209 protein-coding genes, 2 tRNA genes and 2 pseudogenes are annotated in these 220655 nt (G+C 64.1%); 115 read left to right on the forward strand and 98 right to left on the reverse strand.

What is annotated here, in order from left to right; translation table 11 throughout:
• Window positions 1-241 precede the first annotated feature (241 nt).
• Genes EN853_RS13195 through EN853_RS13205 form a run of 3 tightly spaced genes read left to right on the forward strand, consistent with a single transcriptional unit; the run spans window position 242 to window position 4038 of the window.
• Window positions 242-1162 (forward strand): sugar ABC transporter permease, encoded by a 921-nt coding sequence (locus EN853_RS13195; RefSeq protein WP_127860395.1) that lies wholly within the window; start codon window positions 242-244, stop codon window positions 1160-1162.
• Window positions 1162-2019, forward strand: coding sequence for a carbohydrate ABC transporter permease (locus EN853_RS13200; protein ID WP_127860208.1), 858 nt, complete (start codon window positions 1162-1164; stop codon window positions 2017-2019). Before EN853_RS13195 ends, EN853_RS13200 begins: the two co-directional genes overlap by 1 nt.
• A gap of 27 nt (window positions 2020-2046) precedes the next feature.
• Window positions 2047-4038, forward strand: coding sequence for a glycoside hydrolase family 127 protein (locus EN853_RS13205; RefSeq protein ID WP_127860209.1), 1992 nt, complete (start codon window positions 2047-2049; stop codon window positions 4036-4038).
• Between the two features lie 74 nt (window positions 4039-4112).
• Here the strand turns inward: EN853_RS13205 and EN853_RS13210 are convergent, their stop codons facing one another.
• The gene (locus EN853_RS13210) at window positions 4113-4811 is read right to left on the reverse strand and encodes a DUF1194 domain-containing protein (protein ID WP_245516967.1); all 699 of its coding nucleotides are present in this window, start codon (window positions 4809-4811) and stop codon (window positions 4113-4115) included.
• 440 nt (window positions 4812-5251) lie between these two features.
• Between EN853_RS13210 and EN853_RS34540 the strand changes: the two genes are divergently transcribed.
• The gene (locus tag EN853_RS34540) at window positions 5252-6364 is read left to right on the forward strand and encodes a BTAD domain-containing putative transcriptional regulator (protein WP_245516955.1); all 1113 of its coding nucleotides are present in this window, start codon (window positions 5252-5254) and stop codon (window positions 6362-6364) included.
• Window positions 6365-6494: 130 nt separating this feature from the next.
• On the forward strand, window positions 6495-7232 hold the full coding sequence (locus EN853_RS34545) for a tetratricopeptide repeat protein (RefSeq protein ID WP_245516957.1): 738 nt from the start codon (window positions 6495-6497) through the stop codon (window positions 7230-7232).
• Here EN853_RS34545 and EN853_RS13220 read toward each other — a convergent pair.
• On the reverse strand, window positions 7229-7864 hold the full coding sequence (locus EN853_RS13220; protein WP_127860211.1) for a TetR/AcrR family transcriptional regulator: 636 nt from the start codon (window positions 7862-7864) through the stop codon (window positions 7229-7231). The genes EN853_RS34545 and EN853_RS13220 overlap by 4 nt on opposite strands.
• 75 nt (window positions 7865-7939) lie before the next feature.
• On the opposite strand from EN853_RS13220, the gene EN853_RS13225 reads away from it, so the two are divergent.
• The gene (locus EN853_RS13225; RefSeq protein ID WP_127860212.1) at window positions 7940-8476 is read left to right on the forward strand and encodes a quercetin 2,3-dioxygenase; all 537 of its coding nucleotides are present in this window, start codon (window positions 7940-7942) and stop codon (window positions 8474-8476) included.
• 6 nt (window positions 8477-8482) lie between these two features.
• Here EN853_RS13225 and EN853_RS13230 read toward each other — a convergent pair whose 3' ends face one another.
• From EN853_RS13230 to EN853_RS13265, 8 genes and pseudogenes are all read right to left on the reverse strand, one after another.
• A complete protein-coding gene (locus EN853_RS13230) occupies window positions 8483-9283 on the reverse strand; it encodes an endonuclease/exonuclease/phosphatase family protein (protein WP_127860213.1) in 801 nt (266 codons plus the stop codon).
• A 24-nt stretch (window positions 9284-9307) separates the two neighbouring features.
• Window positions 9308-10762: a phospholipase D-like domain-containing protein gene (locus EN853_RS13235; RefSeq protein ID WP_127860214.1), complete on the reverse strand. Its 1455-nt coding sequence runs from the start codon at window positions 10760-10762 to the stop codon at window positions 9308-9310.
• A gap of 171 nt (window positions 10763-10933) precedes the next feature.
• Window positions 10934-11182: a hypothetical protein gene (locus tag EN853_RS13240; protein WP_127860215.1), complete on the reverse strand. Its 249-nt coding sequence runs from the start codon at window positions 11180-11182 to the stop codon at window positions 10934-10936.
• 50 nt (window positions 11183-11232) lie between these two features.
• Window positions 11233-13704 (reverse strand): adenylate/guanylate cyclase domain-containing protein, encoded by a 2472-nt coding sequence (locus EN853_RS13245; protein ID WP_127860216.1) that lies wholly within the window; start codon window positions 13702-13704, stop codon window positions 11233-11235.
• Between the two features lie 81 nt (window positions 13705-13785).
• A complete protein-coding gene (locus EN853_RS13250; protein WP_127860217.1) occupies window positions 13786-14880 on the reverse strand; it encodes a branched-chain amino acid ABC transporter substrate-binding protein in 1095 nt (364 codons plus the stop codon).
• Between the two features lie 507 nt (window positions 14881-15387).
• Window positions 15388-17250 carry a S9 family peptidase gene (locus EN853_RS13255; protein ID WP_167524462.1) on the reverse strand — a complete coding sequence of 621 codons (1863 nt, stop codon included), beginning with the start codon at window positions 17248-17250 and terminating at the stop codon, window positions 15388-15390.
• Between the two features lie 688 nt (window positions 17251-17938).
• Window positions 17939-18133 (reverse strand): annotated as a pseudogene (locus EN853_RS13260) (hypothetical protein); the annotation flags it as partial.
• A gap of 137 nt (window positions 18134-18270) precedes the next feature.
• Window positions 18271-19020: a DUF899 family protein gene (locus EN853_RS13265; RefSeq protein WP_127860219.1), complete on the reverse strand. Its 750-nt coding sequence runs from the start codon at window positions 19018-19020 to the stop codon at window positions 18271-18273.
• 124 nt (window positions 19021-19144) lie between these two features.
• On the opposite strand from EN853_RS13265, the gene EN853_RS13270 reads away from it, so the two are divergent.
• The 5 genes from EN853_RS13270 to EN853_RS13295 all read left to right on the forward strand — a co-directional run bounded on the left by EN853_RS13270 (window position 19145) and on the right by EN853_RS13295 (window position 23395).
• The gene (locus tag EN853_RS13270; protein ID WP_127860220.1) at window positions 19145-20365 is read left to right on the forward strand and encodes a helix-turn-helix domain-containing protein; all 1221 of its coding nucleotides are present in this window, start codon (window positions 19145-19147) and stop codon (window positions 20363-20365) included.
• A 32-nt stretch (window positions 20366-20397) separates the two neighbouring features.
• The gene (locus EN853_RS13275; RefSeq protein WP_127860221.1) at window positions 20398-21039 is read left to right on the forward strand and encodes a DUF5074 domain-containing protein; all 642 of its coding nucleotides are present in this window, start codon (window positions 20398-20400) and stop codon (window positions 21037-21039) included.
• Window positions 21040-21460: 421 nt separating this feature from the next.
• Window positions 21461-22243, forward strand: coding sequence for a winged helix-turn-helix domain-containing protein (locus EN853_RS13285; RefSeq protein ID WP_127860222.1), 783 nt, complete (start codon window positions 21461-21463; stop codon window positions 22241-22243).
• A 343-nt stretch (window positions 22244-22586) separates the two neighbouring features.
• Window positions 22587-22991, forward strand: a complete 405-nt coding sequence (locus EN853_RS13290) for a hypothetical protein (protein ID WP_127860223.1) — start codon at window positions 22587-22589, stop codon at window positions 22989-22991.
• A 215-nt stretch (window positions 22992-23206) separates the two neighbouring features.
• Complete coding sequence (locus EN853_RS13295) at window positions 23207-23395, forward strand: DUF1059 domain-containing protein (RefSeq protein ID WP_127860224.1); 189 nt, start codon at window positions 23207-23209, stop codon at window positions 23393-23395.
• A gap of 13 nt (window positions 23396-23408) precedes the next feature.
• On the opposite strand, the gene EN853_RS13300 is transcribed toward EN853_RS13295, so the two are convergent.
• The 3 genes from EN853_RS13300 to EN853_RS13310 form a co-directional block, all read right to left on the reverse strand.
• A complete protein-coding gene (locus EN853_RS13300; RefSeq protein ID WP_127860225.1) occupies window positions 23409-24497 on the reverse strand; it encodes an acyltransferase family protein in 1089 nt (362 codons plus the stop codon).
• Window positions 24498-24588: 91 nt separating this feature from the next.
• On the reverse strand, window positions 24589-25845 hold the full coding sequence (locus tag EN853_RS13305) for an MFS transporter (protein WP_127860226.1): 1257 nt from the start codon (window positions 25843-25845) through the stop codon (window positions 24589-24591).
• Window positions 25842-26573: an MBL fold metallo-hydrolase gene (locus EN853_RS13310; RefSeq protein ID WP_127860227.1), complete on the reverse strand. Its 732-nt coding sequence runs from the start codon at window positions 26571-26573 to the stop codon at window positions 25842-25844. The genes EN853_RS13305 and EN853_RS13310 overlap by 4 nt, the downstream gene beginning before the upstream one ends.
• A 110-nt stretch (window positions 26574-26683) precedes the next feature.
• Here EN853_RS13310 and EN853_RS13315 point away from each other — a divergent pair, with 110 nt between their 5' ends.
• The gene (locus EN853_RS13315) at window positions 26684-27349 is read left to right on the forward strand and encodes a metalloregulator ArsR/SmtB family transcription factor (protein WP_127860228.1); all 666 of its coding nucleotides are present in this window, start codon (window positions 26684-26686) and stop codon (window positions 27347-27349) included.
• Window positions 27350-27369: 20 nt separating this feature from the next.
• Here the strand turns inward: EN853_RS13315 and EN853_RS13320 are convergent, their stop codons facing one another.
• Window positions 27370-29355 carry a BTAD domain-containing putative transcriptional regulator gene (locus EN853_RS13320; protein ID WP_127860229.1) on the reverse strand — a complete coding sequence of 662 codons (1986 nt, stop codon included), beginning with the start codon at window positions 29353-29355 and terminating at the stop codon, window positions 27370-27372.
• A 171-nt stretch (window positions 29356-29526) separates the two neighbouring features.
• On the opposite strand from EN853_RS13320, the gene EN853_RS13325 reads away from it, so the two are divergent.
• Window positions 29527-29775, forward strand: coding sequence for a DUF1127 domain-containing protein (locus EN853_RS13325; RefSeq protein WP_127860230.1), 249 nt, complete (start codon window positions 29527-29529; stop codon window positions 29773-29775).
• 162 nt (window positions 29776-29937) lie between these two features.
• Here EN853_RS13325 and efp read toward each other — a convergent pair whose 3' ends face one another.
• Complete coding sequence (gene efp / locus EN853_RS13330; protein WP_210234792.1) at window positions 29938-30507, reverse strand: elongation factor P; 570 nt, start codon at window positions 30505-30507, stop codon at window positions 29938-29940.
• A gap of 129 nt (window positions 30508-30636) precedes the next feature.
• On the opposite strand from efp, the gene epmA reads away from it, so the two are divergent.
• A complete protein-coding gene (epmA, locus tag EN853_RS13335; RefSeq protein ID WP_127860232.1) occupies window positions 30637-31683 on the forward strand; it encodes an EF-P lysine aminoacylase EpmA in 1047 nt (348 codons plus the stop codon).
• 215 nt (window positions 31684-31898) lie between these two features.
• Window positions 31899-32975 (forward strand): medium chain dehydrogenase/reductase family protein, encoded by a 1077-nt coding sequence (locus EN853_RS13340; protein WP_127860233.1) that lies wholly within the window; start codon window positions 31899-31901, stop codon window positions 32973-32975.
• A 111-nt stretch (window positions 32976-33086) separates the two neighbouring features.
• Here the strand turns inward: EN853_RS13340 and EN853_RS13345 are convergent, their stop codons facing one another.
• Window positions 33087-33503, reverse strand: coding sequence for a VOC family protein (locus EN853_RS13345; RefSeq protein WP_127860234.1), 417 nt, complete (start codon window positions 33501-33503; stop codon window positions 33087-33089).
• A gap of 213 nt (window positions 33504-33716) precedes the next feature.
• On the opposite strand from EN853_RS13345, the gene EN853_RS13350 reads away from it, so the two are divergent.
• The 6 genes from EN853_RS13350 to lpxK all read left to right on the forward strand — a co-directional run bounded on the left by EN853_RS13350 (window position 33717) and on the right by lpxK (window position 39375).
• Window positions 33717-35060, forward strand: a complete 1344-nt coding sequence (locus tag EN853_RS13350) for a TldD/PmbA family protein (protein WP_127860235.1) — start codon at window positions 33717-33719, stop codon at window positions 35058-35060.
• Window positions 35047-35856 carry a 3'(2'),5'-bisphosphate nucleotidase CysQ gene (locus EN853_RS13355; protein WP_127860236.1) on the forward strand — a complete coding sequence of 270 codons (810 nt, stop codon included), beginning with the start codon at window positions 35047-35049 and terminating at the stop codon, window positions 35854-35856. Before EN853_RS13350 ends, EN853_RS13355 begins: the two co-directional genes overlap by 14 nt.
• A 75-nt stretch (window positions 35857-35931) precedes the next feature.
• The gene (locus tag EN853_RS13360) at window positions 35932-36177 is read left to right on the forward strand and encodes a DUF4170 domain-containing protein (RefSeq protein WP_127860237.1); all 246 of its coding nucleotides are present in this window, start codon (window positions 35932-35934) and stop codon (window positions 36175-36177) included.
• Between the two features lie 5 nt (window positions 36178-36182).
• A complete protein-coding gene (locus tag EN853_RS13365; protein ID WP_127860238.1) occupies window positions 36183-36959 on the forward strand; it encodes a lysophospholipid acyltransferase family protein in 777 nt (258 codons plus the stop codon).
• The gene (gene waaA / locus EN853_RS13370; protein WP_127860239.1) at window positions 36956-38272 is read left to right on the forward strand and encodes a lipid IV(A) 3-deoxy-D-manno-octulosonic acid transferase; all 1317 of its coding nucleotides are present in this window, start codon (window positions 36956-36958) and stop codon (window positions 38270-38272) included. Before EN853_RS13365 ends, waaA begins: the two co-directional genes overlap by 4 nt.
• Window positions 38273-38346: 74 nt before the next feature.
• Complete coding sequence (gene lpxK / locus EN853_RS13375) at window positions 38347-39375, forward strand: tetraacyldisaccharide 4'-kinase (RefSeq protein ID WP_127860396.1); 1029 nt, start codon at window positions 38347-38349, stop codon at window positions 39373-39375.
• Between the two features lie 7 nt (window positions 39376-39382).
• Here lpxK and EN853_RS13380 read toward each other — a convergent pair whose 3' ends face one another.
• The gene (locus EN853_RS13380) at window positions 39383-39616 is read right to left on the reverse strand and encodes a DUF2093 domain-containing protein (RefSeq protein WP_127860240.1); all 234 of its coding nucleotides are present in this window, start codon (window positions 39614-39616) and stop codon (window positions 39383-39385) included.
• A gap of 113 nt (window positions 39617-39729) precedes the next feature.
• On the opposite strand from EN853_RS13380, the gene EN853_RS13385 reads away from it, so the two are divergent.
• Window positions 39730-40323, forward strand: a complete 594-nt coding sequence (locus tag EN853_RS13385) for a hypothetical protein (protein ID WP_127860241.1) — start codon at window positions 39730-39732, stop codon at window positions 40321-40323.
• A gap of 15 nt (window positions 40324-40338) precedes the next feature.
• On the opposite strand, the gene EN853_RS13390 is transcribed toward EN853_RS13385, so the two are convergent.
• A complete protein-coding gene (locus tag EN853_RS13390) occupies window positions 40339-41265 on the reverse strand; it encodes a LysR substrate-binding domain-containing protein (protein ID WP_127860242.1) in 927 nt (308 codons plus the stop codon).
• A 90-nt stretch (window positions 41266-41355) separates the two neighbouring features.
• On the opposite strand from EN853_RS13390, the gene EN853_RS13395 reads away from it, so the two are divergent.
• Both EN853_RS13395 and EN853_RS13400 read left to right on the forward strand, forming a co-directional pair.
• Complete coding sequence (locus EN853_RS13395; RefSeq protein ID WP_127860243.1) at window positions 41356-42249, forward strand: EamA family transporter; 894 nt, start codon at window positions 41356-41358, stop codon at window positions 42247-42249.
• A 120-nt stretch (window positions 42250-42369) separates the two neighbouring features.
• Complete coding sequence (locus tag EN853_RS13400) at window positions 42370-43128, forward strand: hypothetical protein (RefSeq protein ID WP_127860244.1); 759 nt, start codon at window positions 42370-42372, stop codon at window positions 43126-43128.
• A gap of 39 nt (window positions 43129-43167) precedes the next feature.
• Here EN853_RS13400 and mutL read toward each other — a convergent pair whose 3' ends face one another.
• Window positions 43168-45048, reverse strand: a complete 1881-nt coding sequence (mutL, locus tag EN853_RS13405; protein WP_127860245.1) for a DNA mismatch repair endonuclease MutL — start codon at window positions 45046-45048, stop codon at window positions 43168-43170.
• Window positions 45049-45093: 45 nt separating this feature from the next.
• Complete coding sequence (locus EN853_RS13410; RefSeq protein ID WP_127860246.1) at window positions 45094-45996, reverse strand: LysR substrate-binding domain-containing protein; 903 nt, start codon at window positions 45994-45996, stop codon at window positions 45094-45096.
• A 90-nt stretch (window positions 45997-46086) separates the two neighbouring features.
• Between EN853_RS13410 and EN853_RS13415 the strand changes: the two genes are divergently transcribed.
• The 4 genes from EN853_RS13415 to EN853_RS13430 all read left to right on the forward strand — a co-directional run bounded on the left by EN853_RS13415 (window position 46087) and on the right by EN853_RS13430 (window position 50488).
• Window positions 46087-47637, forward strand: a complete 1551-nt coding sequence (locus EN853_RS13415) for a trimethylamine methyltransferase family protein (protein ID WP_127860247.1) — start codon at window positions 46087-46089, stop codon at window positions 47635-47637.
• A gap of 43 nt (window positions 47638-47680) precedes the next feature.
• Window positions 47681-49330, forward strand: a complete 1650-nt coding sequence (locus EN853_RS13420) for an ABC transporter substrate-binding protein (RefSeq protein WP_127860248.1) — start codon at window positions 47681-47683, stop codon at window positions 49328-49330.
• 98 nt (window positions 49331-49428) lie between these two features.
• On the forward strand, window positions 49429-49902 hold the full coding sequence (locus EN853_RS13425; protein ID WP_127860249.1) for a DUF3828 domain-containing protein: 474 nt from the start codon (window positions 49429-49431) through the stop codon (window positions 49900-49902).
• A 4-nt stretch (window positions 49903-49906) separates the two neighbouring features.
• On the forward strand, window positions 49907-50488 hold the full coding sequence (locus EN853_RS13430) for a hypothetical protein (RefSeq protein ID WP_127860250.1): 582 nt from the start codon (window positions 49907-49909) through the stop codon (window positions 50486-50488).
• A gap of 11 nt (window positions 50489-50499) precedes the next feature.
• On the opposite strand, the gene queF is transcribed toward EN853_RS13430, so the two are convergent.
• Entirely contained in the window at window positions 50500-50961 is a 462-nt protein-coding gene (queF, locus tag EN853_RS13435; RefSeq protein ID WP_127860251.1) for a preQ(1) synthase, read from the reverse strand.
• 212 nt (window positions 50962-51173) lie between these two features.
• Here queF and EN853_RS13440 point away from each other — a divergent pair, with 212 nt between their 5' ends.
• Window positions 51174-53219 (forward strand): NADH:flavin oxidoreductase, encoded by a 2046-nt coding sequence (locus EN853_RS13440; protein ID WP_127860252.1) that lies wholly within the window; start codon window positions 51174-51176, stop codon window positions 53217-53219.
• A 371-nt stretch (window positions 53220-53590) separates the two neighbouring features.
• On the opposite strand, the gene EN853_RS13445 is transcribed toward EN853_RS13440, so the two are convergent.
• Window positions 53591-53998 (reverse strand): hypothetical protein, encoded by a 408-nt coding sequence (locus EN853_RS13445; RefSeq protein ID WP_127860253.1) that lies wholly within the window; start codon window positions 53996-53998, stop codon window positions 53591-53593.
• Between the two features lie 249 nt (window positions 53999-54247).
• On the opposite strand from EN853_RS13445, the gene EN853_RS13450 reads away from it, so the two are divergent.
• Window positions 54248-54676, forward strand: a complete 429-nt coding sequence (locus EN853_RS13450) for a MarR family transcriptional regulator (RefSeq protein WP_127860254.1) — start codon at window positions 54248-54250, stop codon at window positions 54674-54676.
• Between the two features lie 151 nt (window positions 54677-54827).
• Here EN853_RS13450 and EN853_RS13460 read toward each other — a convergent pair whose 3' ends face one another.
• Complete coding sequence (locus EN853_RS13460) at window positions 54828-56897, reverse strand: EAL domain-containing protein (protein ID WP_127860255.1); 2070 nt, start codon at window positions 56895-56897, stop codon at window positions 54828-54830.
• 288 nt (window positions 56898-57185) lie between these two features.
• On the opposite strand from EN853_RS13460, the gene EN853_RS13465 reads away from it, so the two are divergent.
• The 3 genes from EN853_RS13465 to EN853_RS13480 all read left to right on the forward strand — a co-directional run bounded on the left by EN853_RS13465 (window position 57186) and on the right by EN853_RS13480 (window position 60113).
• A complete protein-coding gene (locus EN853_RS13465; protein WP_127860256.1) occupies window positions 57186-58373 on the forward strand; it encodes a glycine C-acetyltransferase in 1188 nt (395 codons plus the stop codon).
• 52 nt (window positions 58374-58425) lie between these two features.
• Complete coding sequence (gene tdh, locus EN853_RS13470) at window positions 58426-59460, forward strand: L-threonine 3-dehydrogenase (protein WP_127860257.1); 1035 nt, start codon at window positions 58426-58428, stop codon at window positions 59458-59460.
• Window positions 59461-59780: 320 nt separating this feature from the next.
• Window positions 59781-60113 (forward strand): hypothetical protein, encoded by a 333-nt coding sequence (locus tag EN853_RS13480; RefSeq protein WP_167524461.1) that lies wholly within the window; start codon window positions 59781-59783, stop codon window positions 60111-60113.
• A gap of 31 nt (window positions 60114-60144) precedes the next feature.
• On the opposite strand, the gene EN853_RS13485 is transcribed toward EN853_RS13480, so the two are convergent.
• Window positions 60145-60588 carry a MarR family transcriptional regulator gene (locus EN853_RS13485; RefSeq protein ID WP_127860260.1) on the reverse strand — a complete coding sequence of 148 codons (444 nt, stop codon included), beginning with the start codon at window positions 60586-60588 and terminating at the stop codon, window positions 60145-60147.
• Between the two features lie 132 nt (window positions 60589-60720).
• On the opposite strand from EN853_RS13485, the gene hmgA reads away from it, so the two are divergent.
• The 3 genes from hmgA (at window position 60721) to EN853_RS13500 (ending at window position 63743) form a co-directional block, all read left to right on the forward strand.
• Window positions 60721-62034 (forward strand): homogentisate 1,2-dioxygenase, encoded by a 1314-nt coding sequence (gene hmgA / locus EN853_RS13490; protein WP_127860261.1) that lies wholly within the window; start codon window positions 60721-60723, stop codon window positions 62032-62034.
• Window positions 62035-62140: 106 nt separating this feature from the next.
• Window positions 62141-63154, forward strand: a complete 1014-nt coding sequence (locus EN853_RS13495; RefSeq protein WP_127860262.1) for a fumarylacetoacetate hydrolase family protein — start codon at window positions 62141-62143, stop codon at window positions 63152-63154.
• A 28-nt stretch (window positions 63155-63182) separates the two neighbouring features.
• Window positions 63183-63743 carry a DinB family protein gene (locus EN853_RS13500; protein WP_127860263.1) on the forward strand — a complete coding sequence of 187 codons (561 nt, stop codon included), beginning with the start codon at window positions 63183-63185 and terminating at the stop codon, window positions 63741-63743.
• Here EN853_RS13500 and EN853_RS13505 read toward each other — a convergent pair.
• From EN853_RS13505 to hppD, 3 genes are all read right to left on the reverse strand, one after another.
• The gene (locus EN853_RS13505; RefSeq protein WP_127860264.1) at window positions 63722-64096 is read right to left on the reverse strand and encodes a type II toxin-antitoxin system VapC family toxin; all 375 of its coding nucleotides are present in this window, start codon (window positions 64094-64096) and stop codon (window positions 63722-63724) included. The two genes, EN853_RS13500 and EN853_RS13505, sit on opposite strands and share 22 nt — an antisense overlap.
• Window positions 64093-64320 carry a type II toxin-antitoxin system prevent-host-death family antitoxin gene (locus EN853_RS13510; protein ID WP_127860265.1) on the reverse strand — a complete coding sequence of 76 codons (228 nt, stop codon included), beginning with the start codon at window positions 64318-64320 and terminating at the stop codon, window positions 64093-64095. The genes EN853_RS13505 and EN853_RS13510 overlap by 4 nt, the downstream gene beginning before the upstream one ends.
• 63 nt (window positions 64321-64383) lie before the next feature.
• Window positions 64384-65499 (reverse strand): 4-hydroxyphenylpyruvate dioxygenase, encoded by a 1116-nt coding sequence (gene hppD, locus EN853_RS13515; protein ID WP_127860266.1) that lies wholly within the window; start codon window positions 65497-65499, stop codon window positions 64384-64386.
• Between the two features lie 138 nt (window positions 65500-65637).
• On the opposite strand from hppD, the gene EN853_RS13520 reads away from it, so the two are divergent.
• Complete coding sequence (locus tag EN853_RS13520) at window positions 65638-66105, forward strand: Lrp/AsnC family transcriptional regulator (protein WP_127860267.1); 468 nt, start codon at window positions 65638-65640, stop codon at window positions 66103-66105.
• Window positions 66106-66168: 63 nt separating this feature from the next.
• Here the strand turns inward: EN853_RS13520 and EN853_RS13525 are convergent, their stop codons facing one another.
• The 4 genes from EN853_RS13525 to aztA form a co-directional block, all read right to left on the reverse strand.
• Window positions 66169-66507, reverse strand: a complete 339-nt coding sequence (locus EN853_RS13525; RefSeq protein ID WP_127860397.1) for a TIGR01244 family sulfur transferase — start codon at window positions 66505-66507, stop codon at window positions 66169-66171.
• 198 nt (window positions 66508-66705) lie between these two features.
• Window positions 66706-67647: a zinc ABC transporter substrate-binding protein AztC gene (gene aztC / locus EN853_RS13530; protein WP_127860268.1), complete on the reverse strand. Its 942-nt coding sequence runs from the start codon at window positions 67645-67647 to the stop codon at window positions 66706-66708.
• Between the two features lie 30 nt (window positions 67648-67677).
• Entirely contained in the window at window positions 67678-68553 is an 876-nt protein-coding gene (gene aztB / locus EN853_RS13535; RefSeq protein WP_127860269.1) for a zinc ABC transporter permease AztB, read from the reverse strand.
• Complete coding sequence (gene aztA, locus EN853_RS13540; RefSeq protein WP_127860270.1) at window positions 68553-69383, reverse strand: zinc ABC transporter ATP-binding protein AztA; 831 nt, start codon at window positions 69381-69383, stop codon at window positions 68553-68555. Before aztA ends, aztB begins: the two co-directional genes overlap by 1 nt.
• A 226-nt stretch (window positions 69384-69609) precedes the next feature.
• On the opposite strand from aztA, the gene EN853_RS13545 reads away from it, so the two are divergent.
• A complete protein-coding gene (locus tag EN853_RS13545) occupies window positions 69610-69954 on the forward strand; it encodes a RidA family protein (RefSeq protein ID WP_127860271.1) in 345 nt (114 codons plus the stop codon).
• Between the two features lie 43 nt (window positions 69955-69997).
• Here the strand turns inward: EN853_RS13545 and hutC are convergent, their stop codons facing one another.
• Together hutC and EN853_RS13555 are read right to left on the reverse strand one after the other, a co-directional pair.
• Window positions 69998-70744 carry a histidine utilization repressor gene (hutC, locus tag EN853_RS13550; protein WP_127860272.1) on the reverse strand — a complete coding sequence of 249 codons (747 nt, stop codon included), beginning with the start codon at window positions 70742-70744 and terminating at the stop codon, window positions 69998-70000.
• A gap of 13 nt (window positions 70745-70757) precedes the next feature.
• Window positions 70758-72113: a formimidoylglutamate deiminase gene (locus tag EN853_RS13555; RefSeq protein WP_127860273.1), complete on the reverse strand. Its 1356-nt coding sequence runs from the start codon at window positions 72111-72113 to the stop codon at window positions 70758-70760.
• 97 nt (window positions 72114-72210) lie between these two features.
• Here EN853_RS13555 and hutI point away from each other — a divergent pair, with 97 nt between their 5' ends.
• The 8 genes from hutI (at window position 72211) to EN853_RS13595 (ending at window position 90138) form a co-directional block, all read left to right on the forward strand.
• The gene (gene hutI / locus EN853_RS13560) at window positions 72211-73440 is read left to right on the forward strand and encodes an imidazolonepropionase (RefSeq protein WP_167524463.1); all 1230 of its coding nucleotides are present in this window, start codon (window positions 72211-72213) and stop codon (window positions 73438-73440) included.
• The gene (gene hutH / locus EN853_RS13565) at window positions 73437-74972 is read left to right on the forward strand and encodes a histidine ammonia-lyase (protein ID WP_127860275.1); all 1536 of its coding nucleotides are present in this window, start codon (window positions 73437-73439) and stop codon (window positions 74970-74972) included. Before hutI ends, hutH begins: the two co-directional genes overlap by 4 nt.
• Window positions 74973-75024: 52 nt before the next feature.
• Complete coding sequence (hutG, locus tag EN853_RS13570) at window positions 75025-75837, forward strand: N-formylglutamate deformylase (protein ID WP_127860276.1); 813 nt, start codon at window positions 75025-75027, stop codon at window positions 75835-75837.
• A 31-nt stretch (window positions 75838-75868) separates the two neighbouring features.
• Window positions 75869-77542: a urocanate hydratase gene (gene hutU / locus EN853_RS13575; protein WP_189343882.1), complete on the forward strand. Its 1674-nt coding sequence runs from the start codon at window positions 75869-75871 to the stop codon at window positions 77540-77542.
• A 5-nt stretch (window positions 77543-77547) separates the two neighbouring features.
• The gene (locus EN853_RS13580) at window positions 77548-78102 is read left to right on the forward strand and encodes a HutD family protein (protein ID WP_127860277.1); all 555 of its coding nucleotides are present in this window, start codon (window positions 77548-77550) and stop codon (window positions 78100-78102) included.
• A 302-nt stretch (window positions 78103-78404) separates the two neighbouring features.
• On the forward strand, window positions 78405-86984 hold the full coding sequence (locus EN853_RS13585; RefSeq protein ID WP_127860278.1) for a glucoamylase family protein: 8580 nt from the start codon (window positions 78405-78407) through the stop codon (window positions 86982-86984).
• Between the two features lie 373 nt (window positions 86985-87357).
• A complete protein-coding gene (locus EN853_RS13590) occupies window positions 87358-89127 on the forward strand; it encodes a glucan ABC transporter ATP-binding protein/ permease (protein ID WP_127860279.1) in 1770 nt (589 codons plus the stop codon).
• 252 nt (window positions 89128-89379) lie between these two features.
• Complete coding sequence (locus EN853_RS13595; protein WP_127860280.1) at window positions 89380-90138, forward strand: heme ABC transporter permease; 759 nt, start codon at window positions 89380-89382, stop codon at window positions 90136-90138.
• 3 nt (window positions 90139-90141) lie between these two features.
• Here EN853_RS13595 and EN853_RS13600 read toward each other — a convergent pair whose 3' ends face one another.
• Window positions 90142-91200, reverse strand: a complete 1059-nt coding sequence (locus EN853_RS13600; protein WP_127860281.1) for a D-TA family PLP-dependent enzyme — start codon at window positions 91198-91200, stop codon at window positions 90142-90144.
• Window positions 91201-91412: 212 nt separating this feature from the next.
• Here EN853_RS13600 and EN853_RS13605 point away from each other — a divergent pair, with 212 nt between their 5' ends.
• Window positions 91413-92099, forward strand: coding sequence for a D-lyxose/D-mannose family sugar isomerase (locus EN853_RS13605; RefSeq protein WP_127860282.1), 687 nt, complete (start codon window positions 91413-91415; stop codon window positions 92097-92099).
• 17 nt (window positions 92100-92116) lie between these two features.
• Here the strand turns inward: EN853_RS13605 and EN853_RS13610 are convergent, their stop codons facing one another.
• From EN853_RS13610 to EN853_RS13640, 7 genes are read right to left on the reverse strand one after another with little or no spacing between them, the layout of a single operon-like run.
• Entirely contained in the window at window positions 92117-92395 is a 279-nt protein-coding gene (locus tag EN853_RS13610; RefSeq protein ID WP_167524464.1) for a hypothetical protein, read from the reverse strand.
• A gap of 20 nt (window positions 92396-92415) precedes the next feature.
• A complete protein-coding gene (locus tag EN853_RS13615; protein ID WP_127860283.1) occupies window positions 92416-93279 on the reverse strand; it encodes an RDD family protein in 864 nt (287 codons plus the stop codon).
• Window positions 93266-94282 carry a stage II sporulation protein M gene (locus EN853_RS13620; RefSeq protein ID WP_127860284.1) on the reverse strand — a complete coding sequence of 339 codons (1017 nt, stop codon included), beginning with the start codon at window positions 94280-94282 and terminating at the stop codon, window positions 93266-93268. Before EN853_RS13620 ends, EN853_RS13615 begins: the two co-directional genes overlap by 14 nt.
• Window positions 94279-95583 (reverse strand): DUF58 domain-containing protein, encoded by a 1305-nt coding sequence (locus tag EN853_RS13625; protein WP_127860285.1) that lies wholly within the window; start codon window positions 95581-95583, stop codon window positions 94279-94281. Before EN853_RS13625 ends, EN853_RS13620 begins: the two co-directional genes overlap by 4 nt.
• Complete coding sequence (locus EN853_RS13630; protein WP_127860286.1) at window positions 95580-96536, reverse strand: MoxR family ATPase; 957 nt, start codon at window positions 96534-96536, stop codon at window positions 95580-95582. Before EN853_RS13630 ends, EN853_RS13625 begins: the two co-directional genes overlap by 4 nt.
• Window positions 96523-97737, reverse strand: coding sequence for a DUF4350 domain-containing protein (locus EN853_RS13635; protein ID WP_127860287.1), 1215 nt, complete (start codon window positions 97735-97737; stop codon window positions 96523-96525). Before EN853_RS13635 ends, EN853_RS13630 begins: the two co-directional genes overlap by 14 nt.
• Window positions 97734-98366, reverse strand: a complete 633-nt coding sequence (locus EN853_RS13640) for a DUF4129 domain-containing protein (protein WP_127860288.1) — start codon at window positions 98364-98366, stop codon at window positions 97734-97736. Before EN853_RS13640 ends, EN853_RS13635 begins: the two co-directional genes overlap by 4 nt.
• A gap of 47 nt (window positions 98367-98413) precedes the next feature.
• On the opposite strand from EN853_RS13640, the gene EN853_RS13645 reads away from it, so the two are divergent.
• Window positions 98414-99298: a hypothetical protein gene (locus tag EN853_RS13645; protein WP_245516960.1), complete on the forward strand. Its 885-nt coding sequence runs from the start codon at window positions 98414-98416 to the stop codon at window positions 99296-99298.
• 43 nt (window positions 99299-99341) lie between these two features.
• Here EN853_RS13645 and EN853_RS13650 read toward each other — a convergent pair.
• From EN853_RS13650 to EN853_RS13665, 4 genes and pseudogenes are all read right to left on the reverse strand, one after another.
• Window positions 99342-101027, reverse strand: a pseudogene (locus EN853_RS13650) (tetratricopeptide repeat protein).
• A gap of 103 nt (window positions 101028-101130) precedes the next feature.
• A complete protein-coding gene (locus tag EN853_RS13655; protein ID WP_127860289.1) occupies window positions 101131-102255 on the reverse strand; it encodes an FAD-binding oxidoreductase in 1125 nt (374 codons plus the stop codon).
• Between the two features lie 74 nt (window positions 102256-102329).
• Window positions 102330-103853, reverse strand: coding sequence for an amino acid ABC transporter permease/ATP-binding protein (locus tag EN853_RS35110; protein ID WP_127860290.1), 1524 nt, complete (start codon window positions 103851-103853; stop codon window positions 102330-102332).
• A 214-nt stretch (window positions 103854-104067) separates the two neighbouring features.
• Window positions 104068-104904 carry an ABC transporter substrate-binding protein gene (locus EN853_RS13665; RefSeq protein ID WP_127860291.1) on the reverse strand — a complete coding sequence of 279 codons (837 nt, stop codon included), beginning with the start codon at window positions 104902-104904 and terminating at the stop codon, window positions 104068-104070.
• A 194-nt stretch (window positions 104905-105098) separates the two neighbouring features.
• Between EN853_RS13665 and EN853_RS13670 the strand changes: the two genes are divergently transcribed.
• Entirely contained in the window at window positions 105099-106166 is a 1068-nt protein-coding gene (locus EN853_RS13670) for a LacI family DNA-binding transcriptional regulator (RefSeq protein ID WP_127860292.1), read from the forward strand.
• A 64-nt stretch (window positions 106167-106230) separates the two neighbouring features.
• Here EN853_RS13670 and EN853_RS13675 read toward each other — a convergent pair whose 3' ends face one another.
• The 6 genes from EN853_RS13675 to EN853_RS13705 form a co-directional block, all read right to left on the reverse strand.
• Window positions 106231-107871, reverse strand: a complete 1641-nt coding sequence (locus EN853_RS13675; protein ID WP_127860293.1) for an ABC transporter substrate-binding protein — start codon at window positions 107869-107871, stop codon at window positions 106231-106233.
• Between the two features lie 315 nt (window positions 107872-108186).
• Window positions 108187-109230, reverse strand: coding sequence for an alpha/beta hydrolase (locus tag EN853_RS13680; protein WP_127860294.1), 1044 nt, complete (start codon window positions 109228-109230; stop codon window positions 108187-108189).
• Between the two features lie 5 nt (window positions 109231-109235).
• Window positions 109236-109913, reverse strand: a complete 678-nt coding sequence (locus tag EN853_RS13685) for an isochorismatase family protein (protein WP_127860295.1) — start codon at window positions 109911-109913, stop codon at window positions 109236-109238.
• Window positions 109914-110157: 244 nt separating this feature from the next.
• Window positions 110158-111462 (reverse strand): Xaa-Pro peptidase family protein, encoded by a 1305-nt coding sequence (locus EN853_RS13695; RefSeq protein WP_127860296.1) that lies wholly within the window; start codon window positions 111460-111462, stop codon window positions 110158-110160.
• Window positions 111463-112023: 561 nt separating this feature from the next.
• Complete coding sequence (locus tag EN853_RS13700; protein WP_127860297.1) at window positions 112024-113001, reverse strand: GlxA family transcriptional regulator; 978 nt, start codon at window positions 112999-113001, stop codon at window positions 112024-112026.
• Window positions 112998-113543: an NUDIX domain-containing protein gene (locus EN853_RS13705; protein ID WP_348631575.1), complete on the reverse strand. Its 546-nt coding sequence runs from the start codon at window positions 113541-113543 to the stop codon at window positions 112998-113000. Before EN853_RS13705 ends, EN853_RS13700 begins: the two co-directional genes overlap by 4 nt.
• Here EN853_RS13705 and EN853_RS13710 point away from each other — a divergent pair.
• The gene (locus EN853_RS13710) at window positions 113518-114015 is read left to right on the forward strand and encodes a GAF domain-containing protein (protein ID WP_127860298.1); all 498 of its coding nucleotides are present in this window, start codon (window positions 113518-113520) and stop codon (window positions 114013-114015) included. The two genes, EN853_RS13705 and EN853_RS13710, sit on opposite strands and share 26 nt — an antisense overlap.
• On the opposite strand, the gene EN853_RS13715 is transcribed toward EN853_RS13710, so the two are convergent.
• Window positions 114012-115031, reverse strand: coding sequence for a YeiH family protein (locus EN853_RS13715; protein WP_245516974.1), 1020 nt, complete (start codon window positions 115029-115031; stop codon window positions 114012-114014). The two genes, EN853_RS13710 and EN853_RS13715, sit on opposite strands and share 4 nt — an antisense overlap.
• Window positions 115032-115421: 390 nt before the next feature.
• On the opposite strand from EN853_RS13715, the gene EN853_RS13720 reads away from it, so the two are divergent.
• Both EN853_RS13720 and EN853_RS13725 read left to right on the forward strand, forming a co-directional pair.
• Entirely contained in the window at window positions 115422-115889 is a 468-nt protein-coding gene (locus EN853_RS13720; protein ID WP_127860299.1) for a GNAT family N-acetyltransferase, read from the forward strand.
• 228 nt (window positions 115890-116117) lie between these two features.
• A complete protein-coding gene (locus tag EN853_RS13725; RefSeq protein ID WP_127860300.1) occupies window positions 116118-117551 on the forward strand; it encodes an aldehyde dehydrogenase family protein in 1434 nt (477 codons plus the stop codon).
• 164 nt (window positions 117552-117715) lie between these two features.
• On the opposite strand, the gene EN853_RS13730 is transcribed toward EN853_RS13725, so the two are convergent.
• The 5 genes from EN853_RS13730 to EN853_RS34560 all read right to left on the reverse strand — a co-directional run bounded on the left by EN853_RS13730 (window position 117716) and on the right by EN853_RS34560 (window position 123325).
• Window positions 117716-118123 (reverse strand): hypothetical protein, encoded by a 408-nt coding sequence (locus EN853_RS13730; RefSeq protein WP_245516962.1) that lies wholly within the window; start codon window positions 118121-118123, stop codon window positions 117716-117718.
• A gap of 308 nt (window positions 118124-118431) precedes the next feature.
• On the reverse strand, window positions 118432-118665 hold the full coding sequence (locus EN853_RS13735; RefSeq protein ID WP_127860302.1) for a hypothetical protein: 234 nt from the start codon (window positions 118663-118665) through the stop codon (window positions 118432-118434).
• 793 nt (window positions 118666-119458) lie between these two features.
• Window positions 119459-121291 (reverse strand): patatin-like phospholipase family protein, encoded by a 1833-nt coding sequence (locus tag EN853_RS13740; RefSeq protein WP_167524465.1) that lies wholly within the window; start codon window positions 121289-121291, stop codon window positions 119459-119461.
• Window positions 121292-121570: 279 nt separating this feature from the next.
• Entirely contained in the window at window positions 121571-122233 is a 663-nt protein-coding gene (locus tag EN853_RS13745) for a nitroreductase family deazaflavin-dependent oxidoreductase (RefSeq protein ID WP_127860304.1), read from the reverse strand.
• Window positions 122234-123118: 885 nt separating this feature from the next.
• Complete coding sequence (locus EN853_RS34560) at window positions 123119-123325, reverse strand: ribbon-helix-helix domain-containing protein (RefSeq protein WP_127860305.1); 207 nt, start codon at window positions 123323-123325, stop codon at window positions 123119-123121.
• Between the two features lie 76 nt (window positions 123326-123401).
• Between EN853_RS34560 and EN853_RS13755 the strand changes: the two genes are divergently transcribed.
• Together EN853_RS13755 and EN853_RS13760 are read left to right on the forward strand one after the other, a co-directional pair.
• On the forward strand, window positions 123402-123725 hold the full coding sequence (locus EN853_RS13755; RefSeq protein WP_127860306.1) for a hypothetical protein: 324 nt from the start codon (window positions 123402-123404) through the stop codon (window positions 123723-123725).
• Window positions 123722-123976: a hypothetical protein gene (locus tag EN853_RS13760; RefSeq protein ID WP_127860307.1), complete on the forward strand. Its 255-nt coding sequence runs from the start codon at window positions 123722-123724 to the stop codon at window positions 123974-123976. Before EN853_RS13755 ends, EN853_RS13760 begins: the two co-directional genes overlap by 4 nt.
• A gap of 48 nt (window positions 123977-124024) precedes the next feature.
• Here the strand turns inward: EN853_RS13760 and EN853_RS13765 are convergent, their stop codons facing one another.
• From EN853_RS13765 to EN853_RS13775, 3 genes are all read right to left on the reverse strand, one after another.
• On the reverse strand, window positions 124025-124237 hold the full coding sequence (locus EN853_RS13765) for a hypothetical protein (protein WP_127860308.1): 213 nt from the start codon (window positions 124235-124237) through the stop codon (window positions 124025-124027).
• Window positions 124238-124860: 623 nt separating this feature from the next.
• Window positions 124861-124934 (reverse strand) — tRNA-Gln (locus EN853_RS13770).
• A gap of 147 nt (window positions 124935-125081) precedes the next feature.
• Entirely contained in the window at window positions 125082-126014 is a 933-nt protein-coding gene (locus tag EN853_RS13775) for a YbhN family protein (protein WP_127860309.1), read from the reverse strand.
• Between the two features lie 250 nt (window positions 126015-126264).
• Between EN853_RS13775 and EN853_RS13780 the strand changes: the two genes are divergently transcribed.
• Together EN853_RS13780 and EN853_RS13785 are read left to right on the forward strand one after the other, a co-directional pair.
• Window positions 126265-127584, forward strand: a complete 1320-nt coding sequence (locus EN853_RS13780; RefSeq protein ID WP_127860310.1) for a Ppx/GppA phosphatase family protein — start codon at window positions 126265-126267, stop codon at window positions 127582-127584.
• The gene (locus EN853_RS13785) at window positions 127584-128297 is read left to right on the forward strand and encodes an RlmE family RNA methyltransferase (RefSeq protein WP_127860311.1); all 714 of its coding nucleotides are present in this window, start codon (window positions 127584-127586) and stop codon (window positions 128295-128297) included. Before EN853_RS13780 ends, EN853_RS13785 begins: the two co-directional genes overlap by 1 nt.
• A gap of 213 nt (window positions 128298-128510) precedes the next feature.
• On the opposite strand, the gene EN853_RS13790 is transcribed toward EN853_RS13785, so the two are convergent.
• Window positions 128511-129932, reverse strand: a complete 1422-nt coding sequence (locus tag EN853_RS13790) for an MFS transporter (RefSeq protein ID WP_127860312.1) — start codon at window positions 129930-129932, stop codon at window positions 128511-128513.
• A 214-nt stretch (window positions 129933-130146) separates the two neighbouring features.
• On the opposite strand from EN853_RS13790, the gene EN853_RS13795 reads away from it, so the two are divergent.
• The 5 genes from EN853_RS13795 (at window position 130147) to EN853_RS13815 (ending at window position 133509) form a co-directional block, all read left to right on the forward strand.
• Window positions 130147-130395, forward strand: a complete 249-nt coding sequence (locus EN853_RS13795) for a type II toxin-antitoxin system prevent-host-death family antitoxin (RefSeq protein ID WP_127860313.1) — start codon at window positions 130147-130149, stop codon at window positions 130393-130395.
• Window positions 130392-130841, forward strand: coding sequence for a PIN domain-containing protein (locus tag EN853_RS13800; protein WP_127860314.1), 450 nt, complete (start codon window positions 130392-130394; stop codon window positions 130839-130841). The genes EN853_RS13795 and EN853_RS13800 overlap by 4 nt, the downstream gene beginning before the upstream one ends.
• A 142-nt stretch (window positions 130842-130983) precedes the next feature.
• Window positions 130984-132486, forward strand: a complete 1503-nt coding sequence (guaB, locus tag EN853_RS13805; RefSeq protein WP_127860315.1) for an IMP dehydrogenase — start codon at window positions 130984-130986, stop codon at window positions 132484-132486.
• A 43-nt stretch (window positions 132487-132529) separates the two neighbouring features.
• Window positions 132530-133075: a hypothetical protein gene (locus EN853_RS13810; protein ID WP_245516964.1), complete on the forward strand. Its 546-nt coding sequence runs from the start codon at window positions 132530-132532 to the stop codon at window positions 133073-133075.
• 14 nt (window positions 133076-133089) lie between these two features.
• Window positions 133090-133509: an MAPEG family protein gene (locus tag EN853_RS13815; RefSeq protein WP_127860317.1), complete on the forward strand. Its 420-nt coding sequence runs from the start codon at window positions 133090-133092 to the stop codon at window positions 133507-133509.
• Between the two features lie 33 nt (window positions 133510-133542).
• On the opposite strand, the gene rnd is transcribed toward EN853_RS13815, so the two are convergent.
• The 3 genes from rnd to EN853_RS13830 form a co-directional block, all read right to left on the reverse strand.
• Window positions 133543-134694, reverse strand: coding sequence for a ribonuclease D (gene rnd, locus EN853_RS13820; protein ID WP_127860318.1), 1152 nt, complete (start codon window positions 134692-134694; stop codon window positions 133543-133545).
• 170 nt (window positions 134695-134864) lie between these two features.
• Window positions 134865-136103 (reverse strand): MFS transporter, encoded by a 1239-nt coding sequence (locus tag EN853_RS13825; protein WP_127860319.1) that lies wholly within the window; start codon window positions 136101-136103, stop codon window positions 134865-134867.
• A 135-nt stretch (window positions 136104-136238) separates the two neighbouring features.
• On the reverse strand, window positions 136239-137471 hold the full coding sequence (locus tag EN853_RS13830) for an MFS transporter (protein ID WP_127860320.1): 1233 nt from the start codon (window positions 137469-137471) through the stop codon (window positions 136239-136241).
• A 109-nt stretch (window positions 137472-137580) separates the two neighbouring features.
• Here EN853_RS13830 and EN853_RS13835 point away from each other — a divergent pair, with 109 nt between their 5' ends.
• Window positions 137581-138339, forward strand: coding sequence for a DeoR/GlpR family DNA-binding transcription regulator (locus EN853_RS13835; protein WP_127860321.1), 759 nt, complete (start codon window positions 137581-137583; stop codon window positions 138337-138339).
• A 136-nt stretch (window positions 138340-138475) separates the two neighbouring features.
• The gene (gene aspS / locus EN853_RS13840; protein ID WP_167524475.1) at window positions 138476-140266 is read left to right on the forward strand and encodes an aspartate--tRNA ligase; all 1791 of its coding nucleotides are present in this window, start codon (window positions 138476-138478) and stop codon (window positions 140264-140266) included.
• Between the two features lie 96 nt (window positions 140267-140362).
• Here aspS and EN853_RS13845 read toward each other — a convergent pair whose 3' ends face one another.
• Together EN853_RS13845 and EN853_RS34365 are read right to left on the reverse strand one after the other, a co-directional pair.
• Window positions 140363-141553 (reverse strand): hypothetical protein, encoded by a 1191-nt coding sequence (locus EN853_RS13845; protein WP_127860323.1) that lies wholly within the window; start codon window positions 141551-141553, stop codon window positions 140363-140365.
• Window positions 141554-141596: 43 nt separating this feature from the next.
• Window positions 141597-141959 (reverse strand): hypothetical protein, encoded by a 363-nt coding sequence (locus EN853_RS34365; protein WP_127860324.1) that lies wholly within the window; start codon window positions 141957-141959, stop codon window positions 141597-141599.
• Here EN853_RS34365 and parC point away from each other — a divergent pair.
• The gene (parC, locus tag EN853_RS13850; RefSeq protein WP_127860325.1) at window positions 141945-144200 is read left to right on the forward strand and encodes a DNA topoisomerase IV subunit A; all 2256 of its coding nucleotides are present in this window, start codon (window positions 141945-141947) and stop codon (window positions 144198-144200) included. The genes EN853_RS34365 and parC overlap by 15 nt on opposite strands.
• Window positions 144201-144535: 335 nt before the next feature.
• Entirely contained in the window at window positions 144536-145735 is a 1200-nt protein-coding gene (locus EN853_RS13855; protein WP_127860326.1) for an AI-2E family transporter, read from the forward strand.
• Here EN853_RS13855 and EN853_RS13860 read toward each other — a convergent pair.
• The 3 genes from EN853_RS13860 to EN853_RS13870 form a co-directional block, all read right to left on the reverse strand.
• Window positions 145723-146619, reverse strand: a complete 897-nt coding sequence (locus EN853_RS13860) for a DMT family transporter (RefSeq protein WP_127860327.1) — start codon at window positions 146617-146619, stop codon at window positions 145723-145725. The two genes, EN853_RS13855 and EN853_RS13860, sit on opposite strands and share 13 nt — an antisense overlap.
• A gap of 120 nt (window positions 146620-146739) precedes the next feature.
• The gene (locus EN853_RS13865) at window positions 146740-147504 is read right to left on the reverse strand and encodes an arginyltransferase (protein ID WP_127860328.1); all 765 of its coding nucleotides are present in this window, start codon (window positions 147502-147504) and stop codon (window positions 146740-146742) included.
• 140 nt (window positions 147505-147644) lie between these two features.
• The gene (locus EN853_RS13870) at window positions 147645-148115 is read right to left on the reverse strand and encodes an RDD family protein (protein WP_127860329.1); all 471 of its coding nucleotides are present in this window, start codon (window positions 148113-148115) and stop codon (window positions 147645-147647) included.
• Window positions 148116-148301: 186 nt separating this feature from the next.
• On the opposite strand from EN853_RS13870, the gene sthA reads away from it, so the two are divergent.
• Window positions 148302-149690: a Si-specific NAD(P)(+) transhydrogenase gene (gene sthA, locus EN853_RS13875; RefSeq protein WP_127860330.1), complete on the forward strand. Its 1389-nt coding sequence runs from the start codon at window positions 148302-148304 to the stop codon at window positions 149688-149690.
• Window positions 149691-149744: 54 nt separating this feature from the next.
• Here the strand turns inward: sthA and EN853_RS13880 are convergent, their stop codons facing one another.
• On the reverse strand, window positions 149745-150404 hold the full coding sequence (locus EN853_RS13880; protein WP_127860331.1) for an alpha/beta hydrolase: 660 nt from the start codon (window positions 150402-150404) through the stop codon (window positions 149745-149747).
• A gap of 202 nt (window positions 150405-150606) precedes the next feature.
• Between EN853_RS13880 and opgC the strand changes: the two genes are divergently transcribed.
• A complete protein-coding gene (opgC, locus tag EN853_RS13885) occupies window positions 150607-151842 on the forward strand; it encodes an OpgC domain-containing protein (RefSeq protein WP_127860332.1) in 1236 nt (411 codons plus the stop codon).
• 6 nt (window positions 151843-151848) lie between these two features.
• Here opgC and EN853_RS13890 read toward each other — a convergent pair whose 3' ends face one another.
• Complete coding sequence (locus EN853_RS13890) at window positions 151849-152928, reverse strand: substrate-binding domain-containing protein (RefSeq protein WP_127860333.1); 1080 nt, start codon at window positions 152926-152928, stop codon at window positions 151849-151851.
• 180 nt (window positions 152929-153108) lie between these two features.
• Between EN853_RS13890 and EN853_RS33930 the strand changes: the two genes are divergently transcribed.
• Window positions 153109-153252 (forward strand): hypothetical protein, encoded by a 144-nt coding sequence (locus tag EN853_RS33930; RefSeq protein ID WP_167524466.1) that lies wholly within the window; start codon window positions 153109-153111, stop codon window positions 153250-153252.
• Window positions 153253-153309: 57 nt separating this feature from the next.
• Window positions 153310-153447, forward strand: coding sequence for a hypothetical protein (locus EN853_RS33935; protein ID WP_167524467.1), 138 nt, complete (start codon window positions 153310-153312; stop codon window positions 153445-153447).
• A 31-nt stretch (window positions 153448-153478) separates the two neighbouring features.
• Here EN853_RS33935 and EN853_RS13895 read toward each other — a convergent pair whose 3' ends face one another.
• Together EN853_RS13895 and EN853_RS13900 are read right to left on the reverse strand one after the other, a co-directional pair.
• A complete protein-coding gene (locus EN853_RS13895) occupies window positions 153479-153865 on the reverse strand; it encodes a DUF423 domain-containing protein (RefSeq protein ID WP_127860334.1) in 387 nt (128 codons plus the stop codon).
• Between the two features lie 30 nt (window positions 153866-153895).
• Window positions 153896-155143 carry an MFS transporter gene (locus EN853_RS13900; RefSeq protein WP_127860335.1) on the reverse strand — a complete coding sequence of 416 codons (1248 nt, stop codon included), beginning with the start codon at window positions 155141-155143 and terminating at the stop codon, window positions 153896-153898.
• A gap of 118 nt (window positions 155144-155261) precedes the next feature.
• Between EN853_RS13900 and EN853_RS13905 the strand changes: the two genes are divergently transcribed.
• On the forward strand, window positions 155262-155927 hold the full coding sequence (locus EN853_RS13905; RefSeq protein ID WP_127860403.1) for a GntR family transcriptional regulator: 666 nt from the start codon (window positions 155262-155264) through the stop codon (window positions 155925-155927).
• 118 nt (window positions 155928-156045) lie between these two features.
• Complete coding sequence (locus tag EN853_RS13910; protein WP_127860336.1) at window positions 156046-157017, forward strand: glycosyl transferase family 90; 972 nt, start codon at window positions 156046-156048, stop codon at window positions 157015-157017.
• 36 nt (window positions 157018-157053) lie between these two features.
• Here the strand turns inward: EN853_RS13910 and EN853_RS13915 are convergent, their stop codons facing one another.
• The gene (locus tag EN853_RS13915; RefSeq protein WP_127860337.1) at window positions 157054-158097 is read right to left on the reverse strand and encodes an aldo/keto reductase; all 1044 of its coding nucleotides are present in this window, start codon (window positions 158095-158097) and stop codon (window positions 157054-157056) included.
• A 269-nt stretch (window positions 158098-158366) separates the two neighbouring features.
• Between EN853_RS13915 and ppk2 the strand changes: the two genes are divergently transcribed.
• Window positions 158367-159299: a polyphosphate kinase 2 gene (gene ppk2, locus EN853_RS13920; protein WP_127860338.1), complete on the forward strand. Its 933-nt coding sequence runs from the start codon at window positions 158367-158369 to the stop codon at window positions 159297-159299.
• A gap of 204 nt (window positions 159300-159503) precedes the next feature.
• Here the strand turns inward: ppk2 and EN853_RS13925 are convergent, their stop codons facing one another.
• From EN853_RS13925 to EN853_RS13940, 4 genes are all read right to left on the reverse strand, one after another.
• On the reverse strand, window positions 159504-160151 hold the full coding sequence (locus EN853_RS13925; protein ID WP_127860339.1) for a dihydrofolate reductase family protein: 648 nt from the start codon (window positions 160149-160151) through the stop codon (window positions 159504-159506).
• A gap of 169 nt (window positions 160152-160320) precedes the next feature.
• On the reverse strand, window positions 160321-161268 hold the full coding sequence (locus EN853_RS13930) for a cobalamin biosynthesis protein CobT (RefSeq protein WP_167524468.1): 948 nt from the start codon (window positions 161266-161268) through the stop codon (window positions 160321-160323).
• 6 nt (window positions 161269-161274) lie between these two features.
• Window positions 161275-162306 carry a porphobilinogen synthase gene (gene hemB, locus EN853_RS13935; RefSeq protein ID WP_127860341.1) on the reverse strand — a complete coding sequence of 344 codons (1032 nt, stop codon included), beginning with the start codon at window positions 162304-162306 and terminating at the stop codon, window positions 161275-161277.
• A 90-nt stretch (window positions 162307-162396) separates the two neighbouring features.
• The gene (locus tag EN853_RS13940) at window positions 162397-163188 is read right to left on the reverse strand and encodes a DUF2066 domain-containing protein (protein ID WP_245516965.1); all 792 of its coding nucleotides are present in this window, start codon (window positions 163186-163188) and stop codon (window positions 162397-162399) included.
• Between the two features lie 118 nt (window positions 163189-163306).
• Between EN853_RS13940 and EN853_RS13945 the strand changes: the two genes are divergently transcribed.
• The 19 genes from EN853_RS13945 to EN853_RS14040 all read left to right on the forward strand — a co-directional run bounded on the left by EN853_RS13945 (window position 163307) and on the right by EN853_RS14040 (window position 181064).
• On the forward strand, window positions 163307-163855 hold the full coding sequence (locus EN853_RS13945) for an isoprenylcysteine carboxylmethyltransferase family protein (RefSeq protein WP_127860343.1): 549 nt from the start codon (window positions 163307-163309) through the stop codon (window positions 163853-163855).
• Window positions 163856-163965: 110 nt separating this feature from the next.
• A complete protein-coding gene (locus EN853_RS13950) occupies window positions 163966-165009 on the forward strand; it encodes an enoyl-CoA hydratase/isomerase family protein (protein ID WP_127860344.1) in 1044 nt (347 codons plus the stop codon).
• Entirely contained in the window at window positions 165006-165428 is a 423-nt protein-coding gene (locus EN853_RS13955) for a DUF6163 family protein (RefSeq protein ID WP_127860345.1), read from the forward strand. Before EN853_RS13950 ends, EN853_RS13955 begins: the two co-directional genes overlap by 4 nt.
• A gap of 340 nt (window positions 165429-165768) precedes the next feature.
• Entirely contained in the window at window positions 165769-166284 is a 516-nt protein-coding gene (locus EN853_RS13960; RefSeq protein WP_040983294.1) for a MarR family winged helix-turn-helix transcriptional regulator, read from the forward strand.
• A 560-nt stretch (window positions 166285-166844) separates the two neighbouring features.
• On the forward strand, window positions 166845-168098 hold the full coding sequence (locus EN853_RS13965; RefSeq protein ID WP_127860346.1) for a L,D-transpeptidase family protein: 1254 nt from the start codon (window positions 166845-166847) through the stop codon (window positions 168096-168098).
• A gap of 135 nt (window positions 168099-168233) precedes the next feature.
• Window positions 168234-169874, forward strand: coding sequence for a Na+/H+ antiporter (locus EN853_RS13970; protein WP_127860347.1), 1641 nt, complete (start codon window positions 168234-168236; stop codon window positions 169872-169874).
• A 126-nt stretch (window positions 169875-170000) separates the two neighbouring features.
• A complete protein-coding gene (glyA, locus tag EN853_RS13975) occupies window positions 170001-171314 on the forward strand; it encodes a serine hydroxymethyltransferase (protein WP_127860348.1) in 1314 nt (437 codons plus the stop codon).
• 115 nt (window positions 171315-171429) lie between these two features.
• On the forward strand, window positions 171430-172020 hold the full coding sequence (locus EN853_RS13980) for a hypothetical protein (RefSeq protein WP_127860404.1): 591 nt from the start codon (window positions 171430-171432) through the stop codon (window positions 172018-172020).
• 145 nt (window positions 172021-172165) lie between these two features.
• Complete coding sequence (locus EN853_RS13985; RefSeq protein WP_245516966.1) at window positions 172166-172381, forward strand: GlpM family protein; 216 nt, start codon at window positions 172166-172168, stop codon at window positions 172379-172381.
• Between the two features lie 55 nt (window positions 172382-172436).
• A complete protein-coding gene (nrdR, locus tag EN853_RS13990; RefSeq protein ID WP_059184872.1) occupies window positions 172437-172916 on the forward strand; it encodes a transcriptional regulator NrdR in 480 nt (159 codons plus the stop codon).
• A 2-nt stretch (window positions 172917-172918) separates the two neighbouring features.
• The gene (ribD, locus tag EN853_RS13995; RefSeq protein ID WP_127860349.1) at window positions 172919-174046 is read left to right on the forward strand and encodes a bifunctional diaminohydroxyphosphoribosylaminopyrimidine deaminase/5-amino-6-(5-phosphoribosylamino)uracil reductase RibD; all 1128 of its coding nucleotides are present in this window, start codon (window positions 172919-172921) and stop codon (window positions 174044-174046) included.
• A 51-nt stretch (window positions 174047-174097) separates the two neighbouring features.
• Window positions 174098-174715, forward strand: a complete 618-nt coding sequence (locus EN853_RS14000; protein WP_127860350.1) for a riboflavin synthase — start codon at window positions 174098-174100, stop codon at window positions 174713-174715.
• Between the two features lie 107 nt (window positions 174716-174822).
• On the forward strand, window positions 174823-175317 hold the full coding sequence (gene ribH, locus EN853_RS14005; protein ID WP_127860351.1) for a 6,7-dimethyl-8-ribityllumazine synthase: 495 nt from the start codon (window positions 174823-174825) through the stop codon (window positions 175315-175317).
• Window positions 175314-175814 carry a transcription antitermination factor NusB gene (gene nusB, locus EN853_RS14010; protein ID WP_127860352.1) on the forward strand — a complete coding sequence of 167 codons (501 nt, stop codon included), beginning with the start codon at window positions 175314-175316 and terminating at the stop codon, window positions 175812-175814. The genes ribH and nusB overlap by 4 nt, the downstream gene beginning before the upstream one ends.
• Window positions 175811-177031, forward strand: a complete 1221-nt coding sequence (locus EN853_RS14015) for an MFS transporter (protein ID WP_127860353.1) — start codon at window positions 175811-175813, stop codon at window positions 177029-177031. Before nusB ends, EN853_RS14015 begins: the two co-directional genes overlap by 4 nt.
• A gap of 159 nt (window positions 177032-177190) precedes the next feature.
• The gene (locus EN853_RS14020; RefSeq protein ID WP_127860354.1) at window positions 177191-177970 is read left to right on the forward strand and encodes a glycine betaine ABC transporter substrate-binding protein; all 780 of its coding nucleotides are present in this window, start codon (window positions 177191-177193) and stop codon (window positions 177968-177970) included.
• A 252-nt stretch (window positions 177971-178222) separates the two neighbouring features.
• Window positions 178223-179386 (forward strand): ABC transporter permease, encoded by a 1164-nt coding sequence (locus EN853_RS14030; RefSeq protein ID WP_127860356.1) that lies wholly within the window; start codon window positions 178223-178225, stop codon window positions 179384-179386.
• On the forward strand, window positions 179383-180318 hold the full coding sequence (locus tag EN853_RS14035; protein WP_127860357.1) for an ABC transporter ATP-binding protein: 936 nt from the start codon (window positions 179383-179385) through the stop codon (window positions 180316-180318). Before EN853_RS14030 ends, EN853_RS14035 begins: the two co-directional genes overlap by 4 nt.
• Entirely contained in the window at window positions 180315-181064 is a 750-nt protein-coding gene (locus EN853_RS14040; RefSeq protein WP_127860358.1) for an ABC transporter permease, read from the forward strand. Before EN853_RS14035 ends, EN853_RS14040 begins: the two co-directional genes overlap by 4 nt.
• Before the next feature lie 46 nt (window positions 181065-181110).
• Here EN853_RS14040 and EN853_RS33940 read toward each other — a convergent pair whose 3' ends face one another.
• Window positions 181111-181269 carry a hypothetical protein gene (locus tag EN853_RS33940; RefSeq protein WP_167524469.1) on the reverse strand — a complete coding sequence of 53 codons (159 nt, stop codon included), beginning with the start codon at window positions 181267-181269 and terminating at the stop codon, window positions 181111-181113.
• A gap of 60 nt (window positions 181270-181329) precedes the next feature.
• On the opposite strand from EN853_RS33940, the gene EN853_RS14045 reads away from it, so the two are divergent.
• Window positions 181330-183471 (forward strand): sodium-translocating pyrophosphatase, encoded by a 2142-nt coding sequence (locus EN853_RS14045; protein ID WP_127860359.1) that lies wholly within the window; start codon window positions 181330-181332, stop codon window positions 183469-183471.
• 143 nt (window positions 183472-183614) lie between these two features.
• On the opposite strand, the gene EN853_RS14050 is transcribed toward EN853_RS14045, so the two are convergent.
• Window positions 183615-184136 carry an outer membrane protein assembly factor BamE gene (locus EN853_RS14050; RefSeq protein ID WP_127860360.1) on the reverse strand — a complete coding sequence of 174 codons (522 nt, stop codon included), beginning with the start codon at window positions 184134-184136 and terminating at the stop codon, window positions 183615-183617.
• Between the two features lie 117 nt (window positions 184137-184253).
• On the opposite strand from EN853_RS14050, the gene EN853_RS14055 reads away from it, so the two are divergent.
• From EN853_RS14055 to EN853_RS14085, 7 genes are all read left to right on the forward strand, one after another.
• Window positions 184254-184796 carry a ubiquinol-cytochrome C chaperone family protein gene (locus EN853_RS14055; RefSeq protein ID WP_127860361.1) on the forward strand — a complete coding sequence of 181 codons (543 nt, stop codon included), beginning with the start codon at window positions 184254-184256 and terminating at the stop codon, window positions 184794-184796.
• Window positions 184797-184807: 11 nt separating this feature from the next.
• The gene (locus EN853_RS14060; RefSeq protein ID WP_127860362.1) at window positions 184808-185356 is read left to right on the forward strand and encodes a YceD family protein; all 549 of its coding nucleotides are present in this window, start codon (window positions 184808-184810) and stop codon (window positions 185354-185356) included.
• A 130-nt stretch (window positions 185357-185486) separates the two neighbouring features.
• The gene (plsX, locus tag EN853_RS14065) at window positions 185487-186557 is read left to right on the forward strand and encodes a phosphate acyltransferase PlsX (protein ID WP_127860363.1); all 1071 of its coding nucleotides are present in this window, start codon (window positions 185487-185489) and stop codon (window positions 186555-186557) included.
• Window positions 186558-186566: 9 nt separating this feature from the next.
• Window positions 186567-187538, forward strand: coding sequence for a beta-ketoacyl-ACP synthase III (locus tag EN853_RS14070; RefSeq protein ID WP_127860364.1), 972 nt, complete (start codon window positions 186567-186569; stop codon window positions 187536-187538).
• Window positions 187539-187643: 105 nt separating this feature from the next.
• Window positions 187644-187967 carry an integration host factor subunit alpha gene (locus EN853_RS14075; protein WP_010915609.1) on the forward strand — a complete coding sequence of 108 codons (324 nt, stop codon included), beginning with the start codon at window positions 187644-187646 and terminating at the stop codon, window positions 187965-187967.
• 129 nt (window positions 187968-188096) lie between these two features.
• Complete coding sequence (locus EN853_RS14080; protein ID WP_059184856.1) at window positions 188097-188636, forward strand: MerR family transcriptional regulator; 540 nt, start codon at window positions 188097-188099, stop codon at window positions 188634-188636.
• Window positions 188637-188733: 97 nt separating this feature from the next.
• On the forward strand, window positions 188734-189030 hold the full coding sequence (locus EN853_RS14085; RefSeq protein WP_127860365.1) for a DUF883 family protein: 297 nt from the start codon (window positions 188734-188736) through the stop codon (window positions 189028-189030).
• 119 nt (window positions 189031-189149) lie between these two features.
• On the opposite strand, the gene EN853_RS14090 is transcribed toward EN853_RS14085, so the two are convergent.
• From EN853_RS14090 to EN853_RS14100, 3 genes are all read right to left on the reverse strand, one after another.
• Window positions 189150-189410 (reverse strand): hypothetical protein, encoded by a 261-nt coding sequence (locus tag EN853_RS14090; RefSeq protein WP_127860366.1) that lies wholly within the window; start codon window positions 189408-189410, stop codon window positions 189150-189152.
• Window positions 189411-189769: 359 nt separating this feature from the next.
• Entirely contained in the window at window positions 189770-189967 is a 198-nt protein-coding gene (locus EN853_RS33945; RefSeq protein ID WP_167524470.1) for a hypothetical protein, read from the reverse strand.
• Between the two features lie 239 nt (window positions 189968-190206).
• Window positions 190207-190803, reverse strand: coding sequence for a hypothetical protein (locus tag EN853_RS14100; RefSeq protein ID WP_127860368.1), 597 nt, complete (start codon window positions 190801-190803; stop codon window positions 190207-190209).
• A 336-nt stretch (window positions 190804-191139) separates the two neighbouring features.
• Between EN853_RS14100 and EN853_RS14105 the strand changes: the two genes are divergently transcribed.
• The 3 genes from EN853_RS14105 to EN853_RS14115 all read left to right on the forward strand — a co-directional run bounded on the left by EN853_RS14105 (window position 191140) and on the right by EN853_RS14115 (window position 192672).
• Complete coding sequence (locus tag EN853_RS14105) at window positions 191140-191370, forward strand: helix-turn-helix transcriptional regulator (RefSeq protein WP_245516975.1); 231 nt, start codon at window positions 191140-191142, stop codon at window positions 191368-191370.
• A gap of 174 nt (window positions 191371-191544) precedes the next feature.
• Entirely contained in the window at window positions 191545-192003 is a 459-nt protein-coding gene (locus EN853_RS14110; protein WP_127860370.1) for a YbaK/EbsC family protein, read from the forward strand.
• 465 nt (window positions 192004-192468) lie between these two features.
• Window positions 192469-192672, forward strand: coding sequence for a hypothetical protein (locus tag EN853_RS14115; RefSeq protein WP_127860371.1), 204 nt, complete (start codon window positions 192469-192471; stop codon window positions 192670-192672).
• A 148-nt stretch (window positions 192673-192820) separates the two neighbouring features.
• Here EN853_RS14115 and EN853_RS14120 read toward each other — a convergent pair.
• The 4 genes from EN853_RS14120 to EN853_RS14135 form a co-directional block, all read right to left on the reverse strand.
• A tRNA-Pro gene (locus EN853_RS14120) sits at window positions 192821-192897 on the reverse strand.
• 53 nt (window positions 192898-192950) lie between these two features.
• The gene (locus tag EN853_RS14125; protein WP_127860405.1) at window positions 192951-194201 is read right to left on the reverse strand and encodes an O-antigen ligase family protein; all 1251 of its coding nucleotides are present in this window, start codon (window positions 194199-194201) and stop codon (window positions 192951-192953) included.
• Between the two features lie 89 nt (window positions 194202-194290).
• Window positions 194291-195826 carry an undecaprenyl-phosphate glucose phosphotransferase gene (locus EN853_RS14130; protein ID WP_127860372.1) on the reverse strand — a complete coding sequence of 512 codons (1536 nt, stop codon included), beginning with the start codon at window positions 195824-195826 and terminating at the stop codon, window positions 194291-194293.
• 43 nt (window positions 195827-195869) lie between these two features.
• On the reverse strand, window positions 195870-196223 hold the full coding sequence (locus tag EN853_RS14135; RefSeq protein ID WP_127860373.1) for a DUF1127 domain-containing protein: 354 nt from the start codon (window positions 196221-196223) through the stop codon (window positions 195870-195872).
• Window positions 196224-196334: 111 nt separating this feature from the next.
• Here EN853_RS14135 and EN853_RS14140 point away from each other — a divergent pair, with 111 nt between their 5' ends.
• The gene (locus tag EN853_RS14140) at window positions 196335-198797 is read left to right on the forward strand and encodes a winged helix-turn-helix domain-containing protein (protein WP_167524471.1); all 2463 of its coding nucleotides are present in this window, start codon (window positions 196335-196337) and stop codon (window positions 198795-198797) included.
• A 21-nt stretch (window positions 198798-198818) separates the two neighbouring features.
• On the opposite strand, the gene EN853_RS14145 is transcribed toward EN853_RS14140, so the two are convergent.
• Complete coding sequence (locus EN853_RS14145; protein WP_127860375.1) at window positions 198819-199949, reverse strand: glycosyltransferase; 1131 nt, start codon at window positions 199947-199949, stop codon at window positions 198819-198821.
• An 8-nt stretch (window positions 199950-199957) separates the two neighbouring features.
• Window positions 199958-200521, reverse strand: a complete 564-nt coding sequence (locus EN853_RS14150) for a polysaccharide biosynthesis/export family protein (protein ID WP_127860376.1) — start codon at window positions 200519-200521, stop codon at window positions 199958-199960.
• 265 nt (window positions 200522-200786) lie between these two features.
• On the opposite strand from EN853_RS14150, the gene EN853_RS14155 reads away from it, so the two are divergent.
• Together EN853_RS14155 and EN853_RS14160 are read left to right on the forward strand one after the other, a co-directional pair.
• The gene (locus tag EN853_RS14155; protein WP_127860377.1) at window positions 200787-202973 is read left to right on the forward strand and encodes an exopolysaccharide transport family protein; all 2187 of its coding nucleotides are present in this window, start codon (window positions 200787-200789) and stop codon (window positions 202971-202973) included.
• Window positions 202974-203252: 279 nt separating this feature from the next.
• A complete protein-coding gene (locus tag EN853_RS14160) occupies window positions 203253-203687 on the forward strand; it encodes a peptidylprolyl isomerase (protein ID WP_127860378.1) in 435 nt (144 codons plus the stop codon).
• Between the two features lie 96 nt (window positions 203688-203783).
• Here the strand turns inward: EN853_RS14160 and EN853_RS14165 are convergent, their stop codons facing one another.
• Together EN853_RS14165 and EN853_RS14170 are read right to left on the reverse strand one after the other, a co-directional pair.
• Window positions 203784-204020 (reverse strand): hypothetical protein, encoded by a 237-nt coding sequence (locus EN853_RS14165; RefSeq protein WP_127860379.1) that lies wholly within the window; start codon window positions 204018-204020, stop codon window positions 203784-203786.
• A 148-nt stretch (window positions 204021-204168) separates the two neighbouring features.
• The gene (locus EN853_RS14170) at window positions 204169-205401 is read right to left on the reverse strand and encodes a GNAT family N-acetyltransferase (protein WP_127860380.1); all 1233 of its coding nucleotides are present in this window, start codon (window positions 205399-205401) and stop codon (window positions 204169-204171) included.
• Window positions 205402-205490: 89 nt separating this feature from the next.
• On the opposite strand from EN853_RS14170, the gene EN853_RS14175 reads away from it, so the two are divergent.
• Entirely contained in the window at window positions 205491-206549 is a 1059-nt protein-coding gene (locus EN853_RS14175) for a polysaccharide deacetylase family protein (protein ID WP_127860381.1), read from the forward strand.
• Window positions 206550-206558: 9 nt separating this feature from the next.
• Here the strand turns inward: EN853_RS14175 and EN853_RS14180 are convergent, their stop codons facing one another.
• Window positions 206559-206774, reverse strand: coding sequence for a DUF2842 domain-containing protein (locus EN853_RS14180; protein ID WP_127860382.1), 216 nt, complete (start codon window positions 206772-206774; stop codon window positions 206559-206561).
• A 153-nt stretch (window positions 206775-206927) separates the two neighbouring features.
• Between EN853_RS14180 and EN853_RS14185 the strand changes: the two genes are divergently transcribed.
• A complete protein-coding gene (locus EN853_RS14185; RefSeq protein WP_127860383.1) occupies window positions 206928-208019 on the forward strand; it encodes a COX15/CtaA family protein in 1092 nt (363 codons plus the stop codon).
• A gap of 123 nt (window positions 208020-208142) precedes the next feature.
• On the opposite strand, the gene argC is transcribed toward EN853_RS14185, so the two are convergent.
• Together argC and speB are read right to left on the reverse strand one after the other, a co-directional pair.
• A complete protein-coding gene (argC, locus tag EN853_RS14195) occupies window positions 208143-209075 on the reverse strand; it encodes an N-acetyl-gamma-glutamyl-phosphate reductase (protein WP_127860384.1) in 933 nt (310 codons plus the stop codon).
• A gap of 28 nt (window positions 209076-209103) precedes the next feature.
• A complete protein-coding gene (speB, locus tag EN853_RS14200; RefSeq protein ID WP_127860385.1) occupies window positions 209104-210105 on the reverse strand; it encodes an agmatinase in 1002 nt (333 codons plus the stop codon).
• A 125-nt stretch (window positions 210106-210230) separates the two neighbouring features.
• Here speB and EN853_RS14205 point away from each other — a divergent pair, with 125 nt between their 5' ends.
• Window positions 210231-211445 (forward strand): acyltransferase, encoded by a 1215-nt coding sequence (locus EN853_RS14205; RefSeq protein WP_127860386.1) that lies wholly within the window; start codon window positions 210231-210233, stop codon window positions 211443-211445.
• A gap of 84 nt (window positions 211446-211529) precedes the next feature.
• Window positions 211530-212588: a glycerophosphodiester phosphodiesterase family protein gene (locus tag EN853_RS14210; RefSeq protein WP_127860387.1), complete on the forward strand. Its 1059-nt coding sequence runs from the start codon at window positions 211530-211532 to the stop codon at window positions 212586-212588.
• 51 nt (window positions 212589-212639) lie between these two features.
• Here EN853_RS14210 and EN853_RS14215 read toward each other — a convergent pair whose 3' ends face one another.
• Window positions 212640-213509 carry an aldo/keto reductase family oxidoreductase gene (locus EN853_RS14215; protein WP_127860388.1) on the reverse strand — a complete coding sequence of 290 codons (870 nt, stop codon included), beginning with the start codon at window positions 213507-213509 and terminating at the stop codon, window positions 212640-212642.
• 95 nt (window positions 213510-213604) lie between these two features.
• Here EN853_RS14215 and EN853_RS14220 point away from each other — a divergent pair, with 95 nt between their 5' ends.
• Window positions 213605-214513 carry a LysR family transcriptional regulator gene (locus EN853_RS14220; RefSeq protein WP_127860389.1) on the forward strand — a complete coding sequence of 303 codons (909 nt, stop codon included), beginning with the start codon at window positions 213605-213607 and terminating at the stop codon, window positions 214511-214513.
• A 58-nt stretch (window positions 214514-214571) separates the two neighbouring features.
• Here EN853_RS14220 and rpsI read toward each other — a convergent pair whose 3' ends face one another.
• The 3 genes from rpsI to EN853_RS14235 form a co-directional block, all read right to left on the reverse strand.
• On the reverse strand, window positions 214572-215048 hold the full coding sequence (gene rpsI, locus EN853_RS14225; RefSeq protein ID WP_040969232.1) for a 30S ribosomal protein S9: 477 nt from the start codon (window positions 215046-215048) through the stop codon (window positions 214572-214574).
• Entirely contained in the window at window positions 215048-215512 is a 465-nt protein-coding gene (rplM, locus tag EN853_RS14230) for a 50S ribosomal protein L13 (protein WP_059184834.1), read from the reverse strand. The genes rpsI and rplM overlap by 1 nt, the downstream gene beginning before the upstream one ends.
• Before the next feature lie 227 nt (window positions 215513-215739).
• Entirely contained in the window at window positions 215740-216204 is a 465-nt protein-coding gene (locus EN853_RS14235) for a PaaI family thioesterase (protein WP_127860390.1), read from the reverse strand.
• Window positions 216205-216357: 153 nt separating this feature from the next.
• Between EN853_RS14235 and EN853_RS14240 the strand changes: the two genes are divergently transcribed.
• From EN853_RS14240 to EN853_RS14260, 5 genes are all read left to right on the forward strand, one after another.
• Window positions 216358-217179: an enoyl-CoA hydratase gene (locus EN853_RS14240; RefSeq protein WP_127860406.1), complete on the forward strand. Its 822-nt coding sequence runs from the start codon at window positions 216358-216360 to the stop codon at window positions 217177-217179.
• 45 nt (window positions 217180-217224) lie between these two features.
• Entirely contained in the window at window positions 217225-218001 is a 777-nt protein-coding gene (locus tag EN853_RS14245) for an AAA family ATPase (protein ID WP_127860391.1), read from the forward strand.
• A complete protein-coding gene (locus EN853_RS14250; RefSeq protein WP_127860392.1) occupies window positions 217998-218519 on the forward strand; it encodes a CoA-binding protein in 522 nt (173 codons plus the stop codon). The genes EN853_RS14245 and EN853_RS14250 overlap by 4 nt, the downstream gene beginning before the upstream one ends.
• 160 nt (window positions 218520-218679) lie before the next feature.
• Window positions 218680-219960: an O-acetylhomoserine aminocarboxypropyltransferase gene (locus EN853_RS14255; protein ID WP_127860393.1), complete on the forward strand. Its 1281-nt coding sequence runs from the start codon at window positions 218680-218682 to the stop codon at window positions 219958-219960.
• A 4-nt stretch (window positions 219961-219964) separates the two neighbouring features.
• On the forward strand, window positions 219965-220309 hold the full coding sequence (locus tag EN853_RS14260) for a cupin domain-containing protein (protein WP_127860394.1): 345 nt from the start codon (window positions 219965-219967) through the stop codon (window positions 220307-220309).
• The last annotated feature ends 346 nt before the right edge of the window (window positions 220310-220655 follow it).

A 220655-nucleotide genomic window follows, 5' to 3' on the forward strand; every position in this document is an offset into this window, starting at 1 on the left:
AGATCCCAGGCTCATCCACGGTTGTAACCGAAGGGGTTTCGGGCGACTTCGCCAAGCCTCGAATCGGATGGCCGTCCGGTTCGAGGCTCAGTCGCTCTTCTCGCACAAATCTCTGTTCGTGCAGATACAAGGGGTGTTCCAGCGGAGTGAGACGCTGGTGTTCCCTAGAACACCCCTCATCCGTCTCGGCGCTGCGCGCCGATCCACCTTCTCCCACAAGGGGAGAAGGGGGAGCAAAGCCATGACCGCCATCACCGCCGCCCCCGCCCGCGCCCGGACACGCCTCGGCGTCAGCCGCCGGCAATGGGTGGGTCTGCTCTATGTCCTGCCGGCGGTGGCCCTCGTCACCGTCTTCTTCGTCATTCCGCTCGGCATGACGGCGCGGATGTCGCTGCACAACTGGCCGCTGATGGGCGAGCACACCTTCATCGGGCTCGACAACTACTTTGCCATCCTGCGCGACACCCGCTTCTGGAACGCGCTCAAATTCACCGCCTATTACACGGTGATCGTCACCATCGCGATCTTCGCCGTCGCCTTTCCGCTGGCGATCTTCATTGAGCGGCCGCGCCCGCTGACCAATCTCTACCGCACCGCCTTCTTCATGCCGGCGGTGGTCGGCTTTGCTTCCGCGAGCCTGCTCTGGTCATGGCTCTTGAATGTCGATTCCGGCCTGTTCAGCCCGGCCGCCTTCGACCTCGGCCTGACCGAGAAGAAGGTCAATCTGCTCGCCACCTTCCAGCCGGCCTTCTGGTCGATCATCGCCATGGTGGTGTGGAAGGTCGCCGGCTTCACCATGATCATCCTGATGACCGGCCTGCAGTCGATCCCGCAGGACCTGCAGGAGGCCGCCGTCATCGATGGCGCCGGCCCGTTCGCAAGGTTCAGGGCAATCACCCTGCCGCTGATGCGCCGCACGCTGGCGCTAGCGCTGATCCTGTCGGTCGCGGGCTCGATCCTCGCCTTCGACCAGTTCTACATCATCCTGCGCGGCGGCCCGCGCAACCAAACGCTGACGGCCGTCTACTGGATCTTCAACCAGTCCTTCGTGTCCTTCAAGCTGGGCTACGGCGCGGCACTTTCCATGGTGCTCCTGGTCATCCTGGTGGCGCTCAGCCTCATCCAGCTCTGGCTGCTGCGCAAGCCGGAAGGGCTCGACTGATGGCCGAGGCGATGTCGCAGAACCGCAAGGCCGCCTTCAATCTGGCCAGGCATTCCACCGGCATGATCGCCTCGGTGCTGTTCCTGGCGCCGATCGTCTGGACGGTGCTTTCGACCTTCAAGCCGGCGCAGGAGGCGCGCCAGCCGCCGCTGCCGCCCTGGCCGACCACCGGCTTCTCGATCGAGAACTACCAGACGCTGAACACATTCGGCGACGGGCTCTGGGCCTCGGCGCAGAACAGCATCTATGTCTCGGCGATGACCGTGATCCTGTCGGTGCTGGTCAGCGTGCTTGCCGGCTACGGCTTCTCGCGCTTCCGCTTTCCGTTCCGGGATTTCTTCTTCGTCCTCATCCTGTCGACGATCATGATCCCCTTCCAGTCGATCCTGACGCCGATCTTCCTGGTGCTGACAAGGCTCGGCCTCCACAACACGCTGACGGGGCTCGTCTGCGTCTACGTCACGCTGCAGCTGCCTTTCTCGATCTTCATGATGCGCAACGCCTTCGACGCCGTGCCGCGCGAGATCGAGGAGGCCGCGCGCATGGACGGTGCCAACAACGTCACCATGCTGGTCAAGGTGATGCTGCCGCTGGTCTGGCCGGGCGTCGTCACCATCGCGCTGTTCGCCTTCCTCGGCGCCTGGAACGAGTTCCTGGCCGCGCTCGTGCTGATGACTGACCAGTCGAAATTCACCCTGCCGGTGATGATGACCGCGCTCCAGTCCGGCCGCTTCGGCGCCATCGACTGGGGCGCCGTGCAGGCGGGCGTGACGGTGATGATGGTGCCCTGCCTGATCCTCTTCCTGGCACTGCAGCGCTTCTACATCCGCGGCCTCATGGCCGGAGCCGTCAAATGATTTCCCGCATTCGAATGGAGTGACCTCATGACCGCATCGCAGCCCGCCGCCTCGGCCAAGGCGAAGACATCCGCGAAGCTCGCCTTCCGGCCCTTGCCAGTGCCGCAGGTCGATGTCCGCGGCTTCTGGGGCGACCGTGTCGACGCCGTTGCCGCCAGGACCGCCGGCATCCTCTACGACCGCTGCGTCGAGGCGCGCATGCTGGAGCAGATCGATCCGGACCGGCCGTCGCCCGGCGTCGTCATCCCGTTCCACTCGCCGTCGCCCGACGAGGCGGACGCCCAGGGCGCCGAGTTCACCGGCTCGACGGTGACGACGCAGATGTTCTGGGATTCCGACTGGGGCAAGACCATCGAGACCGCCGCCTATTCGCTCTACCGCCGCCGCAATCCGGAGCTGGAAAGGAAGATCGACGCGGTCATCGACATGTACGGCAAGCTGCAGCAGCCTGACGGCTACCTTTCGAGCTGGTACCAGCGCATCCAGCCCGGCCTGCGCTGGACGAACCTGCGCGACTGCCACGAGCTCTATTGCGCCGGGCATCTCATCGAGGGCGCCGTCGCCTACTTTCAGGCGACGGGAAAACGCAAGCTGCTCGACATCATGTGCCGCTACGCCGACCACATCGCCTCGATGTTCGGTCCCGAGCCCGGCAAAAGGAAAGGCTATTGCGGCCATGAGGAGATCGAGCTGGCGCTGGTCAAGCTCGCTCGGGCGACAGGCGAGAAGAAGTACATGGATCTGGCGAAGTATTTCATCGACCAGCGCGGCCAGCAGCCGCATTATTTCGATGAGGAGGCGCGCGCCCGCGGCGCCGACCCGAAGGCCTATCACTTCAAGACCTACGAGTATAACCAGTCGCACAAGCCGGTGCGCGAGCAGGACAAGGTTGTCGGCCACGCGGTGAGGGCGATGTATCTCTTCTCCGGCATGGCCGATATCGCCACCGAATATGGCGACGACAGCCTGCGCTCAGCGCTCGACCGGCTGTGGGACGATCTGACGACCAAAAGCCTCTACGTCACCGGCGGCATCGGCCCGTCGGCGCACAACGAAGGCTTCACCAGCGACTACGACCTGCCCAACGAGACCGCTTATGCCGAAACCTGCGCTTCCGTCGGCCTGGTGTTCTGGGCAAGCCGCATGCTCGGCATGGGGCCGAACGCGCGCTACGCCGACATGATGGAGCGATCCCTCTACAACGGCTCAATCTCGGGCCTGTCGCTCGACGGCTCGCTGTTCTTCTACGAGAATCCGCTGGAGAGCCGGGGCGGGCATCATCGCTGGAAGTGGCACCGCTGCCCGTGCTGCCCGCCCAATATCGGCCGCATGGTGGCGTCGATCGGCAGCTATTTCTATGGCCTCGCCGACGATGCGCTGGCCGTGCATCTTTATGGCGACTCGACCGCTCGCTTCGAGATCGCCGGCCGTCAGGTGACCCTCGTCCAGACCAGCAACTACCCTTGGGACGGCGCCGTCGCGATCGGTATCGAGGCCGAGGTGCCTGTTGAATTCACGCTTTACCTGCGCGTGCCGGCCTGGTGCCGCAGGGCGGCACTCAAGGTGAACGGCAAGATGGTCGATCTCGACACGGTGACGAGCGACGGCTACGCCGCGATCCGGCGCGAATGGCGCCAGGGCGACCGGGTCGAGCTCGATCTCGAAATGTCGATGGCCCGCGTCTTCGCCAATCCGCAGGTTCGCCAGGACATCGGCCGCGTGGCGCTGGCGCGCGGCCCGCTGATCTACTGCGTCGAGGAAACCGACAATGGCGCTGGGCTGCACCGCATCGCCTTGCCGCGCACGGCCAGGCTCGAGGCGCATCCCGAGCCGAACCTGCTCGGCGGCATCGTCACCCTCTCGGCCATCGGCGAGCGGGCAGAAGCGGAAAATTGGGGCAGCGATCTCTACCGTTCCGAGCCGCCGGCCACGCAGGAGACGAACCTCAAGGCGGTCCCGTATTTCGCATGGGACAATCGTGACCCCGGCGAGATGCTGGTGTGGTTGCGGGAAGGCTGAACGCCGAGGCTGCATCGCGTCGTGCGCGATGCAGCCAGCAGCGGCAAGTCCTGATCAAATGCGGCCGCGCAGGCCTAACGAATATCGGCAACCATCGGTGAGAGGAGCGCTGCTGCGGCTGTTGCTCCGATATGTGCATCGAAGTTCATGCTGACTTCTGTCACCAGCTTGCGGCGAAGGGCAGTGACGTAATCGCGCGGGCCCTTCGGCGACATCACGAACGCCCGGGAACCGCCGATCACGGACCGGGCAAAGTAGGATGCCAGCGGTTGCTTGGGGTCCTCGTCCGCCGGAATTGCGATCGCGTTGATCGTGTATCCTTTGGCGATGGCGTTCAGCCTGCTCGGCTGAACGGGGAGCCCGTCGTTGTTCTCGCCATTCGAAGAGATGTCGATCACCTTCTTCATCGCATTTCCCGGGAACCGGTCGAGCAGAAGACTTCCGACATCGATGGCCGCCGAAACCGATGTTCCGCCGCGGCCTCGACGGAAATAGCCGGTGTCGCCGTTCTTCCTGATCACCGACGCTGCTGCTTCGGCGTCTTCCAGGCCGCAGACACGCGTCCACGGCAGCACCGTGCGTGAGTAGCCGGGACTGGACCATTCGAAGTAGGTCACGCCGATGCAACCGAGGTAATTCTGGGAGATGGCCCTGATTATCTCGGGCGAGGTGAGCGCAGCCGCATGGCCCTCGCGCTGGAGGTCGGCGATCTTGGGGTCGATCGAGGAGGAGAAGTCCACGGCGAAGACGACCGCGACGTCGACATTCAGCATCGCGACATCGACGTCGGCGGTATGCGCGGCCGGCGCCCAAAACGCTGCTGCGGCGAGCGCCGCCAGTCTCAGCAAGTCATCAAGCCGGGAGCCCAATCGACCATGAAGACATTCGACCATGCCAACCTCCGTCTCGATGAAATGCCGGCTTCGGCTGGCAGGCGAGCGCTAGGGCGATACCGGCAAGGGTCATGGAACGCCTCCCCGTGAACTGGGTTGGCGCGTGTCCGCCAGCCGCCGGTGCGCCGCAAAGGCACGGCCTACCGTGTCGGAAGCGTTCGCCGCACCCCCCGGCCGCAAACTTGCTACAGGTTCAGCGGTCACTAATTCAGAGAAGTCTAATCGATATATCGTTACGGCAGCGCTTGGGTGCGCGGCTTCAGAGTTTCCGCACCGTTAGTTTTGAGTTAGAATTTCGTCACGAGGGAAGCTCCAAGCAAATGCGAAACGCGGATAGCGTCGCTGCCTGTAGAATCTCACTCTTCGGCGGTTTCCGGATAGAAGAGGAAGCTGGCGGTTCTGTCTGGCTGACCGGAAAGCGCGGTCCTGCAATCCTAGCCTACCTGGCCCGCTGCCCGGGTATGACGTCGCCGCGCGAAAGGCTGGCTGACCTTCTATGGGGCGACAGCGATGGCGAACACTCGCGCAACAGTCTGAGGCAAACGCTCAGCGTCCTACGCCGGGATCTGTCGCGAGCGGGAGCGGATATCATCCACTCACGCAAGGACCTGATCGGCCTCAGGGCGGACGCGGTGCGGGTCGACGTAGAGGACTTCGAAGCGGGCCTGTCGGCCCGTTCCGCTTCGGAACTTGAAACCGCTCTGGCGCTTTATACCGGGCCTTTTCTCGATGGCTTTTACGTGGGGAGCAATGCTTTCGATGATTGGGCGGCATCGGAACGCGAAAGGCTGCTCAGCCGCGCGCTCGGGTCGATGGAGAAACTCGCACGTCTCGTGGATGCCGAAGGCGGACTGGCCGTGGCCGATCGAATTCTGGCCATGGAGCCGACGCGAGAGGAGTCTTATCGGTTGAAGATGGAACTTCTCGTTGCCTGCGGCCAGCGGGACAAAGCGTTACGAACGTTCGAGAGTTGCAGGAGCGTCTTGAAGAAGGAGTTCGGTGTCGACGTCAGTTCCGAGACGCGGGCGCTTTGGCAATCCCTGCTTTCTGCTGCCGAATTCCCATCAACTCTGCAGTCCGCAAATGGTGTTCCTGCCGGTCAGCGCCAGGGGCGTCCATCCATCAGCGTCGCCGACATCGTCAATCTGACGGGAGAGCGCGGCGACGACTTTTTCGCCAAGGGGCTCGTCCATGACATTACGACGGCTCTTTCCGAGGTGGCCGACTACGTCGTCCTCTCGGCGCTCGCGCCCGTCGAGAAAAATGGCGAGGACCCCCGGAGCATGGGAGGCCTGCGGGCGCGTTATACGCTCAACGGCAGCATCCAGAGATCCGGGGACCAACTCAGGGTGAATATCCAGCTCGTCGACGCCCGCTGGCGGTCACAATGTCTGGGCCCAGAAATTCGACGGCTATCCGGAGAACGCGCTTGAGTTCCAGGACAGGATTGCGCGGTCGGTTGTGCTGGCAGTGAGCCTTGAGCTTCAACTGACCAACTGGAAAGTTCGCGACAAGAGCCCGCCGGGCGCTCCCGAGGTGCGCAGATTGGTGAATGAAGCTCTGATGAAGTACTTCGAGATGACCAGGGACTCGCTGTTGGTATCGAAGGAGCTTGCCGAGAAGGCTCTTTCGATTGCACCCGAAAATGCTCGGGCAAAACGGACGCTCTCCATCGCGGTGAGCATGGGGATTGCATTCGGTTCGTTGCCTGGAACGCGGGAGCATGTCGAGGGCGCGATTCAGCTTGCCGAAGACGCGGTGAGGGCAGTGCCGGACGATGAGATTGCCCGCTGCATCCTGTCATTTGCCTATTTGTGTGATGGCCGGCCTGACGAGGCGATTGTCGAATGCCGTCACGCAGTCAGCCTCAACCCGAGCTATCCGAGCGGCCACGGCGATCTTGGCGAGCTCTACGGCCTTTGCGGCCAGGTGAGCGAGGCGGTGCGCGAGGCCAATGAAGCGATCCGGCTCGGCGCGCACGACGTCATCGACTTCTGGCGCCACCACGGCTTGGCTGTCGCGCTGTTTGCCGGCGCCGACGATCGCAGGGCGCTCGAAGTCGCTCGCAGGGTGGTGAGGACAAAGCCGGGCTTCGTCCGCGGCGCGCTCTATTGGGCGGCGACCGCTTCAGCAACCGGAAACCGCGAAGAAGCCTCTCGCGCCATCCATCATTGCCTGTCGCAGCTTCCCCATCTCAATATGGGCAATGTCTGCCCCGGCCTTCTGCCGCGCTACGTGAAGGACGACCATCACGCGCGCTTCCTTGAGATGCTGTCGAGAGCCGGCCTACCGAATTCCTAGCCCCGTGATGCCGCGGGGCCAGCACGCCGCTCATCCTCAAGCGCAGCCCGCACAAGCGCGTTTGCCGCCCACACCGACAGGTCCTCGCCCTCCGCCCCGCTGAGGCCGCAGACGTCGCGCTGGACGATCAGCGCCTCCCAGCCGATCACCATGGCCAGCGCCCGCACGAGCTGGCTCCAGCGCTCCGGGTCCAGCCGGTCCCGGAAGGGCGACAACGCCTGCTCGATCCATTCGATCCGGCGATAGCCGCGACGCGGCACGCCTTCCTCGGTCGGCGCGCCATTCGTGTCGACGGTCAGCCGGATCAGCGAACGCCCGAGCCGCTCGACCTCGGGGCTGACATGATGCAGCGCGCGGACCAGATGCTCCACGCGCGCCTCGCCGTCGTCGCTCGCCTGCTCGATGGCGCGATCGACCGACGCCTGGCTGAGCGCACCGACGGTTGCATCGAGCAGCAGCTGATCGAAGCTCGGAAAGTAGAGATAGACGGTTCGTCGCGAGACGTCGGCCGCCGCGGCCACGTCGTTGACGGTCGGTGTCTTGCCGCTGGCGAGCAGCGCGATCGCCGCATCGACGATTGCCTTTCGCGTGCGACGCTTCTGTGCAGTGCGGAGGCGTGGATTGACATTCATGCAAGCTATGTATACCGAAGTGCACTAATTGCACAAGAGTGCAATTTAACGCCATTCGGGTTTAGGAGGATTTCCATGACAGTTTCGAGCCATGCCGCCGATGCGGCCTGTTTCTTGGGGCCGGGCGAGGGAGACGCAATCTGGTTTTTGAGGAACCGTATGACGGTCAAGGCTACCGCCGAAAACACGGGTGGCGGTTTCGGCCTGCTGGAATCTCTCATCGCGCCGGGCTTTTCGCCGCCCCTGCACGTCCATCATCGCGAGGACGAGTCCTTCTATGTGCTGGAGGGAGAATTGACGATGAAATGCGGCGATCGCACCTTTCGGGCTACCGCGGGCTCGTTCGTATTCCTGCCGAGAAACGTTCCCCACACTTTCGTGGTCGAGGGGGACAAGCCTGCGCGCATGCTGACGTTGCTGACGCCGGGCGGCGGCGAGGGCGTTTTCATCGACGGCGGACGACCGGCGGAGGCGGAAGGGCTGCCGCCCGCGAGCCCGCCGGACATCGAAGGGTTGACGCGTGTGAGCGTGCGCTATGAGGCCGAAATCGTCGGGCCGCCGATGGCGCCGACGGGCCAGCTTCCCGCAACCGCTGCTATCGCCAGGGCTTAGCCCTCGCTACAAATGCACGTAAGCCGTGAGCGGCAGATGATCGGAGGCGACCCGCGACAGCGGCGTGTCATGCGCCTCCACGGCTGAGACCATGCCGTGCCGGTTGCCCATGATCCGGTCGAGCGCGAGCACCGGCAGACCTGACGGAAAGGTGGGCACCGCGGGCGGCGTGTGGCCGAAGGTCGAGTGCAGCGTATTGAGCGCCGAGCGGTTGCCGAGGCGCCATTCGTTGAGGTCGCCGAGCAAGAGCGTCGGCCTTTCATCGGCGCTGCTCATGATATCGAGCACCACACGGGCCTGTTCCGAGCGCGAGCGGCGCAACAGCCCGAGATGCGCCGCGATCACGCGCAGCGCCCGGTGCTCGTCGAGATCGATCTCGGCGACCAGCGCCCCGCGCGGCTCCAGGCCCGGCAGCTTGATCTGGTGGACGTCGCGCACGGTGCCGCGCTTGAACAGAAGCACGTTGCCGCGCCAGCCATGGGCCTTGCCGTTTCCGGCGACCGGCACCGGCACCAGCCCGGTTTCCATTTCGAGGCGGTTGAGGTCGAGCAGGCCGGCGCGGTCGCCGAAGCGGTTGTCCGCCTCCTGCAGTGCGATCACGTCAGGGCTGATTTCACGGATGACGCGCGCGGTCCGCTCGGGGTCGAACTTCCTATCGACGCCTATGCATTTGTGGACATTGTAAGAGGCGACCACCATCTCGGCGCCTTCAATCCGCTTGCGCGGCGTCGAGATCGCCTTGCGTGCTTTTCTGCCGCGGATCGACAGGAGCACGGTCTCCGGAAGGCTGCGTCCGTTTCTGTCCATATGCCTGCTGCTCGTGTTCGTCGTCTATAGATAGGGCGATCCCAGCCACAGCAATCGGTCGAAGACACGAATGACAAACGGCCGGGCCTTCAGCGTCTGCAGCGTTACCGGTTGGGCGGAAGCGATCGCGGCGCCGATGCGGGCGTCGATGTCGGCGGCGAAGGTTGCATCCAGGATCTCCATGTCGATCTCGAAGTTCAGCCGCAGCGACCGGGCGTCGAGGTTTGATGAGCCGACATAGGCCCATACGCCGTCGACGGCCATCAGCTTGGAATGGTCGAACGGGCCTTCGTGGCGCCAGACGCGGCAATAATTCTTCAGCACCTGGTCGAACTGCGCCGTCATCGCGTGGTCGACAAGGAAAAGGTTGTTCACCGCCGGCACCACGATGTCGATTTCGACACCGCGCCGGCCGGCCGTTGTCAGCGCGCTGATAAACTCGCGGTCCGGCAAAAAATAGGGCGACATGATGCGGATCGATTTGCGGGCGACCGAAAAGGCTCCCATCAGCAGCTTCAAGTTGGTCTCGTTCGAGGCATCCGGCCCTGTCGCCACGGCCCTGACCAGCATCGGCTGTCCAGGCGGCGGCACGGCGCGCTCGACTTGCCAGATGTCATCCTTCAGCGCCTCGTTGCCGGCGAAGCGCCAGTCCTCGGCGGCGACCGAGAACAGGTCGGCCACCACCGGCCCGGTCACCTCGAAATGCGTGTCCCTGGAGCTGTCGGCGCCGGCGAATTCGGCGGAAAATCCCTTGCGGATGTTCATGCCGCCCGTGAACGCCACCGCGCCGTCGACGACCAGTATCTTCCTGTGGGTCCTGAGATTGGCATAGGGAAGTCTCAAGCCCATGACGATTTTGCCGTTGAAGAGGTCGACGGCGACGTTGGCTTCCTTGAGCTGATGCAGGATGCTGGGCACGGAATAGCGCACGCCGACGGCGTCGATCAGCACGCGGACGGTGGCGCCGCGTTTGACCGCGCCGGAGAGCGAGTGGACGAACATCTGTCCGACGACGTCATTGTCGAAAATATAGGTCTCGAGAAGCACGCTTTTCTGCGCGCCGTCGATCGCCCGGCACATCGCCGCATAGGCCTCGTCGCCGGTCTTGAGCACGGCGATCGTGTTTCCCGATGTCAGCGGTCGCCGCGCCACCCTGTCGCCGAGCGTCTTCAGCCCGATGAAGCGCTGGCCGTATTGGGTGTCGATCAACGCCTCCATGGCGACGTCGCGCCTTGCCTCGGCGGCCTCGCTGGCCGCGGGCCGCATGGCGCTGATCGTCGCGCGGCGGATGCGGTTGATGCCGGCGATGGCGTAGATGATCGCGCCGAGGAAGGGCGACAAGATCATCACGCCGACCCAGCCGGTGGCGGCGCGCACGTCCTCCTTCGTCATGATGGCATGGACGATGCCGACGGCAGCCATCGCCAGGGAGAGGGCGAGGATAAGCGTAGACCAGTGACTCGCAATTGCCTGCAACATCGGCCCGACTATTGTGCGAGCCGCCGCGGAAGGCAATGCGCCAGGTCAGCGCGATCCGGGAGAGAGTCGTGGCGGTTTTCGTCCGGAACAAGGGTTGGAACAACTCACAGGCATTGCTGGTATCATGATGCACCCTCCCTCAATCGCAAACGCCGACGCCACGCAATTATGTCATTCTCCAACGACCCAGAGCGACCGTCCCGCATGAGCGATTCCGGACACGAGTCGAAGGCGAGGGTCATCTTTGAGCCGGTCAGCCTCAGCCACTTCAAGAAGCAGGATCCGCTGCTCGGTCTCGTTTGCGTTCGGCGTGATCCAGCAGCGACGATCCTCGCAGCAAAGCCCGGCTTCCGGATGTTCCTGGAGGTACTCAATCGCATATTCGGCGTCGACATTTCTCGGTTCCGCGTCCACGGACATTTGCTCTTCTCCTCCTTCGTCTGCGATCGGCCAGGAAGCGAACCCAAGCCCTACTGCCCGGGCTTGTGGGAAAGCCGATCCAGCGCATCTCGAAGCGCAGTGGCGGCACCGCCACGCTCGTCGGCGGACATCAGCTCCGGTTCAAGTTCCAGCCTGAAGTGCGGCAGCTCGGTTCGAACGGCGCGACAGGCACCCGCTAGATTGGCCTTCAGATCGATGACGCGGTAAGTGGCGACGGGATAGGCGATCCCCTTGACCTGGACGTGCCCCATCTCCTCACAATGGATCGTGTCCTTCACTTGCGCAAACGTCTCGTAGGAAATGAGGATGGCTCCCGGTGCCGCCTCCTGCTCCAGGCGCGAGGCGAGATTCACGGCGCCGCCGATTATCGTGTAGTCCATCCGGTCCTCGCTGCCGAAGTTGCCGACGGTGCAGTAGTCGGTATGGATGCCGATGCGACAGCGCAGCGGCGTTTCGATCCCCATGTCCCGCCAGACTTCGGTGAGCTCGCCGATCCGCTTTTGCATGGCAAGCGCCATCTGTACGCAAGCCAGCGCGTCCTCCTTGATGCCGCGCGTCTCAGGGTCGCCGAAAAACATCAGGATCGCGTCGCCGACGTACTTGTCGATCGTGGCGCCATGATCCGACGCGATTTTCGACATTTCCGTCAGGTAGTGATTGAGGAGCTGGGTGAGATCCTCGGACTCCATCTTGTCGGTGGTCTCGGTAAAGCCGGCGATGTCGGAGAAGCATATGGTCAGCTTCTTGCGCTCGCTGGCGATTCTAACGTCTTGGCGGCCGGTGAATATCGAGCTGTACACTTGCGGCGCCAGATATTTGGCCAGCTTGCTGGAAAGCGCCTCTAGGGCTGAGGACTTCTCGGCGAGGTTCTCCTCCCTTCGCTTCAGCTCGGTGATGTCCGAATAGACGGCGACCGTGCCGCCGGCGCTGATCCGCCGCTCGCTTATCATGATCCATCGTCCATCGCCCCGCCGCTGCAACCATGGTTCGCCAGGGTTGCTGTGCCGCCACAGGCGCTCGGCAACCCACTGATCGACCCGCCCCTCGGCATCCCTGATGTAGCCGCGCTCGGCGGATCGGCGAATGATCTCCTCGAATGATGTGCCAGGGGTTAGCTCGGCCTCCAGACCGGCGTATAGCAGTTCGCGATAGCGGCTGTTGCTAAGGACAAGCCGGTCCTCTCCGTCATAGAGAGCGAAACCTTCGGAAATGCTTTCGATGGCATCGACCAGCCGCTGACGCGCTTCTGCAACGTCGCGCAAGTTCTTTTCCTCGACCTCGACAGCGGTATCCCGGAAGAGGCTTAGCGCCTCGGCCATGCGCCCGATTTCGTCGCTGCCCGCGGCCGGCAGCGGCGCACGAAGATTGCCGCCTGCGATCGCGAGCATCCCCTGGCTCACCGCTCCCAGACGCGCGAGAAGGCTGCGGTCGACATAGAGCCAGACGACCAGAACCGAGCTCAACAGGCTGAGAAATGCGGAGCCAAGGACAACCCCGGTGCCGTAGCGCTGGACGAGCGCGGCTTCGCGACCGGAGGCGGCGATCTCGCGGTCCGCTGCTGCGACGAGACGGTCGACGGCCGCGGTGAGACTGCGCGACAGCCGATTGTTTTCGGCCAGAAGCTTTTCGCCCTGCGCAAGGACCGCAAGCTCCTCCTCCCGTGCCTTCGGGATGCTGTTCTCACCGTCGGCCAGTGCTTTGAACTCGTCCACCCGCTGCCGGAAACGGGTCTGCAGCTTTTGGTCGATCTCCGAGGAAGCCGTTTCCAGAGCGGTAAGCGAGCGGCGCAGCGGAAACAGGATCAACGCCAGGTCGCCCGTTGTTGGCGCGGTCGCGGCCTTCACCAGCGCGTCGTTGACCGCCGAGATCTCCAGCAGCGCCTTCTGCTGGGGGATGTAAGCGGCAATCGCCTGGACCATGTCGGCCATCGCCGCTGCGCGTCGATCGGGCGACAGCGACGTGTCGGTCGCGACCGCCCGCCATTGCGGGAGCCTGGAATCCATCACCAGGATGGCGGTGGCCAGAAGACGGTGGCTTCCGGTCGTCGTCGCGGTGAGATGGTTCAGGAGCTCCTCCTTGCGGGCGACCACATCGAGCCGGGCGATAACCAGAGAGTCGAGCTCCTTCAGGTTGCGCCTCAGAACAATCGCGGCTTCCTCGATCTCAGCCAAAGGCACTGTGCCCAGTGTGGCATCCCTGAGGTCCGTGCGCAGGTCCTCGAGGCGGGACATCTCGAGCGCGACGGCAGCCGAGACCTCGCCGTGCTGAGCCCTGCTTGTCGCCACCAGCACCGATGGCGCGGCAGCAGCGACCCGTTCGGCCTGGCGCGACAGTTGGAGGGAGGCCAGCGCCGATGGCACCCGATCCGTGGTAATTCGGTCGACGACGTCGCCGACTTGGAGGAAGGCATAAAGCGCCGCAGCAGTTGCCAGCACCGCAAGGGCGCTGATCCCGAAAAAGGCGAACAGCAGCCGGCCGCGTATGCCGAGGCGTTCAAGCATCGCGGTGAGTCGGAACGATCCATCCACACTGGTCTGCATCAGTCTAGACGTCTCAGGCGGCACGCCGGCGTTCGGCGAACCCTATTCGACCGGCACGTACTCCCCGCCGCGCCAGACGTACCAAACCCAGCTCTGCCTCGTGAGGTCGCCCTTGTCGTCGAAATCGACGCGGCCAATGACGGTGTTGAACTCTTGTTCATGCAGTGCCGCGATGACCGCCTTCGGTTCCAGCGAACCTGCCTTCGCGACCGCCTGGGCCCAGACCTGGACCGCGCAGTAGCTCAACAGCGTGTAGCCCGCCGGCTCGAAGTTCTCCGCACGGAACTGCTCCACGATCGCGGCCGCGCCGGCATTTCGCCGCGGGTCCGCCGGAAAGGTGAACAAGGTTCCCTCCGCCCCTGAGCCTGCGATCAGGGCGAATTCCTCGGTAGCCAAGGCATCTCCGGATATGAGCTGAACCGTGTAGCCACGGTCGTGTGCAGCGCGAGCAATCAGCGCAACGTCGGCATGATACCCACCCACATACAAGGCTGAGACGCCGGCGGTTTGCAACGCAGCGACCTCGGCTGAATAGTCGTCCTTCCCGGGCGCGTATGCGTCGTAGACGGCTTCGGTCACGCCCCGTTTGTTCAGCTGCTTCCTGGTCTCGTCGGCGAGACCCTTCCCATAGGTCGAATTGTCGTGAAGGATTGCAATCTTCTTGTCGCCCCAGCGATCGGCAAGGTAGTTGCCGGCGATGAAGCCTTGCGCGTCGTCGCGGCCAATGGTGCGGAAGACATTTGCACGGCCCTGTTCGGTCAGCTGCGGATTGGTCGAGCCTGGGGATATTTCGACTATGCCCGCCTCCTCGTACACTTTTGATGCGGGGATCGAGGCCCCAGAGCAAAAATGCCCGACGACGAGCACCACCCCGTCAGCCACCAGCTTCCGGGCGGCCGCGACCGCTTGCTCGGGATCGCAGAAATCGTCGACCGAGATGAGCCTCACCTTCTGGCCGAGCACGCCGCCTGCCGTGTTGACGTCGGCCACCGCCATCTCGGCGCCGCGCTGTCCCTGCTCGCCGATCCAGGCAAGCCGTCCTGTCATCGCAGACGAGACCCCGATCAGCACCTCGGCCCTCGCGGAACCGAACACGGCCGCGAGAACTGCGATCGCTATGGCGATGACACGGTGCATGCGTGCACCCCTTGTTGACATTAGCTTACGCTAATCCAGTCAGAGCCGACAGCCCCTACGGCACACGCGAGTGTCTCGGATGTTATTGCAGTGCAATTCGCTGAGGTAATCGCGCGCCAAGTCCAGACATTTTCTGGAAGTGACAACGGTACATCCGAAACCGATCGTCTCCAAGGTCGAGTGGCCGAGTGGGCGCTCCGCGTACGGTAGATTTCGGCAAAGACCACGAATTCGGACGCCGGCTTTAAGAAACTCGCTCTCCAGAAGCTGCCGACCAGCGTCACTGCAGAAGATCTTTAAGGGATCCTACTCTTCCAGGCGCCAGTAGCGTAGGGGGGTACCTCAAGCTGTCAACATGGTTGCAGCATCTGTGGCGGCGAGCGGTAGATCGGTCCCCTTGGCCTTGAAGCGCGTGCTCTGACGATTGAGTGTGCATGCCGAACTTGTCGAACAGGATCGTCCAAGAGCGCAGTCACCTCTGGGAAACTAGACGCCTGGTATGCAGGGTCAGTTCAAATATTCTGCCGCAATCTCTGTGTAGTCGAAGCCGCCCGACCGACCGCCAAGATGTTTGGCGAGGAAGTCTTCGATGAGGCGCGCGCGTCGAAGCTTGGTCTGCCAGCGGTCGTATCCGTGTCCCTCCTTATCGAAATAGACCGCGGTCACGTCTTTTCCTGTGGCTTTCAGGGCCTCCTCGAACTCCTCGGATTGCTCGAAGCCTACTATTCGGTCTTGCTTGCCGGCTGTGATGAGGATGGCCCCTTGGACATTCGCGGCGTGGGTCGAAGGGGACCGTTCCCGCATTTCGGCAAGACCTGCTTCATTGCCGGGATCGCCGAAATAGCGCTTCATTTCGTCGAGGTGAAGGCCCCATGAAAACGGGTTGTTCTGCATCTGGTAGGCGATGTTCATCACGCCGTAGTCAACGATCGCCGCTTTGAACAAGCCCGGGTCGCGGGTCATTGCCAGAGCGGCGGAGTAGCCGCCGTAGCTGCCGCCCATCACGGCCATGTTGGACTTGTCGGCGATGCCTTGCCGGACCAGCCAGTTCGCCGCGTCAACGATGTCGTTCTGCATGGCCTTGCCGATCTCGCCGTAGCCTGCCGCGCGGAACGCCTTGCCATAGCCGGTCGAGCCGCGAAAGTTCACGGCCAGAACAGCGTAGCCGCGGTTAGCGAGGAACTGGTAGTCATTGTTGTAGGCCCAGATTTCCTGCTGCGCGGGCCCACCATGGATGACGACGACCGCCGGTAGGTTTTTCGGTTCGACGCCGCGCGGAAGTATGAGGAAGGCCGGAATATCAAGGCCATCTCGCGCTTTGAACGATACCGGCTTGGTCTCCACCAAGGCATCCTTGTGCTTTCGTAAATCGTACTCGGCAATTTTTGTGGCTTTGCCGTTTTCAAGGTCATAGAGGAAATACTCGAACGACTGTTCGCGCCACGAACGAGCGACCGTTGCAAACCGCCCGTCCGGAGACGTCCCGAGAATATCGAAGTCCACCGGATTGTCTCCATCTAGGAGAAGCTTGGTGAATGCCTCGCCAAGCTTTGAAAACGTGCGATATTGGGGATAACCGTCCTCGAATGTCAGAAAGTCAGGGCCCGCGGCATTCTCAGCCAGCGCGAATGCTTTTTTGGCGTCCACCTTCGGATGCTCTGCGACGATGGTCTCCTCTCCTGTTAGAGGAGCCACGGTCACCAGCGCGATTCGGTCGCGCCCGCGGTCGGAGAGCGCGTAAATGGGCTTTCCGCCTTCAGGATGATAAAGAATGGTGAAATCATCGCGCGCGCTGATTTCGGTCAGCATCCGCCAAGGTTCGGTGGCGCTGTCACGGATCAGGAAACGCGTGCCCTCATCGCCAAGCCTATCGGCTCGAATCAATGGCACGTTGTGGCGATCGAGCCACCAGTCGATTGTCTCGCCTTCGTTCTTCTCAAGTAACTGCTTGCCGCCACCGTCCTGCCGGACGCTGTACAGGTCGAGGAAGGCCGGGTTACGATCATCGGAAGCCACGACCAGGCGATCATCCGGTCCCGACGGTGACGAGACGATGCGCCAGTTCACAAAGCCGCGCGGCGTGACGTCCGCCCAATTGTCGCGCTTGGGCTTCAGGGGATCGATCTGCCACAGGCGGCCCTCGCTCAGCACGACCAACTCGTTCTTGTAGGAATGCCACCGGAAGTCGTCGACCTGCGCGTCCGAAAGAGTAAGAAACGGTCCGGCTTGCTCGGTCCGCTTCACGCGAAGGACGGTTTTCGTCCATTCGACGCCATACCAGGCGATCATGCTGCCGTCATGGGACGGCTGATAGCCCCACTCTGCGCCTGTGTTGGCATAGAAGTCGCGCACAGGAACGAGCGGAGCCATAGTGGCTCTTGCGAGGGACGGATGTATGGGGGCCGTTTCTTGCTCGAAATAGTAGGTGACGCCAAGCGCCGCAATCGCGACAACGATCAGGATTAATCCTATAATTCGCAGAAAGCGCATAAATATACCAGGCATTGAATATAGTATCTTACAGATTCCATACTAAAAAAACAAAGCAAAGCATATGAAATATCGGCACTCCGGCTGCGGCGTCGACACGGGGGATCGACGCGGCTGCCAATTGTGTTACCGACAACACTGCCTACAGCTGCAGCGATGCAGCCCAGAGATGAATTTTCACTGAGCCGTTGCGTCCACTTCCGCCGCCCCTCTCGCCACCGAACGCGACGTGAATTCTCAACTTTTCTTCGAGGGGGGCGAACTGTCATGTCTTGGTATCGTTGACGCCGTGAAAAGATGATTGCGAACGCACGACGGCATCTTTAACACTCCGCATAGGTTGTCAACAAAACTATCGTTTCAATTTTAGGTAGTGCTAAATTGAGCGATCTCAAATCGCAGCCTGCTTCGCTTGCATGGTTCACGCAGTCGACATTCAGATATGCGCAATCGGTGGATTAGCGGGCATTCTAGCAATCGCATTCATTAACCTCGATCTGCTTCCCGCGCAGTATGTGAACTGAGTGACGCAGCCGTCGGCGGCATTCGATTGGCCGCAATATCAATCTCACGCTCGCGTGCCGACCAGCCTTAGCCACGGCGCCAGATGGAATGCCGCCATCAAAAGATACATCGGCACCATGCCGCTGAGCACGGAGGCTCCGGACCCGGACATGCACATCATGTCCTGACTGCCATAGGCAGCGGTCAGCAGCGCCATGATCATAAAAGTCGGCGCTGCGGCGAGGCAGAGCCAGTCGGCGAGGCCGAAGCCGTGCAGACCGGCCGGGCGAGGGGCGGGATTCTCGATGCTCATGATCTCCACCTTCCAAACTGGTCAGGCTCTCGGGAAAGGTCGGCTCTGGCGGCGCGGCTGGCGCCGCCGGAGCCGCTTCACGCTCAGGAGTTCTTGTTGCGGAACGCCGCTTCGCCGACGTCCGACACCTCGACCCATCTCTGGTCGGGGGTGGCGCCTTCCTCGTAATTGTCGTGCCAGTTCCACCACTTGTAGGTCTGGGTTTGCGGATAGCCCTTGGGCGAATCCTCCCACACCTCCTGGCGGCCGAGCGGTGTGACGTCGAGATAGCTCCACACGGTGCCAAACGCCTCGTCGCCGCGGTTGTTGACGAAATAGGTGCGGAAGATGCGGTCGCCGTCGTGGATGAAGACGTTGTGGCCATGCCATTCGTCGACGCCGAAATCCTTATCCCAGCCATCGGTGATGGTGTACCAGGGCATCTTCCAGTCCATCCGCTGCTTCACCCGCTGGATGTCGGCCTGCGGCGCGCGCGAGACATAGGCAAGCGTGGTGTCGCGGGCGTTGAGATGGGCGAGGTTGCCGACCATGTCGGCGCCGAGCGAGCAGCCGCGGCAGGCGTGTTCCGGCCAGCCATAGACGCCCGGTTCGAAGAAGGCGCGGTAGACGACGAGCTGCCGGCGGCCTTCGAACAGGTCGAGCAAGCTCGCCTTGCCGTTCGGGCCGTCGAACACATAGTCCTTCTTCACGAGCATCCATGGCATGCGACGGCGTTCCGCGGCGAGCGCGTCGCGGGCGCGGGTCAATGCCTTTTCCTTCACGAGCATCTCCTCGTACGCGCCTTCCCAGGCTTCTGACGAAACGACCGGTGGTGTCTGCATTTGCTGGGTCATTGCTCTTGTCCCATTCCTTCGGTTGGTTGAGGGTGACGCGGACAGACATAGGACCGGACGGCGCGATGGTGAGAGTTACAAGTGTGACGCGATTTGATCCGGCGGCCCCAGAGACGGGCATTGCATGGACTCGCTGATCAATGCCGCCGGCCGCGCGCTTGCCGCGGGCAATCCGCTCGGCGCCCTGAAGCGTGTCGCGCTGCGCGACGACGCGCCGGCGCTGGCGCTACGCGGCATCGCGATGGCCCAGCTCGGCGAATTCGACAAGGCCAAGGCGCTGCTGAAGAGCGCCGCCCGCGCCTTCAGTTCGAGGGAGACTGTCGCCCGTGCGCGCTGCGTCGTCGCCGAGGCCGAGATTGCGCTTGTCTCGCGCGATCTCGGCTGGCCGGAGAAGGCGTTGCGAACGGCGCGCAGGACGCTTGAAGCGCATGGCGACCGGGTCAATGCAGCCTATGCCGGCAGCCTGGAGGCGCGCCGCCTGATCCTGATCGGCCGGCTCGACGAGGCCGAGCGCCTGCTTGCCGGGTTCGATCCGGCGCCGCTGCCGCCGGTCGCGCGCGTCGCGCATGAGCTCGCTGCCGCCGGCATCGCGGTCAGGCGTCTGAGGACGAAGGTCGCGCGCGCCGCGCTCGGCCGGGCGGCGCTCGCGGCCTATGAAGCCAACATTCCGGCGCTGAGGGCCGAGGTCGAAAGCGCATCGCGAGTGCTCAACATCCCGGTCGCGCGGCTCATATCGAAGGGTTTGGAGCAGCCGCTGCAGCTCGACGAGGTGGAGGCGCTGCTCGCCTCCGGCGCGCTCGTCATCGATGCCTGCCGCAACGTCGTGCGCCAGGCCGATACGGTGGTCTCGCTGGCGACCCGGCCGGTGCTGTTCGCGCTGGCGCGCACGCTGGCCGAGGCCTGGCCGGCCGATGCGTCGCGGGAGGCGCTCTTGAGGCGCGCCTTCAGGGCCAGGCACGTCGACGAATCGCACCGCGCGCGGCTCAGGGTCGAGATGGGACGGCTGCGCGCCGAACTGAGCGCGCTCGCTGAAATCAACGCAACGGCGGCGGGCTTTGCGCTTAACTCCCTGAGTACCGCCGAGGTCGTGGTGCTGGCGCCGCCCGTCGAGGAGGAGCATGGCGCGGTGCTCGCCTTCCTGGCCGACGGCGAGTCGTGGTCGAGCTCGGCGCTGGCGATCGCGCTCGGTGCCAGCGCCCGCACCGTGCAGCGGGCGTTGGAGGAGCTTTCGACAGCAAACAAGGTGCAGGCGGTCGGCCGCGGCAGGGCGCGCCGCTGGATGACACCGCCGGTGACCGGATTCCCGACCGTCTTGTTACTCCCGGGGCCGCTGCCGAGCGACTAGTCTGTGGCCACTGTTCGAATGGAGATCGAAAAATGAAACGAATCGCCGCCGAGATCCTGCGCGAATATGGACCCTTTCCTGACGCCGAGCGCGTCAACGGCGTCACCTATGACGGCAAGAATGTCTGGTTCGCCACCGGCGACAAGCTGAAAGCGCTTGACCCGGAGAGCGGTGCGATCGTGCAATCGATCGACGTCGCCTCGCATGCCGGGACCGCTTTCGACGGCGAGCACCTCTACCAGATCGCCGAGGACCGCATCCACAAGGTCGACCCCAGGACTGGCAAGATCGTCGCCACCATTCCCGCCCCGGGCAATGGCGGCGATTCAGGCATGGCCTGGGCCGAAGGTTGGCTCTGGGTCGGCGAATACAGGGCGCACAAGATCCATCAGATCGATCCCGAAACGGGCAAGGTGATCCGCACCATCGAGTCCAAACGCGTCGTCACCGGCGTCACCTGGGTCGATGGCGAGCTCTGGCATGCCACCTGGGAAGGCGAGGAGGGCGATCTGCTGCGCATCGATCCTGATACGGGCGACGTGCTGCAGGAAGTGGCAATGCCCTCCGGCGTGTCGGGACTGGAATCCGATGGCGGCGGCTGCTTCTTCTGCGGCGGCGGCAGCAGCGGCAAGATCAAGGCCGTGCGCCGCCCCGGGCAGGCCACGAAGGAGTAGGTGTCCCCGGCAAATGGCGGGCTGGCCAGTCATCAGTTCGGCACTGACTGGAGTTTGCAGGCCACCAGGTGGGATCTCGGCCCTCGAGATCATCGCCCGGGACAGCCTGCGGCTGGCGACGAATACTGGCGTAGGGGTCCACATAGGCCATTTTGAGCGCATCGCCCATCAAACCGGACATAGTGTTGAGCCATGCGCCGATTGCAAGCTTTGGAAAGCTTAGCCGCGGCGGATCGAGGCGTCGCACGGCGGTCAGAGCGGTGGTGGGAATGTCAGCCATGGTGTCCTCCCGTAATGGTGAGAATGACACCGCTTCCCGCTCAGGTCCTTGGCTCGGACCTGAAGAATCCTGAATAGCCCCGAAGTTCGCCTTCTGGGCCAACTTGGATTATCCTTCCCTTCAGGGATGGGTCCTTGGCCAATGGACGTGGAGTTTGGCGACTATCGTTTGAAGCAAGGCGAACGGCTGCTGCTGGGCCCGAATGGGCAGGTGGAGCTTTCGACTCGTTCCTTCGACATTCTTGCCATGTTGCTCGACCGGCCAGATGAGGTGATCAGCAAGACCGACCTTTTCGATGCGGTGTGGCCCGGCCTGGCCGTAGAGGAGAATACGCTGCAGGTCCACATTTCGGCGCTCCGAAAGGTGCTTTCCGCCGAGATGATCACAACAGTCCATGGTCGCGGTTACAAATATGCCGGTCCCAGGCCCTTCGTGGCGACGGCAGCGGCCATTGCGCCGTCCAAGCCGTCAATCGCTGTCCTTCCCTTCGCCAATTTGAGCGGCGATGCGGCGCAGGACATTTTCTGCGAAGGATTGGCGCTCAACATCGTCGCCAACCTTGGGCGCTTTCACGAGTTGTTCGTCATCGACAGGTTTTCGACCCTGGCCTATCGGAACCGGACGGTGACCTCGGCTGAAGCCGCGCGTGAACTTTCAGTTCGCTACATCATAGAGGGAGGTGTTCAGAAAGCTGGTGATCGCATTCGCGTCTCTGTCCAACTTGTCGACGGAACGGACAACCGGCAGCTTTGGACCGAGACCTATGACCGGCAATTGACCGATATCTTCGACGTCCAGGACGAGATCACCGGGACCATCGTCGGCACGCTTGCGTCCGGTTATGGCGGCAGGCTCGGCAAGGCGTGGCGTGCCCGAACCAAGTCTGCCGGACTCGAGAGTTTTGTCGCCCTGGACCATCTCTAGCGTGCCATTGATGCCTGTCGTTTCAACAAGGAGGGAGAGAGCCTTGCCAGGGAGTATCTGGCCAAGGCAATTGAATGTGATCCCACACTTGCCAAGGCCTATAGCAAAATGGCGCTGAGTCATCTGGTCGACGCCTGTTTCGGCTGGGCCGATGATTACGACGTCTCGATGGAATTGGCCCGACAATGGGCTGTCAAAGCAATTGCCTGCGACGATGGCGATTCCTGGTCCCATTGGGCCTTCGCCAGCTATCATTTGTACACGGCAAATCATGGCGTGGCGCTTGAGGCTTTCCGGAAGGCTCTCGAATGCAATCCCAACGATGCCGAGGTGACGACGGACTATGGACTTTGTCTGTCATATGTGGGCAGCGGGGGAACAGGGCATCGAGCACGCACAGAAGGCAATGCGTCTCAACCCGTACCACTATGAATGGTACACCTCGCAACTGGGCCAGATCTATTTCGATACCCGCCACTACGACAAGGCTATCGCCACCTTTGCCAGCCTTCGTTCGCTGGATAGCGCCATCATGCGTGTCTATCAGGCGGCCAGCTTCGCTGCTGCCGGCTACCACCAGCAAGCTCGGAAATCCGTGAAACGCGTTCTCGAACTCGATGCCGGCGCAACGGTGGAAAAATGGACCGGTCCGAAGCTGGCGCCATATGGTGATGCTGCTTACCTCGAGCACTTCCGGAGCAATCTACACAAAGCCGGCCTACCCGAGCGGCCCGCCGCCGATCTTTGACTCAGAGAAACGAACGACCACATGTCCCGGTGAGTTGTGCGTACTCGCCGATCCCACGGGTGACAAGGTCCGTGCATGGATGAGGCGACGCCCGTTCATGGTCATCGGGTCTTGGGTTGCAGAATTTGGTCGGCGCACAGCGGGCTCCAACACCATTCCATTGACAAAGGTCGCGCCTGGTCGCTCCATTAGTTGTTACTAAAATGGAGGCAGCGATGGCGTATACGTATCGGTGCAAGGACTATCCGGGAATGGAAGCCTGTCCTGGAAGCTTCACGGCAGAGAACGCGGAAGAGGTGATGAAGCATGTCGAGCTTCACGCCAGGTCCGCGCATGGTGAAGACCCTGGCCAATGGTCCCAAGAGGACCGGAAGCAGCTACAGGCGATGATGATCGCGAGCTAGGCGCGCTTCTGGATCAGGCCGCCTCGCGCGCCGGTCGTGCAACGCCCTTGCTGGATACCTGGACGGAATTCGGCGTATCGATATGCGCCCAGGCCGGCCGCTCGAACAGGAAGTTTCCGAAGCCGGTACGCTTGACGATGAAATAGACGATGACCGGGCTGATGACCGAGACAAGCAGCACGGCCAGGCTCAGCGTGCCGGTGTCGGTCAGAAGGCCGCTGGCAAGTGCTGCACCGCGGAAGATCGACATCGGGATGGTGAAGGCGACATAAACGACCAGCGAATGCTCGCCCAGCCACCGCAGCCATTCCATCGCGGCGAATTTCGACAGGAAGCCGCCGGCGACGCAGAGCGCCACCGCGCCGGCGACGGCGAGCGTAAGATGCAGCGGCGGCCACGCCGCCAGGCCCATCTGCATGCCGACCGGCTCCACAGCATAGCCCGGCGAATAGACGAGCAGGCCGTTGAGGACCGCCCAGACGGCCAGACCGGCAACGGCGATCGCCGGACGGTCTTGTGTCCACGCGACGAGGCGGAACACCAGCGGCGCCATGACGAAGCCGAGATAGAAGAACACGAAATATGCGGCGAATTGGGTGAGCGCGTAGCTCTCCGAATGCGGTGCCCACATCTGCAGCGCCGCGGCAGCCGGGATGATGATCCAGTGCGGCACGCTGAGCTCGCGCAAGACACGTGCGACGAGGCCGAACACCGCCAGCATGTAGATGAACCACAGCACGCCATAGGGCTGGACGACGGCCATGGCGAGGTCGTGCAGCATGCCGGCCGGATCGCGGCTGAAGATGCCGATCTTCAGCCCGATCGAGATGACCGCCCACAGCACGTAGAAATAGAGATAGTGGATGACGCGCCGGTCGATATAGCGCTGCCACGGCCGGTCGATCACCTGCGACAGGAACAGCCCGGAGATGAGAAAGAATTCCGGCATGCGGAACGGCGTCGCGAAGCCGATGACATAGTGCAGGAAGCCGACGCCGCCGGTGTATTCACCGGTGTTGTAGGCCGAGTACATCATCACCACCAGGATGATCGAAAGACCCTTTGCCGTGTCCACCCACGGCATGCGTGTCGAGTTGTTCATGAACGCCCCCGAGAACGGCACCCGGCGCCATAGTATCGGACAGGCGCATCTCTAGCAGCACGAAGCTTCGGATATCGTAAACGCGACCCTCCTAGCTCCCGTGCCGTACCGGGACCGGCGGACCGGTCTCCCGCATCGCCACCGCCACGATCACGCCCGACAGGAAGGTGAGCGCCGCGATTGCCGTGATCGCGGCGGAGAAGCCGAAGAAGTCAGCGATCAGCCCCGCCGACAGTGCCCCGATCGCGTAACCGAGGTCGCGCCAGAAGCGGTAGACGCTGAGCGAGCGGGCCCGCCAGGAGGGGTGCGATGCGTCCGAAACCGCCGCGATCAGGCTCGGATAGACCATCGCCGTGCCGAGGCCGAGAAGCAGGCTCGCCAGCAGCCACCAGCCGAAATCGCGCGTAATGGCGGTGGTGAGAAGCCCCGCCGCCTGCACCCACATGCCGGCGACGATCAGGCCCTTGCGGCCCCACCGATCGCTCAACGGGCCGGTCGCGACCTGCAATATGCCCCAGACCGCCGGGTAGACCGCCTTGAGGATGCCGATGCGCTCGACGCCGAGCCCGTTGGCGGCGAAGAAGAGCGGAAAAAGCCCCCAGCTCATGCCGTCGTTCAGATTGTTCACCAGGCCGGCTTGCGAGGCAGCGAACAGGTTGCGGTCGCTGAGCGAGGTCAGCATGAAGATTTCGCGAAAACCGAGCGGCGACGCTGTTTTCGGATGGTTGGCCAGCTCCAGCCGCACGTGCTCGCGCGTGTCGCGCACGAGCAGGATCGACAGGGCAGCGCCGAGGACCGCATAGCCGACGCCGAGATAGATAGGCACCGGGCGCAGCCCGTAACGGCTCGCCAGATAGCCGGTGAGGAAGGCGGTGACGCCTACCGCGAGATAGCCGGCGAACTCGTTGAGGCCGACCGCGAGGCCGCGCGATTTCGGCCCGACGAGGTCGACCTTCATGATCACGGTCATCGACCAGGCGAGCCCCTGGTTGATGCCGAGCAGCGCGTTGGCGGCGACGATCCAGCCCCAGCTCGGTGCCCAGATGATGATGAAGGGCACCGGCAGGCCAAACAGCCAGCCGAGGATGAGCACGCGCTTGCGGCCCCAAATGTCTGCGAGCTGGCCGGAGACGAGGTTGGCGCAGGCCTTGACCACGCCGAAGCTGACGATGAAAGAGACGACGAGCGTCGTGGAAGCGACACCGAACTCCTCGGCGCCGATCAGCGGCACGACGGTCCGCTCGATGCCGACCATGCCGCCGACGAAGGCGTTGATCAGCACCAGCAGCGAAAACTGCTTCCAGTTGGCCTTGAGGCCGAGCGCAACGGCCGACGCGGCTGCGCTCAAGACCGAGCCCCGGCGTTCGCGGCCCGTGTGCGGGCCGCATCGGGCGGCGGGGGAGGGATGTCGGCGGTCATGACGGCGACGAACTGACGCTCGTCCTCGATGCGGAACGCCTTGTTGAAGCGCCGCTCGAAGCCGATCGTCGATGTCGGCTTGCCGCTGAGCGAGCGGCCGCAGACCGAGCCAGAATAGGCCCCCGGCAGCACCTCGATATGGTCGGGCAACTCCTTGAGGCGGCGCACGCTGCCATAGAGCGCGCGGGCGCCGTCCTCGGCGCTCGAGGCGAGTTCGGTGCGGCCGAGATCGCCGACCATCAGCGTGTGTCCGGTCAGCACGAACCAGGGTTCGCTCGACCGCGTGCGGTCGGTGACCAAAAGGCTCAGATGCTCCGGAGTGTGGCCGGGCGTATGCATGACGGTTGCCGTCACGTTGCCGAGCTCCAGCACCTCGCCGTCCTTCACCCGTCGGAATGGGAAGTCGGTCTCGGCGCCCTCGAACAGCACGTATTCGGCGCCGGTCGCCTCGGCGAGCGCCCGCCCTGCCGAGATATGGTCGGCATGGATATGGGTGTCGACGACATAGAGGATGCGCATGCCGGTTGCGCGCGCCGCCTCGACATAGGGCGCAATGTCGCCGACCGGATCGACGACGGCCGCGCAAGCCTTGCCGCCGCAGCCGAATAGATAGGAGGCGGCGACCGGGTCGGTATGCAGGAACTGCCTGAGAATCATCGCTTTTCCTCCGCACCGGCGGCTGCACCGGGTGAGCCGCCCGGCTTGACAGCGCGTCGAAACTATCATTCAATCATTTCATTGAATGACGATGCGTCGCTGAAGGGACGATGTCAATCCGCAATCCGAAGCAGGCGCTTTACAAGCAGTTCGCGATCGTCGCCAAGGCGCTCGGCCATCCGTTGCGCCTGGAGATGATCGAGCATCTGGCGCAAGGCGCGCGCAGCGTCGAAGCGCTTGCCGCAAAGCTCGGCCAGCCAATAGCCAACGTCTCCCAGCATCTGCAGGCGCTTCGCCGCGCCGGCATCGTCTCAGCCGAACGCGACGGCAAGTTCATCCGCTACGCGCTTGCGGACGAGAGCGTGCTTTCCGCCTTCGCTGCGGTGCGCGCAGTCGCTGAGCGGCGGCTCGCCGAAGTCGATCGCATCGTGCGTGGCTATTTCGACGCGCGCGACGACATGCGGCCGGTTGGCCGCGACGAGCTCCAGGCGCTGATGCGCGACGGGCTGGTGACGCTGATCGACGTCCGCCCGCCGGACGAGTTCGCGCTCGGCCATCTGCCCGGCGCGATCAATGTCCCGCTCGGCAAGATCGAGGTCTGGTCTCGCGGTGCCGATGCCGGCCGGGAAGTCGTCGCATACTGCCGCGGTCCGTGGTGCGTGATGTCCTTCGAAGCGGTGGCCGCGCTGCGCTCCCTTGGCCATTCCGCGCGCCGCCTCGAGGACGGCATGCCGGAATGGAAGGCCGCCGGCTTGCCGGTGGAGATGGCCGCCTGATAGTGCCGCCAAACGGATAGTCACCGTTCGGGCAATCCCGCCAGCTTCAAGCCTTCGACCACCTGGTCTGCCCATTCCGGGGTGTTGCGGAAGAGAGGCAGCGACCGGAATCGCTCGATCGTGAAACTCGGCTGGGCGGACATGAGCTTTTGCGCGGCCCAGCGGGCGGTCTCCAGATCGCCGCTCATTGCCGACCAGGCGGCGAGGTATCGATAGGACGTGACGATGTCGGGGTGGGCGGCGATGACCTCACGGGCGATCGCGACGGCCTGGGAAAGGGAGCCCGTCTTGGCCAAGGCGTAGCCCATTCCCAGTCTCACGGCGAACGCGAACGGATCCATTGGGCTCAGCGCCATCGCTCGCTGGAACCATTCCGAGGCGCGGGCGGCTTCGCCCCTGTAGATCGCGATCCAGCCGCGGCGTGCCCATGCCCACGCATTGTTCGGATCAAGCGCGAGCGCCTTTTCGATGAAGGCAGCGGCGCGCTCCTGGTCACCGCCCATGCTCAATGCCGCGCCGGCGGCGGTCAACGCGGTTGGATCATCCCCGATCGAGCCGGCTGCCTCGACCGCCGCGATCGCCTTTTCCAGCTCGCTTTCCGGCTGCTCTGCCCACAGAAATACGGCGTTCGAGGCGTGGCACCAAGCCAGGAGCGCATGCGCGCGGCCATATGCCGGATCGACGGCAATCGCTTTCTTGAGCAGCTCGATCGCCTGATCGTTGGTGTCCTTGCGGCGGCCCCAGATGTTCGGATAGGCACGCATGACAAAATCATAGGCCCGCAGGCTGGTCGGCGGCTTGCGCCTGGCCAGCTCGATCTCGGCGCCGCGGATGGCCGGATGGATGGCGCCGGCCACCTGCGCCGCGATCCTATCCTGGAAGTCGAATACGTCCTCGGTCGCGCCCTCGTAACGTTCGGACCACAATTGTGTCCGCGTGTCGGCATCGACCAGCTGCACGGAAATGCGCAGGCGGTCGCCGCCCCGCCGAACGGTGCCCTCGACCACGTAGTTGACGCCGAGCTCCCGGCCGACCTCACGCACGTCGGCGAAGCGCCCCTTATAGGTGAAAGCGGACTGGCGCGCGATGACGAAGAAGTTGCGGATGCGCGAAAGCGCGGCGGTGATCTCCTCGACGACGCCGTCGGCAAAATACTCATCATCAGCCCCGCCGAGATTGTCGAAAGGCATCACTGCCACCGACGGCTGGTCATTCGGTCTCGCCGGCGTGGCGACAGGCTGGATGGTGCCGTGCGCCGACGCGACTTGGCGCTCTCCGCCCCGCGTTTGCAGCGACGCCGCCAATGACTGCGTCTGTGCCTCGGGTTCCACGCCCAGATGCTTCTTCACCAGCGCGCGGCAGGTCTCGAACTGACGCAAGGCCGCGTTTTCGTGGCCCCTCGCAGCGTGGATACGCATGAGTGCCCGATGCGCCGGCTCCGCGGTCGAATCCGAGGCAAGCAGCCTTTCCGCCAGTCCTTCGCAAGCTGCTTCAGCCGCGGATCCGGATTCGGGCGATGCGAGGCTCAGGCGTTCCACCAGCTGCTGTGCCTTCTGCCGGTATCTCACCTGATACGGGCTGAACCATTCATCGAGACCGTCGGGAATGGCTTCGCCGGCAAGCACATCGCCGCGGTAGAGGTCGGCGGCTAAGCCAAGGTCCGCCGTCCCGCCTTCGGCCAGCTTGCGCTCGAAGAGCCAGACATCGGCTTCATCCGGGTCGGCCGTCAGCGCGACCGTTTCCTGATCCCCGTCGATGGAGATGGCCGCGTTGCCGGCGGCAGGGAACCATCGCCTGATGTCGGCCAGTGCCTGGCGCAGGCTGTTGCGCGACTGGGCATCGCCTCGTCCCGGCCAAAACCCTTCGCAAAGCCGTTCGCGAGAGTGGCCGCGGCGACCCGCCAGGACCAGGGCGGCAAAAAGGAGCGCCGACTTGCGCGTTGTGAAGCGGACGGGCTGGCCGTCTGCGGAAGTCACTTCGAGGCCGCCAAGCAACCGGATACGCACCGGGCCCCTCCGAATTTCGCTCGCACCGGCACAATAGCATCTTCGCCGGTCGATTTAACGCGGATTTAACGGCGGTCCAGCGGCCTTTCCTCGACAGTTCACGCCAGTCCGAACAACCGCAAATCACCCTAGTGGCAAACTTCGGCGGTAACCTGGATCGGGAGAGCAAAAATGGCTCACACGGAAACTCACGCGAAGACCCACGCATCGAATCCTTGGCCGCTTGGGGCAGCGTCGAAAAGCGTGACGACAGCGGTATCTGCCTTCACGGCCTGGCGGCGGAGCATTGCAGGACGCAGGGCGATAAGGGACATGACGCCCGATCAGCTGAAGGACATAGGCTGTCAGGAGGTCCCCAGACCTACGGTCGTAATCAGGGTCGGGGTCGGCCTTATGACGGACCTGATGTCGATGAGATAAGGCGGATTCAGATGACCGCTTGCGCAACGCGGAGGCCGGAACCGGCCTCCATCTGGCGCACATAAGACCCAATCGGATCAGACCCCGACAGCCGGTCAGCGGACAAATCGCGCTAACAGTGGATTCGCCTGATAGGGCTACTGCGAACCTCGGAACGGGTTCTCAATCCTTGGCGCGCTCGACGTAGGAGCCGTCTGCGGTCATCACCACCACGCGCGTGCCGGCGCTGATATGCGGCGGCACGGCGGTGCGCACGCCGTTGGAAAGCACGGCCGGCTTGTAGGACGAGGACGCGGTCTGGCCCTTGGTGACCGGCTCGGTCTCCACGACCTCGAAAGTGGCGCGTTGCGGCAGCACCAGCGAGATCGGCACGCCGTTGAACTGCGCCAGTTGCACCGCCATGCCTTCCTGCAGGTAGGGAGCCATGTCGCCGACCACGCTTTCCGTAGCCACGACCTGGTCGTAGCTTTCCGGGTTCATGAAATGAAAGCCTTCGCCATCGGAATAGAGGAAGGTGTGCTCGCGCTCCTCGACATAGGCGCGCTCGACCATCTCGGTCGTGCGGTAGCGCTCCGAAACCTTCACCCCGTCGCCGATGCGGCGCATGTCGAGCTGTGTCACCGGCGTGCCCTTGCCAGGGTGGATGTTTTCGGCAAAGAGGATGACATAGAGCTTGCCGTCCTTATCGACGACGTTGCCTTTGCGTAAGGAACTGGCGATGACCTTGACCACGGTATTCGATCCCATTCGAGTTTTTCGGCCTGCAAGCATCAATTGCCGCGAAGCGGCGACGGCGGCCTTCGCGTGCGCCCTAGCGCATCTTGCGCCGAACCGCCAGCCTTCTCGGCGAATTTCCCGCGCATGACCGGCGCCTCGCCCTGGTGGACGCCGCATATTCATGCCGACCGCCGGCCACGGTTGATGGCGCGCAATGCCATCGCCGCAGCCTTGCGCGGCTGGTTCTCGACACGTGACTTCGTCGAGGTGACGACGGCCGCGCTGCAGGTTTCGCCTGGCAACGAAGCGCATCTTGCCGCTTTCGCGACCGAGGCGATCGGTCCCGACGCCTCGCGCCGGCCGCTCTATCTCCACACCTCGCCGGAATTCGCCTGCAAGAAGCTGCTTGCCGCCGGCGAGAAGCGCATCTTCAGTCTGGGCGCGGTCTACCGGAACCGCGAGCGCGGGCCGCTGCACCATCCCGAATTCACCATGCTCGAATGGTACCGCGTCGCCGAAACCTACCGGAGCCTGATGGCCGACTGCGCGGAATTCCTGGCGCTCGCCGCGGAAAAGGCCGGCACGAAGAGCTTCCGCTTTCGTGGCCGCGAGGCCGACCCGTTCGCCGAGCCGGAGCGGCTGAGCGTCGCCGAAGCCTTCCTGGCGTATGCCGGCATCGATCTTCTGGCGACCGTCGCCGCCGACGGCAGCACCGATCGTGACGCCCTTTACGAGGCGCTGGTCCGTGCCGGCCTGCGCACCGCGCCCGACGACAACTGGGCCGACCTGTTCAGCCGGGTGATGGTGGAAAAGGTTGAGCCGGCGCTGGGGCAGGGGCGCGCGACCATCCTCTACGGCTACCCGGTGTCGGAGGCCGCCCTGGCCAGGCCCAGTGCGGAGGACCCGCGCGTTGCCGAGCGTTTCGAGCTCTATTGCTGCGGCGTCGAGCTCGCCAACGCCTTCGGCGAGCTTACCGATCCGGCCGAACAGCGCCGCCGCTTCATCGCCGAGATGGACGAGAAGGAGCGCATCTATGGCGAGCGCTATCCGCTGGACGAGGATTTCCTCGCCGCCCTTGCCATTATGCCGCCGGCCAGCGGCTCGGCGCTCGGCTTCGACCGGCTGGTGATGCTGGCGACGGGAGCGCAGAAGATCGAGGATGTGATCTGGGCGCCGGTGGCAACGCCATGACGCGTTGCAGACTGGGTTGATCGGCCAGACGTTTGGCGCCCATGGGCGCCCGCTGTCGAGGCTGCGTTCCGCTGTCATTCTGGGCAGACAAGCAGCTATGGGTCGCAACTGATTTCGGCGGGTTTGATCTGGAGCAAGTCGCTTCGTGCCGGCCCGCGCTACCCTTCCGTTTGAGTTTGTCTCAGCGGGGGAGTCCGATCCGGACCGAGCCTGCCATGAAGTCTCTGCGCGTCGTCGTTCGCCACCATGGCGGACCTGAAGTTCTGGAAATCGTGGAGGAAGATGCGCCCCATCCGGCCTCGGGTGAGCTGCGGGTGCAAACAATCGTCGCCGGCGTCTCTTTCGCAGAACTATTGATGCGGGAGGGGATTCATCCGGAAAAGACGACCCTGCCATTCACGCCGGGATGGGACATCGTAGGCATCGTGGACGAGGCCGGAGAGGGAGCGTCCCATGCGATGGTTGGCAAAATGGTTGCGGCGCTCCCCATTCACGGTGGCTACGCCCAGTTCATCTGCCTGCCGGAAGATGAACTCACTCCGGTTCCCACTGGTGTGGATCCCGCCGAGGCGGTCAGCCTCGTGCTGAACTACGTTACGGCCTATCAGATGATGCATCGCCTTGGGCACGCCTCACCGGGTCAACGGGTCCTCATTCATGGCGCGGCCGGCGGAGTCGGCACGGCCCTGCTGCAACTTGGCCGCCTGACAGGTCTGGAGATGTATGGGACTGCGTCTCTTGCTGCTCATCAGATCGTGTCCGATCTCGGGGCCACGCCGATCGACTACGAGCGGGCCGACTTCGTCAAGGAGATCCATCGCCTGACAAACGATGGCGTGGATGTCGTCTTCGACGGGGTCGGCGAAGCCAATGTCTGGCGTTCGTTTCGGGCTCTGAGGCCTGGTGGTCGCGTCATAGCCTATGGCTTCACTTCATTTCTGCAGAAGGGCCAACTGACTGGGGGCTTGCGATATCGTCTTCGCGGGATATTGCGACCCGCATGGTATGCGGTCCGCGCTTTCGTCTCACCCGGCCGACGACGCATACTCCCCTACAGCATACAATATTTGAAACGATGGAGGCCCGCTTGGTTCCGCGAAGATCTCGGCGCCTTGCTCGGGCTGCTTCGCGACGGGAAGATCAAGCCGATGGTGGCCATGCGGATGCCGTTGACCGAGGCCCGTCGCGCCCAGGAATTGCTCGGTCGGGGAGGCGTTAAGGGCAAGATCGTGCTGGTCTGCAATTCGCTGCCCTCCCGACAAGATATTGGCGAGCAAGAGCAGAGCCTTTGAACCGTAAAGAGCCGCCTGCGGCCTCGATCGTTCCGGCGACCGCTTGTGGCGATGATGCATGGGCTTTGCGGCTCGTTTCATCCCGTATCCGAGGGCTCGGGCCTTCTCTGTTCAATGCGCGAACACCTGCTCCAGCGAGCGGAAACCCTTGAACTCGAGCGCATTGCCCGAAGGGTCGCGGATGAACAGCGTCGCCTGTTCGCCGGGCTCGCCCTTGAAGCGCACCATCGGCCGCTCCAGCCAGTCTATATCGGAGCGGGCTTCCAGCCGCGCGGCGAGCCGCTCCCACTCGTCCATCAAAAGCACCGCGCCGAAATGCGGGATCGGCACGGCGACGCCATCGACCTTGCCGTCACACGCTGCCTCGACCGCCTGCGGCCGCAAATGCGCCGACATCTGGTGGCCAAAGAGGTCGAAATCGACCCAGGTGGCGGATGAGCGGCCGATGGCGCAGCCCAGCACCTCGCCATAGAAAACGCGGGTTTCATCGAGATCACGGACCGGGAAGGCGAGGTGGAAGGGCGTCATGGGCAAGCTCCGGACAGGCAAGGTGCCGCAGGCAGCCGTTCCGGCCGCTTTTGGGCGATTTGGTCGCGGCATCCTGATTGCCCTTCGCCCATTGCACAAGCGGCAGTGGAACAATAGATGGTGCGTCAGCATCCATAAATGGTGCGTCAGCATCCAGCGAGGGTGCGGCAGCGTCTGCCTTCCCGGACAGCTCGAACAAACAGGACTGAGTGCATGACCGACACGCTCGACGCAGCGAAACTGACCGACCGTGTCGCGGCACTTGTCGAGGCGGCCAAGCGCGCCGGTGCGGACGCCGCCGACGCGGTCGCGGTGCGCGGCCGTTCGGCCGGCGTGTCGGTGCGGCTGGGCAAGGTCGAGGGCACCGAATCGTCGGAGAGCGAGGATGTCTCGCTGCGCGTCTTCGTCGGTCAGCGCGTGGCGAGCGTCTCGGCCACCGCCGCTTCCGATCCGAAGGCGCTCGCCGAGCGCGCCGTCGCGATGGCGAGAGTTTCGCCAGAAGATCCCTTCCAGGGGCTCGCCGATCCGGCGCTGCTCGCCCGCAATCCGCGCGATCTCGATCTCTTCGACCCGACCGAGGTTTCGGCCGATCAGCTCAAGGAAGCTGCGCTCGCGGCGGAAGCGGCCGCCCTTGCCGTCAAGGGCGTCTCCAATTCTTCCGGCAGCAGCGCCAGCGCCGGGCTCGGCGGCCTGGTGCTCGCCACCTCACATGGCTTCCTCGGCCAGTATGTCGCCTCGCGCTTCTCGCGCTCGACCAGCGTCATTGCCGGCGAGGGCACGGCGATGGAGCGCGACTATGAATTCTCGTCCCGCCAGCATTTCGCCGACCTCGACGCGCCGGAGGACATCGGCCGCAAGGCGGGCGAGCGCGCCGTGCGCCGGCTTGGCGCCCGCAAGGCGGCGACCGGCCCGGTCGATGTCGTGTTCGACCCGCGCGTCGCGCGCGGCATTGCCGGCCACCTAGCCGGCGCCATCAACGGCGCCGCCGTGGCGCGCAAGACCAGCTTCCTGCGCGACATGATGGGCAAGCGGGTGGCTTCAAGCGCGATCACCGTCACCGACGAGCCGTTGCGGCGTCGCGGCCAGGCCTCCCGTCCCTTCGATGGCGAAGGCGTCGAGGGCGGGAAGCTTTTGATGGTCGACAAGGGGGTGCTCAACCACTGGTTCCTGTCGACCTCGGCCGCGCGCGAGCTTGGCCTCGTCACCAACGGCCGCGGCTCGCGCAGCGGCTCTTCGGTTTCGCCGTCATCGACCAATCTCGCCATCGAGCCCGGCGAGCGCGCGCCGGAGGAGCTGATTGCCTCGCTGAAGCGGGGCTTCTACGTCACCGAGGTCTTCGGCCAGGGGGTCGACATGGTGACCGGCGAATACAGCCGTGGCGCTTCCGGTTTCTGGATCGAGAACGGCGCGCTCGCCTATCCCGTGGCCGAGGTGACGATCGCCTCCAACCTGAAGACCATGTTCCTCAACATGGTGCCGGCAAGCGACCTCGACCGCAATTTCGGCACCGCGGCGCCCACGCTGCTGATCGAGGGGATGACCCTTGCCGGCGCCTGACATGGTGATCTCGGCCGGGGCGCGCGAGGACCTCGCTCTGCTGCGTGACGCCGCCCGCGAGGCCGGCACTATCGCCATGCGCTATTTCGGCAACAACCCGCAGGTGTGGATGAAGGGCGGCACCTCGCCAGTCAGCGAGGCCGACCATGCGGCGGACGCCTATCTGCGCGAGACCTTGCTTACGGCGCGGCCGGATTACGGCTGGCTGTCGGAGGAGACCGCCGACGATCATGCCAGGCTTTCGGCCCGCCGCACCTTCGTCGTCGATCCAATCGACGGAACGAGGGGTTTTCTGGACGGACTGCATTCCTGGTGCGTCAGCGTCGCCGTGGTCGAGGACGGCCAGTCGCTGGCCGGCGTCCTCGAATGCCCGGCAAGGCATGAGACCTATTGGGCGCTGCCGGGCGAGGGCGCTTTTCTCAACGGCACGCGCATCCGTGTGCGCCCGCTCGGTGACATCGTCGAGATCGGCGGGCCGAAGCCGCTCGTCGACCATATGCCGGAGGCCTGGCAAGGGAGGCTGCGGCGCATGCCCTATATCCCTTCGCTCGCTTATCGGCTGGCGATGATCGCCAATGGCAAGATCGACGCGACTTTCGTCAAGCCGAGCGCGCATGACTGGGACATCGCGGCCGCCGATCTGATCCTCACCGAGGCCGGCGGCGCCTTGCTCGACCGCACAGGACAGCCGCCGCGCTATGCCGGCGAGGTGATCAACCACGGCGCGCTCGCCGCCGGCAGCGGCGAGCTGCTGGACGTCCTTGCCGGCGTCATCGCCGGAGCTGACGAAGCGTGAGGCCGTCCGCAGTTCCAAAAACGGCCGGTTTGGTCTAGACCTGTCACAAAACTCATGAATCTGCGAAGGATCGGCATGGCCGCGGAAGACGGAAAGAAACAGCTTTTGCACCTGGTGTTCGGCGGCGAGCTGAAAAAGCTGGGTGGAACCGAGTTCCGCGACCTGGACGCGCTCGACATCGTCGGCATCTACCCCGACTATCAAACGGCGCACGCCGCCTGGAAGGCAAAGGCGCAGGCCAGTGTCGATAATGCGCATATGCGCTATTTCGTCGTTCACCTGCACCGGTTGCTCGACCCGGAAACAAAGGCAGCCGGTTGACATCGATGGAGCATGAAGCGGTGAAAGGGGCGACGGGGCGCGCCGCCGGGCGAGGCGGGACGCGCACACTGTGGCGCCGCATCCGCGAGCCGCTCGCCCAGTCGCGATTCGTCAAGAATTTCATCGCCGGCCTGTTCGCCTGGTTCGTTCGCCTCATCCGAATCACCAGCCCGCTGGTCAAAGGCTCGACCCAGGTCGCCGGCGGCGCCCACGCGCATCTGGAACCCGGCATCATCGCGCTCTGGCACGGCCAGCACCTCCTGACGCCGGCCTATTATCCCAAGGGCCGTCCGCTGGTCGCCATGGTCTCGCGCAGCGCCGATGCCGAGCTCAACGCGCTGATGATCGAGAAGTTCGGCATCGAGGCGGTGCGCGGCTCGGGCGGACGAGACAGTTCGAGGCATCTCGACAAAGGCGGCGCCAAGGCCTTGATCGCGCTCAAGAAAGCGCTCGTCGCCGGCAAGAATGTCGCCATGATCGCCGACATTCCGCACGGCACGCCGCGCGACGCCGGCCTAGGCATCGTGCTCCTGGCCAGGCTTTCCGGCCGGCCGATTCTGCCTTCGGCAATCGCCACCAGCCGTCGCAAGGTGCTGGAAAAGAGCTGGGACAAGACGACCGTCAACCTGCCGTTCGGCCGCTCCGCGGTCGTCGTCGGAACGCCGGTCTTCGTGCCGGCCGACGCCGACGACGCCGAGATGGAGCGCAAGCGCCAGGAGGTCACCGCCTCGCTCAATGCGGCTACAGCCGAGGCCTATCGCCTCGTGGACGGCGGCAAATGAGCGAGCGCTGGGCGCGCGCGGCCCTGCGGGCCTACCGCTATGCGGGGGCCGCCGCCTATCCCCTGATCGGACCCTATGTCGCCTGGCGCGCCTCGCGCGGCAAGGAAGACCGCGTTCGCCGCCGCGAGCGTTACGGCGTCGCCGGCCGGCCGCGCCCGGAAGGTCCGGTGATCTGGATCCACGCCGCGAGCGTCGGCGAGACGATCGCCGTCGTGCCGCTGGTCGAATGCATCCTCGACTACGGCGTCAATGTCGTGCTGACGACCGGCACCGTGACTTCGGCGAAGGTTGCCGACGAGCGGCTTGGCAACCGCATCATCCACCAATATGTGCCGCTCGACCTCAAGCCCGCGGTCAGTCGCTTCCTCGACCACTGGCGGCCGGAACTGGCCATCATCGCCGAATCGGAGATCTGGCCGATGACCATTCTGGAGCTCGGCGCCCGCAACGTGCCGCAGGTCCTGGTCAACGGGCGGTTGTCGGACCGTTCCTTCCGCTCGTGGAAGAAGCGCGCCAGCGTCGCCGAGGCGCTGTTCGAGAATCTTGCCCATGTCGTTGCCCAGTCGGATGTCGACGGCGAGCGTTTCCGCGCGCTCGGTGCCAGGCCGGTCACCGTCTCCGGCAACCTCAAGGTGGACACCAACCCGCCTCCCGTCGACGAGCGGGTGCTGGCGACGCTGCAGCGCCAGATCGGCGAGCGCCCGACCTGGGCGGCGATCTCGACCCATGACGGCGAGGAAGTGGTTGCCGCGGAAGTTCATGCGACCTTGCACAGGCGCCACCACGGCCTATTGACCATCGTCGTGCCGCGCCATCCCGATCGCGCCGACGCGCTTGCCGCGCAGATTTCCGGCATGGGGCTGACGGTCGCGCGCCGCAGCAGGGGCGATCGCATTACGCCCGACACCGATATCCTGCTCGGCGACACGATCGGCGAGATGGGCCTGTATCTCAGGCTGACCGAGATCGCCTTCGTCGGCCGCTCGCTGACCTCCGAAGGCGGCCAGAACCCGCTGGAGCCGGCGATGCTCGACACGGCGGTGCTTGCCGGCCGCAACGTGCAGAATTTCCGCGAAGCCTATCAGCGCCTGCTCGACCGCGGCGGCGCCAAGCTGGTGCGCGATCGCGACATGCTGGCCGGCGCCGTCAATTTCCTGCTGACCAACGAGGCGGCGCGCCACGAGATGATGGCGGCGGGGGCCGCGACCGTCGACGAGATGCGCGGCGCGCTTCAGCGCACGCTGAAATCGCTCGAGCCCTACATCCAGCCGCTGGTCGTCAAGGCGCGCCTGAAAGGCGCCAACGGGCGCTAGCGCATGAGCCCAGAAATCGGAACCGGTTTTTGGAGAGGATCATGCGCAAGATCGAATTGCGCGGAACCGGCGCCATGACCAGTGAAGCGCCGCCCTTCTGGTGGGAAAAGCCGGACTGGCGGGTGCTGGCGCTGTCGCCGGCGTCGGCGGCCTACGGGATGGTGGCGGGCCGCCGCATGCGCCGCGCGCCGCGCGAGAAGGTGGCGGCGCCCGTGCTTTGCGTCGGCAATCTCACCGTCGGCGGCAGCGGCAAGACGCCCGTCGCCATCGCGCTGGCGAAACAGGCAAGGCGCATGCAGCTCACGCCCGGCTTCCTGTCGCGCGGCCATGGCGGCTCCTTCGCCAAGCCGCATGTCGTCGATGCGCATCACGACGCCGCCAAGCATGTCGGCGACGAGCCGCTGCTGCTCGCCAAGCACGCGCCGGTGGCGGTGACGGCGAACCGTGCCGCGGGCGCGAGGCTGCTGATGGAAGAGCATGGCTGCGACTTTCTGATCATGGACGACGGCTTCCAGTCGGCGCGCGTCCATATCGATTACGCGCTGATCGTGGTCGACGCGCGCTTCGGCATCGGCAATGGCCGCGTCATTCCCGGCGGGCCGCTCAGGGCCAAGGTCGTCGACCAGCTGGTCTTCACCAGCGCCTTGCTGAAGATGGGCGAGGGGAGCGCCGCCGATACGGTGGTTCGCCAGGCGGCGCGTGCCGGGCGGCCGATCTTCCTGGCGCATGTCGAGCCGGCGAACCCGGCGCGCTTTGCCGGCGGACGCTTCCTTGCCTTTGCCGGTATCGGCCATCCGGAAAAATTCTTCGACACGGTGCGCGGCGCCGGCGGCGAGGTCGCGCTGTCGCGCGCCTTCCCGGACCATCATTTCTATGCCGCGGACGAGCTTGCCGATCTTGCCGCGCTTGCCAGGCGCGAGGGGCTGCGTCTCGTCACAACCGCCAAAGACGCCGCGCGGCTGCGCCATGGCGATGCGCCCGGCGGCTTCCTCGAACAGCTCGACGTGCTCGAGATCGACGCGGTCTTCGAGCTCGACCACGTGCCTGAACGCATCATCAATGAGACGCTGGATGCCTGGCGGCAGCGCAAGATGCGCATGTGAGGCGCGACTACCGCCGGCTGCGCAGCTCCGGATGCATCTCAATCTCGCGGCGCAATGATGCCGTTGCGTTCACATAAGGCTCCTGCCTGGCGACGCTCCAATATTTGAGCTCGTCCAGCGGGATGCTTTCGCCGGTCACCGCGCAGCGCACGAACGCGCCGGGGCTCGTCACCTGGAAGTCGCCGTCGAGATAGCGGATGCGCGCTTCCTTGCCGCCGGGGCCTTCAAAACGGTTCATCATGAAATGGCGCTTACGTTCATCGGGTTCAATCGCCACAAATCGCGGACAAGGTCAAGCTTGGCGCAATGCTCATGTAATATGCCCGATTGGCACAATGGTTGTCAGGAAGCGCCATGGACATCACCAATGCCAGCATGACGTCGCTGTTGAAGGAGGCGCTGACGCCGCAGCCGGTGCCCTCGGCCAAGGCCGGTCCGGCGACCGCGGCGCTGGTCAAGGCGCTGGTCCAGCCGCCGGCGCCGTCCTTCGTGCCCTCCGCGCAGGTCGCCGCGCAGGCGCTGAACGGCTCGCTGCCGCGGCCGGCCGCTGAACCGTCCCAGCGCTTGTCCTCCGCCGAGGTCGAGAACGCCTATCGGGCCGTCATGGAGCCGGGTCCCGGCGCCGATGGCGCCTTGACGAGGTCTCCGGCAGGCAGGCAGGCGGCTGAAGCCGACCAGCCTTCGCGGACGGCCACCCAGGCGCAGCCGGCCGCCGGCAATACGGCCGGAGTCTCGCCAACGCCGTCGTCTTCCTTCTCGCCCGCCAATGCTTCAGCGATGCTGGTTGCTGCCAACGCCAATGCGCCGCAAGCACGTGGCGCGGCTGTCCGCCCGGCGGGCCATGCTCCGCGATCCCAACCCGGCCAGACGTCGCTGTGGACGATATCCATCGTGACGGCCATCGTCTCGGCCGCGACCACCACGGTCGTGCTGTTGCTGCTTCGCTGATCGGAACTGGCCGGGCTAGCTATCGTCCTGCAGAAACGCTTCCAGCTTTTCCGGCACCAGCCCTGCCTGTTCGGCGATGCGCCGGGCGAGATCGGCGGCGGCCGCGCGGGGCCGTCCGACCGGCCGGTCGAGCCAGTAGGACACGGGATTGAGCGCGACGCGCTCGTCGACACCGACGATGCGGCCCGACTTGAGCTGGTCCTCGACCAGCGGCGGCCGCGCCAGCGCGACGCCCAGGCCGTGCGCCGCCGCGTCGAGCACCAGATTGTAGTCTTCGAAACGCCGGTCCTGCGGGCGCGGGCGATAGTCGATGTCCTGCGCCGCGAACCAGGCGCGCCAGGCGGAGGCGTCGGAATCGTTGATCAGCGGGAACTTGAGCAGCCGGGCAGGGTCGCCTTGCCCGATCTCCTTAGCCAGTTCCGGCGACGCGATCGGGAAGATCTGCTCTTCGAAAAGCTGCACCGAGACGCGGCCTGGAATGCGCCCGCGCCCGCAGCGCACCGAAAGGTCGATGCCTTCGTCGGCGAGGTCGGCCTGGCGGTTGTCGACGTCGAGGACGATGCGCAGCCTGGTCGGACTGTTCTCCAGCGCCGCCATGCGCGGCATCAGCCACAGCCCGCTCACCGAAGGGATCGAGGCCAATCGCACCACGGCGGTGCCGCGCGGCTCGACCCAGCGGTCGGAGTTGACCGAGATCAGCGCGAAGGCCTCTGTGGTCCTCAGATGCAGCCGGTTGCCTTCGTTGGTCAGCGTCACGCCGCGCGCGTTGCGCTCGAACACTTTTAGCCCCAGCCAGCCCTCCAGCTTGGCGATCTGCCGGCTGACCGCGCCATGGGTGAGGTTGAGCCTCTCGGCCGCGGCGGAAAAACTGCCGGTGCGCGCGGCCGCGTCGAAGGCGCGCAAGGTTTCCAGCGGCAGCATCTGGTTCGAGCTGTGATCCATGTTCACAGCTGACCCTCGAATTGGTCGTTTGTCAATCGGCCGGCAATGGCGTTTTCTGTCTTCATGGCATTGAAGGACGAGGAAACGGCAATGAGCGCTTACACCGGCACGTTGAATGAGACACAGCGCATGGACACCGCCGCCGCCATCGCGGTGGCGCTGACGGTGGTCGGATGGGCTTCCGCCTTCCCGGCGATACGCGCCGGCCTCGCCGCCTTCCAGCCGCTGGAACTGGGCGCGCTGCGCTTTGCCATCGCCGCCGTGCCGGCAGCGATTTTCCTCGCGGTCAAGCGCCCGGCGCTGCCCAGGGTCGACGAGTTGTGGCGCTTCGGCTTCGGCGGCGCGATCTTCGTCGCCCTCTACACCGCCATGCTCAATTTCGGCGAACTGACCGTCTCTGCGGGCGCTGCCGGCTTCATCATCAATGTCAGCCCGATCTTTACCGCCATCATGGCGATGGCGCTGCTCGGCGAACGCTTCTCGCGCCTGGCCTGGCTCGGCACGGTGATCTCCTTCGCCGGCATCGGCATCATCGCCGTCGCCGACGGACATGGCCTGCATTTCAACGCCGGCGCGCTGCTGGTGCTGGGCTCCGCGCTCTGCTCGGCCGTCAACACCATCGTCCAGAAGCCGCTCTTTGCCCGCCACCATCCCCTGACGATCGCTGCTTCCAACATGGTGCTCGGCGCGCTCTGCCTGTCGCCCTTTCTGCCCGAGGCCTTCCGGCAGGCGGCGATCGCCGACACCGCCGGCCTCGGCGCCGTCATCTATCTCGGCGTCGTGCCCTCGCTGATCGCCTACGCCGCCTGGGCGACCGCGCTGTCGCGCCTGCCGGCCGCCCGCGCCTCGAACTTCCTCTACCTCGTCTCGCCGACCTCCGCCCTGATCGGCTTCTTCTGGCTGGGCGAAGTGCCGACGCTGCTCGGCATCCTCGGCGGCGCGCTGGCTCTGGGCGGTGTCATCGTGGTGAATTTGAAGCGGTAAATCAAAAGGTTGCGGCCGTTTCCCGACTCGGATTGAGAAGTAGCGTTCCGTCAGATGACGACCCCTGTAATGCGGACATCAGGCAAGCTATCCTGATCCACCTTGACGGAGGGGATCTGGATGGAAAGAAGGTTCGTAGCCGCGGTTTTCTGCCTGCTGCTGCTCAGCGAAAGAGCCATCGCGGGCTGGTACCAGGTGGAGAACTACGAAGGTTCGATCGGACCGAACCCAGTCCATCTCTCGCTGCAGAGATATGCTCACTTCGGCAGCGGCATCACTGTCGAGGGAAGCTATTTCTACGACGCCAAGCAAAGCCCGATCGCGATCTACGGCAAGGCTGACGGCTCAAGGGTCTCGCTGTGCGAGATCGCGGACGACAAGGAATTTCAACGCGTTCTGGTAATGGGGTCGAAGACTCCCGTCGATACCACCGGATGTCCGTTGTCTCTCGATCTCAGCGAGAGCGGCGCGACAGGGACCTGGAGCAAGGGCGCGGATAAATTTCCCGTCACGCTGAAGAAAGTAGCGAGCCTCGACGAGACGGGCGAGGGGAAGATCGTCGGAACACTCGAGATTCCGTTCTGGGCCGAGACCGCCGCCGACCGGTTTGCCGGGATCTACACAACATCCGATGCCGGCATCTGCATGACCAAACTGCAAATCATCAACAAGAAGAAAAAGAAAGTCGTTCAGGAGATCGGGTTCGACGATGAGGACTGCAACGCCGGTATGTCGACGACGCCCATTTATATGAACGTGGAAAAATGGGTGGAGGGAGGCAAGGACATCATTTCAGTAAATTTTGGAGGTGGCAAATTCGCAGGCGCGAACGACTATGTCTTCAACCCGAAGACAAAAAAATACCATCTAAAGAAATGATCAGCCAACCCTGCTGATGCGCAACGAGCCAGGGGACGCTCACCTCCGCCCGAACAGCCTTTCGATATCGGCGAGCTTGAGCTCGATATAAGTCGGGCGGCCATGGTTGCAGGTGCCGGATCCGGGCGTTGCCTCCATCTGGCGCAGCAGCGCGTTCATCTCCTCGGCCTTGAGCAGCCGGCCTGAGCGCACAGAGCCGTGGCAGGCCATGGTCGCGGCTATTCTGTCCAGCCGCTCCTTCAGCGTCTCGACCGTGTCGTTGTCGGCGATCTCGTCGGCAAGGTCGCGCACCAGCTGCTGCACATTGGTTTCGCCAAGCATCGACGGCGTCTCGCGCACAGCGACCGCGCCCGGCCCGAAGCGCTCCAGCCCGAGGCCGAATCTGGCCAGGGTCTCAGAATGCATCGCCAGCCGCTCGGCATCTTCTTCCGGCAGGTCGACGATCTCGGGCAAGAGCAGCATCTGTGAGGGGACGGCGCGCGAATGCAGCGCGTTCTTCAGCGCCTCGTAGACCAGCCGCTCATGCGCGGCATGCTGGTCGACGATAACGAGCGAATCCCTGGTCTGGGCGACGATGTAGTTCTCGTGCACCTGCGCCCGCGCCGCGCCTAGCGCCGTGCCGAGCAGCGCCTCGGCCGGCTCGGCGGTGCCTGCCCGCGCATCGGCGCTGGCAAGCGGACTGGTGTCGAAGGCCGCTTGCTCGTTCTCGGCGAAGCCGTTTCGCGCCGGCCGCGCTTCACCCATATCGAGCGGCCGTTGCGGTGAGCGCGCCAAATCTGAACCACGGTCGAAGCCGCTGAGGCCGGAGGCACGGTAAGCCGCTTCATAGCTGCGGTGGCCGCTGGCCGGCCCGGGGTGCGCAAAGGGTGCCCCGCCCGGCCGGAACGCCGCCATCAAGCCCGCCGCGCCCGAGGTCGCGGCGCGGATGCCGGCGCCGGCCAGCGCCTCGCGGATGGCGCCGACGATCAGCCCGCGCACCAGGCCCGGATCGCGGAAGCGTACATCGGCCTTGGCCGGATGCACGTTGACGTCGACAGTTGCCGGATCGAGCGATAGGAACAGCACCGTCACCGCATGCCGGTCGCGCGGCAAAACGTCGGCGAAGGCGCCGCGGATCGCGCCGGCAATCAGCTTGTCGCGCACCGGCCGGCCGTTGACATAGGCATATTGCTGCAAGGCATTGGCGCGCGTGTAGGAGGGGATCGAGACATGCCCGGCAAGATGCACGCCGTCGCGCTGGGCATCGATGGCAATGGCATTGTCGGGGAAATCCTTGCCCATCACTTGCGCGACGCGCGCCAGCCGGCCTTCCGGCGTGCCGCCGGTCGCCGGCAGCTCCAGCGTCGAGCGGTCGGAGCCGGCAAGCGTGAAGCGCACGGCGGGAAAGGCGATGGCGATCCGCTTCACCATGTCGCCGGTAGCAGAGCTTTCGGCGCGCTCGCCCTTCATGAATTTGAGCCTGGCGGGCGTCGCGAAGAAAAGGTCGCGCACCTCGACTGTGGTGCCGCGATTGGCCGCCGCCGGCTTGACGGGTAAGACGCGTCCGCCCTCGATGCCGATCTCGGCCGCGCCGTCGCCGCTTGCCGTGCGCGAGCGGATCGACAGACGCGCCACCGAGCCGATAGAGGGCAGCGCCTCGCCGCGGAACCCCAGCGAGCGGATGTCGTGAATGTCGTCGGAGAGCTTCGAGGTGCAGTGGCGGGCGATCGCCAGCGCCAGCTCTCGCTCAGGAATGCCCGAGCCGTCGTCGGTGACGCGGATGAGCGAGAGCCCGCCGCCGGCGGTGACGATCTCGACCTTGCTCGCGCCGGCGTCGAGAGCGTTCTCCACCAGTTCCTTCACCACGCTCGCCGGTCGCTCGATGACCTCGCCGGCGGCGATCTGGTTGATCATCGTTTCGGAAAGCTGGCGAATGGGCATGCGGTGATTATAGGCGGATTCGAACGGCGTGGGGGAGGGGCTAGTTCAGGCCTGCGCCACCAGCCAGTCTCTGACCTTGCGCGCGTTGTCACTGAGCTCGCGGTTCTTAGGCCAGATGACGTAGAAAGCCATGCCGGTCCTCATCACATGGCCTGTCACCGGCACCAGCAGGCCCGATGTCACCAGCCGCTCGACCAGATGCCGCCAGCCGAGCGCGATGCCTTGGCCCTCCATGACCGCCTGGATGACCAGGGCATAGTCGTTGATGCGCAGTCCGCGCTCGGCGTTGCGCAGGCTGGTTCCGGCGGATGCGAACCATTCGTCCCAGTTCGCGGCCTCGCGGAAAGGTTCCTCGAGATGGATGAGCCGGTGCGTGGCGAGTTCCGCGACGGTCTCCGGCCGGCCGAATTTGGCGAGATAGCTGGGCCCCGCGACCGGAAAGATCTCCTCGTCGGAGAGCGGCAGCGAATGATAGTCCGGCCAGTGCCCTGGCACGCCTCCGCGCACGCCGAGCGGGATGCCCTCGGCGATGATGTCGAGGTCGCGGTCGGCGGTCTGGATGCGCAGGTCGATGCCCGGGAGCGCGTCGCGGAACTGCTGCAGGCGCGGCATCATCCAGAAGGAACCGAAGGCGGTCGAGGCGGCAAGCGTCACATGGCCGCCGGTCGCCTGCAGGCGAAGATCCTCGGCCGACTTGCGGATATGCGACAAGCCCAGCGAAACGTCGGCATGGAAGCGCTCGCCGGCCTCCGTTAGCAGCACTTGGCGGTGGCGGCGCTGGAAGAGCTTGGCGCCGAGCTGTTCCTCCAGCCCGCGCACCGCATAGGAGACGGCGGCCTGCGTCATGCCGAGCTCGCGCCCGGCGGCGGTGAAGCTCGACAGCCGGCCCGCTGCTTCGAAGACGATCAGGCTGCCGGCGGAGGGCAGGAGGTGGCGCAAGCTTCGCATAAGCAGAGCTTATACAAGAGATCAGGATTTTCCAGCGTCACAGTCATATTTCGTGTCGCTAACTTGGTCGGGCGGGAAGAAGGAGACCCCATGAACGCACCGGCCGCTGAACTGACTGAACCGACCCATCGCCGCGGCGGCGGCCGTCTTGGCCGCAAGGCGCTGAGAAGCGCGCCGGTTGCGTCGTTTCCGACGCTCGTCCGCCAGATTCCTGCCTATGAGATCGTTCCCGACGAGGGGGTGGAACTGATCCACGAGGAGTCGCTCAAAATCCTCGAGGAAGTGGGCTGCGAATTCCGCGACGACGAGGCGATCACGCTCTGGAAGGCGGCAGGCGCCGATGTCAGGGAAACGCGCGTCCGCATCGACCGCGCGCTCCTGATGGAGCTCGTCTCGAAGGTGCCGCCTGAATTCACGCTTCATGCGCGCAACCCCGAGCGCACCGTCCGCGTCGGCGGCAAGAACTCGATCTTCGTGCCGATGTATGGCGCGCCCTATGTGCGCGACCTCGACAACAAACGGCGCTACGGCACGCTCAACGACCTCAACAATTTCCACAAGCTCGCCTACATGGCGCCGGCGCTGCATTCGTCGAGTTCGATCATCTGCGAGCCGATGGAGATCCCGGTGCCGAAACGGCACCTCCACATCATCCATTCGGCGCTCAAGCACTCCGACAAGCCGTTCATGGGCATCGTGACGTCGAAGGAACGCGCCGAGGACACGATGGCGATGGCGGGTATCGTCTTCGGCGAGGAGTTCGTGCGCGACAATTCGGTGCTGGTGGCGATCACCAATTGCAATTCGCCGCTGGTGTGGGATGCAACCATGCTCGACGCGATGCGGGTCTACGCGCGGCACAACCAGCCGCTGATCCTGGCGCCCTTCGCGCTGTGCGGCGCCTCGACCTCCGCCTCCGCCGTCGGCGCGGTCGCGCAGGTCAACGCCGAGGCGCTTGCGGGCGTCGCCTTCACCCAGCTCATCCGTCCCGGCTCGCCGCAGATCTACGGCCAGTTCATGGTGACGGTCGACATGAAGACCGGCGCCCCGATGGGCGGCACGCCGGAGGCCGCTCAGATGATGTATCTGATGGGCGCGCTGGCGCGAAAATACAAGCTGCCCTGGCGCACTTCCGGCTTCCATGTCGGCTCCAAGCTCAACGATGCGCAGGCCGGCTACGAGGCGAACATGCTGATGCATGCTGCGATCCTCGCCGGCGCCAACTACATCTGGCACTCCGCCGGCTGGCTCGAGGCAGGCCTCACCTGCGGCTACTCGAAATTCGCCACCGACTGCGAGCAGCTCGTCGGCTGGTACAAATACGCCGGCGGCGTTCCCTTCGACGATTTCAAGGAAGCGATGGCGGCTATCCGCGAGGTCGGTCCGCAAGGGCATTTCCTCGGCACGCAGCACACGCTCGAGCATTTCGAGCGCGCCTTCTTCATGCCCACCATCATGGACTTCAACTCCTTCGAGCAATGGAGCGCCGAAGGCGCCAAGGATCACGACACGCGAGGTCGGGAGAAGGCGCGCAACATGCTTGCCGATTACCAGGAGCCGAAGCTCGACGAGGGTGTTGCCGAGGGTCTCAAGGATTTGATCGCGCGGCGTGAGGAAAAATTGCCGGACAGCGTTAGTTGATAGAGCAGGTGAATAACCTGACGGAACCCAATGGGAGGAAAAGATGGCAATCTTCAAAAGCAACGGTGATCGTGTCCCCGCCGCCATCGAAGCGATGGCGCAAGAGACACGCGCAGGCCGCATGGACCGGCGCGAATTCCTGGCGCTGGCAAGCGCCTTCGGCGCATCGACAGCTTTCGCCTACGGCATGATCGGCCTCGCCGCGCCGACGAAAGCCCTGGCCGAGGAGCCGAAGAAGGGCGGAACGCTGCATGTCTCGATGTCGGTCAAGGCACAGAAGGATCCGCGCACCTATGACTGGACCGAGATGGCGAACGTCACCCGCACCTGGCTGGAACCGCTCGTGCGCTACACGCACCAGTTCACTTTCGAGCCGGTCCTGCTCGAGAGCTGGGACGTCAATGACGACGCCACCGAATACACGCTGCATCTGCGCAAGGGCGTCACCTGGAACAATGGCGATGCCTTCAACGCCGATGACGTGGTCGCCAATCTGAACCGCTGGTGCGAGAAGGGTGCTTCCGGCAATTCCATGGCGGCACGCGTCGGCGCGCTGGTCGACCCAAAGACCGGCAAGGCAAGGGATGGCGCTATCACCAAGGTCGATGACCATACGGTCAAGCTGAAGCTCAACGAAGCCGATATCGCGATCATACCGGGCTTCACGGACTATCCGGCGCTGGTCGTGCATCGCGACTTCGACAAGGACGGCGCCGACCCGATCAAGAAGCCGATCGGTACCGGAGCGTTCGAGCTGGTCTCCTACGATGTCGGCCAGAAAGCGGTCGTCAAGCGCCGCGAGAACGGCAAGTGGTGGGGTGGCGAAGCGCTGCTCGACAGCGTCGAGTTCATCGACTATGGCACCGACTTCAACGCCACGCTGAATGCCTTCGATTCCGGCGAGGTCGACCTCGATTTCGAAACGCCGGCCGACTTCATCGACCCCCTCGACAAGATGGATCTCGTGAAATCGGAGGTCGCGACGGCGACCACGCTGGTTGCGCGCACCAACATCACGCACAAGCCCTACGATGACAAACGGGTGCGCAACGCGCTGCAGATGGCCGTCGACAACAATGCCGTCATGCAGCTCGGCTACGCCGGCCGCGGCACGGTGGGCGAGAACCACCACGTCAGCCCGATTCACCCGGAATACTATCCGCTGCCCAAGAAGACGCGGGACGCGGCCGGCGCCAAGAAGCTGATGGCCGAGGCGGGACAGGCCGACTTCGAGCACGAGCTCATCACCGTCGAGGATGAGTGGCAGAAGAACACCGGCGACGCCATCGCCGGCCAGTTGCGTGACGCAGGCATCAAGGTCAAGCGCACGGTTCTGCCCGGCTCGACCTTCTGGAACGATTGGACGAAATACCCCTATTCCTTGACCATCTGGTACATGCGCCCGCTTGGCGTCCAGGTGCTGGCGCTGGGCTACCGCAGCGGCGAGGCCTGGAATGAAACGGCTTTTTCCAACCCGGATTTCGACGCCAAGCTCAAGGAGGCGCTTTCGCTGGCCGATCCCGCCAAGCGCAAGGAGGTGATGAAGGACGTCGAGCAGATCTTGCAGGACTCCGGCGTCATCATCCAGCCGTTCTGGCAGAAGCTCTACTGCCACATGAACAAGAAAGTGAAGAACTACACGATGCACCAGACCTACGAAATGGACTTCCAGAACGTCTGGCTGGAAGCCTGAGGCGGCCTGCAAGGACTTCATGAGCCGCGCAAAAGCCGATATGCAGGAAGCGTGGTGGTGATCTTGCCGCCACGCCGCCGAACATCCGGAGATCCTGCATGAGACCGATAGTGCTGGCTGCGGCCCTGTCGATTGCCTTGCCCGGCGCGGCATTCGCCGGGCCGGCTTCCAAGGCCGTGAAGTTCTTCTACGTGCCGTCAGTGAAGTTCGAGGCGGACGCGAAATATCGCGACCGCTTCACCGAGCCGGTCACCAAGCTCTTCGAGCTCAACGACAAGGCGCAGAAGGACAAGCCCGACGAGGTATCCTGCATCGACTTCGACCCTGGCCTCGACGCGCAGGATTTCGATCAGAAGACCGTGTCGAAGACGCTGAAGCTGGCCGAGACCGTCAACGGCGACACCGCCGAGGTGACGGCAAGCTTCAATCTTTTCCCGGAAGGCGACGACTCCAAACGCGAAATGGTGTGGTCGCTGAAGAAAGTGGACGGCAAGTGGAAGATCGCCGACATCACCTCCAAGACCAGCGACTGGACGCTCAGCGCGCTGGGGTGCGGCTCCTCGACGGAGTGACCCCATGCTTCACCGTCTCGTCCTCGCGCTGGCAAGTGCATCGATGCTGGCCGCGGGGCTGAGCGGCGCCGCCTCGGCGCAGGGGTTGTTCGGCTCGCCGCCGCCGAAAGCATCTTCCAGCGACAATGCGCCCGCGGACGCGTCGCCGCCTGCCTCGAAGCCGGAAAGCCCACCGGCTGAAGCCGCGCCGACGCCCGTCCAGCCTGGCTCGCCGACGGCAGTGGTGAAGCCCTTCTACGAGCATCTCGGGCTGGAATTGGATCCAGCCCAGCGCAAGAATTTCATCGATCCGGCGAAAAGCGTGCTCGACAAGAGCGACGCGCTGCGCGCCTCGGGGCAGGGCGAGTGCCTCGACCCCAACATGGCGCTCGACAATGCTGACTATGACAAGCTTGCTGTCGACAGGAGCCTGAGGACCGTCGAAGCCGTTAATGGCGACCAGGCCAAGGTGGTCGTCGCCTTCGTCGTCGAAGGCCATCAGCACCGGCTGGAATGGAAGCTGAAGAAGGTCGGCGGCGACTGGAAGATCGCCGACCTGTTGTCGGTCACCGGCGAATGGGCGCTCAGCCAATACCAGTGCGAGTGATGGCGGTTAACTCAGCCTCTTCCGCGGTAGGGCGCCACGCCGGTGTCGGGCAGCCAGGCGCCCTCTGGCGGGGCGCCGGTCTGCCAGAAGACGTCGATCGGGATGCCGCCGCGCGGGAACCAATAGCCGCCGACGCGCAGCCAGAGCGGCTTGGTCGCCTCTACGATGCGGCGGCCGATCATGACGGTGCATTCCTCATGGAATGCGCCATGGTTGCGGAACGAGGTCATGAACAGCTTCAGCGACTTCGATTCCACCAGCGTCTTGTCGGGCGCGTAGTCGATGACGATGTGGGCGAAATCCGGCTGGCCTGTGACCGGGCAGAGCGAGGTGAATTCCGGGCAGGTGAAGCGCACGATCGCCGGCGGTCCGTCGCCGCGCTGGAACGGCACGGTCTCCAGCACCGCCTGTTCGGGGCTTTGTGGCGTCTCGACGTGCTTGCCGAGCTGGGTGAGGTTTTTGGCGTCAGTCATGGGTGGCTCCTTGGTGCCTGCCGCCGGAAGCTCACTGGCAGCGGACACAAAAACGAAGGTCGGTCGGGCCCCGCAGTCCATTTGCCTGCGGCGCGTTGGGCCGCTCATTAGCATCGGACCGAAAAGGGCGCAGCGGTTTTCGGATGAATCCGATGCGTGAAATGGAAGCGGGAGCGCGCTGCTCCCGCACAATCTGAAACGGCAGGAAGACGATGACCAGCAACGACCCGCTTCTCCAACCCTACCAGCTCAAGCACCTGACGCTGAAGAACCGGGTGATGTCGACCAGCCATGAGCCGGCCTACTCCGAAGACGGCATGCCGAAGGAGCGCTACCGGCTCTACCATGTCGAGAAAGCCAAGGGCGGCATGGCGCTGAGCATGACGGCTGGCTCCGCGATCGTCTCGCGCGACAGCCCGGCCGCCTTCGGCAACCTGCACGTCTACGACGATCGCATCGTGCCGTGGCTCGCCGAACTCGCGGACGCCTGCCATGAGCATGACTGCAAGGTGATGATCCAGATCACCCATCTCGGCCGCCGCACCGGCTGGAACAAGGCCGACTGGCTGCCGGTGCTCTCGGCCTCGCCGGTGCGCGAGCCGGCGCATCGCGCCTTCCCGAAGACCATCGAGGACTGGGACATCGAGCGCATCGTCGCCGACTACGCTTCCGCCGCCCAGCGCTGCCAGGCAGCCGGCCTCGACGGCATCGAGTTCGAATCCTACGGCCATCTGATGGACGGCTTCTGGTCGCCGGCCACCAACCATCGCGACGACGAATTCGGCGGTTCGCTCGACAACCGGCTGCGTTTCACCAACCTGGTGCTGGACGCCGTGCGAGCCGCCGTCGGGGAAAAGTTCGTCGTCGGCATCCGCATGGTCGCCGATGAGGATTTTTCGCAGGGCCTGTCGAAGGAGGAGGGCGTTGAGATCGCCAAGCGCCTGGCCTCATCCGGCAAGGTCGACTTCCTCAACATCATCCGCGGCTCGATCGAGAGCGACGCGGCGCTGACCAAGGTCATTCCGGTGACCGGCATGCGTTCCTCGCCGCATCTCGATTTCGCCGGCGAGGTGAGGGCGGCAACGAAATTCCCGACCTTCCATGCCGCACGGATTTCCGATGTCGCCACGGCGCGCCACGCGATCGCCACGGGAAAACTCGACATGGTCGGCATGACGCGCGCCCACATCGCCGATCCGCATATCGTCAAGAAAGTGATGGAAGGTCGCGAGCACGAGATCCGGCCCTGCGTCGGCGCAACCTACTGCCTAGACCGCATCTATGAAGGCGGCGAGGCGCTCTGCATCCACAATGCGGCGACCGGCCGCGAAGCGACCATCCCGCATGTCATCGCCAAAAGCGATGGGCCGAGGAAGCGCGTGGTTGTCGTCGGGGCAGGGGCGGGCGGCCTGGAGGCGGCGCGTGTCGCTGCCGAACGCGGCCACGAGGTGACGGTGCTCGAAGCGTCCAGCCAGGCAGGCGGCCAGGTGCGGCTCGCGACGCAGAACCCGCGCCGCAAGGAACTGATCGGCATCATCGACTGGCGGCTCGCCGAGCTCGACCGCCTCGGCGTCGAAGTGCGCTACGACATATGGGCCGAGAAGGACGATGTTCTGGCGCTGTCGCCGGAGGTGGTGATCGTCGCGACAGGCGGCCTGCCGCAGAACCCGCCGCTGACGGCCGGCGACAACCTCGTCACCTCGAGCTGGGACATCATGGCGGGCAGCGTCAAGCCGGCCGAGAACGTGCTGCTCTATGACGACAATGGGGGCCATCAGGGGATGGGCGCGGCGGAGCTGATCGCCAACAGCGGCGCGAAGCTGGAACTGGTCTCGCCGGAGCGCTTCTTCGCGCCGGAAATGGGCGGCCTGAACCATGTGCCTTACATGCGCGCCTTCCACGAGAAAGGCGTCATCGTCACCATCAACACCCGGCTGCGCTCGGTGCGCCGCGAGGGTAACCAGCTCATCGCCGAACTGGCGTCCGACTTCGCCGACGGCTGGCGCGCAGAGCGACGCGTCGACCAGGTGGTGGTCGAACATGGCACGGCGCCTCTCGACGACCTATACCTTGCGCTGAAGCCGCTGTCGAAGAATGGCGGCGCGGTCGATTACGAGCGGCTGGTGAGCGGCGGCGACATATTTCCGCAGCGCAATCCCGAAGGCGGCTTCGTGTTGTTCCGCATCGGCGACGCGGTCGCTTCGCGCAACATCCATGCCGCCATCTATGACGGCATCAGGTTCGGGATCAGGATCTGAGCCGCGGCCGCCCTTTGACCGGACTGGACTTGAGCGGCCTCATCTGCAATTTTCGGGCGCCGATCCGGGGTTGGCACAACCCGCTCTGAAGGTCTCGCGGTAGGGGACTTGCGCCATGAGGGGCTTGGCCGGGCGGCAGCGCTTCAGGACATCAGGCTGGAAGGTTTTCGCATCGCGCCGAACATGCCCGCCTATATCAAGCTGCGCCGGGGAAATCTGCGCGGCGGCTCGGTCGAGGTGATCTGGCGCGCCGAAGCCGGCGGATTAGAGAAACGCACCGGACCTCTGCAAGGAGAGCCACCTGCCGCGTCGGTCCGGTGCGCCGCGCACGGTCGCCGGCCTGCGCCGGCGCCGCACGATCCGTTTGACGGTCAGAACATCCTGGCGGTCGCCATGCACAGCACGGTAATGACCAGCAGCCCGCCGGCAATGCGCTCGCCTCTGATCATCTTCGCGCGCAACTGGCTTTCCTTTGCCGCGTCGGCGCCGGCAAGCTGCCCGCTCGCGGAGCCGACCAGCGCGCCCTGTACCCCGGCGGCGATCAGCGCCGTGACGATACCCAGCGCCAGCACCTTCTCCATCGAGCTGAAAACACCCTGGTGGAAGAAATACCAGAGCAGTATGCCGGTCAGGAAAACCAGAACAGCCGCGCCCATTTGCGGCCGGAAGAACCGTTCGGCGCGGATGTCCGGGTCACGACCGACCGCGATGGTCGTGCCGGCCCAGAAGACGCCGGCCATGACGTGCAGCCCGATGACGACGATGTAGACATATTGCATGATGCATTCCTCTCTATCGCCCCGCCGCCGTGTGCCGCTCAAGCCGTCAAGTGGCGCCATCATTAGGACAAAAGTTAGAGATCTAATGGTTAGATGTCAATGCATTGTGTGTGGTTTCGTCCCTCACCTGCTTGTTCCCACGCGGTTCACCGTCTCCACGAATGCCGGACCGCTCTATCTCTTTGTTTTCACGCAATTCCGGACGGAAACCGTTCCACACTTTTCCTGGAATTGCTCTAATGTCCGGCCATGACGCCGTTTGATCGCCCGCCCGTCGGCATGAATCTCGCCCGCACCGCCAAAGTGGTGGCGCAGGCCTTCGACGCTGCCCTGGTGGAAGCCGGTGGTACGCTGCCGGTCTGGCTGACCTTGCTCTCGGTCAAGTCCAAGGAACTCGCCAACCAGCGCGAGCTTGCCGGCATGATCGGCATCCAGGGCGCGACGCTGACGCATCATCTCAACGCCATGGAGGCGCAAGGGTTGCTGACGCGCCGCCGCGACCCGGAAAATCGCAGGGTCCATCAGGTGGCGCTGACCGATGCCGGCGAGGCGCTGTTCGAGAAGTTGCGGACGGCCGCCCTTGCCTTCGACAAGCGGCTTCGGACCGGAATTGCCGATGAGAGGCTGGCCGAGTTCGCCGTCGTGCTTGCGGCGCTTCGGGCGAACGCCGGGGGTTAAGCTGCCTCAATCATAGGTCGGGATGGCACCGAAGGCGTAGTGGCGCAGCTTAAGCGCCGCAATCAGCGCGGTGAGCTTCGCAAGCCCAGATTGTGATCTTGGGCAGGCCGCCATGCCGGCGCGGATCTGTCAAGTTTGTCGACGGATCTCGCTAAGCCAGGCTGCCCTGCAGCACCTTCAGCTTCGCCTTCTTCGGGCTGCGCGCCAGCAGCCATTCGCGCGCCTTATCTTGCGGCATCGGGAAGGCGATCGAGTAGCCCTGCACCTGGTCACAGCCGATCGCCATCAGCGAGTCGAGCTCGGCCTCGGTCTCCGCGCCCTCGGCAACGATCGAGATGCCCAGCCCGCGGGCAAGCTCGGTGATGGCGCGCACGATCTTTGTGTTGTCGCCGTTCTCGTTGATGTTCTGGACGAAGCGGCGGTCGATCTTCAGCCGGTCGATCTCGTTCGGGTTGACGTGGCTGAGCGACGCATAGCCGGTGCCGAAGTCATCGAGCTCGAGATGCACGCCGGCGGCGCGGATATGTCTCAGCTTGGCGGCGATGCCCGTCTTCTCGTCGTCGAGGATGACGGATTCGACGATTTCCAGTGACAGCTTCTGCGGCGCGAGCCCGGCCCGCTCCAGCGTCGAGAACAGGAACTTGTCGAAATCCGGCTCGCGCAGCTCGGTGCCCGACACGTTGACGGCGATACGTCCGAAATCGATGCCGGCGCGGTCCCATTCGGCGGCTTCGTTGATCGCCTTGGTGATGACGATGCGGCCGATATCCGGCATGAAGCCGCACTTCTCCGCCACCGGGATGAATTCGCCGGGCGAGATCATGCCGCGACCGGCATGCTTCCAGCGCACCAGCGCCTCGATGCCGCTGATCTTGCCGCTGGTGAGTGATACCTGCGGCTGGAAATAGACCTCGAAGGCCTTTTCCGCGATCGCTGCGCGGATGTCCTGTTCGAGCTGCTTGCGGTAGTCGAGCTCGCGCCGAAGCTCTTCGGAGAAGAAGGAGAAGCTGCCGCCGCCCATCTTCTTGGCGGAGTAGAGCGCAAGATCGGCATGGACGAGCAGGTCCTGCGCATTGTCGGCATCGACGGGGTAGACGGCGATGCCGGCGCTGGCGCCGGGCATGATGGTCGTGCCCTGGAAGGTGATCGGCTCGTTGATCTCGTCCAGGATGCGCTTGGCCAGCGCATGGATGTCTTCCGTCGTGCCGGCGCCGTTCAGGATCATGACGAACTCGTCGCCGCCAAGCCGGGCGCAGAGATCCGACGCCCGGCAGGAGTCGCGCATGCGCTGGGCGGTGACGACAAGCACATAGTCGCCGGCTGCGTGCCCCAAAGTGTCGTTGATCTGCTTGAAGCGGTCGAGGTCGAACTGGATCACGGCCAGCCGCTCGCGGCGGCGATGCGCCCCCTTGATCAGCGTGTCGAAATGATCGGTGAGGAAGGTGCGGTTGTGCAGCCCGGTCAGGCCGTCATGCACGGCGATGAAGGCCATCGAATTGCGGGCGTCGACCAGCTCATGCGTCTTGCGCAGGATCGCCTTCGACATCGGCCGGAAGATGAACAGCGCCACCAGCACAATGACGCCGATGGTGGAGAAGAACAGCGTGCGATGCAGGTCGAGCATCTCGCCCGACCGCTCGTTGGCAAAGGCGCTGATGCGCTGGCCGAGCGCCGCATAGCCGGACAGCGTCGCATTGGCGACCGAGGCGTCGAGATCGACCCGCTCGGCGCCTCCCTTGTAGCCTTCTCCGCCCGTCGCAAACCGGGTTTCGAATGAGGAGATCAGGCGTTTGCCGTTGGCGATCAGGCCGACCGAGAAATAGTCGAGGTGGAACGGCTTGCCGAACAGGACGTTCTCGATCGATTTCGGATCGAGGCGTGCAGGCGACGTCGGATCGGCGCCTGTCTTGTCCAGCAACAGATCGTAATTCGTCTCGAATTCCCGAGTCGCCTGCTTCAACGCGGCCACCAGGGCTGGCTGCTTGTCGCGTGAAGCGGCGCCCGTCGCGCCGGCCAGGAAGACGATGCGTTGCGACAGCGCCTTCTGTGTCGACACGACGTCGAGCAGCGCGTCATTGTGCTGCTGCTGCGCCATCAGCTGCTGCAGAAGAAGGAAGGAGGCCATCACCATGGCAGCAATGATCGTAAGCGCCAGCCAGTAGCCGGTCTTGATGAGCAGAATCAGCTTGCGCGAAACGCTCTGCAGTGGCTGCTGCGACATAATTGAGTGACCCCTCCGGTCGACGAATTCCTGCCCTGTGCTCGTGGCGGAAAATCCTTGACGTGAAAGGGTTAACAGCTCGGCAAGCAGGTGCAGCGCCCGTCTCCGCAGCGTGACAAAGCTGACAAGATGGTTATCGCGTCCTTTCGGACGTTGTCGGCATTTGAGTGCATCGTCATTCCCGCCGCGACGCCAGGCTTTCACAACGCCACCGAAGCGGTCGTTTTTGCGGTGGATTTTTCTTGATCGCGGCGCGACAGTCCGACTTGAACCGAACAGGGCCAGACCATGAGCGCAGCGTTTCTCTCCCACATCGACAATGAGCTTGAGGGCCTGAAATCGGCCGGACTCTATAAGTCCGAGCGGGTGATCTCCTCGATGCAGTCGGCCGAGATCGAGGTTGGTGGCCAGAAGGTGCTGAATTTCTGCGCCAACAACTATCTCGGCCTCGCCGACAACGCCGAATTGCGCGAGGCGGCCAAAAAAGCGCTCGACCGCTACGGCTACGGCATGGCCTCGGTGCGCTTCATCTGCGGCACGCAGGAGGAGCACAAGCAACTGGAGGCGACGATCTCGTCGTTTCTCGGGATGGAGGACACCATCCTCTACGGCTCCTGCTTCGACGCCAATGGCGGCTTGTTCGAGACGCTGCTCGGCGAGGAGGACGCTGTCATCTCGGATGCGCTGAACCACGCCTCGATCATCGACGGCGTCAGGCTCTCCAAGGCAAAGCGCTTCCGTTACGCCAACAACGACATGGCCGATCTTGAAGCGCGGCTGAAGGAAGCGAAGGACTGTCGCTTCCGGCTGATCGCCACCGACGGCGTGTTTTCGATGGACGGCATCATCGCCAACCTGCAAGGGGTCTGCGACCTCGCCGGGAAATACGATGCGATGGTCATGGTCGATGACAGCCATGCGGTCGGCTTCGTCGGCAAGAACGGCCGCGGCTCGGCCGAGCATTGCGGCGTCGAGGGCAGGGTGGACATCATCACCGGCACGCTCGGCAAGGCCTTGGGCGGCGCTTCCGGCGGCTACACGTCCGGCAAGAACCAGGTGGTCGACTGGCTGCGCCAGCGCTCGCGCCCTTATCTTTTCTCCAACACGCTGATGCCGGCGATCGCCGGCGCCTCGCTGAAAGTGTTCGAACTGATCCGCAATGGCGGCGCGCTGCGCGAGCGCTTATATGCCAATGCGGAACGTTTCCGGTCTCAAATGGGTAAGCTGGGCTTTACGCTTGCCGGCGCTGATCACCCGATCATCCCGGTGATGCTGGGCGACGCAGCCCTTGCGCAGGAGATGGCGCAACGCATGCTGAAGCGGGGCATCTATGTCATCGGCTTCTCCTTCCCGGTGGTGCCGAAGGGCCAGGCGCGCATTCGCACGCAGATGTCGGCCGCCCATTCCAGCGCCGATATCGACCGCGCGGTCGAGGCGTTCGGCGCCATCGGCAAGGAACTGGGCGTGATTTCCTGAACGGCCGGCGCCGAAAAGCTGCTCCGGATCAAGAGATTCGAGGAACAAGACAATGTCGAACATGATGAAGGCGCTGGTGAAGGCCAAGGCCGAGCCGGGCATCTGGATGGAAGAGGTGCCGGTGCCGGAGATCGGCCCCAACGACGTGCTGATCAAGGTCAAGAAGTCAGCGATCTGCGGCACCGACGTCCACATCTACAATTGGGACCAATGGGCGCAGAAGACCGTGCCGGTGCCGATGGTGACGGGCCACGAATTCGTCGGCACGGTTGCGGATTTCGGTGCAGCAGTCACCGAATACAAGGTCGGCCAGCGGGTCTCGGGCGAGGGTCACATCGTCTGCGGCCACTGCCGCAACTGCCGCGCCGGGCGAGGGCATCTCTGCCGCAACACGCTCGGCGTCGGCGTCAACCGGCCCGGCGCCTTCGGCGAATACATGGCGATCCCGCAGCACAATGTCGTGCCGATCCCCGACGACGTGCCGGACGAGATTGCCGCGATCTTCGATCCGCTGGGCAATGCCGTTCACACGGCATTGTCCTTCGATCTGGTGGGCGAGGACGTGCTGGTGACCGGCGCCGGCCCGATCGGCATCATGGGCGCGCTGGTCGCGCAATGCGTCGGCGCGCGCAAAGTCGTCATCACCGACATCAACCCGGTCCGCCTCGACCTTGCCCGCAAGCTCGGCGTCCAGCATGTCGTCGACGCCTCGAAGGAGAAGCTGCGCGACGTGATGCCGAAGCTCGGCATGACCGAGGGTTTTGACGTCGGGCTAGAGATGTCGGGCGCGGCGCCCGCCTTCCGCGACATGATCGACACCATGAACAATGGCGGCAAGATTGCCATCCTCGGCATCGCGCCGACCGGCTTCGAGATCGACTGGAACAAGGTCATCTTCAAGATGCTGCATCTGAAAGGCATCTACGGTCGCGAGATGTTCGAGACCTGGTACAAGATGATCGCTTTGGTGCAGGGGCCGCTCGACGTTTCGGGGCTGATCACGCATCGTATCGGCATCGATGATTATCAGATCGGGTTTGATGCGATGCGTAGCGGCAGTTCGGGCAAGGTGGTGATGGATTGGTAGGGGCAGCGCGGCCCGCAATGTGGAAACAAAATGGCCGATAGTGAGCACGGACGTATCATTGCCTCACAGGCAAAGATCGCATTGCAACCAGCCGGATTTCGGCGCAATGGCCGGTCGCGTGTCTGGATCGCCGATCGCGGCTTTTGGCTAAGTGTAGTCGAGTTTCAGCCTAGCTCTTGGTCCAAAGGCACTTACCTGAACGTAGCAGTCCACTGGCTTGGGGCTCGCTACCGGAAACAGTTACCTTCGATCGCGCTGAGCGCATTGGAGAGTTCGTTTCGTTCCAGAGCCCGGCACAGTTTCTGCTCGCAATTGATCAAATGGCCAAGAAGGCAATCGAAATCGATCAAGTTCACCGATCGATGTTCGCTTCTGTGCGGGCGACAGCGACAATCCTTGTGAATGAATTGCGGCCGGGCGCGTACGGCGAGTGGACAGCCTTCCATGCCGGGGTGGCGGCGGGCCTGGCTGGTGACTTTGAAACGGCAAGGCGGCTGTTTGAAAGCGTGCAAAGACACGCGGCCGCACAGGCGCAGGCGCTGCTGGCTTTCATCGATGATCCGGGAGCATTTCGAAGCCGTGTCAGAGGCTTCATTGAAGCCGAGCGCGCCTACTATGGTTTAGGAGCGTTGCCTGTCGCAATGGCGATCTGATTTCCGCGACGATGAAACCCATGGGAGGACTTCAACCCTGGTTGAGTTTTGCCTCCAGCGCCGCCACCCCATCAACAATCGCCCCGCGCTCCTTCGCACTCAGCCTCGCCAGCAGTTCCCTTTCAAACGCCTTCGCCAGCGGCACCATCTCGCGATAGGCGGCAAGCCCCGCTCTGGTCAGCGTCAGGTGCTCGACGCGGCGGTCGTTTTCATCTGGCGTGCGCGTCAGCCAGCGCCGCCGCTCCAACTCGGCGACCGCGCGCGAGACCTTGGTCTTGTGCATGGCCGACTGCTCGCCGAGTTCTGTCGCCGTCATCGTGCCGTGCTGGCCTAGGCCCGAGAGCGTGCGCCATTCCGGCCGCGTCAGGCCGTGGCGCTCCTTGTAGATGCGTGAGAATTCGCGGCTGACGGTGTCTGCCAGCCGATAGAGACGGTAGGGCAGGAAGCTCTCCAGTTCGAAGAGTTCCGGTTCCATCAGGTCCACCTTTGGAACAGCGTTCGCCGTTGATAGTTACATTTTCGATGGTTACAAATGAAACCAGTTTGGTCAACATTGCCGGCAAGCCACGCTTCAAGAGGCCTGGAAGCCGCGATCAGGGAGGATCGGATGACCTTTTCCTACATGCCGGGCTTCGGCAACGATTTTGAGACCGAGACGCTGCCCGGTTCGCTGCCGCAGGGGCGCAACTCGCCGCAGAGGCCCGCCTACGGCCTCTATGCCGAGCAACTGTCGGGCTCGCCCTTCACCGCGCCGCGCGGCACCAACGAGCGCTCCTGGCTCTACCGCATCCGTCCGAGCGTCAGGCACACCGGCCGCTTCAAGGGGGGCAACTATCCCTTGTGGAAGACCGGGCCCGACATCGGTGACCATGAGCTGGCGCTCGGCCAGTACCGCTGGAACCCGGTGCCGATGCCGACCGAACCGACCGACTTTATTTCCGGCATGCGCACCATGACCACGGCCGGCGACGCGATCGGACAATCGGGCATGGCGGCGCATGTCTATGTCGCCAACCGTTCGATGACCGACGACCATTTCTTCAATGCCGATGGCGAGCTCATGATAGTGCCTCAGATTGGCGCGCTGCGCTTCGTCACCGAGATGGGCGTGATCGAGCTGAGGCCCGGCGAGATCGCCGTGCTGCCGCGTGGCCTCGTTTTCAAGGTCGAGCTGGTCGACAAGGAGGCACGCGGCTATGTCTGCGAGAACTATGGCGCCAAGTTCACCATGCCCGATCGCGGCCCGATCGGCGCCAACTGCCTGGCCAATCCGCGCGACTTCAAGACGCCCTGCGCCTGGTTCGAGGAGAAGGAAACGCCCTGCCGGCTGATCGTCAAATGGTGCGGCACTTTCCATGTCACCGAACTTGGCCATTCGCCGCTCGACGTCGTCGCCTGGCACGGCAACTACGCGCCCTATAAATATGATCTGGCGACATTTTCGCCGGTCGGCGCCATCCTGTTCGACCACCCCGATCCGTCGATTTTCACGGTACTGACGGCGCCGAGCGGCGAGGAGGGCACCGCGAACGTCGACTTCGTCATCTTCCCGCCGCGCTGGCTGGTGGCGGAAAACACCTTCCGCCCGCCATGGTATCATCGCAACATCATGAGCGAGTTCATGGGCCTGATTCATGGCCAGTACGACGCCAAGGAGGAAGGGTTCGTCCCGGGCGGCATCAGCCTGCACAACCAGATGCTGGCACATGGGCCGGATGCCTCCGGCTTCGAAAAGGCGACGCGTGCGGACCTTAAGCCGGTCAAGCTCGACAACACTATGGCCTTCATGTTCGAGACGCGCTTTCCCCAGATGCTGACGCGCTACGCCGCCGAGCTCGACACCTTGCAGGACAACTACATCGACTGCTGGGCCGACCTGAAGAAGCGTTTCAATGGCACGCCCGAGGGCGACTGGTCCTGACCCGCGGTATCAGTGTCAGGAAAACTTGAATGGGCGGCTTGACGATCGCCCGTAACGGCCTTGTTGTGGGGGCAGCGGCACAGACCGCGTTAGGAGAGGAAACCGCATGAAGCTTGCCACTTTGAAGAACGGGACGCGCGACGGAAAGCTGGTCGTGGTCTCGCGCGATCTGACGCGGTTCACCGACGCATCCTTCCTGGTGCCGACACTGCAGGCGGCCCTCGATGACTGGCGGCGGATTGCGCCGCATCTGGCGGCGATGGCGGAGTCGCTGGAGAACAATGCCGTTCCTTCTGCGCGCTTCCACGAGCACGACGCGCATTCGCCGCTGCCGCGCGCCTATCAATGGGCGGATGGCTCGGCCTATGTGAACCATGTCGAGCTGGTGCGGAAGGCGCGCGGCGCCGAGATGCCGGCAAGCTTCTGGACCGACCCGCTTATCTACCAGGGCGGCTCCGATTCCTTCATCGCGCCGCGCGATCCGATCCGCATGGCCGACGAAGCCTTCGGCATCGACATGGAAGCGGAGGTCGCCGTCATCGTCGACGACGTGCCGATGGGCACCGGGCTGGACGAGGCGCGCGAGGCGATCCGCCTCGTCATGCTGGTCAATGATGTGACGCTGCGCGCCATCACCGGTCCGGAACTGGCAAAAGGCTTCGGTTTCTTCCAGTCGAAACCGTCGTCGGCTTTCTCGCCGGTCGCGGTGACGCCGGATGAGCTGGGCGACGCCTGGGACGGCGGCAAGGTCAACCTCGCGCTGCTCGCCGACCTCAACGGCAAGCCGTTCGGCCGGGCCAACGCCGGCATCGACATGACCTTCGATTTCCCGGCGCTGATCGCGCATGCGGCGAAGACGCGGCCGCTCGCTGCCGGGACGATCATCGGTTCCGGCACCGTCTCCAACAAGCTCGACGGCGGACCGGGCAAGCCGGTCTCGGCGGGCGGCGCCGGCTATTCCTGCATCGCCGAGCTGCGTATGATCGAGACCATCGAAGGCGGCGAACCGAAGACGCCCTTCCTGCATTTCGGCGACACGGTGCGTATCGAGATGAAGGACAAGGCCGGCCATTCGATCTTCGGCGCCATCGAGCAGAAGGTCGAGAAATACGTCAAATAGGCTCGGGCCAGGGAAGGAGGCCGAAACGGTGACCCTGCTCGAGTATCTGCGCCGTATAGCGCGCAACAATCTATGGTCGAACGACCGGCTCTACCGCGCCGTGCTAGCGCTTCAGCCCGGCGAGTTCGAAGCCGAGCGCACGAGCTTCTTTCCTTCGATCAAAGAGACGCTCAACCACATCCTTGCGGTCGACCATCTCTATCTCGATTTCCTGACCGACGGCGGCCTTGGCGCCGCCGCCTTCGACGATTTCGCGCCGTTCGACGATGCCGCCAGCCTAGCCGCGGCACAGGCCGATTTCGACCGAAAGCTGGTTGCCTTCTGCGATAGCCTGACGGAAGCCGACCTCGACCGCCGCGTCATCACCGACCGGCGCGAGGACGGATTGATCTCGGAGAGGATCGGCGACATCCTCGCCCACATCTTCCTGCATGACATTCATCATCGCGGCCAGGTGCACGCCATGCTCGCCGGCACCTCCGTTGCGCCGCCGCAGCTCGATGAATTCCTGCTCGACTACGACATTCGGCTCAGGAAGGCAGAGGTCGAGAGGCTGGGATTGGATGATCAGACCAGCGCAACATCATAGGCTGAAAATTGCCGATCCGCTGTTACCAGCGTCAGGCCTTCAATTTGAGCCTGTGCAATGAGCAGGCGATCGAAGGGATCGCGATGATGGAGCGGCAAATGCTCAAGTCTCGCCGCGTGCAGTTCATTTACGCTCAGGATTGGAATTCCGTTTGACCGAAGGATTTCCACGATGTTGGCTGTGAGCGCGACTTTGCCGAGCGATTTCTTGATTGCTATCTCTGCCACCGAGATTGCGCTGACGATAACATCCTCGCCTGCGAGAAAGATGTCTCGATGATGATCCGAAAGGCGTGAGTCCGCGTTGAGCACCCAAAGCAGAAGATGGGTGTCGACCAGATACTTGCGGCTCATTTAATGTACTCGTCCCATTCGGGACCGAGTTCATCAAAATCATCCGCTATCCGAATTTGGCCTTTGAGAGCCCCAAACAGGCCTTTGCTCCCGCCAAGCCGAGCGGGAGCGCTCAAGGTAGCGACAATCTCCCCGTGCCGTGTCAGATGGATCTCTTCGCCAGCTTGGGCACGCTTTACCAACTCAGAGAGCTGGGCCTTCGCTTTGGCCATCGGAATGTTCATTGTCGGACCTCTTATGACCTGAATTTAGGTCATAATCGGCCGAGCCGCAAGTGAACTCGATGCCTACGCCGCCTTGCCGTCCACCTTCAGCACGCCGCGCTTGATCTGGTCCTGCTCGATTGATTCGAACAGCGCCCGGAAATTGCCTTCGCCAAAGCCTTCGTCGCCCTTCCGCTGGATGAACTCGAAGAAGATCGGCCCGATCACGGTTTTGGAGAAGATCTGCAGCAGGATCTTGGTCATGCCGCCGTCGACCACGCCTTCGCCGTCGATGAGGATGCCATGCTTCTTCATGCGCTCGATCGGCTCGTCGTGGCCGTGCACGCGCTCATGCGACATCTCGTAATAGGTGTCGGGCGGACCGGGCATGAACTTCAGCCCGTTGGCGGCAAGCCTGTCGGTGGCGTCGTAGATCGCGTCGGTGCCGACGGCGATGTGCTGGATGCCTTCGCCATTGTATTTCTTCAGGTACTCCGCGATCTGGCTGGTCTCGTCCTTGGACTCGTTCAGCGGAATGCGGATCTTGCCGCAGGGCGAGGTGATCGCCCGGCTGACCAGCCCGGTGATCCTGCCATCGATGTCGAAGAAGTGGATCTGCTTGAAGCCGAACAGGTCGCGATAGAAATCCCACCACTTGTCCATGTTGCCGCGATAGACGTTATGGGTGAGGTGGTCGAGATAATAGAAGCCGACGCCTTCCGGCTTCGGGTCGCGCTCGCCCAGCCATTCGAACTCGGCGTCATAGGCCGAACCTTTCTCGCCATAGGCTTCGATGAAATAAAGCAGCGAGCCGCCGATGCCGACGATGGCCGGCACGTCGAGCGCCTTGTCGGTACCTTCATATGGCGTGGCGCCTTTGGACACTGCGTGGTCGAAAGCGTGCTTGGCATTGACCACGCGCCAGGCCATCGAGGCGGCGCAGGGGCCGTGCTTGTCGACGAACTTCATCGCATGCGAGCCGGGCTCGGCATTGACGACGTAGTTGATGTCGCCTTGCCGCCAGACGGTGATGTCCTTCGCGCGGTGCTTTGCCACCGCTACATAGCCCATGCGGGTGAAGAGTTCGGCGAGCTTGGCGGGCTCCGGATGCGCGAATTCGACGAATTCGAAACCGTCGGTGCCGGCTGGGTTGGCCTTGCTGATTTTGGCGGGTGGGGCGTCGTGCGGGAAGGGGCCCATGGCAGTCCTCCGAAAGCTGTTGCGGCCGGTAGAGGCCATCTTCCCTCATTATAGCGCCGGAGGGCCTCACGGTGCTTGCATTCAAACGCCTGAAATGCTCATGTCGTGCGCGAAACGTGCATGGGCGGAGAAAATTCCATGGATGATGCGCGCCTTGATCAATTTGACCGCAAGATACTGGCGCTTTTGCAGGGCGATGCGCGGCTCACCAACAACGACCTGTCGGAGCGGGTGAATCTCTCGGCCTCGCAATGCTCGCGCCGCCGGCAGCGGCTGGAGGAGGACGGCTACATCAGGGGCTACCGCGCCGTGCTCGACCGCGACCGTCTGGGCTTTTCGCTGGTCAATGTCATCTCGGTGACCTTGGCCACCCACAACCGCGACAATGCGCGCCGCTTCGGCGAGCTGGTCGCGCGGCTGCCAGAGGTGCAGGAGGCGCATGCGCTGACCGGCGAGATGGACTACATCCTGAAGGTGGTGACGCCCGACCTCAAATCATTGTCGGAATTCGTCAACAGCGTGCTGCTGCCCCACGAATCCGTTCAACATGTGAAGACGGCGATCGTGCTGGAGACACTGAAGGAGACTGGCGCGCTGCCGATTTAAAGTGTGCCGATATTCAGGTGAGCCCGGCCTGACCTGAATCTCAGACACTTTCGCGGCAAATCTTCACCCCCGCTGCTGCTGGATCAGCCCATAAAGGTTGGTGCAGCGCGCGCCGGAGCGGCAATAGGCGAAGACAGGCCCTTCGAGCTCATCCAGCGCCTGTGCCTGGTCCTCGACATTCTCCATGGTGATCTGGCCGCTGATCACCGGAATGTAGCGGAAGGCAAGCCCAGCCGCTTCGACCACTGCCTTGACGCTGTCGGCAGAGGGCTGGCCCGGCTGTTCGTTGTCCGGCCGGTTGCAGATCACGCTCCTGAAACCGGCTTCCTTGATGGCGGCGATGTCTTCGGGCTGGATCTGGCCGGAGACCGAATAGACGTCGCTGATCTGGCGGTATTCCATCGTCTTGTCCTCGCAATCTTCCTTGGCCGCAGTCATGCCACTCCGGAGCAGGGGCGGCAATCCGCACGGGAAGATTTCTCTGCCAAATAGGGCTGCGAGCCGGAAAATCCAACCGGGCTCCGCAGCGCCGCGTATCCTCTCGGATACGCAAAGGACGCTGCGGCAACTAAGGATGCGGCCCGATTAGGCCACGTCAGCTCAGCTTCCGAGGATCGCGCCTTTGATCTGCGTGATGTTGTTGTGCATCATGTCGATATAGGTCGAGGCCGGGCCGTCCGAACCCGACAGCGCATCCGAATAGAGCGTGCCGCCGACCTTGATGCCGGTTTCGCCGGCGATCTGCTCAATCAGCCGCGGATTGGTGATGTTCTCGATGAAGATCGCCGCCGCCTTGTCCTGCTTGACCTGTTCCACCAGCTTGGCGACGTCGGCGGCCGACGGCTCTGAATCGGTCGAGATGCCTTGCGGCGCCAGGAAAGTCAGGCCGTACTCATGTTCGAAATAGCCGAAGGCGTCATGCGAGGTGATGACCACGCGCTTTGCCTCGGGAATGGACTGAATCGCCGCCTTCACTTCGCCTTCCAGCGCATCGAGCTTCGCGGTGTAGGCCGCTGCATTGGCCTTGTAGCTGTCGCACCCCTCGGCATCGGCGGTGCAGAACGCATCGACGATGTTCTTCACATAGATATTGGCGTTCGCGATCGACTGGAAGGCATGCGGGTCGGTGACGGTCTTGCCGCCGCTGGTGCCGGCGCCCTCAGCGGCATCCGCATCGGCAAATTCCGGCTTGAAGTCGATCGGTGTCACACCGTTGGTCAAGGTGACGATCGAGGCCTTGGTGGCGCTGGCATCGACCAGGCGCTGCAGAAAGCCTTCGAAATTCAGGCCGTTAACCAGCACGATATCGGCGCCGGCCATCGCCACCGCGTCGGCCGGGCTCGGCTCGTAGACATGCGCGTCGCCGTCGGGTCCGACGATGGTGGTGATGTTGACCCGGTCGCCGCCGACATTTTTCGCAAAATCCGCAATCACCGTGAAGCTCGCCACCACCTTGAGCGGCGCCGCGAAGGCCGACGACGTCGCAAAAGCGCTTAATGTTATAACGCTCATCGCCAGGGCGGCACGGAGGGATTTCAGCATTGGGGAGGTCTCCTTGCTTGGGAATTGGGATCAGGCGGTCCGGTGGCGGTGATGCACGATGCGGGCGCGCAGCGCGCCGCGCGAGCCGAAGACGATCGAGAAGAAATAGACGACGCCGGCCGAAAGGATGATCGCCGGACCGGACGGCAGCGAGGCGTGATAGGACAAAAGCAGCCCGGCGATGCAGGAGGCAAAGCCGATCAGCACCGCCAGCACGCACATCGGCTCGACGCGCACGGTCCAGAAGCGGGCCGCTGCCGCCGGCAGCATCATCAGCCCAACCGACAACAGCGTGCCGAGCGCCTGGAAGCCGCCGACCAGGTTGAGCACGACGAGGCCGAGGAAGATGAAATGCACCGGGCTGCCCATGCGGCTCACCGAGCGCAGGAACAGCGGGTCGAGGCATTCGGCGACCAGCGCGCGCCAGAAGATCGCGAGGCTTACCAGTGTCACCACCACGATGCCGCCGATCAGCGACAGAGCCTCATTGTTGAGCGCCAGCACCGTGCCGAAGAGCACATGCATGAGGTCGACGCTGGAGCCGCGGATCGAAACCATTAGCACGCCGACCGCGAGCGAGATCAGATAGAAGGCCGCCATGGAGGCGTCCTCGCGCTGGATGGTGAAGCGCGAGACCGCGCCGGCGCCGAGCGCCACGATGATGCCGGCGATCAGCCCGCCGACGGTCATCGGCAGGATTTCGAGGCCATAGAGCAGGAAGCCGGCGGCCGCTCCCGGCAGGATGGCGTGCGCCATGGCGTCGCCCGACAGGCTCATGCGCCGCAGCATCAGGAAGACACCGACCGGGCACGCGCCGAGCGAAAGCATCAGCGAGCCGAACAGCGCCCGCTGCATGAAGGCGAAATCGGCGAACGGCGCGATGAATAGGCCGTAGAGGAATTCCATCACGCAGCCCTCGGTCCGGAGCCATGGTAGTGATCATGCGTGTGAGCATGATCATGGTGATCGTGCCCATGGTCATGATCGTGCCCGGTATGGTCATGGTCGGGCTCGCACCAGGGCGCATTCTCTTCCCAGGCCTCGTGGAAACGCCGCGCCTTGAGCAGGTTTTCCGGCCGCAACGTCTCTCGCGTCTCGCCCCAGGCGACGGGCTGGCGGGCGAGCAGCAGTGTTTCCGGAAAATTCTGCCGCACCAGATCGAGGTCGTGCACGACGACCATGATCGTGCGCTCCTCGCCATGCCAGCGTTTGATGAGCTGGATGAGGTCGCCGACCGTCTTGTGGTCGACGGCGTTGAACGGCTCGTCAAGCAGGATGAGGTCGGCGTCCTGCAACAGCACGCGGGCAAACAGCGTGCGCTGCAGCTGGCCGCCGGATAGCGTGTCGATCGGCCGCTTTTCGAATCCGCCGAGCCCGACGGCCATCAGCGCCTTGCTGACGGACTCGCGATCTTCCCTGGTGTAGCGCCCGAGCAGCCCGCGCTTCGGCCACAGGCCGAGCGAGACCAGGTCGACGACGCGCGCCGGAAAACTGCGGTCGAGCTCCGACTGCTGCGGCAGGTAGGCGGTGCGCACGCCGAGCGCGCGGACAACCGTGCCCTCCATCGGCTTCAGCACTCCGACAATGCCCTTCATCAGCGTCGACTTGCCTGAGCCGTTGGCGCCGACAACCGCAGTCAGTGAGCCTTTTCTGACGATGCCGTTGAGATGATGGATGGCGGGATGGCTGTTGTAGCCGAGCGTCAGGTCGCGGAAGGTCAGGCAGGCATTGATCATCAGACGTTCCGGGTGGTCCGCTAACTCGAGTGTATCGTCGATATGTGATGTTATTACATTAGTCAACACGCCGCCTGGCGGAATTGTGTCACGGCGATCAACTGGGCGTGTGCGTCAAGGGGGTCGGAGGCCGGACAATTGGCTCAATTGGTTCCGCCTCCGCGGCCTTGCCCGAGGCCGTCATGGACTCTAAACAGGCGCGACTCTGAAAAAGAAGGAACCTTCCATGAGCATTCGTCGCATCGATGTCGGGCCGCGCATGAGCCAGATCGTCATCCACGACAACACCGTCTATCTGGCCGGCCAGGTCGGCGAGCCCGGCGGCAACGTCGCCTCCCAGACCCGCGACATCCTCAAGACCATCGACGAATTGCTGGCCAAGGCCGGCACCGACAAGACCAAGATCCTGCAGACGATCATCTGGCTGGCCGACATGGGCACTTTCGCCGAGATGAATTCGGAGTGGGACAAGTGGGTGCCGCAAGGCCACACGCCTGCCCGCGCCACCGGCGAAGCCAAGCTCGCCGGCCCTGAATATCTGGTCGAGATTATTGTTACGGCGGCACTGTAAGGCGCCACTTTTCCTTCTCCCCTTGTGGGAGAAGGAAATGGCGCTACCCCTGCGACGGCGTGAACCTTGCCACCAGCGTGTGGCTTTCCGCCGGATAGATGAAGCGCACATGGGTTACCGGGTGCTCGGCGCTCCAGGTGCGGCGCTCGACCACCAGGCAGGGCGCGCCGGGGTCGATGTCGAGCGCATCGGCGACAGTCTCGTCGGCCGCCATGGCGCGGATGCGGTGCTCTGCCTCGCTCCACGGCACGCGGCCGATAAGCCACGGGCCGGGCGCGATGTCGAGAAATTCTTCCTCGGCTGCCTCGGCCACGGCTGAAAGGTTGATCAGCCGCTGCTCGAGCGCGAACGGCCGCTCTCCGGCAAAATGCAGGCTTTCCAGCCAGAGCACCGGACCGGCGGCGGCAAGCCCGAGCAGCGCGCGGTCCTCGGCGCTGCTGCGCCGCCTCAGGCGCTCCAGCCGCTCGTAGCGATAGGGCAGGCCGAGCGCCTCGACCTCGATCCGGATGTCATGGAGCTCCAGCACCGCCGCCTGCGATTGCGGCTGGCGCACGAAACTGCCCGAGCGGCGCCGGCGCTCGATCAGCCCGGCCTTGGCGAGTTGGGACAGCGCCTTGTTCACCGTCATGCGCGAGCATCTGTATTCCGCCGTCAGCTCATGCTCGAACGGGATGCGATGGCCGGGCGCCCAGGCGCCTGAGAGAATCTTCTCGCGGATATCCGACAGGATGCGCTGATGCAGCGAGATGCTTTCGCCGCTCTCGGCATCATCCGTTTCAATCAGGCTCATCGGCTTTTCCTGCTCAGCCTTGGGAAAGCGAGGTCATGACCGCGCGGAACCGTTTGGCAACGGCTTCGCGCTTCGCGTGCCTGCCGCCGCTGACCTGCTTTTTCCCATGCACCCAGACGCAATCGACCTTGCTGCCATTGGCGAAGATCCAGGCGTCGAGGATCGCATCGCCCGCCTTGCCGGCAAGCGAGGGATGGCTGGCGTCGAGCGAAACCAGGTCGGCAGGACCGCCGACGGCAATGGCTGACGGAGCTGCGCCGAGCGCGGCACTGCCGCCGTCGAGCGCCGCGTCGAACAGCGCGCGGCCGGTCGAGCCGCCAGCGCGCGCCAGGACGTTGCGGGCGCGATGCGCAAGGCGCTGCGAATATTCGAGCTGCCTGAGTTCGTCCGGCAGGCCGATCAGCACATTGGAATCGGAGCCGATGCCGAAGCGGCCGCCATGCTCGATGAACAGCGGCGCGGCAAAGGTGCCGTCGCCGAGATTGGCCTCGGTGATCGGGCAGAGCCCGGCGATCGCGCCGCTTCTGGCCATGGCAACCGTCTCCGCGTCGGCCATATGCGTGGCGTGGATCAGGCACCAGCGCTTGTCGACATTGGCGTGGTCGAGCAGGAGTTCGACCGGGCGCTTCCCCGACCAGGCGACGCAGTCCTCGACTTCCTTCACCTGCTCGGCGACATGGATGTGGATTGGGCCGTCAGGCGCCATCGCAACGATCGCGTTGAGTTCGTCCGGTGTTGCCGCGCGCAAGCTGTGCGGCGCGACGCCGACGACCGCTTGTTCCAGCGTCGATACGCTTTCGCGGCTCTTCTCAAGCAAGCGCCCGAACCGCTCGACATCATTGATGAATCGTCGCTGGCCTTCGTTCGGCACTGCGCCGCCGAAGGCGGAATGGACGTAGAAGACCGGCAGCAGCGTCAGCCCGATCCCGGTTTCGCCGGTGGCGGCGGCGATGCGCTCCGCCATCTCGGCAATGTTGGCGTAAGGCCTGCCGTCGCGGTCGTGATGCAGGTAGTGGAATTCGCCGACCCGCGAGAAGCCGGCCTCCAGCATCTCGACATAAAGCTGCGCCGCTACCGCCTCGACCTGGTCTGGCGTCATCGACAGCGCGAAGCGGTACATCACCTCGCGCCAGCTCCAGAAACTGTCCGCCGAAGGCCCGCGCAATTCGGCCAGCCCCGCCATGCCGCGCTGGAAGGCATGGCTGTGCAGATTGGGCATACCAGGGATCAGAATGGCATGGCGCTCGTCGCTGGCTTGAGGAGAGGCGCTGGTCTCGACCGCGATGATGCGGCCGCCGTCGGTAGCGATCCTCACATTGCCTTGCCAGCCATCGGGCAGCAGCGCCTGTTCCGCAAAGATTGCCGTCACGTCCATCTCCCAATCTGAATTCGCGAGCGACAATACCGCTTGCGTCGCGCTCCAATATGTATATACATAATCGCCATCCTTTCAAATGGAAAAGATGATGGGTGGAGAGAACGGAAAAAGCGGCCTTCGTCTTTGGCGCAATGCGCGGCTGGCGACCATGGCGTATGGCGCGGCTGGTCTCGGCACCGTCGAGAAAGGCGCGATTGCCGCGCGCGACGGGCTTATCGTTTATGCCGGCGTAGAAGCCGAAATGCCGGCGGCGCTCAGGCAGGACGCCGAGACCATTGATTGCGAAGGCCGCTGGATCACGCCGGGCCTGATCGATTGCCATACGCACCTTATCTACGCTGGCAACCGCGCCAATGAATTCGAGATGCGGCTGGCCGGCGCCACTTATGAAGAAGTGGCCCGCGCTGGGGGCGGCATTGTTTCCTCCGTGAAGTCGCTGCGCGCCGCCAGCGAGGACGAGCTTGTCGCCCAGACGCTGCCACGCCTCGATGCGCTGATCGCCGAGGGCGTCACCACCGTCGAAGTCAAATCCGGCTACGGCCTCGATCTCGACAATGAGAAGAAGTCGCTGCGCGCCGCCCGTCGGCTTGACGGCGAACGGCAAGTGACGGTCCGCACGACCTGTCTCGCCGCGCACGCGCTGCCGCCCGAAGCCAAGGGCGACAAGGACGCCTTCATCGATCTCGTCGCCGGCTCGATCCTGCCTGCGGTTGCTGCCGAAAAGCTCGCGGATGCCGTCGACGGTTTTTGCGAGGGGATCGCCTTTTCGCCGGAGCAGATCGCGCGCGTCTTCGACAAGGCGAAGGCGCTCGATCTGCCGGTGAAACTCCATGCCGACCAATTGTCGAACCTGCATGGCGCGGCACTTGCCGCCCGTTATGGCGCGCTGTCCGCCGACCATCTCGAATACACGGATGAGGAGGGCGCCGCGGCGATGGCCAAGGCCGGCACCGTGGCGACGATCCTGCCCGGCGCCTTCTATTTCATCCGCGAGACCAAGAAGCCGCCGGTCGACCTGTTCCGCCGGCATGGCGTGAAGATGGCGGTCGCCACCGACAGCAACCCCGGCACCTCGCCGCTGACCTCGCTGCTGCTCACCATGAACATGGCCGCGACGCTCTTCGGCCTTACCGTCGACGAATGCCTCGCCGGCGTCACCCGCGAGGCCGCGCGGGCGCTGGGCTTGCTCGACAAGACCGGCACGCTGGAGGCCGGCAAATCGGCCGACCTTGCCATCTGGGACATCGAGCGCCCGGCCGAACTCGTCTACCGCATGGGCTTCAACCCGCTCCATGCCCGCATCTGGAGAGGACAATGACCGAACTGATCCTGAAGCCCGGCAGCGCGACTCTTGCCGACTGGCGCGCCATCTATCGCGGCGCCGTGCCGCAGCTCGACGAGGCCTGCCGACCGAAGATCAAGGCCAGCGCCGAAGCGGTCGCCCGCATCGTCGCCAAGGGCGAGCCGGTCTACGGCATCAACACCGGCTTCGGCAAATTGGCCAGCGTCCGCATCCCCGCAAATGATCTCGAGACGCTCCAGCGCAACATCGTGCTCTCGCATGCCGCTGGCGTCGGCGAGCCGATGCCGGTCGCGGTGGTGCGGCTGATGATGGCGCTGAAGCTTGCCAGCCTCGCCCAGGGCGCATCCGGCGTGCGCGCCGAGACCATCGAATTGCTTCAGGGGATGCTTGCCAATGACGTCATCCCGGTGGTGCCGGCGCAAGGCTCGGTCGGCGCATCGGGCGATCTCTCGCCGCTCTCGCACATGACCGCGGTTATGATCGGCGTCGGCGAGTGCTTCACGCCGCATGGCCGCTTCCCCGCCAAGGTGGCCTTCGTCTCGCACGGTCTTGAGCCGGTGACGCTTGGCGCCAAGGAGGGCCTGGCGCTGCTCAACGGCACCCAGTTCTCGACGGCTTTCGCGCTTGCCGGCCTATTCGAGGCCGAGACGCTCTATCAGTCGGCGCTGGTTGCCGGCGCGCTGTCGACCGATGCCGCCAAGGGTTCGGATGCGCCCTTCGATCCGCGCATCCATCTCTTGAGAAAGCACCGCGGCCAGATCGAGACGGCGGATGCGCTGCGCAATCTGATGACCGGCAGCGCCATCCGCGAGTCCCACCGTGTAGGCGACGAGCGCGTGCAGGACCCGTATTGCCTGCGCTGCCAGCCGCAGGTGATGGGCGCCGCGCTCGACGTGCTGCGCAAGGCCGCCGACACGCTTGAGACCGAGGCCAACGGCGTCACCGACAACCCGCTGATCTTCGCCGAGGACGATACGGCACTTTCCGGCGGCAATTTCCATGCCGAGCCGGTGGCGTTCGCCGCCGACATGATCGCACTCGCCGTCTGCGAGATCGGCTCGCTGTCGGAACGCCGTATCGCTATGCTGGTCGATCCGGCGCTCTCCGGCATGCCGGCCTTCCTGACGCCGAAGCCGGGGCTGAATTCCGGCTTCATGATCCCGCAGGTGACGGCCGCGGCGCTTGTCTCCGAGAACAAGCAGAAGGCCTACCCGGCGAGCGTCGATTCGATCCCGACCTCGGCCAACCAGGAAGACCATGTCTCGATGGCCGCGCATGGCGCGCGCCGCCTGCTCGGCATGATCGAGAACGCGACCGCCGTCATCGGCATCGAACTGCTGGCGGCGGCGCAAGGTTGCGATTTCCATGCGCCGCTCGCTTCGAGCGAAGCGTTGGAGGCTGTGCGCAAGCTGGTCCGTTCGGAAGTGCCGCACCTTGATAATGACAGGCATTTCCATCCCGACATGGAAAAGGCCATCGCTATGGTGCGCAGCGGCGCCGCGGTGGCTGCAGCCAATGCGATCGCGCTGCCGGGGATCACGTCGTGACCGGGTGTTTATTGATAGACCGCCGTAGAACTCCAGTGCTGGGAGATTTCTCATGACCTCCTGGCTCACTGTCACCCGCGGGACGGCACCGCTGCTGGTCTCCATCCCGCATACCGGCACTGATCTTGCCGGCCTCGACAGCCGGCTGGTCTCGACCTGGCTCGGCCGCCGCGATTGCGACTGGTGGATCGACAAGCTCTACGATTTCGCCACCGACCTTGGCGCGACGGTCGTCCACACCGCCATCTCGCGCACCGTCATCGACGTCAACCGCGACCCTTCCGGCGTCTCGCTCTATCCTGGACAGGCGACGACCGCTTTGTGCCCGACGGACACGTTCGACGGCGATCCGCTCTACCGCATGGGCGAGGAGCCGACGCCCTCCGAGGTCGACCAGCGCCGAGAGAATTACTTTGCGCCCTACCACGCCGCTCTTCAGGCCGAGATCGACCGGCTGCGCGGCATGCACGAGAACATCGTGCTCTACGATTGCCATTCGATCCGCTCGGTGCTGCCGCGGCTGTTCGAAGGCACGCTGCCGGTCTTCAATCTCGGCACCAATGACGGCAAGAGCACTGATCCTTCGCTGCAGGAAAAGGTGGCCGCCATCCTCGCCGCGACCGGCGAGAGCTGGATCGTCAACGGCCGCTTCAAGGGCGGCTGGATCACGCGCAGCTTCGGCCAGCCGCAAAACGGCGTCCATGCGTTGCAGATGGAGCTGTCCAACCGCGGCTACATGCGCGAGCCCGCGGAAAAGGGCGCGCCGGAAAATTGGCCGGTGCCCTACGACGCAAGCTACGCCGCGCCGATCCGCGCCACGCTGAAAACCATCCTCGAAACCGCCATCGGCTGGGCAGGCCGCTGACTCGCGCCGCCCGCCTCGCTTGAAAGGGACAATGATGACCGATCCTCGCCACAACATCCGCGAAGTCCGCGCGCCGCGCGGCGACAAGCTGAACGCCCGCTACTGGACGACGGAAGCGCCGCTGCGCATGCTGATGAACAACCTCGATCCCGAGGTCGCCGAGAACCCGAACGAGCTCGTCGTCTATGGCGGCATCGGCCGGGCGGCACGCACCTGGAACGATTTCGACCGCATCGCGGCTTCGCTGAAGACGCTCGGCGAGGACGAGACGCTTCTGGTGCAGTCCGGCAAGCCGGTCGGCGTCTTCCGCACCCACAAGGATGCGCCGCGCGTCCTGATCGCCAATTCCAACATCGTGCCGCATTGGGCGACCTGGGAGAAATTCAACGAGCTCGATAGGAAGGGCCTGATGATGTACGGCCAAATGACGGCCGGCTCATGGATTTATATCGGCACGCAAGGCATCGTGCAGGGCACGTACGAGACCTTTGTCGAGGCCGGTCGCCAGCATTATGGCGGCAACCTCAAGGGCAAGTGGCTCCTGACCGGCGGTCTCGGCGGCATGGGCGGCGCCCAGCCGCTGGCCGCCGTCATGGCTGGGGCTTCTTGCCTCGCCATCGAATGCAATCCGGACTCGATCGATTTCCGCCTGCGCACCCGCTATCTCGACGAGAAGGCCGAGACGCTCGAAGAGGCGATGGAGATGATCGAGCGCTGGACCAGGGCCGGCGAGGCGAAATCGGTCGGCCTGCTCGGCAACGCGGCCGAGATCGTGCCGGAGATGTTCAGGCGCGGCATCCGCCCCGACATCCTCACCGACCAGACGTCGGCGCACGATCCCATCAACGGCTACCTGCCGAAGGGCTGGACCATGGCCGAGTGGCGCGAGAAGCGCGTCAGCGACCCGAAGGCGGTGGAGAAGGCCGCCCGCGCCTCGATGCGCGAGCATGTCGAGGCGATGGTGGCGTTCTGGAACGCCGGCGTGCCGACGCTCGACTATGGCAACAACATCCGCCAGGTCGCCAAGGACGAAGGTTTTGAGAACGCTTTTGCCTTCCCCGGCTTCGTGCCGGCCTATATCCGTCCGCTGTTCTGCCGCGGCATCGGCCCATTCCGCTGGGCCGCGCTCTCCGGCGATCCTGAAGATATCTATAAGACCGATGCCAAGGTGCGCGAGCTCACCCACGGCAACACCCATCTGCACAACTGGCTCGACATGGCGCGCGAGCGCATCTCGTTCCAGGGCCTGCCGGCGCGTATCTGCTGGGTCGGCCTCGGCGACCGCCATCGCCTCGGCCTCGCCTTCAACGAGATGGTGGCAAAGGGCGAGCTCAAGGCGCCGGTCGTCATCGGCCGCGACCATCTCGATTCGGGCTCGGTCGCTTCGCCAAACCGCGAGACCGAAGCGATGAAGGACGGCTCCGACGCCATTTCCGACTGGCCGCTGCTCAATGCGCTGCTCAACACCGCGTCCGGCGCCACCTGGGTGTCGCTGCACCATGGCGGCGGCGTGGGCATGGGCTTCTCGCAGCACGCCGGCATGGTGATCGTCGCCGACGGCACGCCTGAAGCCGCAAGGCGGCTGGAGCGCGTGCTGTGGAACGATCCGGCTACCGGCGTCATGCGCCATGCCGATGCCGGCTACGACATCGCCATTGAGTGTGCGAGGGAGCACCAGCTCAACCTGCCGGGCATATTGGGCTAAAAGCGATGCGCATCCTTCGTGCCGCCGGCTACCGCGTCATGCCGTGGAAGAATGGCGGCGGCACGACCACCGAGATCGCCGTTTCGCCTGACGGTGCCGGGCTCGACGATTTCGACTGGCGCATCTCGATGGCCCGCGTCGAGACGAGCGGGCCCTTCTCTAGCTTCGCCGGCATCGACCGCACGCTGTCGGTGCTCGAAGGCGAGGGCATCGTGCTCGATATCGCCGGCCGGCCCGCTTCGCGGCTGACCGCAGCCTCGGCGCCGCTTTCCTTTCCGGGCGATGTGCCGACCGGCGCCACCCTGATCGGCGGTCCGATCACCGACCTCAACGTCATGACCCGCCGCGGCCGCATGACCCACAGCGTCGAGCGCCTGTGGCTCTCGGGTGAAATGCGGATTGAGCAGAGTGCCGGCACGACGCTCATTCTCCCGGTCGGTGGCGGCGTGAAGGTCTTTGCCGATAGCGTCGAGAGTCTCGGCCCGCTCGACACACTCCTCCGCGACCGGACCGGCCCGGAATTGCGGTTGCGGCCTGAAGGGCAGGGACGCTTTTTGTGATCCGCCTGCACGCCACCGCGGCGAACGGTTAACGGCTGTTGCCAAACATGATCGCGGCGCGGGCGAAATATCGCCCGGCCACTTGCATGCATCACGAAAAAGCCTGAATCCTTTCCCTGATCGGAACCGGGGCAGGGAAGCGAGGGGCGTTCGCCCTTGAGTTGTCGAAAGGGGCCGCCCCGGTCATGGAGCGCAATTAAACTTTCGACCGGACCTGCGATGCAACCAATTGCATTTGAACCGGTTTTAGGGCCATTGCCGTGGCGGTGACGCCGCATCGCGCCCGCCTTACGGAATATTCAATGAACATTCAGACGAACCCCGCCAAGATCGAACTCACGAGCGCCGGCTTCCCGAGCGTGACGGAAGCGCCGATACGCTCCAATTTCCTGCCTGAGGACCGGCTGCGGGCGCTGGGCGCCGCGCTCGCCAAGGGCGAAGTCAGGGACCTCTTCGGGTTCTCCTCATTCGAGTTTCAGGCCCGCATCCGCGACAGCGCCAAGAAGATTCTCGAGGTCTATCGTTCGACCAATGCCGCGCAGGCCAAGGGCGAAACGATCACGCCCGCCGCGCAATGGCTGCTCGACAACAATTATCTGGTCGAGGAAACCATCTTCCAGGTCAAGCGCGATCTGCCGCGCCGTTTCTACCGCCAGTTGCCGACGCTCAAGCTTGCCGACGGCACCGTGTTGCCTCGCGCCTTCGTCGTTGCGTGGAGCTATGTCGAGCATTCCGACAGCGCGGTCTCGGCGACCATGTTCAAGGCGATCGTCGAGGGCTTTCAGTCGGTCGAGCCGCTGAAGATCGGCGAGCTCTGGGCGCTGCCGTCGCTGCTGCGCTTCGTGCTGATCGAAAACCTTCGCCGTATCGCGGTGCGCGTCAACCGCACCAGGCAGATGCGCCAGATCGCCAACGAGGTCGCCAATCGGGTGCTGGCGACCGACGACAACGCCGACCGGACCAGGATCCTGTCGACCTACGTCGCGCATGCGCAGGACACGACTTTCGCCACCCAGCTTCTCTATCGCCTGCGCGACGGCTCGCAGAATGCGGGCCGGGCGCTGGAATGGCTGGAGGGCGAGCTCGAGAAGACCGGCTCCGACGCCGAGGAGATCATCATCTCCGAGCATCAGACGCTGTCCAGCGGCAATGTCACCACCGGCAACATCATCCGCGGCCTGCGCCTCATCAACGACGTCGACTGGACGGTCTGGTTCGAGGGCGTCAGCCGCATCGACACGCTGCTGCGCGAGAAGACCGATTTCGCCGCGCTCGATTTCTTCTCGCGCGACCAGTACCGCACCGCGATCGAGCAGCTCGCGCGCCGCTCCGAGCTGTCCGAATTCCGCGTCGCCGAAAAAGCGATCGAGCTTGCCGGCCATGTTCCCGGCGTCACCGACGCATCCGGTGTTCCCGAAACCGCCGACCCCGCGGTGCATACCGATGTCGGCTTCTTCCTGGTCGGGCCGCGTCGGCCGGAGCTGGAAGAGGCGATCGGCTATCGGCCCCCCTTCCATGTGACCTTCAAGCGGGCCTTTGCCGCTACCGGCTGGCTGGGCATCGTCGTGCCGGTCTTCCTGCTGACGGTGCTGCTGCTTGTGCTGTCCGGCAATGCGCTGGCCCATCTCGGGCTCTCGACGGAGTCGATCACGCTGATGCTGGCCCTGTTCGCGGTGCCGGCGAGCGAAGGCGCATTGGCGTTCTTCAACACGGTCGTGGCGCTCTTCCTCAAGCCGACACGTCTCGTCGGCTACGACTTCAAGCACGGTATTCCCGCCGAAGCGCGCACGCTGGTCGTGGTGCCCTCGCTGATCGGTTCACGCGACGACGTCGAGGAAAATATCCGCAACATCGAGGTGCATCACCTCGCCAACACGGCGGAAGAGATCCATTTCGCGCTGCTGTCCGACTGGCCCGATTCCAAGACCGAGATCGACGCCGCCGACATCGAGATCCTGCAATATGCGCGCGACGAGATCGCCAGGTTGAACGCCCGCTATCCGTCCGAAGGCGCGCCGCGCTTCTATCTTCTGCACCGCCGCCGGCTCTACAACCAGGCGCAGGGCTGCTGGATGGGATGGGAGCGCAAGCGGGGCAAGCTGCACGAGCTCAATCTCCTGCTGCGCGGCGACAGCGACACGACCTTCCTGCCACTCGACGTTCCGCTGCCGGAAAAGACCACTTACGTGATGACCCTCGACGCCGACACGCGCACCACGCGCGACGCCGTCTCGAGCCTGGTCGGCAAGCTCGCGCATCCGCTGAATCGCCCGCATTTCGACCCGTTGAAGCGCGTCGTGACCGCCGGCTACACCATCCTTCAGCCGCGCATCACCGCCTCGCTCACCAGCGGCGACGACGCCTCGTTCTTCCAGCGCGTCTTCTCGGCCAATCGCGGCCTCGACCCGTACGTCTTCGCCGTTTCCGACCTCTATCAGGATGTCTTCGGCGACGGCTCTTTCACCGGCAAAGGCCTCTACCATGTCGATGCCTTCGAAGCGGCGCTGAAGGACCGCATCGAGGAAAACACCATCCTCAGCCACGATCTGCTCGAAGGCGCGCTGGCGCGTGCGGCGCTTGTCACCGACGTCGAACTGGTCGAGGACTATCCGACCCGATATTCGGTCGACGCCTCGCGCCACCATCGCTGGGCGCGCGGCGACTGGCAGTTGCTCGGCTTCATGTTCGACCCACGCTCCGGCGTGCCGGCGCTGTCGCGCTGGAAGATGGTCGACAATCTGCGCCGCTCGCTGACCCCGATCTTCTGGGTGATGGCCTGTATCGCCGGCTGGACGCTGCTGCCCTTCACGCAGGCCGCGCAGTGGCAGGCGCTGTTGATCCTCAGCCTGTTCATGGCGCCCACTTTCGACATCGTGAACGGCATCCTGCCGAAGAGTGGCGACCAGACCCCGCGCGGCCATTTCTCGGCGCTCGCGCGCGACACCGTGTTCGGCACCGCGCTGGTGGCGCTGAAGGTGCTTTTGATGGCGCATCTCGCCTGGATGATGGGCGACGCCATCATCCGCACGCTCTACAGGCTCTTCGTCAGCCGCCAGAACCTTCTCGAGTGGCGCACCGCCTCACAGGCGCACAAGGCCGGCGGCAGCGATCTCGGCTCCCATTACAGTATGATGTACGGCGCCGTGATCATCGGTGTGGTCGGTCTTGCCGTTCCGGTGCTGGCCGATTCCACCGGCGCGTTCGTTGCCTTCTTCTTCGCGATTTTCTGGATCGGCTCGCCCGCCGTCGCCTGCTGGATCAGCCGCTCGGCCGAGACCGAAGATCGGCTGCGCATCTCGGCCGCCGACGTGCACGCGCTGCGCACGGTGGCGCGCCGCACCTGGCACTATTTCGAGACCTTCGTGACGGCCGAGCATCACCATCTGCCGCCGGACAATTTCCAGGAAAGCCCGGCGCCCGTGGTGGCGCCGCGCACCTCGCCGACCAATATCGGCGTCTATCTGCTCTCGGTGGTGTCCGCGCGCGATTTCGGCTGGATCAGCCTGTCGGATGCCATCACCCGCATCGACGCCACGATGACCACCATCGAGAACATGCCGCGCGACCGCGGGCATCTCTACAACTGGTACGACACCACGACGCTGAAGCCGCTCTATCCGCTCTATATCTCGGCGGTCGACAGCGGCAACCTCGCCGGCCATCTGGTCGCGGTGGCCGCGGCTTGCGCCGAATGGGCCGAAGCTCCTTCGGTCCACCTGCAGGGCGATTTCGAGGGTATCCTCGACACCGTCACCATCCTCGACGAGAGCCTGGAGGAACTGCCCGACGACCGCCGGCAGCTCAGGCCGCTGCGCCAGCGACTCTCCGATCGTCTCGACGGCATGCGCCGCGCGGTGATGACCATCAAGGCGCAGCCCGAGATGGCTTCGATCCGCACCATCAACCTCGCGGTGCTCGCCGGCGAGATCCGCAAGCTCGCCACCGCCATCCACACCGAGGTGGCGTCGCCCAAGAGCGATGTCATCGCCGATTGGGCCGAAAGGCTGGAGGCGACCTGCGAGGCGCATGTGCACGATTCGCACAATGACGAAAGCGCCGTCTCGGCGCTGCGCGCCAAGCTGCTCGCGCTGCGCCAACGCTGCCGCCGCTATGCCTTCGAGATGGATTTCTCCTTCCTGATGCGGCAGGAGCGCAAGCTTTTGTCGATCGGCTACCGCGTCGAGGAGCACCAGCTCGACGAGAGCTGCTACGACCTGCTTGCCTCCGAGGCGCGGCTGACCAGCCTGTTCGGCATCGCCAAGGGCGACCTGCCGACGGAGCACTGGTTCAGGCTCGGCCGTCCGATCGTCGAGATCGGCTTCCGGGGCGCGCTGATGTCCTGGTCGGGCTCGATGTTCGAGTATCTGATGCCGCCGCTGGTGATGAAGGAGGCGCCGGGCTCGATCCTCAACCAGACCAGCAAGCTCATCATAAGGCGCCAGATCCAGTATGCGCGCTCGAAGAACGTGCCCTGGGGCATTTCGGAAGCGGCCTACAATGCCCGCGACCGCGAGCTCACCTACCAGTACACCAATTTCGGCGTGCCCGGCCTTGGCCTGAAGCGCGGCCTCGGCCAGAACACCGTGATCGCCCCTTACGCTACGATCCTGGCGGCGCAGTTCTACCCGCGCGAGGCGGTGCTGAACCTGATGCATCTGCGCTCGATCGGCGCGCTCGGCCGCCACGGCTTTTACGACGCGGTCGATTTCACGCCGCAGCGCGTACCGGAAGGCACCGACCACGCCGTCGTCCAGAACTACATGGCCCACCATTCCGGCATGTCGATCGCCGCCGTGGCGGATGCCATCTTCGAGGGCCGGCTGCGCGAACGCTTCCACAGCGATCCGGTGATCGAATCGGCGGAACTTCTCCTGCAGGAGAAGGCTCCGCGCGATATCCCGGCCGCCACCGTGAGGACCGAAGCCGACGAGCGCGCCAAGGACGAAACCGAGACGGAGAGCCCGGACACCCGCATCATCCTCGATCCGATCAAGGCGCTGCGCGCCACCAATGTCATGTCGAACGGGCGTTACTCGGTCATGGTCTCCGCAACAGGCTCCGGCTACAGCCGCTTCGGCGAGCTCGCCGTGACCCGCTGGCAGCCGGACCCGAGCGAGGACCGCCTCGGTTCCTACATCTTCCTGCGCGACACCGCGACCGGCGACTGGTGGTCGGCGACCGCCGAACCGAAGCGCGCCGAGAACGAGCGCGTGCAGACGCTGTTTGCCGACGACAAGGCGAACTTCACCAAGTCGGTCGGCTCGCTGCGTTCGGAAGTCGAATGCATCGTGATTTCGGAAGGCAATGGCGAGGGTCGCCGCATCACGCTCTACAATGACGGCGCCACCGACCGGTATATCGAGGTGACCTCATTTGCCGAGCTGGTGCTGGGTAATGAAGCCTCGGACAACGCCCATCCGGCGTTCTCGAAGATGTTCGTCGAGACCGAGATCGCGGCCAACAACGGCGCCATCTTCGCCACCAGGCGCAAGCGCGACAAGAACGAGCCCGACTTCACCATGGTGCATTTCGTCACCGATCCGTCGGGACCGTCGCGCGACGCGGAGGCCGAGACGGACCGGCGCGCCTTCATCGGTCGCGGCCGCACCATCGCCGATGCCGTGGCCTTCGATCCCGGTGTCAGGCTGTCCGGCAGCCACGGCTTCACGCTCGACCCGGTGGCGGCGCTCCGCCGCCAGGTGCGGGTGCCGGCAAACAAGAAGATCTCGCTGACCTTCTGGACCGTCGTCGGCGCCAACCGCGGCGAGCTGGACGAGGCGATCGCTCGCCTCGACCACCAGGAGAGCTTTGCCCGCCAGGCCATGCTCGCATGGACGCGCAGCCAGGTGCAGACGCGCCATCTCGGCCTCAGCCTGACCGACGCCGCCAATGTGCAGCAGCTGGCGCGCTACCTGATCTATCCCGATCCGTTCCTGCGCCTGCCGGCCGAATCCATCGCCTCCGGCCTTGGCCGCCAGTCGAGCCTGTGGCCGACCAGCATCTCCGGCGATTTCCCGATCTTCCTGGTGCGCATCGGCGACGTCGCCGACCTCGAGATCGTCGCCCAGGCGCTGCGTTTCCAGGAATACATGCGCGCCCGCGGCATGATGATCGACTTCGTCGTCGTCAACGAGCAGGCGTCCTCCTACGTGCAGGACCTGCAACGCGCGGTGGAGACGCTGTGCGAGAACAGCCGCCTGCGCGGGCGCGAGCTCGGCCCCCGCCAGCACATCTTCGCCGTGCGCCGCGACCTGATGGACGAGCCGACCTACAAGACCCTGCTGTCGGTCGCGCGCGTCGCGCTCCACACGCGCAACGGCACCATCTTCGACCAGCTCGAACGCGCCGAGACGGCGGCATTGCAGGCCCGTGACGCCTTGCAGCAGGCGGAGGGCATTCCGACCCGCCAGCCCCTGCCGCCATTGCCCGAACCGACGCCGGCAAGCCAGGGGGGAGCCGACATCGCCGCCGACGGCACCGGTCTCAGCCTCTGGAACGGCTTCGGCGGCTTCGACGGCGGCGGCCGCCACTACGTGACGCGGCTGACCGGCCGCCGCACGACGCCGCAGCCCTGGATCAACGTCATCTCCAACGCCTCCTTCGGCTTCCACGTCTCGTCGGAGGGCGCCGGCTTCACCTGGAGCCGCAACAGCCGCGACTACCAGTTGACGCCGTGGTCGAACGACCCGGTGTCGAACCGGCCGGGCGAGGGCTTCTATATCTACGATCAGTTGAGCGGCAAGGCGTTCTCGCCGATGGCCGCGGTGGTGCGCGATCCCTCGATGACCTACGAGACCTGGCACGGCCAGGGCTTTTCCACCTTCCGCTCGAAGCGGGGGCCGCTGTCGATGGACCTGACGCAGGTGGTCGACCCCGTGGATCCGGTCAAGATCACCCGCCTGCGCATCCAGAATGGCGGCCCGGCGCCGGCAAGGCTGCGCGTCTATGCCTATGCCGAATGGGTGCTCGGCGGCCATCGTTCTCGCACGGCAGCGACCATCGTGCCCGCACGGGACGCGGCAACAGGCGCCATGCTGGCGCAGAACCCCTATGGCCTCGATTTCGGCGAGCGGGTGGCTTTCCTTGCCGCGACGGCGCCGGTCAACTCCGTGACCGCCGACCGCACGGAGTTCATCGGCAGGCACGGGACGACGGAATTTCCGCAGGCCGTGCTCGGCGGGGTTGGCTTGTCCGGCCGCGTCGAGGCCGGCGACGATCCCTGTGCCGTGATCGCCAGCGACATCGAGATTCCGGCCGGCGGCGACGTGACGCTGCTCTGGCTGCTCGGTGACGCCGCCACGGCCTCCGAGGCGAGCGCGCTGGTGCAAACCCATCGCGGCAAGGATTTCGATCAACGCCTGGCCGACAACGAGCGCGTCTGGCGCGGCTTCCTCGATACCATCCAGGTCGAGACGCCCGACGAGGCGCTCAACGCCATGGTCAACCATTGGCTGCCTTACCAGAGCCTGGCCTGCCGCATCCGCGCGCGCTCGGCCTTCTACCAGGCGAGCGGCGCCTTCGGCTTCCGCGATCAGCTGCAGGACACGCTGGCTCTGCTGGCGCACGATCCGAAGCTGGCGCGCGACCAGATCCTCAACGCCGCGCGCCGGCAGTTCCCGGAGGGCGACGTCCAGCACTGGTGGCTGCCGCGCACCGACGCCGGCGTGCGCACCATGATCTCGGACGATGTGGTCTGGCTGGCGCACGCCACCGCCCGCTACGTCGAGGTGACGGGCGACGTGGCGATCCTCAAGGAGCAACTGCCCTTCATCGATGGCCAGGAGCTCGGCGAGGGCGAGCACGACGCTTTCTTCACGCCCGAGATCACCAAGACCACGGCTTCGCTCTACGACCACTGCGCGCGGGCGCTCGATCTGGCCATCAAGCGCAGCAGTCCCGCCGGCCTGCCGCTGATCCTCGGCGGCGACTGGAACGACGGCATGAACCGTGTCGGCGAGGGCGGCAAGGGCGAGAGCGTCTGGCTGGGCTGGTTCCTCTTGAAGACGCTGGGCGACTTCGCTCCTGTCGCCAAGGGACAGGGCGACAGCAAGCGGGCGCAGGCCTGGACCAAGCACGCGGACGTTTTGAAGCGGGCGCTGGAGAGTACCGCCTGGGACGGCCAATGGTACCGGCGCGGCAGCTTCGACGACGGCACGCCGCTGGGCTCCCGCAACTCGGATGAATGCAAGATCGACTCCATCGCCCAATCGTGGAGCGTGCTGTCGGGCGAGGGCGATCCGGCCCGGTCGACCACGGCCATGGCGCAGGCAACGAAGATGCTCGTCGACGACGAGCTCAAGATCGTCAAGCTGTTCACGCCGCCTTTCTCGGACAGCCAGAACGATCCCGGCTACATCAAGAGCTATCCGCCGGGCGTGCGCGAGAATGGCGGCCAGTACACCCATGCGGCGACCTGGTTCGTGATCGCTCTGGCCGAGATGGGCCGCACCGACGAGGCCTATCGCTGCTTCTCGATGCTGAACCCGGTCAACCACGCCTCGGACGAGAAGGCCGCGGAGCACTACCGCGTCGAGCCTTACGTGGTCGCGGCCGACATCTACGCCGGCGAGGGCAAGGGCGGTCGCGGTGGGTGGACCTGGTACACGGGCTCTGCGGGGTGGCTCTACCGGGCCGCCGTCGAGGGAATTCTGGGCATCGAGCGGCGCGGCAAGCAGATCACGTTCAGACCGAAGCTGCCCGGCCACTGGGATGGCTACGCCGCCACGCTCAAGATGTTCGGCGGCGAAATCAAGGTTCGCGTCGTCCGCGACAAAAAGACCAAGTCGATCGCGCTCGAAGTCAATGGTTCGAAGACAAAGTCAGGGTCTTTTGAGCCGAAGGCTGGCGAGAAGACAGAGGTCGTCGTCAAGATACCTGCGTAAAATCAAAGGTTTGGCTCAACGGCCGCGCTTCCCCCAGGAGGCGTGGCCACGCTTGGCGTTTTACTTGGGCGAGATCGCCGCCGGCGGCCCCAAGGTCCTTTAGCCCCTGCTAAGCAAGCGCCTTGTGATTAAAAATGTGGCAGCACGAAGCAGCTGCCATTATTTTGCCGCAAGGCTGACTTTTCACCTTTTATCTCAAACCGTTAGGTGATCACGTCAGATTTCGCACCGTCGTCATCTTTTGTTCGCTAAATGGGAACGGAAGCGATAGACGGGCATTGTTTTGCGACGCGTTAACCGGTACGTGTCAAAAAATGCTGCAGTGCACAATTCCGGAATTGGGCACGGACAAGAGTTTGGCGGAGTAGCTGAAGTGTCACTTCTGCAGATCTACTTTAGAGCGCTGGGTTATCTGGCGGCCGACAAGAAGCGGGTCGCGCTGATTTGCGGCGCCAACGTCGCGCTTGCTGCGATCGCAATCCTTGAGCCGATCCTGTTGGGCCGGGTGATCGGTACCATCTCCGAAAAAGGCGCGGTGTTTTCGACGCTCGTCGTCTGGGCCGCTCTCGGTGCCTTCAACGTCATCGCCTTCGTCCTGGTGATGCGGGGCGCCGATCGCTTCGCTCATGCCCGCCGCTCGGAAGTGCTGTGCCAGTCCTTCGAGCGCGTCATCACCATGCCGCTTGCCTGGCACCATCAGCGCGGCACTTCCAATTCGCTGCACACGCTGCTGCGCGCTGTCGAGACTCTGTTCAGCCTGTGGCTCGAATTCATGCGCGTGCATCTCTCGACGGCCATCGCGCTGGTGCTGCTTGTGCCGACCGCGCTTGCAATGGACATCCGTATGTCCGTCGTGCTGCTTGGCCTCGGCGTGCTTTACGTTGGCATCGGCCGGATCGTCATGCGCCGCACCAAGTCTGGGCAGACCGCGGTCGAACGCCACTACCACACCGTGTTTGCCCATGTGACCGATAGCGTCAGCAACGTCGCCGTGCTGCAGAGCTACAACCGCATCGGCCATGAGACCGCTACGTTGAAGCGCTACGTGAAGGACCTGCTCGACGCGCAGAACCCGGTGCTCGACTGGTGGGCGGTCGCCAATGCGCTGAACCGCCTGTCGTCGACCATCTCGATGATGATCGTGCTCTCGATTGGCGCTTATCTCGTCACTCGCGGCCAGCTTCGCGTCGGCGACGTCGTCGCCTTCACCGGCTTTGCCGGAATGCTGATCGCCCGTCTCGACCAGATGTCGGCTTTCGCCAACCAGATCTCCGAAGCGCGCGCCAAGCTCGAGGACTTCTACCGTCTCGAGGACTCGGCCGTCGACACCGCCGAGCCGGACGGCCTGCGCGAGTTGACCAATGTCACCGGCCATGTCCGGTTCGAGGATGTCAGCTTCGAGTTCGCCAATTCGGGCCACGGCATCGAGGACGTGTCGTTCGAGGTGCCGGCTGGCAAGACGGTCGCCATTGTCGGGCCGACTGGCGCTGGCAAGACGACGCTCATCAACCTGCTGCAGCGCGTCTTCACGCCGTCCAGCGGCCGCATCCTGATCGACGGCATCGACACCCGCACGGTGACCCGCAAGTCGCTGCGCCACTCGATCGCCACCGTCTTCCAGGACGCCGGCCTGCTCAACCGCTCGATCGAGGACAACATCCGCGTCGGCCGCGCCGATGCCAGCAATGACGAGGTCCACGCCGCGGCGGACGCCGCCGCCGCGCAGGACTTCATCCTGTCGAAGAGCGGCGGCTACGACACTGTCGTCGGTGAGCGCGGCGGCCAGCTCTCGGGCGGCGAGCGTCAGCGCATCGCCATTGCCCGCGCCGTGCTGAAGGATGCGCCGATCCTGGTGCTCGACGAGGCGACCAGCGCGCTCGACGTCGAGACCGAGGACCGCGTCAAGGAAGCGATCGACGAGCTGCGCCGCGACCGCACCACCTTCATCATCGCCCACCGCCTGACCACGGTCCGCGACGCCGACCTGGTCGTCTTCATGGACAAGGGCAAGGTGGTCGAATATGGCGGCTTCACCGAGCTGTCGCTGCGCAACGGCCGCTTCGCCGCCCTGCTGCGCGCCGGCGGCCTGCTCAACGACGAGGAAGTCCGCCGCCTCAGCCGTCCGGTCAACGAAGCGGCGTAAGCCCGGTTTCCCTTCTCCCCTTGTGGGAGAAGGTGGCCTCGCGAAGAGGTCGGATGAGGGGTGCTCCAGCTTGGCGGCACCTCTTTTTCCAGCCAGGATACGTGGTGCGGATCGCCAGCCCTTCATTCCTTTCGGCACCCCTCATCCGTCTCGGCGCTCCGCGCCGATCCACCTTCTCCCGCAAGGGGAGAAGGAAAGGCTGCGACAACCGTCCAATTGCCCCGGACGCACTGCCGGTCTATTTAGGTCGGCATGAGCGACACCACCTCACGCCTCGCCGGCTTGACCGATCTCGCCAATCCGACGCGCTTCGTCGGACTGGCCGACAAGGTCGTTCCATGGCTGGCGGCGATCGCCGCGATCCTGCTCGGCGTCGGGGTTTACATGAGCTTCACGGCGCCCGAGGATTTCCAGCAGGGCATCACGGTGCGCATCATGTATATCCACGTGCCTTTCGCCTGGCTCGCCATGATGTGCTACACGATCATGGCGATCTCGGCGCTGGGCACGCTTGTCTGGCGCCATCCGCTGGCCGATGTGGCCCTGAAATCGGCTGCGCCCATCGGCGCCACCTTCACGGCGCTGGCGCTGATCACCGGCTCCATCTGGGGCAAGCCGATGTGGGGTACCTGGTGGGTGTGGGACGCAAGGCTGACCTCGGTCTTCGTGCTCTTTTTGATGTATCTCGGCATCATCGCGCTGACGCGCGCGCTGGATGACGCAAGCCGCGCCGCCTGGGCGGCCGCCATCATCACGCTTGTCGGCTTCATCAACATCCCGATCATCAAATTCTCAGTCGACTGGTGGAACACGCTGCACCAGCCGGCCTCGGTCTTCCGCCTCGGCGGCCCGGCCATCGACCCCTCGATGCTGTGGCCGCTCGCCGTCATGGCGCTGGGCTTCACGGTGCTGTTCTTCGCGCTGCACCTGATGGCGATACGCACGGAGATTTTCCGCCGCCGGGTGAGCGCGATGCGCCGGGTTGCGGCAAGGCAGGCCGAGCGGCAGTAACTGTCACCCCATCCGGCCGCGCGCTGCCACCGGCAGCGTTTCCAGCACCTTCTCGCCATCGACCAGATGCACCTGGTCGAACAGGTTTGACACCACGCAGCAATGGTCGGGTACGACCCGCACCCGCTCGCCGATGCGAAGCCTGGCGCCGTCGGACAGCGTGACATTGCCGTGCTCTTCGCTGAGGCTCGTGACACGCGCGCCGGGTAGGCCGAGCAGTTCGCCGAAATCGGCCAGCCCCAGCGTATCGGAGGACAGCGCCTTGCTGCCGCTGTCGAGGATGGCGCGCGTCGGCGTCGGATGGCTGACCACGGTGGCGAGCACCGTCAGCGCGCAGTCGTCGAGCGTGCCGACGCCTTTGGCGACCTGGTAGCGGTCGAGATAGATGTAGGTGCCGGGCCGGTATTCGGTGACGACGCTTTCGTCGCCCGAGCGCCACATGTCCGGCGTGCCGCCGCTGGAGATGCGCCGGCATTCGAGCCCGGCCGCGGCCAGCGTGTCGCGCGCGCTCCTCAGCCATGCCGCCGCCTCGGCGGCGCGGCCTGCGGCCGGATAGGTCATCAGCCCGCCGAAGCTGAGGCCTTTTGACTTGTCGATCATTTTTGCCAGCGCCAGCGCTTCATCGGGGCTCTGCACGCCGCAGCGGCCCATGCCGGTGTCGCATTCGACCAGCACGGGCAGCGGATGGCCGGTATCGGTGAAGGTCGCGGCAAGCCCTTCCAGCGTTTCCCGGCTATCGGCCGTCACCGACAGCGTGACGCGGCCGTGCAGCGCCTTCAGCCGTTCCAGCTTGGCGCGGCCAAGGATGTTGTAGGGCAGGAAAATATCCTCAAGCCCGGCATCGGCCATTACCTCGGCCTCGCCGATCTTCTGGCAGGTGATGCCGACGGCGCCGGCGGCGACCTGCTTCTTTGCCCAGTAAGGCAGCTTATGCGTCTTGATATGCGGGCGCAGCTTCAGCCCGCGGCTGTCGGCATGCGCCTGCGCCTTTTTGATGTTGGCTTCGGCGCGGGCCGCGTCGATCAGGATCGCCGGCGTGTCGAGCTCGTCTATGCTTGGCATGAAATCACCGTTCAAAAGCATGTCTCCCGAAAGTGGAAACCGGTTTCGGGATAAAGACATGCGTACATTCAAGAAATTCCGCGTGGCGTTATGGGCCTGATACTGCCGGTTGTCACGGGGCCAGAGCCGTGAGTTTGCGTCGACAGCGAACCGGCATTGGGCTATGCGGATGGGACGATTTCAGCAGGCAGCGGCCGGAAGGAAAGAGACCCATGAAGCGCTCCAAAATCAACGACATCATCCGCGAAGCCGACGCCTTCATCCGCTCCTTCGGCTACATCATGCCGCCCTTCGCCTATTGGTCGCCGGAAGAGATGAAGGCGCACAAGGCGGATTCCTCGGCCATCTTCACCTCCCGCCTCGGCTGGGACATCACCGACTACGGCCAGGAGAAGTTCGATGAGCTCGGCCTCTTCCTGTTCACCGTCCGCAACGGCCGCTACGAGGACATGAAGCTTGGCATGGGCATGCTCTATGCCGAGAAGATCATGATCTCGCGCAAGGACCAGCTCTCGCCGATGCACCGCCACAACATCAAGGCCGAGGACATCATCAACCGCGGCGGCGGCAAGCTGGTGCTGGAACTGTTCACGCACGATCGCGACGGCGGCATCGACCCGAAGGCCGAGGTGTCGGTGCCGGTCGACGGCACCATCACCAGATTGCCGGCGGGCGGCCTCTTGAAGCTCGACCCGGGCCAGAGCGTGACGCTGCTGCCCGGCATCTGGCACGCCTTCTGGGCCGAGGGCAAGGACGTGCTTATCGGCGAGGTCTCGACCGTCAATGACGACCTCACCGACAACGTCTTCCGCGATCCGATCGGCCGCTTCTCCAACATCGACGAGGATGTGGCGCCGATGCATTTGCTGGTGTCCGATTACGAGAAGTGGGTGGGGTAGGCGAGGGCGCCGAGGCTCTATTTGATCTGGTTGAGAAGTGCGCGCAGACGGCGCACTTCCGCGATCAGGCGAGGGATGTCCTGGCGTGCTGCGGCCATAAGATCCTGGTCTGCAACGGTCGCGCCGGACAATTCAATATCCTCGCCGCGCTCTGCTCCGCTGCCGGTCTGGATGAAATTCGATCCTCCGTCGAAATCCCGACCTTCGATCCAAGATTTCCACGGACCGGGCTGAGCAGCCTCTACCCGGGCTTCCATTTCCTGGAGTTCAAGTTCGGACAACGACGACGTCTTCATTTCGCTTCGCTCAGGCGTTTTCACCGCGCATGCTTGTCCGCCTTCCGATTCCCAAGCAGCAGCTTCCGTTCCAGATGCGCGCGCAACTCGCCGTAGTAGGCGGTGAGGAAAGCCTTTGAATCGACGGAGTCGATCTTGGCGCCGATCTTGCGACCGATCGTTTCAGCCACTGCCTTCATCGCGAAATAGTCGTCGCGGCGCAGCACTTCCTCGAGCTTGTGCAGCTCCGCGATGCCATAGGCGTCGAGCTGCGCTGCGCTGAACTGGAAGCGGGCCGCGATCGGGTCCTTGCGCAGCGAAAGATCCTCGACCAGCGCCACTTTCGGCGCCTCGACCACCCAGGTGCCGGCGAGCAGGTCACCGATCCTCAGGCGGTCGCGGTTGAACAGCGGAAACAGCGAAAACAGCAGCGCCCACACCAGGCCGAAGATCGTCGACAGCGTGTCGGCGACGCCGGCGCTGCCGCGCGCGGCAAGGATCGACAGCGGCAGAAAAATCTCGATCTCCCGCATCAGATTGCGCGCGATGACCTGGTCGAGGGTGAGGCCGGCGCCGCTGCGCGAAGCGACGCGGACACCGACCATGCGCTTGCCCGGCGTCGCTGCCCGGCGCCCCGCCTCGAAGGCGATGAAATAGACGTTGCGCAGCAGGAAGATGAAGATGATCCAGACGATGAAAAGCGGTTCCGCGTCCTTCACGCCGAGGCCGCCCAGCCCGAAGATCGCGACGAGACTGACCACGACCGCTGCGGTGATGACGATCACCACGTCGAGCAGGAAACCGGAAGCCCGCGTGCCGGCATCCGCGAGTTTTAGGCGCAGGTCCACGCCCTCCGGCGTGACCAGCGGGCGGATAAGCGCGGCGGGGTTCCTAGCCGTCGCCATGCCGCACCATCCGCAACAGGTAGAAATAAGAGATCCAGAGCGCCAGCATGCCGCCGCCGATCGAATAGCGGGCGACGTCGCTTGTGATCGTCTGCCGGCCGATGCCTTCGAGCAGGCCGGCAAGAAGCAGCATCACCGTCACGCCGACCATGGCGGTCGCCGCCACGCGTCCGGCCCGAGCCGCGGCCGCCATGCGCGTCAACTCGCCGGGAAAGGCGATGCTTGTGCCGATGCGCATGCCGGCCGCGCCGGCGATGGCGATCGCGAACAGCTCCGTCGTGCCGTGGATCGACAGCCAGCCGCCGAGCTCGAAGCCGAGCCCCTTGGCGGCGTACACCTGGAACAGCGCGCCCAGCATGCAGCCATTCATCAGGATGATCAGCACGCTCGGTACCGCAAAGGCAAAGCCGAGCGCGAAGGCCAGGATCGACACTTGTGTGTTGTGGGTGAAGAGATAGGCCGCAAAGCCCGACAGCAAATGGTCACCGCCGCCGTAAAGCACGCTGCGCAGCATCTCGGTCGAGGAATCCGGGTTGCGCCCGCCGGCGAGGCTCGGCGCGATGATGGCGTCGTACCAGCGCTTGTCGGAGGCGACCAGCCAATAGCCGGCGATGGCGCCGGTCACCGTGAGAGCGACCGACGTCCAGACCTCGCGCCATAGGTCGCGGATCGCTGCCGGCCAGTCGCGCAGGAAGAAGTCGCCGATGCGCGTTCTCAAAGATCGCCGCGCGCCATAGAGATAGAAATAGCCGCGCAGGCAGAGCGCCTCGAGATAGGCGATCAACGCGCTGTCGAGCGAGGTCGCACGCGCCACCGACAGCGAGGACAGCGCCGAGCGGTAGAGCAGGGGCAGCGACAGCAGTTCGTCTTCCGACAGCGCGCGCGGCGCCCGTTTCTCGACGCGCGCAAGCAGCGCCTCGAACGCCTTCCAGTCGGCCTCGCGCTCCTGGCGGAAGCTTGCCAGCGATTGGCGCACCGCATCGGTGCCGGCGGGCAGCGTCATAGGAGATTTTCCTCCTTGAGCTGGATATAGCGCTCGACCAGCGCCGGGCCGAGCAGCTGATGGTCGGCCTCGATGACATGCGCGCCGAGTAGCCGAAGCCGTCCGATCACCACTTGCCGCTGCCTGAGCAAGTCGCCGGCGGTCACCGCGCGGGCCACATCCTCCGGCGATGCCGGTGCCATGTCTGCCAGCGTCTCCAGCTCGACGTCCTTCATCAGCATGAACAGCACCAGATGCCGCTCGGTCAGCCGGCCGACGGTGCGCAGCATCAGCTCGGCGCTGATCGGGTCGACGAAATCGGTGAAGATGATGACCAGCGAGCGCCGGTCGAGCTTCGCCGCAAGCGTCGTCAGCGCCAGCGTGAAATTGGTCTCCTCGGTCGAATAGTCGATCTCGGCCGCGCGCTTCTGGATCATCGAAAAGCTCGGCGAGCCGCGCACCGCGCCGCTCGAGACGCGCGGCCTGGCGTCGAAGGAGAACAGGCTGACGAGGTCGCCGCCCTTGAGCGCGATGAAGGCCGACAGAAGGGCTGCCGTCACCGCGCGATCGACCTTCGGCACGCCGTCGACCGGCTCGCACATCAGGCGGCCGCAGTCGATGGCCAAAACGATGTTGTTGTTCTCCTCGATGCGGAACTCGCGCGCCAATAGCTTGCCGTGGCGGGCGCTGCGCTTCCAGTCGATCATGCGCCGGCCCATGCCGGGCTGGTAATCCTTCAGCGCCTCGAACTCCCGGCCCTGGCCGGCGCGCTTCTGCGCGTGGCCGTCGGCAAGGGCTGAGCGCTGCAGCAGCGTGATCGCCTCGTCGCGGGCGCGGCTGACGTCGGGCAGCACCGCCACCTTGCGGTCCACCGGCAGCACGACCTGGTTCCAGACCAGCCCGAACGGGCCCTGCCAGCGCAGCCACAGCCGATCGAAGCCGGCGATGCCGCGCCGAACGGCATCGAATTCGAGATCGAGCGTGCCGCCATTTGCCGGCAGCGTACCGCCGGTGCCCTTGACCGGCGCCAGCCGCTGGTCGTGCCCAACGCGCGCCTGCAGCCGGCGCGTCTGCGCGCCGAGACCGGCCGCGATGTGGAGCGTGAAACGCCCGCCGACGCCGACCTGCGGCGGGGCGGTCAGCGTGGCGTCGAGCGAGGCGCGGCCGCGCCCGGCCGCGGCGTCCACCGCCAGGAAGGCAAGCAGGAGGCAGATCCACAACAGGCCGAGATACCAGACATGCGGCAGCGCGAGCGCGATCAGGAAGGCGGGGATCGCCCCCGCCGCCGCTGCCCAGACCGCTCTGCCGCTCGGATAGATCAACGCGGCGCTTCCGTCTGGTCGACGAGGTCGGAGACGATCTGTTCCACCAGCCGCCCGTCGATCTGCGCTGCCGGCGAGAGGATCACGCGATGGCGCAGCGCAGGCACCGCGAGCGCCTTGACGTCGTCGGGGATGACGTAGTTGCGGCCGTCGAGCGCCGCCCTGGCGCGCGCCGCGCGGGCCAGCATGGCGCCCGCGCGAGGACTGGCGCCCACCTCCAGATCCGGGCTTTTGCGCGTGCCGCGCACCAGCGCCGCGATATAGCCGACGACGTCGTCGACCAGCGTGACATCACCCACCGTGGCCAGCGCCTTCTCCAGCGTCTTGCGGTCGGTCCGCGCCTTAATGCCGTATTGCTCGATATCGTGCGAGGCTGAGCCGCCGCCGTGATGGACGATGATGGCGCGTTCTTCCTGCGCATCGGGATAGCTCACCCGGTGCTTGAACAGGAAGCGGTCGAGCTGCGCCTCGGGCAGCGGATAGACGCCCTGATGCTCGATCGGGTTCTGCGTCGCCACCACGATGAAATTCCTGCCAAGCGAATGGGTGGTGCCGTCGAAGGTGACGGCATGCTCCTGCATGGCTTCGAGCAGTGCTGCCTGCGTCTTCGGCGGCGTGCGGTTGATCTCGTCGGCCAGCAAGAGGTCGCAGAAGATCGGGCCGCGCGTCAGCGTGAACTGCCCGGTCTGGAAATTGTAGATGTTGGAACCGACGATATCGCCGGGCATCAGGTCGGGCGTGAACTGGATGCGTCCATAGGCGATGCCCAATGCCTGCGCGAAGCAGCGCGCCGTCATGGTCTTGGCGGTGCCCGGCGGACCTTCGAGCAATATATGCCCGCCGGCGAACAGCGCCGTCAGCATCAGATCGACCGTATCGTGCTGCCCGGTGATCGCCTTCGCCACCTCTTCCCTGATCGCGTTCGCCAGGGCCTTCACTTCATCGACGTTCACCGAGCCTCCTTGCCGTCCAGTCATGCAGCTCTTCCGCTGCTTCATGCATTCCGGCTAAACTGTTGGAATCGTTTGCCGCCTTGAAACGGCTGGTGAAGCCGTGCGCTTCGCCCTTGTCGCGGGAGTCGAGCCAGCGGTCGAGCGCTTCGCCCTGCAGCCCGTGCGGCGCGCCAAGCAACGCGGCCGCGCGTTGGCGCATCAGCGCCGCGTAGCGGTCGCCGAGACCCCCGAGCCGGCCGGCGCGCCTCAGCAGCATCGCCGTGGTGTCGACCAGCGCCCGCTTGCCGAAGGCAATGGCGCGCCCCTCGGCGCGCGGCGGCCCGAAGCGCCCAAGCCCATGCAGGAAGGCAAGTGCTGCCGCCACCAGCACCGAAAGCGTCAGCGCCAGGAAGGGCGGCTCGACCAGAAGTTTGGCGAGATCGTAATTCTGGCCGATGCCGTGCAGCGTCAGGTCGAACATGACAGCGCCCTTGGCGGGCTCCAGCATGGCGATCATGTCCAGCGCCGCGGCCGCCTTCTGCTCGTCCTTCAGCGCCGCGTTATTGATGAGATCGGGATCGGTCAAGATGTAGAAGGGCTCGTTGTCGAGCTCGGTGAGAACCGCTCTGCCATCGCCGGCAGCGATCAGCGGATGCTCGTCTGCCACCCAGTGCAGCTCGTCGGGCACGGCGATCTTGCGGCCTTCGACATCGATCCGATCGACCGTTGGCTTGCCTTCGCCGAGTTTCGCCTTGGCGATGCGGCCGAGCCGGTCGTTGACGACGGTACTCGGCAGCCGCTCGACCTTCGTCTCCCAGCCGTCATGGCCAAGCAACGGCATGGTCTGCCATTTGGGCAGCACGAACAGCGTTTCCTTGCCGGAGCGCAGCTTGATGATCCGTTCGAGCGCCGCCGGATCGCTTTCCGGGGCAATGGTGACGATGAGCAGGAAGGTGGACGCCAGAGGGGATTCCAGGTCCTTCTCGCCGCGCGCCATTGGCGGCGCCTGTCCGTTGGCGAGCTTCAGCCACTCGACAAGCCCGGCATAGCCGGTACCGCCCTTGGAGAGCGGCGTTGCGCCACCTTCGGGCCGGCGGAAATCGGGGGCGTAGGTGGAGAGGAGAAAAAATCCGGCGGCGGCCAGCAGGCTGGCGAAGATGCCCCAGAACAACGTCCTGCGGCTGAACGGCGCCTCTGCTGCTTCGCTCGCCTCGGCGCTCATGCCCAGGCGTCCCGGAAGGCGAAGCGTTCATAGGCGCCGCGCGCCTGCTGCCAGCCCTCGGCGCCGACCGGCCGGCGAGCGAACAGCGCCGCCTCGACGATTCGCGCGATCTCGCTGAAGGCGGTGCGGGGGCGGGTGGGGATGGAACTCGCGGCCGCGATGTCGCGCGCGGTCAGCGACGGGCGCAGGAAGTCGGGCAGGCGGGTGGCGATGTCGGCGACGCTGCGGCGTAAAAGGAGATGAACCGCCTCGTCATACTCGCCGCGCGCCGCGAGCGCATCGGCCTCGGAGAGCAGGATCTGCGCCGCGCCGGCGTCCGGGCGCCATTCTTCCTGCGTCTCGGCCTCCTTGCGGGCGCGTCGCCAAGGCAGCCGCCAGGCGACACCTTTCGCTTCGAGGACGAGCAGGAACGCAATGATGGCGACGCCGATGATCACGGCACCCCAGAACAGATAGATCATGTAGGGGCCGAGCTTCGCCAAGGCTTCCAGCAACGGCTTCAGCCATGCCGGCGGCTCCGGCTGCACCAGGGCCGGCAAGTCGAACTGGATGGAATCGTCCGCCAGCAGCTGCTTGTGCATCCTGGCCAGCCATTCGGCGTCGGCCGTGCCCGGCTGTGCGACAGTCACCCGCGCGTTCCCCCTGCAGCCTGCGGTTCGGCGTCGACACTGGCAATATGGAAAGACAATTGCAAGTGCACTGGACGCAGCCCGTCAATCTTGGCAAATTTACTTTGAAGTCACTGATTGGATGCGCGGTGACCAAGGGGGAAAATATCATGACCACTGCGACACTGGGACAACCCGGCAGATTCGAGATCGGCAGGGTGTTCAACAGCACTTTTAGTGTAATTACCCGAAATATCGGTCTTTGCGTCGGCCTCGCACTGCTGTTTTCCGGCCTGCCGACATTGCTCATCAGGATGTGGCAGCAGCCGCAAATCGATGCCATGCTGCAGAGCGATCCGAGCTCGATGGCAGATCCCAACGCGGTGCTGAGCAACTCCTACATCAGCGTGATCGCAGGATTGGTTGCCTTCGTTTTCTCGCTCCTGCTTCAGGCGGCGCTCGTTCGCGCCACCATCGAGGATCTGAACGGCAAGCGACCGTCCTTCAGCGATTGCGTACAGATTGCAATTCGCTTCTTGCTGCCGACGCTCGCAATTGGCCTGCTGGTTGGTATCGGCGCGGGCATCGGCCTGGTGTTGCTGATCGTGCCCGGCATCATCCTGTGGCTGGGCTGGTCGATGGCGGTTCCGGTTCTGATACAGGAGCGGCTCGGCGTGTTCGGCTCGATGTCGCGCAGCCGCGTCCTCACCAAGGGCAATCGCTGGTCGCTGTTCGGCCTGTTCCTTATCCTGATCATCATAGCGATGGTCATCCAGTGGGGGATGCTGGTGGTGCTCGTGCTTTTCGGCGGGATCATCGCCGAGATCGGCTCAGCGTTGGTGCAGGCCGTGGTGTCCATGGTGCTGTCGATCGCGACCGCAGTCAGCTATGTCGAATTGCGCCAGGTCAAGGAAGGCACCAGCGTCGACGAACTGGCGAAGATATTCTCGTAGAAAATAGCCTGAGGCCGCCTTCGATCGGAGGCGGCCGCCCGCCTCAACGGCAGCAGCTACGCCCTGCTTGCACGCTCGTGCGGCAGAGGCACGACGAGGTGATTGCTACGTCCACTTTGGCCAGCGCCGCGGCAAGCTTCGCCTCGAGGCCCGGCAGTTCTTGAGTTTCGCCACGCCGCTTCAGGTATTCGACCAGGCCGTGCAGCGCCCAGACATTGTCCGGATGCTGGGCGCAGCGTTGCACCGCGCCGCTCAAGCCCAGATCGTCGCGATAGACCTGCTCGGCCTCCGCCGCATGGCCCTGGTCGAGCAGCAGTGCGGCCAGCGCATGGCGCGGCGGATGCATCCAGGCCCACGGCTCGGTGTAGGAGAGGTTGTCGTCCAGCTCGACCGCGCGGCGCAGGTGATCGTAAGCCTCGTCGTGCCGGCCCTGATGATAGGCCAACTCGCCGTCGAGGAGTGCCGCGCCGACGGCGAGCGATGCCCGCGTCGGGTTGCTGAGGAAGCGGCGCTCGGTCGGGATGGTCTCGATATGCCGGTGGAACCGTTCGCGCTCACGATCCACCGCCGCGAATTCCCGCAGCGTGGCATGCGCCACGCCCTTGGCGTAATGCTGCATGGCCGTGGTCAGAACATAGAGCTCGGGCTCGCCGTTCACCGGCTCGTCGATGATCTCGCGCCAGCGGCCGAAGCGCACCTGAACATGCGATTTCATCGCATGGTAGCCTTCGACCGTTTGCGTCAGCTTCGGCCGGCCGGCGATGCTGACGACATCGCGCGTCACCAGGCCGCGCACCTTGTCAGCCGCCCACAGCGCCGGCCGGTACTGGCCCAGGAACATGCAGGTGAACATCATCAGATGCAGGTCGTGGCAGCAGCCGAGCAGGTAGTAGGTCGGCTCGCCGGCATAGGCGAGGTAGAGGTCGTTGGCGCGCACCGCCTTCTCGCTGGCAAGCTTTGCTTTGTCTTACTCACCGCAGAGCACATGGATATGCCCGGGCATATGGTTCATGTGGCCGGCATCCGGGCACATCGTGCCCAGCCGTTCCGCCGAGCGCATGCCGCGCTCCGGCTGCGTCGACATTTCGAGCAGATGGATGTGGAGATGCAGGATCGCTGGATGCGGCGTGGCGCCTGCTTCGTCCGACAGCCGGATCGAGCGCTCACAGATGCCCAGCGCTTCGAGCACGTCGGAGTTCGGCGCCGGCTTGCCGGTCCTCAGATCCCATAGCCGCCGCACCGTGCGCATCATTAGCGCCTCGACGGTCAGCGCCATCACGTCATGGTCGTCAGGAAAGTCGCGATAAACCTGCCGCATCGCGGCGGCGTAGGCATCGTCCCATTGTTCGAATTCGGCCGCGCTCACGCCATGCGGCTGCTGGAAACGCACGGCCAGCGCCTCGATCAGCTGCTGTTCGAGAGGGCTGGCGCCGGCCGCCTTCGAACGCGCGAGCTGCACATGGTCGAAGCAGCGCCTGGCGGCGCGGTTGGCCTCGTCCTTGCCGTGCTCCTTCCAGGTCAGGTTGTAGAAGGGACCGGCGGCATAGGCGATGCCCCAATGCACGAACGCGCAGCCGGGATCGGTCTCCAGCGCCTTCTCGAAGCATTTTATCCCTTCCTGGTGGTTGACGCCGTAGCACCAGTTCAGCCCGATATCGAACCAGCGCTGCGTTTCCGCCGAGGATGTGGAGATGGGGCGGCGATAGGTGCCGAGGTCGAAATGATCCATGCCCTGCTGCTTCTCGCATTCCGGACGGCGGAAGGCCGATCAGGCGCAATCTGTGCCGAAAGCACGAGCTTGGCAAACGGCGCTTGGCCGGCGCAATTCCGTCTCAGTTGTCGAATCGCGACGGGCGGAACGGTTCGAGCAACGGGTGCGGCGTGCCGCTGACGATTTCGCCGGCCAGCAATTCGCCCGTAACAAGGCCAAGCGTGGCGCCGCTGTGGCTGAAGACGACGTGATAGCGGGGAATGTCGGTCAACTGGCCGATGACCGGTTCGCCGTCAGCGGGGATTGGCTTCGGCCCCATGTGGTGGCTCTCGAGTGCGAGTGTCGGGTTGCCCTCAAGCACCTTCGAGGCTTCCTCGAGCAGCCCGGCAACCGTCGACGGCTTGGCTTCATAGGTACCGTCGTCGTGCAGGATGACTTCCTCCTCGGACCAGGCGGAGTCGAGTGCGAAGGCGCCGTTCGGCGTCGGCCGGATGGCGACGCGCGGGGTGTTGAGCACGGCGCGCAGCGGATGCCGGACCGGCTTGCTGAAGACGAGCAGCGCGCGCGTCGTGCCGTCGCCGATACGCTTGCCGACCTTGGCCGCCATGCCCGGCACTGTCGAGCCCGTCGCAACCACCACGACGTCGGCATCGATCGTTTGCCCGGACGCGGTCTTCACGCCGCTGGCGCGGCTATTGGCGAGCGTGACGTCGGTGGAGCCGGCATCGGTGAGGATGCGCCCGCCACGGTCGCGGAACTCGCTGAGCAGCAATCCGATGAGCGAAGGCAGGTCGACCCAGCCTTCGCCGGCATTGAAGATCGCGCCCTGCGGCGACACGGCATTGGCGTCGACACCTGGCGTGACGGCGGCGATGTCGCCAGGCGCAAGCAGCCGCGTCTCATAGCCGATCGCCAGTTCGTGGCGGAAAACTTCCTCGATCTGGTTGGCGGCATCGTCGGCGTCCCAGGTGAGCCCGCCGTCGAGGCGCAGCCAGGCGCCGCAGTCGTGCTTTGCCGCGAATGCGTGGTAGCGCTCAAGGCCTGCCACGCGCAGGCGGTGATAGGCGGCCGACCGCTTTCGCGCCGAGTTGAGCCAGGCGAGCGAGCGCGACGATGCGCCGCCGGCGACCGGGCCGTCCGTAACGATGGTCGTTGCCGCGCCAAGCCGGGCGAGATGGACGGCCGTGGAGACGCCAAAGATGCCGCCGCCGATGACGACGACCTTGAGGGCGGATTTATCAGTCATGAGTACAGCTTTCGATGATCGGACGGGTTGGTTTCGATGGATGCGCCGGGCCCGGCCGGCGCGGCAAGAATCGTTCACAGCACCTCGGCGAGGAATTGCTTGAGCCGCGGGCTCTTCGGCCTGTCGAAGATCTCCGCCGGCGGGCCGACCTCGACGATGCGGCCTTCGTCCATGAAGGCGACCTGGTCAGCCACCTTGCGGGCAAAGCCCATCTCGTGGGTGACGACGATCATCGTCATGCCTCGGCGGCCGAGATCGGCCATCAGGTTCAGCACGCCCTTGACGAGTTCGGGGTCGAGCGCGCTCGTCACCTCGTCGAAGAGGATGACCTCGGGGTCCATCGCCAGCGCTCGTGCGATCGCCACGCGCTGCTGCTGGCCGCCCGACAGGCGGCTGGGCCGGTAGTCCGCGCGTGCTGCAAGGCCCACTTCCGCGAGGCGCGCTTCGGCAAGGCGCCGGGCCTGGCTGCCGGCCATGCCCTTGATCCTGGTCAGCGCCAGCATGACGTTCTCGATCGCCGTGTGGTTGGGGAACAGGTTGAAATGCTGGAAGACCATGCCGACGCGTCGGCGCAGCGTCTCAGGCTTGATCGCCAGGATGCTTTCGCCGTCGAGCAGCACGTCTCCGGCCTTGGGCTCGACCAACCGGTTGAGGCAGCGCAGCAGCGTCGATTTGCCGGAGCCCGACGGGCCGATGACGCAAGTGACCGTTCCCGGCTCGACCTTGAGCCGGATCTGGCTCAGCACCTGCAGCTCGCCATAGGCCATGTCGAGATCGCGCACCTCGAGGCTGCCGGCCTTGACGGCAGGCCGTGCCGCCTCGCGGGAGGCCTTGCCCGTCATATCCTTCAGCTCGCCGACCTCGACGAGACCGCTGACGACACCGCCCGGCTTCTGCTTGCCGAGGCGCAGGCGGTTGTCGATGTAATTGACGACATGGGTCAGCGGTACAGTGATGACGAGATAGAACATGCCGGCCAGGAGCAGCGGCGACAGATTGCCGGTGACCACCGCCTGGTCCTGTCCGATGCGGAAAATCTCGCGCTCCGAGGCGAGCAGGCCGAGGAAATAGACGAGGCTGGAATCCTTGACGTTGCCGATGAACTGGTTGACCAGGGCAGGGAGCACGCGGCGCACGCCCTGCGGGATCACGATCAGTCGCATGCCCTGGCCGTAGCTCATGCTGAGCGCGCGGCAGGCTTCCATCTGGCCGCTTTCGACGCTCTGGATGCCGGAGCGGAAAATTTCGCCGATATAAGCGCCGGCAATCAGGCTGAGCGCCACGATCCCGAGCGGGTAAGGCGAGGGCCCGAAGATCTCGCGGCCGATGCGGGCGAAGCCTTGTCCGATCAGGAGAATCGTGAGGATCGCCGGCAGCCCGCGAAAGATGTCGGTGTAGACGCGTGCCGGGATGCGCAGCCAGGCCGAGCGCGAGATGCCCATCACGGCAAGCACCATGCCGATAAGGATGCCGAGCACCGTCGACGCCGCGGCAAGGATAAGCGTGTTCTTCAGCCCGACGACAAGCAGCGCGGGCAGCACCGATGCCATCGCGTCCCAGTCGAAAAAACTGCGCTGAAGGTTCTCTAACCAATCCATCCGCCAACCTGCCTAGAGCATGATGCCGAAAAGTGTGCAGCGGTTTTCGGACGACATCATGCTCTATCTCTTTGATTTAGAGCCGGATTTTGATTTCAGGTCGATTTGACCTGAAATCATCCGGCTCTGGCGCGGAGGGGCAAGCGCCACCTGCGCGATCTCTCACCGCCTGCTTGAGGGGCCGCCGGCATTCGCGCCGGCGGCATTGCGCAGGTCAGTTCTTCTTGGGGAGATATTGCTCCGGCATCGGCGAGCCGGGGAACCATTTCTGGTAGAGGTCGCGCCAGGTGCCGTCCTGCATGGCATCGTGGATGCCCTTGTCGAGCGCCTCGCGGAAGGCGTCGTTGCCCTTGCGCACGACAAAGCCGGCCGGCGCGTCGAAGGACGGGATGTTGATGGCGATCTTCAGGGCGGGATAGCGCTCGCCATATTGTTTCGCCGCCTCATAGTCGAGGAAGTGCCCGTCGACCGTGCCGTTGTTGAGCGCGGCTATCGCCGAGTTGTTGTCCGGGAACTTCACCAGATCGGTGTTCGTGAAGTTCTTGGTGGCATAGATCTCCTGCAAGGTACCCTGCACGACGCCGAGGCGCTTGCCGGCCAGGCCCTCGGCGCTGGTAATCTTGGGGTCGGACGTCAGCACCGACAGGTATCCGGCGAGATAGCCGTCGGAAAAGTCGACCGTCTGCTTGCGCTTCTCCGTCGTACCGATGGCCGCGACCGCCACATCGAAGCGCTGGTTGGCGACCGAAGGCATCAGCGCCGAGAATTCCTGGCCTGTGAAGGTCACCTGATCCGGCTTGAAGCCCATCCGGCCCACCACGTTCAGGAAGAATTCGAGATCGAAGCCGGTGAACTTGCCGTCGGCGGTGGTGAAGGCGTAGGGCTTGGCGTCGCCCATCGTGCCGACGCTGATCGTCTTGGGATCGATGAGATTGTACGGATTGTCCGCCGCCCAGGCCTTGGGCAGCGACAGGGCGGCAAGTGCTACCGCGAAGACGATGGAGCTGATGCGCTGGCATCGGCTCGATGTGAAAAGACCTCTGATGCTCATGGTTGTTCTCCACTCTGAAGATCGGTCCGTGCGGGGGGCACAGCGAACAATTTCTGTACGGCCTGCGATCCGACGCCTCCCGGCGTTCTTTTTCTTGTGAGACCGGTCTCAATTGCCAATGAGACCGGTCTCTTGACATTTGTAGGCACAGGAACGACGATCCGTCAAACGAATTTGAAGCGACTTTTCCACAAATGAAGCGCCCACCCAAAGCTCCATCGGTCACCGTCAGCGACGTCGCTCGCGAGGCCAAGGTCTCGAAGGCGACCGCCGCGCGCGTGCTGGGAGGCTATGGCCGCGTGAGCACCACGGTGCACGCCGCCGTGCTCGAAGCCGCGAAGGCGCTGGACTACCGGCCGAACGAGCTGGCGCGCAGCATGACCACCGGCCGTTCAGGCAGCATTGGCGTCGTCGTCGGCGACATCGAGAACCCGTTCTTCTCGCTTGCGGTGCGCGGCATAAGTGATGCGGCGCGTCTTTCGGGCATCAACGTCATCCTCGCCAATTCAGGCGAGGACGTCGAAGCCGAGAAGAGCGCGATACGCGTTCTGATGGCAAAGCAGGTCGACGGCCTGATCGTGACGCCCGCCCAGTCCGGAGATATCGCCCACCTCAAGGAGATCGCCTGTCCCCTGGCGCTGCTCGACCGTGCGCTGCCGGAGCTCAACGTCGACACCGTCACGGTCGATGACCGCAATGCGGCCCTTCGAGCGACGCGCATGCTGACGCAAGCCGGGCACCGCAGGATCGCCTATGTGACCGCCGCGCTGCTGTCCGGAGATTTTCGCGGGGCCGAGTCGAGGATCAACACCTCCACCGTGCGTGAGCGCATCCTGGGCTTCCTCGATGCCTGCCGAGAAGCCGGCATACCGGGCGCGGAACGCAACATCCATTTCGGCAGCGGGCGATCGGACGGCGCGCATGCGGCCATGCAGCGCCTGCTTGAAAGCGCCGACCGGCCGACGGCGATCCTCGCCTCCGACAGCGTCGTGGCGCTCGATCTGTTCAAGGCGATCCGCGAATGCGGCCTCGCCATTCCGCGCGACATATCGCTGATCACCTTCCACGACGCCGACTGGACGAGCGTGACGACGCCGCCGATCACCGTCATCGACCAGCCGGTTTATGCGCTCGGAAAGTCCGTGGCGGAGCTGCTGATACGCCGCCTGAAAGGCGATGATCGGCCGCCCGAAAGGATCGTCCTGCCGACGACGATCATCGAACGCATGTCGGTGGGCCACCGGGGCGATGCTGGCCCATGAACCAGGTGCAAACCGGCCGGAGCGGCTCCGCTGAGCCGCGCCGGCCGTCTGTGCCCTGGGAGGATCAGGACTCCAGCCAGACCTTTTCGAAATGCTGCTCGAGCGCCTGGTGCTGCTCGCAGCCATGCACGCCCTTGCGGTAGGTGCGGTAGACCGAGCGCCAGTAGGGCTGGATGATGACGCCGGAGTCACGCAGATTCTGCTCGATCTTGGCCATGATCTCCTTGCGCTGGGCGGCATCGGGCGTTGCCAGCGCCTTGTCAAGAAGCTCGTCGAACTCCTTGTTCGAATAGGCGCTTTCGTTCCAGGCCGCGCCCGACTTGTAGGCGAGCGCCAGCACCTGGACGCCGAGCGGACGGCCGAGCCATTCCGTGCACGAGAAAGGATACTTGCTCCAGTCGTTCCAGAAGGTCGCGGCCGGCAGCACGGTGCGCTTGATCTTCAGGCCCGCCTCGCGGATCTGGGCCGCGATGGCGTCGGCGGTGCTCTTCTGCCATTCGACATCGACCGAGATCAGCTCGTACTCGTGGTCGGCCTTGCCGGCGTCCGCTATCAGCTTCTTCGCCGCTTCGACGTCGCGCTTGGCCGTGCCGATATCGGCGAATTCCGGGTGCATCGGGCCGACATGGTGGTTGTCGGCGGGCTTGCCCCTGCCGTCGAGGCCGAGCTTCAGCACCGCCGCATTGTCGACGGCGAGCTGGGCTGCGCGGCGTACCTTGACGTCGTCATAAGGCGCGTTGCCGACATTGAAGCGCGCCACGATGGTCGAGCCGGTGGCGATCTCCGAATTTTCGAGCCCCATCTGCTCGGTCTGCGACACCGCATCCGAGGCGGTCTCGTGGTCGGTGTCGATCTCGCCGGATTCGAAGGCAGACAGCATGGCGTTGGGATCGGAGCCGTAGTCGACCCATTTGATGCCGTCGAGATGGAACTCACCCTTCCACCACGGCTTGTCCTTGCGCTTCACCTCAGCACCCGACTCAGCGTCCCAACTCACCAGCTCGCACGGACCGGTGGTGATGGCCAAAGCCTTCTTCGGATCGGCATCGCCCTCGTAGGAGCGGTGCATGATCAGCGCCGGATAGTCGGCCATGCCGGCGACCAGCGAAATGTCGGGTTTCGGCAGGTTGAGCTTGACGGTGTAGTCGTCGACCTTCTGGATGCCGCCGTCGACCGGCTTCTTGGTGTCGGCATTGACGAGCGCGCCCATGCGGGCTGCGACCGAATTGCCGGCGACCGAGGCATCGCACCAGCGGTTGAGGTTGTGGATCACGTCGTCGGCGTTGAAAGTGTCGCCGTTCGACCATGTGATGCCCTTGCGCACATGAAGCGTGATCGTCTTGGCGTCGTCGCTGGTTTCCCAGCTCTCGAGCAGCCACGGCTCGAAGCTGAAGTCGGTTTTCCAGCGCACTAGATATTCGTTGCAGTGACGCGCGACATTCGACATCTCGACGCCGTCGAATGTGCGCGGATCCTTGAAGCCCTTTACGTTCATCGCCACGCGGAGCACGCCGCCCTTTTTGGGCTCCTCGGCGCGGGCCGGCGAAGGGGTAAGGCCGCCCAGCGCCAGGGCACCGGCGGCGCTGACGCCGAGGCCCGCCATGAGCGCCAGATATTCGCGCCGGCTGATCGTGCCCTTCTTGAAATCATCGGCGGTCGGCCTGGCCCGCGGGTGCAGTTTTCTGTCGGTCAACATGAATTTCATCGTCGTTCCCTCTTGTTGGTGCGTGTCGCCCCGCGGCGGTTCTGGCGGCAACGACGTGCACGAAAGCCCAGCGGGCGCCCCGGCCGCCGTCCAACGCGGGGGCGGGACGACTGCCGGGACGCCGTTGCCTGCGAGCGGATGATAGGTCTGCTTTCTGTGGCGAAATGTTTGGTTTTCCGCAGTTCTTGTGCGCTGTTCCGCAGGGGATACAGCCAATCTCGCCCCTTGTGGGGAGATGTCCGGCAGGACAGAGGGGGCGCTGTCCCGCCGGCGCCTCAGTCGATTGAAACTGGCTTCGCAGGTAATTTTTGGATGTTAGGAATCTGAAAGGTCGCGATCCTCCGCGCCCCCCTCTGGCCTGCCGGCCATCTCCCCCAGCTTGGGGGAGATCAGCGCCCCATCGCTGGCGCCCAGCCTGGCGATGTCGCCGACAATCCTCGCAAACGCCGCCGCCGCGCGTGGCACCGTTGGGCGAGCGCGCAGAAAACTGTGCACCAGCCGCGGCTCCTCGCGCCACCAGGCGCGGCCGCCGGCGGCGAGGATGCGGTCGCGATAGGCCTCGCCGTCCGACGACAGGGGGTCGCACTCGGCGGTGACGACGACACTCGGCGGCAGGCCGGAGAAATCGCCATCCTTGAGCGGCGAGAAGGTCGGGTCGTCCGCCGACTGTCCCGGCGCCGAGCGGATGCGGCGATAAAACCCGATATCGGCGAGCGTCAGCAGGGGCGCCTCGGCATGCTCGACATGGGAGCGGCTGGTCTCGTGGCCGCCCAGGTCCGGAAAGATTAGCATCTGGCCGCTCGCGTGCCGGGGATGATGCCGTGTCGCCTGCGCCACCGCGGCGGCCAGATTGCCGCCGGCGCTTTCGCCGCAAAGCACGATCGGCAGTGTGCTGGTCGCAGCCACCCACTCGAACACTGCCAGCGCATCGTTGAAGGAAGCCGGATGCAGGTACTCCGGCGCCAGCCGGTAGTCGGTGGAGACCACCTCGAAGCCCGTGCCGGCGCAGATCTCGGCGCAGATATCGTCATGGCTGTCGAGATCGCCGAGCACGAACCCGCCGCCGTGATAATAGACGACGATTGCCGTTGCTGCCTTGCCCGCCATCCGATAGCGGCGGACCGGGACCGCATGCGCCGCCGTGGCGACGAGGCTATCGCTGGTGGTCACGCCTTCCGGACGACCTTGGTGAAATGCGACGCACATCCGGTCGTAGACCGCGCGCTGCTCGGCGATGGGTGCGGCGACGATCTCCGGCGGGTACCAGCTGTTGATCTTGTCGATGTAGTCCCAGAGTTCCGCATCGAGCAGGGCGGCATATTTGCCGCGCCTTGCCGGATCGCCTGGGTCGCCGGTCATAGCCGTCAGAGCTCGGCGTAGAGCCGCGCCGCGTTCTCGAAGGTGAAGCGCAGCGGCACCGAGCCCTCGACCTGCCAGACGCTCACCGTGTCGCCCGCCATCAGCCGGCAGGCATCGAGCGTGTTGGTGACGGCGCCGCCATAGAGCCGGTTGGCGAGGTTGAGGATGCCCGTCTGGTGCATGGCGGCGCTTGCGCTGCCGCAAGCGTCCTTGACCAGAAGCACGCGGAAACCGCGCGCCACCGCGTCCTTCACCGTGGCGTCGATGCAGGCCTCGGTCCACACGCCGGCAATGACCAGCCATTCGATGCCGGAGGCCTTGAGCTTGTCGGCAAAGTCGTTCTTGCCGAAGGCGCTTGCCTCATGCTTGACCAGCATCGCTTCATCGCCTTGCGGCGCCACCTCATGGCAGATCGCCGTCAGCGGATCGTCCTTATCGGAGAAAGCCGATTTGCCGCTGGCGTCCACCGGATGGAAGGGCCGCGCCTCGGCGAGGTCGACGATGTAAGCCCAGTGGTAGAGCGGCACGAAGTTGCGCCTCGCCGCGTCCTGCAGGCGCTGGACGTTGGCGAGGATATCGGCAAAGCCCTCGACCAGATAGCGCGTGTCCTTGCGATGCTCTTCCTGGAGATCGATGAACACGGCGGCCACCGTGCCGCGCCGGATGGAGACTGGGGTTTTCATGCGGTTTCTCAGACTTCGTCATTCCAGGGCGAAGCAGCCGCGAAGCGGCGTCGCGAAGACCCTGGGATCCATGCCGTTGCCGTGATCGTCGATCGCTGCCTAACAGAATTCCGCACCGTGGCGAAGGTGAGATGGAACGGCATGGATCCTAGGGTCTGCGCCGCGTCGCTTCGCTCCTTGCTTCGCCCTAGGATGACGACTGCATTTGAGTCGCCCCCGATCTCGAAGCTCTGCGATGCCGGGTTCAAACCTGCGGCTCCAGAAACTCGTCCTCATAAGGAAACCGCGAAAGCAGCTCGGTTCCCGTCTCGGTAATGAGAATCTCGTCCTCCAGCTTGACGCCCTCGCGGCCGCCTTTCTCGCCGATATAGCTCTCCACGCTCACCACCATGCCGGGCACGATGATGCCGTCGCGGCCGTATGTCTCGTAGTCCATCGAATGCGCGATGAACGGCGTCTCGCCATGCATGCCGACGCCGTGCATGACCGAGGTGTAGCGCTGGTCGACGAAACGATCGGGGATCTTCCAGGCCTTCTCAGCGATCTCGCGGAACGCCATGCCGGGCTTCACGATGCCGATATTGTGCTGCACCTGGTCGTGCGCCATGCGGTAGAGCGACTTCTGGTAGGGTGTGGGCTTGCCCGGCCCGCAGCGGAAGGTGCGCGAGAAATCGGAATAATAGCCGTAGCAGCCGATCGTGTCGGTATCGAGCGCGACCAGCTCGCCCGGCCGGATCTTGCGGCCGCTCGCCTCGTTGAACCACGGATTGGTGCGCTGTCCCGAGGTGAGCAACCGCGTTTCGATGAACTCGCCGCCCTGGCGGATCACCTCGTGATACATGATGGCGAAGAGCTCGTTTTCGGAAACGCCGGGCTTGATCGCCTCGCGCACCGCCGCCACTGCGGCCTCGGCGCCCGCCATCGATACCTGCAGGCATTTCACCTCCTCAGGCGTCTTCACTGCGCGCACGGCAAGGATCTCGCCCTGGCAGTCCTTGACCTCGCAGCCGCGCTTTTCCAGCGCCAGCGCCTGCAGATGGCTGCAGCGGTCGAGCCCGAGCTTCATCGAGCCGCCGCCATGCTTCTTCAGAAGCTCGGTCATCTCGTCGGCGAACGGCCCGGCGGTCTCGTCGTCGCGGCCGGAGACCGACGACCAGACGAGCTTCGACGGCCGCGCCTCGTCGATCGTGTCGAGCACCATCGAGACATGATAGCTCTGGGGATATTCGAACAGCACGACCGGCCCTTCGGTGGGCACGAAGAAATACCGGGTCGAGTTGCGCAAAAAATAGCCGAACATGTTGCGCGAGCCGGTGGCGTAGCGCTGATTGTAGGGATCGAACAAAACGACGCCGCCATAGCCCGCCTCGCGCATCCAGGCGCGCAGCTTGGCAAGCCGGCCCTTGCGCAGCGCGTCCGCGTCGATGAAGGACGGCTCGGTGTCGGAAAGCCACATGCCGCCGGCGGGATCGGCCGCGGCCGGGTGGCGCATGCGGTCCTTGAAGTCCACATCCTCGGTGCTGTCGGGATCGAATACGACGATGCTCATGGATAGTTAGCCTTGGGTAGATTGTAAGCCCGGACCATGGCGCAGGAGTGCAACAGGAATTGTGCGAAAGGCCGCACATCTTGTGCCAGATACCGCTCCAATCAATGCAGGTGACCCATTGCGGACATTGGCGGTCAGTGCACATTTGGCTCATGAATGTTGTCGGTCGCACCGTCCTGCTTTTCTTGGCCGCAGCATTCGCAGCAGGCGCTTGCTCGACGCTTGCCGTTGCGGACGACGTCTCCACTCCGCTCTTAACTTCACCAGCCACAAAGCTGATCGGCGTTGCTGCCTGGGGGCCGCAAGCCGATTTGGACCGATTGCAGGCTTTTACGAAGAAGAGCGGTTTTCCGAGCGAGCAAATAACAGATGCTCCGGAAGGAGCGGAACTGTTTATCGTATTTCCGCCAGGTAGTGACGCCTCGGCCGTTGCAGCTTTTATCGATCGGTTGCGAGGCGGTGAGTTTCCAACACTCCGGTTTGGATCCGCTACCGCGCCTGTTAAGGAGTGACCCAATACTGCGCGGCCGTTGTCGGCAATCAATGGGCTGAATTCTGTTCCTAATGCCGCCGCATCGCCTTCGGCGCGTGCCCGTGCTCTTCGCGAAACGCCCGCGCAAAACTCGACATCGACGCAAAGCCGCAGGCCAAAGCCACGTCGCGCACCATCAGTGTCGAATGGGCGAGCAGATCGGCCGCGCGCTTCAGCCTGAGCCGCCGGTAATAGCCATTGGGCGAAATATCCAATTCGGCGCGGAAATTGCGCTCGAGCTTGTCGGAAGACACGCCGAGCCGCTCCGCCAATTCGGCCATACCGAGCCGCTCCTCCACCGCATCCTCCATGATGGCGATGGCCGACAGCACCAGCTCGTTCTGCACACCGGTGCGCAGCCTGAGCGGCATCAACTTGCGGTCGACACTCGACCGCAAGGGCGAGTGCACGAACCAGTCCGCGACGCCCGCCGCGAGCTCTGCGCCATAATCGCCCGTGATGATCTCCAGCATCATGTCGAGGCTGCCGACGCCGCCGGCCGAGGTGAAGCGCTTGCGGTCGATGACGAAGAGGTCGCGTCGAAGCTCGATCTCTGGAAAAGCCTCGGTGAAGGCGGCCTGGCTCGTCCAGTGCAAGGTGCAGGCATGTCCGTCGAGCAGGCCAGCGCGGGCCAGGAAGAACGCAGCGTCCGCCACGGCGCCGATATGCGCGCCGCCGCGCAGGCTTTTCCTGATCCAGCTCATCGCGTCGTCGGCCACGACATGGTCGGCATCACCGCCGGAGCAGACGACGATGCGGTCGACCTTCGGTGCGTCGGCGGCCGAAAAACCGGGCTGGATGACGACGCCGTTCGATGCCTCGACCGTGCCCGCATCGGCGCCGACGATCACCCATCGATAGCATTCGCGCCTGGAAAGGATGTTGGCCGCGCGAAGCGGCTCGATGACCGAGGAGAATGCCATCATCGGAAAGCCGGGAAACACCAGCACCGCGAAGGTGAGGGGCGCTTCGCTCGCTCTCTGTGCCGCTTGACCCCGCGCAGTCATGGCTGGCGGGCGTAGCGCGGCACCACGATATCGGCGGTGAGCGGCGCGAGATCCGTCTCGTTAGCGAGATCGGGGTCGAGCCAGATCATCTCCTCGATCTCGGCGGCCGGGATCGGCTCGCCGGTGAGGGACAATTCGAAAAGCTCGGCCTCGACGCGGGCATCCGGTTCGTTGGCGGCGGGCGCGGAGAAGAAGCCGAGATGGGAAGCCATGGCCGGATCGACGACGACGCCCAATTCCTCCCGCAATTCGCGCGCAAGGGCGGCCGCGGGCGCCTCGTCCGGCTCGATCTTGCCGCCGGCCTGCATGAAGGCGCTGGTGCCGCGCTTGCGGACCAGAAGCAGTTTGCCGCTGCCATCCCGGATCACGGCGGCGGCGATCCGGATCGTTCTGGGCCCGACGGTCTTGGCATGGCTGGAAGTCACGTTAGGCTGTTTCCCGGCGGTAGTTTTGGTGGCAAAGAGGGCGGGACTGTAGCGGGCGCGTCCGCGCTCTTGCAACGGAGAAACGATCACGATGTTTGCGGCAACCGCCATCGACACGAGCAACAAGCCAGCCTTCTACAATGAGTTGGCCACGCAACTGAAAGCGCTGCTGGAAGGCGAGGGCGATTCCATCGCCAATGCCGCCAACACCTCGGCGCTGATTTATCAGATGGTGCCAGACCTCAACTGGGCGGGCTTCTACTTCCTGCAATCGGACGAAGAGCTGGTGCTCGGCCCCTTCCAGGGCAAGCCGGCCTGTGTGCGGATCGCGGTCGGCAAGGGGGTCTGCGGCACGGCGGTCGATCTCGGCATGTCGATGCTGATCAAGGACGTGCACGATTTTCCCGGCCACATCGCCTGCGATGCCGACTCGCGTTCGGAACTGGTCGTGCTCTTGCGCGACGCCGACGGCGTGTTCGGCGTGCTCGACCTCGACAGCCCGATGCCCGGCCGCTTCGACAAGGAAGACCAGGCCGGCATCGAGAAGCTGGCCGCGATCTATGTCGCGGCGAGTTCGTTCGAAGACTAGACGAGCTTCACCAGCGTCAAGCTGAATGTTGCAATGAAAAGGAAGGCCGAGAAAGCGAGGGCCAGCGGGCGCAGGCCGCGCGAGCGAAGCTGCGAGATGTCGGCCTGAAGGCCCATGGCGGCGAGCCCCATCGTCAGCATGATTTGCGTGGCGAGCGCGATTGCCGAATGAACTTGCGCCGGGATCGCCACCAGGCTGTTCAGTGCCACCACCGCGACGAAGGCGACGACGAACCACGGCATTGGCGGCTTCGCGGCGGACGAATCGGTGCTGCCGCGGCGCGCCATCAGGCCGAGCGCGATCACCATCGGCGCCAGCATGGCGACGCGCGTCAGCTTGGCGACGGTTGCGGTCTCGCCGGCAAGCGTGCCGTTCTGGAAGCCGGCGCCGATCACTTGCGCCACCTCATGGATCGAGGCGCCGGCCCATAGGCCGAAAGCATGCTGGTCGAGGCCGAACACCGGCGCCAGCAGCGGGAAGCCGAGCATGGCCACCGTGCCGAACAGCGTGATCGCGGCGACCGCGTAGGTGACGTCCTCGTCTTGCGCATCGGTGACGATGTTGGTGGCGACGATCGCCGAAGCGCCGCAGATCGAGGTGCCGCTCGCGATCAGTTGCGCCAGCTTGGCATCGACACCGAAAAGCCGGCCGAGCGTGACGGTGAAGAGGAAGGTGGCCCCGAGCGTCGCCGCGACGATGCCGACGCCGCCAAGGCCGATGCCGGCCACCTGGCCGAGCGTGAGCTGGAAGCCGAGCAGCACGATGGCGAAGCGCAGCAGCCGGCGCTGCGCAAACGCGATGCCGGCCTTGGCATGGGCCGGCGTGCCAAGCACATTGGAATAGACCATGCCGGCCACCACCGCCAGGATCATCGGGCTGAACAGCGTCAGGCCGGAGAGATTGCGCGCCGAATAAGCGACGCTGGTGATCATTGCCACGAGCACGATGCCCGGCACGGTACCGGCCCAGATCGAGGCGAGAGCCGGGCTCTTGCTTCGGGAATCGGTCGAATTCAGGCCGTGTGGAAGATCGTTCCCGGTGGCGGGCAGGAAAGACAATGCAATTCTCCAGGCGTGTTCGCTTGGGAAATGGCATTCCAGAACCGATCTTTCCAACGAATTGTTTGAGTTATAATGATCGATTTTTGCGAATGATTGAATGCGCGACCAGATTGCCAGGGGGGATGCAAATGCCGTGTCGGCGCGGCCGGCTTGACAGTGTCACGGCTCCCGGTCCAGCTTCACGCCATGACCGCCTTTACCGCAATCCCGCAGCGACGCCGCCGTTCGAAGGAGCGGCAAGCTGATTGCGTGGAGACAAAGGCCGGCTAGCAAGTCAACCGGTTCGTCCTTCCCCAGCCCGCCCATCGCAACGATCGGCGGGTTTTTTGCATTTGGAGCGCTTGAATGACTGTCGTTTCTTCGATCGAGTTTCGGTCGGCCGGCCCCGCCGATGCCGCCGCCATCAAGGCCGTTGTGCGCGCGGCCTATGCCAAATGGGTGCCTGTGATCGGCCGCGAGCCCTTGCCGATGCGCGCCGACTACGACAAGGCGCTGGACGAGCACCAGTTCGAGCTCGCCATCGAGGACGGCCGCATCGTCGGGCTGATCGAAACCATGGCGCATGACGACCACATCTGGATCGAGAATGTCGCCGTGGCGCCGGAAGCGCAGGGCAGGGGTATCGGGCGCAAACTGCTCGACAGCGCCGAGCGCAAGGGCGTCGAAACGGGCTGCCGCGAGCTTCGCCTGCTGACTAACGGCGCCTTCGAAGCCAATGTGCGGCTCTATCGCAGCCACGGCTACGCGATCGACCGCGAAGAGCCGTTCATGAACGGCACAACGGTCTATATGAGCAAGAGGTTGGCGCCTTGAAGCGCGCTGCCTGAATCAGTTTCAGGTAGCGTTCTAAGTCTTGTCTTTATGGATGTCGTTTTCCCGAAACCGCTGCACTTCTTTGGGCGGTATGCATCGGGAATTCAACACGCTGGCTCAATCACCTCCGCTTGCGTTTGATAGGGTGGTTGCAGCATCGTTGTTTCTGGCGATATACGACGACCACCTCACCACAATCGAAGCCCGGCGGCCCCAGGGAGCGAAAGCATGTCACACGATCTGCAGTTCTATATCGATGGCGCCTGGGTCGATCCTGTGGTGCCGAACAGTTTCGACGTCATCGACCCCTCCACGGAGGACGCGTTCGCGCAGATTTCGCTGGGTTCTAAGGCCGATGTCGACAAGGCGGTGGCCGCCGCCAGGCGCGCCTTCGCCACCTTCGGTTTCACCGAGGTCGAGGAACGCCTCGATATCCTGAACCGCGTCATCGAGGTCTACAAGAAGCGCAGCAAGGATCTCGCGCTCGCCGTCTCGCGCGAGATGGGCGCGCCGCGCCAGATGGCGTTGGACAGCCAGGTCGGCGTCGGCCAGGCGCATCTGGAAAAGATGGCCGAGGTGCTGAAGACCTTTCAGTTCCGCCAGGTCAAAGGCTCGTCGCTGATCGTCAAGGAGCCGATCGGCGTCGTCGGCCTGATCACGCCGTGGAACTGGCCGCTCAACCAGATCACCTGCAAGGTCGGCCCGGCTCTCGCCGCCGGCTGCACCATGGTGCTGAAGCCGTCCGAGATCGCGCCGCTCGACGCCATTATCTTCGCCGAGATCATCGACGAGGCCGGCGCGCCGAGGGGCGTCTTCAACCTCGTCAACGGCGACGGTCCGACCGTCGGCCAGGCTTTGGCCAGCCACCCGGACGTCGACATGATGTCGTTTACGGGTTCGACCCGCGCCGGCATCCTGGTCGCCAAGGCTGCCGCCGATACGGTCAAGCGCGTTCACCAGGAGCTTGGCGGCAAGTCGGCCAACATCCTGTTCCCGGAGGTCGAACTCGCAAAGGCGGTCGCCAAGGGCGTTGCCGGCTGCTTCGGCAACAGCGGCCAGTCCTGCAACGCGCCGACGCGCATGTTCGTGCCGCGCGACCTGCATGACGAGGCGGCCGGCTATGCCAGGACGGCGGCGGAAAAATTCACTGTAGGCCCGGCCGATGCGCCCGGAACGAAGCTCGGCCCAGTGGTCAGCCAGCTGCAGTTCGACAACATCCAGGGGTTGATCCAGAGCGGTATCGACGAAGGTGCGACCCTCGTGGCCGGCGGCCCCGGTCGCCCGGCCGAGCTCAACCGCGGCTACTACGTCCGCCCGACCATCTTCGCAAACGTCACGCATGACATGCGCATCGCGAAGGAAGAGATTTTTGGGCCGGTGCTGTCCATCATGCCTTACGACACTGTCGAGCAGGCGATCGAGCAGGCCAACGACACCGTCTTCGGCCTCGCCTCCTACATCCAGGCCAAGGACATCGAGAAAGCGCGCCAGGCCGCCGCCCGCATGCGCTCCGGCAACGTCTACATCAACTACCCGACCTGGGACGCCGGCCTGCCCTTCGGCGGCTACAAGCAGTCCGGCAACGGCCGCGAATACGCCGAGTATGGCCTGGAGGATTTCCTCGAGATCAAGGGCATCGCGGGGTATGAGGCGGCGGAGTAGGTCTCTCCAGTCGGCGGGCGTCGGCACCGATCTATAAGAAAGGGCGCGGTCTCGGCCGCGCCCTGTCATCTGGAACCGAACCGCCAGCCATCTGGCGGGGCGATGCGAACCGCGACCTGCGCAATGCACCGCGAAAACCCGAAGGGTATCGCCACCGACTTAGCTCAGGAATCCGTCCGCCGCGCGAAATGCTCATACGTCACTCGCCACGGAACGCTCTCGGCGGCTCTCTCCTCGCCGATCCAGTGAAAGCTGTCGCCGGTGATCTCGGTGAACCGCCACCGAGTTTTGAGACCCCGCGAGTCATCGCCGATTTGGATGATGTCGTTGCCCTCGGCCCGGCCGATCTGGCGCGAATAGTCCTGATTGAGCGGATCGCTCCAGATGATGTGCCAGCCGCCGATGCCGGGATCGAAGATGCGCAACGTCGTGCCATACAAGGTCGACGGCGCAGGGCGCCTGGGCCGGATCCAGATGTCCTGGATGGCACGGCCTTCGAGGACCCAGCCGAAATGGCATTCTCCAGTCGATTTTTGGATCGTGCCGTCATCGAGGTGGTGGACGGTGTCCATGTCCCAGCTTCCAATCAGCCACCCATACAGGGCCATATCTTTCGCTCGGTCTGCGAAGGGACCTTCAGATCCGAGAGCGGCGAGAAACGGGGAAATTGTGCCAGTCATGATCCTCCTCCAAGGGGATAGGCGAACAGCGACAGGACGCCGGAGGTTGCCGCCACAATCGTTGCAGCGCGGCGGGGTTCGAGGTCTTGGGGAAAATTGCTGTAATGGCGCTATGGGCATGGCGAAGCCAGCCGGCACCGATCGGGGTTGCCGGGAAATGGCAACCTGTAATTCAGCGGCCGATCAGCTCTTCTCTCGCCTTACTCGTGCCTTGCCTCGATGATCCCGACCATTGCCCGCGTGAACTCAACCATGCTGTTGGCAGTGATGGCTGCATCGTCGGGGCTCTGGCCAATATGTTCGGCCGCTCCGCAGCAGCAGCGGCGGATGCGATCGTAGTGCGGGTCTCTCTCATCGTCTGGCAAGGTTGCCAAATTCAAGGCTCGACGGTGAAGCATGCGCAATAGCTGCGCCAGTGCTGTTTCGACACTCATGCGTTTTGCTCCGCATCGGTCGGACGTCCCGGCACATGAAAATGCCGGATCGTCGATCGGGAGTTCGTCCCGATGCGGAGAGGCTCGCGCATACTTATTAATATATCGTTGAGTGCTAATATAGTGGCCACGGCGAGGCGCTGCGAAGCAGTGGTACGGCCTTTGAGAACGCAAATGCTTGGCTGGGGAACCTGGAAGCTTTTCGAACTTTCTGGGTCGCGCCTCAGCCCGAATTGCGGGTGCTTATGGATAAAGCGGGATACTAGATTCGATTTTTGGATAGCTTTGAAGGCATCGACTTCTGGCACGTGAGCCTGATAGCGCGCCAGCCGCACTCCCAAGGGCCACGTGTTGGGTGCTATGGGATGGTGTACCGGACGCAGTACCGCAGTGCACTTGCGAAAGGGAGAGCAGGGACAGGATGAGAAAGTTCGCCGACAGTACAGCTTAAACTCTGCGGTACTTCAATCCTTACCGCAACCGGGCCTGAGCGTTACGTCGAGGCGCCGGGCATCTCCGGCCTGCCGGAGTGATCGTCGCGGTTGCCAAGATGCCGTCTCCTGCGCGTCACGTCCGGCCAGGCGACGTCCCTTGATCCCGCGCCGCTTCTGATAGTTCTCTGGCCGGCTTGTCCGAGGACTGAGCGCGTGGAGCAGCGGTGAACAGCCAGCGAGTTCTCTGTTGGGTTCGCGTCGAACTTCCGGTTTCCACCCTAACGAACCTGCCTCCCTTGCCGTGCATTTGCTCATCGCCGCGCTTTTGATGTTCGGGCTGCCGGTATCGCGCTGATCCCCTAAGTATGTGCGTTACCGAGCACCGCCCGGAGCCCTGAGTCGTTCTGGCGGAGACGTTCCTCGATCCATTGCGCCGTGTGGTCGTAGGCGTCCGAAAACAACTCGGAATGCCGACTCCAATCCATGAAGCCGACCGTGCTCGAAACCTGCGGACAGACCAAGACATCCTCGTCGCCGACGGCAATGTCCTGCGGCCCGTGTGCCAGCATACTCGCGGCAATAACCTGAAGCATGCTCGGAACCTGCGGCAAGCGGGCACGGCCGAAAGGGTTCAGCAGGGCGACCGCCATTTCCGATCTGCCGGGGATGCGGTCATAGTCGATGTGGTATTTTTGCGGTCCACTGGACCCAAAGCTCACGATGACATTGGGGCCGGTCTTGAGTTCCCTCATCTGTTCCAGCGGCAAATTGTTCATGATGGCGCCGTCCACCAGCATATCGCCGTCAGCCGTAAAGAACGGTGGCAGGACACCCGGGAGCGAGCCGGATGCCCGAACGGCTTGCCAGAGTTTTCCACGACGGTGGAGATGGGGCTGACGGCTGCTCAGATTGGTCGAAAGCGCAAAGAACGGAAGCCAAAGATCTTCGATCAGAACGTCGCCGTATTCCTCCCGAAGGGCTCGATCGAAGGCTTTGTGATCTAGAAGCGCGAAACGCGGCAAGGTGGGGCGCCGAAACGCCCGACTCTTGACAAATACGTTGTGCGTGCCGCGGTCGATCTGCTCTGCGTCCAACCCTTTTGCGAAGCCGGCCATCATCGCCGCTCCGGAACTCGTCCCGCCAAGATAGTCGAAGCTGCCGCCCGCCTCGACGAAGGCCTTGTAGACGCCCAGATGGGCGCTGCCCAGGGACCCACCCCCCGCCGCCACGAAGCCACGTGCCTTGCAGGAAATAAATCGGACCAGGCGCTGGATATCAGACCCGTCCTCCAGCGCAACATGATGATGCTGGCCGACATGGGGACGCTCATCGAGCCACGCAGAGGTGCCGGAGACCGCAGCCGAGCGATTGTGGTGAATTAGGACAAGCCGACCGGTCGATGGTGGATGGACCGATAACGCCAATTCCTCGGACGTGTTCAAGTGAGGCGAGGAGGACGCGTTCGCTAGCAACAGGACGGTATCGGCCTGGCGAATGCAGACTCGTGTCCATTCATTAGGTTCTTCGTCGGCGACGTAGACAACGAATTCGGCTTGCGCCTCCAGTTCGTTCAACCAGTTAAGGACCGGCTGGTCGTCGATCGGACGACCAGCGAACTTCGCGTGGACGTCAAGCCGGGAAACGAACTGAGCGCGCGCGACCGCGCCGAACTCTTGCTGTAGGTGCCCGATGAAAACCGGTGAGATGCGACTTCCGCCGGCTGCAATGATGGCAAGCGTTCGGATCTTGGCAGGCTGGAGACGCGACAAAATCGGAGATTGCGTGGCGAACCGGCGCGCCAGAGATATTGTGACCGCCTCTCTCAGGTTCGGCAAAGCCTCGGCCGCCTTCTCGAAATGATTACGACTGATTTCAAGGACGATCGAATCGCGCGCTGCAAGGACAGTTGCCGTACGGGGCAGCCCTGCAAAGAAACCAATTTCGCCGACTAGTTCGCCCTGTGCGATCTCGGCGACCGAGCCAATCGGATCTCCTTTGTGTACCGTAAAGCGACCGGACAGCACGACGAAGAACCTGTCCGATGGATCGCCTTCGCGAACCAGGACCTCACCGCGCCTCAGGAGCCGACGGTCGGACTCGGCAGCCAAAGCCTCGAGCGCCAGCAACGACGCCCGATCGAACATCAATGTCGCCGACAATAATCTCGCGGCGAGAGAATCGACGGAGGACATTTGAGCCATCCCGGGGACGCATTCGCTCCGGCAATTGTATCCCGTACCGCTCGTGTTTGCAGCGTCGCACGGCGCGATCCGAGCCGAACCGCAACGTTGCCGTCGCGGCCAACTCGGGCTGACGTCGCGACGCTGGCAGTCCGGCTCGACAATCGACGTCCAGGGTCGTCCCCTCGTAGAGCGCGCGCCGCACGTCAGCACCGCCGGCCTTCGAGATGCGCTCTCATGGCCAGTCTGGCGTGGCTCCTCATCCAGCCCACCAGCGTTATGTCGGCAAGTCTATTGCTTTCGCGAGTCAGCGACGGGCATCGGTGCCGGGTCGATCCGGAAGACAGGGTAGTCGAGAGAGAGCGCTTCGAAGGCCTCTACAGGCGCGTCATACGGCACAGGTAGGTGACGACGTCCGCTCGTGGCGATCTGGCACCAGGCTCTTAGTATAGGCGCTCGATCTTCGTTGGGGATCTCGGTCAGCCTGACCTCGATGGCTGACCCTCGTTTGATGAACGCCCTTCCCCCTGCGGCACGGATGTTCTTAACCCACTCCGATGTGTCGCCAAGCATCGACACCAGATAGCGGTTCCTTTCGTGTTCGACGACCGCGAGGACCGTCGATCGCATCCGCCCGTCTCTGCGATCTGCAACCTGCAGCGTAAGCAGAACCGGCGGCAGCAATCCGAGCGAGGTTAGCCACGCCCAAATGCTGTTCGAAATCCGCCCCAAGAGGGTCGGTCGCCAATTGCGGTAGTACCAGCGCAGCCAGCCTTGTTCGGCGGGGTCTGGAGGTCGTCGCTCGGATTTCGCATGGCCGCCAGAAAGATGGCTCATTGATCGATGTCCGCTCGAATCGATACACACCATCACATCGCAGCCTTTCAGGAAGATTGCTTTGCGGCAGATCAATTTGTGAAAGGACGAAGGTCTCCGGGTCGGTTCATCGCTCATATCAGCTTGTTCGGCTCGATCAGCCCGGCCCTGGTCGAGGAACGCCTGGGTCCCGCTACGCCTGATCAGGATTGGGACTAACGGGCGGTCACGACTCAGGGAAGCCACAGACTTCCCGATTGAATTTTTCGGTGCACCCGTAGGAAGTCCCATGCGGGCATCCGAAGATCAGGGCACGGACAGTCGCAATCGCCACGGCGAGGAAAAGCAGCGCTACAAGCCCCAAGATGACCTTTCTCACTGAACGACCCTCGCGCCGGCGTTGCTGCGCAAAATAGCCCGCTGCCGAGGTGACACAGGAGCAGCGGGCCATTTTTGTTTTGACGGGTGGAGGCCCGCCAGCCAGCGGCTTGACGCATAGGTGGAAGAAGGCGGTCACTCTCATCTGTTACGAGGCCGCTTCGGGGGAGGGTCACCTCCGAAGGCAGGGAAGGTTCTGGCGCGCTAATTTGAGGCTCGGCGCCCGTCGTTGTCGTCGGCACCGGCCAGACAAGTTGCCCTCCGAAAAACAACGTTATGACGTAACCCGCTATTGAGGCGACGGTCGCGAGCAGAAGCATTGTGGCGATGGAGAGCCGCGCCGTCTTGGACGTGACGTTGGCGGGCGCGCCGCTGCTTCGGTATTCTTGGGCGGTGCTGCTGCGGTAGCCGGGATGGGCTCGGTTGGCTGCGGCAGGGGGGGAGCAGGATCGGGGGCTTGCGGTCGAGTGCGGCCTTCTTCCGACGCGTTTCCTCGTCAAATTGATACTTGCGTGCTCCACGCCAGTTTGCCTGGAACTCTTCTTTTGCCATCGTCCCCAACTAGCCGCCGCTGTCTATGCCGCCACCCTTCCGCAATCTCACACCGGCGCCGCCGCCGTTCTCAGGGATGAACTCGTCGGGTTGTTACTCAGCCCTCAGCACCTGGTGTCTGATCAACCAATCGCGAATGATCAAGCGCACGGCTTCAGGTCGCGAAACATCGTGCTCGGCAACAAATTGGTCGACGCCCGCCAGCATGTCCGGCTGAAGGCGGACCATAATCGGCACCCCTTTCCCAGTAGGGGCCGGTCCGCGTCGCTTCTTTGATACCACGGTTTCTTGCTTTGCCATAGAAACTCTGATATCACAATTCTCGTTCTTGCGGAAGCGCTAGAACCTCACGCCAAACTGAATTGGAGAAAATCCGATGCCGGACATCTATGTTCGGGCAGCCGCCGAAGGCTTGCCCGCGATCAGTCGCCGCGCCGCGCTTGGCGCATTAGCCTCAATTTCGGCCATAGGTGCCACACAGGCGGCTCCGGCCGCTTCACAGCCGCTCTCCCGGCCTGAGCAGATCAAGCACCACTTCTACGCGCTGAAGGCTCTTCTGGAGGAGGAATTCCAGAGCCCGTGGCTGATCGTAACGTGCTCGGTAGAGTCCGACCGCGGTCTGAGCATAACTTCGGCAGGGCTGAATGACCCTTATGGGATCATTGGCCCGGTGATGCGCCATGGCGAGGTGGTGTCATGAGCAACCTACTCGAGCCCGTTGTCATCCTCGATACGTTCGTGCAAGGCGTCGGCCGCGTTGAGGAGGTCTCGGCCGGCCTTTTCCGGGTGTCCTACTACGCCCACCAGCGCGGCTTTGACGGCGGCCAGGAACGGGTCTGCGTGGCCAAGTTCATCGTCACGGCTGACACGATGGTCGCTATGGCGAACGCCACAGGAGCAAGGGAAGCGGCGCGGCGGTTAATTGGCGAATCGCATTCGCCGATGAACTGATCAAAAATCCCAACGGGAATACTGGCCCGCTGCCGAAAGGTGGCGGGCTTATTCTTTAAGAGGCGTGTTAATCCCGAGTCGCGCCCGTTCGCTATGGGCGAAGGTTTTAGCATCCGCCCGGGAACTGAAGCCTTTGATGCTTACTGCGCCGTCTTCGATGACGCGCACATAATGCCTGTTTTCAAGCTCTTCGATCTCGACGGCGGTCTTCCACGGCTGCTTGATCATCAGGGTTTCCTTGCCATGGTTGCCGAACGTCATCACTGGGGAAACGTTCCCTTATGAGCGCTATGTGGCCGGGCTATTCCGCCCACCGGCCGACCGCCAGCGCGTGGTCTCGATGGCGTCACGGGAAACCCCGATGTCGCTGAGCAGGTCGACTGATGACTCGCTCAGTTCGTCCGTTGCCTTCAACTGCGCCTTATGATCGGCTCGGCGACCGAGCCAATCGACAAGGGGACCAACTGCAACAAGAGGAAGGTTCACAAGCATCGGAGCACTCCCTTCACCGCTGCAAGAAGCGCTTTGCAAGCTAGGCCGATGCGTCGAAGCGTCTGTGACAAAACTCACAGACCCTGCAAATTCGCAGTGAGCAGTTGGCACCGCAATTGGCACCGGACACCAGGAGTTGGCCCTGTGGTCGCGGGCTTTGTTGCGGCTGTTGCGCTTGTTGCGGCTTCTATGGGGAGGGACCCAGCGGCAGAACAGTCGGTGAACAAACCGCCGGTTCGGTGTTCCATCCGTGTTCCACGGAGCAGGCGGGCAGTGGCTTGTAGTGCGTGGAAAAACAAGGCTTTAGGTGAAAAAGTGTTGCAATGACTAAGCAACACGAACCGGAGGCGTCGGGCAACACCTAAATATCTGTTTTTGCTTACTTAAATGCTTGGCTGGGGAACCTGGATTCGAACCAGGACTAACGGAGTCAGAGTCCGTGGGTCTACCGTTAACCTATTCCCCAGCAAGCGCGACTGGTATCGCGCGAAGCGGGCGGCTCAAGCGCCGCGAGCGCTGCCTTGTAGCCGCCGCCGGAAAATAGTCAACCCCGCCCGGCGTTTCAATTGCAGCTTTTGATCACGCTGGCTCGGCACGGCGGGGAAGGGCGGCCTCAACCTTCGCCGCGGCTGTATTGCGAATGCTCGAAGAACAGCACCACGCCGAGCCCGATCAGCAGCGGGATGATCAGGTAGAACAGGCGGAACACCAAAAGGGCGGCCAACACGCCGACCGGGTCCATGTGCGACAGTCCCGCCAGGAAGACGATCTCGAAAACGCCGAGGGCGCCCGGCGCATGCGACAGCAAGCCCACCGAGAAGGACACCATGAACACGCCCAGTATGACGAAATAGCCGGGATTGCCGGCGGCCGGCAGGGCAAAGTAGATGATCGCCGCCGCCGCCAGCAATTCGATCGGGCCGATCAGCAATTGCCGCGCCACGATCGGCAGCGCCGGATAATGCAGCTGGAAGCTGCCGATCTTGAGCGGCCTCAGATGCAGCCAGCTGCAGAAGACGTAAGCACCGACCAGGATCAGCATGAGGAGGCCGGCGACCGTCGCCAGTTCGTGATGCGGAGTCGTGGTGAAACGATCGACGATTTGCGGCTCCAGCACCAGCACGAGGCCCCCGACAAGCAGGCTGGAGAGCACGAAGGTGATCCAGCAGATCGCCACCAGAATGCCGACATCCTGGCCGGTCAGCCCCCTCGTCCCATAGGCGCGGTAGCGGATCACCGCACCGGACAGCACCGAGCCGCCGATGTTGTGCGACAGCGCATAGGTGGTGAAGGAGCAAAGGGTGACGAACAGCCACGACACTCGTTTGCCGATATGGAGCAGCGCGATGTGGTCGTAGCCGGCGAGCGCGGCATAGGCGACGACCGAGCTCAGCGCCGCCAGAACCCAGGCGCGTGGCGGGATGGCGACGATACCGGCCCAGACGTCGTCGAGTGAAATGCCGCGCAGTTCGTGAATGAGCAGCCACAGCGAAAACACCACGGCCGCTATGCCGATGACCGGCCAGAAATAACGCCTCCAGTTCATGGCGTCGTCGTCATGCGGTTAAGCTCATGGAGATGATGTTGCCCAGACCCTTTCGAACCCTCGTCTGAGACATGCCTGATTGAAGCCGGCTATTCAACCGGCAAGAGATTGCCCCAGCGTGACGTCGTCAAAAAACGGACCACCCGCTCTTGGTGATTGCGGATCGCGCTGCTAGTCTGTCCTCAACTTGAAACAAATCGAGGTGCCTGCTGCGTCCTTCCCGGTTCGCGCGGCGCCGAAAGGAATTGACGTGGAAGACCACGATACCGGCGCGGGCGCGTCGGCAGTGGGCATGTCCGGGACATCGCCGGCGGAAACGGCGGGTCCGTCCGCGGGACGGTTCAGCCGGCATGCGGGCGCGCATGCAAGACATGCCGACAATCCAGGCGAGAACCAGAAGGGCAAGACGCGCAAGCGCCGCAAGCGCCGGCGCGGCCGCAAGGTGTTCGCGCGCGATGAAAACGGCGCCATAGCGCCATCCGCGCCCACTGCCGGCCGCGCGCCAGACCCGGCGCCGCCATCGCCGCAACCGCGACCGGTGCAGAACGGCCCGCGGCCGCCGCAGCAGGAGCTGCCGGTCTTCGCCGCGCTCGATCTCGGCACCAACAATTGCCGGCTGCTGGTTGCGGTACCCGGCCGTCACGGCCAGTTCCGTGTCATCGATGCCTTCTCGCGCATCGTCAGGCTGGGCGAGGGGCTGTCCGCCAGCGGGCGGCTCGGCCAGGCCGCCATGGACCGCGCAGTCGAGGCGCTGAAAGTCTGCGGCGAGAAGCTGCGCAACCGCAAGATCCGCAAGGCCAGGCTGATCGCTACCGAGGCCTGTCGCGCCGCCGAAAACGGCGTCGAATTCCTCGACCGCGTAGAGCGCGAGGCCGGCTTGAAGCTCGAGATCATCGACCGCCAGACCGAGGCTCGCCTCGCGGTTTCCGGCTGCGGCTCGCTGGTCGAGCGCGACACGCGCGGTGTGGTGCTGTTCGACATCGGCGGCGGCTCCTCCGAGATCGCGCTGATCGACCTCACGCGAGGCCACCGCTCGCCGCGGCTCGCCAATCACATCGTCTCCTGGACGTCGCTCCCCGTGGGTGTCGTCTCGCTCGCCGAGCGTTTTGGGGGCCGCACGGTGACGCGCGAGACATTCACGGCGATGGTCGACGACGTCGCGGTGCGGCTCAAGGCCTTCGACGGGCGCGACCGGCTCGCGCACGTGCTCGCAAGCCCCCAGTTCCATCTGCTCGGCACGTCCGGCACGGTGACGACGCTGGCCGGCGTCCATCTCGACCTCGAGCGGTACGACCGCCGCCGCGTCGACGGGCTCTGGATGGACCGCACAAGCGTCGACCGGATGATCGAGAAGCTGATCGGCTGGGATTTCCAGCAGCGCGTCGCCAATCCCTGCATCGGCGCCGACCGCGCCGACCTAGTGCTTGCCGGTTGCGCCATCCTGGAAGCGATCCGCGGCGTGTGGCCGTCCGAGCGGCTGCGCGTCGCCGACCGCGGCCTGCGCGAGGGCATCTTGAGCGAGCTGATGGCCGATGACGGCGCCTGGCGCAGCGACGGAAGAGGTCGCTGATGAGTAAAAAGCCGGAAAGGCCGGGCTCGGGAAGCATCCGCGTCCTGAAGACCAGGATCAAGAAGAAGAGTGGCCTGAAGGAATCCTCGCGCCGCTGGCTCGAGCGCCACATGAACGATCCCTATGTGCAGCGCTCCAAGGCCGACGGCTACCGTTCACGCGCCGCCTACAAGCTGATCGAGATCGACGACAAACACCATCTCCTGAAACCCGGCATGAAGGTGATAGACCTCGGCGCCGCTCCCGGCGGCTGGTGCCAGGTGGCGGCGGCGCGCACCAGGTCGACCGCCGAGAACCCGCATGTCGTCGGCATCGACTATCTCGAGATGGACGCGGTGCCGGGGGCGCCGGTGCTGCTGATGGATTTCCTCGACCCGGACGCGCCGCAAAAGCTGTCAGAGGCGCTTGGCGGCCAGCCCGATGTCGTGCTGTCGGACATGGCCGCCCCCACCACCGGGCATCGCCGCACCGACCATCTGCGCACCATGCATCTGTGCGAGGTGGCGGCCGATTTCGCGCTGCAGGTCCTGAAGCCCGGCGGTCACTTCCTCGCCAAGACGTTTCAAGGCGGCGCCGAGAACGAGCTTCTATCGCGGCTCAAGCAGAATTTTCGCTCGGTCCATCATGTGAAGCCACCAGCTTCCAGGGATGAGTCGGTGGAGCTCTATTTGCTGGCGAAGGAATTTAAGGGTCCTGGCACTTCGTCATTCTAGGGCGGAGCAAGGAGCGAAGCGACGCGGCGCAGACCCTAGAATCCGTTACCTCGGCCAAGGAATACCACACGGTCCAGAATTCATATCCGATATTCGCTGGAACTGCTCCGAGTTCTGCACTGCAGCGACACCGAAACATCACGGCATGGACTCTAGGGTCTACGCTTCGCTCCGCCCTAGAATGACGAAGTCACGCTGGGGCGGCACCATGAGCTACTTCCCCGCCGTGCTCATCGTCTCCAGGGTCTTCGGCGTGGTCAGCCGCCCGTGTCCCGACACCGCATTGCCGGCATCCGGCGCCAGCCGCATGAAGGTCACCGATGCCGCCGCCGAGGCGGCCGCGACGATGAAGAAGGCGATGTGGAAGTCGCTGAGTGTCAGCGGCCCGCCATGGATCGAGGTCGACACTTCCAGGATGCCGCCGGCCAGCGCCACGCCGAGCGCGATCGAAAGCTGCTGGAAGACGGCGGTGATCGGCGTTGCCTTGCTGGTGTCGGCGGCCGAGATCTCGGCATAGGAAAGCGCGTTGACGCCGGTGAAGAACATCGAGCGGATGAAACCGCCGACCAGCAATATCGCGAGCATCAGCGCATAGGGTGTCTCGGGGGTGAAAAGCCCGTAGATCGCGATCGAGCCGGCGGCAATCAGCGAGCCCCAGATCAGCACCCGGCGGAAGCCGGCGAGACGGAAAAGCAGCGCGGTGACGAACTTCATGCCGATGGCGCCGATCGCCGAGACGAAGGTGATCATGCCGGACTGGAACGGCGTCAGCCCGAAGCCGATCTGGAACATCAGCGGCAAAAGGAAGGGCACCGCGCCGATGCCGATACGAAACAGCGAGCCGCCGAGCACGGAGGAACGAAATACCTGGTTGCGGAACAGTTCCAGCGCCAGCAGCGGGTTCCTGGCGCGCCGCGCATGCAGGAGATAAAGCGCGCCCGAAACCAGGCCGACGGCAACCGTGATGAAGCCGGCGATCGGCGGCAATGCCGGCAGGCTGACCACGGAGAGGCCGAAAACGACGCCGGACGCCGCGAGGCCGCTCAGCACGAAACCGGGAAAATCCAGCGGCGGCGTTTCGGTGGCTTCCGTCTCAGGCAGATAGCGGGTGGCGAGCCAGATGCCGGCGAGCCCGATCGGCACGTTGATCAGAAAAATCCAGTGCCAGGTGAGATAGGTGGTGATGAAGCCGCCGATGGGCGGACCGACCAGCGGCCCGACCAGCGCCGGCACCGTCAGCCACGACATTGCCGCGACGAGTTCGCTCTTCGGCGTGGCGCGCACCAGCACCAGGCGGCCGACCGGCGTCATCATGGCACCGCCCATGCCTTGCAGGAAGCGCGACACCACGAAGGCCGGCAGCGAATTGGCAAAGGCGCAAGCGACCGAGCCGGCGATGAAGACGGCGATCGCGGCGCGAAACACGTTCTTGGCGCCGAACCGGTCCGCCATCCAGCCGCTGATCGGAATGAAGATCGCCAGCGACACCAGATAGGCCGTCAGCGCCAGCTTCAGCGCGATCGGGCTGGTGTGGATGTCGACGGCGATCGCCGGCAGCGAGGTCGCGATCACGGTCGAATCCATGTTCTCCATGAAGAGTGCGACCGCCAGGATGAGCGGGATGATGCGATTCAAGGGAACGCCCTGATTTGACTTCGCGGTTCTCTGCTCGGCTTGGGGGCGAGCCGGCACAACCGGGCGGTTATCACCAATTGGCCCGCATGTCGTATTAAATTGCTGTCACTTTTGCGCGAACGCAACCCTTGGTGGCCGTCACGACCGGGCAATGGCTTGCTAAACAAGGGCTCCATCACTATTGTAGTGAAAATAACTATAGACGGGTGCAACCATGGACGAAGCCGTCTCGGCAGCCGAGGCCAATCGCAGATTCTCCCATATCTTGCGTGAGGTGCGAGAGGGCCACAGCTACGTCGTGACCAGCCATGGGCGGCCGGTGGCGCGTATCGTGCCTATGGGGAAGCACGAGGGCGGCGTGGCCTCCCGCTCGCGCGCAGCATTGTTGTCGCGACTCGAACAGCAACCGATCGTCGATGCCGGACGCTGGACCCGCGACGAGCTTTATGAGGACGATCGGTGAAGGTCGCGATCGACACCAACGTCCTTGCCTACGCGGAGGGCGTCAACAACGTGGAGAAACGCGACGTCGTTCTCGACTTGTTACACAACGTTCCACAAGAGGCTGCCGTAATTCCGGTCCAGGTTCTGGGCGAACTGTTCAATGTTCTCGTCCGCAAGGCCGGAAGGTCGCCTCAGGAAGCTCGGGATGCATTGCTTGATTGGAGTGACGCCTACCCGGTTGCTGGAACGACGCCGGAGGTGATGACGATGGCTGTCGATCTTGCTGCGGCCCATCGCTTCGGCATCTGGGATGCCGTCATTCTTTCCGTTGCTTCGCAAACAGGATGCCGGCTGCTTCTGTCGGAAGACCTGCAGGACGGCTTCACCTGGGGCGGTGTGACCGTCGTCAATCCTTTTGCGTCGCCGCGTCACGCTTTGCTGGATGCTCTGCTGGCCGCGGAATAGGAACCTGAAGCGTCTCGCAAACGATTGGCTTTTCAACGCCAGCAGGACGTGTTACCAGCCAGCGCCAATCCTGAAAGGGAAGAAGAGAGTCGGCGCTGGCCATTCCGGTCCAGCGCCTTTTCCGCATTCAAAAGGACTGGCCATGGCAAAAATCATCGAGACGTCCACCGGTGCGCTGGCGCTGACCTTCGACGACGTGCTGTTGCAGCCTGGCCATTCCGAGGTCATGCCCGGCCAGACCGACATCCGCACCCGCATCGCCGGCGATATCGATCTCAACACGCCGATCCTCTCAGCCGCCATGGACACCGTCACCGAGGCGAGACTGGCGATCGCCATGGCGCAGGCCGGCGGCATCGGCGTCATCCACCGCAATTTCTCGCCGGCCGAGCAGGCCGAGCAGGTCAGGCAGGTGAAGAAGTTCGAATCCGGCATGGTGGTCAATCCCGTCACGATCGGCCCCGACGCGACGCTGGCCGATGCGCTGGCGCTGATGCGCGCCCACGGCATTTCCGGCATTCCCGTGGTCGAGAGTGGCGGCACCGGCGGCCACACGGTCGGCCGGTTGGTCGGCATCCTCACCAACCGCGACGTGCGCTTCGCCTCCGATCCGTCGCAGAAGGTCTACGAATTGATGACCCGTGAGAACCTGATCACGGTGAAAGAGAATGTCGACCAGGACGAGGCCAAGCGGCTGCTGCACCAGCACCGTATCGAGAAGCTGGTGGTGGTCGACAAGAAGGGCAATTGCGTCGGCCTTATCACCGTCAAGGACATCGAGAAGTCGCAGCTCAACCCGCACGCCACCAAGGACGCGCAGGGGCGCCTCCGCGCCGCCGCCGCCACCAGCGTCGGCGACGATGGCTTCGAGCGTGCCGAGCGCCTGATCGATGCCGGCGTCGACCTGCTCGTCATCGACACCGCGCACGGCCACTCGCAGCGCGTTCTCGATGCCGTCACCCGGGCGAAGAAACTGTCCAATTCCGTGCGCATCCTGGCCGGCAACGTCGCCACCGCCGAAGGCACGCAGGCGCTGATCGACGCCGGCGCCGACGCTGTCAAGGTCGGCATCGGCCCTGGCTCGATCTGCACCACGCGCATCGTCGCCGGCGTCGGCGTGCCGCAGCTTTCGGCGATTATGTCGGCGGTCGAGACGGCGCAGAAGTCGGGCGTGACGGTGATCGCCGACGGCGGCATCAAATATTCGGGCGATCTGGCCAAGGCGCTCGCCGCCGGCGCAAGTGCGGCCATGATCGGCTCGCTGCTTGCCGGTACCGACGAGAGCCCGGGCGAGGTCTATCTGCACCAGGGCCGCTCCTTCAAGGCCTATCGCGGCATGGGTTCGGTCGGCGCCATGGCGCGCGGCTCGGCCGATCGCTACTTCCAGGCCGAGGTCCGCGACACCCTGAAACTGGTTCCGGAAGGCATTGAGGGGCAGGTTCCCTACAAAGGACCTGTGGCTGGCGTGCTGCACCAGCTTGCAGGCGGCCTGAAAGCCGCTATGGGTTATGTCGGTGGGCGCGATCTTGCCGAGTTCCGTGAACGCGCCACCTTTGTGCGCATATCAAACGCCGGACTTCGTGAAAGCCACGCCCATGACGTCACGATCACCCGCGAAAGCCCGAACTATCCGGGCGGACTTTGATCGGGCCGGCCAACGGCCGGACCGCCTGGGCCTTTGGCGTGGCTTGACGGTGACGGTGCTGCGCCTGTCGCGACATGCGGCGGCGCTCTCCATCGCTTCCGCCGCGGTCTTCATCACCATGACGGCGCTGGAGTTCTTCTATTTCCGCCGCCTGAGCGGCGGGCTCCCTTCGCTCGACATGCGCGTCACGGGTTTCACGCCCGATGAAGGCATGGCATGGCTGACCGCGCTCGGCCGGCGCGGCGGCGAGATCATCATCGTCTGGCACTATCTGACCTTCGACCTGCTGTTCCCGGCGTTGCTGTCGCTCACCCTGCTCAGCCTGATCGTGGCCCTCGGCCGGCGGCTCGGCAATTTCCGCGCCATGCCTGCGCAGTTGCAGGCGCTGGCTGCGCTCGTGCTAGTGCTGCCCTATGCGATCGCCGACTACGCGCAGAATTTTGCCGTGGCCAGGCTTTTGTCGGATTTCCAGTCGGCCAACCCCGATTCGCTGTCCTTCGCCTCGTCGCTGACCGTCACCAAGTTCGCGCTTCTGGCTATCCCCGTCGCGGTGGTCGCGGTGTTCGCGCTGGCCGTTCAACGGCGCTGAGCGGCAGGGGCGGGATGAACCAGACCGTCATCTTCTGGCCGATGCTGGCGCATGTGCTCCTGGTCTACATCGTCTATCTGGTGATGCTGAAGCGGCGCTATCTTGCCGTGAAGTCCGGCGAGGCCAAGATCAGCCAGTACAAGGTACGCTCGACCGAGCCGGCCTCGAGCGTCACCGTCGCCAACAACCTGATCAACCAGTTCGAGCTGCCGGTTCTGTTCCACGTGCTCTGCCTGGCGCTCTTCCTCACCAATGGCGTCAACTACCTGACGCTGGTGCTGATGTGGCTCTTCGTCGTCACGCGCTATGTCCACGCCTGGGTGCATGTCACCAGAAACTACATGCTGCACCGCAGCCGCGCCTTCTTCCTCGGCGCGGGCATACTTCTCATCGCCTGGATCTGGTTCGCATTGCACTTGGCCGGGGCGGTGTGAGAGCGACTTTCCCTTAGGAGAGAAGGAGAGGTGCTACAGATCGAACACCGCGATCCTGCGCTTGTCGAACTTGATGCCGATCTCGCCGCGCACCAGTCGCAGAGCCTGTTCGCCGAACACGGCGCGCCGCCAGCCTTGCAGCGCCGGCACGTCGGCGCCGTCGCCCTCGGCGGCGATGCGGTCGATGTCGTCGCTGGAGGCGAGCACCTTTGAGGCGACGCCTTCTTTCTCGGCGACGATCCTGAGCAACACCTTGAGCAGTTCCGCCGCCGCGCTCGAACCCTCAGGCGGCTGGAAGCTTTTCGGCAGCTTGGGCATCGCTTCCTTCGGCATGGCAAGCGCCGTGTTGACGGCGCCGAGCAGCGCGGTTGCGGTCGCGGAGCGTTCCCAGCCCTTCGGCGTCGTGCGCAGGCGGCCGAGGGCGGTTGCATCGCGCGGCGCCTGTTGCGCGATCTCGTAGATGGCATCGTCCTTGAGCACGCGGCCGCGCGGCACGTCGCGCTCGCGCGCCTCGCGTTCGCGCCAGGCGGCCACCGCCTGGACGATCGCAAGCTCCTGCGGCTTGCGCAGCCGCATCTTCAGGCGCTTCCAGGCATCCTCCGGATGCGGATCGTAGGTCTGGCGCGAGGTGAGGACATCCATCTCCTCGTTCAGCCAATGGCCGCGGTCCTCGCGCTTCAGCTCGGCGCTGAGATGCTGGTAGACCTTGATCAGATGGGTGACATCGGCGAGCGCGTATTCGAGCTGCTTGTCGGAAAGCGGTCGGTGTCGCCAGTCGGTGAAGCGCGAGGATTTGTCGAGCCGCGCGCCGGTGATGCGCTGCACCAGCTGATCGTAGGAGATGCTGTCGCCGAAGCCGCAGACCATCGCCGCCACCTGCGTGTCGAACACCGGATGCGGCACCAGATCGCCCAGATGGACGATGATTTCGATATCCTGGCGGGCGGCGTGAAAAACCTTGACCACCGCTTCATTGGCCATCAGCCGGAAGAACGGTTTCAAGTCGATGTCGGGCGAGAGCGGATCGATCAGCGCCGTCACGCCGGGCGCGGCCATCTGGATCAGGCAAAGGATCGGCCAGAAGGTCGTTTCGCGGATGAATTCGGTATCGACGGTGACGAAGTCCGACTTTTCGAACGCCGCGATAACGCTCTCGAGTTCTTGTTGGGTGGTGATGACGTGCATCAAATCGCTTTTGGCATCATATCAGGCCTCTTTCAATTTCAGCCGCAAACGCTTTCGTCAAGCCGCAGCTAGAGCAATTCCAGGAAAAGTGTGTAACGGTTTTCCGTCCGGAATTGCGTAAAAACAAAGAGATAGACCGGTTCAGCGTTTCCGTGAAACGCTGAGCCGGCCTAGCCTTGCCTGTCTGAATCGCCGCTCCGCCGCGCCAGCCGCGCGAACAGCGTCGACGTGCGCAAAAGCGCGGTGAAGCGGCTGCGGCTGCCGGCCGGCACGCCCGACCGCACCTGCATGCGGTAGAGAATCACGACGATGAGAACGGCGTAGACGCAGGCGTTGAAGACGAACAGCGCGCTCGGCCCGAAATGTTGCATCACCGCCGACGCCGCGATCGGACCGCCGATCGCGCCGAAGGAATAGAACAGCATCAGCGCCGCGTTGATCAGTACGAACTCGCCTTTGCCGGCCCGGTCGTTGGCATGCGCCGCTGATAGCGAATAGAGCGGCATGGCGAAGCTGCCGAAGATGAACACGATGACGAAGTTCAAGAACGGGTCGGCGCGCGCCACAAAGGCGAGCGCCAGCGCGGCGAGCATGGCGCAGCACGTCGTCGCCAACAACACCGTGCGCCGGTCTCGGCGGTCTGAGAGATAGCCCAGCGGATATTGGATGAGGGCGCCTCCGAATATGCCGACGCTGACGAAGGTCACCACGTCGGCCACTGACATGCCGATCTCCTCGGCATAGACCGGCGACAGCGTGCGAAAGGCGCTGTTGGTGACGCCGACCGCGATGCAGCCGATTGAGCCGAGCGGCGAGATCCGCCAGACGCGCGGCAGGTCGAGCTTGACGTCTTCCGGCGGTGCCGGGTTCGAGCGGTCGCCGAGAGAGACGGGCACCAGCGAAAAGGTGATCATCATCGACATGACGGCGAAGATGGCGAAACCGCCGGCGCCGAAGATCGGGATCAGGAACTGCGCCCCGGTGACCGAGCCGATGTCGACCATGCGGTAGATCGCGAGCACCCGGGCGCGATCCTTGTTGGTGACGCCCGAATTCAGCCAGGCTTCCATGACGGTGAACAGGCCGGCGAAGCAGAAGCCGCCGGCAAAGCGCACCGCGCACCACATCACGGGGTTGATGACGAGCACCAGAAGCAGCGTGCCGACCGACGCGATTGCGGCAAGCGCGGCAAAGGCCCTGACATGCCCCACCGCCTTCAGGATACGGGTGACGGCCAGGCAGCCGAGCAGGAAGCCGGCGAAGTAAAATGTGCCCATGAGGCCGATATCGGACGCGGAAAAACCTTCCCGCGCGCCGCGCAGTGCGATCAGCGTGCCCTGCAGCCCGTTGCCGCCAAGCAGGATGCCTGCGGCAATGAGGAGCGGGATAAGCGGGCGGATGGAAGACATTGTCGAGAGGCAATCACGGGTCTGTGACCTCTTCTTGGACCATAGATCCTGTCAATGCCAGCGGCAAATGCGACACGAACACGGTCACATTCTTGCGCTCGGCCGACGACATAGCGGCCAATAGGACAGGGGCCCCTAAGCTCTACCGGCCCGTATTTCCATCTCCTGCACGACCGTCGACGGCGCCTCGCCCGGAATCGCGTTGATGATCTCTGCGGCCGGCCGCCGGCCGAGCGAGCCCGCAGTCAGCAGGCTGAGCGCGATGAAGGGGATGCCAATCCCGTAGGCGGAGCGGATGCCCCAATGGTCCGATACGAAGCCGAGCAGCGGCGGCCCGAGCAGGAAGGCGATGAAGGAGATCTGCGAAAGTGCCGCGACGTTGATCGCCGCCGGGCGGTCCGTCCGTTGCGCTGCGGCCGAGATCGCCAGCGGGAAGATCGCGCTGCTACCGAAGCCCAACAGGGTAAAGCCCAGCATCGAGATGAGCGGCAGCGGCGAGAAAAAGACGATCAGCACGCCGGCCGCCATCGCCGTCAGCAGCACGCGCGCCACGCCGCTTGGCGAATGGCGGTCGACAAAGGAGTCGGCGAAGAAACGCGTGGTTGCCTGCGAGAAGGCGAACAGCGCCACGGTGAAGCCGGCTACGAAGGGACCGGAATCGAACACGGTGCGCATGTAGATCGCCGACCAGTCGATGCTGGCGCCTTCCAGGAGCATCGCCGAGAGCGTTACCGCGACGAGGACGAGGATCGGCAGCGTCGGCCGCGCCAACATCGGCGCTTTGCCTCCGGTAGCGGCGAAGCGGGCAGGCGCCGGCTCGAAGCCGCCGAGGAACAGCGCCATCGCAACCGCTACCATCGGCACCACCAGCGCCAGATGCAGTTGCGGCGACAGGCCGAGATGCGCCATCGTGCCGCCGAACAGCCCGGCACCGAAGAAGCCGGCGCTCCAGAACGAATGCGCCCGGTTCATGATCCGGCGCTTGAGCAGGAACTCCGTCCTATCGGCCTCGACATTCAGGATGATCTCGACGCTGCCGATCATCAGCCCGACCGGCAGCAGCATCAGGAACAGCGCCATCGGTCCCGGCGCGTGCACGGCTATGGAATAGACAAGCGCGATCAGCGGCACGAGCCAGAGCAGCGCCCGGCGAAAGCCGACGCGCTCCAGGAGAGGAGTCGCCAGCGTCAGCGCCGTCAAGGTGCCTATCGGCGTCCCGATCAGGCTGAGCCCCAGCGTGCCGTCCTCGATCGCCATGGCCCGCTTGATGTCCGGCAGGCGCGGGAAAATGTTGCCCATGGCGAAGGAGTAGATCGCGAAACCGGCATAGACGCGGTGCTGAGGGGCGAGTTTCAAGCCAAAGGTCATAGCGGCACTTTCCATCGGGGAGGGTGGGACGGCATCGCCGATCCGATGCGAGTTTCTTGCATAAACACGCAAAACATGCAATAACATGCACAAAGAAATAGGATCGTGCATGCTGACCGAAGAACGACACCAATTCATTCGCGACCGGCTGGCGGCGGACGGCAAGGTGCTGGCAGGCGAGCTCGCCAGCCGCTTCGGCGTCTCGGAAGACACGGTTCGCCGCGATCTGCGCGAACTCGCCAAAGCCGGGCAGTTGCGCCGTGTCTATGGCGGCGCGGTCCCGGCGGCGCCCTTTGCGGCGGCAACCATCGGCCAGCGCAGCAGCCATGCGGTCGAGGAAAAGCATCGGCTCGCGAAGGCAGCGGTGCGCGTGCTGACCTCAGGGCAGGCCCTGTTCATCGACGGCGGCTCGACCAACGAGGCGATCGCCAGGGCAATCCCGCGCGATATCGAGCTGACCGTGGCCACCAATTCGCTCGGCGTCGCGTCGGCTCTTGCCGATCTTCCCCTGGTAGAGCTGATCGTGCTCGGCGGCAGATACATCCGCGACCTCGGCACCTGCGTCGGCGGCGACACGCTTGCCGCCGTGGCGCAGCTCGGCGCCGATCTGTTCTTCCTTGGCTCCTGCGGCCTGGACGCCTCACGCGGCGTTACGGCTTTCGATTCGGCGGAGGCGGAAGTGAAGCGAGCCATGGCGAAAAACAGCGCCGGCATCGTCATTGCCGCCACCAACGACAAGCTCGCCACCGCGGCGCCTTATCGTGTCGCGGCAGCGGACACGATCCGTCACCTGGTGGTCGAAAGGACAGCCCCCGCAGCCATCCTTGCCGACTTCCAGCGACAGGGCGCTGAAATCCGGTTCGCCTGAGCAGCCGAAGCTGAGGGCTTGCATGACCGCTTGCTCTGTGTGACCGGTTGCCTTGACAAAGCTGGCCTCTCATGCGCTTTTCGCGCCAATTTCAGGGCCGGGCTTTCGCCCGCAATTCCGGACTTCACCAATGACAATGCATCGTTACCGCAGCCATACCTGTGCCCAGTTGAGAAAGAGCGACGTCGGCAATTCCGTCCGTCTGTCGGGCTGGGTGCATCGCGTGCGCGACCATGGCGGGCTGCTCTTCATCGACCTGCGCGACCATTACGGCCTGACTCAGATCGTCGCCGATCCGGATTCGCCGGCCTTCAAGATCGCCGAGACCGTGCGCGGCGAGTGGGTGATCCGCGTCGACGGCGAGGTCAAGGCACGCCTGCCGGAGACCGCCAACCCCAACCTGCCGACCGGCGAGATCGAGATTTTCGCGCGCGAGATCGAGGTGCTGTCGGCGGCCAAGGAACTGCCGCTGCCGGTGTTCGGCGAACCTGAATACCCCGAGGACATCCGCCTGAAATACCGTTTCCTCGACCTGCGTCGCGAGACGCTGCACAAGAACATCGTGGCGCGCACGAAGATCATCGCCGAGATGCGCAAGCGCATGGGCGAGGTAGGCTTCACTGAATTCTCGACGCCGATCCTGACCGCGTCGTCGCCGGAAGGCGCGCGCGACTTCCTGGTGCCGTCGCGCATCCATCCGGGCACGTTCTACGCCCTGCCGCAGGCGCCGCAGCAGTACAAGCAGCTGATCATGGTGTCGGGCTTCGACCGCTACTTCCAGATCGCGCCCTGCTTCCGCGACGAGGATCCGCGCGCCGACCGTCTGCCCGGCGAATTCTATCAGCTCGACCTCGAGATGAGCTTCGTCGAGCAGGATGACGTGCTCTCAACCATGGAGCCGGTGCTGCGAGACGTTTTCGAAACCTTCGCCGCCGGCAAGCCTGTAACCCAGAAGTTCCGCCGCATCCCCTATGACGAGGCGATGCGCGCCTACGGCACCGACAAGCCGGACCTGCGCAATCCGATCGAGATGCAGGCGGTTTCGGATCATTTCCGCGACTCCGGCTTCAAGGTCTTCGCCAACATCCTGGCCAACGACCCCAAGGCCGAGGTGTGGGCCATTCCCGCCAGGACCGGCGGCAGCCGCGCCTTCTGCGACCGCATGAACTCATGGGCGCAAGGCGAGGGTCAGCCGGGTCTCGGCTACATCTTCTGGCGCAAGGAAGGCGACAGGCTCGAAGGCGCCGGACCGATCGCCAAGAACATTGGCGAGGAACGCACCGAGGCGGTCCGCCAGCAGCTTGGCCTCGCCGACGGCGACGCCGCCTTCTTCGTCGCCGGCGATCCGAAGAAGTTCGTCGCCTTCGCGGGTGCCGCGCGTACCCGGGCCGGCGAGGAGCTCAACCTTGTCGACCGTGAACGCTTCGAGCTGTGCTGGATCGTCGACTTCCCATTCTTCGAATGGAACGAGGACGAGAAGAAGATCGACTTCGCCCACAATCCGTTCTCCATGCCGCAGGGGGGTATCGAGGCGCTCGGTGGTGAAGATCTGCTCGGCATCAAGGCGTTCCAGTACGACATGGTCTGCAACGGCTTCGAGATCGCGTCCGGAGGTATCCGCAACCATCTGCCGGAAACCATGGTCAAGGCGTTCGAGACGGTCGGGCTCGACCGAGCGACAGTCGAGGAGCGCTTCGGCGGTCTCTATCGCGCCTTCCAGTATGGCGCGCCGCCGCATGGCGGCATGGCGGCCGGCATTGACCGCATCGTCATGCTGCTGGTCGGCGCCAAGAACCTGCGTGAGGTCACCATGTTCCCGATGAACCAGCAGGCCTACGACCTGCTGATGAACGCGCCTTCGGAAGCCACCCCGCAGCAGCTGCGCGAGCTGTCGCTGCGCGTCGCGGTGGCGAAGAAAGAAGGTTAGGGACCGCCGCCAAGCGGTTCGCCTTGTTCCAGGAATCGATCTCAACGAAAAAGCCCGGCATCGCTGCCGGGCTTTTTGTTTGAGAGTTCCGCTCGATCAGTCCTCGTTCGCCTTGACCTTGACGCCGAGCGTCTTGGGCAGGTCGAGCGGGTTGGACATGGCGCCGGCCATGATCAGCGCGAACGGCACCGACGACGGCGGCTCGGCAGAGATCTCGATGCTCTTCGGATCGTCGAGGAACTTGTTGACCGCGGCCGACACCTCTGCCGTCAGCTCGGGATTGTTGAGCTGCGCCATTCCGAACGGCACGATCGCCTTGGCCTGGTTGGCGACATCCTTGCCTGACATGCCCTGCTGCTTGCCGACATAGTCGAGCACCTTGCCGGTCAGCGAATCGTCGTCGAAGCGCACCGAGGCGCCGTTGAAGGAAAGCTGCTGCAAGAGGCCGAGCATGGCCATGCCCTGCGCGGAATTATCGGCGCCCTCCGGCTGTGAGGCGAGCTGCTTCTGCATAGCCTGCATCGACTTGATGAAGTCGACCGTGTAGCCGCCGAGATCGAAGGTCATGCCGAGCGTGCCGGCATTGTCGACCGCGATATCATATTTCGACAGCTCCATCTTGCCGTCGGTGGGCTGCCAGGTGCCCGCCATCGAGACGGTGCCGGAGATGTTCTGGTAGCCGAGCGCCTCGATCGCCTCCTTCGACTTCGGGTCGTCGACCAGCGAAAGGTCGGCATTGAATTTCTCCGTGTTGGCGGTGAAGTCCATCGCCTTGCCGTCGGCCGGCGGGGTGATCTGGACGGCAAGTCCATCCATCGAGAAGGCCGTCTTGTTGCCGACCTTGACCGTCATGTTGGAGAGCTCGGCCGACTTGTACATCATCATCGAGCCGAGCGGGTCGGTACTGCCTTCGGCCGGCACCTTCATGTCATGTATGACGAAGGGGCTGAGATTGAGCGTCACGCCGTCCTTGGAGTGCTCGAAGGCCGAGGTCGAGACGGTCGCGATCTCGAAGCCGCCATTGGCCTCGGTGACGCCCTCCAGCTTCACGTCGCCGATCGGCAGCGCTTCCTTCTCGGCCGCCGGCTTGATGGAGACCCCCTGCAGCACAGCATTCGAATCGTCGCCGGAGACGCCGGTCCAGGAAATGTCGACGCCCTGGGCGGCAAGCGCTGCCTTGACGCGCTCGGCCACCGCCGGATCCGCAGCGAACGCGGCGTTGAGCGGGAGGGTCAGCAGAAAGGTCGAAAAAGCCAGTTTCTTGAGCATTGCGCGTTGAATTGTCATGGCGAGTTCCCTGTCCTGAAAAGTGTTTTGAATTCCTGTTCCGTCACCATTCCGTGACGAACGGGACGGGAGAAAGGCGTTTCCCGGCACATTTGTCGAAAACGGCGATGAAAAGCAAACCCGGCCGGCACGCTTTGCATGATGCGGTGAATTTGTCATGAAGACCGCGGCTCTCCTGCGCCGGCGCTTTGCATGCCCAAATAGGGCGCGCATGTAACAGATTGATGTTGGCCGGCGCTCCGGCTTGCAGCCGAAGCCGTTGCAGACGGGCGGCAAACTCGTATGTTCGCCTTGCCGGTTCCGTGAAATCCTTCACATCGCATTTGCGGCGAATCCGCCGACTATCAACCCGGCGCTTGCCGCGAATCACCCGCTCGGCTAGTCCAAATCCATGGGAAAAAGGCATTTGCCGCCTGAAGACAATGGCGGCGGCGACAACATCGAACCGGTCGATCTGAAGGAAGCGCTCGAGAAGCGCTACCTGGCCTACGCGCTGTCGACCATCATGCATCGGGCGCTGCCGGATGTGCGCGACGGGCTGAAGCCGGTCCATCGCCGCATCATGCATGCCATGCGGCTGCTCAGGCTCAACCCCGACCAGGGCTTTGCCAAATGCGCCCGCATCGTCGGCGAGGTGATGGGTAAGTTCCATCCGCATGGCGACCAGTCGATCTACGACGCGCTGGTGCGCCTCGCGCAGGAATTCTCGATGCGCTACCCGCTGGTCGACGGGCAGGGCAATTTCGGCAACATCGACGGCGATAACGCCGCCGCCATGCGCTACACCGAAGCGCGCATGACGGAAGTGGCGACCGAGCTGCTTGCCGGCATCACCGAGGATGCCGTCGACTTCAGGCCGACCTACAATGAGGAGGACGAGGAGCCGTCAGTTCTTCCCGGCGCCTTCCCGAACCTGCTCGCCAACGGCTCCTCCGGCATTGCCGTCGGCATGGCGACCTCGATCCCGCCGCACAATGCGGCCGAGCTTTGCGACGCCGCGCTCCACCTGATCGAGCATCCTGCCGCGCCCGTGGCGAAGTTGATGGATTTCGTCCAGGGCCCGGATTTCCCGACCGGCGGCATCATTGTCGACAGCCGCGCCTCGATCCTCGAAGCCTATGAGACGGGTCGCGGCGGTTTTCGCGTGCGCTCCAAATGGGGCCAGGAGGACCAGGGCAGGGGCACCTGGAGCATCGTCGTCACCGAAATCCCTTACGGCGTCCAGAAGGCCAGGCTGATCGAGAAGATCGCCGAGCTCTTGATGGCGCGCAAGCTGCCGCTGCTCGAAGACATCCGCGACGAGAGCGCCGAGGACATCCGCATCGTGCTGGTGCCCAAGAGCCGCACCGTCGATCCAGGCATCCTGATGGAATCGCTGTTCAAGCTCACCGAGCTCGAAAGCCGCTTCCCGCTCAACATGAACGTCCTGTCGCGCGGCAAAGTGCCGAACGTCCTGTCGCTCAAGGGAGTGCTCAAGGAGTGGCTCGACCACCGCCGCGACGTGCTGATCCGCCGGTCCAGGTATCGCCTTGGCGAGATCGAGAAGCGCCTGGAAATCCTTGCCGGCTACCTGATCGCCTATCTCAACATCGATGAGGTCATCAGGATCATCCGCGAGGAGGATGAGCCCAAGCAGGTGATGATGGCCCGCTGGTCGCTCACCGACAACCAGGCCGAAGCCATCCTCAACATGCGGCTGCGCGCCCTGCGCAAGCTCGAGGAGATCGAGATCCGCAAGGAATTCGATGGCCTCACCGAGGAGAAGAAGCAGATCGAGGCGCTGCTTGCCTCCGAAACCAAGCAATGGGCGACGATCAAGTGGGAAGTCACCAAGATCCGCGACACGTTCGGCCCCGAGACTGAGCTCGGCAGGCGCCGCACCCAGTTCGCCGACGCGCCCGAGCATGATCTCACCGACATCGCGCATGCGATGATCGAGCGCGAACCGGTCACCGTTGTCGTCTCCGAGAAGGGCTGGCTGCGCGCGATGAAGGGTCATCTGACAGACCATTCGCAGCTTGCCTTCAAGGAAGGCGACAGCCTGAAGCTCGCCTTCCATGCCCAGACCACCGACAAGATCCTGGTCTTCACCACCGGCGGCAAGTTCTACACCATCGGCGCCGACCGGCTACCGGGCGGGCGCGGCCATGGCGAGCCGATCCGCATCATCGTCGACATGGAGAACGACCAGGACATCGTCACCGCCTTCGTGCACGATCCGAATCGCAAGCTGCTGCTCGTCTCCTACGACGCCAACGGCTTTGTCGTCTCCGAGGAAGAGGTCGTCGCCAACACCCGCAAGGGCAAGCAGGTGATGAACGTCAAGGCGCCGGACGAGGCCAAGCGCTGCGTCCCGGTCGCGGGCGACCATCTCGCCATCGTCGGCGAGAACCGCAAGATGCTGGTCTTCCCGCTCGCCGAGATCCCGGAGATGGCGCGCGGCAAGGGCGTGCGCCTGCAGAAATACAAGGACGGCGGCGTGCTGGACCTGAAGACCTTCACGATTGCAGCGGGACTCACCTGGCAGGACTCCGCCGACCGCACCTTCACCAAGTCGCGTGAGGAACTGGCCGAATGGATCGGCGCCCGCGCCGCCGCCGGCCGCATGGTGCCGAAGGGGTTCCCGAGGACGGGGAAATTCGGGTAGCGCAGCCTTTTCCTTCTCACCTTGTGGGGTAAGAAGCGCTCCGCGTTAGTGGACGAAAAGCCAATTGCTTGGCTTTTCGAGCTTCGAACGCCCTGAGCCTGCGAAGGGCCGGGGGTGGCCGATCCACTTCGGCCGGGTCCCCGCTGCTCCTCAGCGTCCCGGCGTTCGCCGGCCTTTCATCGTGCCACTGGCACGATGAATTCGTCTTCGACGAACCGGCTGCTCACCCCACAAGGGGAGAAGGGAAAGTCACTATTTGGACTATCGTCACGATTGCTGCACTATGATGGTGCATAAGCACTCATCGAATTGCCGGGCAGGGGAGAAACGCCGGGTTGAAGCGGGCTGAAATCCAGAAGCCGGGGCAGCGCCTGTTCGGCCTGTCGACGCCGCTCAGGGCTGCCGTCATTCCGCCGTTGTCGGCGGCGCGCTGGCTTCTGGTGCTGATCGCCGCCGCCGGCGTCTATTTCTTCCACGGCTTCCTGTTCCCGGTGCTGGCGGCGCTCGTCATCGCCTTTGCGAGCTGGCCGCTCTACCGCAGGCTGCTCGCTGCCGTCGGCGGCAACCGCACCATCGCGGCCACGCTTGCGATCCTGTTCATCCTGACTTTCCTGGTGGTGCCGATCGCGCTCGCCGGCACCTATGCCATCAACGAGCTTCGCGAATGGGTGGTATGGGCGATCGAGACCAACCGCCACGGTTCCGTCACGCCGCAGTGGATCGCCACCATGCCGGTGGTCGGCGAATGGCTGAACGAGCAGTGGACGGCCAATCTCGGTCATCCCGGCGGCATCGGCGAACTGATCCAGATGATCAGCGGCTCCAACATCGGCACCATCTATCGTGGCGCGCTGGCCGCCGGCGGCAGCGCCTTCGGCCTGCTGCTCACGCTGTTGTTCATGCTGATCGCGCTGTTCTTCGCCTATCGCGACGGCGAGGCTTTCGCCGCGCAGGTCGATCGCCTCGGCGAGCGCATCCTGCCGACGCGATGGGAGCGGATATCGCGCGTCGTGCCGGCCACGATTTCATCGACCGTCACCGGCATGACCATCATCGCCATCGGCGAAGGCCTGGTGCTTGGCGTCGCCTATTGGCTCGCTGGCGTGCCGTCGCCGGTGACGCTCGGCGCGCTCACCGGCATCATGGCGCTGATCCCGGGCGGGGCGCCGCTCTCCTTCACGCTGGTATCGATCTATCTCGCCGCCAGCGGCAAGCTGATCGCGGGGCTGGCGCTGTTCGTCTGGGGCGCGGTCGAGCTCTTCATCGTCGACAAGACGTTGCGCCCGAAGCTGGTCGGCGGGCCGATCAAGCTGCCGTTCCTGCCGACCTTTTTCGGCCTCATCGGCGGCGTCAAGACGATGGGCTTCCTCGGCCTGTTCATCGGCCCGGTGCTGATGGCGCTCCTGGTCGCCATCTGGCGCGAATGGCTGCGCGAGGTCGAGATGATGGACGAACTCGCGCCGGCCGCAGACGAAGAGAACGGGCCGCCGCGGATCGAGGCGACGCCCGAGACCAGGAAAATTCAGGCCGGCTGACCGACCGCAAGGACAGCGCGGCGCTTGCGGCCCTTATGCAATTGCCAGAGCGAGTGGGCAACCAGCGTCACGATCAGGATCGTGCCGCCGATCAGGCTGTCGCGTGTCGGAGCTTCGGCAAAGACCAGCCAGACCCAAACCGGCGCAAGCACGGTCTCGAGCAGATAGAACATCGCCACTTCCGGCCCTGAAATGTATTTCGGGCCGGCGGCGAGGCAGAAGAACGAGATCGGCATGATCACCGCGCCGTCGAAGATGATCCACCATGGCGCTTCGACATGAAAGCTCTCGCCGGCGACCATGAATGTGGCGAGCCCCAGCGGAAAGATGACACCCGCCAGCGAGGTGAAGCCCATGTCCTTGCCGCTGGCGCGCGAAATCGTGATGGCGAGCGCGATGAAGAAGGTGGAGCTGAGCGCCATGAAGTCGCCGAACAGCTTCCCGGTGCCGACCGATCCGCCGACGATGACCAGCACGCCGATGATCATCGCGAGCATCGCGATCATCGTCGCGACGCGCGGACGCTCCTTGAGGAACAGCCAGGAGAGGAGCGCGCAGAAGACGGTGTTGAAAGCAAGGATGAAAACGAGATCCGCGGTTGTCGTGTGAAAGACCGCGGTGACGAAAGTGATGGAGGTGAGACCGTAGCAGATGGCGACCGCCACGCCCGCCCAGCCCGGAATGAGTGGCGGCGCATTGCGGCTCAAGGCGCGCCAGACAGCCCAGACGATCATCGCTACGGCGAGCGTCGTGCCGGTGCGCAACAGCAGGATCGTCCATGCGCCGCCGTCGGCGAGCCGGATCAGCGGAATGTCGACGGTCAGTACCAGTCCGCCGATGGCGGTGATCAGCAGGCCCTTCTGGTGGTCGGTACGGCTCGGCATGGAAGAATACTCGCGAAGCTAAGGGGGCGCATGTCGCCCAGCGTCGGTCCTTCCAGCCATTTGGCCGAAAGACCAGCGTCCTCCTCGTTGAAAGAGTTTAAGGATGAAAGGCGAAGCGGATCAGCGACTGACCGCTTCGTGGTCGTAGCGTTCCCAGCCTTTCGGGCCGAGATGCTCCTGCGGCATGAAGCGCATCTTATAGCTCATCTTGCGCGAGCCATTGACCCAGTAGCCGAGATAGACGTGGGGCAGTCCCATCGCCCTGGCGCGGGCGATGTGGTCGAGGATCATGAAGGTGCCGAGCGAGCGATCCTCGAAATCGGGATTGAAATAGGAATAGACCATCGACAGCCCGTCGGCCATCTTGTCGGTCAGCGCGACCGCAATCAATTCGCCCTGGCCCTTGCCGGTGATGAATGTGTCCGGGCCTCGGCGCCGGTATTCAATGATCTTGGTGTCGACATGGGTGTCCTCGACCATCATCGCATAGTCGAGCACCGTCATGTCGGACATGCCACCGCGCCGGTGGCGGGCGTCGAGATAGGTGCGGAACAGCGAATATTGCTCCGTCGACGGCTGCGCTTCATGCATGGCGCCGATCAGGTCGGCATTGCGCTGGATGACGCGGCGCATGTTGCGGCTGGCGGTGAACTCCTGCGCCAGGATTCGCACCGATACGCAGGCGCGGCAGGATTCGCAGGCCGGCCGGTAGGCGATGTTCTGGGAGCGCCGGAAGCCGCCTTGGGTCAAGAGGTCGTTCATCTCGGGCGCCTTGTCGCCGACAAGGTGCGTGAACACCTTGCGCTCGAACTGGCCCTCAAGATAGGGGCACGGCGACGGCGCGGTCAGGAAGAACTGCGGCGACTGGGTCGGATGCTGCGTCATCGATTCTTGGAAACGCTCCTGCGAATCGCCCTACCTTTGGCCCGGCCGGCGAAAAATTCAACAGGATTATGCGGCCGCGGCCGGCCCGGGCTGTTCATATTTTAGCACAAACGGCGCAGCGATGGCGGGCGCAGCCACCGTCAGGCATCGGTGCGCGTGACGACTGTGCCGAGAAGCAGGTCATGCAGGGTGCGTTTGCGATCGGAAAACAGCGTGACCAGCAGCACCAGTGGCGTCAGGATGACGTTGCCGGCCCAGAACAGTACCGAATGCACTACCGCGGTCAGGCCGTCGATGCGCGTGCCGTCGAGCCTGTCGAGCCGGATGCCCATGATCTTCATGCCGGTCGTGGCCTGGTCGCGGCTGCCAAGCGTGTTCCAGACATAAAGGATGGCAACCGCCGGCACCAGGATGGAGAACAGCGCCCAGCCGAGGCCGAAGGTCAAAAGCCCGAGCAGGGTGACCAATATGGCGAACGGAATGGTGAGCAAGGCAACGATGAAATAGTCGAGGATGAAGGCGAAGACGCGCCTGGTGCGCACGCCGCGATAGGCGCGCGTGTCCTCGAACCTTGTGGTGATGATCTCGCCGTCAAGCACGCGCGTGTTCATGTCATGCCCTCGTAACAGGCCGGACACAGGTCTCGGCCTTTCGCCACTGAAATGGTGAAAGCCGATGGCGGAATCAAGATCGGCGGCTCGCGACGCGCGGGCGGCAAGTCGTTGCGACGGTTGAATTCATGGCGCCGATGGCGTTAGCTTGCTGCGGCGCAACAAGACGCCGAGGGGATGGGGAATATGGACTACGACATGCTTGTCATCGGCAGCGGCCCCTCCGGGCGCCGCGCCGCGGTACAGTCGGCCAAGCTCGGCAAATCGGTTCTGGTGGTCGACAGGGGCCGGCGCCTCGGCGGCGTCTCGGTGCACACCGGCACCATTCCGTCCAAGACCCTGCGCGAAACGGTGCTCAACCTCTCCGGCTGGCGCGAGCGCGGCTTCTACGGGCGCGGCTACCGGGTCAAGCAGGACATCTCGGTCACCGACCTTGTCGAGCGCCTGCACAAGACGCTGGACCACGAGGTCGAGGTGCTGCAGCACCAGTTCATGCGCAATACGGTCAAGAGCGCGCGCGCTGCAGTAAAATTCCTCGGCCCCAACAGGGTCAGCCTGACCGCGGAGAATGGCGACTACAGCGAAGTCGGTTTCGCGAACGCGCTGATCGCCGTGGGCACAAGGCCGCATCGTCCGGGCGACGTGCCCTTCGACAGGAAGCGCGTTTTCGACAGCGACGAGATGCTGGAGCTCGACCGGCTGCCGCGCACGCTGACCGTCATCGGCGCCGGGGTCATCGGGGTCGAATATGCGACCATCTTTTCGGCGCTCGACGTGCCGGTGACGCTGGTCGAGCCGCGCAGCACGATCCTCGATTTCATCGACCGCGAGATCGTCGACGACTTCATCCACCAGATGCGTGACCGCGGCATGACCATTCGTCTCGGCAGCACGGTCAAGGAAATAGCCTCCAAGCCCGACTATGCCGAGGTGACGCTTGCCGACGGCCGTACCATCCGCTCCGAGATCGTGCTTTATGCCGCAGGCCGCACCGGCAATGTGGCCACCCTCGGTCTGGAGATGGTTGGCATCGAAGCCGACGGGCGAGGCCGCATCAAGGTGGATCCGCAAACGTTCCAGACCAGCGCGCCCAATATCTATGCCGCCGGCGACGTCATCGGCTTTCCGAGTCTGGCCTCGACCTCGATGGAACAGGGCAGGGTGGCCGCTTGCCACGCCTTTGGCGTGGCGCTGCCGCCGCCGCCGGAAACCTTCCCCTATGGTATCTACGCCGTGCCGGAAATCTCCACCGTCGGCCAGTCGGAAGAGCAGGTGCGCGAGAGCGGGATCGCCTATGAGGTCGGCGTGGCGCGCTTCCGCGAAACCTCGCGCGGCCACATCATGGGTGTCAACTCAGGCTTCCTGAAGCTTCTCTTTTCGGTCGAGACGCGCCGCCTGCTCGGCGCCCATATCGTCGGCGAGGGCGCCACCGAACTCATCCATATCGGCCAGGCCGTTATCAATCTCGGCGGCACGGTCGACTTCTTCGTCAACAACACCTTCAACTACCCGACGCTGGCCGAAGCCTACAAGATCGCTGGGCTCGATGCCTGGAACCGGATGGGGCAGGGATAGAGCGCTCTTTATGAAGCGCCCTGTCGCGCGTTCCGACCAGCTACCTTGGCTCAGTCAGGCGACGGCGGTAGCCGCCGCTAGCCATTGCCGCGCGATCGCGGCATCCGTGTCGCCGAATTCATGGCCCGAAGCGACGATGCGCGCGTCCACCTCGGCGCCGCGCTGGCTGAAGAGCGTCACGAGGGCCGGCGCGAAGGGGCCGTAGGTCTGGTCCGCCGCCCCGGCAATGATCAGCACCCGCGTTCCGGCAAGGTCGGTTGCCGGCGCGTCATCGAGCACCGGCATCGCCCTGAGCAGTGCCGCCTGCCGCACCAGGCCGGGATGAAGCAGCATGAGCGTGGAAACCAGATTGGCGCCGTTCGAATAACCGAGGAAGGTCGAGCGTGAGAGATCGAGCCCGTGGCGCGTGGCGGCCTCGGCCACGAATTGGGCGAAGGCGGCGGTCTCCGAGCGGATGCTCGACTGCTCGAAGCTGGTCGGCGTGATTCGCTCGAACCAGCGGAAACCGTCCTCCTGGCGGATGCGGCCACGCACCGCAATCAACACCGCGCGCGGCGCGATTTGCCTCGCCAGCGGCGCCAAGGTCGTTTCGTCCACGCCCGATCCATGCAGCACGAAAAGGCATTCGCCGCTCGCCTCTTCCGGTCGGATCAAGCGATAGGCGAAAGGCAGATCATGCTGCAGCTCGCTGTTTTTGCTGGCATGTTCAGACATGATCACATCCTTTTGATTCTACGGTGATTTCGCTGATTTGCCGGCTTCAAAACGGAATGTTTTCGAGCTCCGCGAAAGTTGATTGAACCGGGCGCATTTCAGACCGTTTCTGCGCCGATAGACTCCCGACGGGAGGAATCGAAGCGGTGCGTAGGGGGTCGCATTGCTGGAGATGAAACACCAGCTCTGAGGCCTTTTGTCGATGACCATCCCTGTTTCTCAGCGCGACATGCGTGTCCATGATCGCGACACGCGTATCAACGATCGCGACACGCGCACGAAGGAACGCGATACGCGTATCGACGTGCTGCGTGCTCTGGCTTTGCTCACCATTTTCATCGACCATGTGCCGGGCACCGTCTTCGAAAACCTGACCTACAAGAACCTCGGCTTCTCCGACGCGGCCGAGGCCTTCGTTCTGATCTCGGGCATCTCGGTGGCGCTTGCCTATGGCAGCAAGTTCAAGCCGGGCGGCAGGCTGCTGGCGACCCTGAAGATGTGGCGGCGCGCCGGCGTGCTCTATGTCACCCACATCGTCATCACCATGGCGGTGATCGCCATATTCTGCGCTGCGGCGGTGTTTGCCCATCGGCCGGAGTTGTTGAAGATGATCAACATCGAGCCGCTGATGAAGAACACGCCGGAAGTGCTGCTCGGCATCGTCACGCTTGGCCATCAGCTCGGCTACAACAACATCCTGCCGGTCTATGCCGCGCTGCTTCTGGCGGCGCCGGCCTTCGTCCTGTTTGTCAGCTACCGACCTGTGGCCGCGCTGACCGTGTCCGGCCTGCTGTGGCTGGTCGCCGGGATCTGGCAGATCGCGCCGCCGAACTATCCCGAGCCGGGCCTCTGGTTCCTCAACCCGCTGTCCTGGCAGTTCCTGTTCAACATCGGCCTCGCCGTCATGCTCCACGTCAGGCGCGGCGGCACCATCCCCGTGAACCTGTGGCTGGTGGGTTTCGCCGGCATCTATGTGGTCGGCGCGGCGATCTGGGTGCACAGCCCGCTCTGGGGTCAGATCACCTGGTTCAACCTGCCGGTGGTGATCGGCGGCTTCGACAAGACCTTCCTGTCGCTGCCGAGATTGCTGCATATCCTCGCGGTCAGCTACCTGGTCGTCGCCCTGCCGGCCGTGTCGAACCTCTTCCGCGTCAGGCCTGACAATCCGCTGGCGATCCTGGGCAAGCGTTCGCTGCCGGTGTTCATAGCCGGCACGGTAATCGCCATGGCGGCCCAGGTGCTGAAGCTGATCAATCCGGGTGGCCTGGCCTATGACACGCTGCTGATCGCGGCCGGCATCGCCATGCAGTTCGCGCTGGCGCTGTATCTCGAATGGCTCGCCGGTCTCGGCCCGGCCCGCGCCAGGCCGGCGCGCGAGGAGGCCGCGCGCGCCGCGTTCGGCCCACAGCCGGTGCCGGCGAGGGCGGGCGGGTATTGATTTCGCTCAGGCCTTCGGCGCAGGGCCGGTCGAGGCCCTGACGACGAGCTCGACGCCCATCGTCTCGCGCCGCACCGTGCCGTCATAGTCGAGGATCATACGAGCTGCCCTCCGGCCGATCTCGGTGATCGGCTGGGCGATGGTGGTCAGCGGCGGATCGCACCGTGCGCCGTCCGGTACGCCGTCGAAGCCGATGACCGAGACGTCGTCCGGGACATTCAGGCCCCGCTCGGTCAGCCAGTCGATCGCGACCATGGCCATCCGGTCCGACATCGCCAGGATCGCGGTGGGCGGCTCCGCGCCGGCGAAGATCGTTTCGAGACCGGCTTTGGTGCTCGTCTCCTCGTTGCCGGTCTCGTAGACCGGCACCCTGTTCGTATCGATGCCGAAGCGCGAGAGCTCCTCGAAATAGCCAGCAAGCCGGTCGCGCGTTGCGGTGTAGAGCGCCGTCCCGAGCCGCTCGGGCGTTACAAGACCGGTGCTGTCGTCAACGAAAGGCAGCGACAGAACGGCGAAACGGCGATGCCCAAGGTTGCCGAGATGACGCGCAGCCAACCTGGAGCCGGCGACGTTGTCGATGCCGATCATCGAGATGGTGTCGTCATCGAAGCCGATCGCGAGCGCAACGAAGGGGAGCCTGCGTTCGCGCGTCAGCTCGACGAGGCGAGGGCCGCCCTCGATGCAGAACAGGATGAAGCCGTCGACCAAGGCGCTCTGGATGTTCCAAGCGAGTTTTTCGTCATTCTGAGCCGATACCAATGCAATTCCAGCACCGGTGGCGTCGCATGCCTGCGAGATGCCGGCCATCATCACACAGGCAAAAGGATCCTCGAAGAAATAGGAGAGGGGCTCGGTGGTGCAAACGCCGATGGCGTTGACCTTGCCGGCGCGCAGCAGGCGGCCCTTGGGGTCGGGGCCGGCATAACCCATCGCCTCAGCCACCGCCTTGACCCTTTCGCGCACCTCGGCGCGCACGATCTCCGGGCGGCTGAAGACATTGGAGGCTGTGCCATGCGAGACGCCGGCGGCCTTGGCGATGTCTGCCAGCCGGATCGGCCTTGTCTGACCTTCGAGGACTGATGCCATGCCTGTTCTCCGAATCCGGTCACATGACGAACATGGACGCGGAATACCTGCCGGTCCACTTAGCATTTTTGTTGGATCGATTCAAATTTCTGCTTGACTCGACGTGCGTGAGGCTTATGATTTGAATCGATCCAAGTTGCTTTTTGGCGAGTTGGAGCAAGGTCGAGAAGGAGGCCTGCCATGCATCCGGTCAGCTATCTGTTCGAGGACGTCTACCGTAACGATTGGGGCATCGCCTCGACCGCGCTCAGCGAGCGCCGCCGGGGCAAAACAAGCCCGTGGAGGCGTGAGCTGCGCTTCATCGTGGGGCGCAAGCGCGCCTGAGGCGCCAGCTTTTTTCGTGTCGATCGATTGGATCGATTCAATTCTAAGAGAGCAGTCATGCATCCGATCAGCCACCTCTTCCAGGACATTTATCGCAACTATTGGGGCATCTCGCCGGCGACCGACCGGCCGGAACGGCTGCGCGCGGCCGAGCCGGCAACGCGCAGGCGGACGCTGCTTCAGAAGCGCCGGTGACACCGGCGCGGCCCGTCGACGAACCTCGCCATCATGGACCGATCTGAGGGCGCGGACGCCACAACGCCGAGACCGCGATCGCCAGCCAGCCGGCGATCAGCAGGGTGCCGCCGATCGGGGCCGACATCGGAAACAGCCGCGAGCCGAGAAAATCCCGGGCGAGAAGATCGCCCGAGAACAGCAGCAGGCCGACGAGCAGCACCAGGCCTGCGATCCTGAGAGACCGGTTGCCGCCAATAAGGCCGATGGCGAGGAAGACCGGCGCATGCATCAACAGGAAAGACGCAGCCGTGCCGGTAAACGCGCCGCCGCGATGTGCGGCCGCCGCTGACAGCGCCACGCCTGCCGCGCCGACGAGACCACCCGCCAGCACCAGGATGCGGCTGCCGCCGTTTGAGGATTGCCCCGCAAGGCTCATTTTGATGCTCCGTCTTCCGTCGCGCGCCGATCAGGATTCGCCGGCTTCGAGCAGCATATGCCGCGCCCGCCGCGACTGGACAATCCAGTTGTAGACCGCGCCCAGCGCCATCAGCGCCGATGTGCCCAAAAACACCGCCCGCATGCCGAAATGGCCGCCGACGAAGCCGCCGGCGAGCGGTCCCGCGACCTGGCCCACATATTGCGCCGAGATTGAGAGACCGAGCACATTGCCGCCGACGCCGTCCGGGATGTTGTGGCGGATGACGCTCGTGATGCAGGGCAGGAGGCCGCCCAGCGCGAGGCCCATCAGGAAGCGCAGTCCGATCAACTGCCAGCTTTCGGTGACGAAGGCCTGTGGAATGAGCAGCAGCGCCGAGATGGCGAGCGCGCCGACGACGACATTCCAGTGGCCGACGCGGTCGGCGAGCTTGCCCAGCCATGACGAGGACAGGATCGTGCCGAGCGCTGCCGCCGACATCACCACGCCGGCGACCATCGTCACCTTGCTCTGGTCGTCCACAAGCTGCTGCACATAGACGGTGATGATCGGCTCGATCGACATGGTGGCGAACGCGAGCAGCATGCCTGTCGTCAGCATGGCGACGACCGGTCGCTGGTCGGGGATCTGCGACCAGCCGCTCTTCGGCTTTGCCGCCGAGACAGGTTTGGGCGCCGGCGGGTTTTCCTTGATCAGGAAGGTCGTGGCCAGGAAGGCGAGGAAGATGACGCCCCCGGACAGCAGGAACGTCGCGCGGATGCCGATCACAGGCGGCAGCAAACCGCCGAGCAGCGGGCCGACCAGCGAGCCCGCCGTGATGCCGGCCGACAGCACGCCGAGCGCCCAGCCGGAGCGCTCCTTCGGTGTCTGCATCGCCACCAATATCGTGGAACCCGAGGAATAGCCGCCGGCAAAGCCGATCAGGAGCCTCAGCAGCACCAATTGCCAAACACTCTCGACCATGCCGGTCAGCGACATGCATATCGCCATGCCGAACGAGGCGCGCTCCAACATCAGCTTGCGGCCATAGCGGTCGCCGAGGCGCCCCCAAAGCGGCGCCACCAGCGCCGCCGCGAAAAAGGTGGCGCCATAGGCAATGCCCGACCACTGCACGACCGCGGCATGGCCCTCGGCGCCCAGTTCTTCGACGTAGAGCGGCAGGAATGGCAACAGCAGCGTCATGGCGATCAGCATGCTGAACGATCCGGCGAAGCAGACGGCAAGATTGCGCCGCCAATGGATGTTGTAGCCGCTCTGTTCGGCGGTGTCGTTTGCCATACCATGCCTGCCCGGCAATCCGGGATTGTTCCGGATACCATTTTGGGATACCAACTTGGTATCCGTCATGAACCTCAACCCTGCCGCTGTCAATGCGGCGCCGAAGAGCGGACCGGCAATGTCGCAGATGCAAAATGTCGAAAGGCAGCTTCGCGAGATGATCCTCGGGCTGGAGATCGGCCCGGGCGAGAGGCTGACCGAGCGCTGGATCGAAAACCGCTTCGGCGCCTCGCGCACCCCGGTCAGGGCGGCGCTGCTGCGCCTCGAGACCGAAGGACTGATCGGCCGCGACGGCCGCGGCTGGACGGTGGCGCCCATCAACCTTGCCGAGCTTGGCCAGATTGCCGTCTACCGCGAGGCGGTCGAGGTGGCGGCGGTGAGGTTGACGGCAGCGCTCGAGGATCGCAGCGGGGTCGAGGTGATCGCGGCGATGCTCGATTCCTGCGACGCCGACACGCCGCGCGAGGAGTGGCACCGCGTCGGCATGGATTTCCACATCGAGCTGGCCAGGCTTTCCGGCAATGAATTCCTGTTGAGAGCCGTGCGCGATGCGATGACCAGGCTGTCGCGCGCCCGATGGCTGGAAGTGCGCGACGAGGCGGCGCTCAGCCGCGCCTGGGCCGAGCACCACGCCATCCTGGCCGCCGTGCGAACGGGTGACGCCGACGAGGCGGCGCGACTGCTCTCGGCTCATATCGCCGGCAGCCGCGACCGGCTGGTGACTTCGCTGCATGACGACCGGCGCGGACTGCGCGCCAGGGGTTTCGCCGTCGTCGCTGCCTGATCCCGCAACGCCGTCGAATATCAGGGCCTTGGCAAGTTCGCCCGGGCAAGCGGGCTTGCAAGATGTTCGGCACAATGCTGTAGGAGGCACGACGCCACATCTTTGAAACGACGGACGCATGGCTTCGCCCTTACGCACCGCAGCGCGGGTATTTTATTTCATACGCAACATCACGCGCGATGTGGTGCCGCAGGCTCTCTTTCGCCAGCGCCTGGCCAGCCGGCTAGAGCAGGCGAGGCTCTCCGGCAAGACGGTCCGCGACCGCGTCAACTACTACAACAAGCTCGACCATAGCTTCGTGCCGAGCGCGGCCGCCGTGCCGGCCGGTCAAATACCCAAGTTCGGGAGCATGTACTATTACGACCTGAAGGAGTTCGCCCGCTACTTCGATCGCGACCTGCTCATCGATCTCGAATTCGGCGATGTCGTCGACGTGCCTAAGATGCCGGCGATCGTCAAGGATCGGCCGATCCGCGACGACAACGGCAACGCCGTGATCATGAAGCTCGACAAGTTCCGCCATTTCAACATGCCGGGGGACACTCTGGCCTTCGCCGACAAGCGCCCGATGGCGGTCTGGCGCGGCCATTTCAACAATCCGATCCGCAAGCGGTTCGTCGATGCCGTGCGCAACCTGCCGTCCTGCGATGCCGGCTCGCCCAAGCCGGATGCGCCAGAGGGATACCGCAGGCCTTACCTGACCATCCCGCAGCAGCGGCAGTTCCGCTACATCGTCTCGCTCGAGGGCAACGACGTGGCGACGAACTTGAAATGGGTCATGAGCTCGAATTCGCTCTGCCTGATGCCGCCCCCGACCTATGAGACCTGGTTCGCCGAAGCCGAGCTCGAGGCCGATGTCCACTACGTGCCGCTGGCGCAGGACTTTTCGGACGTCGCCGACAAGATCGCCTATTTCGAAAAGCACCCGGCGGAAGCCCAACGCATCACAAAGGCGGCCAACGCCTATTGCCGCAAATTCAGCAACGAAAGGGACGAGCGAGCGGTCTCGCTGCTCGTCCTCTACAAATATTTCGTGCTGAGCGGCCAGATCGAACCTGACCCGGAAGTCTGGCGCTTCATCACGGGCTGACCCAGCCTTTTCGGGCACGGGACATTTGTGCAGCTCTCAGATATCGCTGCGGTCGAGCACCAGGTCGGCCGGGCCGAACCGGTCCTTGGCGGTGAACTGCTGGTGCCAATAGGGATAAAGCACCGGCGGCCGGCTGACGGCGTCGAGTCGCATGCGCTCGTCCAGCGACAGCGTCAGGCTTGCCGCGGCAAGGTTGTCCTTGAGCTGGGCTTCGTTGCGGGCGCCGATCACCAGCGAAGAAACGGCTGGGCGGCCGAGCAGCCAGGCAAGCGCCACTTGCGCCGCCGAAACGTCGCGCGCCTTGCCGATCTCGACCAGCACGTCGACGATCCGCCACAGCCTGTCCTCGTCGCGGATCGGCGGCTCCGACCAACCGCCAAGCTGGCGCGCCGTCGGGCTGTCGCGGCGGTATTTGCCGGAAAGCAGGCCGCCGGCCAGCGGGCTCCACACCAGCGCGCCGAGGCCCTGGTCGACCGAGATCGGCAACAACTCGTATTCGGCCTCGCGCGCTTCCAGCGTGTAGTGGATCTGCTGGGTGACGAAGCGCGGCTGATGATGGCTGTCGCTGATCGAGAGCGCCTTCATCACCTGCCAGCCCGAATAGTTGGAGCAGCCGACATAGCGGACCTTGCCCTGGGTCACCAGCGTGTCGAGCGCGGCGATCGTTTCCTCCAGCGGCGTGACGCCGTCCCACTCATGCAGGAAATAGATGTCGATGACATCGGTCTTGAGCCGCTTCAGGCTCCTTTCGCATTCGCGGATCAGGTGATGGCGCGACAGGCCTTCATCGTTGGGGCCGTTGCCGATCCGCATGCGCGCCTTGGAAGCAATGAGAACATCGTTCTTGCGCTTGCCGCCGAGCGCTTCGCCGACGATCTCCTCCGACAGGCCGTTCGAATAGACGTTGGCGGTGTCGATGAGATTGATGCCGGCGTCGATACAAGTGTCGATGATGCGCCTGGCCTCCGAAAGATCGGAATTGCCGACAGCGGCGAACGGGCCCGTGCCGCCGAAGGTCATCGTGCCGAGCGTCAATGTCGAAACCTTCAGGCCGGAACGGCCAAGGGTACGGTATTCCATGTCGGGGTCCTCGCGATTTTGTTTTGAAAAGGGCGCGCCGTGGCGGGCGCCTGAAAGAGGCGAGGGCATTTGTAGGACAATTCGAGCGGCTTGTCGCCCCGCGATCGATACGGACCGATCACATATCGGCTAGTGCGACATTGCCGGTCCCGCGCTTGCAATAAAACCGTCATTGCGGGTCTGTATCTCAGTCGGCTTACGGAGGTGTGTTTGCGGCGACGGCCGGGACGCATCCGAGGCGAAGGTGGCCGGCAGGCAGGAGCTGCGCGATGAACGAACTCAAACCGAATTCCGAGCCGAATTCCGGAGCCAAGGACTGGCTGGAAGCCGAGCTTGAGGACACGCTCGATGAGGACTACGAGCTGGAGATTTCCGAACCGGCGCTCTCGCTGGAGATCGCCAAGATCTACAAGAAGTCGCATCCGCCCTCCATCGACCGGATGACCTATTTCCGCGAATTGCTCAGGCTGCAGTCGGAACTGATCAAGCTGCAGTCCTGGGTCGCCTATCACAAGAAGAAGCTGGTGGTGATCTTCGAGGGCCGCGACTCCGCCGGCAAGGGCGGCGTCATCAAGCGCATCACCCAGCGGCTCAACCCGCGCATCGCCCGTGTCGTGGCATTGCCGGCGCCGACCGAGCGCGAGAAGTCGCAATGGTATTTCCAGCGCTACGTGCCGCATCTGCCCGCCGGCGGCGAGATCGTGCTGTTCGACCGTTCTTGGTACAACCGCTCCGGCGTCGAGCGCGTGATGGGCTTTGCCAACAAGGATCAGGTCGAAGAATTTTTCCACGACGTGCCGGAATTCGAGCGCATGCTGGTACGCTCCGGCATCACGCTGGTGAAATACTGGTTCTCCATCACCGACGAGGAGCAGCAGATGCGCTTTTTGATGCGCATCCACGATCCGATGAAGCAGTGGAAGCTGTCGCCGATGGACCTGCAGTCGCGCGTGCGCTGGGAGCTGTACACCAAAGCCAAGGAAGAGACCTTCGCCCGCACCAACATCAAGGAAGCGCCCTGGTTCATCGTCGAGGGCAACGACAAGAAACGGGCGCGGCTGAACTGCATCGACCACCTCTTGCAGCAGTTGCCTTACGAGGACGTGCCGCACGAGGAAATCACGCTGCCGGAACGCGTCTTCAACCCGGACTACGAGCGCCAGGTGCTGCCGCGCGAGCTCTACGTGCCGGAGAAGTATTGAGCGCTTTCTCCTCCTCTCCTTGTGGGAGAAGGCGGATCGGCGCGCAGCGCCGAGACGGATGAGGGGCGTTGGAAGAAATGAGGCGCTGACAAACCTGCCTTGTGCCTCCAGTCTGGGAGAGGGGTAGCGCCAAGCTGGAGCACCCCTCATCCGACCGAGCTTCGCTCGGCCACCTTCTCCCACAAGGGGAGAAGGGGAGGTCAGTTACGCCCGCCCAATCGTCACATGCGTCGCATCGGCCGTCGCGACCTGCCCGGTGCAGCGATAGCCGAGCTTCAGCATGTCCAGGCCGGCGAAGAGGTGCTCGCCTGACCCAAGCAGCACCGGCGAGATGGCCAGGTGCATGTCGTCGATGAGCCCCTCCTGCAGATATTGCCGGATGGTCGAGACACCGCCGCCGACGCGCACGTCCTTGCCGCCTGCTGCAGCCCTTGCTTGTTCGAGCGCTGAGTGAATGCCGTCGATGACGAAATGAAAGATCGTGCCGCCTTCCATGACGATCGGGTCGCGCTTGTGGTGGGTAAGCACGAAGGCCGGCACGTGATAGGGCGGGTTGTCGCCCCACCAGCCTTTCCAGTTGTCGTCCGGCCACTCGCCGCGGATCGGCCCGAACATGTTGCGGCCGAGAATCCAGGCGCCGACATTCTCGAAGCTGCGCGCTGCGAATTGGTCGTCTGCGCCAGTGGTTCCGCCATCCTTGCCGATCACCATCTCGCGAAAGGTGCGGGTGCCGACCATCCATTTGTGCAAACCTTCGCCGCCAACGCCGAGCGGATTGGTGAGGTCTTGGTCGGGACCGGCGCCATAACCATCGAGCGACAAGGTGAAAGCGTTGACACGCAACTTGGACATAATTGCTTCCTCCATAACCAGTTGTAAGTTGCAATCGGTTAATGGGTAACTTAACTGATTGTGAATTGCAAGCGGTATGTGGCGAAGAAACGCGATGAGACGCGCGTGATCGCGATAGGGCAGATTCGGGCGATCATCTGTTCGGCGTTTGTGGCTAGCGCCACCCTCGCTAGCCGCTCTCGCCAGCAGGCGCAGTTCGACCGGCCACAAGCTGGCGCTGCAATGCCATCAAAATGGCTTGGCCGAGCTCATCGGCTGCCTCGCAGTTCGACGACGCACGATAGTAGCCGTCGACGTAAAAGTTCAGACCGATGGCCAACAACTCAACGTCGCCGGCCGTCTCCAATTGTCGAACCACTCGTAATAGGTGGTCATGGAGATAGCGCGGACCATTTGCGTGAAGCGTGGAATCGTCAACCGGCGCCCCGTCGGACAGGACAAGCAGCATTTTCCGAGATTCAGGACGTTCTCGCAGTCGCCCGGCCGCCCATTCGATGGCTTCGCCGTCGATATTCTCCTTGAGCAGGTCCGGCCGCAACATCGGTTTGAGAGAATGACCGATACTGCTTTGTCGCGTATCGTCGGCCTCCCGGTAGACGATATGAAGCAGGTCGTTCAGCCTGCCCGGATTTTTGGGTCGGCCATCTGCATCCCAAGTGAGCCGGGATAGCCCGCCGCGCCAAGCGCGCGTGGTGAAGCCTAAGACTTCGACCTTTATGCCGAGCGTTCTAAGGAACTCCTGCGCAATGTCGACGGAAGCGGCGGCATACAGCATTTTATGGCCGCGCATCGATCCAGACTGGTCGACGAGAATGGAAACCACCGTGTTGGCAAGGTCGGCTGCCGACAGGTTGTTGCGGATCTTCGCCGCGACATCCGCCGCCAGGATCAGATGTTTCGTCTTCCAACTGGCCAGACCGCTTTCCAACTCGGCCCATGCGGCATCGAGGGCGGATTTATGTTTTTCCGAGAGCGGCCCTATGGCGCTGGACAACTTGGAACTCGGCACAATCCAGTCATGGAGCGTGACGTAGGCGTGATACCCGGGCGTAGTAGTGTCTCCGCGGGGCGCGGCCACGAACAATGTCCTGAAACGCTTGCCGAGCCCCCGCAGCAAGGCCAGCTATCCCCTCAGCATCTCTGCCACGGTCGGTGCGAAATAGGTGAGGATGCCGTCGCAGCCGGCGCGTTTTAAGGCGAGAAGCGATTCCAGCATCGCCTTTTCGCCGTCGATCCAGCCATTGGCGGCCGCCGCCTTGATCATCGAATATTCGCCGGACACCTGATAGGCGAAGGTCGGCATCTGAAGCTCGTCCTTCAGCCGGCGGATGATGTCGAGATAGGGCAGGCCGGGCTTGACCATCAGCATGTCGGCGCCTTCGGCGAGGTCCTGCTCGGCCTCGCGCACCGCCTCGTCGGAATTGGCGTGGTCGATGTAGTAGGTCTTCTTGTCGCCCTTGAGCAGGCCGGCGGTGCCGACGGCCTCGCGATAGGGACCGTAGAAGGCAGAGGCGAATTTCGTCGCATAGGACATGATCGCCACGTCCTGAAAACCGTTGGCGTCGAGCGCGTCGCGGATGGCGCCGATGCGGCCGTCCATCATGTCGGACGGCGCGATGATGTCGGCGCCGGCCGCCGCCTGGATGACTGCCGCCGCCGCCACCTGCTCCACCGTCTCGTCGTTGACGATGATGCCGTCGCGCAAAATGCCGTCATGGCCGTGGCTGGTGAACGGGTCGAGCGCGGCATCGGTGATGATGCCGATCTCCGGCACCGCGTCCTTGATCGCGCGCGTGGCGCGGTTGATGATGTTGTCGGGGTCGAGGATGTGCGAACCGGTCTGGTCGCGCAACGAAAGCTCGACATTGGGGAAAGTAGCGATCGCGGGGATGCCGAGCCTGGCGGCGCGCTCCGCTTCCTTGACCGCGAGGTCGACGGAGAGCCGAAAGACGTCCGGCATGGCGGCGATCGGCTCGCGCACATTTTTGCCGTCGACGACGAAGATCGGCCAGATCAGGTCGTTCACCGAAAGCTGGTTCTCCTGCACCAGCCGGCGCGACCAGTCGGCCTTGCGCATACGCCTCAGCCGCCGGCTGCCGGTGATCTCGTCGACGCTACGTGCGCCTGCGGGTTTTGCGGGGGTGAATCTGTTCATCGCCAAAACTCTCTTTTGGTTCCGGCTTTTACCACGCGTCCCAGCCGCTGACCAATGCGACACGATTGTGCCAGGGTCGGGCGAGGAACTTTACGGCTGTCCATTCCCCGACAAGATCTGCGCCGCGCCCCTCACAGCCACGCGAAAAGCCTCATCGAAGCTGACGCCGCGCACTTGCCAGCGATAGGTCTTGCCGCGGTCGCTGAGCCGCCAGTCGGCGATCCAGCCGAGGTCCTTGTCGCTCCACACGATGCTGCCGGCGAGAGCCTTGCTGGCGCCAGTTCCCTTTGCAAGCCGGTCGAGCCTTGCCATCTCGGCGACCTGCAACGCCCTTTCGTCGAGCCCGGCAAGCTGAGCAGCCTTTGGAAAGGTGACGCGCATCAGCATTGGCGCCGTGGCATTGTCGAAGGATTCGCGCATCGTCTCGCCGCGATCCTCGTCGGCCGTCAGCACGAAATGCCTCGCGCCTTGCTCGGCCGTGAGCAGGACGGCGAGCGTCGGCCGCTCGCCGAGCCAGGCCCTGCTGCCGAGCTGCGCCAGGAGCTTGTCGACCACGGCGGGCTTGTAAAGGCAGGTCAGATCGTGCGGCCTGTCATGCGTGCCTTGCTCGTCATGGATCGGAATGCCTTCCAGCCGGTCGTGATAGCGGAAGGATTGGACGAAATCGGCCGCCTTGCCGCGCAACGCCAGCATCTCCGGCTTCTGCGTCAGCCGCTGGTCGCCGGAAACCTTGACCAGCACCTTGTCCAGGCAATCTTTGAAGCCGATTTGCCGGTTCGGCTCGCCGGTGCCGGTGACGATGGTCTGCGCCTGGTAGAGTTCGGCGGTCGTCGCGGCGATGGCGGCGCAAGACATGAGGCAGAGGGCGATCAGACTGATCAAACTGGCTGCGAGGCGATAAAATCCAGACATGTCTTGCCGGTTGGTTCGAAGAGGTCATTTCTAGCACCGGGCGCGGATACCGGCCAATACTGGTTGCCGGCTAACCTGGGACAAAGGCATGGCTTTCATCTGGTTCGTCTATGCCGCCTGGCTGGTGCTGATTGTCTATCTGACTGTTCAGGCGATCGGTGTGAAACGCGATACCGAGCCGCATCTGCTGCAGAGTTTCGGACTGATGTTTGCCATGATCGCGGCTTTCCTGCTGCCGCGCCTGCCATTGTTTGGCTTCGTCAACTTCGCGCCCGTCAACCCCATCCTGAGCAGCATCGGCGCCGTTCTGGCGGTTGCCGGCATGGCGCTGCTGGTCTGGGCGCGGCAGACCCTCGGCCGCAACTGGAGCCAGACCGTTTCCGCCAAGCAGGATCATGAGCTGGTGACGTCCGGCCCATACCGCTTGCTGCGTCATCCCATGTACACGGGCGGCCTGCTCGCATGCATCGGCTCGGCGATCGTGGTGGGCGGGCCGTTCGTCTTTCTCCTCGTCCTGCTGGGGGCGATCTTTATCTGGCGCGTCGGCGCCGAGGATCGGCTTCTGGCGCGTCAGTTTCCCGATGAATTCCCGGGCTATGCGCGTCGAACCAACGCGCTCATTCCCTTCGTCTGGTAGTGCTCACCGCAAAAGGCTGGCCGTGTCGGGCACTCGACAATTGACGTCCGCGCGGTCGCCGCTTAGCACTTCAGTCCCCCTGGAAGGGCGGGGAGAAGGATTCTGCGGTGATGGATTTTGGCGGAGGCGACGAGATTCGCTTCGAGCGGCTGGGCAAGGCGGGCGTCGTCACGCTGACGCGGCCGCAGGCGCTCAATGCCGTCACCCACCGCATGGTCAGGGCGCTCGGCAAGGCGCTCGATGCCTGGGAGGACGATGCCGGCGTCGCCGTCGTCATCGTCAAGGCCGAGGGCAGGGCGTTTTCCGCCGGCGGCGACATCCTGCACATCTACGAGGCAGGCCGCGCCGGCAAGCCGCCGGTCGACTTCTTCGCCGACGAGTACCGGCTCAACGCCCGCATCGCGCGCTTCAGGAAACCCTATGTCGCGCTGATCGACGGCATCGTGATGGGCGGCGGTGTCGGCATTTCCTTCCACGGCTCGCACCGCGTGCTGACCGAGAACGCCCAGTTCGCCATGCCGGAGGTCGGCATCGGCTTCTTCCCCGACGTCGGCGCCAGCCATCTGCTTCCGGACCTCGGCGGTAGCTTCGGCATGTATCTGGGGCTGACGGGAAATCGCATCCGCTATGGCGATGCGCTGTGGTCCGGCCTCGCTACGCACACAATCAAGGCCGAGGACCAGGCCGGACTGCTCGACGAGCTGGCAGCGTCGGGCGACCTGGGTGAGGAGCTGCGCGGCTTCTTCACCCCGGCAAAGCGCGAGACGGAGCGGCAGGATCTGGAGGCGATCGCCCGTCATTTTTCGCAACCTTCCCTTGCCGACATCATCGCCAGCCTTGAGCACGCTTCCGCCGCCGACGCCTTCGCCGCCAAGACATTGGCGACGATGAGAACGCGTTCGCCGACCAGCCTCAACGTCGCCTGGCGCGAGATCAGCGCCGGGCTGAGGCTGTCGATGGACGAGTGCATGAAGATGGAGTTCCGCATCCTAAACCGAATGCTTACCGGCCACGATTTCTATGAAGGCATCCGCGCCGCCATCATCGACAAGGGCTCGAAGCCCGAGTGGCGGCCGGCAAGCCTCGAAGCGGTGAGCGACGCCGATGTCGACGCCTATTTCGCGCCGCTCGGGGCAGGGGAGCTCGAGCTGTGAGCGAGGTGACTTCCAGGCGCGTGGTGCTGCAGCCCTCGACCACCGAGGTCATCTTCGCCTGGTTCCAGCGCGTGATTGCCGGCTATTGCCTGCTCTTCGGCATCCTCTACTGGATCCGCCTCATCGGCATCTATCCTGGCGAGCTCTGGCGCTTCGACCTGATGCCGGTGCACTGGCAGGTGGCGGCGGCCACGCTTGCCGTCTTTTTTCCCTTTGCCGCCGCTGGTTTGTGGATGCTCGCCTCCTGGGGGCCGGTGATCTGGTTCATCTGCGCGGCGACCGAGACCGTCATGTATGCCGGCTTTCCCAACCTCTTCGGCCACCGGCTGCTGATCGTCGTCTCGCATGCCTGCGTGGCACTGCTCTACATCGTCTTCCGGGTGGTCATCTGGCTGCAGAAGCGCCAGCTCAGGCAGTGATGCATGTCGCCCGAAAGTGGGCAGCGGGCAGTGGTTTTGGGAGGACGACATTGCATCGAAACGAAGAGATGCATGTCGCCTGACAGCGGGCTGCGGCTCGGGTTGCCAGGCGGCTCCGGGGACCTAGATTCTGGGTCGGCGATTGCCCTAAGATCATTGGCTAAATCTTTAGGTTAATTGTTCTTGCGGGCGTGACCGTTCGTTAAGCCTCTTTCGAAACCTCTTACCGGTAAGCTCTTGTTAGCCCTGGCGTTTAAGTCGAATTTTATGAGTATTCGATAGTGTCGCGATCAAGGTGAAGAACAAAAAATCACCGGGCGACAAACGAGAGGCAAAGACAATGATCAATTCGCGTCCGGCGGCGAAGACCGCCAACGTATCCGACGACCGCCGCGAGGCGATCCGTTCGCTGTACATGGAATCGCTGCAGCTGGTGGAGCGCCTGCACCGCCGTCTGCTTGACGTGATCAAGGACGAGTTCGACCGCAACGGCCGCTCCGACATCAACGCCATCCAGGCGCTGCTGCTCTTCAACATCGGCAATTCGGAGCTGACCGCCGGCGAGCTGCGCTCGCGTGGTTATTATCTCGGCTCGAACGTTTCCTATAATTTGAAGAAGCTGGTCGACCTCGGCTTCATCAACCACCAGCGCTCGCGCATCGACCGCCGCTCGGTCCGCGTCTCGCTGACGCCGAAGGGCAACGAGGTGGCGGACGTCGTCGCCGGCCTCTACGAGCGCCATGTCGGCTCGATCGAGGCTGTCGGCGGCATCAACACCGACGAGTTCAAGCAGATGAACCGCGCCCTGCAGCGCCTGGACCGCTTCTGGAACGATACGATCGCTTATCGGATGTAAGCGCATTCGAAATCTGAGACATCAAAGCCACGCCGAAGAAGCGCGGCCGGGGGAAAAATATGGGGCTGGCGCCGAAGCGCGCCGGCCCTTTTCTTTGCCGAAGCCAGCTGCAGTGCGGAATTTGACCGCCGGGCGGCGCGACCGACTATCTGATCACCGACACGGACGAGAACGTGGTTCTCGATGGCTCGGGCGCCTCCGGTTACGACTATACAATCGATCAATTCAAAGCCCTGTGCCCGAACCGGATGAAGCAACGGCAAGCCTGCCGGGCCGGGTGCGATGCCAAAATGCATCGGTCCTTTTTCTTTGATCGCATCGCCGCAAGCAAATCGCGGGCCAAGGCCACGTTGCCGCCATAATCGCGGGCAATGCGAAGGGTGGGTGATGCTGCGGGCCTGTGCCCTGCGCTCCTTGGAACCTGCGTTGCGGCAGCGCGTTTCTGGCAGCCGGTGAAGCGGGTCATGGTTGGCGAATTGTTAAGTTTGCCGACCCTAGAGTGCGGACAAAGCCGCCCGGCAAGCGATTGAGCGAGAGCGATTAAGCAAAGAATGTCTGCCATGAGAACCAGCCGCCGTTTCTTCCTTACCGGAGCCTCCGCGCTCGCCGCAGCCATTGTCGCCGGCCATGCCAGCGCGCAGGATGTGGTCGGGGATATCCTGAAATCCTCGACCCGCGGCAATTGGGACGACCAGTTCGACGCCCGCGCCAGCGAGACCGGCAAGGTTGCCTCGACGCTGCCGATCTTCAGCCTGCAGACCGTCGCCTTCACCGAGCAGGCGGTGGCGCAGTACCAGAACATCGTCGGCCAGGGCGGCTGGGAGCAGGTTCCGGCGACCAAGAAATTGCAGCTCGGCGTCGACGATCCGGATGTCGTGCCGCTGCGCAAGCGGCTGATGATCTCGGGCGACCTGGCGCAGAGCGCCGGCATTTCGACCGCCTTCGATTCCTATGTCGACTCGGCGGTCAAGCGCTTCCAGCTTCGCCACGGCCTGCCGGCCGACGGCGCCATGGGCAAATACACCTATGCGGCAATGAACGTCTCGGCCCAGATCCGCCTCGGCCAGTTGCAGACCAATCTGCAGCGCCTGAAGGAAAAGGCCGGCACGCTGGGCAACCGCTACGTGCTGGTCGACATTCCGGGCGCCCAGATCGAAGCGGTCGAGAACGACCGCGTCGTGCTTCGCCATACCGCGATCGTCGGCAAGATCGACCGTCAGACGCCGATCGTGAATTCCAAGATCAACGAGATCATCGTCAATCCGTACTGGAACGCGCCGGTTTCGATCGTGCGCAAGGACATCATTCCGCTGATGCGGAAGGATCCCAACTACCTCAAGGAGAGCCACATCCGGCTGTTCGCGCCGGACGGCAGCGAGGTCGATCCGATGACCATCGACTGGTCGACGGACGATGCCGCCAAGTACCGCTTCCGCCAAGATCCGGGCTCCGGCAACGCCATGGCCTCGGTCAAGATCAACTTCCCGAGCCCGGACGGCGTCTATATGCACGACACGCCGCAGCAGAGCCTGTTCGGCAAGCTGATGCGTTTCGACTCTTCCGGCTGCGTGCGCGTCCAGAACGTGCGTGACCTCGTCACCTGGATCCTGCGCGACACGCCCGGCTGGGACCGCCAGCATTTCGAGGCGACGATCAAGACCGGCGAGAACACGCCGGTGCAGGTCGTCAATCCGGTGCCGGTCCACTTCCTCTATCTGTCGGCGTGGTCGACAGGCACCGGCGTCGTGCAGTTCCGCGACGACATCTACGGCCTCGACGGCAACAGCGAGCTGCAGATCACTTCTGCGCTGTAAGTGACCGATATAAAACTGAAAAAGCCGCTCTTGGAGCGGCTTTTTTGTTTGCATGTCGCCCAAAAGTGTCCAGCAGTTTTGAGGACGACATGCATCGAAATATGGACTTAAAGCGCGAGTAGCCGGGATCGCACCATGGACGTCGCCGTCTTCATTCTCGTCGTGCTCGCTTTCGTGGCGCTGTCCGGCGCGCTGGTGCGGCTGGTGCGGGTGCCTCTGCCCGTGCTGCAGATCGCCATCGGCGCCGCCCTTGCCTGGCCGGCGCGCGGCCTGCATGTCGAGATCGATCCGGAGCTGTTCCTTCTGGTGTTCATCCCGCCGCTCCTGTTCGGCGATGCCTTCGCGGCGCCGAAGCGGGAACTGATCGAGCTGCGCGGACCGATCCTCGATCTTGCGATCGGACTGGTCTTCTTCACCATCGTCGGCTTCGGCTACGCCCTGCACTGGCTGGTGCCCAGCATCCCCCTGGTGGTCGCCTTCGCTTTGGCTGCCGTGCTGTCGCCGACCGATGCGGTCGCCGTGTCCTCGATCGTCGACCGCAACGTCGTTCCGGCGCGGCTGATGCACATATTGGAAGGCGAGTCGCTGCTCAACGACGCCTCCGGCCTGGTGATGTTCCGCTTCGCGACGGCGGCGGCGCTGACGGGCAGCTTTTCCCTGGCGGCCGCTTCATTGACCTTCCTCTATGCCGTGGCCGCCGGCATCCTTGCCGGCGTGGCGGCGCTTATCATCGCCGCCAAGGCGCTGCAAATCCTCGGTCGCATCGGCGGCACGCCGGCGGAGGCGCAGGTGCTGGTCATGATCCTGCTGCCCTTCGTCTCCTACCTCATCGCCGAGCATGTCGGCGCCTCCGGCATCCTGGCGGCGGTCACGGCCGGCCTGCTCACCGGAACCTCTGGCATTTTCCGCTTTTTGTCGGTCTCGGCGCGCATTCAGGCGATGTCGCTGTGGTCGACGCTGGCTTTCATCTTCAATGGTGCGCTCTTCATCCTCCTCGGCCTGCAGTTGCCCGACATCATCCGCAAGGTCCCGCCGGAACTCACCAGCCGCCACTGGCTGTTCGAGCCGGCGCTGACCGTATTGCTTCTGACACTCTGCCTGATCGGCCTGCGCTTCCTCTGGATCTGGATCGGCGATATCGCAGCGGGGATCGCGGCGCGGCTCGGCAAGCGCGAGGCCGAACCCTTCGGTTTCCGTGTCAGGCTTGCCGGATCGGTGGCTGGCGTGCGCGGGGCGATCACACTGGCCGGCATTCTGTCGCTGCCGCTCGCCCTGCAGGATGGCTCAGCCTTTCCTGCTCGAGACGTGGTGATCTTCCTCGCCGCCGGCGTCATCATCTGCTCGCTCATCATCGCCAGCCTCGCTTTGCCGAGGATCGCGCGCGGGTTGGTCGAGCCGGGCGAGGATCCGGGTGCGGCCGAAGAGCGCCGGGCCCGCGTCGGCGCCGCCAATGCTGCGATCGCCAAGATCGAGAGCCTCGCCGGCGAGGGCGAGGAAGGGGAGGTGGCCGAGGCCCGGCTTGCGGTCGCCGACAGCATCGTCGCCGGTTACCGCCGCCGCATCGCGGCTTCCGACGAAGCCGAAGAGGCGCGCACCGAGGCCCGTGAAGCCGGGCGGCTGGAGCTCGAACTTAGGCGCGCCGGCATCGAGGCGGAGCGCACCGCCGTGCGGGCCATGTTCCGCAGCCGCGAAATCAACGATCACACGATGCGGGCACTGCTCTCCGAAATCACGCTGACCGAAGCGCTGCTCAAAAGCCGGCGGGACAGGAAATAACGGTTCAGTCGATTTGCTTGGCGCAATCCGGCCAGCAAATTTCGCGCCGCAAACGTGGCGGGTTTCAAACAACTGTGTTAATGGCGCGGCACTTCGCAGACCTCCGGCCCCAAGGGAAAGCAAGCCATGTCAGATGCAGCGGTAGCCTCCAGCAAATTCGAATCCTTCTTCGAGACCACGCTTGCCGACGCCGATCCGGAAATTTTCGGCGCCATCCGCAACGAGCTTGGCCGCCAGCGCCATGAGATCGAGCTGATCGCCTCCGAAAACATTGTTTCCCGCGCCGTGCTCGAGGCTCAGGGGTCGATCATGACCAACAAATATGCCGAGGGCTATCCGGGCAAGCGCTACTACGGCGGCTGCCAGTTCGTCGACGTGGCCGAGGAACTGGCCATCGAGCGCGCGAAGAAATTGTTCGGCTGCAACTTCGCCAATGTCCAGCCGAATTCCGGCAGCCAGATGAACCAGGCCGTGTTCCTGGCGCTGCTGCAGCCCGGCGACACCTTCATGGGCCTCGACCTGAATTCGGGCGGCCATCTCACCCACGGCTCGCCGGTCAACATGAGCGGCAAGTGGTTCAAGGTCGTCTCCTACGGCGTGCGCAAGGACGATCACCTGCTCGACATGGACGCGATCGAAAAGACCGCGCATGAGACGAAGCCGAAGCTGATCCTGGCCGGCGGCACCGCCTATTCACGGATTTGGGACTGGAAGCGCTTCCGCGAGATCGCCGATTCGATCGGCGCCTATCTGATGGTCGACATGGCCCATATCGCCGGCTTGGTGGCGGGCGGCATGCACCCATCGCCGCTGCCCCATGCCCATGTCGTGACCACGACCACGCACAAATCGCTGCGCGGCCCGCGCGGCGGCATGATCCTGTGCAACGATGAGGAGATCGCCAAGAAGATGAACTCGGCGGTCTTCCCGGGTCTGCAGGGCGGCCCGCTGATGCATGTCATCGCCGCCAAGGCCGTGGCGCTTGGCGAAGCGCTGAAGCCGAGCTTCAAGGCTTATGCCGAGAGCATTGTCGCCAACGCCAAGGCGCTGGCCTCCAGCCTGCAGGAAACCGGTCTCGACATCGTCTCAGGTGGCACCGACAACCACCTGATGCTCGTCGACCTGCGGCCGAAGAATGCCACCGGCAAGCGCGCCGAGGCGGCGCTCGGCCGCGCCAACATCACTTGCAACAAGAACGGCATCCCCTTCGATCCGGAAAAGCCTTTTGTCACCTCCGGTGTCCGCCTCGGTACGCCCGCCGGCACCACGCGCGGCTTCGGCCAGGCCGAATTCCGCGAGATCGGCAAGCTGATCGCCGAGGTGCTGGACGGGCTGAAGGTGGCGAACTCCGACGAGGGCAACGCCGCTGTCGAGGCCGCGGTCAAGGCCAAGGTCACGGCGCTGACGGATCGTTTCCCGCTCTACCCTTATCTCGGTTGACCCCCCTCTCTCGGTTGCGCCTTTCTCTCGGTTGACCGGGCGCCGCGCATCATCTTTTATCCGCCGGCATTGCGCCGCCCTTCATTGGGCGGCGCCGCTTATAGGAGACAAGATGATGCGCATATCCCGTCTTGCCGCCGCGGCCCTCATCGGTTCGCTGGCCGGTTTCGCTGCGTCCAGCGCGGTCGCCCAGGAGCAGACGCAGGCGGGCACGGATATGCCGGTCACCAGCACCTTCGGCGGGTGGACCACCCTCATCGATACGCTCGATACCGGGCAGGATGCGCACAAGACCTGCGCAGCCTCGACGGCGTTCGTTGACGGCAGCGGCAGTGCGGGCACGCTCACGCTGTCGATCTCGACCGGCGATGCCCTGCCGCCCGATGCCTATCCCGCCATCATGATCACCCTCGACAACAATAGCCTGCCGACCGGCAAGAACATCGCGGCGACCTTCGGCGATCCCGGCGTCAAGGTTTCCGCGAAAGTCTATTCGAACGATGCCGTCAACGGCCGTCCCAGTTGGACGGTCGACAACCAGGCCAAGACAAGTCTCGCCCTGCTGCGCGCGATGCGCAAAGTCACCTCGCTCGATGTCGCCTTCGGCAAGCAGACCGTCGCCAGCATCCCGATGGACGGCTTCACCAAGGCCTACCGCAACCTCGGCACATCCTGCGGCTTCCCGACAAAGGATGTTGCGCCGTAACCCAGGCGGGCGGTCGGGGTAGGGGGCAATAGATGGATATCGTCTGGAAGGCGTGGTCGGCGGACTGGTCACGGCGTTGATCGTCTAGGCCTCCAAACGCGGCAATGTGCTGCCGGGCATACTGCCGCTGGCGCCGACCTTTGCGGTGATTGCGCTGCTCGCCGTCGGCTCCAAAGGCAGCATGCCTGGTTTTCGCGAGGCCTGTCTTGCCGGCGTGAAGACCATTCCCGCCTATCTCGCCTTTCTCGGAGCTTGCTGGCTTTTTAACGAGCGCCTCGATTATCGGCTCGCAGTTTTGGGCGGCATCGCGGTGTGGCTGGTGGCGGCGCTGGCAATCTTCCTCGCGCCTCGCTATCTCTGAGGCATAAAAGGCTCTAAGCCTTCCGGCCATCAGAATCGCGAACCCAAGGCTCTCCATGCGCTGTCCCTATTGCCAGTCCGAAGATACGCAGGTGAAGGATTCGCGTCCCGCCGAGGACGGCGCGGCGATCCGCAGGCGCCGCGTCTGTCCGGATTGCGGCGGCCGTTTCACCACCTTCGAGCGCGTGCAATTGCGCGATCTCGTCGTCATCAAGAAGTCCGGCCGCAAGGTGCCGTTCGACCGCGACAAGCTGCTGCGCTCCGTCGAGATCGCCGTGCGCAAGCGCAATGTTGATCCCGAGCGCATCGACCGCGCGGTGACCGGCATCGTGCGCCAGCTCGAAAGCTCCGGCGAGACGGAAGTGGCCTCCGGTGAGGTCGGCCGCCTGGTCATGGAGGCGCTGAAATCGCTCGACGACGTCGCCTATGTCCGCTTCGCCTCTGTCTACCGCAATTTTCGCGAAGCCAAGGATTTCCACGAATTGCTGGGCGAATTGAAGGGCGACGAGGAAAAGACCGAAGAGGACGCCGGCTGACCATGGCCAAACCTCGACCGAGCGAGGCCGGCGAGACGGCCCTGGATCGCCGTTTCATGGCCGCGGCCATCCGGCTGTCGCGCCGAAACGCCGGCCGCACCTCGACCAACCCATCCGTCGGCACCATCATCGTGCGCGACGACGGCGCCGGGCCGATGATCGTCGGCACCGGCGTCACCGCCGTCGGCGGCCGCCCGCACGCCGAGACCGAGGCATTGGCTGAGGCCGGCGAGCTCGCGCGCGGCGCTACGGCTTACGTTACCTTGGAGCCCTGCGCCCATCATGGCCGCACGCCGCCTTGCGCCAATGCACTGGTAACTGCCGGCATTGCGCGCGTCGTGGGCGCGGCGAGCGATCCGGATCCGCGTGTCTCCGGCAAGGGCTACGCCATCCTGCGCGCCGCCGGCATCGAGGTGGTGGAGAAGGTGCTTGCCGCCGAAGCCGCCGAGCAGATGGCCGGCTATTTGATTCGGTCGTTGAAGAAGCGCCCGGAAGTAACTCTGAAACTTGCATTTTCGAGCGACGGCAAGATCGGTCGGAAAGGCGCCGGCCAGGTCGCCATCACCGGCGAGATCGCCAGGCGCGAGGTCTATCTGATGCGCGCGGAGGCGGACGCCATCCTGGTCGGCATCGGCACGGCGCTGGAGGACGACCCGGCGCTGACGGTGCGTCTGCCGGGGCTGGAGAGCCGCTCGCCGGCGCGCATCATCCTCGATCGCCAGATCCGGTTGCCGGAGACGTCGAAGCTGGTTTCCGGCGTCGATCGCGTGCCCCTCTATGTCGCGGCTTGTCCGGAGGCCGATGCGCACCGGCGGGCCGCGCTCGAACGCGTGGGCGTGCACTTCATCGGCACGGAAACCTATGAAAGCGAAATAGCCTTGCCGGAGCTGCTGGAGGACCTCGCGGCCCTTGGCATGGCAAGCGTTTTGGTCGAGGGCGGCGCCAAGGTCGCCAGGGCTTTCCTGGATGAAGACCTGGTCGATCGCATCGTGTTGTTCCAGGGGCCGGAAGCGATCGGCGAGGACGGCATTGCATCGCCCATCGACGCCAACCATATCCCGCCAGGGTTCCGCAAATTGCGCGAAATGCGCTTCGGCGAGGATAGCTACGCCGAATGGGTGCGGGCGTGATCCCAAAAGTGGGAACCGGCATTTCATGGTCAACTTGAAAGACAGAGTCTGATGTTTACTGGAATCGTGACCGATGTGGGTACGGTGGCTTCGGTCAAGCCATTGAGCGAAGGCGTCGGCCTGCGCATCGACACCGCCTACGATCCGGAGAGCATCGCCATCGGCGCCTCGATCTCCTGCGGCGGCGTCTGCCTGACCGTGACGGCGCTGCCCGAGCGTGGCTCGAACGCGCGCTGGTTCGAGGTCGAAGCCTGGGAAGAAGCGCTGCGGCTGACCACCGCTTCGAGCTGGCAATCAGGTACAAGGATCAACCTCGAACGGGCGCTGAAGATCGGCGACGAACTCGGCGGTCACATCGTCTCCGGACACGTCGACGGCACGGCTGAGATCGTCGAGCGCAAGGAAGAGGGCGATGCAGTTCGCTTCACGCTTGAAGCGCCGCGGCATCTGGCGAAGTTCATCGCACCGAAGGGCTCGGTTGCGCTCGACGGCACATCGCTCACCGTCAACAAGGTCGAGGGTACCCGCTTCGACGTGCTCTTGATCCAGCATTCGCTGAGCGTCACCACCTGGGGCGAGCGCCAGGCCGGTGACCGCGTAAACATCGAGATCGACACCATGGCCCGCTACGCCGCGCGCCTGGCGGAGGCCGCGAAGGAAGGGCTTTGATGACAGCTCCTTGGTCCGAATAGACTACGGAACGTCGCAGCCCACCATCTTCCGCTTGCGATCAATCCGGCTTCGGCCTAAGTCACCGGCAAGCCCCGGAGACTTTTATGGCAGGCATATCCCAACACGGCAAAGCGTTCATTCGTCCGAAGGCGAAAGCGCATCTGCTCATTGTCGAGGCGCGTTTCCACGACGATCTTGCCGACGCGCTGCTCGAAGGCGCGACCGGCGCGCTGGACGAAGCCGGCGCCAGCTATGACGTCGTGACTGTTCCCGGCTCGCTGGAAATCCCGGCGGTCATCACCTTCGCGCTGGACGGCGCCGCCGAAGGTGGCACGCATTATGACGGCTTCGTCGCGCTCGGTACCATCGTCCGTGGCGACACCTATCATTTCGACATCGTCGCCAATGAATCGAGCCGCGCGCTGATGGATCTCTCGGTGCAGGAAGCGATCGCGATCGGCAACGGCATCCTGACCACCGAGAACGACGCGCAGGCTTGGACGCGAGCCCGTCGGACGGAAGGCGACAAGGGCGGTTTCGCCGCGCGCGCGGCGCTGACCATGATCGCGCTCAAAGAGAAATTCGGAGCCCAATCGTGAGCGAGCCCGCTTCGACCGGCCACCCGAACGTGCGCCATGCCAACAAGCGTGGTGCCGCCCGGCTCGCCGCCGTGCAGGCGCTCTACCAGATGGATGTGGCCGGCAGCGGTGTCTTCGAGACGACCGCCGAATACGAGACTTTCCGACTCGGCAAGGAAGTCGACGGCGCACTTTATCGCGAGGCGGATGCCCAATGGTTCCGCGCCATCCTCACAGGTGTCGTCGAGAACCAGAAGACCATCGATCCGGTCATCCGCCAGGCGCTCACCGATGACTGGCCACTGTCGCGGCTGGATTCGACCCTCCGCGCCATCCTGCGCGCCGGCGTCTATGAACTGATGAAGCGCGAGGACGTGCCGGTGGCCGTCATCGTGTCGGAATATGTCGACATCGCCAAAGCCTTCTACGAGGAGGACGAGCCGAAGCTGGTCAACGCCGTGCTCGATCGCGTGTCGCGCCGGGTGCGCGGCGAAGGTCGCGGCAAGGACGCGTCGTGACCGCTGCGGCAGTCGTCGCTGGCGCCGGCAGGGAAGCGCGCCGCACGGCGGTGCTCCTCGCGGCCGCCCAGGCGATCGTCGGCTCGGCTGCGCCGATCGCCATTTCGCTCGGCGCGCTTGCCGGACAGTATCTGCTCGGTCCTGACAAATCGCTGGCGACGGCGCCGGTCACCGGCTTCAACCTCGGCGTGGCGCTCGGCGCCTTGCCGGCCGCCGCCATCATCCGCCAGCTTGGCCATCGCGGCGGCTTCATGACCGGCACCGTCATCACCGCGCTCGGCGGCCTGATCGCAACGCTGGCGCTCTTTCAGGCGAGCTTCTGGCTGTTCGCTTTCGGCCTCTGCGTGATCGGCGTCGGCGGGGCCTTCGTCCAGCAGTTCCGCTTCGCCGCGGCCGACAACGCGCCGCCGGAGTTCAAGGCGCGCGCCATTTCCTTCGTGCTGGCGGGCGGCATCGTCACCGCCATCCTCGGGCCCCAGATCGTCATCTACACCCGCGAGCTTCTGGCGCCGGTGATGTTTGCCGGATCCTTCGCCTCCATCCTCGTGCTCGCCGCGGTCGGCGCCGTCATCCTTTCCTTCCTGCATATGTCCAGGCGGGCAGGCAGCGCCACCCAAGCCGTCGCAGCCGATGCGCGTCCGTTGGTCGAGATCGTTACCCAGCCGCGCTTCGTCGCCGCGTTGTTCTGCGCCGTCGGCAGCTACGCGCTGATGAGCTTCGTCATGACCGGCGCGCCGCTGGCCATGGTCGGCTGCGGGCTCTCGACCGATGATGCCACGCTCGGCATTTCCTGGCACGTCATGGCGATGTTCGGACCGAGCTTCTTCACCGGTTCGCTTATCCATCGTTTCGGCGCTGAGCGCATCATGGCTGTCGGGCTCGTCCTGCTCATCGGCTGCGCCAGCGTGGCGCTTTCGGGCCTCGCGCTATGGCAGTTCTGGACGGCGCTGATCCTGCTCGGCCTCGGCTGGAATTTCAGCTTCATCGGCGCCACCGCCATGGTCGCCGCCAGCTACCGGCCGTCCGAAAAAGGCAAGGTGCAGGGTTTCCACGACTTCGTCCTGTTCGGCTCCGTCGCCTTTGCCTCGCTTATGTCGGGCGCGGTCTACAATGCCTGGGGCTGGACCATGCTGAACTGGGTCGTGTTCCCGGTCGTTGCGCTCTGCTTCCTGGCGCTCGGCGCCTTGAAGCTGCCGGGCTTGCGCAGAGCCAGCTGACATTACGCTGTCGGCACTTGGCCCGGCGCGCCATTCGCGGCGGGAATAAAATTATTGCGTGCATCCCCTTTGTTATGAAACCGTGTACGCCGACGGCGCGTTGAAGCCATGCTCTTATGCCGCCACCGAATTCTCGGCTCATAGCAAAAGGACTTCACAATGTTTTCAATCGGAAAGCTCGCCGTAGCGGCGATCGCGCTTGGCCTTGCCGCAGCCTCCGCGAATGCGCAGGTCGTTGTCTCCTCCAAGATCGACACCGAGGGCGGCGTGCTCGGCAACATCATCCAGCTGGTCCTGAACGCCAACAACATCTGGAAGGATGCCGCCAAGGCCTACGAGACCGCCAAGAAGCTCGACTATGATGCCAACAAGATCGTCTGGCTTTCGCCGTCACCGGCCAACAACACCTGGGCGATCGCGCTGCGCAAGGAAGTGGCCGACGAGAACAAGCTCGTCACCCTGTCGGACTTCGGCAAGTACGTCTCGGGCGGCGGCAAGGTGGTGCTTGCCGCGTCGGCCGAGTTCGTCAATTCGGCGGCGGCGCTCCCGGCCTTCCAGACCACGTACCGCTTCGCGCTGGAGCCGGACCAGTTGATCACGCTTTCCGGCGGCGACACCGCCGCGACCATCGCCGCCGCCGCCAACCAGACCAACGGCGCCAACGCCGCGATGGTCTACGGCACCGACGGCGGCATCCAGCCCTCCGGCCTCGTCGTGCTCGAGGACGACAAGGCCGTGCAGCCAGTCTATCAGCCGGCGCCGATCATCCGCGAGCAGGTGCTAAAGGCGCATCCGGAGATCGAGACGCTGCTGAAGCCGGTCTTCGCCAAGCTCGACCTGGTCACGCTGCAGCAGCTCAACGGCCGTGTCCAACTCGGTGGCGAGCCTGCGAAAGCCGTCGCGGAGGACTTTTTGAAAAAGGACGGGTTTTTGAAGTAGCCGCGAGCGCGTCGAAAAAGACGTGACGCCGGTGCGAGGCGCCCCCCTCTGTCCTGCCGGACATCTTCCCCACCAGGAGGGAGATTGGCAGCGTCATCGCCGGCGCTGTTCTTACCGCGATGGGGATTGGCGAAAGCCAGCGCGGCATCTGATCTCCCCCCAAGTGGGGGAGATGTCCGGCAGGACAGAGGGGGGCGCGAAGGAACGAGGCCTTCCTAATCCTGTCCCTCCAAATCGCCGCGCGGCCACCCGATGACCCTGCGCTTCGACAAGCTCGGCGTGGTCATTGCTGCGATCGTGGCCTATGCCGCGTTCCTCGCCCCGTTCGCCACCTTCCGCGCCAACCGTATCGTGCCCGGACAGGCGCGCCCGATCCTCGATGCGCTGCCGCCGGCGCTTGGCATGTTGCTGCTCGCTATCGTCGTTGTTGGCGCCATCATTGCCTTGCTGCGGTCGCCGCTCATCCCCAGGCTTGCCGCCAGCGTTATCGCGCTCGCGGCTCTTGCCATGTTGATCGGCACATCGGGAAGTTTCCTGACCCCCGCCGGCAACACTTTCGCGCGCGTTGCTCCCGCTTCCGGCTTTTGGCTGCTGATCTTTGCTTTTACGCTGCTTCTGGCCGATGTGCTGACCCGGCTGGAGCTCGCACCATGGGCGCGCGTCGGCGTCCTTGCCGTTGCCGCGCTCGCCGTCGGCGCGCTGCTCGTGTCGGGGAGTTGGGACAGTCTCTCCATCCTCAAGGAGTACGCCAGCCGCGCCGACAGTTTCTGGGCCGAGGGCTCCAAGCACATCACATTGGCGCTGGGCTCGCTGGCGGCTGCGGTGGTGGTTGGCCTGCCGCTCGGCATCCTCTGTCATCGCGTCGACAAGCTGCGGGCAGGGGTTCTGAACGTGCTCAACATCATCCAGACCATTCCCTCGATCGCGCTCTTCGGCCTGCTCATCGCGCCGCTCGGCTGGCTTGCCGTGCATGTGCCGGGCGCGGCGGCGATCGGCATCAGGGGCATCGGCACCGCGCCGGCCTTCGTCGCGCTGTTTCTCTATTCGCTGCTGCCGGTGGTGGCCAACACCGTTGTCGGTCTCGCCGGCGTGCCGCGCGCCGCCAACGACGCCGCCCGCGGCATGGGAATGACCGACCGCCAGCGCCTGTTCGATGTCGAGTTCCCGCTCGCTTTCCCCGTGATCCTCACCGGCATCCGTATCGTGCTGGTGCAGAATATCGGGCTTGCCACCATCGCGGCGCTGATCGGTGGCGGCGGCTTCGGCGTCTTCGTCTTCCAGGGCGTCGGCCAGACGGCGATGGACCTTGTGCTGCTCGGCGCCCTGCCTACGGTGGCGCTCGCCTTTGCCGCCGCGATCATCCTCGACGCTGTCATCGAAATGACCTCCACCAAGCGCAGGGCGGACCCCGCATGATCGAGATCGAAGGCATCACCAAGCGCTATGACGCGACGACGGTGGTCGACAATGTGTCGATGGCCATCGAGCCGCGCACCATTGCCGTGATCGTCGGCACCTCAGGCTCCGGCAAGACGACGCTGCTCAGGATGATCAACCGCCTCGTCGAGGCGACCGCCGGCGTGATCAAGCTCGACGGCGTCGACAACCGCTCCGTGCCGGACTACCAGCTGCGCCGCAGCATCGGTTACGCCATCCAGGGCCATGGCCTGTTTCCGCATCGCACGGTTGCGCAGAACATCGCCACCGTGCCGCTGCTGCTCGGTTGGGACAGGGACCGCATCAAGGCACGCGTCGAAGAATTGATGACGCTCTACCAGCTCGACCCGCAGGCCTATGGCCCGCGCTATCCGCACGAGCTTTCCGGCGGCCAGCAGCAGCGCGTCGGCGTCGCCCGCGCTTTGGCCGCTGAGCCCAATGTGCTGCTGATGGACGAGCCCTTCGGCGCGCTCGACCCGATCATCCGCACCAAGGCGCAGGAGGACCTGCTGGCGATCCAGAAGCGTTTCGGCACCACCATCATCCTCGTCACCCACGACATGGAGGAGGCGGTGCATATGGGCGACAAGATCGCGGTCATGGATGCCGGCAAGCTTGTGCAGTACGCGAAGCCCGCCGAGATCCTGGCGAGGCCGGCGAACGGCTTCGTCGAGACCCTGGTCGGTTCCAGCGAGCGGCCGTTCCGGCTCTTGTCGCTTGGCCGCGTGCGCGATGCCGTGGAGGCAGGCGGCGCCGAAGGCGAGGCGATCCCTGGCGATGCCAGCCAGCGCGACGCGCTGGCTGAGCTTCTGTGGTCGGGCCGCCTGGCGCTGCCGGTGAGGGGCGCCGACGGCAAGCTCATCGGCCGCGTCACCGTGGAAGAACTGGTGAAGCGCGCGAGGCCGGCATGAAGGCGTGGCTGCCCGCGCTGTTGAGGCTGGCTCTTCTGGTGCTGCTGGTGGTCTTTATCGCCAGCCCGGCCTTGTTCGAGCCCCTGCTCAAGCCGCTGACCGAAAATGGCGCGCCGGCAATCTACAACCAGGGCAGCCTGTTGACGCTGACATTGCTGCATTTGAGGACGGTGCTCATCGCCACGGTGGCCGCGACAATCGTTGCCGTCGCGCTCGCCATCCTGGTCACCCGGCCCGCCGGCGCCGAGTTCCTGCCGCTGTCGCGCAGCCTGGTCAATATCGGCCAGACCTTCCCGCCGGTCGCGGTGCTGGCGCTCGCCGTGCCGGCGGTCGGCTTCGGCGAGAAGCCGACGCTGATCGCGCTTTTCCTCTACGGGCTGCTGCCGATCTTCGAGAACGCGCTGACCGCGCTCACCACGCTGCCCGGCAATGTCATGGAAGCGGCGCGCGGCGCCGGCATGACCGGCTGGCAAAGGCTCGTGAAGGTCGAGCTGCCGCTGAGTGCTCCGGTGATCCTCGGCGGTATCCGGCTTTCCGTGGTCATCAGCCTCGCCACCGCCACCATCGGTTCGACCGTGGCGGCCAAGACGCTGGGCGAGGTGATCATCGCCGGCCTGATATCGAACAACCTGGCCTTCGTCCTGCAGGGCGGCCTGATCGTTGCGGCGCTCGCGGTGCTGATCTATGACGGCCTGTCGGCTATAGAGCGCTACGCCGCGCGGCGCATGGGCAGGGAGATGCAGTAGCTGTCGGCGACCGGCCGCAATCCCAGACAGGCCTGATTCCCATACGTCATTTCAATCGATCTAAACGCTCGGCCACGCCTGCCGATGAATCGCCGTCCTCGTCTTTTGGGCGAAAGCCGGGCAAAAACCGAACAATATCTTGACGTTCCAGGCCCTGTTTCGCATACACCGCAGCCAAGGGGTGGATTCCGCGCACGGCATTCATCCCCGTTCCAACGGCCCAGGGAGGGGTTCTTTTGGGCCATCAATCGAGGAAAATCCGGCAATGACCATCATTACCGCCGTCATCGCCTGCGGCTTGCTGTCAATTCTGTACGCCATCTGGGCGACACGTTCGGTCCTTGCGTCCGATCAGGGCAATCAACGCATGCAGGAAATCTCCGCAGCCATTCGCGAAGGCGCCCAAGCCTATCTGGCGCGCCAATACACGACCATCGCCGTCGTCGGCGTCGTCGTGCTCGTGCTTGCCTGGTGGCTGCTCTCCATCACTTCCGCAATCGGCTTCCTGATCGGCGCCGTGCTTTCGGGCGCTGCCGGCTTCATCGGCATGCATGTCTCGGTGCGCGCCAACGTCCGCACCGCGCAGGCCGCTTCCAACAGCCTCGCCGCCGGCCTCGACATCGCCTTCAAGTCGGGCGCCATCACCGGCCTGCTGGTGGCGGGCCTTGCCCTGCTCGGCGTCTCCATCTACTACGCCATCCTGACCGGCCCCTTGGGCCTGCAGCCGAACGACCGCGTCGTCATAGACTCGCTGGTCTCGCTCGGCTTCGGCGCCTCGCTGATCTCGATCTTCGCCCGTCTCGGCGGCGGCATCTTCACCAAGGGCGCCGATGTCGGCGGCGACCTTGTCGGAAAGGTGGAAGCCGGCATTCCGGAAGATGATCCGCGCAATCCGGCCACCATCGCCGACAATGTCGGCGACAATGTCGGCGACTGCGCCGGCATGGCCGCTGACCTTTTCGAGACCTATGCGGTGACGGTCGTCGCCACCATGGTTCTGGCCTCCATCTTCTTCGGCGGCACGGCAGTGTTGGGTGCGGCGATGCTCTATCCGCTCGCCATATGCGGCGCCTGCATCCTGACCTCGATCGTCGGCACCTTCTTCGTCAAGCTCGGTTCCAACGGCTCGATCATGGGCGCGCTCTACAAGGGCCTGATCGTCACCGGCCTGCTGTCGATCGTCGGCCTCGCCATCGCCACCTCAGCGGTGCTTGGCTGGGGTGAGATCGGCACTGTCGGCGGCCTCGCCATCACCGGCAAGAACCTGTTCATCTGCGGCCTGATCGGCCTGCTGGTGACCGGCCTCATCGTGGTGATCACCGAATACTACACCGGCACCAACAAGCGCCCGGTCAACTCGATCGCCCAGGCCTCGGTGACCGGCCACGGCACCAACGTCATCCAGGGCCTCGCGGTCTCGCTGGAATCGACGGCGCTTCCGGCAATCGTCATCGTCGGCGGCATCATCGCCACCTTTCAGCTCGGCGGCCTCTTCGGTACCGCGATCGCCGTCACCACCATGCTCGGCCTTGCCGGCATGATCGTCGCCCTCGACGCTTTCGGGCCGGTCACCGACAATGCCGGCGGCATTGCCGAAATGTCCGGCCTGCCCAAGGAAGTGCGCCAGTCCACCGACGCGCTCGACGCGGTCGGCAACACCACCAAGGCGGTGACCAAAGGCTATGCCATCGGCTCCGCCGGCCTCGGCGCGCTGGTGCTGTTTGCGGCATACTCGAACGACCTGAAGTTCTTTGCCGCCAATGGCGACAAGTACCCCTACTTCCAGGGCATGGGCGAGGTCTCCTTCGATCTCTCCAACCCTTACGTCGTCGCCGGCCTGATCTTCGGCGGCCTGATCCCTTATCTGTTCGGCGGCATCGCGATGACCGCCGTCGGCCGCGCGGCGGGCTCGATCGTTGAGGAGGTGCGCAAGCAGTTCCGCGAAGACAAGGGCATCATGGCCGGCACGTCCAAGCCGAACTATGCGCGCGCCGTCGACCTGCTGACCAGGGCCGCAATCCGCGAGATGATCATTCCCTCGCTGCTGCCGGTGCTGGCGCCGCTCGTCGTCTATTTCGGCGTGTACCTGATCTCGGGCTCGAAGGCCTCGGCCTTCGCCGCGCTCGGCGCCTCGCTGCTCGGTGTCATCGTCAATGGCCTGTTCGTCGCCATCTCGATGACCTCCGGCGGCGGCGCCTGGGACAACGCCAAGAAGTCGTTCGAGGACGGCTTCACCGACAAGGGCGGCGTCAAGCACCTGAAGGGTTCCGAGGCGCACAAGGCCTCGGTCACGGGCGACACCGTCGGCGACCCCTACAAGGACACCGCCGGCCCGGCCGTCAACCCGGCGATCAAGATCACCAATATCGTGGCGCTGCTCTTGCTTGCCGTGCTTGCGCACGGCTGATCAAAGCCGCCTGTTTCAAGACAAAAAACCCGCGGGAGCGATCCCGCGGGTTTTGCTTTTTTGGTCGACGGTCCCGCCGAAACAAAAGGACCCGCCGGTCCGATTCGGCGGGTCCTGTCTGTCTGAAATCCAGCGAGCCGAGCTTAGGGCGTCCCGCTGCCGCCGCCCGGGATGCCGGGTGCCAGCTTGCTGGCGCCGTTGATGATCTGGCTGAGGAAGTTCTGGTCCTTGCCGCCCGTCGGCGTCGTCCTCGAGATGAAATCGAAGATCTTGCCGTCCTTCAGGCCGTAATTGGCGATCTGGGTGACGCGGCCGTCGGCGCCGAAATAGACCGCCAGCACGTGCTGGTCGACCAGACGCGGCTTGTCGAAGGCGACGTAGCGCTTGCGCGTCTGCGAGATGTAATAGAAGGTCTCGTTGTCGAAGGTCGCCGTCGTTGACGGCGTCCCCAGCGCCAGGAGCACCTGCTCGCGGCTCGAGCCGACCGGCACCGAGTCGATCGCCGCCTGGTCGATGACATAACCCTGCGTCAGCGTCTCGCTCGGGCTGAGGTCGCCGATCATCTTGGACGAATTGCAGGCCGAAAGCGCGGATACCGCCACCAGCAGAGAAGCCACGCCCGCTGGCAAGGGCGTAAGAAACGACTTGAATTTCAGCGCACCCAACAACAATTCTCCATCACATCCCCGCAACTTGCGCTGGGCCGCAAAACCGGTAAACCAGCTTGCATGCCGATGCAACAAGGCCAAATCAAACAACAGGTCCCCAGGAGACCACCCTCAATGTTCCAGCGTCTTTTTGGCCGTGAACGCCACGCCAACCGCGCTATCACCGAGGCGCTCTACGCACAAATCGTGGCGGCGGCGCGGCAAAAAGTGTTTTATTCCGACTGGAATGTGCCGGATACGCTGCTTGGCCGCTTCGAGATGCTGTCGCTGCATATGTACCTGGTCCAGCACCGGCTGCGCGGGGAGGGTGGAGCGGCGGCCGAGGTCGCGCAGGTGCTGATCGACGAGTTCTTCCTCGATGTCGACCATTCGCTGAGGGAACTCGGCATCAGCGATGTCGGCGTGCCGAAGCGCATGAAGAAGCTGGCAAAGATGTTCTATGGCCGCACAGCGGCTTATGACGGCGCCTTGCGCGACGATGATCGCGCCGCCCTCGCCGCCGCGCTCGCCCGTAATGTCAGGCCTGATGCCGGTGAGTGGCCCGAGGCGCCGCAACTGGCCAGCTACGTTTCCGCAGCGTCCCGGCAGCTAACCGCGCAACCGAGCGAATCGATCGTGGCCGGCGCCGTCACGTTCCCGGTCGCCGGAGCCGCGTGAAGGAGGCGAGAATGAAATACGCCGAACCGCAAAGCCCCGTGTCCTTCGTAGCCAATGTCGCCCGCCTGCCGCAAAAGGGCTTGCCGGTCGTGATCGAGGCGGATGAGCGCCAGCGCGCGGCACTTGCAGCCGAGTACGATCTGCTCTTGGTCGAGAGCTACCGCGCCGAGCTGCTTGTGACGTCCTGGAAGCGCAACGGCGTCAAGGTCAGCGGCCGCGTCGAGGCCGGTATCACGCAGGCTTGCATCGTCACCCTCGATCCGGTCGCCGCCCATATCGACGAGCCCGTCGAGGCGTTGTTCCTGCCCGAGCAGTCGAAGCTCGGACGCGAGGGCTTCGAGGGCGGCGGCGAGATCGTCCTCGACGCCGACGGGCCGGACAGTCCCGAAACCTTTTCCGGCGACACCATCGATGTCGGTGCGCTCGCGGAGCAGTTTTTCGGCCTGGCGATCGATCCTTATCCGCGCAAGCCCGGAGCCTCGCTCGACGCCGAGGGCGACGATCCTCCGGAAGAAAGCGAATTCCAGAAAAAGCTGCGTTCGCTGCTCGGAAAATCCTGAAGGCCGCCTGGATTTTGGAAAAGTTGGTTGTGCGGCAGCCCAAAACCGGTATTTTCGCCGAACCTTCGCGAGCCCCCTTACCTCGGCAGGCGCCCGCCGCTAGCCAGGCAAACCGTGAGAAACACACCGCGTGATCAGGATTTCCATCGATGCCATGGGCGGCGACCACGGACCAGGCGTCGTCATCCCGGCGCTGATGACGGTCGCCATCCGCCGCCCTGACATCCGCTTCGTCATCTATGGCCGCGAGGACGCCGTGCGTCCCGAACTGGCCAAGTTTCCCAAGCTCGCCGAGGTCAGCGAATTCGTTCATTGCGAGATCGCGGTGAGGATGGACGACAAGCCGAGCCAGGCGCTGCGCCACGGCCGCTGGAAATCGTCGATGTGGAAGGCGGTCGAGGCGGTGAAGAACGGCGCCGCGCAAGCCTGCATCTCGGCCGGCAACACCGGCGCGCTGATGGCGATGTCAAAATTCTGCCTGCGCACAATGGCTACCATCGACCGCCCGGCGATCGCAGCGCTTTGGCCGACGACGCGCGGCGAGAGCGTGGTGCTCGACGTCGGCGCCACCATCGGCGCGGATGCCCATCAACTCGTCGATTTCGCCATCCTGGGTACCGGCATGGCGCGCTCTGTGTTCGGCATCGAGCGGCCGAGCGTCGGCCTGCTCAATGTCGGCGTCGAGGAGATCAAGGGCCAGGAGGAGGTCAAGGAGGCTGGGCGCATGCTGCGCGAGGCCAACATGGCTTCGATGAACTATCGCGGCTTCGTCGAGGGCGACGATATCGGCAAGGGCACGGTCGACGTGGTCGTGAGCGAGGGCTTTGCCGGCAACATCGCGCTCAAGACCGCCGAGGGCACGGCAAGGCAGATCGCCGGCTACCTGCGCGCCGCCATGAGCCGCACGCTGATGGCCAGGATCGGTTACGTCTTCGCCAAAGGCGCCTTCGACCGGCTGCGCGAGAAGATGGATGTCGGCCGCTCCAACGGCGGCGTCTTCCTGGGCCTGAACGGCATCGTGGTGAAGAGCCACGGCGGCGCCGATTCGGACGGCTTTGCGGCGGCGATCGAGCTCGGCTACGACATGGTGCGCAACAATCTGCTTGACCGGATCGAGGCCGATCTCGATCTGTTCCATGCGCGCAATCCGAATGCCCAGGCAAACAGGAAATCCGGCGTCGCCGTCGACGCCGAGGAATAGGAACGAACCTTGATCAGATCAGTCGTGCGCGGCAACGGTGCCGCGCTGCCCCGCCGCATCATGAAGAACGCCGACTTCGAAGGCATGGTCGAGACCTCCGACGAGTGGATCGTCCAGCGCACCGGCATTCGCCAGCGCCACGTCGCGGCCGATGACGAGACGACGGCCTCGCTGGGCGAGGCGGCGGCGCGCGCCGCGCTCGACAGCGCCGGCTTGACGCCTGCCGACATCGACCTGATCGTGCTGGCGACATCGACGCCCAACAACACTTTTCCCGCGACCGCGGTGGAGATCCAGAACCGGCTCGGCATGCATCACGGCTTCGCCTTCGACATGCAGGCCGTGTGCTCGGGCTTCGTCTATGCGGTCGCCACCGCCGATCTCTATATCCGCGGCGGGCTGGCAAAACGCGTGCTGGTGATCGGCTCGGAAACCTTCTCGCGCATCCTCGACTGGAGCGACCGCTCGACCTGCGTGCTTTTCGGCGATGGCGCCGGGGCGGTTGTGCTCGAGGCAGCGGAGGGGGCGGGCAGCATCGCCGATCGCGGCGTGCTGGCGGCCAGCCTGCGCTCGGATGGCGTCCACAAGGAGAAGCTCTTCGTCGACGGCGGCCCATCGACGACGGGCACGGTCGGCCATCTCAGGATGGAAGGCCGCGAGGTGTTCAAGCACGCGGTCGGCATGATCACCGACGTCATCGAAGCGACCTTTGCGCAGGCCGGGATCACGGCGCAGGACCTCGACTGGTTCGTGCCGCATCAGGCCAATAAACGGATTATTGACGCTTCCGCCAAGAAGCTCGGGATTGCCGAACAGAAAGTTGTGGTCACCGTCGATTTGCACGGTAACACCTCTGCTGCCTCCGTGCCGCTCGCCTTGTCGGTGGCCGTCGCCGATGGCCGCATCAAGAAGGGCGACCTGGTTCTGCTCGAGGCGATGGGCGGAGGTTTCACCTGGGGCGCGGTGTTGCTCCGCTGGTAAGTGCCGAACGCGCTGGTTCGGTCCTTGACCTTGCCGGATCAATTACTTAGGCTCTGCCGCTGGCTGTATCGATTTACGTTTTTTTGAGCTGATGGGACGGTTTGCATGGGGGGAAAGACACTTACGCGTGCCGACCTTGCCGAAGCCGTTTACCGCAAGGTTGGGTTGTCGCGAACTGAATCGGCCGAACTCGTCGAGGCCGTTCTGGATGAAATCTGCGAGGCCATCGTTCGCGGTGAAACGGTGAAGCTGTCGTCCTTCGCAACCTTCCATGTCCGCTCCAAGAACGAGCGCATCGGTCGCAATCCGAAGACCGGCGAGGAAGTGCCTATCCTGCCGCGCCGGGTGATGACGTTCAAATCGTCGAACGTGCTGAAGAACCGCATTCTGCGCTCGCACCAGAACAGCAAGGCCAAGGGCGGCAAATAGCGCGCCGGCAAATACGGTTGAAAACCGCCGTCAGCTCTGACGCTGGGCTTGAATATCGTTTCATAAATCGCTGAAATAAGACCCGATTCGGATCAACCCCGGATCGCGGTCCAGCGTGAGGATTCGCCCATGGACAAAAGCCCCGATGCTTTCCGCACAATCAGCGAAGTCGCGGAAGATCTTGACCTGCCGCAGCATGTGCTGCGCTTCTGGGAAACGCGTTTTAACCAGATCAAGCCGATGAAGCGCGGCGGCGGCCGCCGTTACTACAGGCCGCAGGATGTCGAACTGATCAAGGGCATAAGGCACATGCTCTACGACCAGGGCTACACGATCAAGGGCGTGCAGAAGCTGCTGCGCGAGAACGGCAACCATTTCCTGGTCGCCATCGGCAATGGCGACATGGCCGCCGTCGAGGCGATCGCGCAGCGCCGTCAGGCCGATCAGGTGCCGCTGACCGCGGCCGCCCAGCCGCGCGGCGACGAGGATGCGCTGGTCGGCCAGCCCAAGGTGAAGCCCAGCCGCCGTTTCTTCGGCCTCGGCAAGGGCGACGACGAAGGCCCCGTGCAGCCGGACTCCTCGAAACTGTCGCGCGACAACCGCGCTTTGCTGCAGGAGGCGCTCTTTGACCTCCTGGAGTGCAAGCGGCTGCTCGACCAGGTGCGTTGAGTTGCCGGTCTTGGACTGAACGGCCATCGTCTTTGACAGCCGGAACTGCCGTCGCGCCCATGCGTTAGGCCTTCTCTGCAAGAGAAGGATACCTGGCATGGCGTTGTTCGCGACCGATCACGATCTGGACAGGCAGTTTGCGGCGCTCTCGCGGCAAGTCGACGATCTCAGGAAAACCTTGGCTAAACGCGGCGACGCCTATTACGAGGACGGCCGCGAGGCGGCGTCCGACTACTATTCGCATCTCGCCGACCGCCTCCACGAGGCGCTGCCGGCAGTCAGACGAAGGGGCAGGGCGCTCGAGCGCACCGCGCGCGATCATCCGGCCACCGCCGCCGCCGTCGGCCTTGTCGTGGTCGGCCTGCTTGCCGGCCTTCTCCTCAGCCGGCGCTGAACTTCGATGGACTGCGAAACAGAAATGGCGGCCGCTCGTTGCGGCCGCCATTTCCGTTCCCTTGGAGGATGATCTCGAAACAGAGAGTCCTATCGGGATGGAACAGGCTCCAACCGCGATCAGTTAGCGAGCTTGAGCCGGGTCTTCGGGTCGACCTTCATGACCTGGCTGCACTTGCCGTAGACAGTGCCGTTCTTGTCGGTGGCGTCGGTGTAGGTGCCCTTGCAGTCGAGCTGCAGCACAAGACAGGAGCCTGAGCCCTTGCAGACAGCGCCGCCGTCGCCGGTCGGATGCGTGCCGGCAAAGGCCGGTGCCGAGACCGAGCCGAAAGCCGAGACGACGAGGGCAGCGGCGAGCGAGATACGCTTGAAGTTGGTCATTTGCGCATTTCCTTCCATTGGTTGTCGGGATCGCGTTCTTGGCGTCCCGGTTGGGTTGAGGAGCGCCTTCGCGGCGCCCATGACCGCTTGGTGCGCCGTCCAATGGGAAGGTTCACGTCCCGTGCGATTTTTTTCGCCGGGGCAGATGTGGGGCGTTGCTCTGGAAGGTGTCAGGCGTTGGATTGGTTTGCGCGGCAAGAGGCCGGACTGGGACGAAAGCATCGAACGCGGCTGCGCGCGCCATCGGGTCACCGAATGCTCAAAGGACGACGTTGCCCGGGGAGCGAAAAATTCCGACGGGAAGACAAGCCCGATCGATATGCGGAAAGCCTGTCTTCCCATCGGTAGGTGGGGAGGAATCAGGCCTTCTTCGCGACCATCCTCTTGTGGTGGTGGTGGCGATGGTGATGGTGGTGACGGTGGTGATGACGGTGCCAGCGGTGATGATGGTGATGCTTATGCATTGGAGCCGCATCGGCGCTGGTCGTGCCGAGGATCGGCATGGTGAACGCCAGGGCCAGAGCCAGCCCGAGCGGGGACAGGAGAGACTTCGTCATGATTTCGTTTCCTTTCGCGGGCATTCCGAGATTCACCGGACCAAATCGGTGACCCAAGCCTCGCGATCGGGACTATCCTCCTGGTTTTTTTCGACAATTTTTCCGGACTGTAGATTTTTGTTTCCGGATCGTTTCCGGCTGGACCACGATGGCCCTGCGCGCCTCGCCGGACGCGCAGGGCACACAGCGGCATCGGGACCTTTTTGGGGTGCGTTTGGTCGGTGCGCCGGCTTCTCGCCTCACATCGGCGGGGCGACGCCATGATTGCCGACCACCACGCGGCGCGAAACGAGCTTGCCGTCGCTGCCGCGCTCGGCGCTGACGAACACCGCCATGCCCGGCTTGAGATCCGCCGGCGTGGCGGTCGCGAAGGTCACGATCGGTGTCGATTGCGGAATGGCGATCTCCTTCTTCAGGCCATTGCTGTAGGTGAGCGTCACCGTCTGGCCGTTGATCCCTGTCACGTCGGCCACGGTGCCGTTGGTCATCCGGCTGTTGGGCTGCAGATCCCAGTCACGGTCGCCTTCTCCCGTTCCCCTCAACGCCGCCGGGAAGATCACGACTTCCAGCGCGCCGCTGCCGCCATCAACCTTGGAGACCGACGCGATGCCGAGGAAATCACCCTGCTTGATATCGGTGGCCGACGCCTTGGCGCCGGAGATCATCCAGCCGGGGGTAAGGGTGACTGTATCGGTCTTGCCGTCGTGGGCTTTCACCGTCAACGCCGTTCCGGCGAGGTCGACCACCGTTCCGCGCACACGCACGGTGTCCGCCTGTGCGGCGCCCGCAAGGCTTGAAACCGTGCCGAGCACAATCGCGAATAATTTCAGTTTCATGCTATCCGATCCTTTCAAAGCGGCTGGCGCCACCCGCCGTCGGCCAGCGACGGAAAGCTAACGAACCGGAGCGGGCAAAATGCCGGCGGACCCCGGCCTGCAGCGCTTCAAAAGAACTTGATTGAGCGCAGGGCTATCCTACATTCTGCAAGCCAGCGGCCCCCAACCGGGAGCGCCGGTTCACGATGGCGTGACGGTCGCAACGGCCCCTCTTGGCAAATCACCTGTTAACGGCCATTCTCCCGGCCGTCTCAGGCAACGCCACATTTCATCTGTCTTGTTTCATCCCAAGGAGTTGCCATGCCCAACACCGCACGAAACGCTGTTTCCAACGACATGATTGCCGCGTCCGGCCTCAATCCGCTCAAGGCCGCGCGCGAAACGAGGGGATATACGATCGAAGAGCTCTCATTGACTTGCGGCCTGGCCGTGGGCGAGATCGTCGAGATCGAGGACGGCAAGGACGCCGACCCCGCCAAGTTGAGGCGTATCGCTTCCGCGCTGCAGATGCCGGAAGAGGAATTGATCACGGTGCCGGCCGAAGAGAACCGGCCCACGCAGCAATAGAGACGCCGAAGCGTCCGCATGAAAAAGCCTGCCACGGTAGCGCCATGGCGGGCTTTTTTGCGGCTTCGACGCATGGTTCCCGGCTCTTGCCAACAGCCCAGGCGCCATGTGCCAATCCCGACCGGCACCGCGATTCGGGCGGCGTCGGCCAACACGCCTGACGAGGGTCCGCTCATGAGCCTGGAATCGGTCCGCGCCTTCTTCGCCGAAAATGCGCCCGACATCGAGGTTCTGGTCACCGACGCGAGCTCGGCCACCGTGGCGCTGGCGGCGGAGGCGCATGGCGTGACGCCGGCGCAGATCGCCAAGACCATCTGCATGCGAGTCGGCGAAAGGACCATGCTGGTCGTGACCAGCGGCACCGCCAGGCTCGACAATCGCAAGTGCAAGGACACGCTCGGCGGCAAGCCGCGCATGCTTGACGGCGAACAGGTGCTCGCGGCGACCAGCCATCCGCCGGGCGGCGTCTGCCCCTTCGGCCTGCCGGCGCCGCTGCCGGTCTATTGCGATGAGTCGCTACGAGCCTTCGACGAGGTCGTCCCCGCCGCTGGCGCCACCAACGCCGCCGTGCGCATCGCGCCGCAGCGCATGGCCGATCTGGTTGGCGCTGAATGGGTCGATGTTTGCCAGTAGGAGATCGTCTCTTGCCTTCCTATGTGCACGGCGAGCGCTGCACGGGTAGGGGAGAGATCCAGCGTCTGCTTTGGCGAGGGGTTTGGCGACTGCCGACGCGCAGGTGATCACTTGGCAAGCGCTGCACCAAGAATGTTTCGTTGCAGGGCGGCGCTATAGGCCCCCTCGTTCGCAAATCTATCCCACATAGCGAAGCAGCTAGAGAGCGCGGCCAGAGCTAGAATCGTGCGCATTGAAACCTCCGCCACAAACGCCTGAAAATCGCGCAATGCTACGGTCGGCTCAGAATGCAAACTATTGCCAATAAAGTAGGTGAACGCGATTGGACCCGTCCTTGCGCCTACGGCAAATAGATGAGCCCGCGTCAACCAATCGATGATGAGGCCCATCCTGGCCCGGTGTTACTTAAAGGGGCGGTAACCCGGTTTTGCAGCCCAAGAAGCCAGTCGGCTTTAGGGGTTGGATATGAGCAAGATGACTCTCGTCGCTATCGCTATCCTCGCAATCAGCATCGGCAATGCCGAAGCCAGGGACCGTAAGGTCCGGCCGGTTTGCACGGCGTCAAGCCCGCTCTTCGATGTCTTGGGCGGCAGCTGTTTTCTCGTCAAAGGTTCGATGATCTATGGCCACATCGCGGATCTTTCGCAGATAGTCCAACTGGGCTGGTAGCCAGAGCGGAGCGCTCGACTGAGGAAGGCGAGCTCGATGCCGCAATTCCCGGAGGTTCCGGTTTTCCGGGCTCTTGTTACCCAGAACAGGTCAATCTTCAGCGATTTTGGGGACGTCGGACTTTGGGGGTAAGTCCTTGATCTTAGAATGGTCGGAGTGGCCGGATTCGAACCGACGACCCCTTGACCCCCAGTCAAGTGCGCTACCGGGCTGCGCTACACTCCGGACCGGTGGCGATGTATCGTGATAACCACGTGCGGGTCAACCGAATTCGGCGGCTATTTCGCCGATGAAATTGCAGGGGCCGCAACGGAGGAGCGTGCCAGCCGCAATTGCTTCTGATGCCGGTATTCAAGCGCGATCGCGCCCCAGATCAGGCCGAGCAGCAGATAGAGATGGCGCCAGTGGTCGATGTCGATGAAGGTGCCGAGCCCGATATTGCCGAGATAGGCGACATAGGCGCAAAGCAGATAGGGCTGCCATGGCCGGTCGCGCAGAAGGATGCGGAAGCCGGCCGCGATCGTCCAGAGCGTCAGCGTCAGAAACGAGACGAAGCCCAGCCAGCCATAGTCCATCAGCGTCTTCAGCCAGATGTCGTGCGTGTCCTCGCCATAGATCGTGCCGAAGACCAGCGGGCCGATGCCCAACGGGTGCTCCAGCGCCAGCTGGAAGCCGATCGCGTAGCGGGCGAAGCGGCCAAGGCGCGCGGTGTCGTAGCTCTGCTCGAGTTGGGCGCGCTGGGTGAACATGTCCGACACGCCCGGCAGTTGCAGGATGACGAGGACGGCGATCACCAGCAGCGCGACCGCGGCGATCGTCATCACCACGACCCGCAGCCGGAACATGCCGCTGGCGCTTTGCAGGAACAGGCAAGCGGTGAGCAGCACCGCCGACACCGCGAACATGCCCCAGGCGCCGCGCGAGAAGGAAAAGAAGATGCCGGCGGTGATGATCAGCAGCGGCACCGCCAGCAGAGGCATGCGCGACACAGGGCCGGTGAGCAGCAGGTAGAGCAGATAGGTGCCGGGCAGCACCAGGAACGGACCGAACACGTTCGGATCCTGGAAGGCGCCGGCCGCGCGGTCGTATTTGGTGAACATCTCCGCGCCCGGGAAGGCATGGAAATAGCCGGCAATGCCGAGCAGCGACGTCGCCACCGCCGAGACCACATAGGCGATGAAGATCAGCCGGTAGAGGTCGGGCTGGGTCGATGTCGCCGAGGCGAAGAAGACCGCGCTGAAGGTGAGGAACAGCGACACCGCAAGATAGAGCGGCGTGTTGGCGAGCTCCGCCATCTGCGTCATCGCGATCATGCCGCCGATATTCATCGCCACCAGGAGCACGAGCAGCGGCAATATCGCCCGCGATATCTTCAGGCCGAACAGCGCCCAGACGGCGATCAGCCCGGCCATGTAGAGCTCGTAAGGCGCGGGCTCGCTGATGACGAAGCCGGAAAGCAGGATGCCGACGCCGATCGCGGCCGACGCGATCAGCGCGATCAGCTTGGCATTGACCGCCTGGGGCGGCAACTGGTTGACCGCCTGAGGCGGCAAATTGTTGATCGCCCGAGGCGACAACTGGTTGACCGCCGACGCCCGCAGTTCATGCGTGACGGCGCTCAATAGGCGTTTTCCGTATTGAGCAGGCGGACCGGCGTCAGGAACAGGATGCGCAGGTCGAACAGCATCGACCAGTTCTCGATGTAGTAGAGATCGTACTCGGTGCGCATGCGGATCTTTTCATTGGTGTCCATCTCGCCGCGCCAGCCATTGATCTGCGCCCAGCCGGTGACGCCGGGCTTCACCTTGTGGCGGGCGAAATAGCCGTCGACCACCTCGTTGTAGAGCAAATTGTGCGATTGGGCGGCGATGGCATGCGGGCGCGGCCCGACCAGCGACAGCGAGCCGAACAGCGAGTTGAAGAACTGCGGCAGTTCGTCGATCGAGGTCTTGCGGATGAAGCGGCCGACACGGGTGACGCGCGGGTCGTTCTTGGTCACCGTCTGCTTGGCGGTCGGGTCCGACCGGTCGGCATACATCGAGCGGAACTTGTAGACCTCGATGATCTCGTTGTTGAAGCCGTGTCGCTTCTGCTTGAACAGCACCGGCCCCTTGCTGTCGAGCTTGATGGCGATCGCGGTGGCGACCATCACCGGCGAGAAAATGATGATGCCGACGAGCGAGAAGATGATGTCGAAGCTGCGCTTGGCGACCGAGTCCCAGTCGTTGATCGGCTTGTCGAAGATGTCGAGCATCGGCACCGAGCCGATGTAGGAATAGGCGCGCGGACGGAACTGCAGCGCGTTGGAATGCGCCGAGAGACGAATGTCGACCGGCAGCACCCAGAGCTTCTTCAGAAGCTGCAGCACGCGCGATTCGGCGGTTAGTGGCAGCGACACGATCAGCATGTCGATGCGGGCGATGCGGGCGAATTCGATCAACTCGGAAATGGTGCCGAGCTTCGGGTAGCCGGCGACGATGGGCGGCGAGCGTTTGTCGCCGCGGTCGTCGAAAATGCCGCAGATGCGGATGTCGTTGTAGGGCTGCTTCTCGACCGAGCGGATCAGCATTTCGGCCGACTTGCCGCCGCCGACGATAACGGCGCGGCGCTCCATGCGCCCGTCGCGCGCCCAGCGCCTGATCAGCCTGGATATCACGAGCCTGAGGCCGAAGATCAGCACGAAACCGACCACGAACCAGGTGCCGAACAGGAGGCGCGAATAGTCCTCCGATGCCTTCATGGCGAAGGCAGTGAGGGCCATCAGCGCGAAGGGGCCGGCCCATACCAGCAGCACGCGGCCGAAGTTTGCGACAGGGCGCATCAGCGCAGCGATCTGGTAGCTGTCGGTGACGTCGAGCAGCACCACCGCCATGAACGAAGCCGCCGCGATCGCCAGCGGATATTGCCAGGCGAGATAGTTGAAGAAGCCGACGAGGCAGAAATAGAGGCCGAGCCCCGACAGGAACAGCACCGCGAATTCGACCATGCGCAGCACGCCGCTGACCATGATCGGCGACATCGTATCGCGCCGGTACTGGGAAGCGACCTGGCGCGCGACGTCATTGATGCCGCTGGGCGCCTGACCTTCGGCCGGGCCGTCGAATTTGCGCACCGCATCGATGGAAAAGCGATGCGCGGGATCGATCTCGTTCATGGGATTGTCCGCGAGCTACGCGCAAACGGATACCAAAAGAGAGCTAAGAAAGCCTTGAAACAACCGGTGGTTTTGGAGCTGTATCATTGTCGGCGACGACCGACGCCAAGTTGGTGCGCCGCGAATTAGGCCCGCTCCGCCCCGGTCGCCATGGCGCAACTGCCGCGATGTCGGCGACATTGGGCTCGGCTTCATCCGGGCAGTGAGGTCGGGAGTTGATCGAGCCATCCGCGCTACGGCAAAGGCCGATGTCCTCCAGTTCGGTGGCGTTCAGCCGCTCAAGGATGCGGCGATCTCGATATCTTGCCGCTGCGTTCGCGAGCGCGCTTCTGGCGACCCGTAAGGCCGCGGCGACAAGGCGCGGCACGAACTGAAGGGAGGTTTGGAGGCTTTGCATCGTTTTTCTCCATTGTGAATGGCGGGACGATGCGGCTGCGCGGATGAAAAGTCCTTGATGCGATCCTGAAATCTTCTGTAGCGTTTCCCTATGGTCAATTCAGGATTGGCGATGGCGCTGTCCTTCGGCGATTTCGTGCTGGACGAGCGGGAGCGTTCGCTGAGCGGCCCGCGGGGAGCGATTGGACTTAGCGCGCGCAGCATCGACATGCTGTTCGTGTTCCTGGAGCGCCCGAACGTGCTGGTCGAAAAGCGCGAATTGTTCGACCTTCTCTGGCCGGGCGTGATCGTGGAAGAAAACACCCTCCACGTGCACATGTCGGCACTCAGAAAAGCGCTGGGCCCGAACTTCGTTGCGACTGTTCATGGCCGCGGCTACCGCTATGTCGGCCCGCCCCCCACGCGCATCCAGGAGCGTGGGGCGCCAACTGCTCGCTCCGGCGGAAATCTGTCTCTGTACCGAATGGAATGCATTGCGCGGGATGCCGAGACCAGGAGGCTCGTGGAGTTCGTCAACCAGTACCCATTGGTTACGATCCTTGGCCCCGGCGGCGTGGGCAAGACGACGCTGGCCCTGAAAGCCGCCGAGGAACTTGCCGGCGGTTTTCAAGATGGCGTCTGGGTGGTGGACCTGGTATCCGTGCCCGATGGCAGCTTCGTCGAGAGCGCGATCATGCAGGTGCTCGGCATTCCCGTCAGAACCGAAACCACGCCGCTGCTCGCTCTCCTCGATATGCTGCGGCCACTTTCCGGGCTGCTCGTTCTGGACAATTGCGAGCACGTTGCGCATGCGGTTGCCAACATCGTCCGCTCCTTGCTGTCCGACGCCACGAGGCTGAGGATCGTCACGACCTCGCAAGTCCCTCTCGGCCTGAGCGGAGAGCACATTTTCAAGCTCGCGCCGTTCGCCGTCGAGACAACGTCCGAAAGCGGTCGTTCGGCTGCCGAAATGTTCCTCATCCACTGCTACGAAGCGCAGGGCGAGACCCTTGCCGCGGACGAATTGCCTCTGGTCCGGCAGCTCTGCGTTCGCCTCGATGGAGTCGCTCTTGCCCTCAAGATGGCGGCGGCAAGATCGGCGACTCTGGGCCTCGCCGAGGTCGACCGCCAACTGGCTGAGCGCATGGGAGAGCTTTCGACCGATTGGGGCGACACGCCGGGACGGCATCGCTCGTTGGCGGCATCGCTCGAGTGGAGCTATGGGTTGCTCGCCGAGGACGAGCGGAGAGCCCTGCGAACGCTTGGCGTGTTCCAGGGCAGCTTTACGTTGGATGGTGTGCGCGCTGTGGTCGGCGAGCACGCCGATGATCATTTGTCCGAGCTGGTCAGACGATCGCTGATCACGCGCGACCGCGAAGATCGGACCCGCTACAGGTTGCTGGAGACGACCAGGCACTTCGCCTTGCAGGAATTGGCCAGGCAGAACGAAGAGCAGGATGCGCGCTCGCGCCTGGCCGACCATGTCCGGAGCCGCTTCGAGGAAAGCCTCGCTCGATGGGAGCTGATCCCGGACACAGCCTGGGTTGCAGCCTATCGGCCGGACACGGACAATCTGCGCTCGGCCCTCGAATGGGCGAGATCGAGCGCCGACTGGGTCTTGTTCGTCGGTTTGGCTGCTGCCAGCTACCGCTATTGGATAGAGGCTCAACTCGCCGGGGAGGGTCTTCGATTTGCCGAAGCCGCAATTGCCTTCTCCGATGAAGTCGCCCCTTCGCTTCGCGGCCGCCTTCTCCTTGCGCTGGGAGAATTGGCGCGGATCAATTCCCAGGACCTGCGCGCGATCGCGGCGCTGACCCAGGCGGTGAAGCAATTCGACGCCGACGCCAATGATGAACTGCTGGCGCATGCCCTCGTTCTTCTTGGGACCACACTCAACTTCGCCGGCCGCCGTTCGGAGGCAGCCCCGGTCTTCGCGCGGCTCGAGGCCCTGTCGGGCACGCTTGCCCCGTCAAAGCTGAAGGCCTGGGCTCTTGTTTCGATTGGCTTGTGGCTGTTGACGGGTGGAGAAGACGTCGCCGGAATGGCCAAATGCCAGGCGGGACTGGCAATGCACCGGTCGTGCGGGAACGAGCGTGGCTTGTTCCGGTCGACGATGTATCTGGCTGAAATGATTCACAGGAGGCAGGATCATCAAGGCGCGCTGGCGCTCGCCGAAGGCATCTTGCCAAGCCTTCGGGAACACGGCAGCTCGCTTGAACTCGGCGCTCAGCTCAGCAATCTTGCATGCTACTCCATGGCGCTCGGCAAAAGCGAGGCGGCGAGGGACGCAATCAACGAAGCGTGGAAATATCTGCCGCGCGATCGCGGCTCATGGCACTGGTGCCTCATCCAGAACGCCACTGAACTCGCGGCACGAGACGGAAGATCGAGCGATGCCGCGCTCATGCTTGGCTTCGTCGATCATTGCTTTGACGACTGGCCCGACGGCCGGCAGCCTAGCGAGGCGGCCCAGCGGGAACGGATCGACGCGATTTTGTCGGCGCAGATCGAACCCGAATCCTATGCTGAGCTGTGGCAGAGGGGGCGGTCGTTGAGCTTGTTCGAGGCGGATGTTCTTGCGGGTTTTGAGCGATGACTTGCGGCTTCCGAGCGGAACCTACCCGCGCAGCGCCGCGAAATACGCCTTTTCGATCTCGGCTGCCATCACGTCGGCGCCGAATCGCGCCTTGAGCTCGCCGGTCTGCGGCATCAGCTTCCGGTAGGCGCCGTGATCGTTGAGCGCCGTTCCGAGCCTGTCGGCGAGCTGGCCGGCATCCGGCCGGATCAGGGCAGGGGAGCCTTCGCCGAAGATCTCGGGAATGCCGCCCACCGCGGTGGCAATCATCGGCATGCCGGCAGCCAGCGCCTCCAGCACGACGTAGGGCATCGCTTCCGCGCGGGACGGGACGACGATCAGTGCGGCCAGCGCGAAGGCTTGTCTCGCCGGCATCGGCGGCAGGAAACGGACATGGCCCTTCAATCCGAGTCGCTCCACTTGCGCGTGGTAGCGCGGCAGGTCGTCGCCGTTGCCGACCATCACCGCGCTCAACGGGCGGCCAAGCTCGCTGCCGGCCCGCGCCAGTGCATCGATGAATATGTCCGGACCTTTCAGGTCGCGCATCATGCCGATGTATAAGAGATCGGCGGCATCCGCCGCCGTCGCTATCGGTTCGAACTCCACGGCCCGCAGGCCGTTATAGACCAGCCTGTTGGGGACTGGCGGCTCACCGACCTTGCGGCGATAGGTTCGCCGTTCGTAGTCGGAAACGAATAGCAGGCAGTCGGTGAAGCGTGCCATGAAGCGCTCAAGCGCGAAGAACAGCTTTCCGGTGGCCGTCGTTTCGTCATAGTGGAGGGAGCCGCCATGCGGCGAATAAAGGCGGGCCACGCGAGACCTTGAAACCCGCAACAGTGAGCCGAACAGACGGGCATAGGCGCCACCCTTGGCGCCGTGCCCGTGCAGCACGTCCGGCCGCAATTCCTTGATGATTCCATATGTGCGCCAGGCCGCAGCGATATCGCCCGGCCCGATGTGACGCTGCATCGGCGTGCGATGGATGCCGAGCGCCAGGCTAGCCGTCATCGCCTCGAACAGCCGCTCTTCGTAGTCTCCGCCCGTGGTCGAATCGCAGACGATGCCCACGGAATGGCCGGCGGCGACCTGCGCCTCGGTCAGATCGCGCACATGCCGGAAGATTCCCCCGACAGGTGAGCGGAAGCAGTGGACGATGCGCAGATTTGCCGCCACGTTGATTTTCAGAACAGCCGTTCGCGGACGTAGACAGTGTCGCCCGGCAGGAGCGGGTCGGATGTCTGCACCCTGCCGGTCATCACCTTGCCGTTGATATCGCGGGTGATGTCGACGCTTTCCTGGTTGGCGCGCGGCGAGAAGCCTCCGGCGATCGCGATCGCCTTCTGCACGGTCAGTCCCGGCACATAGGAATACTGGCCCGCGGCGCCGACCTCGCCCATGACGAAGATCGGCCGGTAGCGGTCGATCTCGACCGAGACATCGGGATCGCGCAGATATCCCTGGCGCAACTTGTCGGCGATTTCCTTCTCGAGCTGCTGGGCGGTGTGGCCGCGCGCCGGCACGGCGCCGACGAGCGGGAAGGAGATGTAGCCGGACTGGTCGACGCTGTAGGTGTTGGTCAGGCCGTCCTGTTCGAACACTGTGACACGGATGCGGTCGCCGGCGCCGAGTCTGTAGGGCTGGTCGAGCACTTCATGGAAGGCGGCGGGGGTCGGGCGGTAGCTGGAGCAGCCGGTAAGCAGCGACAGGACAAGCATGGCGCGCAAGAGATGGGCAGTGCTTTTCATGATCGGACACGAACCTTCGTCGCTCTCGCCGCCAGTTGCAGCGGCCAACCCCAGGAAGTGCGCCCGTTATCATCCTGTTAGGGTTAATGGCCGGTAAAGGACCGGATGCGGAGGAGGCGACGGCGGGCAAAAAACCCAATTGTTCTATTGCTTTCCTCGGGTGTTCTTTGAGTGTCCTCTAATAACTACGCATTCTGATCTTAACGGCTGAGTTACCATAGTTGTTTACGGTCCATCCTCGACTCAAAGTTCCGGAGCAGGATGCATGTCCGTTCAGTCCGCGGCCGCAGATGTCGATGTCGACCTGAGGCAGCTCTTCGCCAGCCTGGCGAGGAACTGGCTGCGCATCGTTTTCGTCACGCTCGTGGTCACAGGGCTGGCCTTTGCCTTCGCCTGGCTGGCCACGCCGCAATACAAGGCGGTGGCCAAGCTGGAGATCGGGCCGCGCGAATCGGTCTTCACCCGGCCGGCCGGCACAAGCAATGACGACAAGCCGGCAACCGACGGGGAGGCGGTGGCCACCGAGGTCCAGATCATATCGTCCCCCGATATCCTGAAGAAGGTTGCCGCGGACCTCAACCTGGAGAAGCTGCCCGAATTCGACGAAGCGCTGAAGATGTCGGCGCTCTCTCGCGCCCTCGTGCTGGTCGGCCTCAAGAGCGATCCTTTCGACATTCCGCCGGAAGAGCGCGTGCTCAACGCAATGCACGATAAGCTCAACGTCTACGGTGTTGAAAAATCTCGCGTTATTGCGGTCGAGTTCTCTTCGAGGGACCCAAAGCTTGCTGCGCAGGTCGCCGACGCCATCGCTCAGGCCTATCTCGCCTCCAAGGGTAACGCAAAGAAGGAATCGAACACCGCCGCTACGGGCTTTCTCGGTCCGGAAATCACCGATCTGCAGAACCGGGTGAAGGAGGCCGAGGCCAAGGTCGCCGCCTACCGGGCGCAATCCGACCTGTTGATGGGCGGCAACAATTCGGTGCTCGCGACCCAGCAGCTCTCGGAACTGTCGACCGAGCTTTCGCGGGTGCGCGCCAATCGCGCCGCCGCCGAGGCGACCGCCGACAGCGTGCGCAAGGCGCTGCAGAGCGGCGGCACGCTCGACAGCGTGCCGGAGGTTCTGTCTTCCGAATTGATCCAGCGCCTGCTCGAGCGGCAGGTGGAGCTGAGGGCCAATATCGCCGACTTGTCGACGACCCTGCTGGATAACCATCCGCGCATCCGCGCGCTGAAGTCGCAACTTGCCGATCTCGACGGCCAGATCCGCAACGAGGGGCAGAAAATACTGAAGGGATTGGCGACCCAGGCGCAGACGGCCAAGGCTCGCGAGGACCAGCTCGTCGCGGAGGTCAACACGTTGAAGGCCGCTTCAGCCCGCGCCGGCGAGCAGCAGGTGGAACTCGACGCGCTGCAGCGCGACGCCAATGCGCAGCGCCAGCAGCTCGAGTCCTATATGGCGAGCTACCGCGAGGCGACCTCGCGCGCCGACCGCAACTACTTGCCAGTGGACGCCCGTCTGCTTTCGAAAGTGCAGGTGCCGACGGAACCTTATTTCCCGAAGATCGGTCCGATAACAGGTGCGGCTGCCGCGGCGTCGCTGCTGTTGATGGCGATCGGCACGCTGTTGAAGGAATTGTTCTCCGGCCGTGCCATGCGGCCGGCTGCCGGCGCCAGATTCGAGCCGATCGAGCAGGTGGCGATGCCCGTGGCGCGCACCGAGCTGACAGTCGCCGAGCGCGGGGACGACGACAGCGACGATTCGGTCGCCCAAGACCGGATCGGGCAGGGCGCCGCCTTCGAGGCGCCGGCTGCCGGATTGGCAGAGGCGGAAGCGCATGAGCCGCGACGGTCCAGGCTGGGCGAGATCGATGTCGAGAAGGCGGCGGAGAAGCTGATTGCTTCTGGAGCCGCGCGCGCCATCTTCGTCTCGCCGGAAGGCGACGAGGCGGCCGCTACCGCCGTGCTGGTGGCGCGCGAAGTTTCGGATGCGGGCTTGCGCGTGCTGCTGCTCGACCTCACCGCCTCGGGCGCCGCCTCGCGGCCGATGCTGGACAGCGGGCTGTTCCCCGGCATCACCAATCTCCTGGCATCCGAAGCCCAGTTCAGCGACGTCATTCACGCCGATCTCTATTCGGACGCGCATGTCATTCCCGTCGGCACCGCCGATCCGGTCCGCGCCATGCGCGCCGCAGACCGGCTGCCGATCATCATGCAGTCGCTGACCACGGCCTATGACCTGGTCGTGGTCGAATGCGGCCCTGCCGACGCGCAAGGCATCAGCCGCCTCGTCGGCGATGGCACGGAAGTCTTCTTGTCGATGCTCGAGGCCGATGATCAGGTGACGCAGGCGGCGGTGAAGCTGATCGAGAACGGCTATCCGGACGTCACGCTTGTGACCCCGGTCGGCCAAGAGCCGGGAAATCCGCTGCCAGGACGCCGTTCGGCGGCGTAGGACCGAGCGCCAGTCGGGCTGGACTGCACTGCCGTAGCGCTTGCCAGGAGGGCACCGGCGAAGAGACCGAAGTCGACGACGAATCGAGCGCGGTTCGGTCGGCGCCGGCTATGACGACTCCAGGCTGGAAGACCGAGCCATGGCAGCTCCAGCACTTTACATCGGAAGCGGGGTCCCTAGTTTTAGCGTTTCGCGCCGCGCGCTTTCGTGCGTGGATGATCGAGAGCGGGGCCGTGAACCTTAGGCCGGTCCCTCAAAACTCCCAAAAGGATGGCTGCTATGACACAGGCCAAGAATGGCGACACTGTACGCATCAACTATACTGGACGTTTGGCCGACGGCACCCAATTCGACTCTTCCGGCAGTGAACCGCTGCAATTTACACTGGGTGAAGGACAGGTAATTCCCGGTCTTGAAACCCATGTCGAGGGTATGGAGGTCGGCGCAAAAAGCACCGTCACCGTTCCCGCCGACGCCGCCTATGGCCCCCATCGCCCCGAAGCTGTCGTAACCATCGACCGCGCCAGCGTGCCGGAAAACATCAACGTTGATATTGGCACTCAATTGCAGGCCCGCACCCGTGAAGGGCGCGCCATGCAGGTAACGGTCGTCGGCGTAGACGATGCCAGCGTCAAGCTCGACGGCAATCATCCGTTGGCCGGAAAGGACCTGGTGTTCGACGTTGAATTGGTCGAGATCGTCCAGGCGGCTTAGTCAGAACTTGAATGACTGCTCAGGATTGCGGTTAAGGGCTGCCTGGAACGCGTTCCGGATGGCCCTCCAAAGCAGGGGGCAAAGAGCTTGCCGACGTCAGGGCGCGCGATCGGTCAGGGCGTTGGCACCTTCCTGCCCGGCGCAATGCGCGCAGCAATAGATGATGTCGCCCTGCTCGACGCCATGCCCCATGATCCGTACGCCGCAATGAGGGCACGTCGGCGCAAGCTTCTGGATTGCACATTCGAAGCTGTCAAACGTGTAGATTTGCTCGCCCAGACTTACTTGGAATGCCTTGTCGTAGTCATTGCCGCACTGGTCGCACTTAGCCATGGCCGGTTCCTCCTTCTGGGTGCGAAAACCTCGCGGCTAGCGATAGGTTCCGCCCAAGGCCCGTCAAAGGTCTCGACCTCTACCTACTTGCCCCTATCAACCCGGAGCTCGACAGCGATCGTGCGACATGCCGACAGTCTTCCCAGAGCTAACTGTCCTCCTCGACGGCGGCAGGTGCAGCCGCTTGTCCTGCAGCCTTGCGGCGCAGCATCTTGGTCAGCTTCCAGACCGTCGGATTGTTCTTGATGAACGCCTTTGCCCGCGCGCCTTGCCTGAGCGCCGTCGCCAGGGCCCGGCCCTTCAGCGTCAGCGGTGCCAGCACCTCGAAATGCCGGACCTCGATGTCGCACCAGAGCCGCTTGTAGGGCTCGTCGCCGACCGAGAAATCGTAGACGTCGAAGCCTTGCTCGCAGGCCTCCTGGATGTTGTCGAAGAACAGGAAGTCGCCGGGGCTGGTGGAGGCGAGATCGTCCTCGCCGATGGCGCCGAACTCGCAGATCAGGCGCTTGCCCGAGCGGCTGGAGCCGGTGAGGGCGCGAAGTTTCCCGGCCACCTCCAGCCCATGCAGTACGAAGGAAGGTTTCTGCTCGGCAAGCGCATCGGCAAACAGCGCCCGAAAGAAGGCGCGGACTTCCTTGTCGCCGAACACATCGGCGATGCCCATCTTGGCGAAGCGCACCTCCTTCATGTCGAGGAAGGCATCGAGCAGCCTGTCGACCTCTTCGCGCGTGCGTGCCTCGATGCGGCGGAAGCTGCCGACGGCCTCGAACTTGCGCGTCTGCGAGCGATGCTTCTTGCGCTTGCGCTTGCCGCTCGCGCGGGACAGCAGCGCATCGAACCCGCCGTCGAGACCGACCGCCAGCGCAAGGTTCGGGCTCGGGAAATTGGGCAGCGCGGCGAGCGGGTTGGCAACGCCGTCGAGATCGGGCAGCAACCGCTCCAGCGATACGAGGTCGATATCCGGCCGCGCCCTGGCGATGGCCGAGAGCAGCGAGCGGATCGCCGGGCCGTCGATGGCGGGCAGCAACCGCGGATCGGCGGCAGGGAAATTGCCGTTGGCATGACGTCCGCCGGCGAAACGAGCGACGCGGAAAGGACCGCTTCGCACGACCTCCAGTGCCAGCGAAAGCGCTGGTCGACCTTCGAGGTTCAGCGTGGCGACCACAGTGTCGGCCTTGGTCTCGGCCGTCCAGTTGCGCACCCAGGACGCGCTCTGCGCCGGGGCAAACAGCGCCGAGGCGCAGAATTCCGCATAGCCGGCGAGGCCGGCGCCGTCGCTCACCGCTGTCGTCAACCGACCCTGGCTCGAGGCGGGCGCACGCGCAGGCGCTTCGTTGGCCGCGACCCGATTGCCGTCAAATGACGCGGCGGCGTCAACCATCCCTCAATCCTTAAGACGTATTGGTTGCAACCTGGGGTTCGCATAGGCGCAGTCGTGCTTGGATGAGCCTAGGCGCAAAAGGTGAAGGAATGATCGACGGGGGCGAGGCGATCCGGAAACTGGCCTTGAACGTTGCCCGCTACACCGGCCTCGCTCCGCTGGCGAAGCCGTTTGTCGGCGGCATCGGCGCCATCCTGATGCTGCATCGCGTGACCGCGACCCCGGAGAGGCCGAACAGCGTCAATCGCCATCTGAACATCGCCCCTGCCTTTCTCGACAAGCTGATCGCCGACATGAAGGGAAGGGGCTATGCCTTTGTTACGCTTGATGAAGCGATCGAGCGCATCAAGATTGGCGGCAAGGGTGGTCAGTTCGCCACGATCACCGCCGACGATGCCTATCGCGACAACATGACGGAAGCGCTTCCAGTGCTGGAAAAGCACGGCGCGCCTATCACCATCTATGTCGCGCCTGGCTTGACCGACGGCGCGGCCGACCTCTGGTGGGACGTGGTCGAGGATCTCGTCGACACGAGCTCGCGGCTTACGCTGAAGACGGCGAACGGGTCGACGGTCGTCGATTCTTCGACCCCCGGCAAGAAGATCCAGGCCGTTGCCCGGCTGAATGCCTGGCTGACCCTCGAAGTCCGCGAGGAAGAGCAGGGTGCGGCGCTACGCGAGCTGGCGCGCTCCAACGGGATCGATATCGGAACCGGCCGTCCCGGCATCCTGATGAGCTGGGACGAGATCCGCAGGATGGCCGCGCATCCGCTGGTCACGATCGGCGCGCATACCATCAATCACCGCAACCTCAAGCGGCTTGCCGAGGCGGACGCGCGGCATGAAATTGGCGACGTCCGGCGTATCCTCATGGAAAGGCTCGGGCAGGAGCCGCGCCATTTCGCCTACCCCTACGGCTATGCCAGCGCGGTCGGCTGCCGCGAGGTGGGTTTTGCCCGCGACGCAGGCTACGTCTCCGCCGTGACGACCCGGCACGGCGTGCTGAGAGCCGAGCATGGCGGTTACCTGCATGCGCTGCCGCGCATCTCCGTCAATGGTCGCTACCAGAGCGTCGCCCATATTCGCACGATGCTGTCGGGCGTGACGACGCCGCTCGCCAATGCCGGCAAGATGGTCGTCACGATCTGATAGGGTGCCTTAGCCTTTTTGAGGCGGTTCGATGATCAGCCATTTGATGATCCCCATCGCCGGCAGCACCCAGAGCAGGCCGCTGAACAGGAAGAACAGGAAATGCGCCGTCGCGCCATATTCGGCGAGCCTGGTGACTGCGACCGCCGAGGCGATCAGCGCGTAGATGATCACCAGCGCCACCAGCAGAATGGTTCCGATCAGCTTTTTCAGGCGAATGGGCATGTCGCGGTCCCGTTGACCAGTCCCGCTTAGGCCGATTGGGGAGCGCGCGCAACCGTCGTGGGCCAGCGCGACGGCGTGCCGCGCTGTCCGCCCTTGCCAGCGCGGCGGCCTTGGTCCACCAATCCCGCGAGTTCAACTGCCGGGAAGTGTCCCATGGCTGCCATCACCGCCACGGCTCCGTTTGCCGCCCGCGACCGCGATCTGCATAACCGCACGCTGGTGCGCGGTTGGCTGTATGTCGTGCTGGTCGTGCTGTCCGCGCTGGTGCTGGTCGGCGGCGCCACCAGGCTTACCGGTTCCGGCCTGTCGATCACCGAGTGGCGGCCGATCCACGGTGTCATCCCGCCGCTCAATGATGCCGAGTGGCAGGAAGAATTCCAGCGCTACCAGCAGATCCCGCAATATGCCGAGCTCAACAAGGGCATGAGCATCGAGGCGTTCAAGTCGATCTTCTGGTGGGAATGGGTGCACCGCATTCTTGCGCGCAGCGTCGGCGCGGTCTTTGCCTTGCCGCTCTTGTTCTTCTGGGCGACACGCCGCATCGAACGCGGCCTCGGGCCGAAACTGGCCGGTATCCTGCTGCTCGGCGGCCTTCAGGGCGCCATCGGCTGGTGGATGGTGGCCTCCGGCCTGGTCGAGCGTGTCTCGGTCAGCCAGTACCGGCTGGCCACGCATCTGACGCTCGCCGCGCTGATCTTCACCGCCACAATGGTGGTCGCGCGGGGCCTTGCGCCGCATTCGGAGCCGGCCGCCGACCGCTCGACGCAGCGGTTTGCCGGCGTGATCGTGCTTCTGGCGTTGATCCAGATCTATCTCGGCGGGCTTGTCGCCGGCCTCCATGCTGGCCTGAGCTACAACACTTGGCCGCTGATGGACGGGCAACTGGTCCCGGCCGATCTCCTGCTTCTAAAACCCGCCTGGCTGAACGTCTTCGAGAATCCGAAGACGGTGCAGTTCGTGCACCGGCTGGGCGCCTACACGCTCTTTTTGGCCGCGCTCTGGCACATGATCGCAACGTGGCGGCGCCAGCCAGGCACCACCCATGCCCGCCGCGCCACGCTTTTGTTCCTGCTGGTGCTGGTGCAAGCCTCGATCGGCATCGGCACGTTGCTGATGCAGGTGCCGCTGCATATGGCGCTCACCCATCAGGGCTTCGCGCTGATCGTGCTTGGCTTCGCCGTGGCGCATTGGCGCGGCACCAAGGGCGCCTATCCGCTGCCGACCGAGATCGCTGTCAGAAGCTGAAGCATACCTTCCGGATCGCCTCGACCACCGAAAGCTCGCGGCTCTCATCGGCGGCGTTGCGGTCCTCGCGGTGCCAAGGAAGCGGACAGGCAGCCATAGGCGACCGCGCGCGGCTGCTGTCGCTCAGTGCCTGATGCCGAGCATCAGGTCCAGGTTCTGCACGGCCGCTCCTGACGCGCCCTTGCCGAGATTGTCGTAGACTGCCAAGAGCAGCGCCTGCGCCCGCTCGTCATTGGCGAACACATAGACCCTCATGCGGTTGGTGCCGTTATAGGCTTCCGGGTCGATCTCCGGCATGCGCTCCATATGCGTATAAGGCGCGACCTCGACCACACCGCCATCGATCGACGCGTAATGGTCGGCGATCGCGGCATGAAGCTCGGCGCCGGTCGGCACGCGGTCGAGGCCGCCGAGCTGCAGCGGCACCACCGTGATCATGCCTTGCGCGAAATTGCCGACAGCCGGCTGCATGATCGGATCGTGCGACAGCTTCGCATAGGTCCTGAGTTCCGGCACATGCTTGTGCTGCAGCGTCAGGCCATAGGGCAGGAACTCCGGCGCGTCCTCGCCCTTGCCGACATAGTCTTCGATCATCGGCCGGCCGCCGCCCGAATAGCCGGAAATGCCGTTGACGGTGATCGGGAAATCGGCGGGCAAGAGGCCGGCGGAAATCAGCGGCCGCAGCGTCGCGATCGGGCCCTGCGGCCAGCAGCCGGGATTGGCGATGCGTTTTGCGCTGGCGATCTTCCTCGCCTGGTCCTTGTCCATTTCGGCAAAGCCGTATTCCCAGCCTTCGGCCACGCGGTGCGCGGTCGAGGCGTCGATGACCTTTGTCTTGTCGTTCTCGATCAGCGACACGCTTTCCTTGGCCGCAGCATCCGGCAGGCAGAGGATCGCGACGTCGGCGGCATTGAGGAATTCGGCCCTGGCCGCGGCTTCCTTGCGGCGGTCGGCGGGGATGGAGATGATCTCCAGGTCGCCGCGGTCGGCCAGCAGCGCCCGGATCTGCAGGCCCGTCGTGCCATGTTCGCCGTCAATGAAGATTTTCGGTTTCATCGGTACCAAATTCCCTGCGATTCCAATGTTATATGCCGTTGGCATGATGTATCACGGCATGAGTGCCGTTGTTCAGGTCCTCGAGCCGCGCCTTCCGCTCGGCCACCAGGCCAAGATAGTGCATGGCAATGATCGATCCGGCGATCGCCGTAATATCGGCATGATCATAGGCCGGCGCAACCTCGACGACGTCGGCGCCCACGATATCGACCTGGCCGAGCTGGCGCAGCGTCGAGAGCATCTTGGCCGAGGACGGGCCGCCGGCCACCGGCGTGCCGGTGCCGGGGGCGAAGGCCGGGTCGAGGCAGTCGATGTCGAAGGTGAGATAGGTCTTCCTGCCGCCGGTGCGCTCAACGATCGCGTAGGCGATGTCGGAGGCGCGCATCTCCTCGACCTCGTGGCCGTAGAGGATCTTGATGCCGAAGCTGTCCGGCGCATGCGTGCGGATGCCGATCTGGATCGACCGGTCGGGATCGATGATGCCTTCGCGAACGGCTCGCGCGACGAAGGAGCCATGGTCGATGCGCTTGCCGTCGTCCGGCCAGGTGTCCTGATGCGCGTCGAACTGCACCAGCGCCAGCGGCCCGTGGATCGCGGCATGCGCCTTGAGCAGCGGCCAGGTGACGAAATGGTCGCCGCCGAGCGTCAAGAGAAACGCGCCTGACTTCAGGATCTTGGCCGCCTCGCGCTCGATCGTGCCGGGCGTCTTCTGATGGTTGCCGCTGTCCAGCAGGCAATCGCCATAGTCGACCACCGCGAGCTGTTCGAACAGGTCTCGCGAGAACGGGTATTGCGGATCGTTGTCGAGGATCGCCGAGGCGCGGCGGATCGCCTGCGGCCCGAAACGCGCGCCCGGCCGGTTGGTGACGGCGGCGTCGAAGGGAATGCCCCACACCACGGCGTCCGCGCCCTTCACGTCCTTCGTGTATTTGCGCCGCATGAACGAAAGCGCGCCGGCATAGGTCGGCTCGAACGACGCGCCCGTCTTGGAACGGGCGGTGAAGGCGTGGTCGATCTCTTTGTTCGCCATTACGGGTCCTCGGTTGTCATCGGGGCAGCCACAACTACAGAACCGGCACGCAACATGCCAGTCACAGCTTGAGGAGACGGAATGGCGCTCGGCGAGTGCCACGGCAGCACAGGATTTGTATCATTATGACTGAAGCCGCCTTGCTCAACCTCGCGCCCCCGCCGGTGGCGACCCGCGTCGGCACGACGGCCGGCGACCGCTTCCTGGTGCTCGATTCCTGGCGCGGCATCTGTGCGCTCCTGGTGGCGCTGTTCCATTTTCCGACCACATCGATGATCTCGCAGAGCGCCTTTGTCGGCGGTTCCTATCTGTTCGTCGATTTCTTCTTTGTCCTCTCCGGCTTCGTCATCGCCAGCTCCTATGGCGGCCGGCTGAGCGAGCCGGATGGGCTTGCCCGTTTCGCGCTGGTGCGCTTCGGCCGCATCTACCCGCTGCATCTTCTGATGCTTGCCGCCTTCGTCGCCTTCGAGGCGGTGCGGCTTGTGCTGCCGGCCCTGCGCGGAACCGGTGCCGCGCCTTTCACCGGCGGCTTCGATCTCAAAAGCCTCATCGCCAATCTCCTGCTGCTGCAAGGCATGGGGGTAGAGGATCAATTGAGCTGGAACGCGCCGAGCTGGAGCATCTCCGCCGAATTCTTCACCTATCTGCTGTTTGCCGGCGTGGTGTTCGCGAGCGGCCGGCGTGCCTGGATATGGTTCGTCGCCGCGGCCGTTACCGCGCCGTTCTTCCTGCTTGCCTTTTCGACCCGTCATATGGACGTGTCCTTCGATTTCGGCTTCATCCGCTGCCTCTACGGCTTCTCGCTCGGCGCGCTGCTTGCCTGGTTTCAGCATGATTCCATTGCAGACGCGCGACAGGCTCTTGCCGGCGGGGCAGGGCGCGCGGTCTGGACATTGGCCGAGCTCGTCATGATCGCGGTGATCGGCGTCTTCGTCTCCGCCGCCGGAACGAACGGCGCCGGCATCGCGGCGCCGCTTGTCTTTGCGCTGGCGCTCTACCTCTTCGCCCACGAGGGCGGCCTGATCAGCGCGTTGCTGCGCAGTCGGCCGATGCTGCTGCTCGGCTCGCTCTCCTATTCGATCTACATGGTCCACATCTTCGTCCAGGCGCGCATGGTCAATGCCGGCGGCCTGATCGAGCGCAAGCTTGGGCTTGGCGTTGTCGGCGACATGACGCTGCGCGGCGATCAGGTGACCGGCTTCGGCGTCGCCTCGCCATGGATCGGCTTCGCGGCTTTGATGGCGATGCTGATCGCCGTCATCGTCGCCTCTTGGGTTTCCTGGCGCTTCGTCGAAATGCCGGCGCTGGCCTGGTTCCGCCGCCTTTCCAAACGGATTTGACAGAAACGCTAGCCGGCTTCGTTCACCGCCCTGTCATGGGCATCGCCTAACCGGGTTCCGACCCGGAACGGAGCGATTCCCCCGATGCGAACACTCTGGCTGAGCCTTCTTCTGTCCGCCACGCTAGCGGCCGCCTCTGGCCAAAGCTTAGCCGGCGAGACGCGCGCTGCCCAAATCCTCGACCGTTTCAAGCACGCCAACCAGTGGCGCGACCATGTGATGATCGCCGCGCACCGCGCCGGCAGCATGCAGGCCGGCAAGACGCTGTACGCAGAGAATTCGCTTGCCGCTGTCGAGGGTTCGATTGCGATCGGCGCGGAGATCGTCGAGGTCGATGTCAGGCGCGCCAAGGAGGGCCAGTTCGTCATCATGCATGACAGCTGGCTTGACCGCACCACCACCTGCAAGGGCGAAGTGGTGAAGTATACGCTGGCCGAGCTGAAGAAATGCCGGCTGGTGATCGAGGGCACCGGCGCCGTCACCGATGAGACCGTGTCCACGCTGCACGAGATGCTGGCAGCGACAAAGGACAGGATCCTGATTAACCTCGACAACAAGCTGGAGGTGACCGACCTGCCCGCCATGATCGCGGTCGCCCGCGATCTCGGCATGGCCGACCAGGTGATCGTGAAAGAGAACCTGTGGGACCGTCAGCGCATCGACGCCGCCAGGGCGGCACTTGCCCAGGCAGGCGGCGGCTTCCAGTTCATGCCGATCCTCGCCGACGACGCCGTGCATGACGCGGCCTTCGCGGAACAAGTCGACAAGGCGTTTGCGCCACGCGCCATCGAACTGATCAATTGGCGCAATGACGCCGAGACGCTGACCCCAAGCGGCGGTCCGCTGTTCAGCACCCGCATGCGAGCTTCTGCCGTGCGCGGCGATTGGCATCTCTGGGCCGACACCTATGCCATCGTCAACAAGCCGGGTGGCTTCCTGGCCGGCGGCCGCGGCGACCAGCTGGCGGTCGCCGCCAGCCTGCCGCGCGAAGCCTGGGGTTTCTGGGTCGACCGCGGCGCCACCATCATCCAGACCGACGAGCCGAGGGCGGCGATCGAGTGGCTGACGGCGAACGGTTTCAGGGTGCCTTACACCGACGAGGCGAGGCCAGCCGAGCCGGCGCATACGGCAAGCATCAATTGAGAGCGCGGCGTGGAGCTACGAATCTCCCCCACAAGGGGGAGATCAGCTTAATCAGGCCGCCTTCGCGACCCCATCCAGTTCCTGGAGCATCTCGGGCGGCAACTCGAGCTCCGCTGCCGCCAGGTTCTCCCGCAAATGCTCGACCGACGACGTGCCGGGGATCAGCAGGATGTTCGGCGAACGCTGTAACAGCCAGGCCAACGCCACCTGCATTGGCGTCGCGCCGAGCCGTTCCGCGACGCCCGACAGGGTCGAGGACTGCAGCGGGCTGAAGCCGCCGAGCGGGAAGAACGGCACATAGGCGATGCCGGCGCGCGCGAGTTCATTGATCAGCGCGTCATCGTCGCGGTGCGCCAGGTTGTACTGGTTCTGCACGCAGACGATGTCGCAGATCTTACGACCTTCCGCGATCTGCGCGCGTGTGACGTTGCTGAGGCCGATATGGCGCACCAGGCCCTTGCGTTGCAACTCGGCAAGCTTGGTGACCTGCGCCTCGATGGAGCCTTCCGCTGGACCGTGCACCCCGAACATGATGCGCAGATTGACGACATCCATCACCTCGAGGCCAAGATTACGAAGGTTGTCGTGAACGGCCTGCTCGAGCTCATCGGCTGTGAAGGCCGGCAGCCAGGAAGCGTCTTCGCCGCGGCGGGCGCCGATCTTGGTGACGATGGTGAGGTCGTCGGGGTAGGGCGCCAGCGCCTCGCGGATCAGCTTGTTGGTGACGTGCGGGCCGTAGTAGTCGCTGGTGTCGATGTGGTTCACGCCTTGCGCTACCGCTTCGCGCAGCACGGCGACTGCCGCGTCATGGTCCTTTGGCGGACCGAACACGCCCTTGCCGGCAAGCTGCATGGCGCCGTAGCCGAGGCGGCGGACCATGCGGTCGCCGAGTTTATAAGTACCGGATTTGTCGCTGGACATCGTGGTTCTCCTTCGCTGTCGGCGAGTGAGATAGGGCATGGCCGCTGTCCCGATAACCGGGTATAACCAGCACGACCTGTGCGGAACTAAGAACAATGGCGGCTGATCTCAACGATCTCCAGGGGTTTCTGGCGGTGGCGCGTGCCGGCGGCTTCCGCGAAGCGGCCCGCGTGACGGCGGGCAGCGCGTCCGTGCTCAGTGAAGCCATTCGCCGTTTGGAGACCCAACTTGGCGTGCGGCTCTTCAACCGCACCACACGCAGTGTTGCTTTGACCGAGGCGGGCGCCAGCCTGCTGGCCCGGCTTGCCCCGGCGCTGGGCGAGGTCGAAGCGGCGCTTGATGTCGTAAACGGCTTTCGCGACCGGCCCGCCGGCACCTTGCGCCTCAACGTCCCGATCAGTGCGTCTCGGCTGCTGTTACCCAGAATCGTGCCCGGATTTCTCGCCGCCTATCCCGCCATTCGCCTGGAAGTGATCGCGGAGGAGAACTTCGTCGACCTGCTGGTGGCAGGCTGCGATGCCGGCATCCGCTACGACGAGCGGCTGGAGCAGGACATGATCGCGGTGCCGATCGGGCCGCGCGCGCAGCGCTTCACCACCTCCGCCTCTCCGGCCTATCTTGATCGGCACGGCCGGCCGCAACACCCGCGTGACCTGCTTGGCCATGCGTGCGTGCGCGGTCGCTTTCCCAGCGGGGTCATGACGCCTTGGGAATTCGAGCGCGACGGCGAGGTGGTGCGGGTCGATACCACGGGGCCATTGGTCGTCAGCATCGGTGGTGGCGTCGATCTCGCTATCGATGCGGCGATCGCCGGGGTCGGCATTCTCTGGCTCTTCGAGGACTGGGTGCGCCCGCATTTCGAGAGCGGCGTGCTGGAACCTGTGCTGGAGCCGTGGTGGCAGGAATTCTCCGGGCCGTTTCTGTACTATCCCGGACGCCGGCTGGTGCCGGCGCCGCTGCGCGCCTTCATAGACTACATCAAGACGCCGGCCGGACATTGGTAGCGGAAAACAAAAAGGCCGCCCGGAGGCGGCCTTTCGAAAAGCTTGGAACTCGTAAAGCTTAGCGCTTCGAGAACTGGAAGCTGCGGCGGGCCTTTGCCTTGCCGTACTTCTTGCGCTCGACGACGCGGCTGTCGCGGGTCAGGAAGCCGCCCTTCTTGAGCACGGAGCGCAGCGCCGGCTCGTAGTAGGTCAGCGCCTTGGAGATGCCGTGACGCACGGCGCCCGCCTGGCCGGAGAGGCCGCCGCCGATGACGGTGGCGACGATGTCGTACTGGCCGGCGCGGTTGGCGGCGACGATCGGCTGGTTGAGGATCATCTGCAGTACCGGACGCGCGAAATAGGTCGCGAATTCCTTGTCGTTGACAGTGATCTTGCCGGAACCCGGCTTCACCCAGACGCGCGCGATGGCGTTCTTGCGCTTGCCGGTGGCATAGGCGCGGCCCGACTTGTCGAGCTTCTGGACGTGGACGGGCGCGGCAGGCTGCGCGGCGGCAGTGACAGTCCCGAGTTCTGCGAGCGAGGAAAGCTCAGCCATTACGAGGCCCTCTTGTTCTTGGAGTTCAGCTTGGCCACGTCGAGCGTGACGGGCTGCTGGGCGGCGTGCGGATGCTCGGCGCCTGCATAGACGCGGAGATTCTTCATTTGGCGGCGGCCAAGCGGGCCGCGCGGGATCATGCGCTCGACGGCCTTCTCGACGACGCGCTCTGGGAAGCGGCCCTCGAGTAGCTGGCGCGCGGTGCGCTCCTTGATGCCGCCGGGGTGCCCGGTGTGCCAGTAGTAGACCTTGTCGGTGTATTTCTTGCCGGTGAACACCACCTTGTCGGCATTGATGACGATGACGTTGTCGCCATCATCGACATGCGGGGTGAAGGTGGGCTTGTGCTTGCCGCGCAGATGGTTGGCGATGACAGTGGCGAGGCGGCCGACGACGAGACCTTCGGCGTCGATCAGCACCCACTTCTTCACCACATCCGCAGGCTTCTGCGAAAAGGTAGCCATGGTTTTGCTCTCAGGTTTGACCTTCTCCTCCGCGAAGGAGCAGGAAGGCGTTTCTTGTTGCTTGGATTGACGAGGGCGCTGCCGCCGTCCGCCAATAACAAAACGGCGGCCGTAGCGGGCCGCTGCTTCGGGTCGGCTTATAGGCGAGGGTGCTGTAGGCGTCAAGCCGGCGAGAAACTCTCTTGGCGTCGAAAATAAAGCAAAAACAATTAGTTGATTAAGCGGTATTATTTTACCGCATCGCTTGCTCGCTTCGGCGGGATCGAATAGGTGCCTGTGGCATGCGCCACGGTGTGCCCGTCCCGGCCGGCGACGATGTCGATGTCGAACACCATTAGGCTTTTCCCGAGCTTCAGGATGCGGCAATGGCCGTCGATCGGCCCGGCCTCGGCCTTGCGGACAAAATTGATGTCGAGGTTGACCGTCACCGAAAGCGCGTCCGGTCCGGCGTGGCTGAGCACGCAGACATAACCGCCGATGTCGGCCAGCGTGAATAGCGACGGACCGGAAACCGTGCCGCCCGGGCGCAGGTGCCGTTCGTCGGCATTGAGGCGAACCGTGCAGCCGCCTGGAAACACGTCCAGCGCCTCATAGGATGTGAGCCGGTCGTTGAGCTGCGGGTACACGCTTGCCATCAGTGCATTGACTTCGGCCGCGTTGAGCATTGGCTTCAGATTGCTTTGGGCAGGCATGCGCCGCGTCCTATATGAGATGGCAAGCTCCGGGCATGCGCCTGGACCAAACGGTGCGACGGAGAAAACACGTCTCGCGGCTTTTCTTCAACCGGCAGCGTGTTAGTTCTGTTGTTCCATGGTCTGCGAGTGCCGATCGAGAGGTTCATGAAAGTGGCCGAAGTCGTTGCCATCAAGTCCGCCGTCGCCGACGGCCCCGTTCTCGCCAGCCGGGATAAGGGCGTTTTGCGGCTGACGCTCGCCAGCCCGCCGGCTAACGCGCTCTCGCTGGCGACGATGGCGGCGCTGCAGGCCGAACTCGACCGGGTGAAGGAAGACAAGTCCGTTCGTGTCATCATCCTGGCGGCGTCCGGAAAGGTGTTCTGCGCCGGCCACGACCTCAAGGAAATGACCGCGCACCGCGCCGATCCCGACCGCGGCAGGGCCTTTTTCGAAAAGACTTTCGCTGCCTGTGCGGGCCTGATGCAGACGATTGTGCGCCACCCGAAGCCGGTGATCGCAGAGGTCGATGGCCTGGCCACCGCCGCCGGCCTGCAGCTCGTCGCAAGTTGCGATCTTGCGATTGCCTCCCATGAGGCGACCTTCTGCACGCCTGGCGTCAACATCGGTCTGTTCTGCTCGACGCCGATGGTGGCGCTGTCGCGCAACGTCTCGCGCAAGCAGGCGATGGAGATGCTTCTGACCGGCGAGACGATCGATGCGGCGACGGCCAGGGAATTCGGCCTCGTCAACCGTATCGTGCCGCGCGAATATCTAAATCAGGTTGTCAACAAATACGCGCAAACCATTGCGTCCAAATCATCTTTGGTGGTCAAGGTCGGCAAGGAAGCGTTCTACGCGCAGGCCGAGATGGGGCTTGCCGACGCCTATGCCTATGCCGGCAGGGTGATGGTGGAAAACATGCTGGCGCGCGACGCCGAGGAAGGCATCGGCGCCTTCATCGGCAAGCGCAAGCCGGAATGGACCGACGAATAACTGACCCGGGATGCAGCCGCGTTTTTCCATCGTTGAGGGTTCGACGTGGCTAGCCGCAGGCAACTGACGCGGCTGAAAGCGCCCTATCTCAAGCGCATCCTGCTTGAGCCGTCGCGGGTCGCGGATTGGGAAAAGTATCCCTGGAACCTGCCGATCTTTCGGGACCGTGAATTCGAGTTCGAGTTCACGAGCGCCATCACCATCATCGTCGGCGAGAATGGCACCGGCAAATCGACGCTGCTCGAAGCGATCGGCGCATTAGCCGGCTATGACGAGGCCGGCGGCGGCAAGGGCTACATGCCTGTCGACCACTCCGGCGCTATCGACCGGAGCGGCGGAGCAATTGCCAACGCCCTACGCGCTCACTGGCTGCCGAAAGTCACCGCGGGCTGGTTCTTTCGCGCCGAGTCCTTCTATTCGGTGGCGCGCTATCTCGATCGTTCAGCTTTGGAAGCCGGCGCGGCGCCACCTGATTTCCTGTCTTGGTCGCATGGCGAAGGCTTCATTCGCTTTTTCGAGGAGCGCTGCAGCCGCCAGGGCATCTACATTCTCGACGAACCCGAAAGCGCGCTCTCGCCGACACGCCAGATCGAACTGATCAAGCTCCTGCAGCGGATGGATCGATCCGGCATCGCGCAGGTGATCATGGCCACGCATTCGCCGCTTTTGATGGCCTGCCCGAATGCGCGCCTCTTTCGCGTCAGCCGGTTCGGCCTCGATCCGACCGATTTTCAGGACACCGACCATTTTCGCATGATGCGCGACTTCTGCAGCGACCCGGCTGCCTTTCTCGCCGAAGCGCTGTATGAGGACGAGCCATGAATCATGACGCCTACGACAACACCTACATCGCCGGCATTCTGAACTCGGTGAAGACCATCGCCATGGTCGGCGCCTCGCCCAACGATGTGCGGCCGAGCTACTTCGTGCTGAAATATCTGCTTGCCAAGGGCTTTTCGGTGTTTCCGATCAATCCGGGCCATGCCGGCAAGGAGATCCTCGGCCGCACGGTCTATGCCAGCCTGGCGGACCTGCCTCAGCCGGTCGACATGATCGACATCTTTCGCGGCTCGCCAGCCATACCGGGCATCGTCGACCAAGTGCTGAAGCTCGATCCGCTGCCGAAGGTGATCTGGATGCAGCTTGGCGTGCGCAATGATGAGGCGGCCGCGCGCGCCGAGGCCGCCGGCATCAATGTGGTGATGAACCGCTGCCCGAAGATCGAATATGGGAAGCTGTCGGGCGAGATCGGCTGGACCGGCGTCAATTCCGGCGTGCTGTCGTCGAAGAAGCCTGTGATGCGGCAGGGCTTCCAGAGTTTTGGCGTTAGGCAGAAATAGGCCGGCTATCGGTTGCGCAAAGTTATTCCGGGAATAATTGGTTTTTCCCAGGCGTTCGTCGCAAATCGCAAGCCGAAAGGTATTTTCTTCTTTGCATTCACGACCGCGCTTCGCCAAGAATGCGCGGCGATTTTCGAAAGGCTTAGAGAGGGAGGCTTCGATGACACGTACGCCCGGTTTCAACACGCTCGCCGTTCACGCAGGCGCCAAGCCCGATCCGGCGACGGGCGCGCGCGCCACGCCGATCTACCAGACCACCTCCTATGTCTTCGACGATGCCGACCACGCCGCCTCGCTGTTCGGGCTGAAGGCCTTCGGCAACATCTACACCCGAATCATGAACCCGACCCAGGCGGTTCTGGAGGAGCGTCTCGCGGCTCTGGAAGGCGGGACGGCGGCGCTCGCCGTCGCCTCCGGCCATGCCGCGCAGGTGCTGGTCTTCCACAATCTGATGCAGCCCGGCGATAATTTCGTATCCGCGACAAAGCTCTATGGCGGTTCGATCAACCAGTTCGGCCACGCCTTCAAGAACTATGGCTGGGAGGTGCGTTGGGCCGATACCAACGACCCGTCGACGTTCGAGAGCCAGATCGACGACAGGACCAAGGCGATCTTCATCGAGAGCCTCGCCAATCCCGGCGGCATCTTCGTCGACATCGAGAAGATCGGCGACATCGCCCGCAGGCACGGCCTGCCGTTGATCGTCGACAACACGCTGGCCTCGCCCTATCTGGTGCGGCCGATCGAGCATGGCGCCGACATCGTGGTGCATTCGCTGACCAAGTTCATCGGCGGCCACGGCAACTCGATCGGCGGCGCCGTCGTCGATGGCGGCACCTTCGACTGGTCGAAGTCCGGCAAGTATCCGATGCTGTCCGAGCCGCGCCCCGAATATGGCGGCATCGTCCTGCACGAGACCTTCGGCAACTTCGCCTTTGCGATTGCCGCCCGCGTGCTCGGCCTGCGCGACCTCGGCCCGGCGATCTCGCCCTTCAACGCCTTCCTGATCCTGACCGGCCTGGAAACGCTGCCGCTGCGCATGCAGCGCCATTGCGACAACGCGGTGAGCGTCGCGGCCTGGCTTTCGAACCATCCGAAAGTCGCGTGGGTGAACTATCCAGGACTGCCGAGCGACAAGAACAACGCGCTGCAGAAGAAATATTCGCCGCAGGGCGCCGGCGCCGTGTTCACCTTCGGGCTCAAGGGCGGCTACGAGGCCGGCGTCAAGTTCGTCGAGGCGCTGGAGCTGTTCTCGCATCTGGCCAATGTCGGCGACACCAAGTCGCTGGTCATCCATCCGGCCTCGACCACGCATCGCCAGCTTTCCGACGAGCAGAAGATCAAGGCTGGCGCCGGGCCGGACACCGTCCGGCTGTCGATCGGCATCGAGGATGTCAACGACATCGTCGCCGATCTGGAGCAGGCGCTCAGCAAGGTTTGATCCGATGTCGGGCTTCCTTGCCGTGAATATCGAAGGCGTCGACCCGGAGGCCGGAGCGCCGGCCCCGGACCGGGTAATCTCAGGCGATCCCAAATTCCGCACCTGGAATGTCGAGGAACGGGGCGGCGACCTCTATGCCGGCATCTGGGAAGCGACGCCCGGCAAATGGCGGATCGTCTATGACGAGTGGGAGTTCTGCCACATCCTGTCCGGCGTCTCGGTGATTTCCGAGGATGGCGGCGAGGCGCGCACGGTCAGGGCCGGCGACAGCTTCGTGCTGCAGCCCGGCTTCAAGGGCACTTGGGAAGTGCTGGAGACGACCCGCAAGGAATATGTGATCAAGCTCTGAATGGGCTTCTGGTCAATCTCGCCGCGCGATGTCACCTGGGAGATTGGGCTGCTTCGTCATCCTTGGGCGTAGCGACGCAGCGCGGAGCGAAGACCCAAGGATCCATTCCGTGACCTCGGCGAAAGGTGCAAACGGAGCAGAATTCTGCACCGCTGCAACGCTTCAAAATCACGGCATGGCAACTGTGTTCATGCGAAGGCGGTTTTGTCGCGGATGATAGCATTGAGTGTGACGAGAAGCTTTCTGGCGACGGCCACGATTGCGAGTTTCTTCGAACCGGATCGAGCCGCGAGCGCGGTGTAGAAGGCTTTGAAGCGATCGTTGGCGCGAATGGCGCCCAGAGCAG

It is taken from the genome of Mesorhizobium sp. M1C.F.Ca.ET.210.01.1.1 (genome assembly GCF_004791585.1).
GTDB lineage: Bacteria > Pseudomonadota > Alphaproteobacteria > Rhizobiales > Rhizobiaceae > Mesorhizobium.

Coding starts and splice junctions, on each gene's coding strand:
- EN853_RS13430 (WP_127860250.1), top strand. CDS start 49,907: ATGCTTCACCGTCTCGTCCTCGCGCTGGCAAGTGCATCGATGCTGGCC.
- tdh (WP_127860257.1), top strand. CDS start 58,426: ATGTCGAACATGATGAAGGCGCTGGTGAAGGCCAAGGCCGAGCCGGGC.
- waaA (WP_127860239.1), top strand. CDS start 36,956: ATGAGCGAGCGCTGGGCGCGCGCGGCCCTGCGGGCCTACCGCTATGCG.
- hutG (WP_127860276.1), top strand. CDS start 75,025: ATGACCTCCTGGCTCACTGTCACCCGCGGGACGGCACCGCTGCTGGTC.
- EN853_RS13860 (WP_127860327.1), bottom strand. CDS start 146,619: ATGCCGAGCCGTACCGACCACCAGAAGGGCCTGCTGATCACCGCCATC.
- EN853_RS14150 (WP_127860376.1), bottom strand. CDS start 200,521: ATGAAAAGCACTGCCCATCTCTTGCGCGCCATGCTTGTCCTGTCGCTG.
- EN853_RS14215 (WP_127860388.1), bottom strand. CDS start 213,509: ATGTCCAGCGACAAATCCGGTACTTATAAACTCGGCGACCGCATGGTC.
- EN853_RS13730 (WP_245516962.1), bottom strand. CDS start 118,123: ATGGACACCGTCCACCACCTCGATGACGGCACGATCCAAAAATCGACT.
- hutI (WP_167524463.1), top strand. CDS start 72,211: ATGGGTGGAGAGAACGGAAAAAGCGGCCTTCGTCTTTGGCGCAATGCG.
- glyA (WP_127860348.1), top strand. CDS start 170,001: ATGTCAGATGCAGCGGTAGCCTCCAGCAAATTCGAATCCTTCTTCGAG.
- EN853_RS13220 (WP_127860211.1), bottom strand. CDS start 7,864: ATGAATGTCAATCCACGCCTCCGCACTGCACAGAAGCGTCGCACGCGA.
- EN853_RS14155 (WP_127860377.1), top strand. CDS start 200,787: ATGTCCGTTCAGTCCGCGGCCGCAGATGTCGATGTCGACCTGAGGCAG.
- rnd (WP_127860318.1), bottom strand. CDS start 134,694: ATGCACGTCATCACCACCCAACAAGAACTCGAGAGCGTTATCGCGGCG.
- EN853_RS13895 (WP_127860334.1), bottom strand. CDS start 153,865: ATGAGCCTTGCGGGGCAATCCTCAAACGGCGGCAGCCGCATCCTGGTG.
- EN853_RS14105 (WP_245516975.1), top strand. CDS start 191,140: ATGATTGCCGCGTCCGGCCTCAATCCGCTCAAGGCCGCGCGCGAAACG.
- hutH (WP_127860275.1), top strand. CDS start 73,437: ATGACCGAACTGATCCTGAAGCCCGGCAGCGCGACTCTTGCCGACTGG.
- EN853_RS13195 (WP_127860395.1), top strand. CDS start 242: ATGACCGCCATCACCGCCGCCCCCGCCCGCGCCCGGACACGCCTCGGC.
- EN853_RS34365 (WP_127860324.1), bottom strand. CDS start 141,959: ATGCCTTTTTCCCATGGATTTGGACTAGCCGAGCGGGTGATTCGCGGC.
- EN853_RS14160 (WP_127860378.1), top strand. CDS start 203,253: ATGACACAGGCCAAGAATGGCGACACTGTACGCATCAACTATACTGGA.
- EN853_RS13845 (WP_127860323.1), bottom strand. CDS start 141,553: ATGACAATTCAACGCGCAATGCTCAAGAAACTGGCTTTTTCGACCTTT.
- queF (WP_127860251.1), bottom strand. CDS start 50,961: ATGACTGACGCCAAAAACCTCACCCAGCTCGGCAAGCACGTCGAGACG.
- EN853_RS13795 (WP_127860313.1), top strand. CDS start 130,147: ATGGACGAAGCCGTCTCGGCAGCCGAGGCCAATCGCAGATTCTCCCAT.
- EN853_RS13610 (WP_167524464.1), bottom strand. CDS start 92,395: ATGAAGACGTCGTCGTTGTCCGAACTTGAACTCCAGGAAATGGAAGCC.
- EN853_RS13485 (WP_127860260.1), bottom strand. CDS start 60,588: ATGGAACCGGAACTCTTCGAACTGGAGAGCTTCCTGCCCTACCGTCTC.
- EN853_RS13600 (WP_127860281.1), bottom strand. CDS start 91,200: ATGCCAAGCATAGACGAGCTCGACACGCCGGCGATCCTGATCGACGCG.
- EN853_RS13675 (WP_127860293.1), bottom strand. CDS start 107,871: ATGAAATTCATGTTGACCGACAGAAAACTGCACCCGCGGGCCAGGCCG.
- ribD (WP_127860349.1), top strand. CDS start 172,919: ATGGCCAAACCTCGACCGAGCGAGGCCGGCGAGACGGCCCTGGATCGC.
- hmgA (WP_127860261.1), top strand. CDS start 60,721: ATGACCTTTTCCTACATGCCGGGCTTCGGCAACGATTTTGAGACCGAG.
- argC (WP_127860384.1), bottom strand. CDS start 209,075: ATGAAACCGAAAATCTTCATTGACGGCGAACATGGCACGACGGGCCTG.
- rplM (WP_059184834.1), bottom strand. CDS start 215,512: ATGGCTACCTTTTCGCAGAAGCCTGCGGATGTGGTGAAGAAGTGGGTG.
- EN853_RS14030 (WP_127860356.1), top strand. CDS start 178,223: ATGACCCTGCGCTTCGACAAGCTCGGCGTGGTCATTGCTGCGATCGTG.
- EN853_RS13945 (WP_127860343.1), top strand. CDS start 163,307: ATGGCTTTCATCTGGTTCGTCTATGCCGCCTGGCTGGTGCTGATTGTC.
- EN853_RS34560 (WP_127860305.1), bottom strand. CDS start 123,325: ATGGCAAAGCAAGAAACCGTGGTATCAAAGAAGCGACGCGGACCGGCC.
- rpsI (WP_040969232.1), bottom strand. CDS start 215,048: ATGGCTGAGCTTTCCTCGCTCGCAGAACTCGGGACTGTCACTGCCGCC.
- ppk2 (WP_127860338.1), top strand. CDS start 158,367: ATGAACGAACTCAAACCGAATTCCGAGCCGAATTCCGGAGCCAAGGAC.
- EN853_RS13655 (WP_127860289.1), bottom strand. CDS start 102,255: ATGACTGATAAATCCGCCCTCAAGGTCGTCGTCATCGGCGGCGGCATC.
- EN853_RS14235 (WP_127860390.1), bottom strand. CDS start 216,204: ATGCCTGCCCAAAGCAATCTGAAGCCAATGCTCAACGCGGCCGAAGTC.
- EN853_RS14055 (WP_127860361.1), top strand. CDS start 184,254: ATGTTCCAGCGTCTTTTTGGCCGTGAACGCCACGCCAACCGCGCTATC.
- EN853_RS14185 (WP_127860383.1), top strand. CDS start 206,928: ATGGCTGCCATCACCGCCACGGCTCCGTTTGCCGCCCGCGACCGCGAT.
- EN853_RS13385 (WP_127860241.1), top strand. CDS start 39,730: ATGGACATCACCAATGCCAGCATGACGTCGCTGTTGAAGGAGGCGCTG.
- aztB (WP_127860269.1), bottom strand. CDS start 68,553: ATGGAATTCCTCTACGGCCTATTCATCGCGCCGTTCGCCGATTTCGCC.
- EN853_RS34540 (WP_245516955.1), top strand. CDS start 5,252: ATGCGAAACGCGGATAGCGTCGCTGCCTGTAGAATCTCACTCTTCGGC.
- aspS (WP_167524475.1), top strand. CDS start 138,476: ATGCATCGTTACCGCAGCCATACCTGTGCCCAGTTGAGAAAGAGCGAC.
- EN853_RS13350 (WP_127860235.1), top strand. CDS start 33,717: ATGACCGACACGCTCGACGCAGCGAAACTGACCGACCGTGTCGCGGCA.
- guaB (WP_127860315.1), top strand. CDS start 130,984: ATGGCAAAAATCATCGAGACGTCCACCGGTGCGCTGGCGCTGACCTTC.
- EN853_RS13365 (WP_127860238.1), top strand. CDS start 36,183: ATGGAGCATGAAGCGGTGAAAGGGGCGACGGGGCGCGCCGCCGGGCGA.
- EN853_RS13395 (WP_127860243.1), top strand. CDS start 41,356: ATGAGCGCTTACACCGGCACGTTGAATGAGACACAGCGCATGGACACC.
- EN853_RS13825 (WP_127860319.1), bottom strand. CDS start 136,103: ATGTCTTCCATCCGCCCGCTTATCCCGCTCCTCATTGCCGCAGGCATC.
- EN853_RS13340 (WP_127860233.1), top strand. CDS start 31,899: ATGAAGTCTCTGCGCGTCGTCGTTCGCCACCATGGCGGACCTGAAGTT.
- EN853_RS13495 (WP_127860262.1), top strand. CDS start 62,141: ATGAAGCTTGCCACTTTGAAGAACGGGACGCGCGACGGAAAGCTGGTC.
- EN853_RS14090 (WP_127860366.1), bottom strand. CDS start 189,410: ATGACCAACTTCAAGCGTATCTCGCTCGCCGCTGCCCTCGTCGTCTCG.
- EN853_RS13205 (WP_127860209.1), top strand. CDS start 2,047: ATGACCGCATCGCAGCCCGCCGCCTCGGCCAAGGCGAAGACATCCGCG.
- EN853_RS14040 (WP_127860358.1), top strand. CDS start 180,315: ATGAAGGCGTGGCTGCCCGCGCTGTTGAGGCTGGCTCTTCTGGTGCTG.
- EN853_RS13900 (WP_127860335.1), bottom strand. CDS start 155,143: ATGGCAAACGACACCGCCGAACAGAGCGGCTACAACATCCATTGGCGG.
- EN853_RS13450 (WP_127860254.1), top strand. CDS start 54,248: ATGACGCCGTTTGATCGCCCGCCCGTCGGCATGAATCTCGCCCGCACC.
- EN853_RS13865 (WP_127860328.1), bottom strand. CDS start 147,504: ATGACGCAGCATCCGACCCAGTCGCCGCAGTTCTTCCTGACCGCGCCG.
- EN853_RS14080 (WP_059184856.1), top strand. CDS start 188,097: ATGGACAAAAGCCCCGATGCTTTCCGCACAATCAGCGAAGTCGCGGAA.
- EN853_RS13880 (WP_127860331.1), bottom strand. CDS start 150,404: ATGTCTGAACATGCCAGCAAAAACAGCGAGCTGCAGCATGATCTGCCT.
- hutC (WP_127860272.1), bottom strand. CDS start 70,744: ATGAGCCTGATTGAAACGGATGATGCCGAGAGCGGCGAAAGCATCTCG.
- EN853_RS13545 (WP_127860271.1), top strand. CDS start 69,610: ATGAGCATTCGTCGCATCGATGTCGGGCCGCGCATGAGCCAGATCGTC.
- EN853_RS13615 (WP_127860283.1), bottom strand. CDS start 93,279: ATGGCGACGGCTAGGAACCCCGCCGCGCTTATCCGCCCGCTGGTCACG.
- EN853_RS13870 (WP_127860329.1), bottom strand. CDS start 148,115: ATGAACACGCGCGTGCTTGACGGCGAGATCATCACCACAAGGTTCGAG.
- epmA (WP_127860232.1), top strand. CDS start 30,637: ATGACCGGCGCCTCGCCCTGGTGGACGCCGCATATTCATGCCGACCGC.
- EN853_RS13830 (WP_127860320.1), bottom strand. CDS start 137,471: ATGACCTTTGGCTTGAAACTCGCCCCTCAGCACCGCGTCTATGCCGGT.
- EN853_RS14220 (WP_127860389.1), top strand. CDS start 213,605: ATGGCGGCTGATCTCAACGATCTCCAGGGGTTTCTGGCGGTGGCGCGT.
- EN853_RS13740 (WP_167524465.1), bottom strand. CDS start 121,291: ATGTCCTCCGTCGATTCTCTCGCCGCGAGATTATTGTCGGCGACATTG.
- EN853_RS33940 (WP_167524469.1), bottom strand. CDS start 181,269: ATGAATGCCGTGCGCGGAATCCACCCCTTGGCTGCGGTGTATGCGAAA.
- EN853_RS14205 (WP_127860386.1), top strand. CDS start 210,231: ATGACTGAAGCCGCCTTGCTCAACCTCGCGCCCCCGCCGGTGGCGACC.
- EN853_RS13380 (WP_127860240.1), bottom strand. CDS start 39,616: ATGATGAACCGTTTTGAAGGCCCCGGCGGCAAGGAAGCGCGCATCCGC.
- EN853_RS13785 (WP_127860311.1), top strand. CDS start 127,584: ATGAGTAAAAAGCCGGAAAGGCCGGGCTCGGGAAGCATCCGCGTCCTG.
- EN853_RS13980 (WP_127860404.1), top strand. CDS start 171,430: ATGCGCATATCCCGTCTTGCCGCCGCGGCCCTCATCGGTTCGCTGGCC.
- EN853_RS13525 (WP_127860397.1), bottom strand. CDS start 66,507: ATGGAATACCGCCAGATCAGCGACGTCTATTCGGTCTCCGGCCAGATC.
- opgC (WP_127860332.1), top strand. CDS start 150,607: ATGACCATCCCTGTTTCTCAGCGCGACATGCGTGTCCATGATCGCGAC.
- EN853_RS13915 (WP_127860337.1), bottom strand. CDS start 158,097: ATGGAATACCGTACCCTTGGCCGTTCCGGCCTGAAGGTTTCGACATTG.
- nrdR (WP_059184872.1), top strand. CDS start 172,437: ATGCGCTGTCCCTATTGCCAGTCCGAAGATACGCAGGTGAAGGATTCG.
- EN853_RS13275 (WP_127860221.1), top strand. CDS start 20,398: ATGAAACGAATCGCCGCCGAGATCCTGCGCGAATATGGACCCTTTCCT.
- EN853_RS13620 (WP_127860284.1), bottom strand. CDS start 94,282: ATGACGCTGCCCGCCGGCACCGATGCGGTGCGCCAATCGCTGGCAAGC.
- sthA (WP_127860330.1), top strand. CDS start 148,302: ATGGACTACGACATGCTTGTCATCGGCAGCGGCCCCTCCGGGCGCCGC.
- EN853_RS13890 (WP_127860333.1), bottom strand. CDS start 152,928: ATGGCATCAGTCCTCGAAGGTCAGACAAGGCCGATCCGGCTGGCAGAC.
- EN853_RS13200 (WP_127860208.1), top strand. CDS start 1,162: ATGGCCGAGGCGATGTCGCAGAACCGCAAGGCCGCCTTCAATCTGGCC.
- EN853_RS13295 (WP_127860224.1), top strand. CDS start 23,207: ATGGCGTATACGTATCGGTGCAAGGACTATCCGGGAATGGAAGCCTGT.
- aztA (WP_127860270.1), bottom strand. CDS start 69,383: ATGATCAATGCCTGCCTGACCTTCCGCGACCTGACGCTCGGCTACAAC.
- speB (WP_127860385.1), bottom strand. CDS start 210,105: ATGGCGAACAAAGAGATCGACCACGCCTTCACCGCCCGTTCCAAGACG.
- EN853_RS13580 (WP_127860277.1), top strand. CDS start 77,548: ATGCGCATCCTTCGTGCCGCCGGCTACCGCGTCATGCCGTGGAAGAAT.
- EN853_RS13445 (WP_127860253.1), bottom strand. CDS start 53,998: ATGCAATATGTCTACATCGTCGTCATCGGGCTGCACGTCATGGCCGGC.
- EN853_RS14130 (WP_127860372.1), bottom strand. CDS start 195,826: ATGAACGAGATCGATCCCGCGCATCGCTTTTCCATCGATGCGGTGCGC.
- EN853_RS13670 (WP_127860292.1), top strand. CDS start 105,099: ATGAAGCGCCCACCCAAAGCTCCATCGGTCACCGTCAGCGACGTCGCT.
- EN853_RS14060 (WP_127860362.1), top strand. CDS start 184,808: ATGAAATACGCCGAACCGCAAAGCCCCGTGTCCTTCGTAGCCAATGTC.
- EN853_RS13345 (WP_127860234.1), bottom strand. CDS start 33,503: ATGACGCCCTTCCACCTCGCCTTCCCGGTCCGTGATCTCGATGAAACC.
- EN853_RS13415 (WP_127860247.1), top strand. CDS start 46,087: ATGAACGCACCGGCCGCTGAACTGACTGAACCGACCCATCGCCGCGGC.
- EN853_RS34545 (WP_245516957.1), top strand. CDS start 6,495: ATGAAGTACTTCGAGATGACCAGGGACTCGCTGTTGGTATCGAAGGAG.
- EN853_RS13510 (WP_127860265.1), bottom strand. CDS start 64,320: ATGAACATTCCGATGGCCAAAGCGAAGGCCCAGCTCTCTGAGTTGGTA.
- EN853_RS13250 (WP_127860217.1), bottom strand. CDS start 14,880: ATGCACCGTGTCATCGCCATAGCGATCGCAGTTCTCGCGGCCGTGTTC.
- EN853_RS14180 (WP_127860382.1), bottom strand. CDS start 206,774: ATGCCCATTCGCCTGAAAAAGCTGATCGGAACCATTCTGCTGGTGGCG.
- EN853_RS14140 (WP_167524471.1), top strand. CDS start 196,335: ATGGCGCTGTCCTTCGGCGATTTCGTGCTGGACGAGCGGGAGCGTTCG.
- EN853_RS13835 (WP_127860321.1), top strand. CDS start 137,581: ATGCTGACCGAAGAACGACACCAATTCATTCGCGACCGGCTGGCGGCG.
- EN853_RS13420 (WP_127860248.1), top strand. CDS start 47,681: ATGGCAATCTTCAAAAGCAACGGTGATCGTGTCCCCGCCGCCATCGAA.
- EN853_RS33930 (WP_167524466.1), top strand. CDS start 153,109: ATGCATCCGGTCAGCTATCTGTTCGAGGACGTCTACCGTAACGATTGG.
- EN853_RS13760 (WP_127860307.1), top strand. CDS start 123,722: ATGAGCAACCTACTCGAGCCCGTTGTCATCCTCGATACGTTCGTGCAA.
- EN853_RS13325 (WP_127860230.1), top strand. CDS start 29,527: ATGGCTCACACGGAAACTCACGCGAAGACCCACGCATCGAATCCTTGG.
- EN853_RS13230 (WP_127860213.1), bottom strand. CDS start 9,283: ATGGACAGAAACGGACGCAGCCTTCCGGAGACCGTGCTCCTGTCGATC.
- lpxK (WP_127860396.1), top strand. CDS start 38,347: ATGACCAGTGAAGCGCCGCCCTTCTGGTGGGAAAAGCCGGACTGGCGG.
- EN853_RS13815 (WP_127860317.1), top strand. CDS start 133,090: ATGAACCAGACCGTCATCTTCTGGCCGATGCTGGCGCATGTGCTCCTG.
- EN853_RS13685 (WP_127860295.1), bottom strand. CDS start 109,913: ATGAAAACCCCAGTCTCCATCCGGCGCGGCACGGTGGCCGCCGTGTTC.
- EN853_RS33945 (WP_167524470.1), bottom strand. CDS start 189,967: ATGACGAAGTCTCTCCTGTCCCCGCTCGGGCTGGCTCTGGCCCTGGCG.
- EN853_RS13285 (WP_127860222.1), top strand. CDS start 21,461: ATGGACGTGGAGTTTGGCGACTATCGTTTGAAGCAAGGCGAACGGCTG.
- EN853_RS14045 (WP_127860359.1), top strand. CDS start 181,330: ATGACCATCATTACCGCCGTCATCGCCTGCGGCTTGCTGTCAATTCTG.
- EN853_RS13765 (WP_127860308.1), bottom strand. CDS start 124,237: ATGACGTTCGGCAACCATGGCAAGGAAACCCTGATGATCAAGCAGCCG.
- EN853_RS13645 (WP_245516960.1), top strand. CDS start 98,414: ATGGAAAGACAATTGCAAGTGCACTGGACGCAGCCCGTCAATCTTGGC.
- EN853_RS13290 (WP_127860223.1), top strand. CDS start 22,587: ATGGACTTTGTCTGTCATATGTGGGCAGCGGGGGAACAGGGCATCGAG.
- EN853_RS14100 (WP_127860368.1), bottom strand. CDS start 190,803: ATGAAACTGAAATTATTCGCGATTGTGCTCGGCACGGTTTCAAGCCTT.
- hutU (WP_189343882.1), top strand. CDS start 75,869: ATGATGACCGATCCTCGCCACAACATCCGCGAAGTCCGCGCGCCGCGC.
- EN853_RS13245 (WP_127860216.1), bottom strand. CDS start 13,704: ATGCTTGAACGCCTCGGCATACGCGGCCGGCTGCTGTTCGCCTTTTTC.
- EN853_RS14210 (WP_127860387.1), top strand. CDS start 211,530: ATGCGAACACTCTGGCTGAGCCTTCTTCTGTCCGCCACGCTAGCGGCC.
- ribH (WP_127860351.1), top strand. CDS start 174,823: ATGGCAGGCATATCCCAACACGGCAAAGCGTTCATTCGTCCGAAGGCG.
- EN853_RS13240 (WP_127860215.1), bottom strand. CDS start 11,182: ATGTCCGTGGACGCGGAACCGAGAAATGTCGACGCCGAATATGCGATT.
- EN853_RS14250 (WP_127860392.1), top strand. CDS start 217,998: ATGAATCATGACGCCTACGACAACACCTACATCGCCGGCATTCTGAAC.
- EN853_RS13225 (WP_127860212.1), top strand. CDS start 7,940: ATGACAGTTTCGAGCCATGCCGCCGATGCGGCCTGTTTCTTGGGGCCG.
- mutL (WP_127860245.1), bottom strand. CDS start 45,048: ATGCCCATTCGCCAGCTTTCCGAAACGATGATCAACCAGATCGCCGCC.
- EN853_RS13400 (WP_127860244.1), top strand. CDS start 42,370: ATGGAAAGAAGGTTCGTAGCCGCGGTTTTCTGCCTGCTGCTGCTCAGC.
- EN853_RS13735 (WP_127860302.1), bottom strand. CDS start 118,665: ATGAGTGTCGAAACAGCACTGGCGCAGCTATTGCGCATGCTTCACCGT.
- EN853_RS13960 (WP_040983294.1), top strand. CDS start 165,769: ATGATCAATTCGCGTCCGGCGGCGAAGACCGCCAACGTATCCGACGAC.
- EN853_RS13315 (WP_127860228.1), top strand. CDS start 26,684: ATGTCAATCCGCAATCCGAAGCAGGCGCTTTACAAGCAGTTCGCGATC.
- EN853_RS14115 (WP_127860371.1), top strand. CDS start 192,469: ATGAGCAAGATGACTCTCGTCGCTATCGCTATCCTCGCAATCAGCATC.
- EN853_RS13605 (WP_127860282.1), top strand. CDS start 91,413: ATGAAGCGCTCCAAAATCAACGACATCATCCGCGAAGCCGACGCCTTC.
- EN853_RS13310 (WP_127860227.1), bottom strand. CDS start 26,573: ATGATTCTCAGGCAGTTCCTGCATACCGACCCGGTCGCCGCCTCCTAT.
- EN853_RS13465 (WP_127860256.1), top strand. CDS start 57,186: ATGAGCGCAGCGTTTCTCTCCCACATCGACAATGAGCTTGAGGGCCTG.
- EN853_RS14000 (WP_127860350.1), top strand. CDS start 174,098: ATGTTTACTGGAATCGTGACCGATGTGGGTACGGTGGCTTCGGTCAAG.
- EN853_RS13360 (WP_127860237.1), top strand. CDS start 35,932: ATGGCCGCGGAAGACGGAAAGAAACAGCTTTTGCACCTGGTGTTCGGC.
- EN853_RS13700 (WP_127860297.1), bottom strand. CDS start 113,001: ATGACTGCGCGGGGTCAAGCGGCACAGAGAGCGAGCGAAGCGCCCCTC.
- EN853_RS13745 (WP_127860304.1), bottom strand. CDS start 122,233: ATGAGCGATGAACCGACCCGGAGACCTTCGTCCTTTCACAAATTGATC.
- EN853_RS35110 (WP_127860290.1), bottom strand. CDS start 103,853: ATGGATTGGTTAGAGAACCTTCAGCGCAGTTTTTTCGACTGGGACGCG.
- EN853_RS14075 (WP_010915609.1), top strand. CDS start 187,644: ATGGGGGGAAAGACACTTACGCGTGCCGACCTTGCCGAAGCCGTTTAC.
- EN853_RS13520 (WP_127860267.1), top strand. CDS start 65,638: ATGGATGATGCGCGCCTTGATCAATTTGACCGCAAGATACTGGCGCTT.
- EN853_RS14165 (WP_127860379.1), bottom strand. CDS start 204,020: ATGGCTAAGTGCGACCAGTGCGGCAATGACTACGACAAGGCATTCCAA.
- EN853_RS13910 (WP_127860336.1), top strand. CDS start 156,046: ATGGCTTCGCCCTTACGCACCGCAGCGCGGGTATTTTATTTCATACGC.
- EN853_RS13695 (WP_127860296.1), bottom strand. CDS start 111,462: ATGAGCATCGTCGTATTCGATCCCGACAGCACCGAGGATGTGGACTTC.
- EN853_RS13665 (WP_127860291.1), bottom strand. CDS start 104,904: ATGAGCATCAGAGGTCTTTTCACATCGAGCCGATGCCAGCGCATCAGC.
- EN853_RS13235 (WP_127860214.1), bottom strand. CDS start 10,762: ATGTTGCAGGCAATTGCGAGTCACTGGTCTACGCTTATCCTCGCCCTC.
- EN853_RS13635 (WP_127860287.1), bottom strand. CDS start 97,737: ATGAGCGCCGAGGCGAGCGAAGCAGCAGAGGCGCCGTTCAGCCGCAGG.
- EN853_RS13950 (WP_127860344.1), top strand. CDS start 163,966: ATGGATTTTGGCGGAGGCGACGAGATTCGCTTCGAGCGGCTGGGCAAG.
- parC (WP_127860325.1), top strand. CDS start 141,945: ATGGGAAAAAGGCATTTGCCGCCTGAAGACAATGGCGGCGGCGACAAC.
- EN853_RS13480 (WP_167524461.1), top strand. CDS start 59,781: ATGGCCAAGAAGGCAATCGAAATCGATCAAGTTCACCGATCGATGTTC.
- EN853_RS14170 (WP_127860380.1), bottom strand. CDS start 205,401: ATGGTTGACGCCGCCGCGTCATTTGACGGCAATCGGGTCGCGGCCAAC.
- EN853_RS13425 (WP_127860249.1), top strand. CDS start 49,429: ATGAGACCGATAGTGCTGGCTGCGGCCCTGTCGATTGCCTTGCCCGGC.
- hemB (WP_127860341.1), bottom strand. CDS start 162,306: ATGAACAGATTCACCCCCGCAAAACCCGCAGGCGCACGTAGCGTCGAC.
- EN853_RS13680 (WP_127860294.1), bottom strand. CDS start 109,230: ATGACCGGCGACCCAGGCGATCCGGCAAGGCGCGGCAAATATGCCGCC.
- aztC (WP_127860268.1), bottom strand. CDS start 67,647: ATGCTGAAATCCCTCCGTGCCGCCCTGGCGATGAGCGTTATAACATTA.
- EN853_RS13925 (WP_127860339.1), bottom strand. CDS start 160,151: ATGTCCAAGTTGCGTGTCAACGCTTTCACCTTGTCGCTCGATGGTTAT.
- EN853_RS14260 (WP_127860394.1), top strand. CDS start 219,965: ATGTCGGGCTTCCTTGCCGTGAATATCGAAGGCGTCGACCCGGAGGCC.
- EN853_RS13970 (WP_127860347.1), top strand. CDS start 168,234: ATGGACGTCGCCGTCTTCATTCTCGTCGTGCTCGCTTTCGTGGCGCTG.
- EN853_RS13905 (WP_127860403.1), top strand. CDS start 155,262: ATGTCGCAGATGCAAAATGTCGAAAGGCAGCTTCGCGAGATGATCCTC.
- EN853_RS14020 (WP_127860354.1), top strand. CDS start 177,191: ATGTTTTCAATCGGAAAGCTCGCCGTAGCGGCGATCGCGCTTGGCCTT.
- EN853_RS14085 (WP_127860365.1), top strand. CDS start 188,734: ATGGCGTTGTTCGCGACCGATCACGATCTGGACAGGCAGTTTGCGGCG.
- EN853_RS13595 (WP_127860280.1), top strand. CDS start 89,380: ATGAGCGACACCACCTCACGCCTCGCCGGCTTGACCGATCTCGCCAAT.
- EN853_RS14255 (WP_127860393.1), top strand. CDS start 218,680: ATGACACGTACGCCCGGTTTCAACACGCTCGCCGTTCACGCAGGCGCC.
- EN853_RS13440 (WP_127860252.1), top strand. CDS start 51,174: ATGACCAGCAACGACCCGCTTCTCCAACCCTACCAGCTCAAGCACCTG.
- EN853_RS33935 (WP_167524467.1), top strand. CDS start 153,310: ATGCATCCGATCAGCCACCTCTTCCAGGACATTTATCGCAACTATTGG.
- EN853_RS13505 (WP_127860264.1), bottom strand. CDS start 64,096: ATGAGCCGCAAGTATCTGGTCGACACCCATCTTCTGCTTTGGGTGCTC.
- EN853_RS14135 (WP_127860373.1), bottom strand. CDS start 196,223: ATGCAAAGCCTCCAAACCTCCCTTCAGTTCGTGCCGCGCCTTGTCGCC.
- EN853_RS14110 (WP_127860370.1), top strand. CDS start 191,545: ATGAGCCTGGAATCGGTCCGCGCCTTCTTCGCCGAAAATGCGCCCGAC.
- EN853_RS14175 (WP_127860381.1), top strand. CDS start 205,491: ATGATCGACGGGGGCGAGGCGATCCGGAAACTGGCCTTGAACGTTGCC.
- EN853_RS13210 (WP_245516967.1), bottom strand. CDS start 4,811: ATGCTGAATGTCGACGTCGCGGTCGTCTTCGCCGTGGACTTCTCCTCC.
- EN853_RS13300 (WP_127860225.1), bottom strand. CDS start 24,497: ATGAACAACTCGACACGCATGCCGTGGGTGGACACGGCAAAGGGTCTT.
- EN853_RS13255 (WP_167524462.1), bottom strand. CDS start 17,250: ATGGCTCCGCTCGTTCCTGTGCGCGACTTCTATGCCAACACAGGCGCA.
- EN853_RS13410 (WP_127860246.1), bottom strand. CDS start 45,996: ATGCGAAGCTTGCGCCACCTCCTGCCCTCCGCCGGCAGCCTGATCGTC.
- EN853_RS13585 (WP_127860278.1), top strand. CDS start 78,405: ATGAACATTCAGACGAACCCCGCCAAGATCGAACTCACGAGCGCCGGC.
- EN853_RS13755 (WP_127860306.1), top strand. CDS start 123,402: ATGCCGGACATCTATGTTCGGGCAGCCGCCGAAGGCTTGCCCGCGATC.
- EN853_RS13720 (WP_127860299.1), top strand. CDS start 115,422: ATGACTGTCGTTTCTTCGATCGAGTTTCGGTCGGCCGGCCCCGCCGAT.
- EN853_RS13460 (WP_127860255.1), bottom strand. CDS start 56,897: ATGTCGCAGCAGCCACTGCAGAGCGTTTCGCGCAAGCTGATTCTGCTC.
- EN853_RS13965 (WP_127860346.1), top strand. CDS start 166,845: ATGAGAACCAGCCGCCGTTTCTTCCTTACCGGAGCCTCCGCGCTCGCC.
- hppD (WP_127860266.1), bottom strand. CDS start 65,499: ATGGGCCCCTTCCCGCACGACGCCCCACCCGCCAAAATCAGCAAGGCC.
- EN853_RS13390 (WP_127860242.1), bottom strand. CDS start 41,265: ATGGATCACAGCTCGAACCAGATGCTGCCGCTGGAAACCTTGCGCGCC.
- EN853_RS13270 (WP_127860220.1), top strand. CDS start 19,145: ATGGACTCGCTGATCAATGCCGCCGGCCGCGCGCTTGCCGCGGGCAAT.
- EN853_RS14035 (WP_127860357.1), top strand. CDS start 179,383: ATGATCGAGATCGAAGGCATCACCAAGCGCTATGACGCGACGACGGTG.
- EN853_RS13775 (WP_127860309.1), bottom strand. CDS start 126,014: ATGAACTGGAGGCGTTATTTCTGGCCGGTCATCGGCATAGCGGCCGTG.
- EN853_RS13710 (WP_127860298.1), top strand. CDS start 113,518: ATGTTTGCGGCAACCGCCATCGACACGAGCAACAAGCCAGCCTTCTAC.
- EN853_RS13725 (WP_127860300.1), top strand. CDS start 116,118: ATGTCACACGATCTGCAGTTCTATATCGATGGCGCCTGGGTCGATCCT.
- EN853_RS13265 (WP_127860219.1), bottom strand. CDS start 19,020: ATGACCCAGCAAATGCAGACACCACCGGTCGTTTCGTCAGAAGCCTGG.